Source organism: Streptomyces sp. NPDC007907 (assembly GCF_042959365.1).
GTDB classification, from domain to species: Bacteria; Actinomycetota; Actinomycetes; order Streptomycetales; family Streptomycetaceae; genus Streptomyces; species Streptomyces indiaensis.
Genome location: NZ_JBIBKR010000003.1, coordinates 727,599 through 952,807, shown reverse-complemented (window position 1 = coordinate 952,807; position 225,209 = coordinate 727,599). Strand labels below are relative to the sequence as shown.

The 225,209-nt window shown below is 72.1% G+C and carries 200 protein-coding genes, 6 pseudogenes and 1 riboswitch (1 of these 207 only partly in view); of the genes and pseudogenes, 108 read left to right on the top strand and 98 right to left on the bottom strand.

Features of this window, described 5'->3' with window-relative positions:
- Window positions 1-118: 118 nt before the first annotated feature.
- The 3 genes from ACFZDI_RS15780 to ACFZDI_RS15770 form a co-directional block, all read right to left on the bottom strand.
- Window positions 119-592, bottom strand: a complete 474-nt coding sequence (locus ACFZDI_RS15780) for a C40 family peptidase (RefSeq protein WP_234749400.1) — start codon at window positions 590-592, stop codon at window positions 119-121.
- 3 nt (window positions 593-595) lie between these two features.
- Window positions 596-808: riboswitch (cyclic di-AMP (ydaO/yuaA leader) on the bottom strand.
- A 335-nt stretch (window positions 809-1,143) separates the two neighbouring features.
- Complete coding sequence (locus ACFZDI_RS15775) at window positions 1,144-1,452, bottom strand: hypothetical protein (protein ID WP_234749401.1); 309 nt, start codon at window positions 1,450-1,452, stop codon at window positions 1,144-1,146.
- A gap of 6 nt (window positions 1,453-1,458) precedes the next feature.
- Window positions 1,459-2,094 carry an ATP-dependent Clp protease proteolytic subunit gene (locus ACFZDI_RS15770; RefSeq protein WP_391250915.1) on the bottom strand — a complete coding sequence of 212 codons (636 nt, stop codon included), beginning with the start codon at window positions 2,092-2,094 and terminating at the stop codon, window positions 1,459-1,461.
- A 91-nt stretch (window positions 2,095-2,185) separates the two neighbouring features.
- Here ACFZDI_RS15770 and ACFZDI_RS15765 point away from each other — a divergent pair, with 91 nt between their 5' ends.
- The 8 genes from ACFZDI_RS15765 (at window position 2,186) to ACFZDI_RS15730 (ending at window position 9,425) form a co-directional block, all read left to right on the top strand.
- A complete protein-coding gene (locus ACFZDI_RS15765; RefSeq protein ID WP_234749404.1) occupies window positions 2,186-2,473 on the top strand; it encodes a type II toxin-antitoxin system Phd/YefM family antitoxin in 288 nt (95 codons plus the stop codon).
- A 575-nt stretch (window positions 2,474-3,048) separates the two neighbouring features.
- Complete coding sequence (locus ACFZDI_RS15760) at window positions 3,049-3,351, top strand: urease subunit gamma (protein ID WP_104781970.1); 303 nt, start codon at window positions 3,049-3,051, stop codon at window positions 3,349-3,351.
- 12 nt (window positions 3,352-3,363) lie between these two features.
- Window positions 3,364-3,675 (top strand): urease subunit beta, encoded by a 312-nt coding sequence (locus ACFZDI_RS15755; RefSeq protein WP_234749406.1) that lies wholly within the window; start codon window positions 3,364-3,366, stop codon window positions 3,673-3,675.
- Window positions 3,668-5,389 (top strand): urease subunit alpha, encoded by a 1,722-nt coding sequence (locus ACFZDI_RS15750; RefSeq protein WP_391250911.1) that lies wholly within the window; start codon window positions 3,668-3,670, stop codon window positions 5,387-5,389. Before ACFZDI_RS15755 ends, ACFZDI_RS15750 begins: the two co-directional genes overlap by 8 nt.
- 10 nt (window positions 5,390-5,399) lie before the next feature.
- Window positions 5,400-6,074 carry an urease accessory UreF family protein gene (locus ACFZDI_RS15745; protein WP_391250909.1) on the top strand — a complete coding sequence of 225 codons (675 nt, stop codon included), beginning with the start codon at window positions 5,400-5,402 and terminating at the stop codon, window positions 6,072-6,074.
- 123 nt (window positions 6,075-6,197) lie between these two features.
- Window positions 6,198-6,875 (top strand): urease accessory protein UreG, encoded by a 678-nt coding sequence (gene ureG, locus ACFZDI_RS15740; RefSeq protein WP_391251139.1) that lies wholly within the window; start codon window positions 6,198-6,200, stop codon window positions 6,873-6,875.
- 2 nt (window positions 6,876-6,877) lie between these two features.
- A complete protein-coding gene (locus tag ACFZDI_RS15735; protein WP_391251137.1) occupies window positions 6,878-7,687 on the top strand; it encodes an urease accessory protein UreD in 810 nt (269 codons plus the stop codon).
- A gap of 130 nt (window positions 7,688-7,817) precedes the next feature.
- Entirely contained in the window at window positions 7,818-9,425 is a 1,608-nt protein-coding gene (locus ACFZDI_RS15730; RefSeq protein ID WP_391250907.1) for an alpha/beta fold hydrolase, read from the top strand.
- A 50-nt stretch (window positions 9,426-9,475) separates the two neighbouring features.
- Here ACFZDI_RS15730 and ACFZDI_RS15725 read toward each other — a convergent pair whose 3' ends face one another.
- Window positions 9,476-10,507, bottom strand: a complete 1,032-nt coding sequence (locus tag ACFZDI_RS15725) for an NAD-dependent epimerase/dehydratase family protein (protein ID WP_391250905.1) — start codon at window positions 10,505-10,507, stop codon at window positions 9,476-9,478.
- Window positions 10,508-10,566: 59 nt separating this feature from the next.
- On the bottom strand, window positions 10,567-11,283 hold the full coding sequence (locus ACFZDI_RS15720) for a 1-acyl-sn-glycerol-3-phosphate acyltransferase (RefSeq protein ID WP_391250903.1): 717 nt from the start codon (window positions 11,281-11,283) through the stop codon (window positions 10,567-10,569).
- 353 nt (window positions 11,284-11,636) lie between these two features.
- Here ACFZDI_RS15720 and ACFZDI_RS15715 point away from each other — a divergent pair, with 353 nt between their 5' ends.
- Window positions 11,637-12,092: an RpiB/LacA/LacB family sugar-phosphate isomerase gene (locus tag ACFZDI_RS15715; RefSeq protein ID WP_361113797.1), complete on the top strand. Its 456-nt coding sequence runs from the start codon at window positions 11,637-11,639 to the stop codon at window positions 12,090-12,092.
- Here ACFZDI_RS15715 and ACFZDI_RS15710 read toward each other — a convergent pair whose 3' ends face one another.
- The 5 genes from ACFZDI_RS15710 to ACFZDI_RS15690 all read right to left on the bottom strand — a co-directional run bounded on the left by ACFZDI_RS15710 (window position 12,093) and on the right by ACFZDI_RS15690 (window position 19,087).
- Window positions 12,093-13,331, bottom strand: coding sequence for a PP2C family protein-serine/threonine phosphatase (locus ACFZDI_RS15710; RefSeq protein WP_234749425.1), 1,239 nt, complete (start codon window positions 13,329-13,331; stop codon window positions 12,093-12,095).
- 66 nt (window positions 13,332-13,397) lie between these two features.
- The gene (locus ACFZDI_RS15705; protein WP_391250900.1) at window positions 13,398-15,860 is read right to left on the bottom strand and encodes a SpoIIE family protein phosphatase; all 2,463 of its coding nucleotides are present in this window, start codon (window positions 15,858-15,860) and stop codon (window positions 13,398-13,400) included.
- Between the two features lie 513 nt (window positions 15,861-16,373).
- Window positions 16,374-17,627: an ornithine--oxo-acid transaminase gene (gene rocD / locus ACFZDI_RS15700; protein ID WP_391250899.1), complete on the bottom strand. Its 1,254-nt coding sequence runs from the start codon at window positions 17,625-17,627 to the stop codon at window positions 16,374-16,376.
- Window positions 17,624-18,445: a dimethylargininase gene (gene ddaH / locus ACFZDI_RS15695; RefSeq protein ID WP_234749434.1), complete on the bottom strand. Its 822-nt coding sequence runs from the start codon at window positions 18,443-18,445 to the stop codon at window positions 17,624-17,626. The genes rocD and ddaH overlap by 4 nt, the downstream gene beginning before the upstream one ends.
- A gap of 126 nt (window positions 18,446-18,571) precedes the next feature.
- Window positions 18,572-19,087, bottom strand: coding sequence for an Lrp/AsnC family transcriptional regulator (locus ACFZDI_RS15690; protein WP_234749435.1), 516 nt, complete (start codon window positions 19,085-19,087; stop codon window positions 18,572-18,574).
- Between the two features lie 121 nt (window positions 19,088-19,208).
- On the opposite strand from ACFZDI_RS15690, the gene ACFZDI_RS15685 reads away from it, so the two are divergent.
- Genes ACFZDI_RS15685 through ACFZDI_RS15670 form a run of 4 tightly spaced genes read left to right on the top strand, consistent with a single transcriptional unit; the run spans window position 19,209 to window position 23,310 of the window.
- Window positions 19,209-19,958, top strand: a complete 750-nt coding sequence (locus ACFZDI_RS15685) for a LytTR family DNA-binding domain-containing protein (protein WP_234749438.1) — start codon at window positions 19,209-19,211, stop codon at window positions 19,956-19,958.
- A gap of 2 nt (window positions 19,959-19,960) precedes the next feature.
- The gene (locus ACFZDI_RS15680) at window positions 19,961-20,356 is read left to right on the top strand and encodes a hypothetical protein (RefSeq protein ID WP_391251135.1); all 396 of its coding nucleotides are present in this window, start codon (window positions 19,961-19,963) and stop codon (window positions 20,354-20,356) included.
- A 27-nt stretch (window positions 20,357-20,383) separates the two neighbouring features.
- Window positions 20,384-22,099: a cation acetate symporter gene (locus ACFZDI_RS15675; RefSeq protein ID WP_391250895.1), complete on the top strand. Its 1,716-nt coding sequence runs from the start codon at window positions 20,384-20,386 to the stop codon at window positions 22,097-22,099.
- Complete coding sequence (locus ACFZDI_RS15670; protein ID WP_234749443.1) at window positions 22,096-23,310, top strand: sensor histidine kinase; 1,215 nt, start codon at window positions 22,096-22,098, stop codon at window positions 23,308-23,310. The genes ACFZDI_RS15675 and ACFZDI_RS15670 overlap by 4 nt, the downstream gene beginning before the upstream one ends.
- A gap of 4 nt (window positions 23,311-23,314) precedes the next feature.
- Here the strand turns inward: ACFZDI_RS15670 and ACFZDI_RS15665 are convergent, their stop codons facing one another.
- From ACFZDI_RS15665 to ACFZDI_RS15645, 5 genes are all read right to left on the bottom strand, one after another.
- Window positions 23,315-23,494: a hypothetical protein gene (locus ACFZDI_RS15665; protein ID WP_221758929.1), complete on the bottom strand. Its 180-nt coding sequence runs from the start codon at window positions 23,492-23,494 to the stop codon at window positions 23,315-23,317.
- Between the two features lie 81 nt (window positions 23,495-23,575).
- On the bottom strand, window positions 23,576-24,526 hold the full coding sequence (locus ACFZDI_RS15660; RefSeq protein WP_234749445.1) for a cytochrome c oxidase assembly protein: 951 nt from the start codon (window positions 24,524-24,526) through the stop codon (window positions 23,576-23,578).
- 163 nt (window positions 24,527-24,689) lie between these two features.
- Window positions 24,690-25,715 carry a 6-phosphofructokinase gene (locus ACFZDI_RS15655; protein WP_234749446.1) on the bottom strand — a complete coding sequence of 342 codons (1,026 nt, stop codon included), beginning with the start codon at window positions 25,713-25,715 and terminating at the stop codon, window positions 24,690-24,692.
- A 203-nt stretch (window positions 25,716-25,918) separates the two neighbouring features.
- Window positions 25,919-26,647: a type 1 glutamine amidotransferase gene (locus ACFZDI_RS15650; protein WP_234749448.1), complete on the bottom strand. Its 729-nt coding sequence runs from the start codon at window positions 26,645-26,647 to the stop codon at window positions 25,919-25,921.
- 23 nt (window positions 26,648-26,670) lie between these two features.
- A complete protein-coding gene (locus tag ACFZDI_RS15645; RefSeq protein ID WP_033307230.1) occupies window positions 26,671-27,909 on the bottom strand; it encodes a MurT ligase domain-containing protein in 1,239 nt (412 codons plus the stop codon).
- Window positions 27,910-28,067: 158 nt separating this feature from the next.
- Here ACFZDI_RS15645 and def point away from each other — a divergent pair, with 158 nt between their 5' ends.
- A complete protein-coding gene (gene def, locus ACFZDI_RS15640) occupies window positions 28,068-28,607 on the top strand; it encodes a peptide deformylase (protein ID WP_234749450.1) in 540 nt (179 codons plus the stop codon).
- A 96-nt stretch (window positions 28,608-28,703) separates the two neighbouring features.
- Here the strand turns inward: def and ACFZDI_RS15635 are convergent, their stop codons facing one another.
- Window positions 28,704-29,348: a TetR family transcriptional regulator gene (locus tag ACFZDI_RS15635; RefSeq protein ID WP_234749452.1), complete on the bottom strand. Its 645-nt coding sequence runs from the start codon at window positions 29,346-29,348 to the stop codon at window positions 28,704-28,706.
- Window positions 29,349-29,520: 172 nt separating this feature from the next.
- On the opposite strand from ACFZDI_RS15635, the gene ACFZDI_RS15630 reads away from it, so the two are divergent.
- Entirely contained in the window at window positions 29,521-30,747 is a 1,227-nt protein-coding gene (locus ACFZDI_RS15630; protein WP_391250890.1) for an acyl-CoA dehydrogenase family protein, read from the top strand.
- On the opposite strand, the gene ACFZDI_RS15625 is transcribed toward ACFZDI_RS15630, so the two are convergent.
- From ACFZDI_RS15625 to ACFZDI_RS15590, 8 genes and pseudogenes are all read right to left on the bottom strand, one after another.
- A complete protein-coding gene (locus tag ACFZDI_RS15625; protein WP_391250888.1) occupies window positions 30,744-31,265 on the bottom strand; it encodes a cupin domain-containing protein in 522 nt (173 codons plus the stop codon). The two genes, ACFZDI_RS15630 and ACFZDI_RS15625, sit on opposite strands and share 4 nt — an antisense overlap.
- 7 nt (window positions 31,266-31,272) lie before the next feature.
- Window positions 31,273-31,422, bottom strand: a complete 150-nt coding sequence (locus ACFZDI_RS15620) for a hypothetical protein (protein ID WP_234749457.1) — start codon at window positions 31,420-31,422, stop codon at window positions 31,273-31,275.
- Between the two features lies 1 nt (window position 31,423).
- Window positions 31,424-32,488, bottom strand: a pseudogene (locus ACFZDI_RS15615) (type III polyketide synthase); the annotation flags it as partial.
- A gap of 143 nt (window positions 32,489-32,631) precedes the next feature.
- Window positions 32,632-32,868 carry a DUF6213 family protein gene (locus ACFZDI_RS15610; protein ID WP_234749462.1) on the bottom strand — a complete coding sequence of 79 codons (237 nt, stop codon included), beginning with the start codon at window positions 32,866-32,868 and terminating at the stop codon, window positions 32,632-32,634.
- Between the two features lie 25 nt (window positions 32,869-32,893).
- On the bottom strand, window positions 32,894-34,279 hold the full coding sequence (locus tag ACFZDI_RS15605) for an NADP-dependent succinic semialdehyde dehydrogenase (protein WP_234749465.1): 1,386 nt from the start codon (window positions 34,277-34,279) through the stop codon (window positions 32,894-32,896).
- A gap of 76 nt (window positions 34,280-34,355) precedes the next feature.
- Entirely contained in the window at window positions 34,356-34,817 is a 462-nt protein-coding gene (locus ACFZDI_RS15600) for an NUDIX domain-containing protein (RefSeq protein ID WP_234749467.1), read from the bottom strand.
- A complete protein-coding gene (locus tag ACFZDI_RS15595) occupies window positions 34,814-36,352 on the bottom strand; it encodes an ATP-dependent DNA ligase (protein ID WP_391250884.1) in 1,539 nt (512 codons plus the stop codon). Before ACFZDI_RS15595 ends, ACFZDI_RS15600 begins: the two co-directional genes overlap by 4 nt.
- 162 nt (window positions 36,353-36,514) lie before the next feature.
- Window positions 36,515-37,447, bottom strand: coding sequence for an FAD-dependent oxidoreductase (locus ACFZDI_RS15590; protein ID WP_391250882.1), 933 nt, complete (start codon window positions 37,445-37,447; stop codon window positions 36,515-36,517).
- A gap of 77 nt (window positions 37,448-37,524) precedes the next feature.
- Between ACFZDI_RS15590 and ACFZDI_RS15585 the strand changes: the two genes are divergently transcribed.
- From ACFZDI_RS15585 to ACFZDI_RS15560, 6 genes are all read left to right on the top strand, one after another.
- Window positions 37,525-38,097 carry a cupin domain-containing protein gene (locus tag ACFZDI_RS15585; RefSeq protein ID WP_391250880.1) on the top strand — a complete coding sequence of 191 codons (573 nt, stop codon included), beginning with the start codon at window positions 37,525-37,527 and terminating at the stop codon, window positions 38,095-38,097.
- Between the two features lie 193 nt (window positions 38,098-38,290).
- Window positions 38,291-39,256, top strand: a complete 966-nt coding sequence (locus tag ACFZDI_RS15580; protein WP_391250878.1) for a zinc-binding dehydrogenase — start codon at window positions 38,291-38,293, stop codon at window positions 39,254-39,256.
- A complete protein-coding gene (locus ACFZDI_RS15575) occupies window positions 39,253-40,434 on the top strand; it encodes an acyl-CoA dehydrogenase family protein (RefSeq protein ID WP_234749477.1) in 1,182 nt (393 codons plus the stop codon). Before ACFZDI_RS15580 ends, ACFZDI_RS15575 begins: the two co-directional genes overlap by 4 nt.
- Window positions 40,431-41,504, top strand: coding sequence for an acyl-CoA dehydrogenase family protein (locus ACFZDI_RS15570; RefSeq protein ID WP_391250876.1), 1,074 nt, complete (start codon window positions 40,431-40,433; stop codon window positions 41,502-41,504). Before ACFZDI_RS15575 ends, ACFZDI_RS15570 begins: the two co-directional genes overlap by 4 nt.
- Before the next feature lie 206 nt (window positions 41,505-41,710).
- Complete coding sequence (locus tag ACFZDI_RS15565; RefSeq protein WP_391250874.1) at window positions 41,711-42,574, top strand: phosphatidylinositol-specific phospholipase C/glycerophosphodiester phosphodiesterase family protein; 864 nt, start codon at window positions 41,711-41,713, stop codon at window positions 42,572-42,574.
- Between the two features lie 122 nt (window positions 42,575-42,696).
- Entirely contained in the window at window positions 42,697-42,891 is a 195-nt protein-coding gene (locus tag ACFZDI_RS15560; RefSeq protein WP_391250872.1) for a hypothetical protein, read from the top strand.
- Between the two features lie 2 nt (window positions 42,892-42,893).
- Here the strand turns inward: ACFZDI_RS15560 and ACFZDI_RS15555 are convergent, their stop codons facing one another.
- The 6 genes from ACFZDI_RS15555 to xylB all read right to left on the bottom strand — a co-directional run bounded on the left by ACFZDI_RS15555 (window position 42,894) and on the right by xylB (window position 49,505).
- A complete protein-coding gene (locus tag ACFZDI_RS15555; RefSeq protein ID WP_391250870.1) occupies window positions 42,894-44,126 on the bottom strand; it encodes a phosphodiester glycosidase family protein in 1,233 nt (410 codons plus the stop codon).
- Window positions 44,127-44,253: 127 nt separating this feature from the next.
- Window positions 44,254-45,426 carry an NUDIX domain-containing protein gene (locus ACFZDI_RS15550; RefSeq protein ID WP_391250868.1) on the bottom strand — a complete coding sequence of 391 codons (1,173 nt, stop codon included), beginning with the start codon at window positions 45,424-45,426 and terminating at the stop codon, window positions 44,254-44,256.
- 3 nt (window positions 45,427-45,429) lie between these two features.
- Window positions 45,430-45,831 (bottom strand): luciferase family protein, encoded by a 402-nt coding sequence (locus ACFZDI_RS15545; protein WP_234749490.1) that lies wholly within the window; start codon window positions 45,829-45,831, stop codon window positions 45,430-45,432.
- A 118-nt stretch (window positions 45,832-45,949) separates the two neighbouring features.
- Window positions 45,950-46,549 (bottom strand): N-acetylmuramoyl-L-alanine amidase, encoded by a 600-nt coding sequence (locus ACFZDI_RS15540; protein ID WP_391250865.1) that lies wholly within the window; start codon window positions 46,547-46,549, stop codon window positions 45,950-45,952.
- A 286-nt stretch (window positions 46,550-46,835) separates the two neighbouring features.
- Window positions 46,836-48,044, bottom strand: coding sequence for an ROK family protein (locus ACFZDI_RS15535; protein WP_391250863.1), 1,209 nt, complete (start codon window positions 48,042-48,044; stop codon window positions 46,836-46,838).
- Window positions 48,045-48,059: 15 nt separating this feature from the next.
- On the bottom strand, window positions 48,060-49,505 hold the full coding sequence (gene xylB, locus ACFZDI_RS15530; protein WP_391250861.1) for a xylulokinase: 1,446 nt from the start codon (window positions 49,503-49,505) through the stop codon (window positions 48,060-48,062).
- Between the two features lie 131 nt (window positions 49,506-49,636).
- Here xylB and xylA point away from each other — a divergent pair, with 131 nt between their 5' ends.
- Both xylA and ACFZDI_RS15520 read left to right on the top strand, forming a co-directional pair.
- Complete coding sequence (gene xylA, locus ACFZDI_RS15525; RefSeq protein ID WP_361113872.1) at window positions 49,637-50,803, top strand: xylose isomerase; 1,167 nt, start codon at window positions 49,637-49,639, stop codon at window positions 50,801-50,803.
- Between the two features lie 147 nt (window positions 50,804-50,950).
- Entirely contained in the window at window positions 50,951-51,289 is a 339-nt protein-coding gene (locus ACFZDI_RS15520; RefSeq protein WP_391250858.1) for a hypothetical protein, read from the top strand.
- 48 nt (window positions 51,290-51,337) lie between these two features.
- Here the strand turns inward: ACFZDI_RS15520 and ACFZDI_RS15515 are convergent, their stop codons facing one another.
- Window positions 51,338-52,612 (bottom strand): SWF or SNF family helicase, encoded by a 1,275-nt coding sequence (locus ACFZDI_RS15515; RefSeq protein ID WP_391250856.1) that lies wholly within the window; start codon window positions 52,610-52,612, stop codon window positions 51,338-51,340.
- Window positions 52,609-55,566 carry an SNF2-related protein gene (locus tag ACFZDI_RS15510; protein ID WP_391250854.1) on the bottom strand — a complete coding sequence of 986 codons (2,958 nt, stop codon included), beginning with the start codon at window positions 55,564-55,566 and terminating at the stop codon, window positions 52,609-52,611. Before ACFZDI_RS15510 ends, ACFZDI_RS15515 begins: the two co-directional genes overlap by 4 nt.
- Window positions 55,567-55,724: 158 nt before the next feature.
- On the opposite strand from ACFZDI_RS15510, the gene ACFZDI_RS15505 reads away from it, so the two are divergent.
- Window positions 55,725-55,907: a hypothetical protein gene (locus ACFZDI_RS15505; RefSeq protein WP_234749500.1), complete on the top strand. Its 183-nt coding sequence runs from the start codon at window positions 55,725-55,727 to the stop codon at window positions 55,905-55,907.
- Window positions 55,908-55,965: 58 nt separating this feature from the next.
- On the opposite strand, the gene ACFZDI_RS15500 is transcribed toward ACFZDI_RS15505, so the two are convergent.
- Both ACFZDI_RS15500 and ACFZDI_RS15495 read right to left on the bottom strand, forming a co-directional pair.
- Complete coding sequence (locus tag ACFZDI_RS15500) at window positions 55,966-56,943, bottom strand: hypothetical protein (RefSeq protein ID WP_234749502.1); 978 nt, start codon at window positions 56,941-56,943, stop codon at window positions 55,966-55,968.
- A gap of 135 nt (window positions 56,944-57,078) precedes the next feature.
- Window positions 57,079-57,375 carry a hypothetical protein gene (locus tag ACFZDI_RS15495; RefSeq protein WP_391250851.1) on the bottom strand — a complete coding sequence of 99 codons (297 nt, stop codon included), beginning with the start codon at window positions 57,373-57,375 and terminating at the stop codon, window positions 57,079-57,081.
- A 97-nt stretch (window positions 57,376-57,472) separates the two neighbouring features.
- Here ACFZDI_RS15495 and ACFZDI_RS15490 point away from each other — a divergent pair, with 97 nt between their 5' ends.
- Window positions 57,473-58,372 carry an oxygenase MpaB family protein gene (locus tag ACFZDI_RS15490; protein WP_391251133.1) on the top strand — a complete coding sequence of 300 codons (900 nt, stop codon included), beginning with the start codon at window positions 57,473-57,475 and terminating at the stop codon, window positions 58,370-58,372.
- Window positions 58,373-58,431: 59 nt separating this feature from the next.
- Here ACFZDI_RS15490 and ACFZDI_RS15485 read toward each other — a convergent pair whose 3' ends face one another.
- Window positions 58,432-59,031 carry a methyltransferase domain-containing protein gene (locus ACFZDI_RS15485; protein ID WP_391250849.1) on the bottom strand — a complete coding sequence of 200 codons (600 nt, stop codon included), beginning with the start codon at window positions 59,029-59,031 and terminating at the stop codon, window positions 58,432-58,434.
- A gap of 169 nt (window positions 59,032-59,200) precedes the next feature.
- On the opposite strand from ACFZDI_RS15485, the gene ACFZDI_RS15480 reads away from it, so the two are divergent.
- The 5 genes from ACFZDI_RS15480 to ACFZDI_RS15460 all read left to right on the top strand — a co-directional run bounded on the left by ACFZDI_RS15480 (window position 59,201) and on the right by ACFZDI_RS15460 (window position 64,273).
- Entirely contained in the window at window positions 59,201-59,974 is a 774-nt protein-coding gene (locus ACFZDI_RS15480) for an MHYT domain-containing protein (RefSeq protein WP_234749510.1), read from the top strand.
- 124 nt (window positions 59,975-60,098) lie between these two features.
- Complete coding sequence (locus ACFZDI_RS15475; RefSeq protein ID WP_391250847.1) at window positions 60,099-62,741, top strand: nitrate- and nitrite sensing domain-containing protein; 2,643 nt, start codon at window positions 60,099-60,101, stop codon at window positions 62,739-62,741.
- Window positions 62,738-63,175 (top strand): roadblock/LC7 domain-containing protein, encoded by a 438-nt coding sequence (locus ACFZDI_RS15470; RefSeq protein WP_234749515.1) that lies wholly within the window; start codon window positions 62,738-62,740, stop codon window positions 63,173-63,175. Before ACFZDI_RS15475 ends, ACFZDI_RS15470 begins: the two co-directional genes overlap by 4 nt.
- Before the next feature lie 22 nt (window positions 63,176-63,197).
- Window positions 63,198-63,623: a DUF742 domain-containing protein gene (locus ACFZDI_RS15465; protein WP_234749644.1), complete on the top strand. Its 426-nt coding sequence runs from the start codon at window positions 63,198-63,200 to the stop codon at window positions 63,621-63,623.
- 44 nt (window positions 63,624-63,667) lie between these two features.
- On the top strand, window positions 63,668-64,273 hold the full coding sequence (locus ACFZDI_RS15460; RefSeq protein WP_234749516.1) for an ATP/GTP-binding protein: 606 nt from the start codon (window positions 63,668-63,670) through the stop codon (window positions 64,271-64,273).
- A gap of 15 nt (window positions 64,274-64,288) precedes the next feature.
- Here ACFZDI_RS15460 and ACFZDI_RS15455 read toward each other — a convergent pair.
- Window positions 64,289-64,519 (bottom strand): annotated as a pseudogene (locus ACFZDI_RS15455) (pyridoxamine 5'-phosphate oxidase family protein); the annotation flags it as partial.
- A 116-nt stretch (window positions 64,520-64,635) separates the two neighbouring features.
- Here ACFZDI_RS15455 and ACFZDI_RS15450 point away from each other — a divergent pair.
- The 5 genes from ACFZDI_RS15450 (at window position 64,636) to ACFZDI_RS15430 (ending at window position 68,648) form a co-directional block, all read left to right on the top strand.
- Window positions 64,636-65,049 carry a roadblock/LC7 domain-containing protein gene (locus ACFZDI_RS15450; protein WP_234749518.1) on the top strand — a complete coding sequence of 138 codons (414 nt, stop codon included), beginning with the start codon at window positions 64,636-64,638 and terminating at the stop codon, window positions 65,047-65,049.
- 179 nt (window positions 65,050-65,228) lie between these two features.
- Window positions 65,229-66,203, top strand: coding sequence for a DUF6397 family protein (locus ACFZDI_RS15445; RefSeq protein WP_391250844.1), 975 nt, complete (start codon window positions 65,229-65,231; stop codon window positions 66,201-66,203).
- A 100-nt stretch (window positions 66,204-66,303) separates the two neighbouring features.
- Entirely contained in the window at window positions 66,304-66,675 is a 372-nt protein-coding gene (locus tag ACFZDI_RS15440) for a VOC family protein (RefSeq protein ID WP_234749521.1), read from the top strand.
- Between the two features lie 10 nt (window positions 66,676-66,685).
- Window positions 66,686-67,471, top strand: coding sequence for an Fpg/Nei family DNA glycosylase (locus tag ACFZDI_RS15435; RefSeq protein WP_234749522.1), 786 nt, complete (start codon window positions 66,686-66,688; stop codon window positions 67,469-67,471).
- 196 nt (window positions 67,472-67,667) lie between these two features.
- A complete protein-coding gene (locus ACFZDI_RS15430) occupies window positions 67,668-68,648 on the top strand; it encodes an SDR family oxidoreductase (RefSeq protein ID WP_391250841.1) in 981 nt (326 codons plus the stop codon).
- Between the two features lie 128 nt (window positions 68,649-68,776).
- Here the strand turns inward: ACFZDI_RS15430 and ACFZDI_RS15425 are convergent, their stop codons facing one another.
- The 3 genes from ACFZDI_RS15425 to ACFZDI_RS15415 form a co-directional block, all read right to left on the bottom strand.
- Window positions 68,777-69,673: a DMT family transporter gene (locus tag ACFZDI_RS15425; RefSeq protein WP_391251131.1), complete on the bottom strand. Its 897-nt coding sequence runs from the start codon at window positions 69,671-69,673 to the stop codon at window positions 68,777-68,779.
- A 125-nt stretch (window positions 69,674-69,798) separates the two neighbouring features.
- Entirely contained in the window at window positions 69,799-70,671 is an 873-nt protein-coding gene (locus ACFZDI_RS15420) for an acyl-CoA thioesterase domain-containing protein (RefSeq protein ID WP_391250839.1), read from the bottom strand.
- A 37-nt stretch (window positions 70,672-70,708) separates the two neighbouring features.
- Complete coding sequence (locus ACFZDI_RS15415; RefSeq protein WP_234749531.1) at window positions 70,709-73,222, bottom strand: RNA helicase; 2,514 nt, start codon at window positions 73,220-73,222, stop codon at window positions 70,709-70,711.
- 145 nt (window positions 73,223-73,367) lie between these two features.
- Here ACFZDI_RS15415 and ACFZDI_RS15410 point away from each other — a divergent pair, with 145 nt between their 5' ends.
- Window positions 73,368-74,162: a metal-dependent hydrolase gene (locus tag ACFZDI_RS15410; protein WP_234749533.1), complete on the top strand. Its 795-nt coding sequence runs from the start codon at window positions 73,368-73,370 to the stop codon at window positions 74,160-74,162.
- Between the two features lie 99 nt (window positions 74,163-74,261).
- Here ACFZDI_RS15410 and ACFZDI_RS15405 read toward each other — a convergent pair whose 3' ends face one another.
- The 4 genes from ACFZDI_RS15405 to ACFZDI_RS15390 form a co-directional block, all read right to left on the bottom strand.
- Window positions 74,262-74,507 (bottom strand): type B 50S ribosomal protein L31, encoded by a 246-nt coding sequence (locus tag ACFZDI_RS15405; RefSeq protein ID WP_010040933.1) that lies wholly within the window; start codon window positions 74,505-74,507, stop codon window positions 74,262-74,264.
- A 35-nt stretch (window positions 74,508-74,542) separates the two neighbouring features.
- A complete protein-coding gene (locus ACFZDI_RS15400; RefSeq protein ID WP_391250835.1) occupies window positions 74,543-75,013 on the bottom strand; it encodes a DUF5709 domain-containing protein in 471 nt (156 codons plus the stop codon).
- Window positions 75,014-75,226: 213 nt separating this feature from the next.
- Window positions 75,227-77,008, bottom strand: coding sequence for an ABC transporter transmembrane domain-containing protein (locus tag ACFZDI_RS15395; RefSeq protein ID WP_391250833.1), 1,782 nt, complete (start codon window positions 77,006-77,008; stop codon window positions 75,227-75,229).
- A complete protein-coding gene (locus tag ACFZDI_RS15390) occupies window positions 77,005-78,810 on the bottom strand; it encodes an ABC transporter transmembrane domain-containing protein (RefSeq protein WP_391250831.1) in 1,806 nt (601 codons plus the stop codon). The genes ACFZDI_RS15395 and ACFZDI_RS15390 overlap by 4 nt, the downstream gene beginning before the upstream one ends.
- Window positions 78,811-79,133: 323 nt before the next feature.
- On the opposite strand from ACFZDI_RS15390, the gene ACFZDI_RS15385 reads away from it, so the two are divergent.
- Window positions 79,134-79,865 (top strand): L,D-transpeptidase family protein, encoded by a 732-nt coding sequence (locus ACFZDI_RS15385; RefSeq protein WP_391250829.1) that lies wholly within the window; start codon window positions 79,134-79,136, stop codon window positions 79,863-79,865.
- Between the two features lie 355 nt (window positions 79,866-80,220).
- Here the strand turns inward: ACFZDI_RS15385 and ACFZDI_RS15380 are convergent, their stop codons facing one another.
- Entirely contained in the window at window positions 80,221-80,670 is a 450-nt protein-coding gene (locus tag ACFZDI_RS15380; RefSeq protein WP_391250827.1) for a MarR family transcriptional regulator, read from the bottom strand.
- Between the two features lie 86 nt (window positions 80,671-80,756).
- Here ACFZDI_RS15380 and ACFZDI_RS15375 point away from each other — a divergent pair, with 86 nt between their 5' ends.
- The gene (locus ACFZDI_RS15375; RefSeq protein WP_234749546.1) at window positions 80,757-82,559 is read left to right on the top strand and encodes an ABC transporter ATP-binding protein; all 1,803 of its coding nucleotides are present in this window, start codon (window positions 80,757-80,759) and stop codon (window positions 82,557-82,559) included.
- Between the two features lie 43 nt (window positions 82,560-82,602).
- On the top strand, window positions 82,603-83,448 hold the full coding sequence (mltG, locus tag ACFZDI_RS15370; RefSeq protein ID WP_234749548.1) for an endolytic transglycosylase MltG: 846 nt from the start codon (window positions 82,603-82,605) through the stop codon (window positions 83,446-83,448).
- A 20-nt stretch (window positions 83,449-83,468) separates the two neighbouring features.
- Here the strand turns inward: mltG and ACFZDI_RS15365 are convergent, their stop codons facing one another.
- Window positions 83,469-84,545, bottom strand: coding sequence for an NAD(P)-binding domain-containing protein (locus tag ACFZDI_RS15365; protein WP_391250824.1), 1,077 nt, complete (start codon window positions 84,543-84,545; stop codon window positions 83,469-83,471).
- Window positions 84,546-84,909: 364 nt separating this feature from the next.
- On the opposite strand from ACFZDI_RS15365, the gene ACFZDI_RS15360 reads away from it, so the two are divergent.
- The 7 genes from ACFZDI_RS15360 to ACFZDI_RS15330 all read left to right on the top strand — a co-directional run bounded on the left by ACFZDI_RS15360 (window position 84,910) and on the right by ACFZDI_RS15330 (window position 95,129).
- Window positions 84,910-85,332 (top strand): YjbQ family protein, encoded by a 423-nt coding sequence (locus tag ACFZDI_RS15360; RefSeq protein ID WP_234749552.1) that lies wholly within the window; start codon window positions 84,910-84,912, stop codon window positions 85,330-85,332.
- 143 nt (window positions 85,333-85,475) lie between these two features.
- Entirely contained in the window at window positions 85,476-88,415 is a 2,940-nt protein-coding gene (locus ACFZDI_RS15355; protein WP_391250821.1) for a SpoIIE family protein phosphatase, read from the top strand.
- A gap of 97 nt (window positions 88,416-88,512) precedes the next feature.
- The gene (locus ACFZDI_RS15350) at window positions 88,513-90,063 is read left to right on the top strand and encodes an ATP-binding cassette domain-containing protein (RefSeq protein WP_391250818.1); all 1,551 of its coding nucleotides are present in this window, start codon (window positions 88,513-88,515) and stop codon (window positions 90,061-90,063) included.
- Entirely contained in the window at window positions 90,060-91,118 is a 1,059-nt protein-coding gene (locus ACFZDI_RS15345; RefSeq protein WP_391250816.1) for an ABC transporter permease, read from the top strand. The genes ACFZDI_RS15350 and ACFZDI_RS15345 overlap by 4 nt, the downstream gene beginning before the upstream one ends.
- 43 nt (window positions 91,119-91,161) lie before the next feature.
- Complete coding sequence (locus ACFZDI_RS15340) at window positions 91,162-92,325, top strand: substrate-binding domain-containing protein (RefSeq protein ID WP_391250813.1); 1,164 nt, start codon at window positions 91,162-91,164, stop codon at window positions 92,323-92,325.
- A gap of 164 nt (window positions 92,326-92,489) precedes the next feature.
- Window positions 92,490-93,593, top strand: a complete 1,104-nt coding sequence (locus ACFZDI_RS15335; protein WP_391250811.1) for an FAD-dependent oxidoreductase — start codon at window positions 92,490-92,492, stop codon at window positions 93,591-93,593.
- A gap of 132 nt (window positions 93,594-93,725) precedes the next feature.
- Window positions 93,726-95,129, top strand: coding sequence for a cytochrome P450 (locus ACFZDI_RS15330; RefSeq protein ID WP_234749564.1), 1,404 nt, complete (start codon window positions 93,726-93,728; stop codon window positions 95,127-95,129).
- Between the two features lie 293 nt (window positions 95,130-95,422).
- Here the strand turns inward: ACFZDI_RS15330 and ACFZDI_RS15325 are convergent, their stop codons facing one another.
- Complete coding sequence (locus ACFZDI_RS15325) at window positions 95,423-96,031, bottom strand: LuxR C-terminal-related transcriptional regulator (protein ID WP_391250809.1); 609 nt, start codon at window positions 96,029-96,031, stop codon at window positions 95,423-95,425.
- Between the two features lie 253 nt (window positions 96,032-96,284).
- On the opposite strand from ACFZDI_RS15325, the gene ACFZDI_RS15320 reads away from it, so the two are divergent.
- On the top strand, window positions 96,285-97,766 hold the full coding sequence (locus ACFZDI_RS15320) for an MFS transporter (RefSeq protein WP_391250806.1): 1,482 nt from the start codon (window positions 96,285-96,287) through the stop codon (window positions 97,764-97,766).
- A 27-nt stretch (window positions 97,767-97,793) separates the two neighbouring features.
- On the opposite strand, the gene ACFZDI_RS15315 is transcribed toward ACFZDI_RS15320, so the two are convergent.
- The 7 genes and pseudogenes from ACFZDI_RS15315 to ACFZDI_RS15285 all read right to left on the bottom strand — a co-directional run bounded on the left by ACFZDI_RS15315 (window position 97,794) and on the right by ACFZDI_RS15285 (window position 107,543).
- Window positions 97,794-97,946 (bottom strand): hypothetical protein, encoded by a 153-nt coding sequence (locus tag ACFZDI_RS15315; protein WP_391250804.1) that lies wholly within the window; start codon window positions 97,944-97,946, stop codon window positions 97,794-97,796.
- Between the two features lie 157 nt (window positions 97,947-98,103).
- Entirely contained in the window at window positions 98,104-101,010 is a 2,907-nt protein-coding gene (locus tag ACFZDI_RS15310) for an AAA family ATPase (RefSeq protein WP_391250802.1), read from the bottom strand.
- 193 nt (window positions 101,011-101,203) lie between these two features.
- Window positions 101,204-102,208: a (-)-alpha-amorphene synthase gene (locus ACFZDI_RS15305; RefSeq protein ID WP_391250800.1), complete on the bottom strand. Its 1,005-nt coding sequence runs from the start codon at window positions 102,206-102,208 to the stop codon at window positions 101,204-101,206.
- Window positions 102,192-103,559 carry a cytochrome P450 gene (locus tag ACFZDI_RS15300; RefSeq protein ID WP_391250798.1) on the bottom strand — a complete coding sequence of 456 codons (1,368 nt, stop codon included), beginning with the start codon at window positions 103,557-103,559 and terminating at the stop codon, window positions 102,192-102,194. Before ACFZDI_RS15300 ends, ACFZDI_RS15305 begins: the two co-directional genes overlap by 17 nt.
- 353 nt (window positions 103,560-103,912) lie before the next feature.
- Window positions 103,913-104,029: pseudogene (locus ACFZDI_RS15295) on the bottom strand (polyketide cyclase); the annotation flags it as partial.
- A gap of 144 nt (window positions 104,030-104,173) precedes the next feature.
- The gene (locus tag ACFZDI_RS15290) at window positions 104,174-106,213 is read right to left on the bottom strand and encodes a CocE/NonD family hydrolase (protein WP_391250796.1); all 2,040 of its coding nucleotides are present in this window, start codon (window positions 106,211-106,213) and stop codon (window positions 104,174-104,176) included.
- Window positions 106,214-106,229: 16 nt separating this feature from the next.
- Window positions 106,230-107,543, bottom strand: coding sequence for an ATP-grasp domain-containing protein (locus tag ACFZDI_RS15285; protein WP_391250794.1), 1,314 nt, complete (start codon window positions 107,541-107,543; stop codon window positions 106,230-106,232).
- A 210-nt stretch (window positions 107,544-107,753) separates the two neighbouring features.
- On the opposite strand from ACFZDI_RS15285, the gene ACFZDI_RS15280 reads away from it, so the two are divergent.
- Entirely contained in the window at window positions 107,754-108,659 is a 906-nt protein-coding gene (locus ACFZDI_RS15280) for an SDR family oxidoreductase (RefSeq protein WP_234749646.1), read from the top strand.
- Window positions 108,660-108,665: 6 nt separating this feature from the next.
- On the opposite strand, the gene ACFZDI_RS15275 is transcribed toward ACFZDI_RS15280, so the two are convergent.
- Both ACFZDI_RS15275 and ACFZDI_RS15270 read right to left on the bottom strand, forming a co-directional pair.
- Window positions 108,666-111,068 carry a SpoIIE family protein phosphatase gene (locus ACFZDI_RS15275; protein ID WP_391250792.1) on the bottom strand — a complete coding sequence of 801 codons (2,403 nt, stop codon included), beginning with the start codon at window positions 111,066-111,068 and terminating at the stop codon, window positions 108,666-108,668.
- Between the two features lie 114 nt (window positions 111,069-111,182).
- Complete coding sequence (locus tag ACFZDI_RS15270) at window positions 111,183-111,878, bottom strand: GntR family transcriptional regulator (RefSeq protein WP_361113969.1); 696 nt, start codon at window positions 111,876-111,878, stop codon at window positions 111,183-111,185.
- Window positions 111,879-111,973: 95 nt separating this feature from the next.
- Here ACFZDI_RS15270 and glyA point away from each other — a divergent pair, with 95 nt between their 5' ends.
- Genes glyA through purU form a run of 6 tightly spaced genes read left to right on the top strand, consistent with a single transcriptional unit; the run spans window position 111,974 to window position 119,070 of the window.
- Complete coding sequence (gene glyA / locus ACFZDI_RS15265; protein ID WP_391250789.1) at window positions 111,974-113,272, top strand: serine hydroxymethyltransferase; 1,299 nt, start codon at window positions 111,974-111,976, stop codon at window positions 113,270-113,272.
- Window positions 113,269-114,489 carry a sarcosine oxidase subunit beta family protein gene (locus ACFZDI_RS15260; RefSeq protein WP_234749584.1) on the top strand — a complete coding sequence of 407 codons (1,221 nt, stop codon included), beginning with the start codon at window positions 113,269-113,271 and terminating at the stop codon, window positions 114,487-114,489. The genes glyA and ACFZDI_RS15260 overlap by 4 nt, the downstream gene beginning before the upstream one ends.
- Before the next feature lie 13 nt (window positions 114,490-114,502).
- Window positions 114,503-114,781 carry a sarcosine oxidase subunit delta family protein gene (locus ACFZDI_RS15255; protein WP_391250786.1) on the top strand — a complete coding sequence of 93 codons (279 nt, stop codon included), beginning with the start codon at window positions 114,503-114,505 and terminating at the stop codon, window positions 114,779-114,781.
- Complete coding sequence (locus ACFZDI_RS15250; protein ID WP_391250784.1) at window positions 114,778-117,618, top strand: sarcosine oxidase subunit alpha family protein; 2,841 nt, start codon at window positions 114,778-114,780, stop codon at window positions 117,616-117,618. The genes ACFZDI_RS15255 and ACFZDI_RS15250 overlap by 4 nt, the downstream gene beginning before the upstream one ends.
- Window positions 117,611-118,213 (top strand): sarcosine oxidase subunit gamma family protein, encoded by a 603-nt coding sequence (locus ACFZDI_RS15245; RefSeq protein ID WP_391250782.1) that lies wholly within the window; start codon window positions 117,611-117,613, stop codon window positions 118,211-118,213. The genes ACFZDI_RS15250 and ACFZDI_RS15245 overlap by 8 nt, the downstream gene beginning before the upstream one ends.
- Entirely contained in the window at window positions 118,213-119,070 is an 858-nt protein-coding gene (gene purU / locus ACFZDI_RS15240) for a formyltetrahydrofolate deformylase (protein ID WP_391250780.1), read from the top strand. The genes ACFZDI_RS15245 and purU overlap by 1 nt, the downstream gene beginning before the upstream one ends.
- Window positions 119,071-119,098: 28 nt before the next feature.
- On the opposite strand, the gene ACFZDI_RS15235 is transcribed toward purU, so the two are convergent.
- Entirely contained in the window at window positions 119,099-119,725 is a 627-nt protein-coding gene (locus tag ACFZDI_RS15235) for a LysE family transporter (protein WP_391250778.1), read from the bottom strand.
- Between the two features lie 110 nt (window positions 119,726-119,835).
- On the opposite strand from ACFZDI_RS15235, the gene ACFZDI_RS15230 reads away from it, so the two are divergent.
- The 4 genes from ACFZDI_RS15230 to ACFZDI_RS15215 all read left to right on the top strand — a co-directional run bounded on the left by ACFZDI_RS15230 (window position 119,836) and on the right by ACFZDI_RS15215 (window position 123,285).
- Window positions 119,836-120,288 (top strand): Lrp/AsnC family transcriptional regulator, encoded by a 453-nt coding sequence (locus ACFZDI_RS15230; protein ID WP_234749591.1) that lies wholly within the window; start codon window positions 119,836-119,838, stop codon window positions 120,286-120,288.
- 189 nt (window positions 120,289-120,477) lie between these two features.
- Complete coding sequence (locus ACFZDI_RS15225; RefSeq protein ID WP_391250775.1) at window positions 120,478-121,314, top strand: alpha/beta fold hydrolase; 837 nt, start codon at window positions 120,478-120,480, stop codon at window positions 121,312-121,314.
- 150 nt (window positions 121,315-121,464) lie between these two features.
- Window positions 121,465-122,526 (top strand): helix-turn-helix domain-containing protein, encoded by a 1,062-nt coding sequence (locus ACFZDI_RS15220; protein ID WP_391250774.1) that lies wholly within the window; start codon window positions 121,465-121,467, stop codon window positions 122,524-122,526.
- 96 nt (window positions 122,527-122,622) lie between these two features.
- Complete coding sequence (locus ACFZDI_RS15215) at window positions 122,623-123,285, top strand: DUF5701 family protein (protein WP_391250772.1); 663 nt, start codon at window positions 122,623-122,625, stop codon at window positions 123,283-123,285.
- Between the two features lie 4 nt (window positions 123,286-123,289).
- On the opposite strand, the gene ACFZDI_RS15210 is transcribed toward ACFZDI_RS15215, so the two are convergent.
- Window positions 123,290-125,614, bottom strand: coding sequence for a helix-turn-helix domain-containing protein (locus tag ACFZDI_RS15210; protein WP_391250770.1), 2,325 nt, complete (start codon window positions 125,612-125,614; stop codon window positions 123,290-123,292).
- A gap of 202 nt (window positions 125,615-125,816) precedes the next feature.
- On the opposite strand from ACFZDI_RS15210, the gene ACFZDI_RS15205 reads away from it, so the two are divergent.
- Both ACFZDI_RS15205 and ACFZDI_RS15200 read left to right on the top strand, forming a co-directional pair.
- Entirely contained in the window at window positions 125,817-126,599 is a 783-nt protein-coding gene (locus ACFZDI_RS15205; RefSeq protein ID WP_391250768.1) for a DNA alkylation repair protein, read from the top strand.
- Window positions 126,600-126,637: 38 nt separating this feature from the next.
- Complete coding sequence (locus ACFZDI_RS15200; protein ID WP_391250766.1) at window positions 126,638-127,612, top strand: DUF4872 domain-containing protein; 975 nt, start codon at window positions 126,638-126,640, stop codon at window positions 127,610-127,612.
- An 85-nt stretch (window positions 127,613-127,697) separates the two neighbouring features.
- Here the strand turns inward: ACFZDI_RS15200 and ACFZDI_RS15195 are convergent, their stop codons facing one another.
- From ACFZDI_RS15195 to ACFZDI_RS15185, 3 genes are all read right to left on the bottom strand, one after another.
- A complete protein-coding gene (locus ACFZDI_RS15195; protein WP_391250765.1) occupies window positions 127,698-128,798 on the bottom strand; it encodes an AI-2E family transporter in 1,101 nt (366 codons plus the stop codon).
- A 135-nt stretch (window positions 128,799-128,933) separates the two neighbouring features.
- The gene (locus tag ACFZDI_RS15190; protein WP_391250762.1) at window positions 128,934-129,728 is read right to left on the bottom strand and encodes a polysaccharide deacetylase family protein; all 795 of its coding nucleotides are present in this window, start codon (window positions 129,726-129,728) and stop codon (window positions 128,934-128,936) included.
- Between the two features lie 177 nt (window positions 129,729-129,905).
- Window positions 129,906-130,121, bottom strand: coding sequence for a hypothetical protein (locus tag ACFZDI_RS15185; protein WP_234749602.1), 216 nt, complete (start codon window positions 130,119-130,121; stop codon window positions 129,906-129,908).
- Between the two features lie 306 nt (window positions 130,122-130,427).
- On the opposite strand from ACFZDI_RS15185, the gene ACFZDI_RS15180 reads away from it, so the two are divergent.
- A complete protein-coding gene (locus tag ACFZDI_RS15180; RefSeq protein WP_391250760.1) occupies window positions 130,428-130,616 on the top strand; it encodes a hypothetical protein in 189 nt (62 codons plus the stop codon).
- Window positions 130,617-130,633: 17 nt separating this feature from the next.
- On the opposite strand, the gene ACFZDI_RS15175 is transcribed toward ACFZDI_RS15180, so the two are convergent.
- The 6 genes from ACFZDI_RS15175 to ACFZDI_RS15150 all read right to left on the bottom strand — a co-directional run bounded on the left by ACFZDI_RS15175 (window position 130,634) and on the right by ACFZDI_RS15150 (window position 137,541).
- A complete protein-coding gene (locus tag ACFZDI_RS15175; protein ID WP_391250758.1) occupies window positions 130,634-132,583 on the bottom strand; it encodes an SMI1/KNR4 family protein in 1,950 nt (649 codons plus the stop codon).
- A 120-nt stretch (window positions 132,584-132,703) separates the two neighbouring features.
- A complete protein-coding gene (locus ACFZDI_RS15170; protein ID WP_234749608.1) occupies window positions 132,704-133,525 on the bottom strand; it encodes a hypothetical protein in 822 nt (273 codons plus the stop codon).
- Window positions 133,509-134,012 carry a hypothetical protein gene (locus ACFZDI_RS15165; RefSeq protein WP_391250756.1) on the bottom strand — a complete coding sequence of 168 codons (504 nt, stop codon included), beginning with the start codon at window positions 134,010-134,012 and terminating at the stop codon, window positions 133,509-133,511. Before ACFZDI_RS15165 ends, ACFZDI_RS15170 begins: the two co-directional genes overlap by 17 nt.
- Window positions 134,009-134,674 carry a Rab family GTPase gene (locus tag ACFZDI_RS15160; protein WP_391250754.1) on the bottom strand — a complete coding sequence of 222 codons (666 nt, stop codon included), beginning with the start codon at window positions 134,672-134,674 and terminating at the stop codon, window positions 134,009-134,011. Before ACFZDI_RS15160 ends, ACFZDI_RS15165 begins: the two co-directional genes overlap by 4 nt.
- A gap of 212 nt (window positions 134,675-134,886) precedes the next feature.
- The gene (locus ACFZDI_RS15155) at window positions 134,887-135,774 is read right to left on the bottom strand and encodes an SDR family oxidoreductase (RefSeq protein ID WP_234749613.1); all 888 of its coding nucleotides are present in this window, start codon (window positions 135,772-135,774) and stop codon (window positions 134,887-134,889) included.
- Window positions 135,775-136,098: 324 nt separating this feature from the next.
- Window positions 136,099-137,541 (bottom strand): non-reducing end alpha-L-arabinofuranosidase family hydrolase, encoded by a 1,443-nt coding sequence (locus ACFZDI_RS15150; RefSeq protein ID WP_391250751.1) that lies wholly within the window; start codon window positions 137,539-137,541, stop codon window positions 136,099-136,101.
- A gap of 410 nt (window positions 137,542-137,951) precedes the next feature.
- On the opposite strand from ACFZDI_RS15150, the gene ACFZDI_RS15145 reads away from it, so the two are divergent.
- The 14 genes and pseudogenes from ACFZDI_RS15145 (at window position 137,952) to ACFZDI_RS15080 (ending at window position 160,887) form a co-directional block, all read left to right on the top strand.
- Window positions 137,952-139,379 carry an endo-1,4-beta-xylanase gene (locus ACFZDI_RS15145; protein ID WP_391250749.1) on the top strand — a complete coding sequence of 476 codons (1,428 nt, stop codon included), beginning with the start codon at window positions 137,952-137,954 and terminating at the stop codon, window positions 139,377-139,379.
- Window positions 139,380-139,479: 100 nt separating this feature from the next.
- Entirely contained in the window at window positions 139,480-140,781 is a 1,302-nt protein-coding gene (locus tag ACFZDI_RS15140) for an RICIN domain-containing protein (RefSeq protein WP_391251128.1), read from the top strand.
- Window positions 140,782-140,984: 203 nt separating this feature from the next.
- A complete protein-coding gene (locus ACFZDI_RS15135) occupies window positions 140,985-142,406 on the top strand; it encodes a DEAD/DEAH box helicase (protein ID WP_391250747.1) in 1,422 nt (473 codons plus the stop codon).
- 680 nt (window positions 142,407-143,086) lie between these two features.
- Window positions 143,087-146,257 carry an EAL domain-containing protein gene (locus tag ACFZDI_RS15130; RefSeq protein WP_391250745.1) on the top strand — a complete coding sequence of 1,057 codons (3,171 nt, stop codon included), beginning with the start codon at window positions 143,087-143,089 and terminating at the stop codon, window positions 146,255-146,257.
- Between the two features lie 74 nt (window positions 146,258-146,331).
- Window positions 146,332-146,481, top strand: a pseudogene (locus tag ACFZDI_RS15125) (MbtH family NRPS accessory protein); the annotation flags it as partial.
- 108 nt (window positions 146,482-146,589) lie between these two features.
- Window positions 146,590-149,610, top strand: a complete 3,021-nt coding sequence (locus ACFZDI_RS15120) for an amino acid adenylation domain-containing protein (protein ID WP_391251126.1) — start codon at window positions 146,590-146,592, stop codon at window positions 149,608-149,610.
- 23 nt (window positions 149,611-149,633) lie between these two features.
- Window positions 149,634-150,398 (top strand): leucyl/phenylalanyl-tRNA--protein transferase, encoded by a 765-nt coding sequence (locus ACFZDI_RS15115; RefSeq protein WP_391250743.1) that lies wholly within the window; start codon window positions 149,634-149,636, stop codon window positions 150,396-150,398.
- Between the two features lie 222 nt (window positions 150,399-150,620).
- Window positions 150,621-151,010, top strand: coding sequence for a response regulator (locus ACFZDI_RS15110; protein ID WP_391250741.1), 390 nt, complete (start codon window positions 150,621-150,623; stop codon window positions 151,008-151,010).
- A complete protein-coding gene (locus tag ACFZDI_RS15105; RefSeq protein WP_102909533.1) occupies window positions 151,010-151,384 on the top strand; it encodes a response regulator transcription factor in 375 nt (124 codons plus the stop codon). Before ACFZDI_RS15110 ends, ACFZDI_RS15105 begins: the two co-directional genes overlap by 1 nt.
- Window positions 151,381-152,481, top strand: a complete 1,101-nt coding sequence (locus tag ACFZDI_RS15100; RefSeq protein WP_391250738.1) for a HEAT repeat domain-containing protein — start codon at window positions 151,381-151,383, stop codon at window positions 152,479-152,481. The genes ACFZDI_RS15105 and ACFZDI_RS15100 overlap by 4 nt, the downstream gene beginning before the upstream one ends.
- Window positions 152,478-153,965, top strand: coding sequence for a glycosyltransferase (locus tag ACFZDI_RS15095; protein ID WP_391250736.1), 1,488 nt, complete (start codon window positions 152,478-152,480; stop codon window positions 153,963-153,965). The genes ACFZDI_RS15100 and ACFZDI_RS15095 overlap by 4 nt, the downstream gene beginning before the upstream one ends.
- On the top strand, window positions 153,962-156,061 hold the full coding sequence (locus ACFZDI_RS15090; RefSeq protein WP_391250734.1) for an ATP-binding protein: 2,100 nt from the start codon (window positions 153,962-153,964) through the stop codon (window positions 156,059-156,061). The genes ACFZDI_RS15095 and ACFZDI_RS15090 overlap by 4 nt, the downstream gene beginning before the upstream one ends.
- Before the next feature lie 436 nt (window positions 156,062-156,497).
- Complete coding sequence (locus ACFZDI_RS15085; protein ID WP_391250732.1) at window positions 156,498-159,287, top strand: response regulator; 2,790 nt, start codon at window positions 156,498-156,500, stop codon at window positions 159,285-159,287.
- 67 nt (window positions 159,288-159,354) lie between these two features.
- Window positions 159,355-160,887, top strand: a complete 1,533-nt coding sequence (locus ACFZDI_RS15080; RefSeq protein WP_391251124.1) for a diguanylate cyclase domain-containing protein — start codon at window positions 159,355-159,357, stop codon at window positions 160,885-160,887.
- A gap of 114 nt (window positions 160,888-161,001) precedes the next feature.
- Here ACFZDI_RS15080 and adh read toward each other — a convergent pair whose 3' ends face one another.
- Window positions 161,002-162,519: an aldehyde dehydrogenase gene (gene adh / locus ACFZDI_RS15075; RefSeq protein WP_234845946.1), complete on the bottom strand. Its 1,518-nt coding sequence runs from the start codon at window positions 162,517-162,519 to the stop codon at window positions 161,002-161,004.
- 144 nt (window positions 162,520-162,663) lie between these two features.
- Window positions 162,664-163,887, bottom strand: a complete 1,224-nt coding sequence (locus tag ACFZDI_RS15070; RefSeq protein WP_234845945.1) for a helix-turn-helix domain-containing protein — start codon at window positions 163,885-163,887, stop codon at window positions 162,664-162,666.
- Window positions 163,888-164,117: 230 nt separating this feature from the next.
- On the opposite strand from ACFZDI_RS15070, the gene ACFZDI_RS15065 reads away from it, so the two are divergent.
- On the top strand, window positions 164,118-164,630 hold the full coding sequence (locus ACFZDI_RS15065) for a hypothetical protein (RefSeq protein ID WP_391250729.1): 513 nt from the start codon (window positions 164,118-164,120) through the stop codon (window positions 164,628-164,630).
- On the opposite strand, the gene ACFZDI_RS15060 is transcribed toward ACFZDI_RS15065, so the two are convergent.
- Both ACFZDI_RS15060 and ACFZDI_RS15055 read right to left on the bottom strand, forming a co-directional pair.
- Window positions 164,596-165,084, bottom strand: a complete 489-nt coding sequence (locus tag ACFZDI_RS15060; RefSeq protein WP_234845952.1) for a hypothetical protein — start codon at window positions 165,082-165,084, stop codon at window positions 164,596-164,598. The genes ACFZDI_RS15065 and ACFZDI_RS15060 overlap by 35 nt on opposite strands.
- Window positions 165,085-165,456: 372 nt before the next feature.
- A complete protein-coding gene (locus ACFZDI_RS15055) occupies window positions 165,457-165,840 on the bottom strand; it encodes a DUF5997 family protein (protein WP_234845944.1) in 384 nt (127 codons plus the stop codon).
- A gap of 58 nt (window positions 165,841-165,898) precedes the next feature.
- Between ACFZDI_RS15055 and ACFZDI_RS15050 the strand changes: the two genes are divergently transcribed.
- Window positions 165,899-166,696: a LysR substrate-binding domain-containing protein gene (locus tag ACFZDI_RS15050; protein WP_391250727.1), complete on the top strand. Its 798-nt coding sequence runs from the start codon at window positions 165,899-165,901 to the stop codon at window positions 166,694-166,696.
- A 198-nt stretch (window positions 166,697-166,894) separates the two neighbouring features.
- Here ACFZDI_RS15050 and ACFZDI_RS15045 read toward each other — a convergent pair whose 3' ends face one another.
- From ACFZDI_RS15045 to ACFZDI_RS15035, 3 genes are all read right to left on the bottom strand, one after another.
- A complete protein-coding gene (locus ACFZDI_RS15045) occupies window positions 166,895-167,662 on the bottom strand; it encodes a DUF4142 domain-containing protein (RefSeq protein WP_234845942.1) in 768 nt (255 codons plus the stop codon).
- A gap of 131 nt (window positions 167,663-167,793) precedes the next feature.
- A complete protein-coding gene (locus ACFZDI_RS15040) occupies window positions 167,794-168,489 on the bottom strand; it encodes an HAD-IA family hydrolase (protein ID WP_391250725.1) in 696 nt (231 codons plus the stop codon).
- A 19-nt stretch (window positions 168,490-168,508) separates the two neighbouring features.
- The gene (locus ACFZDI_RS15035; RefSeq protein ID WP_234845940.1) at window positions 168,509-168,985 is read right to left on the bottom strand and encodes an Lrp/AsnC family transcriptional regulator; all 477 of its coding nucleotides are present in this window, start codon (window positions 168,983-168,985) and stop codon (window positions 168,509-168,511) included.
- A 198-nt stretch (window positions 168,986-169,183) separates the two neighbouring features.
- Between ACFZDI_RS15035 and ACFZDI_RS15030 the strand changes: the two genes are divergently transcribed.
- On the top strand, window positions 169,184-170,674 hold the full coding sequence (locus ACFZDI_RS15030; RefSeq protein ID WP_391250722.1) for an FUSC family protein: 1,491 nt from the start codon (window positions 169,184-169,186) through the stop codon (window positions 170,672-170,674).
- Between the two features lie 303 nt (window positions 170,675-170,977).
- Entirely contained in the window at window positions 170,978-172,015 is a 1,038-nt protein-coding gene (locus ACFZDI_RS15025) for a beta-propeller fold lactonase family protein (protein WP_391250720.1), read from the top strand.
- A 114-nt stretch (window positions 172,016-172,129) separates the two neighbouring features.
- Here ACFZDI_RS15025 and ACFZDI_RS15020 read toward each other — a convergent pair whose 3' ends face one another.
- The 4 genes from ACFZDI_RS15020 to ACFZDI_RS15005 all read right to left on the bottom strand — a co-directional run bounded on the left by ACFZDI_RS15020 (window position 172,130) and on the right by ACFZDI_RS15005 (window position 176,094).
- The gene (locus ACFZDI_RS15020) at window positions 172,130-173,053 is read right to left on the bottom strand and encodes a sirohydrochlorin chelatase (protein WP_234845937.1); all 924 of its coding nucleotides are present in this window, start codon (window positions 173,051-173,053) and stop codon (window positions 172,130-172,132) included.
- A gap of 110 nt (window positions 173,054-173,163) precedes the next feature.
- Window positions 173,164-174,150: a BadF/BadG/BcrA/BcrD ATPase family protein gene (locus ACFZDI_RS15015; RefSeq protein ID WP_391250718.1), complete on the bottom strand. Its 987-nt coding sequence runs from the start codon at window positions 174,148-174,150 to the stop codon at window positions 173,164-173,166.
- Window positions 174,147-174,824 (bottom strand): uracil-DNA glycosylase, encoded by a 678-nt coding sequence (locus ACFZDI_RS15010; RefSeq protein WP_391250716.1) that lies wholly within the window; start codon window positions 174,822-174,824, stop codon window positions 174,147-174,149. The genes ACFZDI_RS15015 and ACFZDI_RS15010 overlap by 4 nt, the downstream gene beginning before the upstream one ends.
- A gap of 112 nt (window positions 174,825-174,936) precedes the next feature.
- Window positions 174,937-176,094 (bottom strand): sialidase family protein, encoded by a 1,158-nt coding sequence (locus ACFZDI_RS15005; RefSeq protein WP_234845934.1) that lies wholly within the window; start codon window positions 176,092-176,094, stop codon window positions 174,937-174,939.
- A 210-nt stretch (window positions 176,095-176,304) separates the two neighbouring features.
- Between ACFZDI_RS15005 and ACFZDI_RS15000 the strand changes: the two genes are divergently transcribed.
- Entirely contained in the window at window positions 176,305-176,886 is a 582-nt protein-coding gene (locus ACFZDI_RS15000) for a hypothetical protein (RefSeq protein ID WP_391250714.1), read from the top strand.
- Window positions 176,887-176,889: 3 nt separating this feature from the next.
- Here the strand turns inward: ACFZDI_RS15000 and ACFZDI_RS14995 are convergent, their stop codons facing one another.
- Together ACFZDI_RS14995 and ACFZDI_RS14990 are read right to left on the bottom strand one after the other, a co-directional pair.
- On the bottom strand, window positions 176,890-178,902 hold the full coding sequence (locus ACFZDI_RS14995) for a HEAT repeat domain-containing protein (protein ID WP_391250712.1): 2,013 nt from the start codon (window positions 178,900-178,902) through the stop codon (window positions 176,890-176,892).
- A 240-nt stretch (window positions 178,903-179,142) separates the two neighbouring features.
- The gene (locus ACFZDI_RS14990) at window positions 179,143-180,822 is read right to left on the bottom strand and encodes an acyl-CoA dehydrogenase family protein (RefSeq protein ID WP_391250710.1); all 1,680 of its coding nucleotides are present in this window, start codon (window positions 180,820-180,822) and stop codon (window positions 179,143-179,145) included.
- 75 nt (window positions 180,823-180,897) lie between these two features.
- Between ACFZDI_RS14990 and ACFZDI_RS14985 the strand changes: the two genes are divergently transcribed.
- A complete protein-coding gene (locus tag ACFZDI_RS14985; RefSeq protein ID WP_391250708.1) occupies window positions 180,898-181,656 on the top strand; it encodes a PaaX family transcriptional regulator C-terminal domain-containing protein in 759 nt (252 codons plus the stop codon).
- Between the two features lie 200 nt (window positions 181,657-181,856).
- Here the strand turns inward: ACFZDI_RS14985 and ACFZDI_RS14980 are convergent, their stop codons facing one another.
- Complete coding sequence (locus ACFZDI_RS14980) at window positions 181,857-183,200, bottom strand: FAD-dependent oxidoreductase (protein ID WP_391250706.1); 1,344 nt, start codon at window positions 183,198-183,200, stop codon at window positions 181,857-181,859.
- 209 nt (window positions 183,201-183,409) lie between these two features.
- Here ACFZDI_RS14980 and ACFZDI_RS14975 point away from each other — a divergent pair, with 209 nt between their 5' ends.
- Complete coding sequence (locus ACFZDI_RS14975; protein WP_391250704.1) at window positions 183,410-183,862, top strand: DUF6214 family protein; 453 nt, start codon at window positions 183,410-183,412, stop codon at window positions 183,860-183,862.
- Window positions 183,863-183,899: 37 nt separating this feature from the next.
- On the opposite strand, the gene ACFZDI_RS14970 is transcribed toward ACFZDI_RS14975, so the two are convergent.
- Both ACFZDI_RS14970 and ACFZDI_RS14965 read right to left on the bottom strand, forming a co-directional pair.
- The gene (locus ACFZDI_RS14970; protein ID WP_391250702.1) at window positions 183,900-184,271 is read right to left on the bottom strand and encodes a VOC family protein; all 372 of its coding nucleotides are present in this window, start codon (window positions 184,269-184,271) and stop codon (window positions 183,900-183,902) included.
- Between the two features lie 70 nt (window positions 184,272-184,341).
- The gene (locus ACFZDI_RS14965; protein ID WP_391250699.1) at window positions 184,342-184,992 is read right to left on the bottom strand and encodes a DUF305 domain-containing protein; all 651 of its coding nucleotides are present in this window, start codon (window positions 184,990-184,992) and stop codon (window positions 184,342-184,344) included.
- Window positions 184,993-185,182: 190 nt separating this feature from the next.
- Here ACFZDI_RS14965 and ACFZDI_RS14960 point away from each other — a divergent pair, with 190 nt between their 5' ends.
- Entirely contained in the window at window positions 185,183-186,685 is a 1,503-nt protein-coding gene (locus ACFZDI_RS14960; RefSeq protein ID WP_361114114.1) for a hypothetical protein, read from the top strand.
- On the opposite strand, the gene ACFZDI_RS14955 is transcribed toward ACFZDI_RS14960, so the two are convergent.
- The 4 genes from ACFZDI_RS14955 to ACFZDI_RS14940 all read right to left on the bottom strand — a co-directional run bounded on the left by ACFZDI_RS14955 (window position 186,673) and on the right by ACFZDI_RS14940 (window position 190,069).
- Complete coding sequence (locus ACFZDI_RS14955; protein ID WP_234845924.1) at window positions 186,673-187,359, bottom strand: TetR/AcrR family transcriptional regulator; 687 nt, start codon at window positions 187,357-187,359, stop codon at window positions 186,673-186,675. The two genes, ACFZDI_RS14960 and ACFZDI_RS14955, sit on opposite strands and share 13 nt — an antisense overlap.
- 249 nt (window positions 187,360-187,608) lie before the next feature.
- Window positions 187,609-188,277, bottom strand: a complete 669-nt coding sequence (locus ACFZDI_RS14950) for a phosphatase PAP2 family protein (RefSeq protein ID WP_391250694.1) — start codon at window positions 188,275-188,277, stop codon at window positions 187,609-187,611.
- Between the two features lie 116 nt (window positions 188,278-188,393).
- A complete protein-coding gene (locus ACFZDI_RS14945; RefSeq protein WP_234845922.1) occupies window positions 188,394-189,329 on the bottom strand; it encodes a M56 family metallopeptidase in 936 nt (311 codons plus the stop codon).
- Between the two features lie 191 nt (window positions 189,330-189,520).
- The gene (locus ACFZDI_RS14940) at window positions 189,521-190,069 is read right to left on the bottom strand and encodes a DUF5134 domain-containing protein (protein ID WP_391250690.1); all 549 of its coding nucleotides are present in this window, start codon (window positions 190,067-190,069) and stop codon (window positions 189,521-189,523) included.
- 150 nt (window positions 190,070-190,219) lie between these two features.
- Between ACFZDI_RS14940 and ACFZDI_RS14935 the strand changes: the two are divergent.
- Together ACFZDI_RS14935 and ACFZDI_RS14930 are read left to right on the top strand one after the other, a co-directional pair.
- Window positions 190,220-191,903: pseudogene (locus ACFZDI_RS14935) on the top strand (FUSC family protein).
- Window positions 191,904-192,133: 230 nt separating this feature from the next.
- Window positions 192,134-192,703, top strand: coding sequence for a MarR family transcriptional regulator (locus ACFZDI_RS14930; RefSeq protein WP_391251121.1), 570 nt, complete (start codon window positions 192,134-192,136; stop codon window positions 192,701-192,703).
- 162 nt (window positions 192,704-192,865) lie between these two features.
- Here ACFZDI_RS14930 and ACFZDI_RS14925 read toward each other — a convergent pair whose 3' ends face one another.
- Complete coding sequence (locus ACFZDI_RS14925) at window positions 192,866-193,627, bottom strand: VOC family protein (protein WP_391250687.1); 762 nt, start codon at window positions 193,625-193,627, stop codon at window positions 192,866-192,868.
- A gap of 185 nt (window positions 193,628-193,812) precedes the next feature.
- On the opposite strand from ACFZDI_RS14925, the gene ACFZDI_RS14920 reads away from it, so the two are divergent.
- The gene (locus tag ACFZDI_RS14920; protein WP_391250684.1) at window positions 193,813-194,748 is read left to right on the top strand and encodes an N-acetyltransferase; all 936 of its coding nucleotides are present in this window, start codon (window positions 193,813-193,815) and stop codon (window positions 194,746-194,748) included.
- Here the strand turns inward: ACFZDI_RS14920 and ACFZDI_RS14915 are convergent.
- On the bottom strand, window positions 194,730-195,122 hold the full coding sequence (locus ACFZDI_RS14915; protein ID WP_234845917.1) for a VOC family protein: 393 nt from the start codon (window positions 195,120-195,122) through the stop codon (window positions 194,730-194,732). The genes ACFZDI_RS14920 and ACFZDI_RS14915 overlap by 19 nt on opposite strands.
- A gap of 72 nt (window positions 195,123-195,194) precedes the next feature.
- On the opposite strand from ACFZDI_RS14915, the gene ACFZDI_RS14910 reads away from it, so the two are divergent.
- Window positions 195,195-195,734 (top strand): GNAT family N-acetyltransferase, encoded by a 540-nt coding sequence (locus tag ACFZDI_RS14910; RefSeq protein WP_234845916.1) that lies wholly within the window; start codon window positions 195,195-195,197, stop codon window positions 195,732-195,734.
- A gap of 127 nt (window positions 195,735-195,861) precedes the next feature.
- Window positions 195,862-195,993 (top strand): annotated as a pseudogene (locus ACFZDI_RS14905) (IS481 family transposase); the annotation flags it as partial.
- Between the two features lie 161 nt (window positions 195,994-196,154).
- On the opposite strand, the gene ACFZDI_RS14900 reads toward ACFZDI_RS14905, so the two are convergent.
- On the bottom strand, window positions 196,155-196,838 hold the full coding sequence (locus ACFZDI_RS14900) for a glycerophosphodiester phosphodiesterase family protein (RefSeq protein WP_391250679.1): 684 nt from the start codon (window positions 196,836-196,838) through the stop codon (window positions 196,155-196,157).
- A 249-nt stretch (window positions 196,839-197,087) separates the two neighbouring features.
- Between ACFZDI_RS14900 and ACFZDI_RS14895 the strand changes: the two genes are divergently transcribed.
- From ACFZDI_RS14895 to ACFZDI_RS14875, 5 genes are all read left to right on the top strand, one after another.
- Window positions 197,088-198,485 carry a DUF6421 family protein gene (locus ACFZDI_RS14895; RefSeq protein ID WP_391250676.1) on the top strand — a complete coding sequence of 466 codons (1,398 nt, stop codon included), beginning with the start codon at window positions 197,088-197,090 and terminating at the stop codon, window positions 198,483-198,485.
- A gap of 41 nt (window positions 198,486-198,526) precedes the next feature.
- Window positions 198,527-199,273, top strand: a complete 747-nt coding sequence (locus ACFZDI_RS14890) for an SDR family NAD(P)-dependent oxidoreductase (RefSeq protein ID WP_391251119.1) — start codon at window positions 198,527-198,529, stop codon at window positions 199,271-199,273.
- The gene (locus ACFZDI_RS14885; RefSeq protein WP_234845949.1) at window positions 199,270-200,340 is read left to right on the top strand and encodes a low specificity L-threonine aldolase; all 1,071 of its coding nucleotides are present in this window, start codon (window positions 199,270-199,272) and stop codon (window positions 200,338-200,340) included. Before ACFZDI_RS14890 ends, ACFZDI_RS14885 begins: the two co-directional genes overlap by 4 nt.
- A 90-nt stretch (window positions 200,341-200,430) precedes the next feature.
- Window positions 200,431-201,003 (top strand): transglutaminase domain-containing protein, encoded by a 573-nt coding sequence (locus tag ACFZDI_RS14880; RefSeq protein ID WP_391250673.1) that lies wholly within the window; start codon window positions 200,431-200,433, stop codon window positions 201,001-201,003.
- A gap of 12 nt (window positions 201,004-201,015) precedes the next feature.
- A complete protein-coding gene (locus tag ACFZDI_RS14875; RefSeq protein ID WP_391250670.1) occupies window positions 201,016-201,717 on the top strand; it encodes a phenylalanine--tRNA ligase beta subunit-related protein in 702 nt (233 codons plus the stop codon).
- 18 nt (window positions 201,718-201,735) lie between these two features.
- On the opposite strand, the gene ACFZDI_RS14870 is transcribed toward ACFZDI_RS14875, so the two are convergent.
- Window positions 201,736-202,464, bottom strand: coding sequence for a 1-acyl-sn-glycerol-3-phosphate acyltransferase (locus ACFZDI_RS14870; protein ID WP_234845911.1), 729 nt, complete (start codon window positions 202,462-202,464; stop codon window positions 201,736-201,738).
- A gap of 188 nt (window positions 202,465-202,652) precedes the next feature.
- Window positions 202,653-203,069: a DUF4395 family protein gene (locus ACFZDI_RS14865; RefSeq protein ID WP_391250666.1), complete on the bottom strand. Its 417-nt coding sequence runs from the start codon at window positions 203,067-203,069 to the stop codon at window positions 202,653-202,655.
- Window positions 203,070-203,147: 78 nt separating this feature from the next.
- On the opposite strand from ACFZDI_RS14865, the gene ACFZDI_RS14860 reads away from it, so the two are divergent.
- The 4 genes from ACFZDI_RS14860 (at window position 203,148) to ACFZDI_RS14845 (ending at window position 206,159) form a co-directional block, all read left to right on the top strand.
- Window positions 203,148-203,561, top strand: coding sequence for a thioredoxin family protein (locus tag ACFZDI_RS14860; RefSeq protein ID WP_234845909.1), 414 nt, complete (start codon window positions 203,148-203,150; stop codon window positions 203,559-203,561).
- Window positions 203,562-203,644: 83 nt separating this feature from the next.
- Window positions 203,645-204,136 carry a flavin reductase family protein gene (locus tag ACFZDI_RS14855; protein WP_234845908.1) on the top strand — a complete coding sequence of 164 codons (492 nt, stop codon included), beginning with the start codon at window positions 203,645-203,647 and terminating at the stop codon, window positions 204,134-204,136.
- Between the two features lie 219 nt (window positions 204,137-204,355).
- The gene (locus ACFZDI_RS14850) at window positions 204,356-205,144 is read left to right on the top strand and encodes an electron transfer flavoprotein subunit beta/FixA family protein (protein ID WP_234845907.1); all 789 of its coding nucleotides are present in this window, start codon (window positions 204,356-204,358) and stop codon (window positions 205,142-205,144) included.
- A gap of 52 nt (window positions 205,145-205,196) precedes the next feature.
- A complete protein-coding gene (locus ACFZDI_RS14845; protein WP_234845906.1) occupies window positions 205,197-206,159 on the top strand; it encodes an electron transfer flavoprotein subunit alpha/FixB family protein in 963 nt (320 codons plus the stop codon).
- A 56-nt stretch (window positions 206,160-206,215) separates the two neighbouring features.
- Here ACFZDI_RS14845 and ACFZDI_RS14840 read toward each other — a convergent pair whose 3' ends face one another.
- Window positions 206,216-207,121 (bottom strand): endonuclease/exonuclease/phosphatase family protein, encoded by a 906-nt coding sequence (locus tag ACFZDI_RS14840; protein WP_391250659.1) that lies wholly within the window; start codon window positions 207,119-207,121, stop codon window positions 206,216-206,218.
- 194 nt (window positions 207,122-207,315) lie between these two features.
- Between ACFZDI_RS14840 and ACFZDI_RS14835 the strand changes: the two genes are divergently transcribed.
- Together ACFZDI_RS14835 and ACFZDI_RS14830 are read left to right on the top strand one after the other, a co-directional pair.
- Entirely contained in the window at window positions 207,316-208,617 is a 1,302-nt protein-coding gene (locus ACFZDI_RS14835) for a DUF6986 family protein (RefSeq protein WP_391250656.1), read from the top strand.
- A gap of 152 nt (window positions 208,618-208,769) precedes the next feature.
- On the top strand, window positions 208,770-210,743 hold the full coding sequence (locus ACFZDI_RS14830; RefSeq protein ID WP_391250653.1) for a protein kinase: 1,974 nt from the start codon (window positions 208,770-208,772) through the stop codon (window positions 210,741-210,743).
- On the opposite strand, the gene ACFZDI_RS14825 is transcribed toward ACFZDI_RS14830, so the two are convergent.
- Together ACFZDI_RS14825 and ACFZDI_RS14820 are read right to left on the bottom strand one after the other, a co-directional pair.
- Window positions 210,689-211,504: a hypothetical protein gene (locus ACFZDI_RS14825; RefSeq protein ID WP_391250650.1), complete on the bottom strand. Its 816-nt coding sequence runs from the start codon at window positions 211,502-211,504 to the stop codon at window positions 210,689-210,691. The genes ACFZDI_RS14830 and ACFZDI_RS14825 overlap by 55 nt on opposite strands.
- A 7-nt stretch (window positions 211,505-211,511) precedes the next feature.
- A complete protein-coding gene (locus ACFZDI_RS14820) occupies window positions 211,512-212,576 on the bottom strand; it encodes a LacI family DNA-binding transcriptional regulator (protein ID WP_234845901.1) in 1,065 nt (354 codons plus the stop codon).
- Window positions 212,577-212,770: 194 nt separating this feature from the next.
- Between ACFZDI_RS14820 and ACFZDI_RS14815 the strand changes: the two genes are divergently transcribed.
- The 9 genes from ACFZDI_RS14815 (at window position 212,771) to ACFZDI_RS14775 (ending at window position 220,238) form a co-directional block, all read left to right on the top strand.
- Entirely contained in the window at window positions 212,771-213,724 is a 954-nt protein-coding gene (locus tag ACFZDI_RS14815) for an ROK family protein (RefSeq protein ID WP_391250646.1), read from the top strand.
- 136 nt (window positions 213,725-213,860) lie between these two features.
- Window positions 213,861-214,328, top strand: a complete 468-nt coding sequence (locus ACFZDI_RS14810; RefSeq protein WP_391250643.1) for a helix-turn-helix domain-containing protein — start codon at window positions 213,861-213,863, stop codon at window positions 214,326-214,328.
- 10 nt (window positions 214,329-214,338) lie between these two features.
- A complete protein-coding gene (locus ACFZDI_RS14805) occupies window positions 214,339-214,755 on the top strand; it encodes a VOC family protein (protein ID WP_234845898.1) in 417 nt (138 codons plus the stop codon).
- Between the two features lie 99 nt (window positions 214,756-214,854).
- Entirely contained in the window at window positions 214,855-217,257 is a 2,403-nt protein-coding gene (locus ACFZDI_RS14800) for an excinuclease ABC subunit UvrA (protein ID WP_234845897.1), read from the top strand.
- A gap of 150 nt (window positions 217,258-217,407) precedes the next feature.
- Window positions 217,408-217,683, top strand: coding sequence for a hypothetical protein (locus tag ACFZDI_RS14795; protein WP_234845896.1), 276 nt, complete (start codon window positions 217,408-217,410; stop codon window positions 217,681-217,683).
- Window positions 217,684-217,733: 50 nt separating this feature from the next.
- On the top strand, window positions 217,734-217,970 hold the full coding sequence (locus tag ACFZDI_RS14790) for a hypothetical protein (RefSeq protein ID WP_234845895.1): 237 nt from the start codon (window positions 217,734-217,736) through the stop codon (window positions 217,968-217,970).
- A gap of 67 nt (window positions 217,971-218,037) precedes the next feature.
- Window positions 218,038-218,238, top strand: a complete 201-nt coding sequence (locus ACFZDI_RS14785; protein ID WP_391250636.1) for a hypothetical protein — start codon at window positions 218,038-218,040, stop codon at window positions 218,236-218,238.
- Between the two features lie 143 nt (window positions 218,239-218,381).
- Complete coding sequence (locus tag ACFZDI_RS14780; protein WP_234845893.1) at window positions 218,382-219,425, top strand: NUDIX hydrolase; 1,044 nt, start codon at window positions 218,382-218,384, stop codon at window positions 219,423-219,425.
- Window positions 219,426-219,578: 153 nt separating this feature from the next.
- A complete protein-coding gene (locus ACFZDI_RS14775; RefSeq protein ID WP_391250632.1) occupies window positions 219,579-220,238 on the top strand; it encodes an MSMEG_1061 family FMN-dependent PPOX-type flavoprotein in 660 nt (219 codons plus the stop codon).
- Window positions 220,239-220,320: 82 nt separating this feature from the next.
- Here ACFZDI_RS14775 and ACFZDI_RS14770 read toward each other — a convergent pair whose 3' ends face one another.
- From ACFZDI_RS14770 to ACFZDI_RS14755, 4 genes are all read right to left on the bottom strand, one after another.
- Complete coding sequence (locus ACFZDI_RS14770; protein ID WP_391250629.1) at window positions 220,321-221,520, bottom strand: beta-eliminating lyase-related protein; 1,200 nt, start codon at window positions 221,518-221,520, stop codon at window positions 220,321-220,323.
- A gap of 69 nt (window positions 221,521-221,589) precedes the next feature.
- Window positions 221,590-222,870, bottom strand: coding sequence for an MFS transporter (locus ACFZDI_RS14765; RefSeq protein ID WP_391250626.1), 1,281 nt, complete (start codon window positions 222,868-222,870; stop codon window positions 221,590-221,592).
- The gene (locus ACFZDI_RS14760) at window positions 222,863-224,119 is read right to left on the bottom strand and encodes an acetyl-CoA carboxylase biotin carboxylase subunit family protein (RefSeq protein WP_391250623.1); all 1,257 of its coding nucleotides are present in this window, start codon (window positions 224,117-224,119) and stop codon (window positions 222,863-222,865) included. The genes ACFZDI_RS14765 and ACFZDI_RS14760 overlap by 8 nt, the downstream gene beginning before the upstream one ends.
- Window positions 224,116-225,209, bottom strand: the 3' portion of a protein-coding gene (locus ACFZDI_RS14755; protein WP_391250620.1) for a class I tRNA ligase family protein. It continues 538 nt past the right edge of the window; 1,094 of the gene's 1,632 nt are visible here — the last part of the coding sequence; the start codon falls outside the window, past its right edge — the gene reads right to left on this strand; it ends in the stop codon at window positions 224,116-224,118. Before ACFZDI_RS14755 ends, ACFZDI_RS14760 begins: the two co-directional genes overlap by 4 nt.

Sequence of the window (225,209 nt, the reverse complement as noted above, 5' to 3'; positions counted from 1 at the left end):
TCGGGTGGGGGGCGGGGGGGGGCGGGGGCGGGGCCGGGGGGGGGGGGGCACCCCCCGGGGCGGGGGGCCCCCCCGGGGGGGGGGGGGCGCGCCCGCCCCCCCCCCCACGCCGGGCGGATCACTTCACGCGCCCGTACCAGACGCTCTTGGTCCAGATCTTCTGGAGCCGCACCACGTCCCCGGTCTTCGGGGAGTGCCAGAGCTTGTTCTTACCCGCGTAGATACCGACGTGGTACACGTTGCTGCCCGAGTGGAAGAACACCAGGTCTCCGGCCTTGCGGTTCTTGGCGGAGATGTGGCGGGTCTTGTTGTACTGCTGGGCAGCCGTGCGGGGGAGCTTCTTGCCGGCCTTCTTGAACGAGTAGAGCGTGAGACCGGAGCAGTCGAACCGGTGCGGACCGGTGGCCCCGTACTTGTAGGGTGAACCCTTTTTCGAGGCCGCGATCTGGAGTGCCTTGGTCGCCGGCGTGGCCGCCGCGGCGTCGGAGGCGAAGCCGGGCGCCACGATCGAGCCGCCCACCGCAGCGATGGTGAGCGCCGAGGCGGTGCCGGCCCGGGCCATGAGCGACGGGACACGATTGAGCGCAGTCATGCGCAACCCTTCGTCAGCCGCCTGTGAAGGATGACCTGTCGGATTCGGGCTGACAAAGTTGCCCGGCCGCTGACGCGGCTTCACCCCAAGGGCTGCTCGGGTCCGGTCATGGCGTGACCGTCCCGGCGACCCGTCGTGCTTGGGTCCTCCACTCCTGCCGATCCACTCCTGTCGACCGGTCATCCGGGCGGCGGCAGGACTCGGCGTCCGCCCGGATCGCCCCGCCACAGCGGCGGGGGCTTGTCGTCAGTCAGGGATCTTGGCGCATGCCTGTCCGGATTTCCCAACGGAACCGGGGATTTGTGTTGTTACTCACCACTCACCCGTTCGGGTGGACACGTGTGCGTTCGCACCGCCGTCCACGGGTTCGCGGACCGCCGGACCAGCGAGGGAATGCCCTATTCCGCCCTGGGTTCACGCGCGTTGCGCAACCGGAACGGTCCTGAAATCGGTCTCCCGCCTACTCCGAACAGGGGTACGTCTTTTGGTCCGTTTCAACTCACCTCCCGGAGCTCCGCCGACGGGGCGGGCGAGCGGGCGGCGATTCCGCGTCAACTGACGGACTCCGGGGGCAGGCTGAGCCGGGCCGTGCGCCGCTCGCCGTCCAGCACCCGCAGCGCCCGGGCCAGGGTCTGCGCGTGCAGTTCGGTCTCGCCCCGCTGGTGCATCAGGGCGAGGGCGTCACGCAGCGCGGTCGCCTTGCCGACCAGGGCCTGGGCGGCGCGCAGCCCGCGGTAGGTGTCGCCGTCCCGGGCCGGGTTGATCCGGCCGAGCAGGTCGACCACGTCCAGATATCGGTCGATCAGTTCCGCCTCGGCGCGTGTCAGGGCGGGCAGCGGCGGCAGTTCGGGCGGGAGCATCGGGGCTCACTGCCCGGTCGGCGGGACGAGGGTGGCCTCGCGGCCGGGGATGATGCCGTCCACCAGCCCGTACGCGACGGCCTCCTGGGCGGTCAGGACCTTGTCCCGCTGGATGTCCGCGCTCATCTGCTCGCGGGTGCGGCCCGTGTACAGCGCGAGCAGCTCCTCCATCCGGTTCCGGACGCGCGTCAGCTCGGTGGCCTGGAGGGCCAGATCGCTCGCCTGACCCCTGACCGGCTCGGGCAGGGCGGGCTGATGGATCACCAGGCGCGCGTCGGGCAGAGCGAACCGCTTGCCCGGCGTGCCCGCCGCGAGCAGCACCGAGGCGACCGCGCCGGCGTGGCCCAGGAGGATGGTCTCCACATCGCAGGAGACGTACCGCATCGTGTCGTGGATCGCCGTCATCGCGTGGAAGGAGCCGCCGGGGGAGTTGATGTAGAGCGAGATGTCGCGCTCCGGGGCCCGGTGCTCCAGATGCATGAACTGGGCCATCACGTCGTTCGCCGAGGTCTCGTCCACCGGCGCCCCGAGGAAGACGATCCGCTCCTCGAGGAGCTTCGCGTACGGATCCATCGTCCGGTGCCCGGACCCCGTGCGTTCGGTGAACTCGGGCAGCGCATGGCGGGCGGACGGTCGGGTCATGGCGAACCCCCTCCTCGCGGGTGCGGCCGTCTCCGGCGACAGCCGTCTCTGTAAAAAATGTACAGGACGTACGTGACGTTATGATGGGGACATGGCCTACGAGATTCCGGTGACGCAAGCCAGGGCTGAGCTCGCCGACCTGATCAACCGCGTGGTGTACGCCGGGGAGCGCGTCGTCGTCACCCGGCACGGCAAGCCCCTCGTCGCTCTTGTCTCGGCCGATGACCTGCGGCGACTCGAAGAGGGTCACGACCTCGCGGAGGTCGCGGAGGAGCAGGTGGTGAGCGCGGTGTCCACGGTCCGTCAGGTCGCGTCCGCTCCTGGTGAACCACAGCGGTTCGGCATCGCGGCGGAGCACCGCAGGACCGGCCCGGCGTAGACCGGCCACCCCGGGCAGGCGAGAAGCCCGGGCAGACGTGCTGACCGTGCGCCCCCGTCCGCTACGGCGGGGACGCACGGTCGCTGTGTGCCGGGGCGCGGCGAGGCGGGCTCAGCCGACCGGCGACAGCTCCCGGCGGTCGGCCGCGGGCTCACTGTCCCGCTTCCGCGCCCGGAGGGAGCCGCCGAGCAGGACGGCACCCAGGCCGAGGGCCGCCCACCAGGTCAAAGTCAGACCCTGGTTTCCTCGGCGGCGGCCTGCTGGGCCACGGCCTGCTGGCGGGCATGATGCGGGCGGACGTGGCTCCGGACCACGTGGCCCGCACGATGATCGCCTCCGTGCTCGGGTTCATCGCGCAGCAGTCCCTCTTCGGACCCGCCCCGGTCGAGGTCCTCCAGGACGGCCTGCGGGCCCTCACGGGCAATGCAGGGCGGGGACACCGGTGGATCACAGGGCGGTTAACGTGCCCGAAACGCGGTCCAATTAGCCTGCCGGTCCACGCCACCTGGCACTTTGCCCCGTGGCCGCGGCAACCGGGTCCCGCACGGCCCGGAGCGACGACTGTGAGGTGGGACGTGCAGCTGACCCCGCACGAGCAAGAACGACTGCTGATCCACGTGGCGGCGGACGTGGCCGAGAAGCGCCGGGCCCGTGGGCTGAAGCTCAACCACCCCGAGGCGGTCGCGCTCATCACCTCGCACATCCTCGAGGGCGCCCGGGACGGCCGTACCGTCGCCGAACTCATGTCCTCCGGACGCAAACTGCTCACCAGGGACGACGTCATGGAGGGTATCCCTGAGATGATCCACGACGTCCAGGTCGAGGCCACCTTCCCGGACGGCACCAAGCTCGTCACCGTCCACGAGCCGATCGTCTGACGGGAGACCGCCGTGATTCCCGGAGAGTTCCTCTTCGCCGACGACCCGATTGCCTGCAACGAGGGCCGCGAGGTCACCCGGCTCACCGTCCTCAACGCCGCCGACCGGCCCGTGCAGGTCGGCTCTCACTACCACTTCGCCGAGGCCAACCCCGGCCTGGAGTTCGACCGTGCCGCCGCGCGCGGAAAGCGGCTGAACGTCGCCGCCGGCACCGCCGTGCGCTTCGAGCCCGGGATCCCCGTCGACGTGGAGCTCGTTCCGCTGGCCGGGGCCCGTGTGGTGCCCGGACTGCGCGGGGAGACCGGAGGTGCCCTCGATGCCTGAGATCTCGCGTGCCGCGTACGCCGACCTGTTCGGCCCCACGGCCGGCGACCGGATCCGCCTCGCCGACACCGATCTGCTGGTCGAGATCGAGGAGGACCGTTCCGGCGGCCCCGGACTCGCCGGTGACGAGGCCGTGTTCGGCGGCGGCAAGGTCATCCGCGAGTCCATGGGCCAGGCCCGGGCCACCCGCGCGGAGGGCACCCCGGACACCGTCATCACCGGTGCGGTGATCATCGACCACTGGGGGATCGTCAAGGCCGACGTCGGCATCCGCGACGGCCGGATCACCGGCATCGGCAAGGCCGGCAACCCCGACACCATGGACGGCGTCCACCCCGACCTGGTCATCGGCCCGGAGACCGAGATCATTGCCGGCAACGGGCGCATCCTCACGGCCGGTGCGATCGACGCGCACGTCCACTTCATCTGCCCGCAGATCGCCGACGAGGCGCTCTCCTCGGGCATCACGACCCTCGTCGGCGGGGGCACGGGCCCCGCGGAGGGCTCCAAGGCCACCACCGTGACGCCCGGCCCCTGGCACCTCGCCCGGATGCTGGAGGCGATGGAGGCCCACCCGCTCAACATCGGCCTGCTCGGCAAGGGCAACACCGTCTCCCACGAGGCGATGCTGTCGCAGATCAGGGGCGGCGCCCTCGGCCTGAAGCTGCACGAGGACTGGGGCTCCACCCCGGCCGTCATCGACGCCTCGCTGACCGTCGCCGAGCGGACCGGCATCCAGGTCGCCATCCACACCGACACCCTCAACGAGGCCGGATTCGTGGGCGACACACTGGCCGCGATCGCCGGGCGGGGCATCCACGCGTACCACACCGAGGGTGCGGGCGGCGGGCACGCGCCGGACATCATGACCGTGGTCTCCGAGTCGTACGTGCTGCCGAGCTCCACCAACCCGACCCGGCCGTTCACCGTCAACACCGCCGAGGAACACCTCGACATGCTGATGGTGTGCCACCACCTCAACCCGGCGGTGCCGGAGGACCTGGCCTTCGCCGAGTCCCGGATCCGGCCCTCCACCATCGGGGCGGAGGACGTGCTGCACGACCTGGGCGCCATCTCGATCATCTCCTCCGACTCCCAGGCAATGGGACGTGTCGGCGAGGTCGTCATGCGGACCTGGCAGACCGCCCACGTGATGAAGCGGCGGCGGGGGGCACTGCCCGGAGACGGACGGGCCGACAACCGCCGGGTCCGTCGCTATGTCGCCAAATACACGATCAACCCCGCACTCGCCCAGGGCCTCGCCGGGGAAGTCGGGTCGGTGGAGAGCGGCAAGCTGGCCGACCTGGTGCTCTGGGAACCGGCGTTCTTCGGCGTCAAGCCGCAGCTCGTCATCAAGGGCGGGCAGATCGCCTACGCGCAGATGGGCGACGCGAACGCCTCGATCCCCACCCCGCAGCCGATCCTGCCGCGCCCGATGTACGGGGCGATCGGGCGGGCTCCGGCCTCCAACTCCCTCAACTTCGTCGCCCCCCTGGCCGTCGAGGCCGGGCTGCCGGAGCGGCTGGGGCTGGGGAAGCGGTTCGCGGCGATCGAGTCGACGCGCGGGGTCACCAAGGCCGACATGCGCGAGAACGACGCGCGGCCCGATGTGCGCGTCGATCCCGACAGCTTCGCCGTGCACATCGACGGGGAGCTGGTCGAGGCGGCGCCCGCGGCCGAACTTCCCATGGCCCAGCGGTACTTCCTGTTCTGAGGGTGGTCTGATGTCGCGTGCAGCGCTGCTCGTCCTGGCCGACGGACGGTTTCCCGCCGGGGGCCATGCGCATTCCGGTGGTGCCGAGGCGGCGGTCAAGGCCGGGCGGATCAGTGGGGCGGCGAGCCTGGAGGCGTTCTGCCGGGGGCGGTTGCACACGGCGGGGCTGGTGGCGGCCGGCCTCACGGCGGCTGCCGCCCTCGGGATCGACCCCGTCGCACTCGACCGTGCCGCGGACGCCCGTACGCCCTCGCCCGCCCTGCGGGTCGCCGCGCGCAAACTGGGGCGGCAGCTGCTGCGGGCCGCCCGGGCGACCTGGCCGTCGGCCGAACTGGACGCACTGGGGCGCGAGTTTCCCAAGGGAGCCCATCAGCCGGTGGTGCTCGGACTGGCGGCGCGGGCGGCGGGGCTGGGGCCGGTTGACGCGGCCTACTGCGCGGCGTACGAGAGTGTGAGCGGGCCCGCCTCGGCGACGGTGCGGTTGCTGAGTCTGGATCCGTTCGACGCGACGCGGGTGCTGGCCCGGCTGGCGCCGGAGGTGGACCGGGTCGCGGACCGGGCGGTGGAGGCGGCCCGGGAAGCGGTCACCGAGGGGCCCGACGCGTTGCCCGCCGGGTCGGCACCGCTGCTGGAGATCGGAGCGGAGGCGCACGCGGGGTGGCCTGTACGGCTGTTCGCCTCGTAGCCGCCCGCCGCCCTGCGAACGCCGAGCAGACCAAACCCCTCGCGGGCACGGGGAACTGCGCGACCAGCCCCCCCACTCACCCGCACCCCGGCATCCGTGCCCACCACCCACAAGGAGCCGCACATGCACCTCGACCACAGCCACGACGGCCCCACCACCGTGAGTGCGGACGCCCACCGCCCCGACGGCACCCGCAGGGCGCTCCGCATCGGGCTCGGCGGCCCCGTCGGGTCCGGGAAGACCGCCACCGTCGCCGCGCTCTGCCGCATGCTGCGGGACGAGTTGTCGCTCGCCGTCGTCACCAACGACATCTACACGCGGGAGGACGCCGAGTTCCTGCTCCGCGAGGCCGTGCTCCCGCCCGAGCGGATCACCGCCGTGGAGACGGGCGCCTGCCCGCACACCGCGATCCGGGACGACATCTCCGCCAACCTGGAGGCGGTGGAGGACCTGGAGGACATGGCGGGGCCGCTGGACCTGGTGCTCGTGGAGTCCGGCGGGGACAACCTCACCGCGACCTTCTCCAAGGGGCTCGTCGACGCGCAGATCTTCGTGATCGACGTGGCCGGGGGCGACGACATCCCGCGCAAGGGCGGGCCGGGCGTGACCACCGCCCACCTGCTCGTCGTCAACAAGACCGACCTCGCCCCGTACGTCGGCTCCGACCTGGCCCGGATGGCCGCCGACGCCAAGGCGCAACGGGCCGAACTGCCGGTGGTCTTCCAGTCGCTGCGCAGCGAGGCCGGGGTGGCGGACGTCGCCGCGTGGGTGCGGTCGCGGCTCGCCGAGTGGACCGCGTGAGCGTGCGTACCGGTGCCGGTGCCCGTGCCGGTGCCGGTGCCGGTGCGGGTGCCGCTGCCGGGGTGCGGTCCGTCGCGCGGATCGTCGCCCGGGACGACGGGCGGGGCGGGACCTCCCTGCCCGTACTGGAGAGCGATGGGCCCCTGGCACTGCGACGTACGCGCTCCGCCGGCGCCGGGGCGCGGGTCATGCTGGTCGGCGCGATGAGCGGGCCGCTCGGCGGTGACCACTTCACCGTGGAGGGCCGGGTGGAGGAGGGCGCGCGCCTGTCCGTCGGGTCGGCCGCGGCCACCATCGCACTGCCCGGACAGGCCAAGGGCGACGCCCGGTACGACGTCCGGCTCAACGTCGCCGACCAGGGCGAACTGCACTGGCTTCCGGAGCAGTTGATCTCCGCCCAGGGCAGTGACCTGAAGGTCGCCACCCGCGTCGAACTCGCCCCCACGGCCCGGCTCGTGCTGCGCGAGGAACAGGTGCTCGGGCGCGTCGGTGAGGAACCCGGCCGCCTCACGAGCCGTCTGACCGTGCGGGTCGCCGGACAGGCCGTGCTCGACCAGGAACTGGCCTGCGGGCCCGGCGCGCCGGGCGGCTGGGACGGACCCGCCGTACTGGCCGGGCATCGTGCGATCGGACAACTGGTCGTGGTGCGACCGGAGTTCGCCGCCGAACCGGTGACGGCCGCGGTGCTGGGGGAGGGGGCCTCGCTGGTGCCGCTCGCCGGGCCAGCCGCGCTGGTGACCGCGGTGGCGCCGGACGCCCTCCGGCTGCGCCGGCTGCTCGACGAGGCCCTCGCGTCGCTCCCGCGGGCGTAGGCGTCCGTAGAGCAGAACCACCTCTCCGTTTATCGGATTGGCAAAGAAGGACGCCCGACCCTTTTGTCAGGGACCTCACAACCGGGAGGATCCTCCGTACTGATCTCGACGAGGTACGGGGAGGTCCCCCTTGAGGGGTTCGAGACCGAAGAGGCGGGTGGCGGTGCTCGGTTCGGCCGGCGCGTTCGTCACCGCCACACTGATAGCCGGCGCCGTCGTGGCACCCACCGCGAACGCGAGCGCGAGCGCGGCCGGCGGCCACGGCCAGGACCGGGAGGCCCGGGGCACCGCGATCGCCGCCGCCCGGGCCGCGAAGGCCGGCATCGACTGGCAGGACTGCCCGGCCGACTGGAACCTGGCCAAGCCGATCCAATGCGGGTACGTCACCGTGCCGCTCGACTACGCGAGGCCCCACGGCAAGCAGATCAAGCTCGCCGTCGACCGCATCGGCAACACCGGCACCCAGGCCGAGCGGCAGGGCGCGCTCCTGTACAACCCCGGCGGCCCCGGCGGCTCCGGACTGCGCTTCCCGGCCCGGGTCACCAACAAGAACGCCGTCTGGGCCAACGTGGCCAAGGCCTATGACTTCGTGGGCTTCGACCCACGGGGCGTCGGCAAGTCCACGCCCATCTCCTGCGTCGACCCGCAGGAATTCGTCAAGGCGCCCAAGGCCGACCCGGTGCCCGACTCCGAGGCCGACAAGCTCGCCCAGCGCAAGCTGGCCCGCGAGTACGCCGAAGGCTGCCAGGAGCGCAGCGGCGCCATGCTGCCGCACATGACGACCCTGAACACCGCGCGCGACCTCGACGTCATCCGCGCGGCCCTCGGCGAGAAGAAGCTCAACTTCCTCGGCGTCTCCTACGGCACCTACCTGGGCGCCGTCTACGGCACCCTCTTCCCGGGCCACGTGCGCCGCATGGTCGTCGACAGCGTCGTCGACCCCTCCCGGGAGAACATCTGGTACCAGGCCAACCTGAACCAGGACGTCGCGTTCGAGGGCCGCTGGAAGGACTGGCAGGACTGGGTCGCCGCGAACGACGCGACCTACCACCTCGGCACCACCCGCGCCGCCGTCCAGGCGAAGTGGCTGGAGCTGCGCGCCACCGCGAAGAAGAATCCCCTCGGCGGGGTCGTCGGCCCGGCCGAGCTCATCTCCTTCTTCCAGAGCGCCCCGTACTACGACTCCGCCTGGGCGCCGACCGCCTCGGTCTTCAGCAAGTACGTCGCCGGCGACACCCAGGCGCTCGTCGACGCCGCCGCCCCGGACCTGTCCGACACGGCGGGCAACGCGGCCTCGGAGAACAGCAACGCCGTCTACACGGCCGTGGAGTGCGCTGACGCCCCCTGGCCCACCAACTGGCGCACGTGGGACCGGGACAACACCCGGCTGCACCGCGACCACCCGTTCATGACCTGGGCGAACGCCTGGATGAACCTGCCCTGCGCGACGTGGCCGACCAAGCGTCAGACGCCGCTGCACGTCAAGACCGGCAAGGGTCTGCCCGGCGTGCTCATCGTCCAGTCCGAGCGGGATGCGGCCACCCCGTACGAGGGCGCCGTGGAGCTGCACAAGCGGTTCAAGGGCTCCCGTCTGATCACGGAGAAGGACGCGGGCTCCCACGGCGTCACCAGCCTGGTGAACCCGTGCATCAACCCGCGGGTGGACAGCTATCTGCTCACCGGCAAGCTGGACGGCGCCGACGTGACGTGCGCGCCGCACGCCACGCCGAAGCCGTAGCCGTCGTCCGACGGTGGTGAGGGGCGGCCGGGACACCGGCCGCCCCTTCCTCATGTCCGCCGGGCCGCGAACCAGGCGTCCTCCGCCGCGTAGTCGAAGAGGTCCGGGTAGGCGCGGGCAAGGGTCCAGAACGCCTCCCGCCAGTCCTGCTCCGTCAGCCGGCGGGTGAGCCACTCGACCGTCTCCGGCAGGTTGTCCCGGTAGGTCACCACCGGCCGGTAGCCCAGCTCCCGTTCCGCGGCGGTCATGTCGCACACCACCGGCACGTCCACCGACCAGGGCGACCTGCCCACGGACGCCGACGCCGCTCCGTCCAGCAGAACGGTCCGCGTCTCCACTCCCATGACCGCGTCCACGGCCGCGCCGATCTCCGCCACGGTCGGCGGCCGCGGATCGCAGGCGTTGAGCACCCGGAAGCCCGGCCGGGCCGCGGCCAGCCGGATCAGTTCGGCGACGTTGCGCGCGGCCGAGGTGTGGAAGAGGCTCTCGCCGCGGAAGGCGAGGACCCGCCTGCTCCGGCCGTCGAGGTTGCGTTTGACGAAGTACAGCTCGCGGGGGAGCGGGCTGTACGGCCCGTGGATCGCGCCCGGGCGCAGCACGGTCGTGGGCAACCGGTCGGCCGCCGCGAGCAGTTCGCGCTCCAGGGCCGCCTTGCGGGTGCTGTACGTGGCGTCCCCCGGCGGGACCGTCGACTGGTCCTCCGTGATCGGCACGGGGTACCGCGGGAGCCCGTCCGGCTCGCTCATGGTGTCGAAGCCGCGGCCCGTGCCGTCGTCGTACACCGACACCGTCGACATCACCACGGCCGCCCCGATCCGGTCGGCCAGACCCGTCAGCTGCCGTGCGTGCCGGGCCGAGTAGGCGACCAGGTCGACCACGAGGTCACAGCCGTCGCCGATCAGTGCGGTGAGCGCCGCGTCGTCCTCACGGTCCAGCCGCCGCGTCCGCACCCCGCCGGGCGTGCCCTCGTCCCGGCCGCCGCCACGCGAGACGGCCGTCACCTCCCAGCCGTCCTTCGCCAGGGCCTCCACCGCCGGCCGGCCGATCTGTCCGCCCGCCCCGATCACCACAGCTCGTCTCATGCCGCGACCGTAGATCGCCGTGGGCGGGACGGGGAACCGGCCTCTGCCGACAGCAGAGCTCAACCAAGAGGCATGCGCCGGTACTTCCGCTCCTTGGTGGCGGCCTCCTCGGCCTTCACCACGGCCGCGTACCGGTCGACGTACTCCTGCTCGGAGAGGGAGAGGATCGCGTACATGATTTCGTCCGTGATGGCGCGCAGGACGGCCTTCTCGTTCTCCATGCCCTCGTAGCGGGAGAAGTCGAGGGGCTCACCGAAGCGGATCACCACAGGGTGGATGTGGGGGATGACCTTGCCGGGCGGCTGGGCCTCGAAAGTGCCGATCATCGCGCAGGGGATCACCGGGACGCCGGCCTTGAGGGCCATCACCGCCACCCCGACCTTCCCCTTGTAGAGCCGGCCGTCGTGCGAGCGGGTGCCCTCCGGGTAGATGCCGAGCAGCTCGTTCCTGGCCAGCACGCCGAGGCCCTCGCGGATGGCGGCCTGCCCGGCGTCCTTGCCGGAGCGGTCGACCGGGATCTGCCCCGCGCTGCGGAAGAAGAAGGCCGTCAGTCTGCCCTTCACACCCGGCCCCGTGAAGTACTCGGCCTTGGCGAGGAAGGTGATGCGCCGTTTGAGGATCGCGGGCATCAGGAAGTGGTCCGAGAACGACAGGTGATTGCCGGCGATGATGGCGGCGCCCTCCGCCGGCACGTGCTCCAAGCCCTCAATCCGAGGCCGGAAGACCAGTCGCAGCAGGGGGCCCAGTAGCACGTATTTCAGCAGGTAGTAGAACAAAGCGGGCGCTCCTCGACTCTCGCGGTGGCCTCAGCCGCCGCGTTCCAGCAGGTCAACCGGCATGTCGTGGGGTGCCAGTGTAGGTGCAGGCGCGTCCACCGGGCACCTCGTGCGGGCGGACCGCACAGATCCTTCGCCTTTTGACTGATGGTCAGTCAGGCGGGTGCATCCGGTGGTGCACATGCGGCTGGGGAGCACCGCGGGACCAGCGTGCTGCGCCACCCGGGTGACGGGCAAGCCGAACGGGTGGCCTGGCGTGATACCGGGGGTGCGTGGCGGGCCGGTGGCTCTTGCCGACGGGCCGCGGTTGTGCGCCGGTGGCTCCGGCCGCCCCGGCGAGTAACCTGCGAGACATGCGGATCTCTGTTTCCTCGGACATGGACGAACCCGTCGCCCGCTCCCTGGTGGCCGCCCTGCGCGAGCGGGGGCACGAGGTACGCCTCCACGGCGCGCTGCGCCCGGGGGACGATCCGCAGTGGGCGGTGTGCTCCGAGGCCGCGGCCCGAGAGGTCGCCGACGGCACGGCGGATCAGGCGGTGGTGTGCTGCTGGACCGGCACGGGAGCCTCGATCGCGGCGAACAAGGTGCCCGGCGTGCGGGCTGCCCTGTGCACGGACGCCTACACGGCCGACGGGGCGCGCCGCTGGAACGACGCGAACGTGCTCGCGCTCAGCCTGCGCCTGACCTCACAGCCTCTGCTGACGGAGATCCTGGACGCCTGGTTCGCCGGAGAGCCCAGTGCGGACGCCGAGGACCGGCAGAACGTCGACCGCGTCCGGCTGCTCGACCACGGCAAGGCCCGGCTGTAGTCACAGGCGCACGATGATCAGCGCGGTGTCGTCGGTGACGCCACCGGGCGGCAGCAGCTCCGACAGCACGGTGTCGGCGAGCGTCTCGGGGTCCTGGTCCCGATGGTCGCGCAGGGCGTCGGCGAGCCGGTACAGGCCTTCGTCGATGTCCTCATGGCGCCGCTCGATCAGGCCGTCGGTGTAGAGCACGAGCGTGGCACCCGCCGCGTACGTGGTCTCGGACTGTGGTCTCGGGATCGGGTCCGGGCGGGCGTCGAGCGGGGTGTCCGTCGCCTGGTCGAGGAACTCCGTGCCGCCGTCGGCGTGGACGAGCACAGGCGGGGGATGGCCGGCGCTGCTGTACGTGATGAGGTGGCGGTCGCAGTCGATGAAGGTCGTGGCGGCGGTCGCCGACTCGGCCCCGTCGATGACGTGGGCGTAGCGCCCCAGCACGTCCAGGGCCTGGGCCGGCCCGTCGGCGACCCGGGAGGCGGCGCTGAGCGCACTGCGCAGCTGCCCCATCACCCCGGCGGCCTCCAGCCCGTGCCCGACCACGTCGCCCACGGCCACGCCGATCCGGTCGCCGCCCACCAGATCGACCAGGTCGTACCAGTCGCCGCACACGTTGAGCGCGCCCACGGCAGGGCGGTACCGGACGGCGGCCGGGTGATTGCGGACCTGCCGGGGCGCGGGAAGCATCGCCTCCTGCAACGCCAGCGCCACCTCCCGCTCCCGGGAGTGCGCCTGGCGCAGCCGCTCGTTGAGTTCCTGCAGCTCACGGGCGCGGGTGTACAGCTCGGCCTCCAGCACCCGGGCCCGGCCGCCCGGGTTCTCCGCCGTGCCGCCCCGGGCCCGGATCAGCTCCGTGACCTCCTCCACGCGGTGCAGGATCAGCACGACCTTGCCGTCCGGGCCGAGCAGCGGCGCGTTCACCGGGCTCCAGTAGCGCTTCTGCCAGTCGCCGGGCCGCTCGGTGTCTTCGACGTCGTAGCGCTGCAGGGCCATGGCGTCGCGCTCCCCGGTGGCCAGGACGCGGTACAGCGAGGCCTCCAGGTTGCGCATGCCCGTCGCGGCCGGGTCGTTGGGATTGTCCGGGAAGACGTCGAACAGGTACTTGCCGATCAGCTGCTCGCGTGAGCGGCCGGAGACCCGGACGAACTCCTCGTTGACGTCCGCGTACACGAGGTCGGGCGTCAGGAGCGCCACCATGCCGGGCAGAGCCTGGAACACCGCACCGTAGTCGATCGCGCTCTCCGCCATGGCTGCCGCCTCACCGCCGCCGGGGTCACACCAGTTTCGCACGGTATGGGCGAACCTCAACCAGCCTCAGTCGGGAAGATCTGTCAGCGACTGCTCGGCCCAGATGACCTTCCCCTCGGGGACGAAACGCGTCCCCCACCGCTGGGTGAGCTGGGAGACCAGCAGCAGCCCGCGCCCGCCCTCGTCGGTCGTACGGGGGTGGCGCAGATGGGGCGCGGTGGCGCCGCCGTCGAGGACTTCGCAGACCAGGGCACGTTCCCGGATCAGCCGGAGCCGGATGGACCCGGTGGCGTACCGGATGGCGTTGGTGACCAGCTCGCTCACCACCAGCTCCGTGGTGAAGGCCAGCTCGTCCAGGCCCCAGTGCGCGAGCTGCCGGGTGGCCGTGCGGCGGGCGTCGGCGACCACGGCCGGATCCGCAGGCAGGTCCCAGGCGGCGACTTGGCCGTTGCCGAGACGTTTCGTCCGGGCCATCAGCAGGGCCACGTCGTCGTACGGGTGGGCCGGTACCAGGGCGTCGACCACGGACCGGCAGTACGTCTCGAGCGGGCCGGCCTGTTCCAGCGCCCGGCGCAGCCGGTCCCGGCCCGCGTCCACGGCCCAGGTCTCGCCCCGCGCGAGCAGCCCGTCGGTGTGCAGCGCCAGTGTGCTGCCCTCCGCCAGGGACAGCTCGACCGCCTCGAAGGGCGGTCCGCCCACCCCGAGCGGCGGCCCCTGCGGCAGTTCGACGAACAGTACCGAGCCGTCGGGCCGGACCACGGCCGGGGCGGGCTGGCCCGCCGCCGCCATGACACAGCCGCCGTCGACAGGGTCATAGATCACGTACAGGCAGCCGGAGCCCACGGACTGCGTGCCCGGGGCGCCCACCGTCCCGGGCTCCGCGCCTTCCTCCCGCGCCGAGCGCGCCACCAGGTCGTCGAGGTGCGCCAGCACCTCCTCCGGCGGCAGATCCAGAGCCGCCAGGGTCCGTACGGCGGTCCGCAGCTGCCCCATGGCCGCGGCGGCGTCGATCCCGTGTCCGGGCACCTCGCCCACGACCAGCGCCACCCGGGCCGCCGACAACGGGATGAGGTCGTACCAGTCGCCCCCGAGACCGGTCAGCTCGTCGGCCGGCCGGTAGCACGCGGCCACCTCGACGGCGTCCTGCTCGGGCAGCCGGTGGGGGAGCAGACTGCGCTGCAGGACCAGCGCGGCGTCCCGCTCACGGGTGTAACGGCGGGCGTTGTCCACGCAGACGGCCGCCCGCGCGACAAGGTCCTCGGCCAGCCGCAGGTCCTCCTCGTCGAAAGGCTCCCGCTCCCGGCGCCGGTAGAAGGTCGTGATGCCCAGGGTGATGCCGCGCGAACGGATCGGCACGGTCATCACGCTGTGCAGGCCGAGTTCCAGGAACGTGGCCCGGCGGCCGCTCGGAGTGCTCGTCGTCCAGTCCCGGGTCAGCGGGTCGACCCGCTCCGCGCGCCAGGACCGCCCCGTGGCCAGACAGCGGAACGGCGGCGTATCGGCCCGGAAGGCCACCCCCTCGCCGATCTCGATGACGGCATCCAGCAGGTCGTCCTGCACGGACCGGTAGCCGGCGCGGCGCAGCTCCACCGCTTCCTCCGAGTCCGCGAGCGGGCCGGGCGCCGGCTCGCCGCCGTGCAGCACCCTCTCCAGCAGGTCCACGGTGACGAAGTCGGCCAGTCCCGGCACGGCCACGTCCGCCAGTTCCTGTGCGGTACGCGTGAGGTCGAGGCTGCGGCCGATGCTCTCGCCCGCCCGGTCGAGCAGCGCCAGCCGCTGTCGCGCACGGTGCCGATCGGTCATGTCCACGACCGTGTAGTACACGCCGATCGGATGACCCCGGTCGTCCTCGAGCCGGGTGAAGGACAGCATGTGCGCCGTCTCGTGCAGCGGAGCCGAGTGCACATGGCCCACGTGCTCGTAGCCGACCACCGGCTCGCCGGTCTCCAGCACGCGCCGCATCTGCGCCTCGACCGCCTGGGCGTTCACCCCCGGCTGCACGTCCGCGAAACGCAGTCCGAGCCGGCGCGCCGCGGGGCCGCCGCCGAACTGATCGAGGGCGGCGTTCGACCACACGAAGCGCAGGTCCGTGTCGACAATCGCGATGCCGACCGGGGCAGCCGCCGCCATCTGTTCCAGGACCGTGCGGCTCATGTCCCAGCCGGCGGCCCCGTCGGACAACTCCGACAGGAGCATCAGCCAGCGCCCACCGCCCTGCGCCTCCTCGGCCGAGGCGATCCGGGCCGCGACCCGCACCGGCTTCCCGTTCCTGCGGCGGGCCGTCAGCAGCCCCGTCCAGCCGCCGTCCCTGCGGCATCGCTCGACCAGGTCGGGCACACGCTCGGCGTCCTCGGCGACCAGCAGGTCGGCCAGCTTCCTGCCGACCGCCTCGGAAGCGGGGTACGCCAGCAGCCGCCGGGCATCGCTCGTCCAGCCCGTCACCACGCCCTGTGTGTCGAGCAACAGGGGCGCCGCGTCGGCCACGTCGAACCGTTGCCGGGCAGCGCCGTACACCTCGTCTGTGCCCACGGCCGACCTCTCTGTCGCTGAGAGTGGTCTACCACCTCTTGCCTCAATCTTCACCCTTTCGGCCAGGAGGGGCGGCTTGTGCAGGGCCGGTCGGGGCGGCGCACCGGGTACGGCGGGAGACGTCGCACCGGCGGCAGAGAGGCCGCCACACCGAGCACGCCCCCACCCGGAGCCACGCCCCTGCCCCGACCCGACCTCAGCCACCGGCACCCCGAGCACAGCCGTGCCACGCCGGTGACGGCTCGGCCCCGGCTCGCTGCGCCGCTGCGCCGCTGTTCCGAGCCCTGCGGGGCCACGCCGGTGACCGGACCGCCCCGCTGCGCCGCTGCGCCGCTGTTCCGAGCCCTGCGGGGCCACGCCGGTGACCGGACCGCCCCGCTGCGCCGCTGCGCCGCTGTTCCGCGCGCTGCCGGGCCACGCCGGTGACCGGGGTCCGGTCCGGCGTGGCCCGCTGTCCCGCCGTCGGGAGCGCGCCGCCGCCTCGCAGCCCGGCCCCGGCCGCCCGGCCCGTGCTTACCCCAGGGCCTTCTCCAGCGCCCCGACGGCCCCCGTCAGTTCCTCGGCCGTGATGGTGAGCGGCGGGGCCAGGCGGATCGTGGAGCCGTGGGTGTCCTTCGCCAGGACTCCCTGCCGCATGAGGCGTTCGCTGATCTCGCGGCCCGTTCCCAGCGCCGGGTCGATGTCGACGCCCGCCCACAGGCCGCGCGAACGGAATCCGACGACGCCCTTGCCGACGAGCCCTGTCAGACCGTCCCGCAGGATCTCGCCCAGTTCGGCCGCCCGGCGCTGGAACTCGCCCGTCTCCAGCAGCTCCACCACCGCCGTGCCCACTGCCGCCGCCAGCGGATTGCCGCCGAAGGTCGAGCCGTGCTCACCCGGGTGCAGCACCCCGAGCACCTCCCGGCGCCCGACCACCGCCGACACCGGCACGATGCCGCCGCCCAGCGCCTTGCCCAGCAGCAGCACGTCGGGCACCACCGGCTCGTGCTCGACCGCCAGCGTGCGGCCCGTGCGGCCCAGCCCGGACTGGATCTCGTCCGCGATGAACAGACAGCCCTTGCGGTGGGTCAGCTCCCGCACGCCCGCCAGATAGCCGGCGTCCGGGATGATCACCCCTGCCTCGCCCTGGATCGGCTCGATCAGCACCGCCGCCGTCGTCTCGTCGACCGCCTCCTCCATCGCGGCCAGGTCGTTGTACGGCACCACCCGGAACCCCGGGGTGAACGGCCCGAAGCCCGCCCGGGCCGTCTCGTCCGTGGAGAAGCTGACGATCGTCGTCGTCCGGCCGTGGAAGTTGTCCGCCGCGACCACGATCGTCGCCCGGTCGGCCGGCACGCCCTTGACGTCGTAGGCCCACTTGCGGGCCACCTTCACCCCGCTCTCCACCGCCTCCGCGCCGGTGTTCATGGGCAGCACCATGTCCATGCCGGTCAGCGCGGCCAGCCGTTCCGCGAACTCGGCGAGCCGGTCGTTGTGGAGCGCGCGCGAGGTGAGGGTCAGCCGGTCCAGCTGCTTGTGGGCCGCCTCGATCAGCGCCGGGTGCCGGTGGCCGAAATTGAGAGCCGAGTAGCCGGCCAGCATGTCGAGGTAGCGGCGCCCCTCCACGTCCTCCACCCAGGTGCCCTCGGCGCGGGCGACGACCACCGGCAGCGGGTGGTAATTGTGCGCGAGGACCGGCTCCTCCGCGCGGATCAGCTCCTGCGAGCCACGCGTCTGACGCGGGTCACGGTCTCCCTGCGGGTCCTCGGTACGGACGGGTGCGGTCATGAGCGGATCTCCCGGATCTCCTGGGTGCAGCACTTGATGCCGCCACCGGCCTTGTAGAACTCGGACAGGTCGACGGGGACGGGGACGTAGCCGCGGCCGGCCAGCTGCTCGGCCAGACGTGTCGCCCCCGGTGAGATGAACACGTGGCGCCCGTCGGAGACGGAGTTGAGCCCGAACGCCATCGCGTCCTCGCGGGTGGCCAGCACCGCGTCCGGGTACAGCCGGGCCAGCACCTCGCGGCTGCCCGGCGAGAACGCCTCGGGGTAGTAGGCGATGTTCTCGTCGTCGAGGACGAACAGCGCCGTGTCCAGGTGGTAGAAGTACGGATCCACCAGCGTCAGGCTGATCACCGGCGTCCCGAAGTACTCCTGCACCTCGCTGTGGGCCTCCCGGGTCGTGCGGAAACCCGTCCCGGCCAGGATCCAGCGGCCGGCCGGCACGAGGTCGCCCTCGCCCTCGCACACCGACTCGGGGTGGTACACGTCGTAGCCCTCCGTCTTGAACCACGCCTCGTACGGCACGGACTCGGGACGGCGTTCGAGCGCGTGGAAGAGCGCCCCGAAGACGCGGCCGTCGACGACGACCGCCGCGTTCGCGGCGAAAACCATGTCCGGCAGGCCGGGAACGGGTTTCACAGTGTCCACGGTATGGCCGTGGGCCCGGTAGGTGTCGACGAGCGCCTGCCACTGGTCCAGGGCACGGATGACGTCGACGGGTTCGTCGGGATGCATCCACGGGTTGATCGCGTACTGCACGGCGAAGTGTCTGGGCTCGCAGACGAGGTAGCGCCGCCGACGCGGCACACGGGATTCGGGCACAGAGGGGTCCCTCCGCTTCCTCACGGTGTGTGACTGGGGGTTGACACAACGGTAGGAAGTGGTGACCGTGGCCGACAAGAAACAAAGATTGCGCGTTCGCGCAGGAACGCTGCGTCTTGAAGCCGCTCAGCGCACGTCTGCTGCGCCGCCCGGAACCTCCTCCGGGGCCGGATGACTCGCCCCCGCCTCCGGGCTCTCCGGCAGCAGGTGGGACAGCACCATCACGCTGATCGTCTTGCGGATGAACGGCTCCTGCCGGATCCGTTCCAGCACCTCCTCGAAGTGCTCCACGTCCCGCGCCCGCACGTGCAGCAGTGCGTCCGCGCCTCCCGTCACGGTCATCGCCGCGGCGATCTCCGGGTAGTCCCGTACCACCTCGGCCAGCCGCCGCGGCGGGGCGGCGCCCTCGCAGTACACCTCGACGTAGGCCTCCGTGCGCCAGCCCAGCGCCGACGGCTTCACCGTCGCCGAGAACCCGGTGATCACGCCCGTCTCGCGCAGCCGGTCGACCCGCCGCTTGACCGCCGTGGCCGACAGCCCGATCGCCGTGCCGATCTCGGCGAACGACGTCCGCGCGTTCGCCATCAGCGCGGTGATGATCTTCCGGTCGAGTTCGTCGAACGGCGTGGACCTGCTGTTCATGCGGGCACTGTATCCACCGGCATCCCGGCCCGCGCCCCGCCGACGTGTGCACCGCGTCCGGCGTGAACGTCCGCCCCCGGCACATGTCCACCCGTTCGGATCACCCCTACACTCCGGGTTCATGCTGCGTGCCCTGGCTGTCGACGACGAACGCCCCTCGCTGGAGGAACTGCTCTACCTCCTGCACGCCGACCCCCGCATCGGCAGCGCGGAGGGCGTGGGCGACGCGACCGAGGCGCTGCGCCGCATGAACCGTGCCCTGGAGTCCGGCCCGGGCGGGCCCGAGGCCATCGACGTGGTCTTCCTGGACATCCAGATGCCCGGCCTCGACGGCCTCGACCTCGCGCGGCTGCTCACCGGCTTCGCCCGGCCGCCCCTCGTCGTGTTCGTCACCGCCCACGAGGACTTCGCCGTGCAGGCCTTCGACCTCAAGGCCGTCGACTACGTCCTCAAACCGGTCCGCAAGGAGCGGCTCGCCGAGGCCGTCCGCCGGGCCGCCGAACTGCGCGGCGCCACCCCCCGCATCCCCGTCCACGAACCCGACCCGGACCACATACCCGTCGAGCTCGGCGGCGTGACCCGCTTCGTCGCCGTCGACGACATCACCCACGTCGAGGCCCAGGGCGACTACGCCCGCCTGCACACCGACAAGGGCAGCCACCTGGTGCGCATCCCGCTGTCCACCCTGGAGGAGCGCTGGCGCACCCGCGGCTTCATCCGCATCCACCGCCGCCACCTCGTCGCCCTGCGCCACATCGGCGAACTCCGCCTCGACGCCGGCACCGTCAGCGTCCTCGTCGGCGCCGAGGAGCTCCAGGTCAGCCGGCGCCACACGCGCGAACTGCGCGACCTGCTGATGAGGAGGACGTGACGGTGCCCCAGGACCACACCGAACGCCGTGTCGTCGTCACCGGCCCGTCCCGGCAGACCGTCCCGCACGCCCGGCTCCGCTCGCGCGGGCGGTACCCGCAGGCCTCCGGCTCCTACCGTCCGCGCACCGAGATCGACGAGCAGACCACCCTCGGCCACACCTACGTCCGCTCCCTGATGCGCACTCAACTACGCGCCGCCCTCACCGTGATCACCGTCCTCGGCCTGCTCGTCGGCCCGCTCCCGCTGCTCTTCGCGGCGCTGCCGGACGCCCGCCGCCTGGAATGGGCCGTCCTCGGCTTCGGCCTCTACGTCCCGCTGGTGCTGCTCGCCCACTGGTACGTCCGCCGGGCCGAGCGCAACGAACGCGACTTCGTACGCCTCGTCGAAGACCGCTGACACCCCACCGATGAACCCCGGCCGCCGATGAACTCCAGCTACGCCATCCCCGCCGTCGCCCTGGTCGTCGTCGCGACGGTCCTGGTCGGCGCCTTCGGCCTGCGCATCTCCCGCACCACGTCCGACTTCTACGTCGCCTCCCGTACCGTCGGTCCCCGCCTCAACGCCGCCGCCATCAGCGGCGAGTACCTCTCCGCCGCCTCCTTCCTGGGCATCGCGGGCCTCGTCCTGGTCCAGGGGCCCGACATGCTCTGGTACCCGGTCGGCTACACCGCCGGCTACCTGGTCCTGCTGATCTTCGTGGCCGCCCCGCTGCGCCGCTCCGGCGCCTACACGCTCCCCGACTTCGCGGAGGCGCGCCTCGCCTCCCAGGCCGTACGGCGGCTCGCCGGCGCTTTCGTCGTCGGTGTCGGCTGGCTGTACCTGCTGCCCCAGCTCCAGGGCGCCGGGCTGACCCTGACCGTGCTGACCCGGGCGCCCGACTGGCTGGGCGGAGTGATCGTCGCCGTCGTCGTGACCGCCACCGTCGCCGCCGGCGGCATGCGCAGCATCACCTTCGTGCAGGCCTTCCAGTACTGGCTGAAGCTCACCGCACTGCTCGTCCCCGCGCTGTTCCTGGTCCTCACCTGGCAGCACGACGGAGCGCCCCGGCACGCCTTCGACGAACCGGCCACCTTCCGCGAGCAGCGCGTCGTCCGCGTCGACGACGCGATCGACCTGAGGCTGGACCGGCCGCTGACCGTCATGGTGACCGGCACCGTCGACGGCCGGACCCACACCGGCACACGCCTGGAACTCACCGCAGGAACCCACCACATCGAGCGCGGCACCCGGCTCACCTTCACCCGGGGCGCCCCCGTCCCCGAGGCCCGGCGCAGCGGCGGCGGCGACCTGTCCCCGTCGCAGGCCGAGAGCCGCGAGGAACGGCCGCTGTACGCCACGTACGGGCTGATCCTCGCCACCTTCCTCGGCACCATGGGCCTGCCGCACGTCGTGGTCCGCTTCTACACCAGCCCGCACGGCGTCGCCGCCCGCCGCACCACCGTCGCCGTCCTCGGATTGATCGGTGCCTTCTACCTGCTGCCCCCCGTCTACGGCGCCCTCGGCCGTCTCTACGCCCCCGAACTCACCCTCAGCGGCGACCCGGACGCCGCCGTCCTGCTGCTGCCCGACCGCATGATCGGGGGAGTGGGCGGCGACCTGCTGGGCGCGCTGGTCGCCGGGGGCGCCTTCGCGGCGTTCCTCTCCACGGCCTCGGGCCTGACCATGGCGGTCGCGGGCGTCCTCACCCAGGACGTCCTGCCGTCCCGCGGCGTACGGCACTTCCGGCTCGGCACGGTCCTCGCCATGGCCGTGCCCCTCGCGGCGAGCGTCCTGGTCGGCGGGCTGCCGGTCGCCGACGCCGTCGGGCTCGCCTTCGCCGTCTCGGCGTCCTCGTTCTGCCCACTGCTCGTCCTCGGCATCTGGTGGCGGCGGCTGACCCCGCCCGGAGCCGCCGCCGGGATGCTGGTCGGCGGCGGCTCCGCCCTGCTCGCCGTCGCAGCGACCATGGTCGGCTACCCGGGCGAGGGCGCCGCCCTGCACGCCCTGCTCGCCTGGCCCGCGTTGTGGTCGGTGCCCCTGGGCTTCCTCACCATGATCCTGGTGTCCCTGGCCACGCCCGGCCGGGTCCCGCCCGGCACCGCGTCGGTCCTGGCCCGGTTCCACCTGCCCGAGGAACTGCGCTCGGAGGTGACGGCGTGAGCGGGTTCCTGGCAGGTCTGTGCGTCGGCGTGCTCCCGGTGCTCGCCCTCGGGGTCTGGCTCGGCCGGCGGACGGCAAGGGCCAAGAGCCTCGCCGGCCTCGGCACCCCCGTCGAGCACGCCACCTTCGAGACCCTGCACACGGCGTCCCTCGCCGCGCCCCCGCTGCGGGCCGGCCTGACGGAGGAGACCGCCCGCAAATCCGCCCGTAAACTGCGCTCCCTGCTCGGCACGGACGCCCTGTGCCTCACCGACCGCACCGGGGTCCTGGTCTGGGACGGCGACGGCGCCCATCACCGCGACGAGATCATGGACCGTCTCGCGGGCGCCCTGGAGACCGGCCGCGGCGAGGCGTTCCGGCTCACCTGCGACAGCCTCGACTGTTCGGTTCGCTGGGCGGTCGTCGCCCCGCTCACCGTCGACGACCGGGTGCACGGCGCGCTGGTCGCCTGCGCGCCCCGCGAGTCGGCGGTGCTTGTGCGGGCCGCGGGCGAGGTCGCCCGCTGGGTCTCCGTCCAGCTGGAGCTGGCCGATCTCGACCACTCCCGCACCCGGCTCATCGAGGCCGAGATCAAGGCGCTGCGGGCCCAGATCTCACCCCACTTCATCTTCAACTCGCTCGCGGTGATCGCTTCCTTCGTCCGCACCGATCCCGAGCGCGCCCGTGAGCTGCTGCTGGAATTCGCCGACTTCACGCGCTACTCGTTCCGCCGGCACGGCGACTTCACCACCCTCGCCGAGGAGCTCCACGCCATCGACCACTACCTGGCGCTGGTGCGGGCACGCTTCGGCGACCGCCTCTCCGTCACCCTCCAGATAGCGCCGGAGGTGCTGCCGGTGACCCTGCCGTTCCTCTGCCTCCAGCCGCTCGTCGAGAACGCCGTCAAGCACGGCCTGGAGGGCAAGGCCGTGTCCTCGGGCCGCTGCCACATCCAGATCACCGCCCAGGACGCGGGCGCCGAGGCCCTCGTCGTCATCGAGGACGACGGCGCCGGCATGGACCCCGGGCTGCTCCGCCGCATCCTGGCCCGCGAGGTCAGCCCCTCGGGCGGCATCGGCCTGTCCAACGTCGACGACCGGCTCCGCCAGGTCTACGGCGACGACTACGGCCTCGTCATCGAGACGGCCACCGGCGCCGGCATGAAGATCACCGTCCGGCTCCCGAAGTACCAGCCCGGTGTGCACTCGGCGGGCCGTCCGGCCGGAGAGTGAGGCGTCAGGTGCTGCGCGTGGTGACCACCAGTCCCAGGGTGATCAGACCCAGGACGACCCAGCCGAACCACAGCCAGCCGTTGCTCCCGAGCGCCACCGTGTAGGCCGTCACCACGACCAGCCCGCCCAGTGTGAGCGCTCCCATGGTCTTCGTCGCGTTGGAACCGTTCGTGGAACCGGGCATCGCAACACCCCTCCTCATGGTCCGGTCCCTCCATGGTGCCCGGCGGACGCCCGGCGCGCACGGCCCGTACCGAAGTGGTCCTCAGCGCCCCTGTGTGTTCAGCGAGGCCAGATAGGCGTTGTACGCCTCCAGCTCCTTGTCCCCGTCGCGGTCGGCGGCCCGGTCGGTGCGCCGGGCCTGTCGCTGGTCCGAGGCGTACCACTGGAACAGCAGGGCCACCAGCACCAGCACGGAGGGGATCTCGCTGAACGCCCAGGCGATGCCGCCCGCCGCGTTCTGGTCGGACAGCGCCTCGATGCCGAGCGAGCCGGGCGGGTTCTTGAACGTCTCGACCATCGGCTCGGACGCCATCATCAGCGCGATCCCGAAGAACGCGTGGAAGGGCATGCCCGCGAACAGCTCCAGCATCCGCATCAGGTAGCCCGGGCGGTGCGGACCCGGGTCCACGCCCATGATCGGCCAGAAGAACACCAGGCCGACGGCGAGGAAGTGCACCATCATCGCGATGTGGCCCGCCTTGGAGCCCATCAGGGTGTCGAAGAGGGGCGTGAAGTACAGCCCGTAGAGGCTCGCGATGAACAGCGGGATCGTGAACGCCGGGTGCGTGACGATGCGCATGTACCGGCTGTGCAGGAACATCAGCAGCAGCTCACGCGGCCCCTTGCGGCCCCGCCCCGCCGTGGGCAGCGCCCGCAGCGCCAGCGTGATCGGCGCCCCGAGCAGGATGAGGATGGGCGACACCATGCTGATGACCATGTGCTGCACCATGTGCACGCTGAACATGACCATGCCGTAGTCGTTCAGCCCGGTGCACATCATGAGCACGATGCTCAGCACGCCCAGGACGAACGCGACCGTACGGCCCACGGGCCACTTGTCCCCGCGCCTCACGAGCCGCACGACACCCCACCCGTACAGGGCCAGCCCGGCCAGGCACGCGACGAGGAAGAACGGGTCCGCCGACCACTCCAGACCTCGGCCCAGCGTGAACGGCGGCAGATCCATGGTCATGCCGTGCCCGCTGTGATCCATTCCGCCGGCTCCTGTTTCGTGGGGGTGTGCAGCAAGTTGTCCGCCCACAAGAGTAGAACCGCCCCCGGTCAGCGTGATGACCGGGGGCGGTACGACGCCTCAGGGGCGCGGGCAACTGCGCGAGCAACCACCTACGACCCGCACCCGGCAGATCGGCTCGGTCTCAGAGAACAGTCTCCGCCTCGGCGTACCGCTCGTCCGGCACGGTCTTCAGCGTCTTGACGGCCTCGGCCAACGACACCATCACTATGTCGGTCCCCTGCAGCGCCGTCATCTGCCCGAACTCCCCGCGGTGCACCGCCTCCACCGCATGCCACCCGAACCGCGTGGCCAGCACCCGGTCGTAGGCGGTGGGCGTCCCCCCACGCTGCACGTGCCCGAGAATGACCGGCCGCGCCTCCTTGCCGAGGCGCCCCTCCAGCTCCACGGACAGCTGCCGGGCGATCCCGGCGAACCGCTCGTGCCCGTAGATGTCCTTGCCGCCCTCGTCGAACTCCATGGTCCCGGCGCGGGGCTTCGCCCCCTCCGCCGCCACGACGATCGCGAAGCGCTTGCCGGCCTCGAACCGCTCGCCGACCCTCCTGGTCAGCTCCTCTATGTCGAAGGGCCGCTCGGGGACGACGATGGCGTGCGCACCGGCCGCCATGCCGGAGTGCAGGGCGATCCAGCCGGTGTGCCGGCCCATGACCTCCACCACCAGGACCCGCTGGTGGGACTCGGCGGTGGTCTTCAGCCGGTCCAGGGCCTCCGTCGCCACGCCCACGGCCGTGTCGAAGCCGAAGGTGACGTCCGTGACGGCGATGTCGTTGTCGATGGTCTTCGGCACACCCACGACGGGCAGCCCGCTGTCCGACATCAGCCGCGCGGCCTTGAGCGTGCCCTCCCCGCCGATGGGGATGATCGCGTCGAGGCCGAGCTCCTCGACATGGCCCTTGGCCCGCTCCACGCCGTCCCGCAGATGGGAGGGCTGGACCCGGGAGGAGCCGAGGATGGTGCCGCCGCGGGCGAGGATGCCGCCCACCGCGTCGAGGTCGAGCTTGAGGTAGTCGCACTCCAGGAGGCCCTTCCAGCCGTCCCGGAAGCCGATGACCTCGTCGCCGTGGTCGACGACGGCACGGTGCACGACGGACCGGATGACGGCGTTCAGGCCGGGGCAGTCGCCGCCGGACGTGAGGACACCAATGCGCATAGCCCGAAATACCTTCTCAACGTGGGCCGGGGACCGGACCACGTTGTCCGGCTGGAATCCCCGCCACCCTAGCGGCATCGAGGGCCCGGACCGAAGCACGCGTCCGCCTGCTGGACGACCCCGCTCACCTGTGCGGATGGGCCGTCATACGGGCTGTTGACCAGCGGGTTGACGCGTGCTGCGCGTACGCTGCGGCGCTGTGCTCAGGCGGGCTGCTGAGCAGCGGCGATGCGCTCGTTGCGCAGCGCCTCGTACCAGCGGTCGTCGGTCGGCGGCAGCGCGTTGACGTCGAGGGCCAGCTTCAGCAGCAGGTCCGCGATCAGCGGGTTGCGAGCGAGCACCGGACCGTGCATGTACGTGCCGAAGACGGTGTCGTTGTACGCGCCCTCCGTGCCGTCGCCCGTGCCGTTGCCGTTGCCGAATCGCACCCGGGCGAGCGGGCGGGCGGTGGGGCCGAGGTGGGTGACGCCCTGGTGGTTCTCGAAGCCCGTCAGCGGGGGCAGGCCGAGACGCTGGTCGATGTCGCCCAGCACGTCACCGACGCACCGTGCGCCCTCGCCGCGCACCGACACCACGTCCAGCAGCCCGAGGCCGGGCTCGCGCTGGCCGAGGTCGTTGATGAACTCGTGGCCGAGGATCTGGTAGCCGGCGCACACCGAGAACACGATGGCGCCGTTCTCCACGGCCCGGGTCAGTCCGCCGTCCCGGCGCAGGCGCTCGGCGGCGAGCCGCTGCGGCCGGTCCTCACCGCCGCCGATCAGGTAGATGTCGCCGGAGGTCGGGATCGGCTGGTCGCTGCGCACGTCCAGCCGGGCCACGTCCAGGCCGCGCTGCTGGGCCCGGCGTTCGACGACGAGGACGTTGCCCTGGTCGCCGTAGGTGCTGAGCAGGTCGGGATAGATCCAGACGACCCGCAGTTGGTTGTCGCTCACAAAAGTCCCCTGACGTCTCGTGCTCAGTTGCCGACCCGGCGGCGCAGGTCCTGGAACGCCGTGTAGTTGGCGATGACCTCGATTCGGCCCGGCGGGCACGCCGCCACGGCCTGGTCGAGGTTCTCGTAGACCTGGAAGTGCTGGTCGGCGACCTCCAGGCGCACCGCCAGGTCCAGCCGCCGGTCGCCGACGACACAGATCGGGTGGCCGGTCAGGCGCGAGTAGTCGACGTCCCACAGCCAGGAGGTGTCGGTGCCGTCGGCGGAGCGCGCGTTCACCGACAGGATGACCGGGGTGGGCGGCGGGTCGATCAGGGAGAACGTCTCCAGCCAGCCGGCCGGGTTCTTCGCCAGCAGCAGCCGCAGGTCGCGGCCCTGGAACTGGACGACGTCGTAGCGCCCGGCCACCGCCTGCACCTGGTACATGCGCTCCAGCGCGACCTGCGGCGGCACCCCGAACACGGCGGCGACGGCGGCCGAGGAGGCGGCGTTGGCCTTGTTGGCGCGGCCGGGCAGCTGGAGGTGGATCGGCCAGGCCGAGCCGTGCGGGTCGAGTACGTGGTCCCCGGAGAGCGCCCAGCTCGGAGTGGGGCGGCGGAAGCCGCACTCGCCGCAGAACCAGTCGTCACCGGGGCGCTGCATCACGCCACCGCACGACGGGCAGGACCAGGCGTCGTCCTTCCACATCTGCCCGGCGGCGACCCAGATCACGTTGGGGGAGGACGACGCCGCCCACACCACCAGCGGGTCGTCGCAGTTGGCCACGACCACGGCCTTGGAACCCGCGAGTCCCTCCCGCCAGTTCTCGGCGAGCATGCGGGTCTCGGCGGCGCGGTCGAGCTGGTCGCGCGAGAGGTTGAGCAGGGCGATGCACTTCGGGGCGGTGTCCCGGGCGACGCCGGCGAGGTACTTCTCGTCGACCTCGATGACGCCGTAGCGGGCGTCCGAGCTGCCGGCGAGGGCCGAGGTGATGCCGGCCGGCATGTTGGCGCCGAGCGCGTTGGAGACGACCGGTCCCGCCGCGCGCAGGGCCTCGGCGATGAGCCGGGTGGTGGTGGTCTTGCCGTTCGTCGCGGAGACCAGGATCACGTCCAGGTTCTGCGCGAGCCGGGCGAGCAGGTCGGGGTCGAGTTTCAGCGCGACCCGGCCGCCGATCACCGAACCGCTGCCGCGCCCTGCGGCGCGTGACGCCGCCGCGACCGCCTTGCCCGCGGTCACGGCCAGCTTGGCCCGCGGCGAGAGCGGGTCCGAGTTGCCTGCCATCAGTTCTCGATCCTCCTTGCGTACGCGCCGCGCCTTGAAGCCTGACGGCCACGTGGTGTGGACCTCAGCCTATCGAGATCCATTCGCACTCCCGAACCATGGCACTGTGGCGAACTCGTGTGGGAGACGCGGACCGACAGGACCTTACTCTTGCCGCCATGCGACACAGCTCCATCCCCGGCGCCCACGGCCGCGTGAGACCCCTCACCCTGCACGGCGACCCGCTCCTGCACTCGCCCTGCGCGGAGGTCACCGACTTCGGCCCCGAACTGGCCCGGCTCGTCGAGGACTTGTTCGCGACGATGTACGCCGTCCAGGGCGTCGGCCTCGCCGCCAACCAGGTCGGCGAACGGCTGCGGGTCTTCGTCTACGACTGCCCGGACGACGAGGACGTCCGCCATGTGGGCCATGTGGTCAATCCCCGTCTGACCGAGGCGGACGGCGTCGTGATCCGGGGGCCCGAGGGCTGCCTGTCCCTTCCGGGCCTGGAAGCGGGCACCGAACGCCACGACCACGCGGTCGTCGAGGGCTTCACGGTGACGGGAGAACCCGTCACCGTCCACGGCACGGGCTTCTTCGCCCGCTGCCTGCAGCACGAGTGCGACCACATGGAGGGCCGGATCTTCGCGGACCACCTGACGGGCTGGCGCCGCCGCAGACTGATGCGCCAGGTGGCCCGGGCTTCGTGGAACGCCTGAGTGCCCTCGCCCGCAGGGGCGCGGGGCTGTTTCAGCATGCGGCTCCGCCGCGTGGGCGCGACCAGCCCCCACCGGCCCTCACGCGGCACCAAACGGTCAGAACCCCGGACCGCCGACCCGGTCCGCCACGGCCGCGAGCCGCCCCCACAGCAGATCGGCCAGACTCCGCACCAACTCCGCACGGGAGCAGGGCCGTTCCCCCAGCCACCAGTCGCCGGCCGCGTGCATCATGCCGACGATCCCGTGCCCCCAGACCCGCGCCAGCTGCTGCCCGCCCGGCCCGAGATCCAGCCGCTCCTCGATGACCTGCGCCAGCTCCTCGCCCATCCGCCGCAACAACGGCGCGCTGTGCTTGCCGACGTCGAACCCCTGGTCCCCGGGCCCGCCGCCCTCCGCCGGGTGCATCAGGAACCGGTACACCTGGGGCCGCGCCTCGATCGCCGCGAGGTAGGTGTCCAGCGTGGCCTCGACCCGCTCCCGGCGGTCCGCCGGCGCGTCGAGCGCGGCCCGCAGCGAGTCCAGCAGGGCGTCCGTGTGCCGCGTGGCGAGAGCGGCGTACAGTCCGCCCTTGTCGCCGAAGTGCCGGTAGAGAATCGGCTTGGTGATGCCGGCCTCCGCCGCGATCGCGTTCATCGACGCCTGCGGTCCGTCGCGCAGCACCACCCGGTCGGCAGCCTCCAGCAGCTCACGCCGGCGGCGGTCGGCGGACCGTTGCTGATCGGTCCGCTGCGTGGTGTCCATGGTCTCTCCCCACCCGTGCTGTTTCCATGACGCCTGCGAAAACTAACACTGAAGCGTGCCCCCGACACCGAACGGGTGCCGACCGGTCGGTAGGAGTTGACTTCGACTACCCGCCGGTAACAGACTGCTGTTACCGCAAGTAACATGCACGTGTGCCGCTGGAGGGGACGACATGGCCGAGTTCACCATGGAGCTCAACGACGAACAGAAGGAGGTCCGGGACTGGCTGCACGGCTTCGCGGCCGACGTCATCCGCCCCGCGGCCGCCGAATGGGACGAGCGTGAGGAGACTCCCTGGCCGGTCATCCAGGAGGCAGCCAAGGTCGGCATCTACTCCCTGGACTTCTACGCCCAGCAGTACTTCGACCCCACCGGTCTCGGCATCCCCATGGCGATGGAGGAACTGTTCTGGGGCGACGCCGGCATAGCCCTGTCCATCGTCGGCACCGGCCTCGCAGCCGTCGGCGTCCTAGCCAATGGCACCGAGGAGCAGATCGGCACCTGGATCCCGCAGATGTACGGCGACGCGGGTGACGTCAAGGTCGCCGCCTTCTGCTCCTCCGAGCCCGACGCCGGCTCCGACGTGGCCTCCATGCGCACCCGGGCCGTGTACGACGAGGCCAAGGACGAGTGGGTGCTCAACGGCACCAAGACCTGGGCGACCAACGGCGGCATCGCCAACGTCCACGTCGTCGTCGCGGTCGTCGACGCCGAGCTCGGCTCCAAGGGGCACGCCTCCTTCATCGTCCCGCCGGGGACGCCGGGTCTGTCGCAGGGGCAGAAGTTCAAGAAGCACGGCATCCGCGCCTCGCACACCGCCGAGGTCATCCTCGACCACGTGCGTGTTCCCGGCTCCTGCCTGCTCGGCGGCAAGGAGAAGCTGGACGAGCGGCTGGCCCGGGCGCGGGAGAGGGCCAGGCAGGGCGGGGAGCGGGTGAAGAACGCGGCGATGGCCACGTTCGAGGCGTCCCGGCCCGCGGTCGGCGCCATGGCGGTGGGCACCGCCCGCGCCGCCTACGAGGTCGCCCTCGACTACGCGAAGACACGCGAGCAGTTCGGCCGGCCGATCATCGACAACCAGGGGGTCGCCTTCCAGCTAGCTGACATGCGCACCTCCATCGACGCGGCCCGGCTGCTGGTGTGGCGCGCTTCCTGGATGGCCGTCAACGGCAAGCCGTTCACGGCGGCGGAGGGCTCGATGTCCAAACTGTTCGCGAGCGAGACGGCCAAGAAGGTCACGGCCCAGGCGATCCAGATCCTCGGCGGCAACGGCTACACGCGGGAGTACCCCGTGGAGCGGATGCACCGGGACGCGGCCATCTACACCATCTTCGAGGGCACGAGCGAGATCCAGCGGCTGGTCATCGCCCGCACCCTCGCCGGTGTGCCCCTCCGCTAACGGTGCCTGAGCGGCGTCAGCTGCTCGATGTCGTAGCGCGCCCGTAGTTCCCCGATGGCCGCCTGGTCCGGCGGGCCCCCGCTGCCGAGGAGCTCCAGCAGTTCCTCGAAGTACCGCTCGTGGTCGGGCGGCGGGCTCGCCTGGAAGAACATCTTCGCCGGTGTGTCGGTGGGGTTGGCGAACGCGTGCGGGCACCCCGGGGGCACGGCGATCACCGTCCCCGGTGTCGCCCGGACCACCCGGTGTCCCGCGGGGGACTCCCACTCCCGCCAGTTGTCGGGTGTGCGGATGCGGGGCTCGAAGGCGAGGACGTCCAGCTCACCCTCGAGCACGTAGAACAACTCCTCGCTGCGCGTGTGCACGTGAGCGCCCACGTCGAAGCCCGGGGGCACGACCACCTCGAACGTGGAGGCCGTCCGGGAGTGCGTGCCGGTCACCTTGAAGGTGACACGCTGGGCGGAGGTCTCCATGATCCGGCCGTGGCCGGGTGGGACGAACAGCCCTTCCGTCGCGGTCATCGACGCCTCACCAGGTCACGGGCAGGGCCTCGGGCCCGGTGCCCGGGCCCTCGGCCATCACACCGTGCAGCTCCGGTCCGAGACCGCCGCCGGACGGGCCCGGCGAGGACCGGTCCCGGACCGGGGGAGGGCCTTCGCAGATCGTCTCTTCGCCCATGTCACATCGTCTCGTCCGCGCCGTGCCAGCGGCCCAGGGCCATCTCGGCGGTGATACCGGGCCCGAACCCGGCGAGCAGCCCGCGGGCCCCCTGCTCGGCGCCGCCCTCGTCGAACAGCCGGCGCAGCGCGTCCAGGACGACGGCGCTGGCGATGTTGCCGTACTCGGTGAGGGTGGCCCGGCTGAACCGGAAGGCGTGCGGCTCGACCCGCAGGAAGGTGCTCAGGTCGTCGAGGATGCGGGGGCCGCCCGCGTGGACGATGTAGAAGTCCAGGTCGGAGGCGTCCCACCCGTGATCCCCGGTGAGGTCCCGCAACACCGGCGCGAGCGGCTCCATCGTCCCAGGGACCCGCTTGTCCAGCAGGAAGTGGAAGCCGGTCGCCTTCACGTCGTACGTGATCCAGTCCTCGGTCTTGGGCACCAGGTACGAGCCGTTGCGCTCCAGCCGGATGCCCTCGCCGCCGCGGCCGCGGACCACGGCGGCGGCGATGCCGTCACCGAACAGGCCGTTCGACAGCAACGAGCCGACGCCGATGTCGGTGGGCTGATAGCACAGCGAGCAGAACTCGCACGCCACGATCAGCACGTTGGCCCCCGGGTAGGCCGTGCAGAAGTCGTGGGCCCGGTTGACGGCCGCGCCGCCGCCCGCACAGCCGAGCTGAGCGATCGGCAACTGCCGGGTCGTCGGCTCGAAGCCCATTTCGTTGATCAGCCAGGCCGTCAGCGAGGGCATCATGAAGCCCGTGCACGACACGTAGACGATCAGGTCCACTTCGGTGGTGAGCAGCTCGGCGTCGTCGAGCGCCCGCTGGACGACGGCGGGCACCCGGGCCTTCGCCTCGGCCTCGTACCGCTTGTTGCGGTCCTCGAACCCGGGGTGCCTCAGCGTCTCCTCGATGGGCTGCACGATGTGCCGCGTGCGCACCCCGGTGTTCTCGATCAGACGTAGGGCCAGCGGCAGTTGGGGGTGCCCGGCGTGACGCTCACGCGCCAGTTCCAGGGTCTCCTCCATCGTGATCACGTGCTCCGGAACGGACACCGAGGGTCTGCACAAAGTCGCCATGAGCCGCGCCTGCTTTCGCCGCCCGGAAGGCCCTGAGCCCCCCGGTCAGAAGTGGGTCACCTCAAGGGGTGGTCCACTTACGATCACCCCCCGGTACGCCGACTTCGCGCGGAGCTACTCCGTACCGGGGACGCCGTGTTCCGGACTCAGGTCGCGGTCCCACTGCTGTGCGCGATACAGGCCACGTCGATCCGATCGGCCAGCTTGGCCAGCTCGATGGCCAACTCGGCGACGGTGTCCTCGTCCAGTCCCGATTCCCCGCCCTCCACGAGCCGCACCCACCGGCCCCCCACCGTCCGCAAGAGCTTGCTGACATCCGCCGCAGTCACCTGGAGGGTCCCGCGGTCGTCGACGATCAGAGGCAGAGTCACTTCGCGGTTCACAGACGGGATCGTAGCCCCGCAACACTCACGCACCATGCCAAACAGTGGTGATGTTGCAGAACTCGCGGATTCCGTGCCCGGACAGCTCACGCCCGTAGCCGGACCGCTTCACGCCGCCGAACGGGAACGCCGGGTGGGACGCCGTCATGCCGTTGAAGAACACCCCGCCGGCCTCCAGATCCCGTACGAACCGGTCGACCTCCGCCTCGTCCCGCGTCCACACGTTCGAACTCAGTCCGAACGGCGAGTCGTTCGCGATCAGCACGGCCTCGTCCACGTCGGCCGCCCGGTAGAGCGTGGCGACCGGCCCGAACGCCTCCTCGCGGTGGATCCGCATCTCGCGGGTGATGCCGGCGAGGATCGTCGGCGTGTAGTACCAGCCGGGCCCGTCCGGCCGTTCGCCGCCGCACAGCACCTGCGCGCCGCCGCGCACGGCGTCGTCGACCAGTTCCTCCAGGTCACGCAGTCCCTGCTCGCTGGAGAGCGGCCCGACCTGGGTGTCGTCGGCCAGGGGGTCGCCGACCTTCAGCGCCTTCATGCCCTCGGCGAACCGCTCGGCGAACGCGTCGTAGACGTCCGTGTGCACGATGAACCGCTTCGCGGCGATGCAGGACTGCCCGGTGTTCTGCACCCGCGCGGTCACCGCCACCTCGGCGGCCCGGCCGATGTCGGCGGAGGGCATGACGACGAACGGGTCGCTGCCGCCCAGTTCCAGCACCGTCTTCTTGATCATCTCGCCGGCGGTGGAGGCGACCGCGCGGCCCGCGGGCTCGCTGCCGGTGAGCGTGGCGGCCTTGACGCGCTCGTCGCGCAGGATCTCGTCGACCGCGGCGGACCCGATCAGCAGGGTCTGGAAGGTGCCCTCCGTGAAGCCCGCCCGGTGGAAGAGGTCCTCCAGGTAGAGGGCGGTCTGCGGCACGTTCGAGGCGTGCTTGAGCAGGCCCACGTTGCCCGCCATCAGCGCGGGCGCGGCGAACCGGACCACCTGCCACAGCGGGAAGTTCCACGGCATCACCGCCAGCACCGGGCCGAGCGGCCGGTAGCGCACCCGCACGCGCGAGGCGCCGGAGTCCTTCACGTCGGAGTCGGCGGGCTCCTCGTCGGCGAGCAGCTCCTCCGCGTGGTCGGCATACCAGCGCATCGCCTTGGCGCACTTCGCCGCCTCGGCCCGGGCCTGCTGGATCGGCTTGCCCATCTCGGTGGTCATCACGCGGGCGATGTCCTGCTGGTCCTCATCGAGGAGGTCGGCGGCCCGGTGCAGCAGCCGGGCCCGCTCGTCGAAGGTCGTCGTCCGGTACGTGCGGAACGTGGCCTCCGCGAGCTGGAGCCGGCGCTCGATCTCCTGCTCGTCCATGGCCTCGTACGTCTTGAGCGTCTCGCCGTTCGCCGGGTTCACCGTTGCGATGGGCATGGCCGACCTCCCTCGGAGCGGGCTGTGTCTCGACCTTCCCGCGCGGCGGAGGGGACCGCAACGCGGGAATGTCTCCTCACCGGAGCGAGTGCTCCGCCAGCCGGTCGAGAAACGCCGCCTGTGCCTTCACGATCATCGCGCGGGCCCGGTCGAGTCCGAACCAGGCCACCCGGTCCAGTTCGGGGAACTCCTCCATCCGGCCGGATCTCGGCGGCCACTCCATCCGGAACGTGCCGGGTGTGATCGTCGCCGGATCCAGGTCCGCCCGGACCGCCCAGGCCGTGACGATCTTGCCGTTGGTCTGCCGGACCTCGCCGAGGTCGATGGGGTCGCCGTCGGGCGGGGGCAGACCCAGTTCCTCCTGGAACTCGCGGCGGGCGGCTTCCCAGGCGGGCTCGTCCGGCTCGTACTCACCCTTGACCACCGTCCACGCCCCGGCGTCACGGCGGGCGAAGAAGGGGCCGCCCATATGGCCGAGCAGCACCTCGACGCCGTCGCCGGCGGGGCGGAAGAGCAGCAGGCCGGCGCTGCGCTTCACGGCCTCACCTCCGGGTGCGCGGCGAGCAGCGTCTCGACCGTGTCGGCGTCCTCGGGGCGCTTGTCCTCCCGGTAGCGGATCACCCGGGCGAAGCGCAGCGTGACACCGGCCGGGTAGCGGGTGGAGCGCTGCAGGCCGTCGTAGGCGATCTCGACGACGAGTTCCGGGCGGACCCTCACCACGTAGTCGTCGGTCTCCACGGCGAGCTGCTGGAGGCGCTCGGTCTGCCAGGTGAGCATCGCGTCGGTCATGCCCTTGAACGTCTTGCCGAGCATGGCGAGGCCGCCGTCGGCGGTGCGGGCGCCCAGGTGGAGATTGGACAGCTTGCCGGTGCGGCGGCCGTGTCCCCACTCGGCGGCCAGGACGACCAGGTCGAGGGTGTGCACGGGCTTCACCTTCAGCCAGGAGGCCCCGCGCCGGCCCGCGCTGTACGGAGCGTCGAGCGCCTTGGCGACGACGCCCTCGTGGCCGTGCTTCAGCGTCTCGGCGAGGAAGTCCTCCGCCGTGGGCGTGTCGACGGACCCGGACACCAGCGCGCGCCGCACCCGCATCGGCTCGGGCACCAGACGGGCCAGCTCGGCGTGCCGCTCGGCGAACGGCAGGTCGAGCAGGTCGTGGCCGTCCACGGACAGCGCGTCGAAGAAGACGGGGGAGACCGGCACGGCACGGGCGGCCGTCGCCACGTCCGTGCGGGAGCCGACGCGGCCGGCGGTCTCCTGGAACGAGCGCGGGCGCCCGCCCTCGTCGAAGGAGATCACCTCGCCGTCCAGGATGAACCGCTCACCCCGCAACTCCAGCACGGCGGACGTCACTTCGGGCAGACGGTCGGTGATGTCGTCGAGCGTGCGGGTGTAGAGCCGCACGGTGTCGCCGTCGCGGTGCACCTGGACACGGATGCCGTCCAGCTTCTCCTCGACCGCGCAGGCGCCCAGCTTGTCCACCGCCTCGGCCACCGAGGAGGCGCTGTGCGCCAGCATCGGCAGCACCGGGCGGCCGACGGTCAGCCGGAAGCGCTCCAGGGCGGCCGGACCGTCGGCGAGCAGCGCCTCGGCCACCGCCTGGAGGGAGCCCGCGAGCATCACGGCCCGCCGCACGTCCGCCGACGGGGCACCGGTCGCCTGGGCCAGCCCTTCCACCGCGACCGCGTCCAGGGCGCCCTGGCGGACCTCGCCGGTGAGCAGCCCGAGCAGGAACCGCTGCTCGTCCTCGGTGGCGGCGCCCATCAACTCGCCGACCAGCCTGGTCCGTTCCGCCTGGGAGCCCGGGCCGGACACCTCGGCGAGCTCGGCCAGCCGGGCGTCGACCTCCCGCACGGTCAGGCCCGGCTCCGCCGCCGGGGCGACCGGGCGGCTCAGCACCTTCCAGCCGACGCCGATCCGGCCCTGCGGCAGCCGTCCCGCCAGGTACGGGATGACGATCGGCACGTCCTCCGCCTCGGCGTCCCGGAAGAGCTCCGCGAGCAGAGCCGTCTTGCGGGAGCGCGCCGAGGTGGCGGCGACCTCCTGGGACACTCGGGCCAGCCGGTGCAGCAGCATGCAGCCATGGTGCACCGAAGGTGGTGCCTCTACACCTGGGCGGTCGTGCCGGATCGGTCGTCGGTGTGCCCGACGACGCGTCGATGCCCTGCGGGGCGACCGCGCGGGCCCCGGCCGCGTGCCGGTACCTCTCCCGGGCGACCGCGCGGGTCTTTGACGTCTCTACACCCGGGCGGTCGCGTCGAGGTCGGTCATCAGCAGGTCTCCGACGATCGCCGACGCCGCCCGGTAGCCGCCGCTCGCCGCGTGCACGACCTGCTCGGCGAAGCCGATCGCGTTGCCCGCCGCCCACACGCCCGGCACGGTCGTCAGCCCGGTCGGATCGACCACCGGGTACGCGCCGAACGGCGTCTCGTGCAGCTCCGCACCCAGGCTCTCCAGCAGGCCGGTCTGCGGGACGGCCCGCGGGGCGAGGAACAGCACCGAGCGGGCGTGTGTCGTACCGTCGGCGAGCCGGACGCCGGTGAGCCGGTCGTCCTCGACCACCAGCCCCGCGACCTCCCCGGGCACCACCTCCACCCCGGCCGCGGCGAGCCGGCGCAGATCCTCGTCGGACAGCTCCTCCTCGGCGACCGTGTGCAGGAAGAACCGCACGTCCTTCGACCACTGGGACACCATCAGCGCCTGGTGCGCACTCGCCGGGCCGGTGGCCAGCACCCCGAACGGCCGGTCGCGCACCTCCCAGCCGTGGCAGAACGGGCAGTGGAGCACGTCCCGGCCGAACCGCTCGGCGACCCCGGCGACCGCGGGCAGCTCGTCTCTCAGCCCGGTCGCGACGACCAGCCGCCGGGCCCGCACGCTCCGGCCCCCGGCCAGCACCGCGGTGAAGTCCCCGTCCCCCTTCCGCACCTCCACCACCCGGTCCCGCACGAGCTCCACGCCGTAGCGGGTGATCTCCTCCCGGCCCTTCGCCAGGAACTCGGCGGGTGGCATGCCGTCCCGGGTCAGATAGCCCTGCATGTGCGCGGCCGGCGCGTTGCGCGGCTCACCGGCGTCGACCACCAGCGTGCGGTGCCGGGCCCGTCCCAGCACCAGCGCCGCCGACAGACCCGCCGTGCCCCCGCCGACGACGACCACCGCGTACTTCTCGGTCATGTGACCACCTCCGCTGCCGAGCGTCGCCCCGGCGCTGCGGGATTGACAAACGACTTTGCCGAACCTGCAATACGACCATGACGACGGACGAGGTACTCGCGGGCGTCGGCCCCCGGCTGCGGCAGATGCGAAAGGACCGGGAGGTGACCCTGGCGGCGCTCTCCGAGACCACCGGCATCTCCGTCAGCACCCTCTCGCGGCTGGAGTCCGGCCTGCGTAGACCCAGTCTCGAACTGCTGCTGCCCATCGCGCGCGCCCACCGGGTGGCGCTGGACGAACTGGTCGGCGCCCCGCCGGCCGATGATCCGCGCGTGCGCTCCAAGCCGATCGTGATGGGCGGGCGCACCCACTGGCCGCTCACCCGCCAGCCCGGCGGACTGCAGGCCTACAAGGTCCTCGAACCGAAGCGCAGACAGGAGCCGGACCTGCGCACCCACGAGGGCTACGAGTGGCTGTACGTGCTGTCCGGGAGGCTGCGCCTGGTGCTGGGCGAGCACGACGTGGTGCTCACGGCGGGGGAGGCCGCGGAGTTCGACACCCGGGTCCCGCACTGGTTCGGGTCGACGGGGGAGGGGCCGGTGGAGTTCCTGAGTTTGTTCGGGCCGCAGGGCGAGCGGATGCACGTACGGGCGCGGCCGAAGGGCGCGTGACGTACCCGGCGGGCCGAGGCGCGCATGACGTGCCTGGCGGGCCCGAAGCGCGCGTGACGTACCCGGCGGCCCCGGAACGCGCGTGACGTCCCCGGCGGGACTTTGCCCGGAGACTGTTCCCTGATCGGCAAGCGACCGCTTAGTATGCGAACCGACCCCGGTCAGACGAAGCAGTCCCCCGTGGAGGCCCCGCATGCAGGCATGGCAAGTGCACGAGAACGGCGAGCCGGGCGAGGTGATGCGGCTCCAGGACATCGAGCCGCCCGCCCCCGGCGACGGCCAGGTCCTGCTGAAGGTACGCGCGGCCAACATCAACTTCCCGGACGCTCTGCTGTGCCGCGGCCAGTACCAGGTCAGGCCCTCGCTGCCGTTCACCCCGGGCGTGGAGATCTGCGGCGAGACCGAGGACGGTCGCCGCGTGATCGCCAACCCGGTCCTGCCGCACGGCGGCTTCGCCGAGTACACCGTCGCGGACGCCGCCGCGCTGCTGCCCGCGCCGGACGCCCTTGACGACGCCGAGGCCGCGGCCCTGCACATCGGCTACCAGACCGGCTGGTTCGGTCTGCACCGCCGGGCCGGTCTGGAGGCCGGCGAGACCCTGCTCGTCCACGCTGCCGCTGGAGGGGTCGGCAGCGCGGCCGTGCAGCTCGGGAAGGCCGCCGGCGCCACCGTCATCGGTGTCGTCGGCGGCTCCGGGAAGGCGGCCGTCGCCCGCGAACTGGGCTGCGACGTCGTGATCGACCGTCGCTCGGAGGACGTCGTCGCCGCGGTCAAGGAGGCCACCGGCGGCCGGGGCGCCGACGTGATCTACGACCCGGTCGGCGGCGAGGCCTACACCCAGTCCACCAAGGTCGTCGCCTTCGAGGGGCGCATCGTGGTCGTCGGCTTCGCCGGCGGCACCATCCCCAGCCCGGGCCTGAACCACGCCCTGGTGAAGAACTACTCGATCCTGGGCCTCCACTGGGGCCTGTACAACACCAAGAACCCCAAGCTGGTCCAGCACTGCCACGATCGGCTCACCGAGCTGGCCACCCGGGGCGCGATCAAGCCGCTGATCAGCGAGCGCGTGCCGCTCGGCTCGGCGGCTGCCGCCGTGCAGAAGGTGGCGGACGGTCTGAGCACCGGCCGGGTCGCGGTCGTCATGGAGGAGACAGCATGACCGACACCGAGGAACTGCGCCGCCGCACGCGCGAGTTGCTGGCCGCCCATCCACCGGCCTCCACGGACCGGCTGGACTTCCTGCGGGCCCGCTTCGACGCCGGGCTCGCCTGGGTGCACTACCCGGAGGGCCTCGGCGGACTCGGCGCCCCACGCTCCCTCCAGGCCGTCGTGGACGCCGAACTGGAGGCCGCCGGAGCGCCCGACAACGACCCGCGGCGCATCGGCATCGGCCTGGGCATGGCCGCGCCGACGATCCTGCAGTACGGCACCGACGAGCAGAAGCGGCGCTACCTTCGTCCTCTGTGGACGGGCGAGGAGGTCTGGTGCCAGCTGTTCAGCGAGCCGGGCGCCGGCTCCGACCTCGCCGCGCTGGGCACCCGGGCCGTCCGCGAGGGCGAGGACTGGGTCGTCAACGGACAGAAGGTGTGGACGTCCAGCGCCCATGTCGCCCGCTGGGCGATCCTCATCGCCCGTACCGACCCCGAGGTGCCCAAGCACCGGGGCATCACCTACTTCGTGTGCGACATGACCGACCCGGGCGTCGAGGTGCGGCCGCTGCGGCAGATCACCGGCGAGGCCGAGTTCAACGAGGTGTTCCTCACCGACGTCCGCATCCCGGACACACGGCGCCTCGGCGCGGTCGGCGAGGGCTGGAAGGTCGCGCAGACCACGCTGAACAACGAGCGCGTCGCCATCGGCGGCATGCGGCTGCCCCGCGAGGGCGGCATGATCGGCCCGATCTCGAAGACCTGGCGCGAGCGGCCCGAGCTGCGCACCCACGATCTGCACCAGCGTCTGCTGAAGCTCTGGGTGGAGTCCGAGGTGTCCCGCCTCACCGCGGAGCGGCTGCGTCAGCAGCTCGTCGCCGGCCAGCCCGGCCCCGAGGGCGCCGGTATGAAGCTGGCCTTCGCCCGCCTCAACCAGGAGATCAGCGGCCTGGAGGTGGAACTCCTCGGCGAGGAGGGCCTGCTGTACGACGACTGGACCATGCGGCGCCCGGAGCTCGTCGACTTCACCGGCCGCGACGCCGGCTACCGCTATCTGCGCTCCAAGGGCAACAGCATCGAGGGCGGGACCAGCGAGGTCCTGCTGAACATCGTCGCCGAGCGGGTTCTCGGCCTGCCCGCCGAGCCGCGCACCGACAAGGACGTCGCCTGGAAGGACCTTGCCCGATGAGCGACCTGTTGTACTCGGAAGAGGAAGACGCGCTGCGCGCCGCCGTCCGCGACCTGCTCACCGACCACTGCGACGCACCCGGCGTCATCGCCCGCACCGAGTCGGACACCCCCCACCACCTGGCCCTGTGGAAGGCCCTCACCGGCGGCATGGGCCTCGCCGGCCTGCTGGTGCCCGAGGAACTCGACGGCCAGGGCGCCACTCACCGCGAAGCCGCCGTGGTGCTGGAGGAACTGGGACGCGCGGTCGCGCCCGTGCCGTACCTGACGAGCGCGGTCGTCGCAACCGAGGCCCTGCTGGCCTGCGGCGCCGACGACCTGCTGCGCGCCCTCGCGGCTGGGACGACCATCGGTGCCCTGGCCGTCGCACTCAACGTCGCGCCGAACGCCGCCTACAAGGCCGTCCGGCACGAGGACGGTCTGCTGCACGGCGAACTCACCGGCATCGCGGACGCGGCCGTCGCGGACGTGCTGCTCGTACCGGCCGACGACGGAGGTCTGTACGCGGTCGACGCCGGCGCCGCGACCGTCACACCCCAGACCTCCCTGGACCTGACCCGGCCGCTCGCCACCGTCACCCTCGACGGTGCGGAGGGCCTGCTGCTGGGCGACGCCGAACCCGCCGTGCGCCGCGCCCTGCGCGCCGGTGCCGGGCTGCTCGCCTCCGAGCAGTTCGGTGTGGCGGAGTGGACGCTGACGGAGACCGTTCGTTACCTGAAGGAACGCAAGCAGTTCAACCGGCCCGTCGGCGGCTTCCAGGCGCTCAAGCACCGGCTGGCCCAGTTGTGGCTGGAGGTCGTCAACGCCCGCGCGGCCGCCCGCAACGCCGCCGACGCCCTGGCCACGAGCGAGGACGTCGACGTGGCCGTCACCGTCGCCCAGGCGTACGCGGCACCGGTCGCCGTGCACGCCGCCGAGGAGGCGGTGCAACTGCACGCCGGCATCGGCATGACCTGGGAGCACCCCGCGCACCTCTACCTCAAGCGCGCGAAGGCCGACTCGATCGCCTACGGCACGCCCGGCGCCCACCGGGAGGCCCTGGCCGCACTGGTCGACCTCCAGGCCCCCTGACGTCCGACCCGTCAACTCCGGGAGCCGCCCGGGAAAAACCGGAAAGACCCGTCCCAGCAGGGGCGGGTCTTTCCGCGCGCCCGGGTCGGCCCGTGAAGTGAGCGCGGGGCGGCAGTCCGGCCAACTCCCCGTCCCAGTCTGCCCCTTGAGCCTGTTCGGACCCATACTCGCAGGGTTCCCGTACGGCACCTCCAGGGAGGCAGAGCATGGCCCTCACCACCCGTCGCACGGCCCTCACCACCCTCGGCGCGGCTCTCGCGGGCTCGATCGCCCTCCCCGCCGCACCCGCGGCGGCCGGCGAGCGCGCGCACCGGCCCCGCCCGCTGTGGCGCGCTCACGCCCACAACGACTACGAGCACCCACGCCCGCTGTCGGACGCCCTCGACCACCGCTTCGGCAGCGTCGAGGCCGACATCTACCTCGTGGGCGACCAGCTCCTCGTCGCCCACGACCCCCAGGACCTCGACCCGTCCCGCACCCTGGAGTCCCTCTATCTCGACCCGCTCGCCGCCCGCGTCCGTGCCCACCACGGCTCGGTGTACCGGGGGCGCCGCGGCTCGCTGCAGCTGCTCATCGACATCAAGACGGAGGGCGCCGCGACCTACCGCGAGCTCGACCGTCACCTCCGGCGGTACCGGCACCTGTTCACCACCTCCGCTCGCGGCTGCGTCGTCCGCGGTCCGGTCACCGCCGTCGTCTCCGGTGACCGCGCCGCCCGCGTGCCCATGGAGGCCCAGACCGTCCGGCGCGCCTTCTACGACGGCCGTCTCACCGACCTCGGCGGCCCGGCGCCCGCCTCGTTCATCCCGCTGATCAGCGACAACTGGACGCTCAACTTCACCTGGCAGGGCGTCGGCACCTTCCCCCACGCCGAGCGGCAGAAGCTGCGGGGCATCGTCGGAACCGCCCACGCACGCGGGCAGAAGGTACGGTTCTGGGCCACCTCCGACCTGCCCGGGCCCGCTCGCGACGCGCTGTGGGATGAACTCCTCGCCGCCGGCGTCGACTACCTCAACACCGACGACCTCGCCGGTCTGGAGGCCTTCCTCGACGCCCGGCGGGCCGCTTAGGGCGGCAGTGGGACACCACACGTTCGGCGGACAGCTCAGCCGCCCGGACGAACCCTCCGCTACGCCACACTTGCGGCCGAACACCGTGAACCGGACTCGGCGGTGTGGCGGAGGAGTTGACGATGGCCATTTCCATCTCTGTGGTGCTGCTGCTCACGATCCTTGCGGTGATCTTCCTGTGCAACGGCGGACTGAAGATCTCCCACGCGCTGGTCTGCCTGCTGCTCGGCTTCTCCCTGGCCGGCACCAGCATCGCGCCCACCATCAGCAGCGGCCTCATCGCGACGGCGGAGATCGTCAGCGGTCTGCGGCCCTGAGATCACTTCGAGAACACGCCGATGCCGTTCGGCACGGGCCGTTCGGCGCCGCCGCTGGGGTGGTTGCGCACGGAGACCGTGCTGGCGCCCGACTTCCGCGCGACCAGCGTCGACGAACCGCCGCCGTCCAGGCTGAAGGCGTCCTGCGCACCCAGCTTCCGCAGGGTGCCGGCGACTTCCGATACCGTCAGACCGCTGCGGTAGGCGGCGGCGCCGTCCAGCGCGAGCAGCACCAGGCGGCGCCCGTGGTCGGCGATCCCCACGGCCGTGCGGACGGCCGACGTCGTGTTGTCGAGCCCCGGCAGCGGCCGTCCGCCCGAGAGCACCGGATAACCGCCGAGGGCGAGCCGGTACGCGACACCGTCCGCCGCCTCCAGGCCGTGCTGGACCTCGACGGCCTCGCCGGTGGAGAACTTGCGCAGCTGCTGGGCACCCGCCTCACGCCCGACCAGCACGGTGGTCCCCGCGGCGATGGGGCCGCTGCCCGGGGTGTCGGCGGCCGAGACGACCTTGCCGTCGCGGACCGTCACCTCGTAGGTGTCCGTGCTGCACGGGGCGGCGCGGTCCGTGTCCGTGCCGCACGTGGCGCGCACCCGGGACGCACGGCCCCACTTCGAGGTGAAGGCACCGACAGAACCCACCGGCAGCGCGTACTGGTTCAGTCCGCCGAGCGGAAGCTGCGTCTCGGCCGTTCGGACCGAACCGGCCAGCGTCAGCCGGTCCAGCCGCGCCCGCCCGTCGGTGCCGACGCCGAACACGTCCTCGGTGGTCGTGCCGGGCGGCAGCGCCGGCCCGAAACGCTGTCCCTTCGGCACGGCTGCCTTGAGCGTCCGCCCCGACGCGATCGCCGGACCCACACTCGCTCCGGTCGCCTCGACGCCCGGGTGCTGCGTCTCGGAGATGTTGAAGAAGTCACCGTTGATGCCGGCGACCGCACCCTGGCTGTTCGCCATCGCCGAGACCGCCGCGCGCGAGGCCACGGCCCCCGGGTAGAGCAGATCGACCCGTACCCGCGGGTTGCCGAGGTCGACCCTCAGCACATGCGCGTGCGTCACCCCCTGCGCCCCCTTGATGTCGAACTCCCTGTACCTCACGCCCGGCGCGACCCGTTCGCCCTTCTGGACGGCGCCGGCCGGAGCCGCCCCGACCAGGGCCGCACCGGTCAGCGCCCCGAACGCCGTGAGGAACGCCAGTACCGCTCTGCCTGCTCCCCGTCGCCTGCGACGACCTGCCACGGTGCCCCCTGATGCCTCGTCAACTGTCGGGTCTTCAGAGGCAGTGCACCAGACCGCGGGGTCCGGCAGGGCGGCCGAGCGCGCACTACGCGGGAACGGCTGAAAGAACGCAACCCGTTCGGGTGCTTCAGCCGTCACCCGTTCCGGTGGCGAACGGCGTGGAGTGCGCCGGCGTGGTGTCGATCGGCAGACCGGGCCGCCACAGCGTGAGGGCCTGCGCGCTGCACACGAACAGCTGCTCCGGCAGACGGTCCAGGGCGAACCACCGCCAGCGGCCCACGCTCTCCCCGGGCTGATCCGACGGCTCGCCCCGCCAGGCGGTGACCCGGGCGGCCACGGTCATACGGACGACACCGCCCGCCTCGTCCAGCAGCGACCCGAGCAGCCGGACGTCCTCGGGCCGCGCGGCGAGCCCCGTCTCCTCGCCGAGCTCGCGCACGACCGTCTCCTGCAACGACTCCCCGGGCTCCACCGTCCCGCCGGGCAGCTCCCACGTCCCGCGCCGGTGCCGGCCCAGCAGCAGCCCCCGTGGCCCGTACACGATGGCGCCCACGCCGAGCGCGGCGTGCGCGAGCGGCGGCTTGTCGACCCGCGGCCGGGACGACACCCGGACGGGCCTGGTCACCCGGAAGAGCCGGTAGGAGGCCCTGTTGCCGTCCTCCGGGGTGTCGAGGACGTCGACCCCCTCCACGCGCAGCCCGTACTCGGTCAGCAGCTCCGTCCAGAGCTCCGTGGTCGGCACCCACATGTGGACGGTGACCTCGCCGCCGCCCGCCAGCCGCAGGATCTCGGGCCGGGCGACCACCCGGCCCGACGGCCCGTCACCGCGACTGTTGGTGTGCAGGACCGTGAAGCAGAGCCTGCCACCCGGCTTGAGCGCCCCGGCCAGGGCGGGCAGCAGCCGGTGCGGATCGATGTACGGGACGGCGTTGACGGAGTAGACGACGTCGTACGGCTCGGCCGAGCGCAGGTGCTCCACCGCGTCGGCGAGGACCAGCCGCAGCCCGGGCAGCGAGCCGTGGCGGGCACGGGCTCGCGCGTACTGCCCGGCCGAGGCGTCGACGGCGTCCACCTGCGCCCCGTGGGCCCGGACCAGATGAGCGGCGTGCCGGGCCGGACCGCAACCGAGGTCCAGCACCCGCCGGCCCGTCAGCTCCCCGAGGACCTCGCACCCGGGCCCGCCGCCCTCGAACCCCCAGTCGATCCGCGTCGCCTCGGGCAGCTCCGTGCCCCGTCGCAGATGGTGTGTCCCGTACGCGTCCCAGGCCTCGGCGTTGACCGTCTCCGGTGCTTCTCCCAAGGCTCAGCCGCCCGCCACGGCGTCACGCGGCAGCACCGTGACCCGGTGGAAGTTGCACCCGGCGAGCCGCGGCCCCTCCTCGTCGGCGGCGGGCGGGGTCTGGTGGGCCTTGAGGGCGATGCTCACCAGACTCAGCAGCAGGTCGACGTCCGCCTCGCAGTCGAGGTGGACCGTCACCCAGCACGATCCGGGCAGCAGATGGATCGCGCTCGAACCGGAGAGGTCGTAGTGGAAGCGCTGTATGGCCCGGCGGGTGAGGTGGAGATCCACGTCCCGTGCGGAGTGGAAGTGGACGATGTCGTCACGGACGGAACGGAGCGCCCTTCCGGTGCCGCAACTCGCCGGGCCCGCCATCAGGTCGGGCCAGGCCTGCAGGCGCTCCAGGGCGCGCTGGGCCAGAGTCATGGCCCCATCGTCGCCTGCTCACCGGTCCGCAACCAGAGGTTGAGCGATTTGTAACCGGGACGTGAGGTGGATCAAGGGGACCGGCCGGGTACACGGGCGGACCTGAAAAGCGTTTGCTTCAGGCGGATTCGACGAGTCTGAGGTAGCGCTTCCAGTCCCAGTGCCGGCCCGGGTCGGTGTGGTCGCTGCCCGGCACCTCGTGATGGCCGATGATGTGCGCGCGGTTCCTCGGGATGTCGTACCGCCGGCAGATCTCCGCGGTCAGCCGGGCCGACCGTTCGTACATCACGTCGGTGAAGTATCCGGGCCGATCCACCCAGCCTTCGTGCTCGATGCCGATGCTGCGGGTGTTGTAGTCCCAGTTGCCCGCGTGCCAGGCGATGTCGGACTCGCGCACGCACTGCGCGACACGCCCGTCGGAGGAACGCACCACGTAGTGTGCGGAGACCTTCGTCCTGGGGTCGCGGAAGACGGACAGGGTGCCGCCGTAGGTCGTCTGCGCCACGTGGATGACCACATAGTGCAGCGGATGGGCCCGTGGCCGGTTCGACGGCGTGTAGTTGCCACGGCTCGCCGGTCGCCATGCGGCTCCGGGGTGATCGACGGTCCGGGGCCGGGCCTCGGCCCGCGTGGCCGAGAGCAGGGCGGAGGGGAGGGCGGTGAGGGCGGCGCCCGCGAGGATGCCTCGCCTGCTGGGGAGAAGGGTGGTCCGACGCATGACTGTGTGCCTTCCGGGCTCGACTGGAGGGTGTCTCGTGCGCGAGTGCTGTCTCGTGCACGACTTGCTGTCTCGTGCTCGACTGTGCGGAGCTGCGGCCGTTGCGGTCCGGGCTCGCGTGATCACGTTACGGCGCCCGCCGGTCGGCCCGGAGAAAGTGGCACGAAGCGGTGGACCGGCTCGCTGATGTGGACAACTCCGTCACCCGCGCGGGTGGTCGGGGCAGGATCAAACCCAGCGGTGGTCGCGTATGCAGCCCTGCGGCGACCGTCGGGGACGCGTCGGTTCAGGCGCGGCGGGCGAACGCAGCCGGATCGTCCAGCACCGCACGGACCACCGAGTGCGCGGCTCCCAGCAGGGGCCCCTCGGGGCCCAGCCGCGACACGGACACGGGACACGCCGAGCCTGCCGTACGCCGCGTCAGTTCGTCCCGCAGCGAGGGCAGAAGCCAGGGCGCGAGCCCGGACAGTTCCCCGCCCAGGACCACTGTCTCCGGGTCGAGCAGGTTGACCGCCCCGGTCAGGGCCACGCCGAGCGCCGTACCCGCGTCGCGCAGGGCTCGCCGCACGTCCTCGTCGCCCTCCGCTGCGCGTCCGGCGAGCAGTCCGACCCGGTCCTCGTCCGGTTCCAGGCCGGCCGCTCGCAGGACGGCCTCCTCACCGGCGTACTGCTCCAGACAGCCCCGCCCGCCACAGGCGCACTCCGGCCCGTCCGGCCGGACCGGCACGTGCCCCAACTCGCCCGCGAAGCCGCGGGTTCCGCGCAGCAGTCCGCCGTCCACCACGACCGCCGCGCCGATGCCGATCTCCGCGGAGACGTGCAGGAAGTCGCGTGGGGTGCCGTCACCCAGCCAGAGTTCGGCGAGGGCACCGAAGTTGGCCTCGTTGTCCACGGTCAGCGGGGTGCCCGACGGGAGCAGCGGGCCGAGGTCGGTGTCGTGCCAGCCGAGGTTCGGGGCGCGCACGACCGTCCGGGCGTCGCGCGCCACCAGGCCCGGCACGGCCACGGCGAGTCCGGCCGGGTAGAGGCCCTCCGCCTCCGCCTCGGCCACGACCTGCCGGATCAGCTCGGTGAGTTCCGCGAGCACGGGGCGAGGGGAGCGGCCGCGGTTCGCTCCCTGCCGTATCGCACGCGCCCTGGTCGTGCCGCGCAGATCGACCGCGCAGACCGCGAGATGGTCGACACCCACCTCCGCGCCGAGGCCGGCCGGACCGCGTCGGCTGACGGCGAGCGCGGAACCGGGCCGGCCCACCCGGCCGGGCCGCTCGGGGCCGAGCTCTTCGAGCAGCCCGGAGCGGATGAGCTCGTCGACGAGCGTCGAGACCGCCGCCCGGGTCAGACCGATCCGTGAGGCGACGGCGGCCCGGGACAGCGGCCCCTCGGCACGGACGGCGTGCAGGACGCGGGCGAGGTTGCGGCGGCGCATGCCCTGCTGGGTGTCGGGCAGTGCGCCTCCCGGCCCGGCAGGACGGGCCTCGTGCAGCGGTGCGGTCATGCCTGACGCCAGTCCTCAGTGAGTGTCCGTGGATCGCTCCAGCAGTGGAGCCGCGTCGGAGAGTACCCCGGCGATCCTGGACAGCGTCTCCTCGTCCCGCTCGACGGCGTCGAGCACCGGCCCGGCGGCCGTGTTCCAGCGGCGTGCGACCGCCGCCGGATCCTCCCCGGTCAGCAGTCCCGCCGCCTGTGCGGCGGCGCCGAGCGCGACCAGTTCCGCGGCCTCGGGCACCTGCACGGGCCGGCCCGAGAGCCGCCGCACGGTCTGCTGCCATGCGGCGCCCCGGGCGCCACCGCCGATCAGCAGCAGTGGTTCCGAGGGGTCCGCGTCCTCGTCGAGGACCAGGTCGAGCGCCCCGAGCAGGGAGTGCACGGCACCGTCGTAGGCGGCCTGGAGCAGCTGGCCGGCGGTCGTGTCGTGCCGCAGGCCGTGCAGCAGGCCGGAGGCGTTCGGCAGGTTCGGAGTGCGTTCGCCGTCCAGGTAGGGCAGGAGTGTCACGGCCGCGCCGGGCTCCACGGCCTCGCGGTCCAGCCCCAGCAGCGCCGCGACGCGGTCGACGGCGAGCGTGCAGTTCAGGGTGCAGGCCAGGGGCAGCCAGTCGCCGTGGGCGTCGGCGAAACCCGCCACCGTGCCGCTCGGGTCGGCGGGCCTTCGCCGTGAGACCGCGTACACCGTGCCGGAGGTGCCGAGGCTCATGACCGGGACACCGGGACGCACTCCGAGGCCCATCGCGGCGGCGGCGTTGTCGCCGGTGCCGGGCGCGACCAGCGTGCCCTTCGAGAACGGCAGATCGTGGCTGTCGCGCACCGTGCCCGCGATCTCGCCGGGCCGGACCACGCGCGGCAACAGGGCCGGGTCGAGCCCGACGTGCGCCAGGATCGCCTCGTCGTAGGACTCCGTCCGGGACGCCCACCAGCCCGTCCCGGAAGCGTCGCCGCGGTCGGTCGTGCCCTGCCCGGTGAGCCGCTCGGTGAGGTAGTCGTGGGGGAGGCGCACGGCCGTGGTGGCCCGGACGGCCTCGGGCTCGTGCTCGGTCAGCCAGGCCCACTTGGTGACCGTGAAGGAGGCGGCGGGGACGCTTCCGGTGCGTTCGGCCCAGACCTTCGCCCCGCCCAGCTCCTCCGTCAGCCGACGGGCCTGCGGCGCCGACCGCACGTCGTTCCACAGCAGGGCGGGCCGCACCGGCTCGCCCCGGCCGTCCAGGGTGACCAGGCCGTGCTGCTGCCCGCCGACCGACACCGCCGCGGCCTCGTGCGCCGCCTCCCCGCACTGGCGCAGGGCCTCGCACAGCGCGTCCCACCACGCGCGCGGATCGCTCTCGCGCCCGGCTCCCGAGGAGACCGGGTGCGGCGCCTGGCCGCTGGCGACCACCCGACCGGTGGACGCGTCGACGACCAGCGCCTTGGTGGACTGGGTGGACGAGTCCACGCCGACGACGAGCGGACCCTCGGCTGCTGACATCGGGCTTCTCCCTACTGCGCGCGGGCACGTGACTCCGTTCGGAGGCACCTTCTCTCTTCCCAGAGAGGTGCCCGCATACTAATTTGTAAATCGGCATGACGAAATAGCCTCAGCGAGCAAGGAGCCGCGGCATGAGCTTCCAGCCCACCCCCGAGGACAGGTTCACCTTCGGCCTGTGGACCGTCGGCTGGCAGGGACGGGATCCCTTCGGCGACGCCACGCGGCGTGCCCTCGACCCGGTCGAGACGGTGCAGCGCCTGGCCGAGCTGGGCGCCCACGGCGTCACCTTCCACGACGACGACCTGATCCCGTTCGGCTCGAGCGACACCGAGCGCGAGAACCACATCAAGCGCTTCCGGCAGGCGCTGGACGCCACGGGCATGAAGGTCCCCATGGCCACGACCAACCTCTTCACGCACCCGGTTTTCAAGGACGGCGCGTTCACCGCGAACGACCGCGACGTGCGCCGCTACGCGCTGCGCAAGACCATCCGCAACATCGACCTCGCCGTCGAGCTCGGCGCCGAGGTCTACGTGGCCTGGGGCGGCCGCGAGGGCGCCGAGTCGGGCGCCGCCAAGGACGTCCGCGCCGCCCTGGACCGGATGAAGGAGGCCTTCGACCTGCTCGGTGAGTACGTCACCTCCCAGGGCTACGACCTGCGTTTCGCGATCGAGCCCAAGCCGAACGAGCCGCGCGGCGACATCCTGCTGCCGACCGTCGGCCACGCCCTGGCGTTCATCGAGCGCCTGGAGCGCCCGGAGCTGTACGGCGTGAACCCCGAGGTGGGCCACGAGCAGATGGCCGGGCTGAACTTCCCGCACGGCATCGCCCAGGCCCTGTGGGCGGGCAAGCTGTTCCACATCGACCTCAACGGCCAGTCCGGCATCAAGTACGACCAGGACCTGCGCTTCGGCGCCGGAGACCTGCGCGCCGCGTTCTGGCTCGTCGACCTGCTGGAGTCGGCCGGTTACAGCGGACCGCGCCACTTCGACTTCAAGCCGCCGCGCACCGAGGACCTCGACGGCGTCTGGGCCTCGGCGGCCGGCTGCATGCGCAACTACCTCGTCCTCAAGGAGCGCGCCGCCGCCTTCCGCGCCGATCCCGAGGTGCAGGAGGCGCTGCGCGCGGCCCGACTGGACGAGCTGGCCCAGCCCACCGCCGCGGACGGCCTCCAGGCGCTGCTCGCCGACCGGTCGGCGTTCGAGTCGTTCGACGTGCAGGCGGCTGCCGCGCGCGGCATGGCGTTCGAGCGCCTGGACCAGCTGGCCATGGATCACCTGCTGGGGGCACGCGGCTGACCCACGCGCGTGCGAGCCCCTCGGCCGGCCGCTCCGGCCGGCCGAAGGGCCCGTCGTGCTACGGAATCGTGCGATCCGCGCCCTGGGCCGGTATCAGCTTCCGTGCGCCCCTCCCGGGCCGGGCGGTTCGCGGCGACTCTGTTCGGTATGGCCCTGCCGCCCGTACCGCCCCACCCGCCCGGACCACCCCGGCGCCGGAACCCGCTGTTCTTCCTGCTCGCCGTGCTCGTGGCCGCGGCAGCCGTGTCGCTCGTGGTGCTCATGGCCTCGGACAGGGGTGGTGCGTCGGACGAGGAGCCGTCCGGCGACAGCACGAAGCGCACACCCGCGCCGTCCTTCGGCATCCCCACGGAGCTGCCCAGCGAGCTGCCGACCGCGCTGCCGTCGGGCTTCCCGACCCGGCTGCCGAGCGGTCTGCCGAGTGGCTTGCCGAGCGGCCTCGAATCGCTCGTCCCGTCCCTGGACCCCGGGGAGCTGCTGCCCTGAGGCCGTCTCCGGCGAGGCGACCGTGGCTTCCTTACGAGGCCCTCCTCCCTACGCTGACTCCCCCTCCGTCGGGGCGGATTCCGCCGAAGCGGGGGCCGTCACCGAGGCCAGGGCCGTGGCCGGGTCGTGGGCGGCTCCCCCGGCGGGTTGCCACCGGCCGCCCTCCTTGCGGTAGGGCCACCAGCGGCCGTCCCGCCCGAGGCGCAGCTGCACCGGCGCGCCGACGAGCGTCCAGCGGTTGCCCCGCGCCCGCAGATCGGGCCTCTCGTCGCTGTCCCAGGCCGAGTCCAGGGAGGCACGCGCGCGTGCGAGCGCTTCGCCTCCCACCCTCCACTCCTCGTCCAGGACGGACAGCGCGGCCGTGCCGCCGTGACGCCAGGCGCGGACGGCCGTCGCCAGCCCTTCCCGGCCACGTCCCGACCCCTCGGCGAGCCGGTCGGCCACGTCCCGCCCCGGATCGCCCGCGGCCAGCCGTACCGCGTCGTGCGCGGGCGGCGACTCCGCGCGGAAGCCGCCGTCGAGGGCCTCCCCGAGCAGCCCGTGTGCCAGTACGGCCGTCCGCGCGGCCAGGAACTCCAGCGCGGCCGGGTCGACCCCCGGGGCGGGCGGCGTCCCGGTGTCCAGGGACGGCGGCACCCCCGGCGCGTCGGGCAGTCCGGGCAGGGGCGGCAACGGCGGGAGGATGTCACCGGTCGCGTACGCCTCGGCCGCGTCCACCCCCTCCGGCGCCGACGCCTGTGCGGCGGACGCACCACTGCGCGTCTGGAGGTCGTCCAGCACCGTGTCCTCGGCGCGTCCCCGCATCAGCAACAGCAGGAACGGGTCCTGGTCCAGCAGTCGCGCCACCTGGTAACAGAGGGCCGCCGTGTGCCCGCAGTGGTCCCAGGCCTCGCAGTCGCACTCCGGCTCCAGATCACCCAGGCCGGGCAGCAGGTGGACGCCCGCCTCCGCCGCGTCCTCCACCAGGTGCGGCGGCATCTCCCGGTCCAGCAGCGCCGCCACATGACCGGCCCGCTCGGCCGCCATGTCCAGGAAACGCCCCCACTGTTCGGGCGAGAGCTCCTCCAGCAGCACGTCGGCCCGGTGCGCCGTGCGGTCGCGGTCCTGCACGACGGCCGTGAGCCGCCCCGGGCGCACCGACACCGCGCCCACCGCACCGGCGCGGGCGAGCCGGCGGCCCGTCTTGAGCTGCGCCGAGTCCAGCGCCGTGCCTTCCAGGGCCGTCAGCCACGCCTGACCCCACCAGGTCTGCGCGAAACCCCGCCCGTGCGCGGGCGGCAGGGCGGCGAAGGTGCGTTCCGTCTCGCTCTCGTGCCGAGTCATCGCAGGTCCCCTCGCAGTTCGACCAGATCCGCCAGTTCCGCGTCCGTCAGTTCCGTGAGCGCCGCCTCGCCCGCGCCCAGCACCGAATCGGCCAGTTCCCGCTTGCGCAGCAGCAGTTCGGCGATGCGGTCCTCGATGGTTCCCTCCGCGATGATCCGGTGCACCTGCACGGGCCGGGTCTGGCCGATGCGGTACGCACGGTCGGTGGCCTGCGCCTCGACGGCCGGGTTCCACCACCGGTCGTAGTGCACGACGTGCTCGGCACGGGTGAGGTTCAGCCCGGTGCCCGCCGCCTTCAACGACAACAGGAACACCGGAACGTCGCCGTCCTGGAAGCGCCGCACCATGGCCTCCCGCTCGGCGACGGGCGTCCCGCCGTGCAGGAACTGCGAGGGCGTGCCGCGGGCGGCGAGATGCCGTTCGAGGAGGCGGGCCATCTGCACGTACTGGGTGAAGACCAGCACGCCCGCCTCCTCGGCGAGGATCGTGTCGAGCAACTCGTCCAGCAGCTCGAGTTTGCCGGAGCGCCCGGTGATCAGGGGGCGCTGCTCCTTGAGGTACTGCGCCGGGTGGTTGCAGATCTGTTTGAGTCCGGTCAGCAGTTTCACGATCAGGCCCCGTCGGGCCATGGGGCCGGCGCCGGAGATCTCCGCGAGCGCCTCGCGCACCACCGCTTCGTACAGAGCAGTCTGCTCCTGGGTGAGGGACACGGCATGATCGGTCTCGGTCTTCGGCGGCAGCTCGGGCGCGATCCCGGGGTCCGACTTGCGGCGGCGCAGCAGGAACGGCCGCACGAGCTGGGCCAGGCGGTCGGCCGCGGCCGGGTCCTGACGCCCCTCGACGGCCTCCGCGTACCGTCGGCGGAAGGCGCCGAGCCGGCCCAGCAGGCCCGGAGTCGCCCAGTCGAGGATCGCCCACAGCTCCGACAGGTTGTTCTCCACGGGGGTGCCGGTGAGCGCCACACGCGCGCGTGCGCCGATGGAGCGCAGCTCCCGCGCGGTCGAGGAGTACGGGTTCTTCACGTGCTGGGCCTCGTCCGCGACGAGCAGGCCCCAGGGGGCGCCGGCCAGCCGGGACGCGTCCAGGCGCATCGTGCCGTACGTGGTGAGCACGAACTCCCCGTCCGCCAGGTTCTCCAGACTGCGCCGGGTCCCGTGGAAGCGCCGCACCGGGGTGCCGGGTGCGAACCGTTCGATCTCTCGTTGCCAGTTGCCCATCAGGGACGTCGGGCAGACCACCAGGGTGGGCCCGGCGGACCGTGCGTCGGCCTGCCGGTGCAGGTGGAGGGCGATCAGCGTGATCGTCTTGCCGAGTCCCATGTCGTCGGCGAGACAGCAGCCCAGACCCATCGACGTCATACTCGCGAGCCAGTTGAGGCCCCGCCGCTGGTAGTCCCGCAGGGTGGCGGTCAGCGCGGCCGGCTGCTCGACGGGCTGCTGCCCCTCGGGACGCGCGAGCCGTTCCCGCAGCTCCGCCAGCCATCCCGTGGGGCGTACCTCGACCCGGCGGCCCTCCACCTCCACACACCCCGTCAGGGCGGCGCCCAGGGCGTCCACCGGGGTCACCTTGCCGTCCTGCCGAGAGCCGGCCAGACGCGCCTCCTGAGGGTCGATCAGGACCCACTGGTCGCGCAGCCGCACGATCGGGCGCTTCGCCTCGGCGAGACGGTCCAGCTCCTCACGGTCCAGTCGCCTGCCACCCAGGGCGAACGACCACGTGAAGGAGAGCAGCGCGTCGGCGGACAGGAACGACGGCATGGCCGCGAGGGCCGCACCGGAGGCCGGCTCGCCGTCGGACGCGCCGTCGTGGGGCCCCACGTCGTAGGGCCCCACCTCCGCGTGTGTGCTGAGCTCACGGGACAGGCCCTTCGGCCAGTGCACGTCGACGCCGGCTGCGCTCAGCGCGCGTGCGCCCGTTCCGAGGAGGTCGGTGACCTCCTCGTCGGCGAGTTCGGCCGCGTCCGGCACGGCCGCCGACAGCAGGGGCGTGAGTGGGGCCCAGGCCCGGGCCGCACGGCGCAGGGCGAGCAGCGCGTCCATCCGCGCGCGGGGGCCGAAGGCCTCGCCCAGGGTCCCTGCCCAGACGTCTGCGGCGTCCGCGACCAGCGCCGGATCGCTGACGCTGTGCACCTGCGGCACGGCTCGGAACGTCACGCCCGTGTCGTCCTCCGCCGCGTCGGTGAGGCCCTCTGCCTCGATCCGCAGCGACAGCCGCACGCCCGCGTCGTGGCCCGCGGCGACGTCGGCGGCCCAGGCGCGCTGCTCGGGCAGCCGCACCGGTTCGAGCGAGGCGTAGGCGGGGCCGCCCGTCACCAGCGGCGCGGCGGGGGAGCGGGGCAGACAGTCGGCGACCGCGTCGAGGAACGCGCGCAGGAGCTGCTCCGGGCCGGGCAGTCGCAGCGGCCCGGCGCCCCGCAGGGGCACGGCGTGCGCCTCGGGCGGCATCGCGGCGGCGAGGCCGCGCACGGCCTCGGTGTCCCGGGCGCGCAGCGGACCCGTGCGCCAGGCGTCGTGGTCCGCCGGTGACAGCCCCGGCAGCAGCAGTCCGCGTGCGGTGAGCTGCAGGGCGTGCAGGGCCGCGGCGCCCCAGAAGACGGTGGACCGGTGCCCGCGTCCCTCGACACGCGCGCGCGTGAGGACCGGCAGGGCCGTGCGCACCGGAACCAGGACGGCGGGCAGACGCGTTATCTCGACCCCGCCGTCGCGGGGCACGACGACGGTCAGGTCCGTCACGGACGCGGACGCCACCGTCGCGGGAGCGGCGCCGTCGGGCCGCCAGAAGGCGACGCTGCCGGTGCGTGCGGGGTCGCCGGGCAGGAAAACGGTGTGGCACAGGGCCAGTTCGGAGTCGTCGGAGGAAGGAGCCGGGGGATTCGGATGCTCGGCTATGACTGAGTCCTCAAATTTGACTAGTGTGCGCGGAGTCGCCGAGAGTACAGCACTTCCGGCGCGCATGGGTATGGCTGACCTGTGAGCTGGGTCACCATAGAGGTCTCAGGGATGCGTCGGGGGCGCACCTCAGGGATGTCTCAGGGTCGCGGTCCGGAACCGCCGTGAACGCGGGTCCGTTTTCGAGACAGAGAGCGGCAGTGGCCGCGAAGGAGGCGACAGTCATGTCGAACAACGCCAAGATCGCCGCGGGCGGTGTGGCGGTCGGGCTCATCCTGCTGATCTGGCTGCCCTGGTGGGCATCGCTCCTGATCATCCTGGGCGTCCCGGCCGCCGCGTACCTCACGCTGGACCCCTCACAGCGGCGCCGGCTGCGCCGCGCCACCCGCAAGGAACTCGGCCGCTGAGCAGCCGCCGGTTTCCCACGGCCCGGCCGGGCACCGCGACGGGCCCGGCGGCACCGGCTCAGTTCGGCCGTACGGCCATCTTGTCCAGTGCCTCGAGGAGACCCGGCAGCTCCGGCCCCCTGCCCACGGGCAGGACCTCGCCGGGCTCCTCGTCGAGCAGCACGAAGGCGATGTCGTCGGTCCGTGCGACGAGTGACCAGCCCGGACCGTCGGCCCGCAGGGTCCGGGCGTCACCCGGCGCGAAGGACGACCGGACCCGGCCCAGCGGCGGCGGCGAGTCGATGTACGCGCGGACCTCGGCGAGGACGCGCCGGATGCCGCTGTGGCCACCCTGCGGCGCGGTCGCTGCGGGGCTGTCGGGACCGTCGGATGCTTCGCGCCCCTGCGGGCCCTCGGTCGCGGCGCGTCCGTCCGGGCCGTCGGCCGCGCTGGGGCCGTCCGAGGCGTCGGCTGCGCTGCGTCCGTCCGAGGCGTCGGCCGTCTTGCCTCCGTCCGCCGCAGACGCGGAGGCCTCCGAGGAGGCGGGCGCCGGGAACTCCGAGTCGTCGACCTGCTCCCGCCACGTCGCCCACTGGAGCGCGATCTCGTCCGCCCCCAGACGCCTCTGGGCCGGACCCCAGACACTGGTGTCCGGCGGGGCCAGCGGGGGCCGGTCGTCGGCCTCCGGACCCGGATCGTGCGGCGCGGGCACCCCGGGGGCCGCGACGGCGACCGCGAGAGGCCACCCGGGCAGGGCCGCGACGACCGTGCGCTCGTCGGGCGACAGCTCGTACTCCATGCCGCAGTCCCAGGAGGCGATCGCGACAGCCACCAGCGAGACGTCGTCGATGGCCACCGTCCACCGGGCACCCTCGCCGTCCTGGCCGAGCACCAGCCCGTACCCGTCGGCGAGCGGCGCGAGACCGAGCGCCGCACAGGCCTCGGGGTAGTCGTCGCCCAGCACACTCGGGAACTTCGCCGGTGTCAGCAGCACCGCCGTGAGCACATAGAGCGCATCGTCCGCGGCGGCGACGGCTTCCTCGTCCGTCCCGGCCATCCCAGCCTCCCCATCGGTTCGTCCACCGGCGCGCACCCTATTGCGCCCACCAGCCCCTTGTCACGGCCTCGCCCGTGCACTCGGAGCTGCAGTTTTCCGGCGGACGGGGCGAATCGGCCGTCCGCGACGTGCCCATCACGCCGCCGGCAGCCCCAGCAGGTCGCGGGCCACGGCCTCCGGCGACCGGCCGCGCTCACGGGCCAGCGCGATCACGGCCCGGCAGGCCAACTCGTTCACGCCGAACGACAGCGCCTCCGGCGACACCCAGCCGGCCGCCTCCTCGGCCCGCTCCTGATCGTCCTCCGTACAGGCCGTGACGTAGGTCGCCGCCGCCTCGAAGAGATTGTGCGGGCGCTTCTCCCCGCCCGATTTCGGCTCCGTGCGCAAGACATCGGCGACCCTTCCCCCCGCTTTGCGGAACCTGCCCCACATGCTGACCACCTTCCCCCTGTGCCGGCCGTGCCCGGTCGTTCATCTCGTCGTCACCAACGTAAAGTTGAAGAACCTGTGGCAGAAGGGGGACAGCACGGTGAGGCGCTTCTCACGGCTCGAACAGATCCGGCGGATGGACCCGTACGAGGAGGCCACGGAGATCTACCGGCTCAGCGTGGCGTACGAGTTCCCGTGGGACTTCACCCGTGCCCTGGAGCTGGCTCTGTACCGCACGTACGCCGTACCGGCCATCGGCCGGCTGCTCGCGCGCACTGCGGAGCTCACGGACCGGACGCAGAAGCGCTACGACGACACGGCGCTGCTCCTGGACACCATCGTCGAGCACGGATTCGGCAGCGATCCGGGCAGGACGGCGATCCGTCGCATCAACCGGATGCACCGCAGCTACGACATCAGCGACGACGACATGCGCTACGTGCTGTGCACGTTCGTCGTGATGCCCAAGCGGTGGATCGACGCCTACGGCTGGCGCAGGATGTCCCGGCACGAGACCGTCGCCTCCGTCGTCCACTACCGCACGCTGGGCCGGCACATGGGCATCAAGGACATCCCCGAGACCTACGAGGAGTTCGAGAGCTGCCTCGACTCCTACGAGGCCGCCCACTTCGCCTGGGACGAGGAAGCCCGCCGCGTCTCGGACGCCACGCTCGCGCTGATGGCCTCCTGGTACCCCGCCCCGCTCGCTCCCTTCCTGCGCACCACGACCCTGGCCCTGCTCGACGACTCCCTGCTGCACGCCTTCCGCTACACCCCGCCCAGCGCCGCGACGCGCGCGTGGGTGCGGCGCGCCGTCCGGCTCCGAGGGCGCGTCGTCCGCCTCCTGCCGCCCCGGCGCGCCCCGCACTTCGCCCGCCAGAACCGGGAGATCAAGAGCTATCCGTACGGCTACCGGATCGCCGACCTGGGCACCCGCCCGGTTCCCGGCATCCGGGGCTGTCCCGTACGGCACGCCGCTCCGGACGCCGAGGCGCGCTGACACAGAGGGTGGGCTGACACAGAAGGCGGGCTGACGCCGGTATCAGGCCGATGTCCGGTTCAGTCCTCGCGCACGGCGAGTGCCACGAAACGGGAGTCCTCGTCGGCGTACGACGTCAGGCGCCAGCCCGAACCGGCGAGCAGAGGGCGGAGGTTGGGCTCGGCGCGCAGGTCGTCGGGGGTGAGCGCCCGGCCGTGCCGCGCCGCGAGCGCCGCCCTGCCGATCGGGTGGAACAGCGCCAGCACCCCACCGGGGCGCACCACGCGTGCCAGCTCCCGCAGGTCCTCAGCCGGGCTCCCGAGATGCGAGATCAGGCCCGCGCCGAACACGGCGTCCAGCGACCCCGAGCGCAGGGGCAGCGCGGCGACATCCGTGAGCAGCAACTGTCCCTCACGGTCCCGTCCGGCCCGTACGGCCTCCCGCAGCATGGCCGGCGTCAGGTCGGCCCCGAGGACCACTCCCGAGGCACCCACGGCGGCTCGCAGCGGCGGCAGCGCACGTCCGGTGCCGCACCCGGCGTCGAGCACCCGGTCGCCCGCGCGCAGTCCGAGCTCGGCGACGGCGGCCGCGTAGGCCGGACCGTCGTCGGGGAAGCGGCTGTCCCAGTCGGCGGCGCGGGCGGTGAAGAACTCCTGGACACGCGTCTGCTCGTCGCTCATGTACCGCATGATTCCGCACCGGCGCGGATGACGCTTCACCACGGAGGACGTCTCTGTGCACACGTTCGAGCGTGACCCGATCGTTCCGGTGTCCCCTTAAGTCATATTCCAGAAGCTTTCGAACTGTGCGCCCTTCACGCGCCCCGGCCGGGTCTACCGTCCCGGGGCCATGGGACACCTGGACCACGCAGCCCTGGGGTGGCTGACCCCCGCACTGTCGTACGTGATGGCCTGCATAGGCGCCGCGCTCGGTCTGCGCTGCACCGTCCGCGCGCTCGCCACCACCGGGCGCTCGCGCCGCAACTGGCTCGTCACCGCCGCCTCGGCCATCGGCTCCGGCATCTGGACCATGCACTTCGTGGCCATGCTCGGCTTCGGTGTCACCGGCACCGACATCCGCTACGACGTGCCGCTCACCCTCCTGAGCCTGCTCGTCGCCATGGTCGTCGTCTGCGCCGGCGTCTTCGCCGTCGGCTACGGCAAGGACCGTGGCCGCGCCCTGCTCGTCGGCGGTCTCACCACCGGCCTCGGAGTCGCGAGCATGCACTACCTGGGCATGGCGGCCGTCCGGCTGCACGGGGACGTGACCTACGACCCGCTGCTCGTCGCGCTCTCCGTGCTGATCGCCGTCGTCGCCGCCACGGCGGCCCTGTGGGCGGCCCTGAACATCAAGTCGCCGGTGGCGGTCACCATCGCCTCACTGATCATGGGTGCCGCCGTCAGCAGCATGCACTACACCGGAATGTTCGCGGTGGGCGTGCACGTGACGCCCACCGGGGACGTCCTGCCCGGGGCGACGGCGATGCAGTTCATCTTCCCCCTCGCCGTAGGCCTCGGCTCCTACCTCTTCCTGACCTCGGCCTTCGTCGCGCTGTCGCCGACGGCGGGCGAGCGGGCGGCGTCCGCGTCGGCGCAGCGACCGGTACGGAGCGCCGCGCCCTAGCCGCGCCCCGGCCACGCGGACCCGTCGCGTTGCGCGCTCGAGCCCCACACGTCCCCGCCGGGACGGTCGGCCGGGACGCCGGCCCTGCCCTCAGTCCTCCGACCCACTCCCGAGCGAGGAGTCCATGCGCACATCCCGTAGGACCCCCACAGCCGGCGCCGACGCGGCGTCCCCGCCCGTGCGCGGACGCCGCGCGCACGCCGGACCACCGGCCGACGAGGGCCCCGACGCGCCGTCGGACGCCGCACCGGACGGAGCGCCCGCGCGCGCGGAACGATGGCACATACGCCCCCGCACCGTACGCGCCAAGATCGTCTGTCTGCTGATGGTGCCGGTCGTCTCCCTGCTGGCCCTGTGGGGCTACGCCACCGTCACCACCGCCCAGGACATCTCCCGGCTGCGACAGGTCCAGCGCGTCGACGCCACGGTCCGGGCTCCCGTCTCCGCCGCCGTCGCCGCACTCCAGACGGAACGCACGGCCGCCGTACGCCACGCCACCGACCCGTCCGCCGCCCGCACCGACGAACTGGACGAACTCGCCCGGCGCACCGACCGGGCCGTCGCGGCACTGCGGCTCGGCAACGGCACCACCGTCGCCGACGGCGGGGAACTGCCCCCCGCGGTCGCCCAACGGCTGAGGACGTTCGTCTCCGGTACCGAGCAACTGCGGCCGCTGCGCACCGCGGTGAAGGACCGACGCGCGGGCTGGGCCGAGACGTACGACCGCTACACCCGGACCATCTCGTCCGCTTTCGGTGTCGGAGGTGCCCTCACCGGCATTCGCGACGCCGACCTCGGCTCCGACGCCCGTGTGCGGCTCGAACTGTCCCGCGCGGGCGAGGCACTGGCCCAGGAGGACGCGGTGCTGGCGAGCGCCCGCCTGGACGGCGTCCTGACCGGCGAGCGGCTGCGGCTCTTCACCGGCGCCGTCGAGCTGCGCCGCACCCTCACCGCATCGGCCGTCGCGGACCTGAGCGGCACCGAACGCTCCGCGTGGGAGAACCTCGCGGACAGCAGCGCCTACGCCCGCCTGGGCGACGCCGAGGAAGGGATCCTCGGCCGCGGGCCGGGCGCGAAGGCGGTCGAAGCAGTATCCGAAGACACCTGGACCACGGCGCACGCGCGCGTGCAGAACGGCATGCGCAGCATCGAGGTCAACGCGGCACGCGGGGTCGCGGAACGGGCCGACCCGTTCACCCGGGGACTGCTCACCCCGGCCGGAGCCGCCCTCCTGCTCGGCCTCGCCGCCGTCGCAGCCTCGCTCGTCATCTCCGTGCGCATCGGACGCGGCCTCGTGGTGGAACTGGAGGGGCTGCGCAACAGCGCCCTGGAGATCGCACGGCGCAAACTGCCCGACGCCATGCGCAGGCTGCGCGCCGGCGACGAGATCGACATCCACGCCGAGGCCCCGCCGGGAGCGCCCGCGGACGACGAGACCGGACAGGTCGCCGAGGCCCTCACCACGGTGCACCGCGCGGCGCTGCGGGCCGCCGTGGAACGCGCCGAACTCGCCAGCGGCATCTCCGGCGTCTTCGTCAACCTCGCCCGCCGCAGCCAGATCCTCGTCCACCGGCAGCTGGCCCTCCTCGACAGCATGGAACGCCGCTCGGACGACCCGAACGAACTGAGCGACCTCTTCCGCCTCGACCACCTCACCACCCGCATGCGCCGCCACGCGGAGAGTCTGATCATCCTGTCCGGTGCAGCCCCCGGCAGGGCCTGGCGCATGCCGGTCTCCTTGACGAACGTGGTCCGCGCCGCCGTATCCGAAGTGGAGGACTACGCGCGCGTGGAGGTGCGGCAACTCCCCGAGGCAGCCGTCGTCGGAGCCGCCGTCGCCGACCTCACCCACCTGCTGGCCGAGATCATCGAGAACGCCGCCCAGTTCTCCCCGCCCCACACGCGTGTGCGCGTCACCGGTGAACCCGTCGGCAACGGCTACGCCGTGGAGGTCGAGGACCGCGGCCTCGGCATGGGCAAGGAGACTCTCGCCGAGGCCAACCGCCGCATCGCCCAGTCGGAGGCGCTCGACCTGTTCGACAGCGACCGGCTCGGCCTGTTCGTCGTCAGCCGGCTCGCCGCCCGGCACGAGGTCAAGGTCCACCTTCGGACCTCCCCGTACGGCGGCACCACCGCGGTCGTCCTGCTGCCCACCGCGCTGCTCCACACGGGCACGGCACAACGAGCTTCCGAAGCGGGGGAGTCCGCGCGGCGGCCCGAGGAACGCGCCTACGCGTCCGTTCCCGGCGACTCCACGGCTCAGGACGCCGTCCCCGCCCGAGGCGACCGGCGTGCCCTCGTGGCCCCCGTACCGACCGTCACCGAGACGGATACCGAGACCGATTCCGATCACGGGAACGAGAACGTGTGCCGCGCGCAGACGTCTCGGCACGCGGGCACCACCACTCACGCCGACAGCCCAGGTCACGCGGACAGCCCACGTCACCTGGAGACCCCGAGCCATACCCCGCCCCCAGGAGTCGCCACCTTGCGACTGCACCGCCCACCGCAGCAGCCCGAAGACTCCGACGACCTGCCGCGCCGTGTACGTCAGGCCAGCCTCGCTCCCCAACTGCGCGCCCAGCGCCCCGAGGACCGACCCCCGGCACCGGCCCCCCGGGACCACGAGCGAACGCCCGAACTGGTCAGGGACCGCATGGCCGCCTACCGCGACGGCTGGGCACGCGGCGGCGGCAGGCAACCCGGCCGTGGCACCACCTCCGGCCCCGCTACGGGCAGGGACAGCAGCGAAGGAGACCCCGCATGATCCAGGACCCGAGCACCCAGTCCGCCGCGCGATCCGGCGAACTCGACTGGCTGCTGGACGATCTGGTGCTCCGCGCGAGCGACATCCGGCACGCCGTGGTGCTGTCCAACGACGGCCTCGCCATCGGCGCCTCGACCGGGCTGCGCCGCGAGGACGCCGAGCACCTCGCCGCGGTCGCCTCGGGCTTCCACAGCCTCGCCAAGGGGGCGGGGCGGCACTTCGGCGTCGGCGGAGTGCGCCAGACGATGGTGGAGATGGACGAGGGCTTCCTGTTCGTCGCCGCCGCGGGCGACGGCTCCTGCCTCGCCCTCCTCACCGCGGTCACGGCCGACATCGGCCTCGTGGCCTACGAGATGGCACGCCTGGTCAAACGCGTCGGTGAGCACCTCGGTACCGCTCCCCGCGCGGCCGCACGGCCGCCCGCCGCCGGATGAACCGGGAGAACGGTCCGTGCAGATGACCGAGGACATGACGGGCACCCCGTCCGAAGAGGGCGCCGCCGAGGAGGGCAGCCACTGGTACGACAACGAGGCAGGCCCGCTCGTCCGCCCCTACGCCATGACGGGCGGACGTACCCGGCCCGGGCCCAGCGGCGTACGGTTCGACCTGATCGCCCTGGTCACCCTCGACCCCGGGGCGCCCGCGGTGGACGACGCCCCGCTCGGCCCGGAACACCGCAACCTCCTCGACCTCTGCCGCCCGGAGACCCAGTCGGTGGCCGAACTCGCCGCGGGCGCGGACCTCCCGCTCGGTGTGGTCAGGGTCCTCCTCGGTGACCTCCTGGAACTCGGCTGCGTCACCGTCAGCCGACCCGTACCCCCGGCACAGCTGCCCGACGAACGCATCCTGCGCGAGGTGATCGAGGGCCTGAGAGCGCTGTAGCCCCCCACACCGACGGAACCCACACCACCTGAGAGAAGTGATCAATGGTCTCCGAGCACTCCGACGCCCCGGGCGGCGACTCCGCCGCACTGGCGTTGAAGATTCTGGTCGCCGGCGGATTCGGCGTGGGCAAGACCACGCTGGTGGGAGCCGTCAGCGAGATCCGGCCGCTGCGCACCGAGGAACTCCTCAGCGAAGCAGGGCAGTCGGTGGACGACACCGACGGCGTGGACCACAAGACCACCACGACCGTCGCCATGGACTTCGGGCGCATCACCATCCGGTCGGGCCTCTCCCTGTATCTGTTCGGCACGCCGGGCCAGGACCGCTTCTGGTTCCTGTGGGACGAGTTGTCACAAGGGGCACTCGGCGCGGTGGTCCTCGCGGACACCCGCCGCCTGGAGGACTGCTTCCCCGCGGTCGACTACTTCGAGCACCGGCACATCCCGTTCGTCGTGGCCGTCAACTGCTTCGCGGGCGCCCGGCGGCACGGCGCCACGGACGTCTCGCGCGCACTCGACCTCGACCGGGGCACGCCCGTGGTGCTCTGCGACGCCCGTGACCGCGACTCGGGGAAGGAGGTGCTGATCCGGCTCGTCGAGTACGCCGGGCGGATGCACACCGCCCGGCTGCTCGACTCGGTCGGCTGACCGCGCAGGGGGCTCCACCACGAAGGAACACGGCGGCCGGTCGTCGTCCACGCACAGGGCGGTCCGGTCGTCCCGGAGCAGGTTGCGCCCCTTCACACTGTCCTTGCCGGTGCTGAACACCACCTCGTCCCCGTCCAGCAGAAACCAGATCGGAGCCACGTGCGGGCTGCTGTCGGCCCGGACCGTGGAGAGCCTCGCGGTGCGCGTGCCGTGGGAGACGAACTCCCGCCATTGCGCGTCGGTCATCTTCTCTGCCTTGGCTCCCACCCTCCTTGCCCCGGCCGCGGTCGTGGTGAAGGCTGAGATGGAGATCCTCCGGCCAGGAGGGGAATCGCACGGGGAGAAAACGGGGAGATCGGAAGATGGCGCAGAACCAGGGACTCGACTGGCTGCTGGACGACCTGACCGAGCGCGTCCACGAAGTGCGGCACGCACTGGTCCTGTCCAACGACGGCCTGGTGACCGGCGCGAGCACCGGACTGCGCCGCGAGGACGCCGAGCACCTCGCGGCCGTGTCGTCCGGATTGCACAGTCTGGCGAAGGGCTCCGGGCGGCACTTCGGCGCGGGCAGCGTACGTCAGACCATGATCGAGTTCGATGACGCGGTGCTGTTCGTCACCGCGGCCGGGACGGGCAGTTGTCTGTGCGTCCTCAGCGGCGCGGAGGCCGACATCGGCCAGATCGCCTACGAGATGACACTGCTGGTCAACCGGGTCGGCGAGCGTCTCGACGTCGATGCGCGTCAGCCCGAACCGAAACCGATCACAGACCTCTGACCTGCACGTTCGTCACCCCCGCGGAGTTATCCACAGGCTCGCCACGCGATCCGCCGAAGCGGCTACGGTTTTTTCACGGCGATCGCACAACGGTGATCGCCCACGGTCGTCGGCATCCGGCGATCGCACGCCGCGCTCGCCGATGCCGGCAGCCGCTGACTCCACGGGGGAGACCGACCATGGCACGCACCAGCACCAGCACCAGCACCAGCACCACATCCACGCCCGACCGCCGCGCCTGCGTCCCGAGCCGGGCCGCTCGTGAACTGGAGCTCAGGCGGCGCGAGTTCGACCTCGCCGTGAACCTGGGGCTCATCCGGACCGTTCCCGACGAAGGGGGCGGGGGCCGGCGCGTGGCACGGGCCGAGATCGACCGGCTGCGCTCCGCAGAGGGGTTCCCGGAGGCCCTGCGCGAGCGCGTCACGACGGTCGGCACCACGGAAGGCGCCAGGCTCATCAACGTGGCGCCCACCAGGTTCACGAGCCTCGCGCGTTACGGCCTGCTGGTACCGGTGACGTTCTATCTGAACCGCTACCGGACCGTCGTCTGGCTGTATCTGGCCGAAGAACTCAAGCAGTTCGCGGCCGAAAGAAGTAACGCGCGGCTGCTGACCGCCCGCCACACGCCCGCGGAGATCCGGCAAGGACTGAAGGCCGGAATGGACCGGCGGCCACGCAACTGGCGAGGGCGGCACGTCGGGTTCCTCACCCGGCAGGCGGGCGACGACCCCTGGGCACGCGCGGCGGCGCTCGCCTCCCTCCTGGACCCTGCCGATGTGCGGGACGTCGTCAAGGACCCGCACGAGCGTGCCCGCCTGGCCCGCTGCCGTCCCCCGCTCCCTGCGCACGGCGCCCCTGGTTCACCCACCGCCGAACTGGCCGAGAGGATCATGAGCGCGAGGGACCGGGACGAGGTGGCCTGGTTCCGCGCGGACCTGACCCACACGATGGAAGCGGCCCGACGACACCACTCCGAGGCGGGGACGCCTTCCCCGACCCCGCCCCCGGCTTCACCACCCCTCACATCACCACCGGCTCCGGCATCGGTGCCGGCTCCGACGGCGATGCGGCCCGCGTCCTCCGGCTGCACCCCTCACCACGGCCACGGCCTGCTGCGCTGGTTCCGCCGCAGAGGCCGGCGCCGCGCCCGGTGAGCTCGACGGCACCGCTTCACCACAGGCAGGCCGGCCCGGCCGAGGACGTTCCGGATGCGCCGGGGTCCGACTCTGACGAGACTGTGTCCGGGAGGCGACCATGTTCGGTACGACGAAGGCGTTCAGCGGGTTCTCGGTGAACGACATCGACGCGGCCAGGGCGTTCTACGCCGACACGCTCGGGCTCCGGGTGTCGGAGGAGAACGGGATGCTGATCCTGCACCTCGCGGGTGACCGGGACACCCTGGTCTACCCCAAGCCGGACCACACGCCCGCGACCTTCACGATCCTCAACTTCCCGGTCGACGACATCGAGGCCGCGGTCGACGAGCTCGGCAGGAGAGGGGTGCGTTTCGAGCGCTACGACCACCTCAAGACGGACGACAAGGGCATCTTCCGCGGCGGTGGCCCGCTGATCGCCTGGTTCACCGACCCGGCGGGGAACGTGCTCTCCGTGCTCCAGCAGACCTGACGCGCCGGTCGTGCCCGAGCTTCCCGACGTCGAGGGCTTCCGGCAGGTCCTCGAGTCGTGCGCCAAGGGGCGCATCATCCGCCGCGTCGAGGTGCGCGACCCGGGCGTCCTGCACGGTGTCGACACCCGGCGTCTGAGGGACGCGCTCGAAGGGCGGCGCTTCGGCACGCCGGAGCGGCGCGGCAAGTGGCTGCTCGCCCGCACCGGGGGCCCCACCCTCGTCCTGCACTTCGGCATGACCGGGCGGCTGGTCTGCGGGCACGCCGACGATCCCGTCGAGCCCCATGACCGCGTCCTGTTCACCCTGGGCGGCGGCCGGCAGCTGCGCTTCCGAGACCAGCGCAAACTGCAGGGGCTCTGGCTGGCCCACGACGAGTCCGACATCGACCGGCTGCTGAAGGGGCAGGGGCCCGATGCGCTGGCCGTGGACCGTGCGGAGTTCGAGCAGGTGCTCTCGGCACGCCGCGGGCGTCTCAAAACGGCTCTCACCGACCAGTCCGTGGTGGCCGGACTCGGCAATCTGCTCGCCGACGAGATCCTCTGGCGGGCTCGGCTGCGTCCCGACCGGGGAGCGCGTGACCTGTCCGAGGAGGACCGCCGGCGCCTTTACGGCGAGATGCGCCGCACCCTGCGCTCCTCCGTCACCGCCGGGTGCGTGCCGCCACGTGACTCCTGGCTCACCGGCCACCGCGACGACCGTGACCCGAGATGCCCACGGTGCGGCACGCAACTGCGCAGGTCCCGCATGGCGGGACGGGGCACGGTGTGGTGTCCGCGATGCCAGCCGGAACGGTGACCCGGCCGCGCCGGGGGCGCGGACCGGCAGGGGACAGTCGGAGCGCGTCGGCCGTCAGACCGTGCCCCGGTGTCATCGGGCATGTCGGGAAACCTGCGCTCTCCGAGCCCGTGCCGACGCGCGCGGCGGGGGTACCCGGCCTTCCGCGGAGGCGGGCACCAGGCGCCCGGCCCGCACAGACCTGAGGAGGTGCGGCATGCGGCTGCGGGATCACGTGGTGGTGGTGACCGGAGCGTCCAGCGGGATCGGACGGGCCACGGCGCAGGCGTTCGCCCGCAAAGGCTGCGCCGTGGTGCTGGCGGCGCGCCGTGAGGAGGCGTTGCGGACGGCGGCCGAGGAGTGCGCGAAGCACCGGGGGGCGCGGACGCTGGTCGTGCCGACCGACGTGAGTGACGTGAAGGCGGTCGAGGACCTGGCGCGGCGCACGGTGCAGGAGTTCGGCCGGATCGACGTCTGGGTCAACAACGCCGCGGTGAACGCCTTCGGCCGATTCGAGGACGTGCCGTTGGAGGACTTCCGCAAGGTCCTGGACGTCAACGTCATGGGGTGCGTGTACGGCACCCGGGCGGCGCTGCCGGTGATGCGGGAGCAGGGTTCGGGCACACTGATCAACATCTCGTCCATCGTGGGGGCCGTCGCCCAGCCCTACAGCCACCCGTACGGCATGTCCAAGCACGCCATCCGGGCGCTGGGCTCCGGTCTGCGGCAGCAGTTGCGTGTGGAAGGCGTGAAGGGGATCGACGTGTGCACGGTGCTGCCCGCGACCATCGACACGCCGCACTTCCAGCAGGCGGCCAACTACACGGGGCACAAGGTGGTGGCGATGCCCCCCGTGTACACGCCGGAGCGCGTCGCCGACGCGGTCGTGGCGCTCGTGCGCCGCCCGCGTCGCGAGGTCGTGGTGGGCCCGGCGGGCCGCGCGCTGGTCCGCCAGGCCCGGATGGCGCCCGCGCTCGCGGAGCGGGCCATGGCCCGGCAGACGGACAGGGCCCACCTGGACCACGACGAGGACGCTCCCGCCACGCACGGCGCGCTGCACGTACCGGCACCCGGCGAGGGCGCGATCCACGGCGGCTGGGGCGGGCGTCGGCGCACCGCGCTGCGCAGGCTCGCCCTGGCGACCGCGCTGGCGGGCGCGGCCGTGACCGCGGGGCGGCGCATCAAAGCGACGGCCTGACTCACGCCCTCGGGAACGGCTGACCGGCGCGTGCCCCGGCCGGCCAAGGCATCCATGGAGTCGCGGGCCAGCCGGCGCCCCGGCGGCGAGCGTGCGAAGGCCTTCGGTGGACCGCCTTCGCCCGGGTTCTAGGGTGCCGCCGCCGTCTCGCGTTCCTCATCGGGAGCCACCAGCGACTGCGTGAACGGGATCCGCGCCAGTGCGAAGACCCCCGTGGCGATCAGTGCGACGCCGAGCAGCTGGGGGAGCAGCCACCACCCGGAGCGGATGGTCTCCTCGTACAGCGTGATGCCGAGGGCGAGGCTCACCAGGGCGTCGCCGAGGGTGAGCGCGGGCTGCGAGGCGACCAGCGGGCCGGCCTGCATGGCGTTCTCCAGCAGGAACAGCGCGCAGACGCCGGTGGCGGCGAAGGCGTAGGTCTGCCAGGCGGTGAGGAAGCCCACGAGGCCCTGCTCGTCGAGGATGTGGGTGGCGGCCTTCATCAGCGCGGCCGTCACCGCGTAGCTGATCGCCGTCGCGGCACCCAGACAGGCCGCTCGGGCCCGGCCCTCCGAGCGCCGGAGGGCCGTGACGGCGAGGGCGACCACCGCCCCCGCGCACACGGCGAGCGCGGGGATCCATCGGTCCAGCGCCACATGGGTGCGGTTGCCGGCGGGGGAGGCGGCGGCGAGCGCGATCGCCAGACCGACGACCACCACCGTGACGGCCAGCCAGCCCCTGCCCGGCAGGTGCCGGTGCATCAGCAGGGAGGCGACGATCAGGGTGAGCGGCAGCTCCAGCACGAACAGCGGCTGCACGATCGTCAGCGGCCCGGTGGCCAGCGCCAGCGCCTGGCAGACGGCGGCGCCGATCACCGCGAGGATGCCGGCCAGCCACACCGGCCGGCGCAGCAGATCGACGATCAGCCCGGCCCGCAGCCCTTGGGAGGCCGGCACGGTCAGTGCCGCCTTGCGTTGCAGCACGGTCGCGACGGCGTTGCTGGAGGCCGCGCAGATCGCGAACACGACGGGGAGCACGGTGTGCAGCGTGGTCACCTCCCGTATCGGCGGGCGTGCGACGTCGGCGGTGCCGGTCCCTGCCATGGTCGCCGGATCCGGTCGGGGGCGCGATCGGAGCCCGGCCAGGAGGGTCCCGGTGGCGCAGCGCCGGATCAGCCCAGCTTCCGGAAGAGCCCCTCCTGCACCACGGACACGACGAGACGGCCCTCACGGTCGTAGATCCGGCCCCGGGCCAGGCCACGGCCGCCGACCGCGATCGGCGACTCCTGGTCGTAGAGGAGCCAGTCGTCCGCGCGGAACGGGCGGTGGAACCACATGGCGTGGTCCAGGGACGCCATGTCGAAGCCGCGCGGGCCCCACAGCGGCTCGACCGGGATGCGCACGGCGTCCAGGAGGGTCATGTCGCTGGCGTAGGTGAGGGCGCAGGTGTGCACGAGCGGATCGTCGCCGAGCGGCCCGACCGCGCGCATCCACACGGCGCTGCGCGGATCGGCGTCCCGGACCTCCTCGGCGGTCCAGCGCAGCCGGTCCACGTAGCGGATGTCGAAGGGCTGGCGGCGGGCCATCCGCTCCAGCTGCTCGGGCAGCGCTCCCAGGTGTTCCCGGATCTCGTCCGTGACCGTGGGCAGGGACTCCGGGTCCTGGACCGTGCGGGCCGGTGGCAGCTGGTGCTCGAAGCTGCCCGCCTCAGGCTTGTGGAAGGAGGCGGTCAGGTTGAAGATCGTGCGGCCCTGCTGCACGGCCGTGACCCGGCGGGTGGTGAACGACCGGCCGTCCCGCACGTGCTCGACCTGGTAGACGATCGGCACGCCCGGGATGCCCGGGCGCAGGAAGTACGCGTGCAGCGAGTGCACGGGACGGTCGCCCTCCGTGGTGCGGCCGGCGGCGACCAGCGCCTGCCCCGCCACCTGCCCGCCGAAGACCCGCTGCAGGGACTCCTGCGGGCTGCGGCCGCGGAAGATGTTGACCTCGATCTGCTCCAGGTCGAGCAGATCGACGAGCCTCTCGGCCGGGTTCGTCGTCATGGGTGGGATTCTCCTGTGCTCGCTGCTGCCCGGCCCGTCACAGCTGGCCGACGTCGCTCACGCGGACCACCGCGCGGCCCTCGGCGTCCGAGGCGGTGAGGTCGACCTCCGCGCTGATGCCCCAGTCGTGGTCGCCGTTCGGGTCGTGGAAGATCTGCCGGACCCGCCACAGGGCGTTCTCCGGCTCCTCCTCGATGAGCAGCAGCTTGGGGCCTCGGGCGTCGGGGCCGGTGCCGAGATCCTCGTACTCGTCCCAGTACTTGTCCATCGCCTCACCCCACGCGTCGGCGTCCCAGCCCGACTCGGCGTCCATCTCGCCCAGTTCGCCGACCTGGTCGAGGGCGGCGAGCTCCACGCGGCGGAACATGGCGTTGCGGACCAGGACGCGGAAGGCGCGCGCGTTGGCGGTGACCGGCTTGACCTCGTCGGCCTTCTCCTGGGCCTCCTCGGCGGTCATCTCCGCCGGGTTGGCGAGCTGCTCCCACTCGTCCAGCAGGCTGGAGTCGACCTGGCGCACCATCTCGCCCAGCCAGGCGATCAGGTCCTGGAGGTCCTCGGACTTGAGGTCGTCGGGGACGGTGTGGTCGAGGGCCTTGTAGGCGCTGGCGAGGTAGCGCAGCACGATGCCCTCGGTGCGGGCCAGCTCGTAGTGGGACACCAACTCGGTGAAGGACAAAGCTCGTTCGTACATGTCACGGATGACCGACTTCGGCGACAGCGGATGGTCGCCGACCCAGGGGTGGCTCTTGCGGTACGTGTTGTACGCGTGGAAGAGCAGTTCCTCCAAGGGCTTGGGGTATGTGATGTCCTGGAGGCGCTCCATGCGCTCCTCGTACTCCACCCCGTCCGCCTTCATCTGGGCCACGGCCTCGCCGCGCGCCTTGTTCTGCTGGGCGGCGAGGATCTGCCGCGGGTCGTCGAGCGTGGACTCCACGACGGACACCATGTCCAGCGCGTACGACGGCGACTCGGGATCGAGCAGCTCGAAGGCGGCGAGGGCGAACGTGGACAGCGGCTGGTTGAGGGCGAAGTCCTGCTGGAGGTCGACCGTGAGACGGACGATGCGGCCCTCCGCGTCCGGCTGGTCGAGCTTCTCGACGATGCCGCCGTCCAGCAGCGAGCGGTAGATCGCGATGGCCCGGCGGATGTGCCGCAGCTGCTGCTTGCGCGGCTCGTGGTTGTCCTCCAGCAGCCGGCGCATCGCCTCGAAGGCGTTGCCGGGGCGGGCGATCACCGACAGCAGCATCGTGTGCGTCACGCGGAACCGGGACGTCAGCGGCTCCGGCTCGGAGCCGATGAGCTTCTCGAAGGTCTGCTCCGACCAGGCGACGAAGCCCTCGGGGGCCTTCTTGCGGACGACCTTGCGGCGCTTCTTCGGGTCGTCGCCCGCCTTGGCGAGGGCCTTCTCGTTCTCGACGACGTGCTCGGGCGCCTGCGCGACGACGAAGCCCTCCGTGTCGTACCCGGCCCGCCCGGCGCGGCCCGCGATCTGGTGGAACTCCCGGGCGCGCAACGTGCGGACGCGGGTGCCGTCGTACTTGGTCAGGGCCGTGAACAGCACGGTGCGGATGGGGACGTTGACGCCCACGCCGAGGGTGTCGGTGCCGCAGATGACCTTCAGCAGACCGGCCTGCGCGAGCTTCTCCACCAGACGCCGGTACTTGGGCAGCATGCCGGCATGGTGCACACCGATGCCGTGCCGGACGTAACGGGAGAGGTTGCGGCCGAACTTGGTGGTGAAGCGGAAGTTGCCGATCAGCTCGGCGATCTGCTCCTTCTCCTCCTTCGAGCACATGTTGATGCTCATCAGCGCCTGCGCACGCTCCACGGCCTGCGCCTGCGTGAAGTGCACGATGTAGACGGGGGCCTGCCGGGCGGAGAGCAGATCGGTCAGGGTCTCGGTGAGCGGCGTGTAGCGGTACTCGTAGGACAGCGGCACGGGGCGGGTCGCCGAGCGGACCACCGCCGTGGGGCGGCCGGTGCGGCGGGTGAGGTCCTTCTCGAAGAAGGAGACGTCGCCGAGCGTCGCCGACATCAGCACGAACTGCGCCTGCGGCAGCTCCAGGATCGGGATCTGCCACGCCCAGCCGCGGTCGCCCTCGGCGTAGAAGTGGAACTCGTCCATCACGACCTGGCCGACATCCGCGTCCTTGCCGTCGCGCAGCGCGATCGACGCGAGCACCTCGGCGGTGCAGCAGATGACGGGCGCGTCGGCGTTGACCGACGCGTCACCGGTCAGCATGCCGACGTTCTCGGTGCCGAAGATCTTGCACAGTTCGAAGAACTTCTCCGACACCAGGGCCTTGATCGGCGCGGTGTAGAAGGTGACCTCGTCACGGGCGAGGGCCGCGAAGTGCGCGCCCGCGGCGATCATGCTCTTGCCGGAACCGGTGGGCGTCGACACGATCACGTTCGCGCCGGAGACCACCTCGATCAGCGCCTCCTCCTGGTGGGGGTAGAGCGTGAGACCCCGCTCGCCGGCCCACGACTCGAAGGCTTCGTACAGGGCGTCGGGGTCGGGGGTCCGCGGCAGCTGATCGATGAGGGTCACGCCCCCATCTTGCCTGGCCCGGTGCCCGATGCGGGAATCGGCTGGGGGCCCGAAGATCACGAACGCTACGCTGGGGCGCCGACGGGACGTCAGCGCGCCCGGTCAACTGGACAGCGGCACACGATGAATGGGGCGGGCAGCGGCCATGATGGGACCAGCACACTCACTGTCGGGAGCCGCCGCCTGGCTCGGCGTCGGCGCGGCCGCCGCTGCGGCCGGGCACCCGATGCCCTGGCCGGTCCTCCTCGTCGGCGCCCTGATCTGCGCCGGAGCCGCCCTGGCCCCGGACCTGGACCACAAGGCGGCCACCATCTCCCGGTCCTTCGGACCGCTGTCGCGCTGGCTGTGCGAGATCGTGGACAAGCTGTCGTACGCCGTCTACAAGGCCACCAAGAAGCAGGGCGACCCGCGTCGCTCCGGTGGGCACCGCACCCTGACGCACACCTGGCTGTGGGCGGTCCTGATCGGTGCGGGCACCTCGGTCGTGGCGATCACCAGTGACCGCTGGGGGGTGCTCGCGCTCCTCTTCGTGCACCTGGTCCTCGCCATCGAGGGCCTGCTGTGGCGGGCGGCGCGCGGCTCCAGCAGCGACGTCCTGGTGTGGCTGCTGGCCGCGACGACCGCGTGGATCCTCGCCGGTGTTCTGGACAAGCCGGGCAACGGCGCGGACTGGCTGTTCACGGCACCGGGCCAGGAGTACCTGTGGCTGGGGCTGCCCGTGGTGCTGGGCGCGATCGTCCACGACATCGGGGACGCGCTCACCGTGTCCGGCTGCCCGATCCTGTGGCCCATCCCGGTCGGCCGCAAGCGCTGGTACCCGGTGGGGCCGCCGAAGGCCCTGCGGTTCCGGGCGGGCAGCTGGGTCGAGCTGAAGGTGCTGATGCCGGTGTTCATGCTGCTCGGCGGGGTGGGCTGCGCGGCGGCGCTCAACTTCATCTGAGCCCCGCCCCGGACCTCCGCTCACCAGGAGCACCCAGGAGCACCCAGGAGCACCCCGATCCAGGAACACCCTAGGAGCAGCCAGGAGCCCCTGGCAGCCTCAGCCGCCGCCGTAGCGGCGCTCGAACGCGGCGACCCGGCCCTCCGAGTCCACCGTGCGGGCCTTGCCCGTGTAGAAGGGGTGGCTCTCCGAGGAGATCTCCACGTCCACGACCGGGTAGGTCTCGCCGTCGTCCCACTCGATCGTCTGGTCGCTGGTCGCGGTGGACCGGGTGAGGAACGCGTACCCGGCGGCGCGGTCACGGAAGACGACGGGGTGGTAGTCGGGGTGCTTGTCCTGCTGCATGGATGCTCCTCGAACGGCTCGGGCCGGTTCTGCGATCAGCCGGACAGGGTGTCCTCGTCGACGATGTGCACGGCGGCCTCCTCGGCCGACGCGGCGGCGCCGTCGATGCCCACGTCCATGGCGACCAGCGCCTCCTCCTCGTCCTCGTGGGCACCCTCGTCGGGCGCCACGAGCCGGCCGGAGCGCGCGGCGCCGACCTCGTTGTCCAGGAGTTCCCCGTCGGAGCCCGCGCAGTCCCCGAGGCCGTCGCCGTCGGGAGCCGGGGCATCCGGCAGCTCCTCGGAGAGCCGCTGGTCCAGCGTCTCGCCCCGCTGCCGCTCGGCCGCGGTCACGCCGAGGTGCTCGACGGCCCAGGGCCGTTCGGGAGGGGACCAGCCGCGGTCCAGGGGATCGTCGACGCCGTCGTACTCCAGGGTGTCCTCGGCGTCGAGCAGCCCCGTGTCCTCCCTCTGCTCGTCCTGGTCCGGCTGGTAGACGTCGTCTCCCCAGCCGTCGGAGCTGTTCACGGGTACCTCCAGGGGGTGGGGCGAGCCCGCTCTCACGGGGCCCGCGCCGGGCCGCCGCCGCACGGAGCACTGGCGCCGCCCGATCCGCTGGTTCCCGGACGTTCCCCGAGCCGGTGCCTGATTCCAGCCTTCCACCCCGGCTCGGGACCGCGCAACGCCAAGGACACGGCTGCCCGCCTCGTGGGCGGGCGGCCGTCCGGTGCCACGAGGCGCTCAGCCGTGCCACGACCTCCACAGCGCCGCGTACGCCCCGTCCGCCGCGACCAGCTCGTCATGGCTGCCCAGCTCGCTGATCCGGCCGCTTTCGACGACGGCGATGACGTCCGCGTCGTGGGCCGTGTGCAGCCGGTGGGCGATGGCGACGACGGTGCGGCCGTCGAGGACCCGGGCCAGGGACCGTTCCAGGTTGCGGGCGGCGCGCGGGTCGAGCAGGGACGTCGCCTCGTCCAGGACCAGCGTGTGCGGGTCGGCCAGCACCAGGCGGGCCAGCGCGATCTGCTGGGCCTGGGCCGGGGTGAGCGTCAGACCGCCCGAGCCGACCTCGGTGTCCAGGCCGTCCTCCAGCGCCCGGGCCCAGCCGTCGGCGTCGACCGCGCCCAGCGCCGCCCACAGCTCGGCGTCCACGGCGCCGGTCCGTGCGAGCCGCAGGTTGTCGCGCAGGGAGCCCACGAAGACGTGGTGCTCCTGGTTGACCAGCGCGACATGGGCGCGGACGTGTTCGGCGGGCATCCGCGACAGCTCGGCGCCGCCCAGGCTGATCCTGCCGTCCCGGGGCGCGTAGATCCCGGCGAGCAGCCGGCCCAGCGTGGACTTGCCCGCGCCCGACGGGCCGACCAGGGCCAGCCGGGTGCCGGGGGCGACCTCCAGGGACACCTTGCGCAGGACGTCCACGCCCTCCAGGTAGCCGAAGTGCACCCGGTCGGCCTGGACATGGCGTCCCTCGGGGCTCACCGTCGGATCCCCGGCGTCCGGCTCGATGTCCCGGACCCCGACGAGCCGGGCCAGCGACACCTGGGCCACCTGCAGCTCGTCGTACCACCGCAGGATCATGCCCACCGGGTCGACCAGCATCTGCGCGATCAGAGCGCCGGTGGTCAGCTGGCCCACGTCGATCCATCCGTGCAGGGCGAACACACCGCCGACCAGCAGGACCGAGGCGAGCACGGTCACGTGGGTGACGTTGATGGCCGGGAAGAGCACCGAACGCAGCCAGAGGGTGTACCGCTCCCAGGCCGTCCACTCCCGGATCCGGCGCTCCGACAGCGCGACGCGGCGCGCGCCGAGGCGGTGGGCCTCGACGGTGCGCCCGGCGTCCACGGTCTCGGCGAGCGCGGCGGCGACGGCGGCGTACCCGGCGGCCTCGGAGCGGTAGGCCGAGGGCGCCCGCCGGAAGTACCAGCGGCAGCCGGCGATCAGCAGCGGCAGGGCGAGCAGCACGGCGAGCGCCAGCGGCGGCGCCGTGACCACCAGCCCGCCCATCAGCAGGACCACCCACACCACGCCGATGGACAGTTGCGGCACGGCCTCGCGCATGGCGTTGCCGAGGCGGTCGATGTCCGTGGTGATGCGGGACAGCAGGTCGCCGGTCCCGGCCCGCTCCAGCACGCCGGGCGGCAGCCCGACCGACCGGACGAGGAAGTCCTCGCGCAGGTCGGCCAGCATCCGCTCGCCCAGCATCGCTCCGCGCAGCCGCACCTGCCGGACGAACACGGCCTGCACGGTCAGCGCGGCCACGAAGAGCCCGGCGGTCAGTTCCAGCCGCAGCTCCTGGGACCCGTCGGACACCCGTTCCACCAGTCCGCCCAGCAGCCAGGGACCGGCCATCGAGGCGATCACGGCGATCGTGTTGACGCCGACCAGCAGCAGGAACGCCCGCCGGTGCCGGCGCAGCAGTTCGGCCACGTAGGCGCGCACGGTCGCGGGGGCGCCGACCGGCAGGGTGTTCGCCGTCGTCGGGGCCGCCGGGTCGTACGCCGGTGGCGCGACGCCGATCATGCCTTCTCCTCGATCTCTTCCAGTTCGTGCAGTACGTCGTTCAGGGCGACGGAGCCGTCCAGTGCGGCCTCTTCGTCCGTCTCGCGCGTGACCACCGCCCGGTAGCGGGGCTCGGAACGCACCAGTTCGCGGTGGGCGCCGACCGCCACGGCCTCGCCGTCGTGCAGGAACACCACCCGGTCGGCGCGGTCCAGCAGCAGCGGGGAGGCGGTGAACACCACGGTCGTGCGCCCCGCGCGCAACTCCCGTACGCCTTGCGCGATCCGTGCCTCGGTGTGCGAGTCGACGGCCGAGGTCGGCTCGTCCAGGACGAGCGCCTCGGGGTCCGTGATCAGCGACCGGGCGAGCGCGAGCCGCTGACGCTGACCGCCGGACAGGGACCGGCCGCGTTCGGTGATCCGGGCGTCCATCGGGTCGGCCGCGTCCAGCGAGCCCTGCATCAGCGCCGCCAGCACGTCGTCGCACTGCGCGGCGGCCAGCGCCTCGCGGGGCCGGACGGCGCCCGACGCGGGGACGTCGAGCAGCTCGCGCAGCGTCCCGGACAGCAGCACCGGGTCCTTGTCCTGGACGAGGACGGCCGTTCGGGCGCTCTCCAGCGGGAGTTCGTCGAGCGGTACCCCGCCGAGCAGCACCGAGGCGCCCTGCTGGGACGGGTGTCCGCCCAGCCGTTCCGCCAGCAGGCCCGCCGCGTCGGGGTCCCCGCACACCACGGCCGTGAACCGGCCGGCGGGCGCGAGCAGCCCGGTCTGCGGGTCGTACAGATCGCCCGAGGGCACCTCGCCCGCGCGCGAACCCGCGGTGTCGGTGGGCCGCTGAAGCGACAGCACTCCCGCGGCCCGCTTGGCGGAGGGCCGCGAGAAGGAGTACGCCATGGCGATCTCCTCGAAGTGCCGCAGCGGGTAGGTGAGGACCATGACCGAGCTGTAGACGGTGACCAGTTCGCCGACGGTGATCCGGCCCTCGCGCGCCAGCCCCACCCCGTGCCAGACGACGGCGATGAGCAGCAGCCCGGGCAGCAGCACCTGGATCGCGGAGATCAGGGACCACATCCGGGCGCTGCGCACGGCCGCGTGACGGACCTCCTGGGAGGCACTGCGGTAGCGGTCGAGGAACAGCTCCTCGCCGCCGATGCCGCGCAGCACACGCAGGCCCGCGACGGTGTCCGAGGCCAGTTCGGTGGCGCGGCCGGCCTTCTCGCGCTGGGTGTCGGCGCGCTTCGTGGCGCGGGGCAGGAGCGGCAGTACGGCGAGTGCCAGCGCGGGCAGCCCCACGGCGACGACCACGCCGAGCGCCGGCTGGTAGACGAGCAGGCCGACGCAGACCAGCACGATGGTGACCAGGGCCGCGGTGAAGCGGGACAGGGCCTCCACGAACCAGCCGATCTTCTCGACGTCGCCCGTCGACACCGCCACCACCTCACCGGCCGCGACCCGCCGGGTCAGCGCCGCGCCCAGATGGGCGGCCTTGCGGGCGAGCAGTTGCTGGACGCGGGCAGCCGCGGTGATCCAGTTGGTGATGGCGGTGCGGTGCAGGAAGGTGTCACCGACCGCGTTGCCGACGCAGGCCAGTGCCAGCAGGCCGCCCGCCAGGGCGAGCCGGGAGCCGGAACGGTCGACGACGGCCTGCACGGCGACCCCCACACAGAACGGCAGGGCGGCGACGGAGGCGAAGTGCAGCAGCCCCCAGCTCAGCGACTTGAGCTGACCGCCCAGCTGATTGCGGAAGAGCCACCACAGGAATCGAGGACCCGAACGCGCGTCCGGGACGCCCGGGTCGGGATACGGAAGGTCTTGGATCTGCATGACGTCCCAGCGGCTCGTGTCAGGGGGGATGGGGGTCCGGCGGAGGCAGCAAACCGTGACAGGTTCGCCTCGCCGCGTGGTCACGGGCAACCGGTTTTCCGTCCACCGAACGGAACCGGCCGTCCACCGCACGGAACCGGTCGTCCGCCTTGAGCCACCGCCCGACGACCGGGGGAACAGGCGCTCCGCCCTGCGCCACCGCCCGACGGCCGGGGCAACAGACCGTCCTGCGTGCGCGAGTCGGCCGGCAACCGGGCCGAACCGGCCGCCTTGCGTGCGACCTCGGTCCGCCGTCGCCCGGAGCGCGGTGCGACGATGGAGCGATGCACAGTGGTGGCGTACGACGAGCGGTGGCCGCGACGGCGGTCGTCGCCTCTTTCCTGACGGCTCTGTCCGCCTGCGGCGGCGTGGAGGGCGGCGGCGGGACGGACACCGCGCGCCCAGTGACCCGCACCCCCGCGGCCACGGCCGATCCGACCCGCATCCCCGGCGTAGGCGACCGGCTCCAGCGCCGCATCCCGTCCGGCTCCCGCCAGGTCGTCGCGGTCTACGGCGAGGGGAAGGACTCCGCCGACTCCACGGTCGTCCTGTACACCAAGCACGGCTCGACCTGGCAGCGGGAGCGCGACTGGGCCGGGCACAACGGCAAGAAGGGGTGGACCACCGACCACCACGAGGACGACGACCGCAGCCCCGTCGGCGTGTTCACCCTCAGCGACGCCGGCGGCGTACTGCCGGACCCGGGCTCCGGGCTCCCGTACACCCGCTCCGCCGCCTTCGCCGCCCCGCGCTGGTGGGCCAAGTCGCACTGGCACGACTTCGACTACGTCATCGCCATCGACTACAACCGCGTCAAGGGCACCCCGCCGAACGACCCGACCCGCCCCGAGGGCCGGAAGAAGGGCGGCGGGATCTGGCTGCACATGGACCACGGCAGCGGCACGTCGGCCTGCGTCAGCGTGTCCGAGCCGGCGATGAGGTACCTGCTGCGCACGCTCGACCCGCGACAGCGTCCCGTGGTGGTGATGGGCGACCGGGCGGACCTGGCGGCCTAGGCCTCGTCGCACCGCTAGGAGATGCTGCTCGCGCTCGGCATCGCCTCCACGCCGTCTTCGCGGTGTCCCGCTGGGAGGGGGCCCTGGACCTCGACCGGGCCGAGCGGACACTCGACGGGGAGGACGTCTCGCCGCCGGACGACGGTGAAGAGAGGAGCGACGGGGAACTGAAGGGCACCGAGCGCAAGTTCGGCTCGGAGGCCCTCGCGTCGGCCGTCCCGGCGCAGAAGTCCAGGGACTCGAAGAGCTCAAGGAGCCCGCGCCCGAGTCCGGTTGAGGAATCGGCGAAAGCGGGCCGTGGCCCTCGCTCCCGCACAAGGGGCGACGGTCACGGCCCGCTCCGCGATCCGGCCCCTCAGCAGGACTGCGCAGGCGTCCCGTCGATCAGCGTGTTCAACAAGCCGCCCAAAGCCTCGCGCTGATCACCCGTCAGCGGAGCGAGGATCTCCTCCGCGGCCGACCTGCGGGCCGCCCGCAGCTCGCGCAGTGCGGCCCGGCCGTCGTCCGTGAGCTCGATGCGGATCACCCGCCGGTTCGCCGGGTCCGGGACCCGCCGTACCTTGCCGCCCGCCTCCAGAGCGTCGACCAGCGTCGTCACAGCACGCGGCACGACTTCGAGACGCTCCGCCAGATCGGCCATGCGCGGCGGCGAGCCCCAGTGCGCCAGCGTGCGCAGCAGCCGGGACTGGGCCGGGGTGATGCCCAGCTCGCGGTGCTCCAGATGCCGTTTCTGGATGCGGTGCACCCGGCGGGTGAGCCGCAGCAACTGCTCGGCGAGCAGACCGTCGGGATCGGGCGTGGTCATGCGGGAACAATATCAGGATGCCGTTCATTGTGAGTATAGGTAACAATGAGCTGTGATCCGATCCGCCGCATCCCTCGTAGGAGCCCATGCATCCCGACCGTGAAGCCCCCTGGACCCCACCGGCCGACTCGAAGGAGCAGCCCCGGCAGGTCCGCCGCATCCTCGGCCTCTTCCGCCCCTACCGGGGCCGCCTCGCGATCGTCGGCCTGCTGGTCGGCGCCGCGTCCCTGGTCTCGGTCGCCACGCCCTTCCTGCTGAAGGAGATCCTCGACGTCGCGATCCCCGAGGGGCGCACGGGGCTGCTGAGCCTGCTCGCCCTCGGCATGATCCTCAGCGCCGTCCTCACCAGCGTCTTCGGCGTCCTGCAGACCCTGATCTCGACGACGGTCGGACAGCGCGTCATGCACGACCTGCGCACCGCCGTCTACGGCCGGCTCCAGCGCATGTCCCTCGCCTTCTTCACGCGCACCCGCACGGGCGAGGTGCAGTCCCGCATCGCCAACGACATCGGCGGCATGCAGGCGACCGTCACCTCGACCGCGACTTCACTGGTCTCCAACGTCACCAGCGTGGTCGCCACTATCGTCGCGATGATCGCCCTCGACTGGCGCCTGACGGTCGTCTCGCTGCTGTTGCTGCCGGTGTTCGTCTGGATCAGCCGCCGCGTCGGCAACGAACGGCGCAAGATCACCACCCAGCGCCAGAAGCAGATGGCCGCCATGGCCGCCACCGTCACGGAGTCGCTCTCCGTGAGCGGCATCCTGCTCGGCCGCACGATGGGCCGCTCGGACTCGCTGACCAAGTCCTTCGCCGAGGAGTCCGAGGAGCTCGTCGACCTGGAGGTCCGGTCGAACATGGCCGGCCGGTGGCGCATGGCCGTCATCACCATCGTCATGGCCGCCCTGCCGGCGGTCATCTACTGGACCGCCGGCATGGCCCTCCAACTGGGCGGCCCCGCCGTCTCCATCGGCACGATCGTCGCCTTCGTCTCGCTCCAGCAGGGCCTGTTCCGTCCGGCCGTGAGCCTGCTGTCGACCGGTGTGCAGATCCAGACCTCGCTCGCCCTCTTCCAGCGCATCTTCGAGTACCTCGACCTGCCGATCGACATCACCGAACGCCCCGACCCGGTGCGCCTCGACCGCATCAAGGGCGAGGTCCGCTTCGAGAACGTCTCGTTCGGCTACGACGGCAAGGACGGCCCGGTCCTCGACGGCATCGACCTCACCGTCCCGGCGGGCAGCAGCCTCGCCCTCGTCGGCTCCACCGGCGCCGGCAAGTCCACCCTCGGCTACCTGGTGCCCCGGCTCTACGACGTCACCGGCGGCCGCGTCACCCTCGACGGGACCGACGTCCGCGACCTCGACTTCGACACCCTCGCGCGCGCGGTCGGCGTCGTGTCGCAGGAGACGTACCTCTTCCACGCCTCGGTCGCCGACAACCTGCGCTTCGCCAAGCCCGACGCCACCGACGAGGAGTTGCACCAGGCGGCGAAGGCGGCGCAGATCCACGACCACATCGCGGCCCTGCCCGACGGCTACGACACCGTCGTCGGCGAGCGCGGCCACCGCTTCTCCGGCGGTGAGAAGCAGCGACTGGCCATCGCCCGCACCATCCTGCGCGACCCGCCGGTCCTCATCCTCGACGAGGCCACCAGCGCGCTGGACACCCGGACCGAGGCGGCCGTCCAGGACGCCATCGACGCCCTGTCGGCCAATCGCACCACCCTCACCATCGCCCACCGGCTGTCGACCGTGCGCGGCGCCGACCAGATCGTGGTCCTCGACTCGGGCCGCGCGGTCGAACGCGGCACGCACGAGGAACTCCTGGAGGAGGGCGGCCGGTACGCGGCACTGGTACGCCGGGACGCCCAACTGGAGCCGACAAGATGAAAATATGCCGGGTTTGTGACGATATGCGGGTTACCGTGCCCGCATGCAGAAGAACACTCCGCCACGGAGCGCGATTCGACTGACGCGTCGGGGCCGCATCGTCCTCGTCGCGACCGGAGCCGTCGTGGTCGGTACCGCCGTGGCGGTGCCGCTGCTGACCCTGGGGACCGAGGAGGAGAGCCGGCCCACGACCCTGGCCATCCCCGAGGGATGGCGCGCGAGCCAGGTCTACGCGGCTGTCGACAAGGCCCTCGCCCTGCCCGCCGGCAGTACGAAGAAGTCCCTGGACAAGGCCGCGCTGAAACTGCCGAACGACGCCGAGGGCAACCCGGAGGGCTATCTCTTCCCGGCCACGTATCCGCTCCCGGAGAAGGCCACGCCGGAGAAGCTCCTGGCGCTGATGGTCGACACCGCGAACCAGAAGTTCAACGGCGCGCCCATCGCCGCAGGGGCGCAGCGCAACGCCATGAACGTGTACCAGGCCGTCACCATCGCGAGCATCGTCCAGGCGGAGGCGGCCACCAGGGCCGACATGGGCAAGGTGGCCCGGGTCATCTTCAACCGCCTCGAGCGCGGCATGCCCCTGCAGATGGACTCCACCATCAACTACGCCCTCAACCGCTCCACGCTCCGTACGACGGAGGGCGACACCAGGATCGACAGCCCCTACAACTCGTACCAGCGCATGGGCCTGCCGCCCACGCCGATCGACAGCCCGGGCGAGGAGGCCATGCGCGCGGCCGTCAACCCGCCCGCGGGCGACTGGCTGTACTTCGTCACGGTCCGGCCGGGCGACACCCGTTTCACGGCGGACTACCAGCAACACCAGCGCAACGTCGCCGAGTTCAACGCACTGAGCAAGAAGAGCGGGGCACCGGCAGCCGGGTGACCGCCCGGTGTCCGCCCGTGTCACGCCGCGGCCGGTTCCCGCTCCAGCAGTCGTCTGATGTCCCGTACCGCCGCGCGTCCGGCCCGGTTGGCTCCGATGGTGCTGGCCGAGGGGCCGTAGCCGACGAGGTGGACGCGCGGGTCGGCCGCCGCGTGCGTGCCTTCCATGCGGATGCCGCCGCCGGGGGCGCGCAGCCGGAGCGGGGCGAGGTGGTCGATGGCGGCGCGGAAGCCGGTGGCCCAGAGGATGACGTCGGCGTCGATGTGACGCCCGTCGACCCACTCCACGCCGGTGGGTGTGATCCGGTCGAACATCGGCTGCCGGTCGAGCACCCCGTCCTCGATGCCCTGCCTGATCGCGGCGTTGAGCGGCAGCCCGGTGACCGAGACGACGCTGCGGGGCGGCAGGCCCTGCCGTACCCGTTCCTCGACGAGCGCGACCGCCGCGCGGCCCGCCTCCTCGTCGAAGGGCCCCTCACGGAAGACGGGCGGGCGCCGCGTCACCCAGGTGGTGGCCGCCGCGTACGAGGCGATCTCCAGCAGGTGCTGGGTCCCCGAGGCGCCGCCGCCCACCACCACGACCCGCCGCCCGGCGAACTCCTCGGGGCCGGGGTACTGCGCGGTGTGCAACTGCCGCCCCCGGAACGTCTCCTGGCCCGGATAGCGCGGCCAGAACGGCCGGTCCCAGGTGCCGGTCGCGTTGATCAGCGCCCGCGTCGACCACGCGCCGTCCGAGGTCTCCACGAGCAGCCTCCCGCCGGACCCCTCGCGCACGGTCCGCACGTCCACCGGGCGCCTGACCCGCAGGTCGAAGGTGCGCTCGTAGCGGGCGAAGTACTCACCGATCACCTCGGCGGACGGCCGCAGCGGGTCCGCGTCCGTGAGTTCCATGCCCGGCAGCGCGTGCATCCCGTGCACCTTGCCGTACGTCAGCGACGGCCAGCGGAACTGCCAGGCGCCGCCGGGGCCGGGGGAGTGGTCCAGCACGACGAAGTCGCGGTCCGGCTCGAAACCCGACCGCCGCAGGTGATGGGCGGCGGCCAGACCGGCCTGACCCGCGCCTATGACGACCACGTCGACCTCGCGTGAGTTGTTCACATTTCTACTAACCGGTGCGGGGTCGTGGATCTTCCCGTGCCGGACTTCCCGTCGGGGCGGCCGTGACCGGTTCGTGGCTCCGATCGAGTGGCCTTCTCCGTCGGGGGTCGAAAGGCGATCCCGGCTCACGCTGGTGATCATGATCAGCGCGGACGTCGTCGCCGACGGTCAGGCGGCCCCGACCCTGCTCGCCCGGGCGGTCACCGCGGTCGCGACCCCCGGCAACGTCTACGACGGCTCGGTCGTCACCAGGCCGTGACGCCCCCGGCCCCTGCCCGGCGGGCGGGAGTCCCGGGCGGGTGGCAGGGCGCGCCGACGCGGAGCCCGGCACGGGGCGGCCCGGCGCGTGCGCCAGGATGGGGGCATGTCAGATGTCTTCACCACCCGAGTCCTGAACGTCAGCACCGGTGCCGCGGAGCGGGTCCTCGACATCACCGGGGACTGTGAGTCCTTCCTGCGTGAGGCGGCTGCCGGCCGGGACGGCCTCCTCAATGTCTTCGTGCCGCATGCGACGGCCGGCATCGCCGTCCTGGAGACCGGCGCGGGCAGCGACGACGACCTCCTGGCCGCCCTGCACACCCTGCTGCCCGCCGACGACCGCTGGCAGCACCGGCACGGCAGCCCCGGCCACGGCCGCGACCACGTGCTGCCCGCCCTCGTCCCGCCGCACGCCACCCTGCCCGTGCTGGGCGGCCGGCTGGAGCTCGGCACCTGGCAGTCGGTGTGCCTGGTGGACACCAACAAGGACAATCCGGAACGCAAGGTGCGCCTGAGCTTCCTGGGGTGAGCACGGCGGCGCCGCCCTGCCCTCGGTCACGGCCCCGTATACCCCCGGCATGCCGTGACGCCCGCCCGTAATGCCCGTATTCTCATCAATGCCAGATTCTCTTCCCGAGCTGCGGATTTCCGCGGGCACAAGTGAGGCGAAGCGTGGTCCGGTCCGGCGAGGAACCCAGGCCGGCGGGACGTGCGACGGACGGCACGGGACCCGCCAGTCTGCGTGAGCTCTTCTTCCAGGGCGAGCCCGTCGAAACGGGCGTGCGGACGTCCATCCTGAACTCGTGGCGGCGCTGCCGGGCCCTGGGGTTGTCGCCGGACACGTTCGACCTGCCCTACCGGGAGGACTTCGATCCGGGCGGACGTATCGTCCGGGCCGCCGAGCCGGTGCTCGACCGGCTGCAGTCCACGTTCGCCGGCAGCCAGGTCAACATCTCGGTCGCCGACGCCGAAGGGACGGTCCTGCTGCGCCGCTTCGGGGACCCGGCGATGACCCGGAGCCTGCCGGACCTCCAGGTCGTCCCGGGATTCGTGTTCGCCGAGCGGGTCGCCGGCACCAACGGCATCGGGCTCGCCCTGGCGGAGCGGCAGCTCATCCGTGTCCACGGCGCCGAGCACTTCGCCGAGCGCTCCCAGCAGAACGCCTGCGTCGCGATGCCCGTGAGGGACCCGCTCAGCGGCCGCATCGAAGGCGTCCTGTGCTTCGGATACCCCCGCTCCGTCGACCGGCCCGCGCTGGGCGTCGCCATCCGCCGGGCCGCCGCGGGCATCGAACGACGGCTCCTCGGGCAGAGTTCCGCGCGCGAACAGGCCCTGCTGCGGACGTACCTGGCCACCGGAGCGGGGACCGCCGGTCCGCACCGCGGCGTGGCGTTGGACGCCCTGGCGAACGCATTCCCTCCCCGTGACCAGGAGATCCTCCAGGAACGGGCCGCCGAGCTGATCGCCGGCGCGCAGCATGGCGCGATCGAGGTGACCCTGCCCGACGGCCGGCGGGTGACGCTGGTGAGCCGCCCGGTGTCGAGCGGATCCGGGGTGCGGGGCATCGCCATCGAGGCCGTGCTGCCCGGCTTGCCCGCGGGGGAACCGCGCGTGATACCGCGCCAGACGGACGAGCCGTCCGGCCTCACCGCCCCCGCGGTCCCGCTGTCCGCCACGCCCGCGGCGCTCACCCTGCCGACCGGGCACCTCGATGCTTCCCCTGCCCCGGCCGTGACGGCCCGCTCGGACGGCGCGGCGGTGGGGCCCGGCGCAACGGACGGGCAGGGTCCGGCCGAGCCCGGTGCCGCCGTCGCGGCCGTCGAGGTCCGCAGCGATTCCGAGCCCGGTGGAGCCCTCGCGGCCGGTGGCGGCGGGCACGCCGCGGGCGGGCAGCCCGAGGACGCCGTCGCGGCCCGGGGGCTGGTGATGCTGGGGGAGCCGCAGGTCGGGGCCTACGCCCTCGCCGCGCGCCGGCGTCTGGAGCTGCTGTCCGAGGCCAGCACCCGCATCGGCACCACCCTGGACGTGCGCCGCACCGCCGAGGAACTGGCCGAGACCGCGGTCCCCGGACTGGCCGACTTCATCACCATCGACCTGCCCGACGCCGTGCTGCGCGGCGAGGAGGCCGCCGACCCGCTCGCCGACCTGCGCCGCACGGTCGTCCACGGCGTCCGCGAGGGCCTGCCCTTCACCCCGCCCGGCAAGCGCATCGGCTTCGGTCCCGCCACGCCCCAGCTGCGCTGCCTCGGCAGCCGCGAGGCCGTGCTGGAACCGGACTTGAGGGCCGCCGCGGGCTGGCTCGCCCAGGACCCCGAATACACCGCACGCCTGCTGGCCCACGTGCACTCCCTCATCGCGGTGCCCCTGCTCGCCCGCGGTGTCGTCCTGGGTGTCGCCACCTTCTACCGCTCGAGCGGCGTCTTCGGCGACGACGACCGCTCCCTCGCCCAGGAACTCGCCTCCCGCGCCGCCCTGTCCATCGACAACGCCCGGCGCTACACCCACGAACGCACCATGGTCCTGGCCCTCCAGCGCCGGCTCCTCCCGCACGGCCTGCCCGACCAGGACGCCGTCGAGGTCGCCCACCGCTACCTGCCGGCCGAGTCGGACGTGGGCGGCGACTGGTACGACGTCATCCCCCTGCCCGGCGCGCGCATCGGTCTCCTGGTCGGGGACGTCGTCGGCCACGGCATGCTCTCCGCGGCCACCATGGGCCGGCTGCGCACCGCGGCCCGCAGCTTCGCCGAGCTGGACTTCCCGCCGGACGAGGTCCTCACCCACCTGGACAATCTCGTGGGCCGCCTCGACCGGGAGGACCCCGACGGCCAGGGCGTCGGCGTCATCGGCGCGACGTGCCTCTACGCCGTCTACGACCCGGCGGACCAGCGGTGCCTGATGGCCCGCGCCGGTCATCCGCCCCCCGCGCTCGTCCGCCCCGACGGCACCGTGACCTACCCCGACCTGCCGGCCGGGCCGCCGCTCGGGCTCGGGGGCCTGCCCTTCGACGCCGTCGAGGTCGACCTTTCCGAGGGCAGCCAGCTGGTGCTGTACACCGACGGGCTCATCGAGGACCGGCACCGTGACGTCGACGTGGTCCTGGAGCAGCTGCGCCAGGCCCTGGCCCGTCCCGAGCGCCCCCCCGAGGAGACCTGCCAGGTCGTCCTGGACACCGTGGCGCCCGCGCACCCGCACGACGACATCGCCCTGCTCGTCGCCCGTGTCCACGCCCTGGACCCCGGCCGGATCGCCTCCTGGGAGCTGACCGCCGACCCGGCCCTCGTCGGCGAGGTCCGGGCGGCCGCCGTGCGGTGGCTGTCCGACCGGGGGCTCGACGAGACCGCGTTCGCCGCGGAGCTGATCCTCAGCGAGCTGATCACCAACGCCGTCCGGCACGGCGCCGCGCCCATCCGCGTGCGGCTCCTCTACGGCCGGACCCTGATCTGCGAGGTCTCCGACGCCAGCAACACCGCGCCGCACCTGCGCCGCGCGGCCAGTACCGACGAGGGCGGGCGTGGCCTGTTCCTGGTCGCGCAGCTGTCGCAGAGCTGGGGGACCCGCTACCTGCCCGAGGGCAAGGTCATCTGGGCCGAGTGTGAGCTCGACGCGGCGTGAGACGAGCCCGGCCCGACGACCGGGAGGCCCCCGGACGCCTCGGCAGGCTGGTGCTGCATCAGGCCGGAAAATGCCCTAAATGCTGTAATTTGATCGCGTGCGCGACGTTCCCGACACGCCCCCGGAGACGGCTTCACCCTTCGGGCCGGAACCCCTGGTCCGGATCCGCGGACTCAGCAAGCGGTTCGGCGGCACCGTCGCGCTGGCCGGAGCCGACCTGGACGTCCACCCCGGCAGCGTCCTGGCCCTCCTCGGGCCCAACGGGGCCGGGAAGTCCACACTCATCAAGATCCTCGCCGGTGTCCACCACGCCGAAGCGGGGCAGGTCACCGTCGCCGGAGAACCCCTGGGCAGCCCCACCGCCACCCGGGCCATGTCGTTCATCCACCAGGACCTCGGGCTCGTGGAGTGGATGACGGTCGCCGAGAACATCGCCCTGACCGCCGGGTACGGGCGCCGGTCGGGGCTGATCTCCTGGCGGCGCACCCGCGCGCGCAGCGTCGAGGCCCTGCGCGTCGTCGCCGCGCACCTCGATCCGGACGCGCAGGTCTTCGACCTCTCACCGGCCGACCACTCCCTGGTGGCGATCGCCCGTGCCCTGGCGGCACGCGCCCGGCTCATCGTCCTCGACGAGCCGACCGCCCGCCTGCCCGCCGCGGACTGCGCCCGGCTCTTCCGCGTCCTGCACGACCTGCGCGACCGCGGACACGCGATCCTCTACGTCAGCCACCGCCTGGACGAGGTCTACCGGGTCGCCGACACCTTCGCCGTCCTGCGCGACGGCCGGCTCGTCCGCCACGGCCGACTCGCCGGCCGCAGCCCCGAGCGGCTGGTCCGCGACATCGTCGGCGAGACGGACGAACCGGCTTCCCACCGGCCCGCCGGCGCGGCGGACCGGGCAGCCCCCGTCCTGACCCTCGACGGCGTGCGCACCGCCCGGGCCGGGCCCGTGAGCCTCGCCCTCGCCGCCGGGGAAGTCCTCGGGCTGGTCGGCCTGTCCGACGCCGGACACATGGACCTCGGCCGCGCCCTCGCCGGCGCCCGCCCCTTCCTGGAGGGACGGGCCGTGCTGCACGGGCGGCCGTACCGGCCCCGCACCGTCGCGCAGGCCGTCGGCCGCGGAGTCGGTCTGGTGCCGGGCGACCGGCTGCGTGAGGGCTGCTTCGCCGAGCTGACCGTGCGGGAGAACCTCCTGGCCGACCCGCGCGCGGGAGGCGGATCCGCACCGCGCTGGATCGGCCCCCGTGGCGAACGCGCCCGGGCCGAGGCCCTGCTCGACCGCTTCTCGGTGCGCCCCCGCGACACCGAGACGCCCGTCGCCACCCTGTCCGGCGGCAACCAGCAGAAGGTCGTGCTCGGCCGCCGGCTGCGGACGGACCTGCGGCTGCTGATCCTTGAGGAGCCGACCGCGAGCGTCGACGTCGGCGCCAAGGCCGCGATCCATCTCCTGCTCCACGAGGCGCTGGACGCGGGCCTCGCGGTGCTGCTGCTGTCCACCGACTTCGAGGAGGTGGCGAGCGTGTGCCGTCGCACGCTGGTCTTCGTGCGGGGAACCGTGACGGCCGAGCTGAGCGGCCCCGCCCTCACCGTCGCCGGACTCACCCGGGCGGCCTCGGCCATGCCCCCGTCCCCGGCCGGGCGCCCGTGACACCCCCGCCCCGGCCGCGGCGCCGGCCCGGCGGCCACCACATCGGCGCCTATGGCCTGCTCGCCCTCACCGCCCTGCTCTACCTGGCCTTCTCCCTCGCCCTGCCGGACACCTTCCCCACGCTCGACACCCTCGACTCGATCCTCTCCAACCAGTCGATCCCGGCGGTCCTGGCGCTCGCCGCCATGGTGCCCGTCGTCACCGGAGCGTTCGACCTCTCCATCGGCTACGGCCTCGGCCTGGCCCATGTGATGGTGCTGCAGCTCATCGTCAACGAGGGCTGGCCCTGGCCGCTCGCCTGCCTCACCGTGATCGCCGGAGGGCTGGTCGTGGGCGTCCTCAACGGCGTCGTCGTCGAGTTCGGCCGGATCGACTCCTTCATCGCCACCCTCGGCACCGGCAGCATGATGTACGCCGTGACCGGCTGGATCACCGACGGCGGCCGGATCGTGCCCGGGCCGCAGGGCCTGCCCCCGGCGTTCACCGACCTCTACGACTCCTCCTTCCTCGGCCTCCCGGTGCCCGCCTTCTACGTGCTCGCCCTCGCGGCCGTTCTCTGGCTGGTGCTGGAGCGGCTGCCGCTCGGCCGGTACCTCTATGTCGTCGGGTCGAACCCGCGGGCCGCCGACCTCGTGGGCGTCCCGACCCGCAGGTACACCGTCTACGCGTTCGCCGTCTCGGGCCTGATCGTCGGCTTCGCCGGTGTGCTGCTCGCCGCCCAGCAGCAGATCGGCAACCCGAGCGTCGGCCTGGACTATCTGCTGCCCGCCTTCGTCGGCGCCCTCCTCGGCTCCACGGCGATCAAGCCCGGCCGGCCCAACGCCCTCGGCACCGTCGTCGCTGTCGCCGTGCTGGCCGTCGGCCTCACCGGCGTCGCCCAGCTCGGAGCCGAGTTCTGGACGGTCCCGCTGTTCAACGGCGGGACCCTGCTGATCGCCGTGGGTCTGGCCGGTTACGCCGCCCGCCGCCGGCTGAGCGGGGGCGCCGCGCGCGACACTCCCGCCGCGCCGCCCCCGTCCGCTCCCGCGCACCAGGGCGGCACCGGCCCGCCCTGACCCCCCGGCAGGCCCCTCGCGTCAATCCCTCACTGGAGCTCCCGTGCACCACACCCGCAAGGCCGCCCCTGCCGTGCGCACCGCGCGGCTCGCCTCCTGCGCCCTGCTGGCCACCGCCGCCGTCCTCACCGGCTGCGAACGCGGCTCCTCCGACGAGGCTGACGAGACCACCACGGGCCCGAGCGGCTGCCCCGCCGTCCACGCCCGGGCCCGGGACGCCGTCACCCGGGCGGAGCGGACCGACATCCCCTGGGGAGGGCCCACCAGCGGCCCCACGGCGGTGTCCGGCAAGAACCTCGTCTACGTCGCCCAGACCATGACGAACCCCGGTGTCGCGGGCGCGGCGAACGGAGTACGGGACGCCGCCCGGGCCATCGGGTGGGACGTCCGGGTGATCGACGGCGGCGGCACCCCGGCCGGCATCCAGGCGGCCATGAGCGAAGCCGTCTCCCTGCGGCCCTCGGGCATCGTCATCGGCGGGTTCGACCCCGACTCGACGGCCCAGCAGACCGCCCGGGCCGCCGCACAGGGCATCCCGCTCATCGGCTGGCACGCGGTCCCCGACCCGGGCCCCAGCCGCCGGCCCGACCTCTTCACCAACGTCACCACCCGGGTCCGGGACGTGGCCCGCATCAGCGCACAGTGGATCATCTCGGACTCCGACGGCCGTGCCGGGGTCGTGCTCATCACCGACGCGTCGATCCCCTTCGCGCGCAACAAGTCCGACCTGATCCGCAAGGAACTGGCCGCCTGTCGGGGGGTGCGGCTGCTCTCCGTGGAGAACATCCCGATCCCCGACGCGAGCAGCCGCACCCCCCGGGAGATCTCCTCCCTGCTCTCCCGCTTCCAGGACCGCTGGACGCACTCCGTGGCCATCAACGACCTGTACTTCGCCGACGCCGCCCCCGCCTTCCGCGCCGCCGGTGAGAAGGGCTCCGGCCCGCCCTTCAACATCGGGGCCGGCGACGGCGACCCGTCCGCCTTCCAGCGCATCAACAGCAGGCAGTACCAGGCCGCGACCGTGCCCGAGCCGCTGTCCCTCCAGGGCTGGCAGATCGTCGACGAGTTCAACCGCGCCTTCTCCGGCCGCCCGGACAGCGGGTACGTGCCCCCCGTGCACATCGCCACCGCCGGCAACAGCGAAGGCGCCACCGCCTGGGACCCCTCGGGATATCGGGAGGCCTACCGGAAGATCTGGGGCAAGTGACGGTCGTCAGGCTCAGATCCTTTTACGGAACGTGCACGAAACCTCGGAGTCCCTTTAACTTTCAAACGCTACTGTCGCGTCAGTCGAGTGGCCGCCGGGGGTCGACCGAGCGGGGCCCGCGGCGGCTCTCGCTCCCCCCCCCCACGAGGTACAGGAGACTCGGTGTGTACGACGGCGTAGTGGTGATCGGCGGCGGCTACGCCGGTGTCCGGCTGGCCAGGCGGCTCGACGGAGCGGCCCGGGTCACGCTGGTCGACCGCAAGGAGGTCTTCTTCCACCGCGTCGCCTCCCTGCGTGCCGGGGTACGCCCCGAGTGGACCCACACGCCCTTCATCCCCGACGACCGGCTGCTGCGCCATGGGCGGGTCGTCACCGGCAAGGCCGTCCGCATCGACACCGCCGAGCGCCAGGTCGTCCTCGCCACCGGCGAGCGCCTGCCGTACGACGTGGTCGTGATCGCCACCGGCGCGGACTATCCGGAGCCGGCCCGCTTCACCGGCACCACCACCGAGGAAGCGGCCAAGTCGTTCGCCGAGCACCAACGCGACATCGCCACGGCCGAGCACGTCCTGGTCGTCGGCGGCGGCCCCGGCGGCGTCGAACTCAGCGCCGAGATCCGCCTCGCCCGCCCCGACGCCCGGGTCACCCTCGCCCACTCCGGATCCGCGCTGCTCGGCTCCGCGGGCCCGGCCCGCCCGGGACGCAAGGCCCTGGCCTGGCTGGAGTCCCACGACGTCGAGGTACGCCTCGACTCCTTCATGTCGCCCGGCACCGCATTCGGCACCTACCGCGACGCCCGCGGCACGATCGTCGAGGCCGACCTGTCCTTCTGGGCGACGGGCACCACCCCCAACACCCTCTGGCTGCGCCTGGCCGGACACGGCGACTGGCTCAACGGAGCCGGCCGTGTGAAGGTCGACCGGACGCTCCGGGTCGCAGGCAGGACGGACGTGTTCGCCGTCGGGGACGTGAACGACGTCAGCGAACTGAAGGTCACCCCCGCCGCCCTCGCCCAGGCCGACACGGCCGCCCACAACATCCGTGGCTACCTGCTGAGTTCGGGCAGGCACCGCAAGGAGTCCCGCCTCTACCGCCCGACCCGGCGCACCCCGCTCATCGTGCCCTTCGGGCCCGCCGACGGACTGACCGTGCTGCCGGTGCCCGGTGGCGAGACCGCGGTGCTCGGCAGCCGTACCACCACCCTGGCCAAGGCGAAGAGCCTCCTGACCCCCTACATGCGCCGTCAACTCGGTTACACCGCCGCCTGACCAGCACTCCGGCCGTCCCCGCCACCCCACCCCCGTCGTTACCCGCGAGTTCACGCTGGGGTAGGGTCCCCACCGTTTCGGCTGCCGGCTGATGGTGTGCCGGTACAGGGCGTGTCGGAGGGTGACAAGAGGATGGAATCCCAGCGGGGTGACGGCGGTTCCGTGGACCTGGACGGCACGAGCCTGGAGTCGCTCCGGCCCGAACCGCTGCTGACCAGGGACTACGAGACGCGTCCCGCGCTCGTGTACGAGCGGCTCCGGCAGCGGCACGGCCCCGTCGCGCCGGTCGACCTCCTGGGCGTGCCGGCCTGGCTGGTCCTCGGCTACCGCGAGTCCCTGGAGGTGCTCCAGGACGACGACGGCTGGCCCAAGGGCCTGGAGAACTGGCGGGCCCGCACCGAGGGCAGGGTCCCCGCCGACTGGCCGCTCGGCCCCTCCCTGGAGGTCAACCACATCCTGATCCAGGGCGGCTCCGGCTACCGGCCGCTGCGCACCGCGTGGGACGTCGCCCTCAAGCCCTTCCAGGACCCCCGCCACCCCCAGGCCAAGCGCCTGAAGTCCGCCGTCACCGCCTACGCCGACGAACTGATCACCCTCGTCGGACAGGGCGGCAGGACCGGTGTGGCGGACCTGTCCGCGCAGTTCTCCCGGCCGCTGCCACTGATGGTGGCCAGCCATCTGCTGGGCTTCCCCGGCTCGCAGGGCGACGACGCCCTGATGGACATGTGGCGCGTGCTCGACGCCGGCCCGGATGCCGAGGCCGCGCTGGAGCGCCTGCTGGCGACCCTCGCCGAACTGGCCGCGCGCAAACTGGAGAAGCCGGGTGACGACTTCCCCTCGTACCTGCTGGACGCCCACCCGGACCTCTCGCTCGACCAGCTCGCCCGCGAGCTGTTCATGCTGCTCGGCATGACGTCCGACCACGTCGGCATCCTCATCTCGAACACCGTCGTGGAGGTCATATCGGGTGAGGGCAGCGTGCGCGCCAGCCTGTCCGCCGGGATGGTCAGGGAGAGCATGAACCGGGTGGTCATGCGCAAGCCGCCGCTGGTCAACTTCGTCCCGCGCTTCGCGGCCCGGGACACCCCGCTCGGCAACCACACCATCCGGGCCGGCGACCCGGTGTGGGTCTCCCCGGGCGCCGCCCACGCCGACCCCCTCTTCGCCGACCACGTCGCCTCCGGCACCGCCATCAGCACCCGGGCCCACCTGTCCTGGGGAGCGGGACCGCGCCAGTGCCCGGCCCGGGAACTCGCCTCGACGGTCGCGGCGGCCGGAGTGGGACGCCTCTTCGAGCGGTTCGACCACCTCGACCTCGCCCTGCCCGCCGACCAACTGCCCTGGCGTTCATCACCGTTCATGCGAGGCCTGCGCTCCCTACCCGTCCGCTACGAGCTCGCCTCCGCGCCGCCCCCGAGGCCGTGGACGGACGACCCGGCTCCCGGGGTTGCCGAAGAGGTCCTGCCCGACCCCTCCGCCCGGCAGCGCTCCTCGCTGTGGCGCTATCTGACGGGCCTCATCCGCGGCGGCCGCTGAGATGCGGGGACCGAGTCGAACGCCCATCCCGTACCGGCGTTCCTCACGGTCCCCCGATGACACCTTCACACCGCACACGTGACAAATGGTGCTGGTGGGCGGCGCTCCCGTGCTGCGATGCTCGTATCGCGGACCCGGGAAAGGGCGCGAGGGCCCACGGGGGCCGGGCAGGTAGACCCCGATGACCTGCCCGGCCGTTTCCGTGTCAGGGGCCGTTGCCCCTCACTGACCCCTCGCTTTCCCCGTCGGTTCCTCCGCCACGGGCGCACCGGGCGGGGGCGGGGGAGCGGGGCTCAGACCCAGCCCGACTCCGTGGCGATCCGGATAGCGTCGATCCGATTGCGTCCGCCGGTCTTCCGGGTGATCGCCGACAGATGGTTGCGGACCGTCGCCGCGGACAGGAACAGCCGCTCGGCGATCTCCCGGGTGGGCGTCCCGTCGGCGGTCAGCCGCAGCACCTCCACCTCGCGCGGGGTCAGCGGGTTGGCTCCCGCGTCCAGCGCGGCCAGCGCGAACTCCGGGTCGACGAACCGCTGCCCCCTCACCAGCTTGCGGACGCCGTGGACCAGCCGGTCCGGCGGGGCGTTGGTGCTGATGACACCGGCCGCGTGCAGATCGAGCATGCGGCGCAGCCGCTCGGGGGTCGTGGAGGCCATCATCAGCAGCATCCGGCAGTCAGGCAGCCGCGCCCGCAGCTCACCCCGGACGGCGACCTCCTCGCCCTCCCTGGAGTCCACGCCGATCACCGCCACGTCCGGCCGGTACACCAGGGCACGCGCCAGCACGTCGCCGTTGCCCTCGGCCTCGGCGACGACCTCGATGTCGTCCTCCCGCGACAGCAGAGCGGCGAACGCTCCCCGCACGAGACGACTCCGCTCGACGAGAAGAACGCGGATCACCATCGCTCCTCTCCGCCGGACGCGGCCCATCAGAGCACCTTGATCGGATTATCACCGCACACCGCCGACTTTTCAGTTCGAGCGGTTCGCACGCCCGAACGGCCCCGGTGAGCCGCCGTCCGAGGCCGCCTGTGATCGAGTGGTGGGGTATGGGGGCCGGGCGTACCGTCGAACGGTGGACACCGCAGGCAGCAGCCCGCAGCCGGCTTCACCACAGGCGACCGCCACCAGGGAATCCCGTGGTGGCGGCCATACGATGGCACTTCTCGTCATCGCCTCGTGCCAATTGATGGTGGTCCTCGACATCACCATCGTGAACATCGCGCTGCCGCACATCCAGAGCGCGCTGGACTTCTCCACCACCAGCCTGTCCTGGGTGGTCAACGCCTACACGCTCACCTTCGGCGGTCTGCTGCTGCTCGGCGGCCGGGCCGGCGACATCCTCGGCCGGCGGCGGGTCTTCATCTTCGGTGTGCTGCTCTTCGCGCTCGCCTCCCTGCTCGGCGGCTTCGCCCAGAACTCCGGCCAACTCCTCGGCGCACGCGCCCTGCAGGGCGTGGGCGGCGCCATCGCCTCCCCGACCTCCCTCGCTCTGATCAGCACCACCTTCCGCGAGGGCCCGGAACGCAACCGCGCCTTCGGTGTCTTCGCCGCGGTCTCGGCCGGGGGCGGCGCGATCGGCCTGCTCGCCGGCGGCATGCTGGTGGAGTGGCTGAACTGGCGGTGGGTGCTGTTCGTCAACGTGCCCATCGGCCTGCTCATCGTGCTCGCCACACCGCGCTTCATCAAGGAGTCCGAACGCCACCCCGGGCGCTTCGACATCGCCGGCGCACTCACCTCCACCGCGGGCATGGTGCTGCTCGTCTACGGCTTCATCAGAGCAGCGCAGGAAGGCTGGCGGGACGCACTGACCCTCGCCTCGTTCGCCGGGGCGGTCGTGGTCCTGGCGGTCTTCATCATGATCGAGCGGCGTTCGAAACAACCCATCACGCCGCTGCACATGTTCGCCGACCGCAACCGTGCGGGCACCTACGGCATCATGCTGTGTCTGGCCGCCGCCATCTTCGGCATGTTCTTCTTCCTCACGCTCTTCGTGCAGGACGTGCTCGGGTTCAGCCCGCTCGCGGCCGGACTGGCCTTCCTGCCGGTCAGCGCGGTCATCGCCGTCGGAGCCGGACTGGCCTCGCGGTTCCTGCCCGTCTACGGGCCCAAGCCGTTCATGGTGGTGGGCGCGATCCTGGCGGCGGCCGGCCTGGCCTGGCTCACCCTGACCGACGTCCACTCCACCTACGCGGGCAGCGTCCTCGGCCCGATGCTCGTCTTCAGCCTGGGCATGGGCATGGAGTTCGTGTCACTGACCCTGATGGCGCTGTCCAACGTCCCCACACCGGAGACGGGGGCGGCCTCCGGGCTCCTCAACGCCACCCAGCAGGTCGGCGGCTCCCTCGGCCTGTCGATCCTGGTCACGATGTTCGGCACGGCCAGCACCAACGAGGCGGACAAGCAGGTCCCGGACTTCCTCCAGCAGGCGACCCCGGCCGAACGCATCCGCTTCCAGCGCACCGGGGAACTGCCCAAACCCTGGTCCGACGAGATCCTCACCGCCGGCGTCTCGGCCGCCTTCATCATGGCCGCGATCTTCACCGCAATCGCCGCCCTGATCGCCCTGGTGGTCATCCAGGTCCGCCCCTCCGACCTGGAACGCCTCAAGGGAGGAGCGAGCCCCGGCGCGATGTGAGGCCCGCCCCCGCCGCCTCGGGCCCCGCTACGATCCGATCCGCGCCGCGATGACCGGCGCGAGCCGGTCGGTGATGGCCCGGCGTCCCCGCTCGTGGGGGTGCACCGGGTCCGTCAGGTCGCCCGACCCCAGCCGGCCGGTCGTGCCGATGAAGGACACCCGGGCGTCCCCACCGGCCACGGCGGCCTTCACCGCGGCCTCGGTCTGCGGGCGAAGCGCCCGCGGAACGCCTCCGACGCGAGCCGGGCACGGGGTGAGTGCGGCGCGGTCCGAGCCGGTCCCCGTGCCGTGCGGACCTCCCCGGGCGCCGGTCGGCGGGGCGGTATGTGGTCGGCTGTCACGGTCGCGGGCGTGGGAACGACTCCAGTGCCGCGGCCAGGCCCGCCGCGTCCGTGCCGATCTTGCGGTAGACGGACGAGAGCAGTTGCCGCACGCCCTCCTCGGTGAGGCGCAGTTCCTTGGCCACGACCGCCGCGGCGTGGCCGCCGACCGTCATCTCGGCCGCCTTGCGCTCCTGCGCGGTGAGCGTGTCCGTCTGTGCGTAACGCAACGGCAGCGGCCGCAGCCCGGCCGCGGACAGTTCCCTCCTGGCCCGGGCGGCCAGGCCCTCCGCACCGCAGTGCACCGCGCCCTCCAGACCCTGGTACAGCCGGTCGGCGGCCTGGTGCAGACGGCCGTCGCGGGCGAGGGCGGCACCGTGGCCGACCAGGGCACGGGCCAGTTCGTACGCGGCGGGCGACTGCTGCAGCTGGTCGACGGCCCGCGCGTGCAGAGCGAGCCCCGCCTCACCGCCCGTCACCTCCGCCTGCGCGTGCAGGGCCTGGCCGATCGCGGAGGCCGCGCCGAAGTCCCGGGCCCGCTTCACCGCGTCCCGGGCGTGCCGCACCGCCCGGTCGGGAGCGGTGCGCGACAGGGCCGAGGCCAGTCCCAGCTGCCAGGGGCACCACGCGGGGTTGCGCCATTCCCGGCCCTCCAGCCACTCCCCGACGCCGGTCAGCAGATCGGCGGCCTCCGCGGGCCGGCCCTCCGCCAGGAGCAAATCGGCGTAGACGGTGCGCGGGTCGGGGTAGATGACGGCGTTCGGGATGACGTCGCCGTAGTGGTACCTGTCGGCCAGCCGGCGTGCCGCGATGACGCGGCCCCGGGCCAGCAGGGTCTGGATCAGGATGCCGATGGCGAACCACTGGGCGGGCACCGCGCCTTCCACCCGGTCTGCGATGCCGAGGCCCTCCCGCACCAGGTTCTCGGCCTCGGCCAGGCAGCCGCGGCGGTAGCGGATGTACCCGGAGAGCGTCTGGCCCAGGGCCAGGTGGGAGCCGCGCCAGCCCTTCGACTCGCACTCGGCCATGCCCCGCGCGAACAGTTCCTCGGCCCGTCGGGGCTGGTCGCAGTACATGAACACCAGTGCGACCGAGACGGGTACCTCGAACCCGCGGTTCTCATGGGTCCAGCTCAGTCCGCCGCGCAGGGCCTTCTCGGCGTAGGCGAGGACCTTCTGCCGGGGCTCGCCGCGCATCATCGCGTCCCAGGCGCGCGCCCCGAGGAGGTAGCGCTCCTCCGGACCGCGCCCCGGCAGCCGGTCGGCGAGCCGGGCCAGCCTGCGCGAACGGCTCGACGAGTCGGCCTCGTCGGTGCGGAACGCGCTCCACACGAAGTGGTCGGCCTGCATCCGCAGCCGGATCCGGGGATGGGCGGCCCGCCGCGCCTCGTCCGCGGCCACCGTCGCGGCCTCCGCCATCCGGTCGGTGTGGGCCAGGGCCTGGGTGAGCCGGTACACCATCGAGGCACGCAGCTCCGGGTCGATGCCCGGTTCCGCGAGCGCCTCCCGCAGGTGTGTCACGGTCGCCGTCGGCTTGATGAGGAAGGTCGCGCAGGCCAGTTCGTGCAGCAGCGCGGCGCGTTCCTCCGGCAGCGGCGGTTCCTGCAGAGCCCGGTTCAGCAGCCGTCGGGCCGCCTCCGGGGCGCCGGAGTGCAGGGCCTCACGGGCGGCCTCCCGCAGGCAGGCCACGGCCTCGGCGCTGCCTTCACAGGGGACCTCCAGCAGGTGCCGGGCCGCGGCGGCGCAGCCGAGCCCGGCCGCCCGGACGGCTTCGGCGGCCGCGTTGTGCAGGCCCTCCCGCAGACTCGGCCTGATGGACCGGTAGATCGTGGTGGCGATCAGCGGGTGGAGGAACTCCAGCGTCTCGCCGGACCCGTCGCCGTCGGCCAGGACGCGGGCGGTGCGCAGCTTCTCCGTGGCCTCGGCCGCCGCGGTGCCGCCGATCGCCGCGATGCGGGCGGCCAGTTCCGGGGAGATGGCCTGCCCGAGGACGGCCGCGGCGTAGGCGAAGCGGACGGTGGTGGTGCCCAGGTGCTGGAGCCGCTCGATCAGTCCGGGCCCCTTCACCGCGGCGGCCAGATCGCGCATCGTGGGCAGGTCCTCGCCGGTGCCCCGCAGATTGCGTTCGCCCAGCCGGATGGAGAGCTCCACCGCCTCGAACGGGCTCCCGCCGGTGATCTCCCAGCATTCCTCGCAGAACGCGTCCTCGGCCTCCTCACCGACCTCGTCCCGCACGATCCGGGCCACGGCCGCGGAACTGAGCGGCGCCAGGGTGAAGGGACGGGTCCCCAGATCGGCCGCGGATCCGAACGCCGCCGCCTCCAGGGGCAGTTCGTCGGGCCGGAAGGCGACGACGATCAGCAGCGACAGGTCCACGGCCCGCGGCGCGAACGAGGCCAGCCAGGTCAGTGACTCGACGTCCGCCCAGTGCAGATCGTCCAGCAGCAGCACCATGGGCGTCCTCGTCACCGCCAGGCGCGTCATCACCCAGTCGAGACCGTCCCGGACCCCGGTCGGGTCCGGGACATGGCCGCCGGGCGGGGCGACCAGCCCGAGAGCGGAGCCGACGATGGCGTACCAGCCGCCCAGGAAGGCACGGAGCCCGTCCTCGTCCATCGACGCCAGCGCGGGCTGGACGACCTGGCGCACCAGATGGAACGCCAGCCCCTGCTCCTTCTCACCGCCTCGGCCCGACAGCACGGTGAACCCCTGCTCCCGGGCACGGGCGCGGGCCTCCGTCAACAGGGAGGTCTTGCCCATCCCGGCCGGACCGGTGAAGGCGAGCAGCCCACCGCGCGGTGCCTGGGGCACGCCGTCGACGGTGTCCCGCAGGCCGACCAACGCCGAGTCGAGCGCGCGGAGCTCCTTGCGGCGCTCGAGCAACGGCCGGTTCTCGGGCGTGGATTGCCGCAGCTCGTGCGCCATGTGCCGTACCGCTTCCTGTCGTCGGCCATCGGGAGGCAGCGCGAGCGTACGCCTCCCGATGGGCGCCTTTCCGCATTCTGGAACGAGCACGACGAAGAAGGGTGAATGACCTGCTACAGCCGCGTGAGACGCGGGCCGGGCGGGTACGGTGGCCTGAATGGGCACGCGCCACGCACCCGGACGGCGGGTTCTCTCACCGCAGCACCTCAGTCGCCGCGTCCGCGTAGCGCGGGACGGTGCGGGACCAGTAGTAGCAGCCGCGGATCCAGCCCGCCATGCCGTCCACGTAGCCGACGCCCGAAGGGCTCAACTCCGGTGCGATCTCGGCGTGGAGCCTCTCGAACTCGCGGATCGTGCGGTTGATCTGCTGGATGGCCAGGGTGACGGCCACCGGCAGCGGGCACTGGTGGGCCCGCTGGTAGGCGAGCGCCAGATTGATCATTTGGCCGGCGCGTTGCTCCTTGACGGCGGAGAACAGGTCGGGGATCCACACCGCGGCGTCGGCCGACAGCCGGCTCAGGCGCCGCATGAGCGGGTGATGGAGTTCCTCGGACGTCAGCTCGCACGGCTGGGCGGCCTCGCACAGCGGGTGGAACGGCTCGACGCCCGCGGTGAGGGACCGTATCGAGGTGCACAGCCCGGACCGCAGGGGGGAGGGATGGGTCTGGGCCACCGCCTCGTACAGCAGCCCGTGCACGTACTCGCGGCTCTTCCACGCCCAGCGCGCGGCCTGTGCGGGGGTGCACCGTTCGCGGACCTGCCGGTAGAGGTCGGACAGCGCTGCTCCCAGAGGGGTGCCGGGTGGTGCGTCGTCCCGCAGGATCGCGATGCTCTCGCCCAGCATGGGCAGCAACCGGCCGGGCCGGTGCCGCCCGACCTCCTCGGCCCGGTCGTCGAAGACGAACTGGTAGGCGATCTGGTGGGCCACGAGTTGCAGGATGCCGGGGTCGGCGTCCGGGCTGTTGTAGGAGGCGAGTTCGGCCGGGCGGGTGTGGGAGATCATGGCCGCGACGCCCGGTTCGTCGCTCAGGCCGGTCGTGCGCAGCCACGCGTCGACGCCCGCCGCGGCCGCCGGCTCGTGCGGGTTGCGCCGGAACGGATAGGGCATGTACAGGTGCGTGTCGATCAGCTCCACCAGGGGGGACGCGGGAAGCACGTCCTGCGCGACGGGCGCCCTCTCCTCATGTGTGGTCGACACCGTTGTCACCGTCCCTCCGGGTGCTCTCCGTGCCGGATACCGCGGTCATGGCTCCGGGTGCGAGGGTGACGGCGTGCGGGATGGTGCCGCCCGGTGCGTCCGCCCGCGGCGTGCAGATCATGGTCAGGGACCTCGGCCCCAGCGTCGCCCCCGGGCGCGGGGCCGCGATCCGTCCGGCCGGATGCCGCAGTCGCCAGCGACCGGCGACGGTCGCCAGGGCCACCGTCATCTCGGCCATGGAGAACAGGTCGCCGATGCACTTGCGGCTGCCCGCGGCGAACGGGATCAGCGCCCCGTGCGGACCGGCGGCGGACTCGCCGTCCAGCCGGCGCTCGGGCAGGAACCGGTCGGGCTCGGGGAACGACGCGGGGTCGTGGTGCAGGAGGTAGGGGCTGTACAGGACCGTGGTCCCGCGAGCCAGCCGGCGTCCGGCGAACTCCGTCTCCCGGGTGGTGACCCGCGTGAAGAGCCAGCCGGGCGGGGAGTGGCGCAGCGTCTCGGTGAGGACGGACCGGGTGTAGACCAGCCGCGGCAGGTCGTCGACGGCGGGTAACCGGCCGGCGAGGACGGTGTCCACCTCGGCGTGCAGCCGCCGCTCGACCTCGGGGTGCTGGGCCAGGAGGCTGAAGGCGGAGGCCAGGCACATGGAAGGGCTCTCGGAACCGGTGAGCAGGAGGGACACCAACTGGTCGTGGACCTCCCGGTCGGTGACCGGGGCTCCGCCGGTCCCGGCGGCGGTGAGCAGCAGCCCCAGCAGATCGTCGCGGGGAGTGCCCCGGCGGCGTTCGTCGACGGCCGAGGCGATGAGTTCGCGTACCCGCTCCACCGCCTGCCGGTAACGGCGGTTGGCGGGCGTGGGAAGCCGGAACAGGGCGTCGACCGGTACGACCGTGCGGACGAACAGGCCCCGGACGATGGCGGCGAGGCAGTGCCGCACCTCGTCGGTCGCGGCCGGGCCGAGCGCGTCGGACAGCAGCGATCTGCTGATCAGCCGGGTCGTCAGACTCAGCGTGGCGGCACTGACATCGATGCGCTGCCCCGTGCGCCAGTCCCGGCACAGTGCCGCGGCCTCCTCGGCCATCACGTCCGTCTGCGCGGCGACGCGGGCGGGGCGGAACGTGGGCTGCAGCAACCGGCGCTGACGCCGGTGCTCCGCGTGCGGGCAGGTGACGACGCCGTCGCCCATCAGCGCCCGGAGCCTGTCGTACTGCGGTCCGCCCTTGTCGAACGTACGGGTGTCCCGGAGCATCCGGTGGACGAGTTCCGGGTGGCATACCATCCACGCCCGCTGGGGGCCCAGGCGTATCTCGACCAGATCGCCCTGCGAGGGAAGAGATTTCAAAAACTCCATCGGCCGACGGAACAAGGCGATACCGTGGCTGATGGATGGGAATATGCCTGGAGCAGTACCAACCGTCCATGCCTGTTCCGATTCAGGGACGTAGCCGTTCATCGCATACCACCCGTTTCAGTCGACCTGGGAAAACGGTGAGTTCCGCCGATGCGGCGCTTGCCCCCGTGTCCTGCCCAGTGCAAACGGGCCGTCGACTTGGCGAACCCTTTCTCCAAGGGGGCGCACGGGTGCACAGAGAAGCGCTGGAAGCGCTGGGTGAATCACTTTCGAAGCACGTCATTTCCGCATACAAGGAATGCGGGGAATGCGAGGAATGGGCGGAATAAGCGGATACGGGCGGGAATGCGGCTTCAGGAGGAGCGGTCGGTCTCCACGAGCCGGGCCAGGTTCGCCAGGGTCATGCGCGTGCCCGTCTCGTGGTCCGCGGCAGGCACGGCGTCGGGGATGCCCTCGTGCGCCATGAGGACGAGGGCGTCGAACGCGTGCAGCGCGCATCCCGGCCGGCACCCGCCGGCGCGGGGAGCGTCCACATGGCCGGAGAGCCGCGAGGTGTACATGAGGCCACCCTCGGCCGGGAAGCGCTGCCGTGCCTCCCGGCCGAGAGGGGCGGGCTACAGCAGGTCGCGGGGGACCTTCTCGTTCCAGGTGCGGGAAAAGACCCGTCGGTCGGACTCGTACGCGTCGAGGGTCGCGTCGACGAAGAAGTCCGACGCGTCGCAGCTGAGCTTGGTGTGCGTGACCACCCGCACGTCCCAGTCGTCCCGCCGGAACCGCATGGTCCACGTGGTTTCGCCGCCGACCGAGGTGAAGTCGTCGGCGACCGCCGTGTAGCGCTCGTGGGCGCGCCGGCCCGACTCCAGGCCGATGTCCTCGAAGCGGACCGTGCCCCGGTCCTTCACGATGTCCAGCTCGGAGCGGTAGTCGATCAGATCCCGCTTGACGTCCCAGCGCTCCTCCGGGGGCGTCACCTGGGTCATGGCGAGCGGGGGAGTGCCCTCGGGCTCGCCGAAGGGCGCGGACGGCACCTCGTCGGGTTCGTCCACCGGCCGCACCGGCAAGGTGAGCGTGCTGGAGTGCTCGTGGACGCCGAGCAGGGCCGGCTTCGGCGCGGGCCAGGCCAGCGGCCAGTAGGACGTCGACAGGGACAGCCGGATGCGGTGGCCGGCCGGGAACGCCTGCGCCACACCGTTCAGCGGAATGGTGGCCCGGTAGCGCCGGCCCGGCTCCAACGGCTCGGGGGACTCCGTGCTGTCACGGCGCGTCAGGTTCAGGATGCCGTAGGAGACGCGCGTGGCGGCGCCGTCGGGGCTCACGTCGGACAGCCGCGCGGCCACCAGGGCGACCGGCTCGCTCACCGACAGGTCGAGTTCCACGCTCGGCGAGCCGAGGATCTCCACCTGCTCGGTCAGCGGCTCGGTGTCGAAGACGAGGGAACCGCCGTCCTCCTCGCGCTGGTCGTAGGGCAGGTCCGGCGGCGCGTTGTAGGAGGCCCACTTGCCCGCGAACTGTCCGACGGACAGCGGCGAGCGCACGGTCATCGCCGCACCGGCCTCCGGCACCGTCGCCGTGTCGTCCCGCGCGGGCCCGATCGTGTGCCGGCTGAGGGGGTGCGTGACGGGGCGGATGTGCGGGGACGGCCAGTCCGGCTCACCCACCCAGCGGCCGGGCCGCTCCTCGTAGGAGGTGGACGGCGGCACGCTGTCCTGCATCCACGCCAGCAGCATGGGGCCGTCCATCACGCCGTTGTCGACGCCCTTGAGCCAGTGGTCCCACCAGCGCACGAGTTCCTGGAGGTAGCCGATCGCGGGCCCGGGCTCCCCGAGGTGGGGGAACTTGTGCGACCAGGGCCCGATCAGCCCCTTGCGGGGCACATCCAGGTTGCCCAGCAGCCGCGTCACGGCGTTGGAGTAGCCGTCCGCCCAGCCGCTGGAGGCCAGGACCGGGCACTGCACGCTCGTGTAGTCCTCGCACACCGAGGCGTGCCGCCAGTAGTCGTCGCGGCGCTGGTGGCGCAGCCACTCCAGGACCCACGGCTCGGTGTTCTCCAGCCGCTCGTGCCACATCTCGCGCCAGCGCTCGCCCACCACGGCCGGGTCGGGCGGGCAGGTGCCGTAGGCGAACATGGTGCCCGCCTCGGCCAGGTTGTCCGACAGCAGGGCGCCGCCCATGTAGTGCATGTCGTCGGCGTGCCGGTCGTCGGTGAAGGACGCGATGGCGATGGCCTTCAGGGACGGCGGCCGGCGGGCCGCCACCTGGAGCGCCGCGAACGCGCCCCAGGAGATGCCCATCATGCCCGTGCCGCCGTCGCACCAGGGCTGCTCCGCCAGCCAGGCCAGGACCTCCTCGGCGTCCGCCTGCTCACGCTCCAGGTACTCGTCGCGCAGCACCCCCTCCGAGTCACCGGTGCCGCGCAGGTCGACGCGGACACAGGCATAACCGTGCCCGGCCAGGTAGGGGTGGTGGATCGAGTCCCGCACGGCCGTCAGGTCGCGCTTGCGGTACGGGATGTACTCCAGCACCGCCGGCACCGGCTCCTGGTCGGAGGAGGTGGGGCGCCAGATGTGCGCGGAGAGCCGGACCCCGTCCGACATCGGGATCGTGACGTGCTCTTCTTCCTTCGTCTCGTACGGCAGGTTGGTCACGTAACGCATGGAAGTGACGTGCTCCTCACTTTCGCGGGGCGTCGGCCTCGGCCGGGGCGTCCTCGAAGGCCAGGCCCAGGGCGGCCACGCAATGGTCGAACTTCGCCCGCAGCTCCGCCTCGTCGGCCCCGCCGGTGTAGATGTGCGCCAGCTCGTAGCTGTAGCTGTCCTGCCCGGGCAGGTCCGAGAGCCGGTCGCCCTGCGCGGGGACGACCTCGATGCGCACGCCCGGGGTCTCCCGCTCGATGCGGGCGATCTCCTCGGGGCCCGGCACCCGGCGCACCACACCGTCGGTGAACCAGCGGTGGTACCACTTCGCGGCCATCGCGTACTCGCCCTCGCCGTGCGGCATGCGCGGGTCCTCGCCGAGGGCGAGGCGGACCATGCAGTGGTGGTTGGGCACGCCGTCGACGTAGTGGAACAGCTCCGCGTGCGACTGGGAGTGCCGGGGGTTGATCTCCAGCAGATTGATCTCCTGGGTCCGCGGGTCGTAGAAGTACTCGATGCTGAAGGTGGCCGAGTCCATCCCGATCTGCCGCATCACCCGCTCACTGACGTCGTGCAGTTGCGCGATGGCCGGGGGCGGCAGCATCGAGGGGTACTGGTGGCGCAGGAAGCAGGGGGAGTCCGGGTACTGGATGGAGTCCAGGACCCCGTAGACGGTCACCTCGCCCTCGTGGACATAGCCCTCGACGGCGACCTGGACGCCGGACAGCGACCCCTCCGCGAGGCAGACCCGCCCGCCCACGCCGTTCATCTCCGGGGGCAGGTCGAGGCGTTCGAGGATGTGCTCGAAGGGGCGGCCGATACGGGAAATGCCGCCGCGGATCTCGGAGACGGCCTTGTGGAACTCCTCCTCGTCATCGACTCCGAAGGCGAGTTCTGAGGAGTACGAGAGGGCCGGTTTGAGCCACATCGGGTAGTTCACGCCCTCCGGCGGGCGCGGCGGCTCGGCGGACAGGTCGACCTGGCCGAACCGCGGGTGCCGGTCGGTGACCTTCTGCTGTTCCAGCCGGCTCCAGTACTTGTGCTCGCACTTGACCACCGACTCCAGGCTGGTGCTGCGGGTGCCGTAGCGTTCGCTCAGCATCGGCACGAGCGTGCTGACCGGGAAGTCCCAGTAGCCGACGATCGCGTCGATGCTGCCGTCGAACGCGTCGAGCACGCCCCGGGCCTTGTCGAACAGGGCCGGCAGGTCCACCTCGCCGACCTGGAGCTCCTCGATCGTCAGCAGCTGGTGAAAACGCAGCTGGTCGGCTCCCGGGACCTCCTGGAGCGTGGGCAGGTTGGCCTCGTCGAGCCCGATCACGAAGACGTTCTTCACCGTCTCGTCAGACACGGCTCTCCTTCCGACGGCGTACGGCCCGAAGGCCGGCTTGCAAGATCGTCGGAGTACCCGTCGGGCCCGTCGGCATTCCGCTTCGGGCACCGCGCCCGTAGCGGGCGAGAGGAGACATGCCTGCCACTGTGCCGGGAACGCGGGGCGGACAAGGACGGCGTGGCCGGTGAACCGGGCCACGCCGTGGACGAACCCGGCAAAGGGGAAGATGTGCAGCCCGAGCAGGAAAAGTCCGCACCCCAGGTCGTGTCCGAGCCGGACCCGCCCTACGACTCCGACAAGCAGCGGTGGCCCGGCCTGGAGGCCGACATGCGCACCAAGCCGCGCTACCGGGCGAGCCGTTACCGGGCCGGCGGGAAGCTGGAGGGGAAGACCGCACTGATCACCGGCGGTGACTCCGGCATCGGCAGGGCCGTGGCGCTGCTGTACGCACGCGAGGGCGCCGACGTCGCCGTCGTCCACCTGCCCGAAGAGCAGGTCGACGCCGAGCGCGTGCGCGGCGAGGTGGAGGAGCAGGGCAGGCGCTGTCTGCTGCTGCCCGGCGACCTCACCGACCCGGAGTTCTGCCGCGAGGCCGTCGAACGGACGGTGGCGGAACTCGGGGGCCTGAACATCCTGGTGAGCAACGCCGCCTACCTCAACAGCAAACTGGAACTGGAGCAGTTGACCGCGGAGGACTTCGACCTGACGTTCAAGACGAACGTCTACGCGTACTTCCACCTGCTCATGGCGGCCCTGCCGCATCTCGGGCCCGGTGACGCGGTCATCGCCACCGCCACCGAGGAGGCCCTCAAGGGCAGCACCACGATGATCGACTACGCGGCGTCGAAGGCCGCGCTGATCACCCTGACCAAGTCCGTCGCGACGCACCTGGCCAAGCGGGGCGTGCGCGCCAACGTGGTCGCGCCGGGCCCGACCTGGACGCCCCTCAACGAGGCCGACCCGCACATGCCGCCGGACGGGCTCGCCCACATCGGCAGCGAGGCCCCGCTGGAACGCGCGGCCCAGCCCGAGGAGATCGCGCCGACGTACGTCTACCTCGCCTCCGACGCCGACTCCAGCTACACCGTCGGCGAGGTCATCGCGGTGACCGGAGGCATCGTCGACACGCGGTAGCCGGGCTCACGCCCCGGCGGGCAGGGGCTGTTCCGCCCAGATGGTCTTGCCCGTGGCCGTCTGGCGGCTGCCCCACCGCTCGGCGAGCTGGGCGACGAGCAGCAGCCCCCGCCCGCCCTCGTCGAAGACCCGGGCCCGCCGCAGATGCGGTGCGGTGCTGCTGCCGTCGGACACCTCGCAGATGAGGGTCCTGTCGCGGATCAGCCGCAGTTCGATGGGGGCGCCGCCGTACCGCAGCGCGTTGGTGACCAGCTCGCTGACGATCAGCTCGGTGGCGAACTCCGCCTCCGTCAGGCCCCATTGGGCCAGCTGCTCGCCGGCCATCTTGCGGGCCCGGGCCACGGCCGCCGGGTCCGGTGGCAGCTGCCAGGTGCGGACCTTCCCGGCGTCGAGCACGGCCGTCCGCGCCAGCATCAGCACCACGTCGTCATCGGCGGGCCGTCCGGTCAGCAGCGTGCGCAGCACCTGCTCGCAGGTCTCCTCCAGCCCGTCCGCGGGGTTGCTCAGGGCCTGGCGCAGCAGGGCGGTCCCCACTTCGACGTCGTGGCCGGACGCCTCGATCAGACCGTCGGTGTAGAGGGCGAGCAGACTGTTCTCCTCGAGTCGGACCTCGGAGGCCTCGAACGGCAGACCGCCCAGGCCCAGCGGCGGACCGGCCGGCAGGTCCAGGAACCGTACGCCGCCGTCGGGCGTGACCAGCGCGGGCGGCGGATGCCCGGCGCGGGCCATGGTGCAGCGACGGGACACCGGGTCGTACACGGCGTACAGACAGGTGGCGCCCACCTGCCCCGACGTCTCCTCCCCGCGCACCTCCGGCCCCTCCTCCCGGTCGAGCCGGATGACGAGGTCGTCGAGCTGGGTGAGCAGCTCGTCGGGGGCGAGGTCGACGTCCGCGAGCGTCCGTACGGCGGTCCGCAGACGGCCCATCGTCGCCGACGCGTGGATGCCGTGGCCCACCACGTCGCCCACGACCAGGGCCACCCGGGTGCCGGACAGCGGGATCACGTCGAACCAGTCGCCCCCGATGTCCGCCCCGGCCCCGGTCGGCAGGTAGCGGTAGGCGATGTCCAGCGCCGCCAGGTCCGGAAGCCGCTCGGGCAGCAGGCTGCGCTGGAGTGCCAGCGCCGTGCGGCGTTCGCGTGTGAAGCGGCGGGCGTTGTCCACGCTCACCGCGGCCCGGGCGACGATGTCCTCCGCGAGCAGCAGGTCGTCCTCGCTGAACGAGTCCGGGGTCCGGTGGCGCAGGAAGTGCACCAGGCCCAGTGTGACGCCCCGGGCTCGCAGCGGCACCATCATCACCGAGTGGATCATGTGCCTGGTCACGGTCTCGGCGCGGGCCGGGGAGGCCTTGAGCCACTCCAGGAGTTCCGGATCCCCCGGCCGGTGCCGGGCGCCCCGCGCGGCGGCCAGGGTCCGCAGCGGCAGCGTCCCCACCGGGTAGTGGACCGTCCCGCCGACGCCCACCACCGACTCCGGGCAGCCCTCCAGCACCGACTGCTGTGCGGCTCGCCGCAGCGTGACCGGCGTGTCCGGCGGCAACGGCCACGGCTCGTCGCCCCGGAGCACGGACTCCAGCAGATCCACCGTGACGAAGTCCGCGAACCCCGCGGTGACGGCCACTTCCGCCATTTCCTCGGCCGTCCGGTGCACGTCGAGGGTGCTCCCGATCCGCAGACTGGCCTCGTTGATCACCGCCAGCCGGCGCCGGGCCCAGGACTGCTCGGTCGTGTCGAACACGGTCGCGGACATGCCCTGGACCGTGCCGGTCCCGTCCTTCAGCGGGGAGAGAAACATGGACCAGGCGTGCGGCCGGACCTCTCCCGGGGCCGTGGCGTACTGCTCGTGGAAGATCATCTCGCCGGTGCGCAGCACTTCCCGCTGGAGGCGGTCGTAGGTGTCGAAGGGCGGACTGGGCTCCATCTCCCACAGGGTCAGGCCCTTCATCTCCTCCTCGGAGCGGCCCATCACCTCGCTCATGATGTCGTTGGCGCCCACCAGCCGGGCGTCCCGGTCGTAGACCGCGACCGGTACGGGCAGTTGGCCGAGCGCGAGGTCCCACAGGGGCGCGTGCCCGCGCTCGGTCCGCACGGGCGGGTACACCGGTGCGGTGCCGGTCACCAGCCACAGCCGCCGGCCTTCCGCGTCCAGCAGCGGCGTCCCCTGCACCCGGACCACGATCCGGTCGCCGTCCCGGTGCCGCAGCGCGACCTCACCGACCCACCGGCGCCCCTCCTCCACGTGCCGCCGCGTGGACTCCGGGAGACCCGCGGCGAGCAGGTCGGTCACGGCCTTGCCCACGAGCTCGGCGGGTTCGTAGCCGAGCAGGCGGCGCGCACCGTCGCTCCACACCATGATCGCCCCGGCGGCGTCGACGACGACCGCCAAGTCCTCCGGTACGCGTCCGTGCACGGTGCCTCCGGATGTGCCGCCCCCGTCTGCTCTCCAGTCCCTGCACCGATTGTCCCGCTACCGGCCCACCGCGGCTCGTCTGCCGCCGGACGCGGCGGTGACCAGTGGGAACGCTCAGATTGCCGCGCGGATCGCCCGCTCGAACCCCTCGACGTGCCCCCGGGCGATCCGCGCCGCCCGCTCCGGATCGCCCGCGACGATCGCCTCGATCAGCGGCCCGTGCTCCTCGACGTGCCCCGCCATGTCCGGCAGGCGGTCGAGGAACAGGCACCAGATGCGGGTGGCGAGGTTGTCGTGCCGGACGAGTGTGTCCTCCAGGTACGGGTTGTGCGCGGTGGCGTAGACCGCGCGGTGGACCCGCAGGTCCAGGTGCATCAGCCCGGTGGCGTCCCGGCCCGAGGCGCTCGCGCCCTCCAGCTCCCGCCCCAGGGCCGTCAGGGCCGCCCGGTCCGCCGTCGTGGCGCGGCGCGCGGCCTGGGCGGCGGCCAGGGGCTCCAGTTCCTGGCGCACCTCGGAGATGTGGGCGAGGTCGGTGATGTTGACCTCGGTGGCGAAGGTGCCGCGCCGGGGGTAGGTCGTGATCAGACGCTCGTACTGGAGCCGCTTCAGAGCCTCGCGCACCGGCGTCCGCCCGACGCCGAGGGACTGGGCCAGCTGCTCCTCGTGGATCGGCGCGCCCGGCCGGATCTCGAGCATCACGAGCCGGTCGCGGATGGCGCGGTAGGCGCGCTCGGCGAGGGACAACTCCTCGCCGCCGGGCTCCGCGCTGCGGGAGTTCCCGCGGGTCGGCTCGGTCGCCAGCTGCTGCATGAATGCCCCCTTGACCTGTCCGGCGAGCTCCCATACCGTACCGCAGAGTCTGATATATCAGTCGCGCATCAGTTGGCTCCCAGGATGGTGCACCTATGGCAACCAGCCCGTCGACCAGCACACTCGCCTCCCCCCTCGCCCTGACGCTCAGCGAACTGGACCCGGACGTCGCCACCGCCGTGCGGGCCGAACTGCACCGCCAGCAGTCGACGCTGGAGATGATCGCCTCGGAGAACTTCGCGCCGGCCGCCGTACTGGAGGCCCAGGGCTCCGTCCTCACCAACAAGTACGCCGAGGGCTACCCGGGCCGCCGCTACTACGGCGGCTGCGCACACGTCGACGTCGTCGAGCGGCTGGCCGTCGACCGGGTGAAGGAACTGTTCGGCGCCGAGGCCGCGAACGTCCAGCCGCACTCGGGGGCGCAGGCCAACGCCGCCGCGATGTTCGCCCTGCTCCGGCCGGGCGACACGATCCTCGGCCTCGACCTGGCGCACGGCGGCCACCTGACCCACGGCATGCGGCTCAACTACTCCGGCACGCTGTACGACGTCGTGCCCTACCACGTGCGCGAGTCCGACCTGCGCGTCGACATGGAGGAGGTCGAGCGGCTCGCCCTCGCGCACCGGCCGAAGATGATCGTCGCCGGCTGGTCGGCATACCCGCGGCAGCTGGACTTCGCGGCGTTCCGGCGGATCGCCGACGCGGTGGGCGCGTACCTCCTGGTCGACATGGCCCACTTCGCCGGGCTGGTCGCCGCGGGACTCCACCCGAACCCGGTGCCGTACGCCGACGTCGTCACGACCACCACCCACAAGACCCTCGGCGGACCCCGCGGCGGGGTGATCCTCAGCCGGGCCACCCTCGCCAAGAAGATCGACTCCGCCGTCTTCCCCGGCCAGCAGGGCGGGCCGCTCCAGCACGTGATCGCGGCGAAGGCGGTGGCGTTCAAGGTGGCGGCGGGGGAGGAGTTCAGGGAACGCCAGCAGCGCACCCTGCACGGCGCCCGCATCCTCGCCGGACGGCTGCTGGCCGACGACGTCGCCGAGGCCGGCATCACCGTCCTGACCGGCGGCACCGAGGTCCACCTGGTCCTCGTCGACCTGCGGCACTCCGCGCTCGACGGGCGGCAGGCCGAGGACCGGCTGCACCGCCTCGGCATCACCGTCAACCGCAACGCCGTGCCCTTCGACCCGCGCCCGCCCATGGTGTCCTCGGGCCTGCGCATCGGCACCCCGGCCCTGGCCACCCGCGGCTTCGGCGCGACGGAGTTCCGGGAGGTCGCCGACATCATCGCCGAGGCCCTCAAGGGCGAACGGCCGGACGACGAACTGCGCGCGCGGGTCGACAAGCTCGCCGCCGCCTTCCCCCTCTACCCGGACGGAGCCCCGGCATGACCGCCCGACCGCTCCCCGAGCACCCGGACTTCCTCTGGCGCAACCCCGAGCCGCGCTCCTCCTACGACGTCGTCATCGTCGGCGCCGGCGGCCACGGCCTGGCCACCGCCTACTACCTCGCCGAGAACCACGGCATCACCGACGTCGCCGTCCTGGAGAAGGGCTGGCTGGCGGGCGGCAACATGGCCCGCAACACCACGATCATCCGCTCCAACTACCTCTGGGACGAGAGCGCCGCGATCTACGAGCACGCGCTCAAGCTGTGGGAGCGGCTCCCCGAGGAGCTCGACTACGACTTCCTGTTCAGCCAGCGCGGCGTCCTCAACCTCGCCCACACCCTCCAGGACGTCCGCGAGGGCATGCGCCGGGCGAACGCCAACCGCCTCAACGGAGTCGACGCCGAGTGGCTCGAACCGGACCAGGTCGCCAAGGTCTGCCCCATCCTCAACGTCTCGCCCCGCACCCGTCACCCCGTCCTCGGCGCCACCTTCCAGCCCCGGGCCGGCATCGCCAAGCACGACCACGTCGCCTGGGCCCTGGCCCGCCGCGCCGACCACCTGGGCGTGGACCTGATCCAGGGCTGCGAGGTCACCGGCTTCCTCAAGGACGGCGACCGGGTCGTGGGCGTCGACACCAACCGGGGGCGTATCCACGCGGGCCGGGTCGGGCTCGCCGCAGCCGGGCACAGCAGCGTGCTGGCCGAACGGGCGGGCGTACGACTGCCGGTGCAGTCCCATCCCCTCCAGGCCCTGGTCTCGGAGCTGCACGAGCCGGTGCATCCCACGGTCGTCATGTCCAACCACGTGCACGTCTACGTGTCCCAGGCGCACAAGGGCGAGCTGGTGATGGGCGCGGGCGTCGACTCCTACAACGGCTACGGGCAGCGTGGCTCGTTCCACGTCATCGAACGGCAGATGGCCGCCGCCGTCGAGCTGTTCCCCGTCTTCGCACGGGCGCACGTGCTGCGTACCTGGGGCGGCATCGTCGACGTCACCCCGGACGCCTCGCCGATCATCGGCCGCACGCCGGTGGAGGGGCTGTACGTCAACTGCGGCTGGGGGACCGGCGGTTTCAAGGCCACCCCCGCCGCCGGCTGGACGTTCGCACACACCATCGCCACGGGCGAACCGCATCCGCTGAACGCGCCCTTCGCCCTCGAACGTTTCACCACGGGCGCCCTGATCGACGAACACGGCGCGGCGGCCGTGGCCCACTGAGGAGGACACCACCGTGCTGCTGATCACCTGCCCGTGGTGCGGGCCGCGGGACGAGACCGAGTACCACTACGGCGGACAGGCCCTCCCCCACCCCGAGACCCCGGCCGACCTCACCGACGAGCAGTGGGCCGCGTATGTCTTCTACCGCGACAACCCCAAGGGCCCCTTCGCCGAACGCTGGATGCACGGCACCGGCTGCCGCCGCTGGTTCAACGTCCTGCGCGACACCGCCACCCACGAGGTGCTGACCACCTACCGCCTCGACGAACCGCGCCCCGGAGGGACTCGATGACCGAGCAGCGCTTCCGGCTCCCGCAGGGGGGCCGCGTCGACCGTGGCACCGTGCTGCGCTTCACCCTCGACGGACGGGAGCTGACCGGGCACCCCGGCGACACCCTCGCCTCCGCGATGCTGGCGAACGGCATCGCCGAGGTCGCCCCGTCGCTCTACCGCGGCCGCCCGCGCGGCATCATCGCCGCGGGCGTCGAGGAGCCCAACGCGCTCGTCCGGCTGGACGGCCCCTGTGCGGAGGGCATGCTCCCGGCCACGGCCGTGGAGCTGTACGACGGCCTGTCCGCCACCACGCTCTCCGGGATGGGCCGCCTCGACCCGGTGCCCGACCCCGCCGTCTACGACAAGAAGCACGTCCACACCGACGTCCTGGTCGTCGGCGCGGGACCGGCGGGGCTCTCGGCGGCCGCCGCGGCCGCCGGTTCCGGCGCCCGGGTGATCCTCCTCGACGACCGGCCCCAGCCCGGCGGTCCGCTGTTCCAGGACAGCGCGTGGGTCGCCGACGTCCGGGAGGTGCTGGACGCCGCGCCCGAGGTCGTCGTCCTGCCCCGCACCACGGCCTTCGGCTCCTACGACGACAACTACGTGCTCGCCCTCCAGCACCGCACCGACCACCTGGGAGCCGCCGCCCCCGCGGGGGTCTCACGCCAGCGGCTCTGGCACATCCGCGCCCGCCGGGTGGTGCTGGCGACCGGCGCGCACGAGCGTCCGCTGGTCTTCTCCGGCAACGACCGGCCCGGGGTGATGCTCTCCTCGGCCGTACGGACGTACCTCGACCACTACGCCGTGGCACCCGGTTCGCGGGCCGTGGTGAGCACGACCAACGACAGCGCCTACGACACGGTCGTCGCTCTGCACGCGAGCGGGATCGACGTCGCCGCCGTCGTCGACGCCCGGGCCCAACGGTCCCCCCGGGCCGCCGAGGTGGCCGGGGCTACGGGGGTGCCGGTGCTGACGGGCAGCGCGGTCGTCGACACGGCGGGGCCCGGCCGGCTCACCGGTGTCACCGTGCATGCCCTCGACACCGCGGGCCGACTCGTCGGCGAGCGGCGGACGTTCGACTGCGATCTGCTCGCCGTCTCCGGCGGATGGAGCCCGGTGGTGCACCTGCACAGCCAGCGGCAGGGCCGGCTGCGCTGGGACGAGGAACTGGTCGCCTTCGTGCCCGACGGCGCCGTGCGCGGCCAGCAGGTCGTCGGTGCGGCGCGCGGGACGTACGACCCCGACGGCTGCCGTGCCGAAGGGGCGAGGGCGGGCGCGCTGGCGGCGACGGAGGCCGGGTTCCCGGTCGCCGTGCCGGCCGAGCACACGCGGCTCCCCGCCGCCCCGACCCGTGCGCTGTGGCTGGTCCCCGCCCCCGACGGCGAACCCGGCACCTGGGACGACCACTTCGTCGACCTCCAGCGCGACGTCACCGTCGCCGACGTCCACCGGTCCACCGGCGCCGGTATGCGCGGCGTCGAGCACGTCAAGCGCTACACCTCCCTCGGCACCGCGAACGACCAGGGCAAGACCTCGGGCGTCAACGCCATCGGCGTCATCGCCGAGGTGCTCGGCGGTTCACCGGGCGAGATCGGCACCACGGCCTACCGGGCTCCGTACACGCCGGTCGCCTTCGCCGCCCTGGCCGGCCGGGAGCGCGGCGACCTGTTCGACCCGGAGCGCACCACTCCCTTGCACAGCTGGCACGTGGCGCACGGCGCGGAGTTCGAGAACGTCGGGCAGTGGAAGCGTCCCCGGTACTACCCGCGGCCCGGTGAGGACATGGACGCCGCCGTGGCCCGCGAGTGCCGAGCGGCCCGCGAGGGCGTGGCCTTCATGGACGCCTCCACCCTCGGCAAGATCGAGATCCGGGGCGCGGACGCGGGCGAGTTCCTCAACCGGATCTACACCAACGCCTTCAAGAAGCTGAAACCCGGCACGGCCCGCTACGGCGTCATGTGCCGGCCGGACGGCATGATCTTCGACGACGGTGTGACACTGCGGCTCGACGACGACCGCTACTTCATGACCACCACGACCGGGGGCGCCGCCGGGGTCCTGGACTGGCTGGAGGAGTGGCTCCAGACGGAGTGGCCCGAACTCGACGTCCACTGCACCTCCGTGACCGAGCAGTGGTCGACGGTCGCCGTGGTCGGTCCCCGGTCCCGCGAGATCGTCGCCCGGCTCGCACCCGACGTCGACCTGTCCGCCGAGGCGTTCCCCTTCATGGCCTTCCGCGAGACCACCCTGGCCTGCGGTGTCCCGGCCCGCATCTGCCGGATCTCCTTCTCCGGCGAACTGGCCTACGAGATCAACGTCTCGGGGTGGTACGGCCTGGCCGTCTGGGAACGGGTGCACGAGGCCGGGCGGCCGTACGGCATCACCCCGTACGGCACCGAGACCATGCACGTGCTGCGGGCCGAGAAGGGCTACATCATCGTCGGGCAGGACACCGACGGCACCGTCACCCCGCAGGACGCGGGCATGTCCTGGGTGGTCTCCCGGCAGAAGGACTTCATCGGCAAGCGGTCCTTCTCCCGCGCCGACACCGCCCGCACCGACCGCAGGCACCTGGTCGGCCTGCTGCCGCACGACCGCACGACCCGGCTGCCCGAGGGCACCCAACTCGTGGCCCCGGACGTCTCCCTGGAGACCGTGCCGGTGCCGATGCTGGGCCACGTCACCTCCAGCTACCACAGCCAGGCACTCGGCAGACCCTTCGCCCTCGCCCTCGTCGCCGGCGGTCGGGACAGGATCGGCGAGACCCTGCTCGCCCCGGTGGGCGAGGACCTCGTGCCCGTCGAGGTGGCCGACTGCGTCCTGTACGACCCCGAAGGGACCAAGCGAGATGGCTGACACCGGTATCGCCGCACTGCGCAACAGCCCAGCGGCCCACCTGGCGGAGCGGATGCGTGCCGCCACCGTCACCGGCGCCCGGGGCGTCACGCTGACGGAACTGCCGTTCCTCACCATGGTGAACCTGCGCGTCGACCCCGGCTCCGAGGCGGCCGCCCGCATGGAGACGGCCCTGGGGGCGCCGCTCCCGCGCCGGTGCGGCGACACCACCGCCTCCGGTGACCGCACGGCCGTCTGGCTGGGCCCCGACGAGTGGCTGGTGCTCTCCCGGTCCGACGAGGCCCCCGCGCTGCGGGAGGCACTGGGGCAGGCCCCCGGGTCGGTCGTCGACGTCTCCGCGAACCGCACGACGCTGGAACTGAGCGGACCATCCGCCCGGCAGGTCCTGGAGAAGGGCTGCCCGCTGGACCTGCACCCCCGGGTCTTCGGCCCGGGCCGGGCGGTGTCGACCACGGTGGGCCCCGTCGCCGTACTGCTCTGGCAGACCGACGACGCGCCGACGTACCGCCTGTTGCCCCGCTCCTCGTTCGCCGACTACCTGGCGCGCTGGGTCATGGACGCGATGGGCGAGTTCGGCGCACCGGAGGTGCCGTGATGCAGACGCCCGAGTACGTCCTCACCCTGGACTGCCCCGAGGCGCCCGGGATCGTCGCCGCCGTCTCGCGGTTCCTGCTCGACCACGGCAGCGACATCGTCGACAACCACCAGTTCGGTGACCGCAGGGACGGTCACTTCTTCATGCGGGTGCGCTTCGCGGCCCCCGGCCGCGAGGACACCGCGGAGCTGCTCCGGCGTGCTTTCGCCGCGGTGGCCACGCCGTTCGCGATGCGCTGGCACCTCGAACCGGCCGGTACCCGGCGCCGCGTGCTCATCATGGTGTCCCGCTACGACCACTGCCTCAACGACCTGCTCTTCCGTACCCGCAGCGGGGACCTGCCCATCGACGTGGTCGCAGTGGTGTCCAACCACCGCGACCACGAGGCACTGGTCACCTGGCACGGCATCCCGTTCTTCCACGTGCCGGTCACCGCCGCGACCAAGCCGGAGGCCGAGGCCCGGCTGCTCGGCGTCGTCGACCGGTTCGACGTCGACCTGGTCGTGCTCGCCCGCTACATGCAGGTGCTCTCCGACGACCTGTGCACCCGGCTGCCCGGCCGGATGATCAACATCCACCACTCGTTCCTGCCGAGCTTCAAAGGAGCCAAGCCCTACCACCAGGCCCACGAACGCGGCGTCAAACTCGTCGGCGCGACGGCCCATTACGTCACCGCCGACCTCGACGAGGGTCCGATCATCGCCCAGGAGGTCATCGACGTCGACCACAGCCACACGCCCGAGGACCTCGCCGCCCTCGGCCGCGACGCGGAGTCGGCGGCCCTGGCGCGGGCGGTGCGCTGGCACTGCGAGGGCCGGGTGTTCGTCCAGGGCAGACGCACGGTCATCCTGCGCTGAGGCCAGGCCGGTCGACGGATCGGGTCCGTCAGCCTGCCAGGCGTTCCGCCAGCAGGAAAACGCCGATGGTGATCATCATCGCACCGGAGACGCGGGTCACCGCCCGGGCCGCGGAGGGCCTGGTCCGCAGGACCGTGCGGGCCAGGACTCCGACGGTGAGGTAGACGACGGCACAGGCGACCATGTGCAGCGAGCCGAGCAGACCGGTCTGGCCCGCGACCGGCCAAGCTCCCGCGGGGTCGATGAACTGCGGGAACAGGGAGAAGTAGAGGAGCAGGGCCTTGGGGTTCAGTCCGCTGATCCCGATGCCCCGGAGCAGGACCCGCCCCCGGGAGGCGCCCCCGGCGCCCACTTCCTCCTCGGCGGCCGTCAGAACGGCCGGCTGCCGCAGCACCCCCCAGCCGAGCCACACCAGGTAGCCGGCCCCGGCCATGGTCAGCGCCGTGAGCAGGGTCCCCGAGCTCGCCACGACCACCACCAGCCCCGCCACGGCGAGCAGGGTGTACCCCGCGTATCCGGCCACGAGCCCGGCGACGGCCGGCACGACCGACCGGTCCCGCAGGCCCGCTGTGATCGCGTAGGCCCAGTCCGCTCCCGGGGTGAATACCAGCAGCAGGTCGACTGCCACGAAGGCCGCCAGCGTGGTCGTGTCCATCGATCGTTCCCTCTCACATGCGGTGGTGCGAGGGAAGGGTATGGCGGATCTGCCCGAAAGTGTTCCCTTCTTTTCTTCTTGATCGGCCTCTCTGGGGCAGAATTTTCTCCATGGATGCGATGGACCGGAAAATTCTTACCGAGTTGCAGCTGGACGGCCGCCTCACGGTCACCGAGCTGGCGGCGCGCGTGAAACTGAGCGTCTCGCCCTGCCACCGCAGGCTGCGCGATCTCGAACGCGAAGGTGCGATCCGCGGCTATCGCGCGGTGGTGGACCCGGCCGCCGTGGGCCTGAACTTCGAGGCCCTCGTCTTCGTCACCATGCGTCTGGAGGACGCCGACACGGTCTCCGCGTTCGAGAAGGCGGTGGCCGCCGTCCCGCACGTCCTCCAGGCCCAGCGGCTCTTCGGCGACCCCGACTACCTCCTGCGCGTCGCCGCCACCGACCTGACCGCCTTCCAGCAACTCTACGACCAGCAACTCGCCCGGCTCCCGGGCGTCCAGCGCCTCAACTCCACCCTCGTCATGAAGCACGTCGTCGACGACCGCCCGCTGCCCGGATGAGCGGCCCCGGGGCGAACGGGCCCCGGATCACCCACCGGCTGCGCGGACCACCGGCCGCTCATGCGGACCACCCGCGGAGGTGCGCCCCCGGGCAAACACCCGTGCGCTGCCGGGCAATCGACCCGCTCGCGCCGGTCCTAGCGTGGCGACGTCCCTTGCACCAGCCGCTCGGAAACGAGGAAGCAGCACATGCCGTACATCACCGTGGGCCAGGAGAACTCCACCGCCATCGACCTCTACTACGAGGACCACGGATCCGGGCAGCCGGTCGTCCTCATCCACGGCTTCCCGCTCGACGGGCACTCGTGGGAGCGGCAGAGCGCCGTCCTGCTCGACGCCGGCCACCGCGTGATCACCTACGACCGGCGCGGTTTCGGCCAGTCCTCCCAGCCCACCACCGGCTACGACTACGACACCTTCGCGTCCGATCTGCACACGGTGATGGAGACCCTCGACCTGCGGGACGCCGTCCTCGTCGGCTTCTCGATGGGCACCGGCGAGGTCGCCCGGTACGTGTCCCGCTACGGCTCGGACCGGCTCGCCAAGGTCGCCTTCCTCGCCTCCCTGGAGCCCTGCCTGCTCAAGTCCGACGACAACCCCGACGGAGTCGCCCCGAAGGAGTTCTTCGACGGGGTCGTCGCCGCCGTGAAGGCCGACCGCTACGCCTACTACACGGACTTCTACAAGGACTTCTACAACCTCGACGAGAACCTCGGCACGCGGATCAGCGAGGAGGCCGTCCGCCACAGCTGGGACGTCGCCGCCGGTGGCGGCTTCTTCGCCGCGGCCGCCGCTCCCGCGACCTGGTACACCGACTTCCGCGCCGACATCCCGGCGATCGACGTGCCGGCCCTCATCCTGCACGGCACGGGCGACCGCATCCTGCCCGTGGAGGGGACCGCACGGCCGTTCCGCAAGGCCCTTCCGGCCGCGGACTACGTGGAGATCGAGGGCGCGCCGCACGGTCTGCTGTGGACCCACGCGGAGGAGGTCAACGCGGCGCTGCTCGCCTTCCTGGCCAAGTGATCGGATTCTGCCTCCGATTCTTCCTGGACCGCCCCGGGGCGGCGTGGTGACATCGTCGAAGGCCGGCAGTGGACCCAGCTGCCGGCCTTCGACGACGCCCAGGCTTCCGACCGTGCCTGGGCCGTTGCTGATGCCCAGGGGGGAATCCAGGTGTCCGTCATCCTTTCCACCGCGTCACTGCCGGCGGCCGACCGGGGGGAGCGCTGGCACCACGCGGTGTCGCGGACCTTCATCCCGCTCGACGTGCGACTCCTCGAGGACGATCCGTCCCCCGGCAGCATCGTCAGCCACCGGCTGGGCTCCTTGGGCGTCTCGCAGGTGCAGGCGGGCCCGCAGATCGTGACGCGCAGCAGACGGCTCGCCCAGGACGGCAAGGAATTCCTCATCCTCACCCTGCAGCGGCGGGGCAGCGCCCTCAAGGAACAGGACGGGCGGGAGGCCCGCATCGGACCGGGTGACTTCTCCCTCTCCGACTCCTCGCGGACGTTCCGCAAGAAGGTGCAGAGCGCGTTCTGCTTCACTTCCTTCCACTTCCCCCGTGCGGAGCTCCACGTGCGGGACGAGGACCTGCGGACGCTCACCGCCACGGCGTTCTCCGGCCGGGAGGGGAGCGCCGCCCTGGTGGGGACCTACTTCGCGCGTCTGGCACACGAAGCGGCGCATCTCGACGCCGTCCCCGGACGCCAGTTCGCGGCCACGGCCCTCGACCTGCTGGCACTGCTGATCAACGAACGCAGCGGCCGCTTCGTCCCTCAGGCCCCCGAGACCGCAGCTGCCACCCTCGTGCGGGTCAAGGACCACATCGCACGCCACCTCGCCGACCCCGGCCTGGCACCGCCCGGGATCGCCGCGGCGCACCACATGTCGGTCCGCTACCTGCACAAGCTGTTCCAGCCGGAGGGCGTGACGGTGGGGGAGTGGATCCGGACACAGCGGCTGGAGCGGTGCCGCCGGGACCTGCTGCGCCCCCCGGCGCCGGGGCCCGGGGTCGCGGCCGTCGCCGGACGCTGGGGATTCACCAGCCCCAGCCACTTCAGCCGTTCCTTCCGAGCGGCGTACGGGATGACGCCCCGGGAGTGGCAGCGGTACGGGTTCTCCGGCGAGAGGACGGGCAAGGGCACGGGCGCAGGTGCCGGCGCGGGTACCGGGAGCACGGACACGATGGACACGGTGGAGCGGGAACCTCCCGCCGGACCGGCTCGTTGCCCATGAGTTCGGGCGTCCGCGTTCGCGCGTCCGAGAACGCCCGCGTTCGCAAGCCCGAGGTCCCGCTGCCCGGTTCGCCCAACCCCCGACCCGAGGAGTACCGTGCCCGCCACCGCGCCCGACCCGTCGACCGTCCTCCCCGCACCCCCGCCCCTGAGCGTGCAGGCCGAGCGGCTGATCCAGCTGGGGGTGCACGAGATCGGCGGGCTGTCCGCCGAGGAGATCCGTACGTTCGCCGCGGAAGCCGGGGCTGAGGGTGACGGGGCCCTGCTGGCCGTGCATCCGGACCGGGCCCCCGCATCCGCCCTCGCGCCGCTGCTGCGCCGCGACGGGAAACCGGGTTTCGTCGTCGTCGACATGCCCGACGTCGACGAGTTCGCCCCCAGCGCGCTCGACCTGCCCGACACCCCGCTCTACCTCGTCACCGGGGTCGACCGCGGGGACCACATGGCCAACTGGTCCCCGGACGAGGCCCTGCCCGCCCTCACCGAGGAGGACCGCACCCCGCTGGTGCTCACCGAGGGCATCCACTGGGTGCTCCAGCAACCCGAGGCCCTGGAGCGCAACCTCTGCTTCATGACCATCGGCTCCCGGCTGCGCAAGCCCAACGGCACCCTGGACGCCCGCACCCCGGCCCTCTGGATCAGCAACGGCACCGGCCGGGACGGCCGCGAGCGCCGCAACGCCCCCAAGGTCGGCTGGTGCTGGTGGAACAACCGCCACACCTGGCTGGGCTTCGCCTCCGCGACGGGCCGCCGCGGCTGAGGCGTCACTGCGCGAACCGGGTGAGCGGCGCCGGCCGGCCCGCGGAGAGCGCGGCGAGACCCGCACGTGCGTCGTTCCGCACGTCCGCGGGGACGCGGGCGTCCAGCGCGAGCACGGCCCGGTACTCGGCGGCGGCCTCGGCCCGCTCGCCGAGACGGGCCAGCGCGTGGGCCAGATGCAGATGGACCTTGCCCGCCTGCTTGTGCCATCCGCGGGCGTCGAACTGCCCGCGGATGGACCGCAGCGCGTCGACGGCGTCCTCCCACCGCTCCTCGTCGAGATGGACGAACGACACCGCGTAGAGCGCCGACAGGGCGGTGAACTCCCGCACGTTGGGCGGAATCCGGTCCTGGTGGCGGGGGTCCGCGAGCGCGTCCAGGATGCCCCGGCAGGTCTCCACGGCCGCCTGCGCGCGCCCCACCCCGCGCAGCACCCGGATCATCCCGCAGGAGACCTGGAGGTAGCCGTTGACGTCGTCCGCCGCCGTGAACAGCCGCGCGGCGCGGAGGTAGTGATCGGCGGCGAGCGGCAGATCGTCCACGGCGTCCCGCAGCCAGCCGAGATAGGCGTACGCCCACGCCTGCTGCAGGGTGTCCCCGCCCGTCCGGGCGAGTCGCAGCGCGCTCGTGGCCGCCTCCACCGCCTCGTCGTGCCGGCGGGCGCAGGCCCAGTACGCCCAGGCGAGGTAGTTGCGGTGGGTCGCCTCCAGCGTGGCGTCCCGCAGGGCCGCCCCGGCCGCGGCGGCCCGCTCGTAGACCTCGACCCAGTGACCCCACGACACCCAGTGGTCGGAGAACCAGTGCATGGCCTCCGCGACTTCCACGACCCGCGTGTGCTCGCCGAGGGCCGCGGCCTCGCGGAACGCGGCCAGCCAGGTGTCGCCCTCGGCCCTGATCCAGCGTGCAGCCTGCTCGCGGTCGTCCAGGGCGACCAGCCGGCCCGGGTCCTCGGGTGGTCTGCCGTAGTCCGGCTCGTGCCAGCGGCCCGCGAGGACGGCCGTGTCCAGCAGCCAGTGCCGCAGCCGGGACCGCGGGGCGAGTGACCCCTCCTCCCCGTCCTCGGAGTGGCGACGGGCGGCCGCGTACAGGCGCAGCAGGTCGTGCAGCCGGTAACGGTCCTGACGGGACGTCATGAGCAGTCCGGCCTCCAGCAGTTCCTCCAGGAGGTCCTCGGCGTCTGCCGGTGGCACGTCCGCGAGCGCGGCGGCCGCGGCCGCGCCGAAGTCCCCGCCCGGCAGCAGCGACAGCAAGCGGAACATCCGGGCGGCCTCGGGGGCGAGCCGGGAACAGGACAGCGCGAAGGCGGAGTTGACCTTCAGGTCGCCCGCGCTGAGCGCGTCCAGCCGCCGGTCCTCGTCCGCGAGTCGTCCGGCCAGCCGCTCCAGGCTCCAGTTAGTGCGGGTGGCGGCCCAGTTCGCGGCCACCCGCAACGCCAGCGGAAGATGACCGCACAGCCCGGCCACTCGGTCCGCGGCCCCCGGTTCGGCGTCCACGCGCCCGGCACCCACCACGGCACGCAGCAGGGCGGCGGACTCCCGCGGGCTCAGGGTCCCGAGCGCGACGCGCCGTACCCCCTCCAGACCGGCGAGCGTACGGCGGCTCGTCACCACCACGAGCAGCCGGCCCGCGCGCGGCAGCAGCGGCCTGACCTGGGCCTCGCTGCCCGCGTTGTCGAGCACCAGCACAGCACGCAGCCCCGTGGCGACCTCGTGGTAGCGGCCCAGACGCTCCTCGGCGGTCAGCCGGGCCAGCTCGGCCTCCCCGACACCCCAGGTGCCCAGCAGCCCCGCCACGGCCTGCTCCGCGGACGGGGGCCGCTCGTCCAGACCGCGCATGTCCACCAGGAACGCCCCGTCGGGGCAGGGCGCCGACGGCTCCTCGGCCAGTCGCACCGCCAGCGAGGTCTTCCCGCTCCCGGGCGGGCCGGACACCACGGCCACCGGCGGCGCCCCTGCCCGGCCGTCGGCCGCCTCCCGCACGAGAGCCCGCAACTCGGTCAGTTCCGCCTGCCTGCCGACGAAGTCCCGGACACCCCTGGGCAGTGTGTGGGCCGACGCCCTGACCGACTCGGCGGCCCGTGCTCCGGGGCGGGCCGCGCGGGCGGCCGCGAGGAGGCCGGCGTGTGCGGCCTCGTCCAGACCCAGGCCCTGGGCGAGCGCGGTGACGGTGCTCCGGTGCGGACGCCGGCTTCGGCCCCGCTCCATGTCGCCGATGGCCCGCCCCGAGATCCCCGAAGCCTCGGCCAGTTCCTCGATCGTCAGCCGGCGGCCCTGCCGGAGCGTGCGCAGCAGCCGGCCGAACGGCGCCGTGATCCCCACCCCAGTGCCCACCGCGCGATGATACGGCGCCAGCCTGCCATCCTGCCGCAGACCGAGGACCTGCCGAGTGCGGACGGCCGTGCCGGGGGCACGCCGTTACTTGAACCCGGGCCGGATCTGGGCGAGTCTGACCGCTGCCGAACGGGCGCCGAGGCCGATCCTGATCACATCGGTCTCTCCCATCCGGGATCGACGTGAGGGAGGGGCCGAGGCCATGGACGTCACAGCCGCGGCCGGGGACCTTCTGGCATCCCTGGCGGCGCGGGCCGACGCGGATGTCGCCGCCGGGACGCAGCGGTACTTCCCCCGGAAGATCGACGCCCTGGGCGTGAGCAACGCCTCCGTCCTCGCGCTCGCCAACGGCTACGTCCGTGCCCGGCCGGACATCCCCCCGGCCACGCGCCTGGCCCTGACGGAAGAGGTGCTGTCGCGCGCCTCGCACCACGAGGAGGTCCTGCTCGGCTTCGCGCTCCTGCACAAGGTCGCGAGGACCGGGCTCGGTGACGAACTCCTCGACCGCAGCGAGCACTGGCTGGAAACGTATGTGTCCAACTGGGCGCAGTGCGACGACCTCTGCCTGAAGCTGCTGTACCCGTTCTTCCTCGGGCACCTCGACCGGATCCCGTGGACGCGGCGCTGGGTGGCGTCCCGGTCGCCCTGGGCGAGACGCGCCGCGAACGTGGCCGTCGTGAAGTTCGTCCGGCGCGCGGTGGGGCGGACGGTGTTCGAACTGCCCCTGTCGCACGTCTTCGACAACTGCACCCGGCTGATGCACGACGAGGACGTGTACGTGCAGAAGGGCTGCGGGTGGCTGCTCAAGGTCACCGCCGAGGCCCACCAGGACGAAGTGGCCGTGTTCCTGCGCACGTGGCACGGCGACATGGCGCGCACCACCTTCCGGTACGCGATCGAGAAGATGGACCCGCAGACGCGGACATCCCTGATGACGCTGGGCAAGGAGCCCCCCGGGCGCACCACTCGGCGAGCCGCTACGTGATAAACCCTCAACCGGAGGAAGGACACGTCGTGTTACTCATGAACGGGCAACCGTATGTCGGTCACCACTGCGAATCGACGTCCCTGGTCAACCTCCTCCGGCAACGCGGTGTCGACCTGTCGGAGCCACTCGTCTTCGGCCTGGGCAGCGGATTGTCCTTCACCTATTGGCGCAGCAAGCAGATGCCGACGCCGTTCATCGGCGGCCGCGTCAAGCCGGACGGGCTGACCGCCCAGATCACCCGGACGCTCGGTCTGCGCCTGACGGTCAGGGAGACCTCCTCCGAGAAGCGGGCCCGGGAACAACTGCTCCAGGACCTCGACTCGGGGACGGTGGTCGGTCTCAAGCTCGATCGCTACGAGCTCGACTACTCCACGGACGACTACCGGTTCGCGGCCCACTACGTCGCCTGCGTCGGCCACGACGGCGACAGGTTCGCCCTCGTCGAGACCAGACCGCTGGGGCTGCGGTGGGCCTCCGGCGAGTCCCTGGCCCGGGCACGCAGCGCCCGGGGCCCGATGAGCTCACGCAATCTGTCCTTCACCATCGCCCCTCCCGACGGCCCGCTGCCCGACCTCGCAGAGGCCGCCCGCCGAGCCATCCGGACGACGGCGGAGACTTTCCTGAACCCTCCGATCGCCAACCTGGGCTTCAAGGGAATGCACAAGGCAGCGGATCTGATGCCCGGCTGGATCGACGACCTCGCATCACCCCGGGAGGCGCTCGTCGAGATGGCCACGATCATGGAGGAAGGCGGAACCGGCGGCGGCCTCTTCCGCACCATGTGGGCGGACTTCCTCGCCGAGACCGCCGACCTCACGGGCACGGCCGCGTTCAGCGACCTGTCGGACGCGTACCGCCTGGTGTCGGGGAACTGGACCAGGGTGGCGCAGCTCCTCCATGAGGCGGGAACCACCAGTGAGCGGGCTCCCCTGGAACAGGCGTCGAAGCTGGTCCACGCACTCGCGCAGGAGGAGCGACGCCTGATGCGGCGGCTGTCGGACGCTGCCTGAGCCAGGGCGCCCTCCCGCGAGTTCTCCTGGAGGAGCGCGGTGGGACGAGTGAACGGGTGAGCCGGCACGGGCGCCCCCCGGGCACTCAGGAAGCTTCGTCCGCAGGTGCCCGCAGCGCCTGGTACACGGACCACACCACGGCCACCAGGGGCACGGCCACCACCGCACCGATCACCCCCGCCGCGACCGCCCCGCCGACCACCGCGAGGGCGACCACCACCGGGTGGAGCCGAACGGCCCAGCTCATCACGACGGGGTGCAGCACGTGTCCCTCGATCTGGCCGATGACCACGATCAGGGCGACGACCACCAAAGCGATGAGCGGCCCCTTCGACGCCAGGGCGACGACCGCCGCGATCGCCAGCGCGATGGGTGAGCCGATCAGGGGGATGAACGCGGCCATGAACTCCAGCAGGGCCAACGGCACCGCGAGCGGCACCCCGAGCGCGAACAGCGCGATGCCCACGAGGACCGCGTTGGTCGCCGCCACCAGCAGAATGCCGTGGGTATAGCCGGTGAAGGTCCGCCAGGCGGCCCCCGCCCCGACTGCGAACCGCTGCCGGGCCCGGCGGGGGAGCTGGTCGCACAGCCACTGCCACTGCTTCTCACCGGAGTGCGTGAAGAAGACGGCGCAGAACAGGGCCAGCGCGAGCACGGTCAGCACCTCCACCAGCCGGCTCGCGCCGCTGAGCGCCGTACTGATGAGGGCGGAGCGGTGGTCCGACAGGAGCTTGCCGATGCGGGACTGGAGGTCGTCGAACGCGTTCGCGGGGAGCCTGAAGGGCGGGTCCTCCAGGCGCCGTTCGATCCGGTCGATCCCCGCCACGAACTCCTTCTCCAGCCCGGTCCGCTGGTCCGCCACGGTCTCACCCACCAGGGCGAGTGCCCCGAGGACGAGGACGATGCCGCCGATGAGTGCGGTGGCCACCGCGAGCGGCCGGGGCATGAAGCGGGCCAGCCGCCCCGCCACGGGCCGGAGCACCGCCGTGATGACGAGACCGAGGAAGACGGCGACGGCGATCCGGTGGAACTGCCCGAGCACGGAGAAGGCGACCCGGACGACGATGCCGACGGCGATGAGCCGCCAGGCGTACGCGGCCGCGGTGCGCAGCACGCCCGGCACGCGGGACTCGGCGTCGTCCAGGCGCGGCAGCGCCGAGGAGGGAGGCTCGGGGAGCGTCGGCATCTCATGCCCGTACCACCCACCGGCCGCCCAAGCGCGGAGCGGACCCGGAATTCCCCCGAAGGCCGGTACCGGCCCGGGCCGGCGGACCCGCCGGGGGAGCGCTGTGCCGCGCAAGCCGTCGTGTCCGGGTCCGCCCTACTCCGCCTGCGCCTGGCGCTCGGGGAAGCCGAAGGAGTAGCCCTGCTCCTTCAGCCACGGCAGAACCTCGCGCAGCGCGGCGACTGTCTGCGCGCGGTCTCCGCCCGCGTCGTGGAAGAGGAGGGTCGGGCCGTTGGCGATCTCGTTCTTCACGGTGGCGACGATGGCGTTCGCGCCGGGGCGCTCGAAGTCCTTGGAGTCGATGTTCCACCCGAGCGGGCGCATGCCGTGGGACGCGGCGAGGCGACGACTGTAGGGGGTGAAGGCGCCCCCGGGCGCCCGGTAGTACTGCGGACGGACGCCTCCGGACGCCTCGGTGATCATGCGCTCGGCGTCCAGGATCTGCCGGGACTGGTACGACGTGGGCTTGCGGTCCATGGTGACGTCGTGTGCGACCGTGTGGTTGCAGAGCCGGTGCCCGGCCGCCACCACCGCCTTGACCATGTCCGGGTGGGCCTCGGCCTGCTCGCCCACCATGCAGAACGTGGCCTTCACGCCGTTGTCCCGCAGCAGCCGCAGCACCTCGGGCGTCCACACGGGATCGGGGCCGTCGTCGATGGTGATGTTGACGCCGCGGTCGCCCGCGTCCGAGGCGTGCGCGATGTCCGCCGACACGGGCGTCGCCTTGCGGCCCTGCGACGGGGCGGGCGGCGCCGCGACGCCCTGGGCGGGTCGCCCTTCGGTGGCACCGAGTTGCGCGTTCCAGAACGAGGTCAGGCCGGCCACCGCGGTCACCCCGAGCGCCGCCGCCGCCACTTTGGCGTACCATCCCCGTCCGCCGCTTCGCACCATGTCTTCCGTTCCTTCGCCGTCGCCGTGGAGCCCGTGCGTACGGCAAGAGGGCGGAAGACGCCCGGTGGATCCGTCTGTTACGGATCACGGACAAACCCGTTTCCGGGGCGAGGACACGGCGACCGACCTGTTCCGGAAGCGGCAAAGACGGGTCGTTCGCTTCTGGACCGGGTCGTTCTAGGCCTCCCCGCGTTCCAGGACCCGGCGTGCGGCCTCGGCCTCGGCCGCGGCGGGCGACAGTTCGTCGAGGGTGTCGAGCTCGTCGTCCGCCTCCAGTTCCCGTTCCCAGGCCGCCGCGAGGCGTTCCTGCTCCTCGCGGGGCCTGGCGCCGACCGCTTCGCGGTGCTCCGGGTCCAGAGCTGCCAGGAATCGTCCGAGCGGGTCCGTGGGCATACGAGGCTCCTTGTCGTGGGGAAGGGGCGCGACCTGTGCCCCAGCATGGCCGAACTCCCGCGCCCCGGCCGCCCGACACAGCCGGGGGGACACCGCCTTGGCCCCCTCGCCCTGCCGCTCTCGGCTCCTGCCGCCCGCTCCGGGCAGGTCAGGGGTCGATCTCGTGCGGCGGCCGGTCACCTTGTCGATCAAGGTCACGGATGGCAGGGTGGGCGCCGCCTGCCGACACACAGCCCTCCAGGAGCCCAGCCAGCGCGGGTACAGCCCGGTACCGCCGCCCAAGGTCCAGGCCGGGTTGACCTGACCGTGCCGTACCCGCCCGAGGCATGGCGGGGCCGGATCCGGGCCAGCGCCGGGGTCGGCGCCAGCCTGCCGCCGGACCAGGTGCAGCGCTTCGACGACGCCCTCGGCCGTGTGCTGCGCGAGCGCTTCCCCGGCGAGGTGGTCCAAGTGCCGCACCGCACTTGGGCCGTTGTGGCCACGAGGGGCGATTGAGCACGACCTCGACCGGATCATCCCGTCCGGAGCACCATGAAGGTCTCTCCGTCCCGCGGCGGGCGCGTCCAGGAACGGCTGGGGAACGTGTGCAGCCGCCCGTGCACGAGGGCGTGACGCGGCAGGTGGACGCCGAACTCCCCGGCCACCGCTTCCAGCAGCGGCCGCTCCGCCCCGACGGCGTCCGCCGTGTCATCGAAGAACCGGGCCGGGTCCAGCGACCGCGGTATCTCCCCGCTGGACCGGACCTCGCCCTCGGCGTAGGTGAACGCGTACTGCTCGGCGCCGTCCCGCGCCACCGACAGGTGGAAGAAGGGCTCGCCGTGCCACGCCCGCAGCCCGCTCCACACCACCACGGCACGGGTGCCCTGGGCGGTGGACGCGGCCGGTGAGACGAACCGTCGTCGGTCGAACGGGGCCGGGTCGCCGTCGAAGGCGAAGCTCCAGTCGGCGCCGGCCCTGCCGACCGCCATGACAGCCCGGTCGTCGAAGGAGGAGAACTCCCGCCGGTTGCATAGCCGTTCGTCGCGCGTCTCCCACGAAGTCAGGGGCCGGCTCAGCACGGTGCCGTCCTCGCTGCTCTCCGCGCCGCCGTCCTCACTGCTCTCCTCGCCGCCGTCCGAGAGGAGCGCGGGCAGCTCGTGCGGCTCGGCCCCCTCGACCAGGACGAACCGGTAGGACGTGCGGTTGTTGCCCGGGTCCGGCTCAGCCAGCCACGCCAGGCCACCCGGGTCGAGACCGGCCGACGGAGTCGGTGCCGCGCCCGGCTGACCGCCCCTCGGCGTGGACAGCAGCTCCCGGCCCCGCTCCGGTGTCAGCAGCGATCCGAGCAGGGGGTCGGCCACCCAGCCCAGGGGTGCCAGATGATCCGGCCCCAGCGGCTGCCACAGGGGCAGGGCGTCGGCCAGTGCCCGCCATGCGCCGTCGCAGTCCCCCCACCGCGCCAGCTCCCGCGCCCTGCCGACCGCCTCGCCGAACCGTCCGATCGCCGTGTACCGGTACGTGCCGCCACGCACCTGTTCCAGCGTCGCGTACGCCAGTGACACCACCTCCTGGTCGGCGCCCCGCAGGTGGTACACCAGGCTGGAGTCGCCCCGGTACGAGTGCGCCGCGTGCTCGGCCACCAGCGCCGGCAGCAGCTCGGGCGCGTACCGCGGGTCCGTCACCAGTCCGTCGAAATAGACCATGGAGGTCTGCCCCAGGAGACGGCGTATCTGGTCACCCAGCCCGGCGGCTCGCGGTCTGCCGTACTCCCGGGCCTCGTCCAGCGCCCGCAGGGCCCGCTCCCAGCCGCCGCGCAGTACCTCCTGCCGGGCGTCCTCCATCCGCGCGTCCAGCGCGCGCGTCGTGTCGTTCACGAACTCCCCGCCGTCCCCGTTCGACCGCAGGCTGTGGAACTCCCGGTACGCGTCCTGCATGAAGGCCAGGAAGCTCGCGTGCCGCTCGGGCGGCTCCGCAAGCCAGCTCGCCCAGGTGTGCACGGCCCACTCGCCGTTCTCGTCCACATCCGTGGGATCCATGAGGACGTAGGTGGCGTCGGACTCGACGTCGAGCTGCAGGGCGCGCCGTCCGGGGTCGCCCTCCCGCGGTTCCCCGGGCTCGTCGCCCGCGTCGCGCCCGTTTTCGTCCTCGCCCTCGTAGTCCTCGAACAATTCGGCGAGCCATGACGGGTCTTCGTGCCAGCGCAGGTCCCGCGTCCCCGCCAGCCGCCACACGAACCCACCCGCGTGCCGCCACCCGTCGGTGACCGCGAGGAACTCCCGGTACGACGGGGGCATGCGCAGGCCCAGGCGCTGCTCCATGGCCGCGATCCGCTCCTCGGGCGCGGGTGGGAATCCCAGCCACCGCGTCTGCCGGGCGACCTCGTCGTCCTCGCCCCTCTCCTCATCCTCCGGCAGGGAATCCGCCCACTCCCCACTCCACCTGAGCAGGAAGGACCGCCAGTCGAATGCCGTGGTGTCCGTCATGGGCCCGATGCTGCCAGCCGCCACTGACAAAGCCCGCGGCCCACCCCGGGCGTCGGCTGAGACTCTCGCCCCACGGGTCACCTGCGTGCAAACACGGGCCTCTACGACAGACCTTGGCGTTCAGAACCCGACTTTGAGGGCGAGTGAGACCATCCTCGTTCTTTCGAATTGGACCCTGAACGTGTTGCTCATGCTTGCCTCAGCCTTCGCGTGCCGACGCCCGAGCGTGGCCTCGAGACCGGCGGCGGTCTTGCAGAACAGATCGAAATCGCGATTCAGCTCGCTGAGCAGATTGACCTCGAGTGACAGGCTCGTCGACACATTGTGTGCCCCGTCCCGCTGCTCGATGAAGATACGCAGGTCTTCGACGTCGCCCGGATCGTATCCGTCCAGGACCTCAAGAGCTCCCGCGATCGAAGGCACGTGGCCCGGCCAGTTTCCTTCCGCCTCGATGGTCAGCTTCAGATCATGACGCAGATGGGCGGCAAGATTGACCGAACTCTGTTCCTCCACGGACAGGCCGGCTTTCGGCGGTTTCTTCCGGGCCTCTCCGTCCCGTCCGGCCCGCGCCTGGGCGGTGTACTCATGGTCGACGCCGAACTTCCCCGAATCCGCTCGGGACTCCATGACGTGCAGCGACTTGGCCCCGAGTTCCTTGCACACCTTGAGTGCGAGACGGCACTTCCGCAACGCCGTCCCGTGAATCGCGTTGTCCGCCGCGACGTAACGGTGGGCGGAGTCACGATCGCGCACATAGGCCAGATCGGGGTGCAGGACGGTCTCCCGCAGTTCGGGGAAGCGCTTCCACCGGCCGAACAGCGGGACCGGCACGATCGTGATGCGGTGATCGCGCAGCCGTTCCGGGTCATCGTCGGAGATGCGAACGAAATCCTCCAGCGATACCGTCAGCAGCCGATCGGCCAGTTCATCCGGAATCCGCATGTTCCCCATCTGTCTTTGTGTCGCTTCGCTTCATTCTCGTCCTGGCGGCCTCCAACTGGCCTGCCAGCATGGTCTTCAGGGCCTGCTTCTTCTCGTCGACCCTCGATCGGGCGGCCCACGCGAGAACGGAGCGGAACTTCTCACGGTCCACACGGATCCTGCCGTCGAGCAGTACCTCGGTGATCCGTTCCGTGACCGCGGACTCCCAGCCGGCTGCGGAGTCGGGACCTTTGACGATGAAGACGACGCCCTGAGGTCCGCCACCGTCGTGGCTCAGCCCGACCGTCGTCTGAATCAACAGCCAATCGTGGTGGCGAACCACCAGACCGGGCTCGCCTCGGCGCTCCCGCCCTCGCCGGCAGACCTTGCCGATCCACTGGATCGCCGTTCGCTTCTCCTCGGACCGCCGGTGCGTCCCGTCGAGCCAGACGAAGGGCGGCTCGCCGCTCTCGTACTCCGCGTACACCAGCTTCAGAGGGACACTCACAGCATCGCCTGGATGACTTCGCCCGCGAGGATCTCGGCGGACTCACGCGTGGCGAGGCTGCCGGCCACCACCTTGGTCTTGTTGCGCACGCTCAGCAGGCTGATGAGGTCGCTGAGCTGCCCGCGCACCCGAGTCAGATAGGCGGCATGGCCCAGGAGGTCGTATCGGGAGTCCTTGTCGGTGAAGGTGATCACGAGAATGACCTTTTTGATCTTGGAGCTGTATCTCTTGATGCGAGCGGCGTCCGCGATCAGCCGCTCATACTCCTGGGACGCCCCGGGGTTTTCCTCATCCGCTTCGAGCTGGGGAGCCTTGATGAGGTAGAGGATGTATTGGGCTGCCTCCACACCGTCTCGCGAGGCGTCGAGGATTTCGTCCATCCCGCTGAAGTCCTTGACGTTCCTGAACTTGAGCGGCTTGTCGATCCAGAGAACCTTCTTCCCCGTGTCCAGCCGTATCCGGCCGATGAATTCACCGGCCGGATGGGTCCGGTGCACCGGCTCATCCCACTTGCCCTGCCAGGTGTTGAGCAGCGTGGTCTTGCCGCTCATCCCTTCACCGAGCACGATGATCTTCGCCGGGCGCTTGAGCTGGCGGACGGTGAGAGCCGTCCCGATCGCCCCCGACAGCACGACGGCACCGACAATCACAGGTAGCGGCAAATTCTGCTCCTTGCATGATCGAGAGAGCGCAGAGCGGCCCCTGAACGCTCGCCAATCGCTAATTCATCCAAGCAGATGCATGAAGATCGAGGTCGGCAATCACATGAATCTGCGTCTTGGTGGCAGACGTTGCTCGTCGGACCGCAAAGGCGTTCATCGAACGGGAGTCCCCCATGGGTGCGGCCGGAGAGTGAGAGGTCGGGCGCCGTGGGTCAGCGCCCCGCTGCTCGGACGACGTCGGCCAGGGGCGTGGCCGGGTGGCCGGTGAGGTGGGGTACGGCATCGCTGACACCGTCGAGTTCGCCGGAGGCGATGGCCGTGTACGTGGACACCCAGGCGTCCAGCTGCCAGGCCGGAGCGTCGTAGGAGGCACGCGAGGCGTAGGCCTCCTCGACCGTCTCCTGCCGGTAGGTGACGGTGCGTCCGAGCTGCTCGGACAGGACGACGGCCGCTTCGTCGAGCGTGAGGGACTCCGGCCCGGTCAGGTCGTAGGTGATGCCCGCGTGGTCGTCGGGCCGGGCCAGTACCGCCGCGGCCGCATCGGCGATGTCGTCCTGGCCGACGAACGCGGCGCGTCCCTGCCCGGCCGGGCCGCGGATGACTCCGTCCTCGCCGACGAGGTCGGGGACGAACTCGGCGTAGAGGTTGTCCCGGAGGAAGGTGTACGCCAGACCGCTCGCCCGGATGTGCTGCTCGGTGTGGAAGTGGTCGCGCGCCAGGGTGAAGGTGGCGTCGGGGGCCGCGCCGTAGAAGGAGAGGTAGACCAGGTGCCGGACACCCGCCTCCGCTGCGGCGTCCACGAACGCCTTGTGCGTCTCCAGCCGGTCGGCACTCTCGGAGGCGGAGACCATGAAGACGGTGCGGGTGCCGACGAGGGCCTCGCGCACGGCGTCCCGGTCGGCGTAGTCGCCGCGCACGGCGACGGCCGCGGCCAGCCGTGGCGCGCGCTTCGGGCTGCGGACCAGGAGTTTCAGCGGGACGCCCCGCTCGGCCAGACGCCGTGCGACGCGTCCGCCGAGCCGGCCGGTGGAGCCGGTGACGACGGTCGTGGGGGCGGGCGCCGCGGTGGTACCGGCGCATCCGTTGGCTGTCTCGGACATACGCGTGTCTCTTCCTCGGGTGGTGACGGCGGGCTCTCCCTGGAGCGGCGGATCACGCCAGGATTCCTTCAGCCCGGCACAGGCGTCGCTTCCGCTGCCCTCTTTCCGGCGAAGCGTCTGCCGGCACACGGTGGCGAGACCGCGGCCCGGATCTCGGACCAGCTCGGCTTCGTCACGCCTTCCCAGTTCAGCACGTACTTCACACACCGCACGGTCCGTTCCCCGATCCACTTCCGCGGCGTGGTCAGAGGACGCACCGAGGGCCCCGGACGGTCCGGGGCCCTCGGTCAGGGCTGAGACAGGACGCGCGGACGCGTCACACCGTCAGCGCCGCAGCGTCAGCAGACCCGGACGGTAGGGCAGCAGACCGTAGTCGCCGCCGGAGTTCGGGCTGCGTCCCTGGTAGAGCAGCTGCAGATGGCAGGGGTCGACGGTCATGGTCTGATCGGGGCCGGTGCGGATCAGTTCGCCGTGGCTGATGTCGTTGGTCCAGGTGGCGCCGCTGTTGGCCTTGCCGGCGAAGGGATTGGACTCGGTCGCGGCCTGGGGCGTCCAAGAGCCGTTGAGGCTGGTGGCCGTGAACGAGCGGAAGTAGCGGCCCTGCGAGCCGATCGCCTCGACGATCATGAGGTAGCGGTTCTGGCCCTGGAGCTTGTAGACCTGCGGGGCCTCGAACAGGTTGTTCGTCGTGTCGCTCATGACCACGGTGGAGTTCGAGCCGAAGCTGCCCGGGAAGTTCCCGATCGGCATGCCGGCCCGGTAGATCTTGCCGTTGTCACCGGCGAAGAACAGGTAGATGTTCGACCCGTCGGCGATGAGCGTCTGGTCGATGGGCCCCGTCCCGGATCCGGAGATGCTTCCGGAGAAGAGCACCTGCGGGGAGGACCAGGCATGGGGGTTGGTGGGGTCGCTCGACGTCCGGTACGAGAAGGCGGTCCCGCCCCACTGGTAGGCGAGCACCCAGATGTTCTTCGGCGCGAAGTAGAAGAGTGTGGGCGCGACGGTGGAGGCCGACATCGTGTTCTGGCCGGCCGAGGCCATGTCCGACCAGTTGGTGAAGGGGGTGAAACTCATCGAGCCCCACTTCGTCCCCGTGTCGTGCGTCGTCGCGTAGACGAGTTGCCTGCCGTTGTAGGGGACGACGGTGAAGTCCTTGAGCGAGACCCACCCCGGCTTGGGCTGCGCCAGCGCGCCCGTCGATGTCCAGCGGTAGGACGACGGGAGATCGCACGAGCCGGGGTTGCCGGCGCCGACCTTGACGAGTTGCCACTGCTGGTTGGCGCCGCCCCAGTCGTCGTACTGCACGACGTTCGCGTTGTCGGCGGTGGCGGCGCCCTGCACTTCGAGGGCCTTGTTGCTGTGGCGCGAAATGAGCCTCACGAAGCCGTCCGAGCTGTCGGCCAGCCGCCACTGCTGGTTGGTGCCGTTCTGGTCGGCCCACTGCACGATCGCGCCGCCGTTCGCGGTGGACCGGTTGTGGACGTCCAGCACCTTGCCCGAGTGGCGGGACTTGATGCGGTAGTAGCCGTCGCCGGAGTCGACGAACTGCCACTGCTGCTGGTTCTGATCGTTCCTGGTCCACTGGGTGATGCGGGCGCCGTCGCTGGTCGCCATGTTGTAGACGTCCAGCGCTTTGCCGCTGTTGCGGTTGACCAGCACGTACGAGGCATTGGGGTCCACGGCCGCCGCGGCGGCGGGCTGGGCGCCGAGAAAGGCGGCCACGAGCAACAAGGGGGCAAGTACGGCGAACAAGCGTCTTGGACGCATCAGAGAGCGCTCCTGATCATCTCGAATGTTTCGAAGAATTCCCGGAAGCTTTGCCGCCACAAGCTAGGAATGCGGAGCTGTCCGGTCAAGGCCTGTCACTGATCTGTCCACAAACCGCGCCTCAGGCGCCTCTTGGGCGGAGGTGTCGCGGGTGGATCTCGGGCATGGATCGCGAAAGATTTCGAGCTCTTAGTCGAAACATCTCCCGTCGGAGGTGTTGACGATGCATCGTCAACACCTCAACATCCCTGTCTGTGAACCCGTACGCGGTTCGATATGACGAACCGTGGGCCGAAAGCGCGCGCCACCCCGTCCCGTTCCGGTGACCGCCGTGCGTCACTCAAGGCGGCCGGCCGGGTGTCGTCCGTGCACGTCAGTCCTTGTGTGATGTCCACCTTGGAGGCACAGTCATGGGCTTGTACGCCCTTTCCGGACCGGTTGTCCGCCGGCGGATCCGCGGCCTGCTGCCGGCGCTGCTGGCCGGCGTCCTCGGCGCGGCCGCACTGGTCTCACCACCGGCCGCACACGCCGCCGAGAACACGCTCGGCGCCGCCGCGGCGCAGAGCGGCCGCTACTTCGGCACTGCCATCGCCTCGGGCAGACTGGGCGACCCGGCCTACACGACGATCGCGAACCGTGAGTTCAACTCGGTGACGGCCGAGAACGAGATGAAGATCGACGCCACCGAACCGCAGCGAGGCCAGTTCAACTTCGCCGCCGCCGACCGCGTCTTCAACTGGGCCGTGCAGAACGGCAAGCAGGTGCGCGGCCACACCCTGGCCTGGCACTCCCAGCAGCCCGGCTGGATGCAGAGCCTCAGCGGCAGCACCCTGCGCCAGGCGATGATCGGCCACATCAACGGCGTCATGGCGCACTACAAGGGCCGGATCGCCCAGTGGGACGTCGTGAACGAGGCCTTCGCCGACGGCAGTTCGGGAGCCCGGCGCGACTCCAACCTGCAGCGCACCGGCAACGACTGGATCGAGGTCGCCTTCCGCACCGCCCGCGCCGCCGACCCGGCCGCCAAGCTCTGCTACAACGACTACAACGTCGAGAACTGGACCTGGGCGAAGACCCAGGCGATGTACAACATGGTCCGCGACTTCAAGCAGCGCGGTGTGCCGATCGACTGCGTCGGCTTCCAGTCGCACTTCAACAGCGGCAGCCCGTACAACAGCAACTTCCGCACCACGCTGCAGAACTTCGCCGCCCTCGGTGTCGACGTGGCCATCACCGAACTCGACATCCAGGGCGCCCCGGCCTCGACCTACGCCAACGTGACCAACGACTGCCTGGCCGTCCCGCGCTGCCTCGGCATCACCGTCTGGGGCGTGCGCGACACCGACTCCTGGCGGTCGGAGCAGACGCCGCTGCTGTTCAACGGCGACGGCAGCAAGAAGCCCGCCCACGCCGCCGTCCTCAACGCCCTCAACGGCGGCACCTCCACGCCTCCTTCGGGTTCCGGACAGATCAAGGGCATCGGTTCGGGCCGCTGCCTGGACGTGCCCGGCGCCGGCACCACCGACGGAACCCAGCTCCAGCTGTGGGACTGCCACGGCAACGCCAACCAGCAGTGGACGTACACCGACGCCGGCGAGCTCAGGGTCTACGGCAACAAGTGCCTGGACGCCGCCGGCACCGGCAACGGCACCAAGGTCCAGATCTACAGCTGCTGGGGCGGCGACAACCAGAAGTGGCGCCTCAACTCCGACGGCACCATCGTCGGCGTCCAGTCCGGCCTCTGCCTCGACTCCGTCGCGGGCGGCACCGCCAACGGCACCCTGATCCAGATCTCCACCTGCTCCAACGGCGGCAACCAGCGCTGGACCCGCACCTGATGGGAACCGCCACCGACGAAAGGGTGAATCGATGAAGCCCCACGGTGCGGCCACTGCCGCCCCTTCACGACGACATCGCTGGTCGTCCCGGGTCGCCGCCGTGGTGGCCGTGACCCTCGCGGCCGGCCTGCTCTCCGCGGTGCGTCCGGCGCCCGCCGAGGCGGCGACGGTGGATACACAAGCCTGGTACGTCCTGGTCAACCGCAACAGCGGCAAGGCGCTCGAGGTCACCGGCTCATCCACCGCCGACGGCGCGCGGGTCAGCCAGCAGACGCGCGACGACGGAGCCGACCAGCAGTGGCGGTTCGTGGACTCCGGCGGCGGCTTCTACCGGCTCAAGGCCCGCCACTCGGACAAGGTCCTCGACGTGTCCGGCGCCTCGAACGCCGACGGTGCCGCGATCCAGCAGTGGGCCGACCACAACGGGCCCAACCAGCAGTTCCGCCTGGCCGACTCCGACGCGGGCCACGTCCGGCTGATCAACCGGGCCAGCAGCAAGGCGGTGGAGGTGCAGGGCGCCGCCACGGGCGACGGGGGCAACGTCGTCCAGTACACCGACTGGGGCGGCGCCAACCAGCAATGGCAGATGATCAAACTGTCGTCCGGTGGCGGCGGCGGATGCGGCAGCGCCCCGGCCCTGGCGAGCGGAACGCACACGATCCAGAGCGGCGGCAAGAGCCGCAGTTTCATCCTCAGGGTCCCGGCCACCTACGACAACAGCCACCGCTACCGGTTGATCTTCGCGTTCCACTGGCGGGGCGGAACCGCCGGCGACGTCGCCTCGGGCGGCACCAGCGGGAACGCCTGGTCCTACTACGGCCAGCAGGAACAGTCGGCCAACACCGCGATCCTCGTCGCCCCTCAGGGCCTCGGCAACGGCTGGGCCAATACGGACGGTGAGGACGTCACCTTCGTCGACGACATGATCCGGCGCATCGAGAGCGGCCTCTGCGTCGATCCGGCACAGCGTTTCGCCACCGGTTTCAGCTGGGGCGGCGGGATGAGCTACGCACTCGCCTGCAGCCGGGCGAACGTCTTCAGGGCCGTCGCGGTCATGTCCGGCGCTCAGATCAGCGGGTGCAGCGGCGGTACCCAGCCCATCGCCTACCTCGGAATCCACGGCATCAGCGACTCCGTCCTCAACATCGCGCAAGGCCGGTCCCTGCGCGACAGGTTCGTCGGCAACAACGGCTGCACCCCCCAGAGCCCTCGCGAACCCGCGCGGGGCAGCCGGACGCACATCACCACCGCCTACGCGGGCTGCCGTGCCGGCTACCCGGTCCGATGGGCCGCGTTCGACGGGGACCACATACCCGGGCCGGTCGACGGCTCGCCCATTGAAAGCGGTGTCACCACCTGGACCAAGGCAGAGATCTGGAGGTTCTTCGCGCAGTTCCAGTGACAGGCCCGCACCGAGGGGTGGAGCCAGGACGATCCCGGCTCCACCCCGCCGACGTCCGGCCCGGACGCGACGCCACCCGTCGGACGCGTGCTAGCGTTGACTCTTTGTTGCGTCGCTGTGCCGGTGCTCCGTTCGGCGCCCTGGCCGGTGGCCGCGTCCCCGCCGCGCCTTCCTCGGTACGGTCCCGTCGAGGAAGGCTTGCAGTGAGCGAATCAGCACGTGTAGATGCCCGGCAGCAGGACGGTGTCTCCCAGACGGCGGGCGCCGCTTCGGCGCCGCCCACGGTGACGTCCTTCGCGCAGCTGGGGCTGCCCGCCGACCTTCTGCGGGTGCTGGACGAGCGCGGTGTGGGCGTGCCCTTTCCCATCCAGGCGGCGGCGCTGCCGCACGCGCTCGCGGGACGGGACGTTCTGGGCCGGGGCCGCACCGGATCGGGAAAGACGCTCGCCTTCGGTCTCGGGATGCTTGCCCTGACGGCCGGGCAGCGCGCGCAGCCCAAAGCGCCACGTGCGCTCGTCCTGGTCCCCACCAGGGAGCTGGCGCAGCAGGTCGGTACGGCGCTCACCCCGTACGCCATGGCACTGCGGCTGCGGCTCGCGACGGTGGTGGGTGGAGAGTCCATCGGACGGCAGACCGCCGTGCTGCGGTCCGGCGCCGAGATCGTCGTCGCCACGCCCGGTCGGCTGCACGACCTCGTCGAGCGCAAGGCCTGCCGACTGGGGCAGGTGCGCATCACCGTCCTGGACGAGGCCGACCAGATGTGTGACATGGGGTTCCTGCCGCAGGTCACCGCGATCCTGGACCAGGTGCGCTCCGACGGGCAGCGGATGCTGTTCTCCGCCACCCTCGACCGGGACGTCGACCAGCTGGTGCAGCGCTACCTGCGCGACCCCGCCGCCCACTCCGTGGACCCCCCGTCCAGCGCGGTTTCCACGATCGAACACCACGTCTTCGTCGTGCACGGCCCGGACCGGTACGCCGTGACCACGGAGATCGCCGCCCGGGACGGCCGCGTCCTGCTGTTCCTGGACACCAAGCACGGCGCCGACCAGCTCACTCGGCACCTGCGGGCCGCGGGCGTGGCCGCCGCCGCCCTGCACAGCGGGAAGTCCCAGCCGCAGCGCACCCGGACCCTGGCCCAGTTCAGGAACGGGCAGGTCACCGCGCTGGTGGCGACGAACGTCGCCGCACGCGGCCTGCACATCGACGATCTCGACCTCGTGGTCAACGTCGACCCGGCCACCGACCCGAAGGACTATCTGCACCGCGCGGGCCGCACGGCTCGGGCCGGCCGCTCCGGCACCGTCGTCACACTCGTCCTGTCGGGACAGCGCCGCGCGACAAGCCAGGTCATGGCCGACGCAGACGTCGCTCCCGAGGTCACCAAGGTGCGGTCCGGCGAGGCGGAACTGAGCCGGATCACCGGCGCCAAGGCCCCCTCCGGAGTGCCTCTCGACGGCGGACCGGCCGTATCGCGCCCCCAGAACCACAACGCCCCGTTCCGCGGTCTGGGCAGCGTCAAAAACGTGCAGGGCGGCCCGGGTGGCAGGTCGTCACGTAGGAGCAGCGAGGCCCGCACACTGGCGGAGGCCCGCAGGGCGGCTCGGGTGCGGCGCGGCGGCTGAGCCCGGCGCTCGAACTGCCGGACCGGTTCCGCGCCTTATCACGTGCCCTGGGCCGCACGCCGCGCCGTGCGGGGGCTCCCTCGAAGGGACAGGCAGGTCCCTCACGGTGCCGCTGCCGTCTGTGGTGGCAGTCCGAGCCGAATTTCGACTCCAGCTCCCCTCGGGCGAGGAGTTGCGTCGCAGCGGAACCTTTCTGCCCGCGCGTTCTCCTCGACGGCGTCGCTGAAGGCGTCGTACCGCTCGTGGGACGCCAACCACCGGAAGGAGAGCAGGCTCTGCGGCAGTCGAAGAGCACGGGCCTTCACGCTTCCACCAAAGCCGATCGTCCCGGAGACCGGACCGGCCCCGGTCTCGAAGCCCTGCATTCTCGCGCATGTCGTGGTATTCCGCGAGCCGACGTGGCATATCGCTGCTCGCGTGCGAGAAAGGGCAATCCAGGTAAGCTGAATGAGGGCACGGCGATGTCTCGGTACAGAAGGAGCCCGCACAACGGTGACCGTGTATACGGGAGACCATATCCACCGGAAATCGCGTTCACAGGCGATCAGGGTCGAGCCCCGGCCCGGGGCCCGGAGAATTCTCCTTCATCAGCTCGGCCAACAGGCCTCTCCGCCGCCGTCCGGTGTCGTTCGCCCGGCTCGACCCGCCCACCAAGTGGTCCTCGCAGGAGGTTAGTTGGGATGAACGCACGACTGCGAAGCCATGCTGCGATCGTCGTCGTCAGCTCATGTATCGTCGTGCTGACAGCGTTGTACTACGCATTCCCGGAACAGCGGCTGCTGTTCGTGGCCATAGGGGCGGTCGGCGTCATCGGTATCGTCCTTGGTGTCTTTCTCAACCATCCGGCGCATCGCCTCCCCTGGCTGCTGCTCGCTGCGGGAAACTTTACCTTCGCCGCGGGCCAGGCAACCCAGATCATTCTCATCCAGATACTCAATGAAGACATCCCGTTCCCGTCCATCGCTGACGGCTTCTATCTCGCGGCATATCCGCTCTATGCGGCGGGACTGCTGGGCTTCGCGCACTGGCGCACGAGTTGGCGAGACCGGGCGAGTCTCGTCGACGCGCTGACGCTGACCGTCGGCCTGGCGTTGCTGTCGTGGCTCTTTCTCATCGATCCGTATGCCCGCGCCGAGGGTCTCACCTGGGTGCAGAAGGCGTTCGCCATCGCCTATCCGCTCGGCGACATCCTCGTCCTGGCGATGATGCTGCGGCTGCTCGTCGGCCGCGGCGGCAAGAGCCGCTCGCTCATGCTGCTCACCGTGGGCACCGTAGGCCTGCTCACCGCCGACGTGCTGTACGGCCTGATCCAGCTGAACGGGACGTGGCGCACGGGGAGCGCGGTCGAACTCGGCTGGGCCGTCCTGTACGGCGCCTGGGCGGCCGCCGCGCTCCATCCCTCCATGCGCATGCTGACTCAACCGCTGCCGTGGCGAGCCGAGACCGGCACGGGCCGGCTGGCCCTGCTCACTCTGGCGTCGCTCATCGCGCCCGCCATCCTCCTGACGGAGGCGGTGCGCGGCGTGAGGTCCAACGTCGGCGTCATCGGGGCCTTCTCCGCGGTGCTCTTCCTCCTCGTGCTCTACCGCCTGGCGGGGGTGGTGGCGACCCACCGGCGGGCGGTCGGCCGGGAGAAGGCGCTGCGCGACGCGGTGTCGTCGCTGGGCGGAGCGGGCGAGCTGCGGGACGTGGCCACGGCAGTCCACTCCGCGGTGACGCAGCTGATGTCGGTCGGCCCGCCCCGTTCCGCGCTGCTCACCCTGCCGGACAGCACACTCTGGGTGAACGGGGCCCACAGCGTCCTGCGTGGGCCCCTGGCCACGCGGGCGACCACAGCCGTACGGGAACTGATCGCGTCCGGCGAGAACCGCATGGTGACCCTCGACGGCGTGGGGCCCGCCCTTGTCGACCACCTCATGGTGGATCCGCCCCGCCACGATCACGCGCTGGTCTGCCGGCTCGCCGCGCAGGGTCATGCCTCGGGCGACCCGCTGATCGGGGTGCTGATCGTGGTGGGGGAGGAGCACGACCTGCTCGTGCTCCGCGACACGCTGGTGACTCTCGCCGCGCAGGCCGCACTCGCCGCACAGCGGGTCACCCTCGCCCAGGAGGTCAACCGGCGCAACAGCGAGATGTACTTCCGCACGCTGGTGCAGAACGCCTCGGATGTCATCCTGATCCTCGACGAGGACGACCGGGTCCGTTACGCTAGCCCCTCCGCCGACCAGGTCCTCGGTCTGCCGGACCTGGAGGGCACCCTCCTCGTCGATCTCGTGCCACCGCAGGACAGTCGCGCGGTGGTCGAGACGCTCGGCCGGATCCGCAGGGGCGAGCCGCAGACCGGGCGCGAGCACTGGCGCGTGATCCGCGGCGACCGGTCGTCCATCGAGGTCGAGCTGAAGTGGAGCGACCTGCGGGAGGAGGCGACCGTCGGTGGAGTGGTGCTCACGTTGCGGGACGTGACCGAACAGCGCAAACTCGAACGCGAGCTGACCCACCAGGCGTTCCATGACTCGCTCACCAATCTGGCCAACCGCGTGCTCTTCCAGGACCGGGTCAACCACGCCCTGACACAGGCTCAGCGCGACGGCACGGTGGTCGGTGTGCTCTTCGTCGACGTGGACGACTTCAAGGTCGTCAACGACATGCACGGCCACGGCGTGGGCGACGAACTCCTGGTCGCGCTGTCACTCCGGCTGCAGACGACCGTCCGTGCCTCCGACACCGCCGCGCGCGTCGGCGGTGACGAATTCGCACTGCTCGTGGAGGGCTCCGTCGGGACAGAGGGCGTGGAGCGCTTCACCGAACACGTGATGAGCGTGTTCGACGAGCCGTTCCGGCTCAGTGTGGGGCCGATGAGCACGTACGCCAGCATCGGCGTCGCGACGACGGAGGACAGCATCGACTCGGTCGAACTGCTGACACACGCCGATCTCGCGCTGTACTCGGCGAAGACGGCGGGCAAGCGCCAGTGGCGCCGCTACCACCCGGAACTGCAGAGCGGCATGGCCGAGCGCGCCAATCTGCAGGAGGCCCTGGACAGTTCGTCGATCGAGACGTCGTTCCTGGTGCTCTACCAGCCCATCGTGGAGCTGGCCAGTGGTCAGGTCGCCGGCTTCGAGGCGCTCGTTCGCTGGCCGCACTCCACGCGAGGCATGGTGATGCCCGAGCAGTTCATCACGCTGGCCGAGGAGAGCGGGCAGATCGTCCCCCTGGGGGCCTGGGTGCTCGACCAGGCGGCGTCCGAGGCGGTGCGTTGGGAGGGCTCAGTCCTGCGCGACGGAACGGCCGGTCGCAAACCGCCGTACGTCAGCGTGAATGTGTCACCGCGACAGTTCCGGGACGACGACTTCTACAACGTGGTCCGGCGCGCCCTGGATCTCTCAGGCATCGAACCGACTTCTCTCGTGCTGGAACTGACCGAGAGTGTGCTGATGTACAACGACGAGCGTATTCTGGGCGAGATGAATGCGCTCACAGATCTCGGCATTCGTATTGCGATCGACGATTTCGGAACGGGCTACTCGTCGTTGAGCTATCTGCGTGAGTTCCCCATCTCGATACTCAAGATCGACAAATCGTTCGTCGACGAACTCGGGCGATCGCCGGAACAGTACGCCCTCGTCGAGGGCATCGCACATCTCGCTGACACGCTCGGCCTCACGGTCATCGCCGAAGGAGTGGAGAACGTGAGGCAGCAAGAGTTGCTGATCTCCATGGGCTGCCGATTGGCCCAGGGCTATCTCTTCGCAGAACCGGTCAGTGCCGAAGAGGCGGAGCAACTGGTCCTCGCACCGCCGCTCGGCCGTTTGGCCGAATTGCCTGTGAGGCCCGCGGAAGGGAAGCAGTGAGGGCGGCGGTCCCTTCCCGCCAGGAGTTCGGATAGTGCTCCGCAGGAGCCGCGCGAGGCAGGAGGCTCGAGGTGATGGAACGTGATCCTCGGACGGCAGAGCCGGTTGCACCGTGCGTAGTCCTGCGCAACGACGAGGAGCAGTACGCGGTCTGGCCCGCGGACCGCCGGATTCCGGCCGGGTGGCAACGGATCGGCGGACCGGAGTCCGACACGTGGTGCGGGGCTCTGGTCGAGCGCCTTTGGACCGACATGCGGCCCGCGAGCGCCCGCGCCGAGCGGCCACCGGAGCCTTGGCCGGGCAGCGTGCCCGAGCTGGTGCGGGAGCGAGCGATGCGTCAGCCGTCCGCTCTCGCGGTGCTATCGGACGACGGTCGGCTCAGCTACGCCGAGCTGAGCGGTCGTGCCGACCGGCTTGCCGACCGGTTGCGGGAGTGGGGCGTCGGCCCGGAGTGCGTCGTCACCGTGTGCCTGGACCGCGTTCCCGAGCTGATCGTCGCCCTGCTGGCGGTGCTGGGATCCGGAGGCGCGTTTCTGCCGCTCGACCCGGCGACGCCGCCACAACGGATGGCCGCACTGGTCGGTGGGACCGGTTCACGCCTCATCATCACGAGCCGCGAGCACGCCCCGATGTTCGCCGGGTGCGAGGCACGCATCGTCCACGCCGAGGCGGCCGGGGAACTGGTTGCGAAGACGCCGTCGCAAGCGTCGGGGCCGACACCCGGTCCCGGCCCGGACGACCTCGCCTACGTGATCTACACCTCCGGTTCCACCGGGCCGCCCAAGGGGGTGATGATCAGTCACCGGTCGCTGGCCCACTCCCTCACGGCGGTGGTCCGGGCCTACGATCTGACGCCCTCCGACCGGGTGCTGCACGGCGCGGCGCTCGGCTTCGACACTTCACTGGAGCAGATCTTCGCCACTTTGATCAGTGGCGCGACGCTCATCCTCGCGGGAACTCCGACGTGGGCGCCCACCGAGCTGCTGCGCCGTCTGCCCGAGTACGGGGTCACCGTCGCCGACCTGCCCCCCGCGTACTGGCACCGGGTCGTCTCCGTCGCGGACCGCGGTGAGATGCTCGCGTCGCTGAGGCTCGCCATCGTCGGCGGGGAGATCGTCACCGCGAAGGACTGCCGCGCCGTTCTGCGCAGGATCCCCGGCGTACGGCTCGTCAACGCCTATGGGCTCACCGAGACCACCATCACCTCCACGCTCTGCGAACTGAATCAGGAAGTGCTCGCCGCGCCGGACACCGCCGTCGCCCCGGTCGGCCGGCCCCTGGAGGGGAATCACGTCCATGTGCTCGACGCCGACCTACGCCCGGTGCAGCCGGGCGAGCGCGGGGAGATCTACATCGGGGGGCAGGGGCTGGCGCGCGGCGTCTGGCGGCAACCCGGCCTGACCGCACGGCAGTTCCTGCCCGATCCGCACGGCTCTGCGCCGGGAGACCGGATGTATCGCACCGGGGACCTGGGCCGCCGGCGCTCGGACGGCAACCTGGAAGTGCTGGGCAGGGTCGACGACCAGATGAAGATCCGCGGGTTCCGGGTCGACCCGGCGGAGATCGAGGCCGCGCTCGTCTCCCGTCCGGAGATCGGCCAGGCGATGGTGGTGGCCCGGACGCGTGACAACGGCGACCGGGACCTGGTCGCCTACTACACGCCCGCCTCGCCGCCGACCGTCGGTGAGGCGGCGCAGCGCGCACGGCTGCGGTCGGCACTCAGCGAGGTCCTGCCCGGCTACATGATCCCGGCGGCCTTCCACGCGGTGGAACGGCTGCCTGTCGCGCCCAGCGGAAAGCTCGACCGCAAGGCCGTACCGGAGTCCGGGGCTGCGCCGATCACGGACGGCGCCGACGACCGTCCGGTGGTGCAGGGGATGGCCCAGCTGTGGTGCCAGATCCTGGGTGTGGACTACGTCCATCCGCACGATGACTTCTTCGAGCTGGGCGGCAACTCGCTGCTGGCCATGGAGATGCTCGCCCGCACCCGTGTCGTCTTCGGCATCGGCGTCACACAGATCCGTGACCTGACCCGTTCACTGCTGCGGCAGCCGATGCTCGCCGCGTTCGCCGAATCCGTGCGCCAGGCACGCTCCGGCACGCTGACGCGCCCAGGCGGTTTGAGCGTCGACTTCGCCTCGGAGACCGATCGGCGCATTCCGGAGGTGGGCCGTGACGGGCCGGCTCCGGACCACCTCCGCTCCGGCGACGTCCTTCTCACCGGGGCGACGGGATTCTGCGGCGCCCACATGATCGACGAGCTGCTGCGCAGCACGACGGGCCGGATCCTTTGCCTGGTCAGGGCCTCGGACGAGCAGCACGGCATGGAGATGATCCGCGCGAGCCACCAGCGGTACGTCCTCAGGGACCTGTCCAGTACGCGCGTGCAGCCGGTCGTCGGTGACCTGGGCAAGCCCGGACTGGGGCTGCCTCCCGGGCGGTTCGAGGAGCTGGGATCGACCATCGACGCGGTCTACCACTTCGGCGCACAGGTCAACTTCATCTACCCGTATCACGAGTTGCGCGCGGTCAACGTCGACGGAACGTACGAGATCATCCGCCTCGCCGCAGGCAGGGCCGTGCCCGTCCACTTCGCCTCCAGCATGGCGGTGCTCGCCGGATTCGGGCCGGCCGGGGTGCGTGAGGTGACCGAGAGCACGCCGCTGGGCTTTCCGGAGTATCTGTCGGTCGGGTACGTGGAGACCAAGTGGGTTGCCGAGACGCTGCTGAAGAAGGCATCCGGCGCGGGATTGCCGGTCGCCGTCTACCGTCTGATGGACATCGCGGGCAGCAGTGGAACCGGCGTGATGAACACCAGCAGCGAGATGGCCGCCCTCATCAGGTTCATCGCGCGGACCGGTCTGTGCCCGGACGTCCGGCTGCCGCTGGACTTCCTGCCGGCCGACCGCCTCGTCCGCGCGATCGGGCACATCTCCACGCGCCGTCCCCCGCGTGGCGAGGTCTATCACCTCACCAACCCCCGTCCCGCACTGCTCGGTTCACTGGCCGAGCGCATGCGCCAACGGGGGTATCCGGTCCAGGAGATCCCTTATGCAGAGTGGATCGCCGCTCTGGTGAAGTATGCGGCCGGACACCCCACCGACGCGATAACACCGTTCGTCCCGCTCTTCGTCGACCTGTGCCACGGCGCCGACATCACCGTGAGCGAGATGTACTTCCAGGGGATTTTCCCGGAGTTCACCCGCACCAACGCGGAGCGGGCGCTGGTGGAAGCCGGGATCGGCATTCCGCCCGTGGACGCGCAGATGATGGACCGCTTCATCGACTTCCTGCAACGGGCCGAGCAGGCAGGGCCGGTGACCGACCGGGGGGAGGGAGCGGCACGGTGGTGACCAGGTGCCGCGGATGGGATGCGTTGGACGTACTGGAAGCCGCCGCTGACGGCCCGGTGGCCTTCTCCGCCGACCTCAGCCCCGCCGGCCTCCTGGCGGCGTACCGCGCCGGGGTCTATCCGTTCCCGGCAGCCGACGAGTACACCCGTGCCCTCAATGAGGTGGTCTTCGCCGATCAGGTGCAGGAGGGCCGCATCCCGCTCGTTGGGGAGCAGGAGCCGGGTGATCCCTTCGCCGTTTCCTGGTGGTCACCCGACCCCAGGCCGGTCCTGCCCGTCTCGGCCGCGCATCTCAGCCGTAGCCTCGCCCGGCGGCTGCGCAACGCGCTGTCGTGGTCGACCAGCCTGGACCAGGGGTTCGAGCGGGTCGTCCGCGCATGCCGCGGCGACCGTGTCCCGCTGTGGCTCACCGAAGAGCTGATCGCCAGCCTGGTCCGCCTGCACGAGCTGGGTCATGCTCACAGCGTCGAGGTGTGGGAGGACGGCCATCTGGTCGGCGGCGTCTTCGGCCTCAGCGTCGGATCGGTCTTCAGCATGGACTCGATGTTCTTCCAGCGTCCCGGCGCCTCGAAGGTGGCGGTGAGCGACCTCGCCGCGCGTTTCGCGCAGGCCGGCGGCGAGTTGCTGGACGCGCAGCGGGACAGCCCGCACGTCCGGGATCTCGGCGGCATCCTCATGCCGCGGGAGCAGTACGTGCGACGCCTTCGCCGCACCGCGCCCGACAGCCTCCCGATGGACGCAGCCACGTTGCCCGCCCACCGCCTCGCCAGGACTGCAAGAGCGCGCTGACCCCGTTCGTCGCGCTGCCCGGCGCCCCGGACGCATGACGCCCAGGTTCACCGGCTCGGGTGATGGGCGTCGGAGCCCCTCGGGCGCGCCTAATGACTCGGGCCGGGGCTGCCCCGCCTTCCTCGCGGCGTGCCCGAATGGGGCCAATGGGTCATATGTGGTGAAGGTTAACTAACGGTTCTAATGTGTGACTGACAGTCCGACTTCGTGGACAGGCCGGTGATGTTCCCACCTCGAGTACTCGTGATCGACGACGACCAGGATGTGAGCGCTCTGCTGGAGCGGCACTTCCGCGAGCGGGGATGCCCCGTGGCCGTCGCGCACTCGGGGGAAGAGGGGCTCGGCCTCGCCTTTGCCGACCCGCCGGACATCGCGGTCGTCGACGTGATCCTGCCCGGCATCGACGGACGGGAGGTCGTCCGCAGGCTGCGGGCGGACGACCGGACGAGGAGATGCCGTCTCGTCGTCACCTCGGTGCTCGACCCGGACGATCTGATCGGCCTCGCGGACGAGGTGCTGCCCAAGCCGTTCCGGCAGAAGGCCGTGGTGCGGCTCGTTGACTCCTACCGGAGCTCTGTCGCCCAGGAGTCCCAGGAGTCCCAGGAGGAGTAATGGCTCATGTCCTGATCGCTGACGACGACGCGGACATCCGGGATCTGGTGGCCTTCAAGCTGACTCAGAGCGGTCACCAGGTCACGGCCGTGGAGGACGGCATGGCGGCACTCCGGGCAGCGCGGGAGAACACCGTGGACCTGGCACTGCTCGACATCCGGATGCCGGGCATGTCGGGTCTGGACGTGTGCCGGGAGCTGCGCGCCACGGCCCAGACCGCGACACTCCCCGTCATCATGATCACCGCCCGGTCCCAGGAAGCGGACGTGGAGGTCGGCTTCGCGGCGGGAGCCGACGACTACATCATCAAGCCGTTCAGCCCGCGAGAGCTCTCCAGCAGGGTCACCGCGGTGCTCAACCGGGTGGAACGGTGATTTCCCCCGGCATCGTCCAAGGCGCGCTGCTGATCCTGCTCGCTGTCGTCCTGGCGCTGAGCCTGCTGATCGTCGGCAACCGTCTCGTCCGCAGTCACCGGGAGCGCAGACGCGAGCGGATCGCGGCACCGGTGCGCGGCTCCCTGCTGGAGCTACTGTGCGCCGAGGGGGACGAGCAGACCGAGTTGCTGAACCGGCTGGCGGAGATCGACAGACGGACCTGGGCCGCCCTGGAGCCGACCCTTACCGCGCTGCTGGGCAAGGTCGCCGGTGGGGCCCGCACGGCGCTGATCCGCCTGTACGAGCTGCGCGGGGCCGCCGTGGACGCCGTCGCCGACCTGTCGAGCCGCAGCGCGGCCCGGCGGGGACGTGCCGCGCAGGTGCTCGGTCAGCTCAGCCACCGCCCAGCCGCCCCGTCGCTGTGCCGTCTGCTGGCCGACCGCGACCCCGAGGTGCGCCTGGCCGCCACCCGGGCGCTGGGCCGGTGCGGGGGACCGGAAGCCGTGCCGTACCTGCTGGAATCCCTCCATGGACCGCGGGCCGTGCCGCCCGCCGCGGTCATCAGGGCGCTGGTCTCCCTGGGGCCCGAGGCGCAGCGGAGTGTGGCCGCCGGGCTGGGACACCCGCAACCCCTCGCCAGGGCCGTGGCCATCGAGGTCCTCGGCGCGAACGGCGTGGTCTCCCGTACGTCCGAGATCGCCCGTGCACTGCGCGAGGACCCTCAGATCGAGGTCCGCGTCAAAGCGGCACGCGCGCTGGGCAGACTGGGCATGCCCGAGGGCCTGGAGCCGCTGCTGGCCGCCGTCCGGACCGGTCAGCCGGTCGCCCTGCGCATGGTGGGCGCCGGAGCCCTCGGCACGCTGGGAGCCGTCGCCGCGACGGGCCCGCTGGCGGAGCTGCTCGGCGACCCCGACCGGCATGTGGCCGCCACCGCCGCTCGCGCGCTGTTGCAGCTCGGCCCGGAAGGACGGGCCGAGCTGCACGCGGCGGCCGACGACCGCTCCGGCGGACCGGCCGCCGCCCAGGCCAGAGCCGTGCTCGCCGAATCGGCGGTCGGGGCCGCACGCCACGACGTCCGCGCGGAGGTGGCGCTGTGAGCGTGGCGGCCGGCGAACCGTGGGCGTCGCTGCTGGGCGCGGTGCACACGCTGATCACCGTGTGCGACACCGTGGTGATCGTGTACTTCCTGGCCATCAACACCAGCTATCTGGTGCTGATCCTCATCGCCCTCGGGGAGTTCGTCAGAACGCTGCGGCGGGCTCCCTTCGCAGGCCACGACGAGGCCGCCACCAGTCCCCTCACCCCGCCCGTTTCCGTGATCATGCCCGCGCACAACGAAGCGGCCGGCATCGCCGAAGCGGTCCGGGCCATGCTGCTGCTGCGCTACCCGGAGTTCGAGGTCGTCGTCGTCGACGACGGCTCCACCGACGGCACGCTGGAAGCTCTCCGGGAAGCCTTCGACCTCGCCGAGGTGGAGTACGTGGTGCCCGACGACATCCCCGTACGCGGCAGGGTCACCTCCGTCCATCTGCCCAGGGGCGGTCCCGTACGCCTTGTGGTGGCCCGCAAGGACAACGGGGGCAAGGCCGACGCGCTCAACGTCGGGATCAACCTGGCGCGCTACCCGCTGGTGTGCATGGTGGACGCCGACTCGATCCTCGACTCCCAGGCGCTGCTCGCGGTGGCCAAACCGTTCTGCGACGACCCGCAGCGGGTGGTCGCCTCCGGCGGCGTGGTCGGCCTCGCCAACGGCTGCACCGTCGTGGCGGGACGGGTGGTCGAGGCGCGCGTTCCCCCGGACCTGCTCGGACGCGTTCAGGTCGTCGAGTATCTTCGCGCCTTCCTGCTCGGCCGCACCGGATGGTCCAAGCTCGGCAGCCTGCTGATCATCGCCGGGGCCTTCGGTCTCTTCCGCAAGGACGCGGTCGTGGCGATCGGCGGGATGGACCCCGACTGCATCGGCGAGGACGCCGAGCTGGTGATCCGCCTTCACAAGCACATGCGCGAGCTGGGCCGGGACTACCGCATCGTGTTCGTGGCCGAGCCCATCTCCTGGAGCGAGGCGCCCTCGCAGCGGCAGGTCCTCGCCCACCAGCGGCGGCGCTGGCACCGCGGCCTGACGGAGATCCTGCTCAAGCACCGCCGCATGATCGGTAACCCCCGCTACGGCCGGATCGGCCTGTTGGCGCTGCCCTTCTACGTCGTCTTCGAACTGCTGGCCCCGCTGGTGGAGCTCGCAGGGCTCGTCCTCGTACCCCTGGGCGTACTGATGGGCGCGGTGAACGTGGACTTCCTGTGGCGCTTCCTGGTCGTCGCCTACATCTACGCCATCGTCGTCGGCATGGTGTCGGTCGCGGTGGAGGAATACGCCTTCCACCGGTTCACGCGGTGGCGGGACGTCTGGGGAGGCATCGTCGGGGTGGTGGCCGAGAACATCGGATACCGCCAGCTGACAGCGTGGTGGCGGCTGCGCGGTATGTGGGACGGGTTGCGCAGATCTCCCCAGGTATGGGGTGCCATGACCCGGGCCGGATTCGACTCTTCCAGCCCGGTGAGGGAGAAAGGAGGTGATCGCGCATGAGCCGCACCTCCGGACGGGGCGCCGGCCGGGTGGGGCACCGGCTCGGCCTCGCATTCGGACTGCTGACCCTGCTGATCGCCCTGTGCGGGGCCAGCACGCTGATCGGCGCGCTGGCGCTGGAAAGCCAGCGCGACCGGATCATCGACCAGGTGCTCCCCGCCCAGGAGGACAATGTGCGCCTGCTCAACGCGGGCATCAGCGCGCAGCGTTCGATGCGGGGCTACCTGGTCACGGGCGACCGGAGTGAGCTTGCCGACTTCCGTGAGGCCCGGGAGAGCATTGCGTCGATCAGCGGCGACGTCCGTGCGCACGAGGTCCTGGACGAAGACGATCTCACGGCGCAGCAGCGGCAGATCGAGGCGTATCTGCGCGTTGCGGACGACCAGGCGAAGAGCACCCCGGGAAGCGCGCGGGCCGTCACGCTCACCCGCGAGGCCTCTCGGCGCTTCAACGCGTTCGAGGCGACCAACGCCCGCCTGGACGACCAGATGAGCGAAGAGGAGCAGCGTCTGGAGGACCGCGCCGACACCGCGATCCAGGTGGGCATCGCCGGGTTCGGCACGGCACTGGTCGCGGCCCTCGCCCTGGCCGTGTACACGGCGGTGCACACCACGCGCGCCCTGACCGGGCCGCTGCGGAGAACCGAGCGGACGCTCGGCCGCCTCACCGCCGGAGACCATGCGGCCCGGGCCGAGGTGACGGGACCGGAGGAGATCCGGGCGGTGGCGCGGTCGGTCAACCTGCTCGCGGACCAGAGGGACCGGCTGCGCGCGGTCGAGCAGGAACGGCAGCGACTGTCGACGGCCGCGAAGGAGACCGGCATCCGGATCAGGGACCGCCTCGACGTCGGCTACGTCCTCGACGAGGCGTGCAACGGCATCGGCGAGGTTCTCGCCGCAGACTACGTCTTCATCCTGCTCGCCGAGGACGGCGGCTCCGGATTTCCCCTGGCCCGGGTGTGGTCCGCGGAGCGTGGCCTGCTGTCCGACGACGAGCGAAGGGGCATCCCGACGCTACCGGCCGACGTGGTCCGCGACCACTACCGGCGGGCAACGCCCTGGCTGGTCACCGACCTGTCCCCGTACGTGTCGGACACCAGACCCATACCGGGTGCCCCCGGCTCCTTCGGGAAGACCGGTATGCCGGCAGAGAACCGCGCCGCCGCGGCGGCGCTCGGGCTGGTCTCGGCCGTGATCGTCCCCATCGGGGTGGGGGAGGAACCGATCGGCGCCGTGTGCGTGGCCCGAACCAGCGCAGACCGCCCCTGGCGCCCGGTGGACGTCGAATTCGCCGAGTCCATGGCAGGCGGCATCGGCCGGGCGCTGCACACCGCCCTCCTCTACGAGAAGGAGTCAGGCCTGGTGGACAAACTGCGCGCCCTGGACAAGGCCAAGAGTGACTTCCTGTCCACCGTCTCCCATGAGCTGCGCACCCCGCTGACCAGCATCGTGGGGTACATCGAGCTGCTGAAGGACGAGGACGGCGATCCGCTCTCCCCGTCCCAGCTGCGCATGCTGGACGTCGTCGACCGCAACGCCAACCGGTTGCGGGCACTGATCGAGGACCTGCTCACGCTCTCCAGGATCGAGTCGGGAGCGTTCACCTCCCGGAAGGCACCGATCGACCTGCGGCAGCTGGTGGTCTCGGCGACCGATGCGATCAAACCGGCCGCCGAGGCCGCCTCGGTCAGACTGGAGACGCGCTGCCCCGAGCAGCCACTGGTCCTGGAGGCGGACGGCGAACAACTCGACCGGGTCCTGATGAACCTGCTGTCCAACGCCGTGAAGTTCACCCACGGCGGCGGGACGGTCAGCGTACGAGCAGACGCGCAGGACGGGGAGGCCGTCCTGAGCGTGAGCGACACCGGCATCGGCATCCCCGCGGCCGAGCAGGAGAAGCTCTTCAAACGGTTCTTCCGCGCCTCGAACGCCACCGAGCAGGCCATCCCTGGAACCGGCCTGGGGCTGACCATCGTGCACACGATCGTGGCGAACCACGGCGGCCGAACGCAGGTGCGCTCCGAAGAGGGCCGGGGTACCACGATCACCACCTGGCTGCCGCTCACCGGCACGAACGGTGCGGCGGGCTCCGCCTGAACGCCGTCCGGTCCGCGCACGGCCGATGCCGAAGCGGCCGCGCGCGGTGTATGCCGCAGGGGAACGTGAGCCGCTCCGACCGGACTTGGTCCAGCCGTGCGGGAGTACGGGGATCGCTGTGGCCGGCGCCCAGCCGAGAGTACGACGACTTGGCCTCGCAACCGGGAGTTGAGGCGCCGTCAGAAGGCCGTCACGGGAAGCGAAGGCAGGCGGGTGCCCGGTGACCGGGCACCCCGAAGGCAGGGCAGACCGTACCCCTTTCAACCTCCACTTGCCCGATTTGCGATCTTCTGTGGTTCATTCTTTGCTTGATATGTCCGACGAGCGGATCGCTTGATCGCCGTCATCGCACGCGCCGCACCGAAACCGTCGTGACCGGTCTGTTCGGTGGTCCCGGCCACGCCTCGTGGTCGCGCTTGACATGTGGAGGCGGACGATGGAACCGGAGTCGACACCCACGCCGAGGCAGTACGCGGCGGACGACGAGGAGCGATTTCGGCTGCTGCTCAAGAACTCCCCGGACATGGTCTTCCGCCGGACGTTGGAAGGCGTTTACCGGGAGGTGTCCGCCGCGGGGCAGGAACTGCTGGGCCGTCCTGCCGAGGAGATCGTGGGGACGTCGGTGAAGTCCTGGGTCCATCCGGCCGATGCGGAGGAATTCGAGTGGGCCGAGCGCGATCTGCTCCGCGACGGCCGGGTGGCGGTCTGTCTGCGTCTGAGGCATACCGACAGGCACGTGATGTGGACGGAGATGACGTGCTGGGTGGTGCGAGACCCCGCGGGCGAGCCGCTCGAAGTGCGCGGGTTCATCCGTGAGGCGGAGGGGCAGCGGCGCAGGGAGGAAGCGCTGCGGCTGTTGCAGGATCAGGCACGTTCGGTCATCGAGACCGCCCGGGACGCCTTCGTCTCCATCGACGAGGACGGCCGGGTCATCGACTGGAACCTGAGCGCTGAGAAACTGTTCGGATACACCCACCACGAGGCGATGGGTCGTCCGCTGACGGAGACGATCATTCCTGAGCGGTACCACGCCGCCCACAGGGCCGGTCTGCAACGGGTGCTGGCCGGCGGAGGGTCCCATGTGCTGGGCGGTCAGGTCGAGTTCACCGCCCGTCATCGCGACGGTCACGAGATCCCGGTCGAACTGGCGGTGTGGAGGCTGAAGTCGGCGAAAGCGCGCTGCTTCAACGCCTTCATCCGCGACATCAGCGAGCGCAGGCAGGCGCAAGCCGCTCTGGCGGAGGCCCGCGACCAGGCGATCGCCGCGTCCCAGGCGAAGTCGCAGTTCGTGGCCTCCATGAGCCACGAGATCCGCACCCCCATGAACGGCGTCATCGGACTGAGCGAGCTGCTGCTGGGCACCGAACTGGATGCCGAGCAGCGGCGGTACACCGAGGGCATCCACGCCGCCGGCACGGCACTGCTGACGCTGATCAACGACATCCTCGACTTCTCCAAGCTGGAGGCCGGCAAGCTCGAACTGGACGAGGTCCCCTTCAGCCCGCAGGTGCTGGTGGAGGAGGTCGTCTCGCTGGTGGCGCAGACCCCGCAGGCCGAGGGCCTGGAACTGCTCAGCGACTGCCATCCCGACCTGCCCGCGATGGTTCTCGCGGATTCCGGCCGACTGCGGCAGATCCTGCTCAATCTGGCATCCAACGCGGTGAAGTTCACCGAATCCGGCGAGGTCGTGCTCCGTGCCTGCCCGACCCCGGCCAGGCCACCGGCAGAGCAGGCGCCATGGCTGCGGTTCGAGGTGTCCGACACCGGCATCGGCTTGGCCGCGGCCGACCAGGAGCGGATGTTCGACGCCTTCTCCCAGGCCGATGCCTCCACCACCCGCCGTTACGGTGGCACCGGTCTGGGGCTGGCCATCTGCCGCAGGATCACCGAGGCCATGGGAGGCTCCATCGGCGTCACCAGCCGGCCCGGCCAGGGAAGCACCTTCTCCTTCTGCGTACCGGTTCGCACCCCCGACGCCCCCGAGCCACCCCCGGCCCCGCCGCACCCCGACATCCTGCGCGGGATGCGGGTCCTGGTCGTCGACGACAACGACACCAACCGGCTGATCCTCGACGCGCAGCTGCGCAGATGGCACATCGGGCCCACCATGGTCGCCGGCGGCCCTCAGGCCCTCGTGGCCCTGCACGAGGCACAGGCCGCGGGCCGTCCCTTCACCCTTGCCATCGTCGACATGTATATGCCCGACATGGACGGCCTGGAACTCGCCCGCCGGATCACCACCGACCAGAACCTGGCCCGCGTACAGCTGCTGCTCCTCACCTCCGGCACCCAGCCGCCCGCCGCCGAGCTGCATGCGGCCGGCATCGCCCGCAGCTTGTCCAAGCCCGTCCACCAGTCCCAACTCCTGGACGCCCTGGTCGAACTCGCCACCCGGACATCGCCGGTGGCCGCGACGGCCCCGGCAGTGCGGACTCCCACCGCGCCCCAGCAGGCCCATCGGGGCCATCTCCTGCTGGTCGAGGACAACGAGATCAACCAGATGGTCGCCCAGGGCCTGCTCACCCGGCTCGGTTACAGCACGGACATCGCCGCCGACGGTGCCCAAGCCCTGCTCATGACCGAAGAGCACGATTATCAGGCCGTGCTCATGGACTGTCAGATGCCCCGGATGGACGGCTACACCGCCACCCGGGAACTGCGCCGCAGGGAAGGGGACCAGGAGCACGTGCCGGTGATCGCCATGACCGCCGGTGCCCTCGCCGAGGACCGGGAACGGTGCATCGCCGCGGGCATGGACGACTACGTCTCCAAACCCGTCAGCGCCGACGAGCTGGAACAAGCCCTCGCGCGCTGGGTCCACCCCACCACCCCACCGCAGGCGGGCAACGACGGCCTCCGAGTCTCCATCGAGCAGCGGCTGGACGAACTGCGCGGCGCCGGCAGCCCTGCCGAGCACGAACTGGTCGACAGGCTGGTGGACCATTTCCTCGTCCGGGCCCCCGAGATGACCAGCGCGCTCTTCCACGCGCTCGGCCGCCACGACTCGCAGGAGATCGCAGACCAGGCTCACAGCCTCAGAGGCGCCGCCGGGAACATAGGCGCCGTGAGCCTCGCCGCCTGTTGCCAGGAACTGGAAGAGCACGCGCGGTCCGGAGAGCCGGCGTCACTGGCCGAGACCGCTCCCCGCCTCCAGGACGAACTCGACCGGACCTGTCGCACCCTTGAGACGGTCCGCTCCCACCCTCCAGGCCGCGAACCCGGCTGACGAGCCGCCCGGACATCGCCTCCTGGGCGCGCGTACCGGCCGGAGGGAAGGAGAGCCTGTGGGCAAGATGCAAGTCCTGCTGCCCGCCCGCCGTGATGCGACGGCCTGGGTGTATGCGGCAGCTGGGGCTGTGACGATCGTCGTCTATCTGGTCACCGCCTCCGCGGCGCGTTACATGCTGCCCGTACTGATAGCCGCCTCGGTCGTCTTCGCGATCGCGGGCGGAGTGATCAGGAACAGGCCGCCCTCGTTCCTTCCGTGGCTCCTCTTCGCGGCGGCAATGGCACCGTACGCGGTGGCGGACGCGATCTGGGGCCTTTACCAGGTCCACGACGCAGAGGTGCCGTTCCCGGGCACGGCCGACATCCTCTACCTGGGCAGCTACTTGCTGTTCGCCGCGGGGCTGGTGACGCTGGCCCGGCAACATTCAGGCCGCCTGCACTGGGCGGGGTGGCTGGACGCGGGAATCGTCACGCTGGGGTTCGGCATCCTGTCGTGGGCGTTCATCATCGCCCCCTACCTGCGCAGCGAGCTGTCCGCGTGGCCGCTCGCGGTGTCCATCGCCTACCCCGTAGCCGACCTGGTGCTGTTGTCCGTAACTGCCCGGTTGCTGCTCACCACCGGCAAGCGCACCCCCTCGATTCTTCTGTGCAGCGGATGGCTGCTGGTCCTTCTCGCCGCCGACGGCCTCTACTACGGAACGATGGCCACGACCGGGACCGCCATCGCGGAGGATGTGTCCGAAGTGGGGTGGATGGTCTCGTCCCTCCTGCTGGGGGCCGCGGCGCTGCACCCGTCCGTCGGCTGGCCGGCACGACTGTCGGACGACAAGGAGAGGATGCCCCGGAAACGACTGTCGATCCTGATCGCGCTCATCCTGGTGGGGCCGTTGATCGTGCTGGCCGATGTCGGGGGCATCCGGGGCCAGCCCGTGAACATCACGGTGATGGTCGGCATGCTGGCGACTCTTTCGCTGCTGCTGGTGCTGCGCATCGCGTTCCTCGCCCAGTACGCCCAGAGCAGGGCTATCGAAGCGCGGACACAGGCGCACCATCTCGCGGTATCACTGCGAGAGCAAGAAGAGCTGCAGAAGCAGCTGAGCCATCAGGCGACCCACGACCCGTTGACGGGGCTGGCCAACAGAGCGCTGTTGGACCAGTGCCTGGAGTCCGCTCTCAGCCGGTGCTCCGCCTCATTCCCCGCCGCGCTGCTGATGCTCGATCTCGACGGCTTCAAGGAAGTCAACGACACCCTGGGCCACCCGTCCGGCGACGAACTGCTCGTCGACGTCGCCCGGCGGCTGACGTCCAGGGTCCGCGAGCAGGACATGGTGGCCAGGCTCGGCGGGGACGAGTTCGCACTCCTCGCGGAAGGCGTGGACGCCAGCACACTCTTCGACTACATCAGGCGGATCCTCGACTCCTTCATGGACTCCTTCATCCTCGACCGTGGCCATGCGGTCCGCGTGACGACGAGCATCGGAGCACGGAGCATCACCAGGCCGACCACGCCGGCAGAAGTGCTGCGGGACGCCGACATCGCTCTGTACCGGGCCAAGACCGCGGGCAAGAACCAGGCCGTGTTCTTCGAAACCCCGTGACGGCCGCAGCGACGCACGCCGCGACCACGCCGAGTTCCCCGCCCAGGACGTCAGCTGTGCACCGCGAAGGGCGCCCGGGGCTGCCTGCCCTGTCAGGCGCCCTTCCTCGTCTGTCTAGAAGAAGCCCAGCTTCTTCGCCGAGTACGACACCAGCAGGTTCTTCGTCTGCTGATAGTGGTCGAGCATCATCTTGTGTGTCTCGCGCCCTATCCCCGACTTCTTGTAGCCGCCGAACGCCGCGTGGGCCGGGTACGCGTGGTAGCAGTTGGTCCAGACGCGGCCCGCCTTGATCGCCCGGCCCAGACGGTAGGCCGCGTTGCCGTCGCGGGTCCAGACGCCCGCCCCGAGGCCGTACAGCGTGTCGTTGGCGATCTTCAGGGCCTCGTCGACCGAGTCGTACGTCGTGACCGACACGACCGGACCGAAGATCTCCTCCTGGAAGATCCGCATGTCATTGGTGCCGCGGAAGATGGTCGGCTCGATGTAGTAGCCGCCCTCCAGGCCCGGCACCGCGCGAGGGCTGCCGCCCGTGACGACCTCGGCGCCCTCCTTCCTGCCGATGTCGAGGTAGGAGAGGATCTTCTCGTACTGGTCGTTGCTCGCCTGCGCGCCGATCATGGTCGCCGGGTCCAGCGGGTCGCCGCCGACGATCGCGCGGGTGCGTTCGACACAGCGGGCCATGAACTCGTCGTAGATGGAGGAGGGGATCAGGGCACGCGAGGGGCAGGTGCAGACCTCGCCCTGGTTCAGGGCGAACATCACGAAACCCTCGACCGCCTTGTCCAGGAAGTCGTCGTCGGCGGCCATGACGTCGGGCAGGAAGATGTTCGGGCTCTTGCCGCCCAGTTCCAGGGTGACCGGGATGATGTTCTCGCTCGCGTACTGCATGATCAGCCGGCCGGTGGTCGTCTCCCCGGTGAACGCCACCTTCGCCACCCGCGGGCTGGACGCCAGCGGCTTGCCCGCCTCCACCCCGAAGCCGTTGACGACGTTGATCACGCCCGGTGGGAGCAGGTCGGCGATCAGGTCGATGACGTAGAGCAGGCTGACCGGAGTCTGCTCGGCCGGCTTGATGACGACACAGTTGCCCGCGGCCAGCGCGGGTGCGAGCTTCCATGTGGCCATCAGCACCGGGAAGTTCCACGGGATGATCTGCCCGACCACGCCCAACGGCTCGTGGAAGTGGTAGGCGACGGTGTCGGCGTCGATCTCCGCGATGCTGCCCTCCTGCGCGCGGACGACTCCGGCGAAGTACCGGAAGTGGTCCACGGCCAGCGGGATGTCGGCGGCCAGGGTCTCGCGGACCGGTTTGCCGTTCTCCCACGTCTCGGCGACCGCGATCTTCTCCAGGTTCTCCTCGATGCGGTCCGCGATCCTGTTGAGGACGTTCGCGCGTTCCGCCGTGGACGTGCGGCCCCAGCGGTCGGCCGCCCGGTGCGCGGCGTCCAGGGCGAGATCGATGTCGGCAGCGGTCGAACGGGCCACCTCGCAGAAGGCCTTGCCGGTCACCGGCGTCGGGTTCTCGAAGTAGCGCCCCTCGACCGGCGCCGTCCAGTCGCCGTCGATGAAGTTGTCGTAGCGACGGGCGAAGGAGACGATGCTTCCCTCGGTTCCTGGCTGCGCGTACACCATGGCGGCTCTCCTCGGTGAAGGGCGGTGTGGGACGGTGGTGACGTCCCTCACCGTGCTCCCGGGAGGTTGGCGCAAGGTTGGCGCCGTGATGGACCGGACGTCCGTCGGTCGCGCAGAGCCGTCGTGAGCAGGACCCCGCGTCCGTCAGTCGCGCAGAGCCGTCGTCAGCCGGCCCGTCGCGATCGCACGGCGCGTGTCGTCGGGGCCGAGCAGGCGCAGCGCGTGCTCGTGGATCTCCGCGTCGTACGGGGCCCGTTCGCCGTAGCGCAGGGCGTGTTCCGGGCGGGTGCTCGCCAGTACGGCCTCACGTACGGCCACTTCCAGGCGCGTGCGCCACTCCTCGATGCCGGGCGCCTCGGAGCGGGGCAGGAGCGGGCCGCCGTACAGGCCCAGGGCGGTGTCGGTGTCGCCCTGCTCCAGCGCGCGCAGGACGTCGACGGCGTCGCAGGACACCGGTGCGGTGAGGGCGTAGTGGCGGGCGGATATCGCACCGCCCAGCGCCCGGCGCAGGTGCGAGATCTCCGCCTTGAAGGTCGACGACGTCACCGGCCGGTCACCGTAGAGTGCCGCGCGCAGCCGTTGCGGGGAGTAACCCTCGGGTTCGAGGGCGAGGAGGGTGAGGATCTCCACCTGCCGGGGGCGCAGGGGGAGCGGCCGTGTCTCGTGCAGGACCTGCTCGGAGCCCAGGCACGTGAGCAGCAGCCGGGCCGGACGGGACACCTCCGTGGTCAGCCGGGCCTCGATCGTCGACACCAGGCTGCGGACGGTGGACATGGCCAGGGGGTGCGAGCGGTCCCAGGTCGTCGACAGGTCCAGCACGCCCAGGACGCGCCCGTCCCCACCGCGCACGGGTGCGCAGTAGCAGACCCAGCCGTGAAGGGCCGACACCAGGTGCTCGGCCGAGAAGACGGAGCTGGGGCGGCCCGTGCGCAGCGCGAGGGACAGGGCGTTGGTGCCCATGGCCTGTTCGTCCCAGCGGCCTCCGGGCGCGAAGTTGACCCGCTCTGCCCTGCGGCGCATGGTCGCACCGCCGCAGGTCCACAGGATGGTGCCCGACTCGTCGGTGACCGCCGTGACGAACCCGGCGTCCTCGGCGATGCTGTGCAGTTCCCCGGCGAGCGCGGAGACCGGCCCGTACAGCGGTGAGGACGTCCAGCGCTGGTGCACCCGGCCGCCGTCGGTGACGGGGGCGCTGTCCCGGCCCGGGTCCACGCTGCCCAGCGAACGGGCCCAGGACTCGGTCACTTCGTGGCGCAAGGTCACGGTGCCGCCGGGCCGCGTGCCCGGGACGCTCAGCCGCGGCACCCAGCGGGACCACTCGTGCTCCAGCACGGCCCTGCGCCGCGTGAGGTCAGGGCGCTGTGACATGGCCTCTCCCTGCCGTCGTACCGGATTCTCGGCGTCAGGTCAGTGTGACCGGAGGTGCCGGTCCCGGTCGAGAACTCCGTCGGACCCGGGTGAGACGTTCTGAACGGGCGACTCTCCACTGGATGTTTGTCCGGTGCCCGGGTGCCGCCGTCCGGGTGACGGGTTCACTCGACCCGACGGATGGGGCCCGGCCCGCGTACCGACGCCGCGCGGCTCGGCGTTCCCCTGGCATGGACAGCACGGAGACGGCGCGGCGCCGTGCGGGGAACGACGCCGCACCCCGCTCGTACGCCGAACTCACCAGTGGGTACGCGGGACACCCGCCGATCTACGCGGCTCTGGTCGCCGAGTGGGAGGCGCGCGGCCACACGGTGCCGGAACACCGCGACGGCCAGTGGGTGTCCTTCGCCGCGCCGGCCGAGAGCGAGACCTGGACCGCCGTCACCGCGTGGACCGCAGGCCGCCCCATGGGCCAGGCGATCCCCGCCGCCCCGCATCCGGCCGCCGCCTCGCATCGGGCCACCGGCCCTCATTCCGCCGTCGGCCGGCATCCGGCCACCGGCCCTCACTCGGCCGCCGGCCCGGCCCCGGCCCCCGCCCCGCACGCGCCCGCGGGCCGGCATCCGGGGCCGGCCGCTCCGGCCGGTTCACGCCCGGGCTCCGGCCGGCACTCCGGCGTGGCGGGGTCCTCGTCCGGCGGCGCCCGTCTCACCAGCCGTCCGTCACCACCGGCTCCGCGCTGACCGGCGCCAGCACCGCGAGGGTTCCGCTGGCCTCCCGCAGGGCCGACTCGAGCGTGCCGGGGGTGTGCAGGGCGCCGGTACCGTCCGGCGGGACGAGCCACTCCAGCCGTCCGGCGGGCCGGTACGGCGGCGGCACGGCGATCCAGGAGCCCCTGCCCACGTGCCGTACCCCGAAGCCGACCCACTCGCTGACCGGATCGGGCGGCAGGAAGAACCCCACTCTGCGTGCGGCACAGTCCACCAGGGTGGGGCCCGGCACCTTCAGCGGATCGCGCCACAGTATGTCCAGCGCGAGCAGGCCGAGCCGATCGGGGACGCTCAGCACGTCCCAGTAGCGCCCGGCCTCCACGAGCATCGTCCCCGCGCCGTAGTCCCACTCCCGCTTGCACTCCTGGGGGTCCGTGGCGGCCGCGGCGAGCCACTCGACGGCTTGTTTCCACATGACGCTCTGCATGGCCACCCCAGGCACAGTCGGTGGCGCCGCGGTCGGGCGCGCGCTGGACACGGGCCGGTGGCCCGCGGGGTTCCGCGTGCCGCCCGGCCGTAGCCATGCTGGTAGATATTTCTAACGGCCGGAAGGGGTGGCGCGGTGTGGCGTTTGGGGCGCGCCGGTCCCGGTCGAAAGAAGGCAACCGACGGCACCTCCCGGACAAACCGCGATCGACTTCGTGCGCGTCCCGCACGCCTGTCACCAGTCTCGTCATGTCAAGACATGGCCGAAAAAACTTCCCCGGTGCCACACGGCGCACGGGGACACCGAGCAAACAGCGACGGCCCCCACCGGGTCATCCGGTGGGGGCCGTCCGACAACGAGGGGGTGCGGAGGTCAGGCCTGACGTTCGGTGTTCTTCTTCTTGATCCGGGCCGCTTCCTTGCGGACCTCCGCCTGAGTGGCGCGCTCCCGCTCCAGCCACTCGGGGCCTTCCTGCTTCAGCGCCTCGATCTGCTCGGTCGTGAGGGGCTCGGTGACGCCGGCCCGGGCGAGACCGGCGATGGAGACGCCGAGCTTCGCAGCGACCACCGGGCGGGGGTGCGGGCCGTTCTGCCGCAGCTCCCGCAGCCACTGCGGCGGGTTCGCCTGGAGCTCGTTCAGCTCGGCACGCGAGACGACACCCTCCCGGAACTCGGCGGGTGTGGCCTCGAGGTACACACCCAGTTTCTTCGCCGCGGTCGCGGGCTTCATCGTCTGGGTGCTCTGGTGCGACGTCATGGCTCCCAGGGTATCGAGCGTGTGCACGACCCCTGACCACGCCCGGTAACCTGGCGAGGTGACAGGCTCGGATGAAACCCCCTCGTTCCGGCTCGCCTACGTCCCCGGGGTGATGCCCGACAAGTGGGTGCGCATCTGGAACGAGCGGCAGCCCGACGTCCCGCTGATCCTCACGCAGGTGCCCGCCGGAGCGGCGGCCGAGCGGCTGCTCGGCGGGGAGGCCGACGCGGGCCTCGTCCGCACACCCGTGAACCGCGAGGTCTTCAGCGCGATCCCCCTCTACACCGAGCAGACGGTCGTCGTGGTGCCCAAGGACCACCTGGTCACGGCCGTTGACGAGGTGACGCCGCAGGACCTGGCCGACGACATCGTGCTGCACCCCCTCGACGACGTCCTCGACTGGGAGAATCTCCCCGGGCGCCCCGCCTTCGAACGGCCGGCCACCACCGCCGACGCCGTCGAACTCGTCGCGGCCGGCATCGGCGTCCTCGTCGTCCCGCTGTCACTCGCCCGTCTGCACCACCGCAAGGACCTCACCCACCGGCCCCTCACGGACGCCCCCGAGTCGAGCGTGGCCCTCGCCTGGCCCGAGGACGCGAAGACGGACCAGGTGGAGGACTTCATCGGCATCGTCCGCGGCCGTACGGTCAACAGCACCCGGGGCCGTCAGCAGGCCCCGGCGCAGGGCACGTCCACGGACGCCGGCCGGGGCGGCACCCGGCACAAGCAGGTACCCGGGAAGCCGGCGGCCGGGAAGTCCGCGGCTGGAAAGTCGGCCGGGGCGAAGCGCACCGGGAAGAGCGGCCGGGGCGGCCCCAAGGGCGACAGGCGCGGCAGGCCCGGCCGCCGTTCGTAGGGCCCGGGTCTCGCTGCTGTTCGTCGCGCCGGGGGCCGATCGCAGTGCGTCGTGCCCGTACCGGCTGTGGTGCGTGATGCCCTTGCCGGCCGTCGTGTTCGTGGCGGCCGGCGAGGGGAGGCCGGTATGACGTGACGGAAAGGGGGCGGCCGGCGGACCGCAGACCCCTGCCCGGGGTCGATGCGGACTCGTACCCGCTCAGCCGCCGGCCGACGGAGACGGTGCCGGCGCCCCGTAGGACGGGTTGGGGGCGACCGTCTGGAAGTCCTTGAGATCCTCGGGGATCGGCAGGACCCTGACCGGCGCGCCCGCCTGCGGAGGCGGCGGGGTCGTCTGGTCCTGGGGCAGCTTGGGCGGGGCGGTGATCTGGAAGCTGACCTGTTCCTGGTTGATCAGGCCGGTCTTCTCCAGGACGGTGATGTGGTCGAGCACGGTGTCGTTGGTCGTGTCGGCGAGCTCCCGCACGAGGCTGTTCCGGGTGGTCGCCCGGATCTTGGCGATCGTCGGGAAGATGCCCCCGTGCGCGACGCGCATGATGGTGACGGCCGTCGACTCGAACTCCTTGCCGGTGCTGCCCTCGGCCGTCGCCACGAACTGCTGCTGCTGCGGAGACGGCTCGTTCGGCAGGGTGATGCCCAGGTCCGCGGAGATCTTGCGGCAGCCCGCGTCGAGCCGGCCGTGACCCACGAGCAGGTGCTTGGAGACTTCCTTCATCTCCGGCGACGTGCTCCGCTCCTTGATCAGCTGGCCCAGCGGGTACTCCCACAGTCCGGCCGCGCGCACGCGCACCACGAAGTCGCGGTCCGCCTCGGTCAGCGGACCCCACTGCGTGTTGGCGATGATGCGGTCCTGGCCGGAAGCCGCGTTCTGCACACCCAGCATGCTGGGGTAGGCGAGCGCGGTGAGCGTAAGGATCAACGCACCGCCCACGAACGCGGTTCCTGCCGTGCTGCGCGAGATGCGCATCGTGCCTCCTGGGATATGAACGGCCCAACACCCAGAGGTACGGACGCCGGAGGCGAAACAATCACTCCTGCCGTAAAAAAGTTCGCACGACCCGTTCGAAGGAATCCACGGAGGGGAAAGAGGGGACGAGATCAGGACGGATCGGCCGAGTTCACCAGCCAGTCGTACGCGGACCGTGCCCTGAACTGCGCCTGACCGCCCGGCAGGAGCAGCTCCGCGGTGGTGAACTCCGGCGCGTCCGCCTGGCCCGGGACGTACGGGATCGCGATGCAGCGCATGCCGGCCGCGTGCGCGGCGGCGGCGCCCGGAGCCGCGTCCTCCAGCACGACGCAGTCGGACGGGGTCGCGCCGAGCCTGCGGGCCGCCTCCAGGAAGACGTCCGGAGCCGGCTTGCCGTGTGGGACCTCGTCGGCGGAGACCACGGTGTGCAGGTGGGCGTCCAGGCCGGTGCCGTTCAGCACCGCCGCGATGGCCTCCGGTGAGGAGCCCGAGGCCACGGCCATGGGCACGCCCTCGGCCGCCAGCAGCTCGACGAACGCGCGCATCTCCGGGTAGGCGCGGGTGGCGCTGCGGGCCAGACCCAGGTAGTGGCGGTTCTTCACGGCGAGCAGTTCCCCGACCGGGGCGCGCAGACCGTAGCGGTCCTTCCAGTCCGCGACCGTCTCCTGTGTGCTGATACCGACGTACCGCTCGTGGTCGGCCCAGGTGAAATCCGCGATGCCGTACTCGGCGAGCGTCCGGCGGCCTGCCTCGTAGTAGTTCGGCTCGCTGTCCACGAGTGTTCCGTCGAGATCGAAGATGACTGACATGCCGCGGAGCCTGCTCATCCCGCCATGCTCTCAAGGATCACCCGCGGGCCGACCGCCCGATCGACTCCACCAGGGGCAGCAGCCGGTGGGAGACGCGCTCGCGCAGGGCGACCTCGGTACGGGTGCGCACCACGCCGGGCATGCTGATCAGTTTCTGGACGACGTCCTCCAGATGCGCGTTGTCCCGCGCCACCACCCGGGCCAGCAGATCCCCGCCTCCAGTGATCGAGAACGCCTCCACGATCTCCGGCACCGCGGCCAGCGCGTCACCCACCTCGTCGAGATGGCCCTGGGTGACCTCGATGTGCACGAACGCCAGCACGGGATGGCCGAGCGCGGCGGGAGAGAGGGCCGGTGCCGTGCCGGTGATCACGCCGTCGCGCTCCAGCCGGTCGAGCCGGGCCTGGAGCGTGCCGCGGGCGACGCCCAGGATCCGGGCGTACTCACGCACGCTCGTGCGCGGCTGCTCCAGCAGCAGCCGCAGGATGCGGGTGTCGAGCTCGTCCACGGCCATGGCGCGTTCTCCTCGTCCGTTGGCCCTGTCGCGGCCGTTCGCCGGACGCTGCAACTGTACCAATGGCACAGGTGGCAACGCACGAGTTGAGCCAGTGGCCTCCGGGGTGCTGATATGGGTACGTCGATGGCGCTGCGGACCCCGCGGCGCCTTTTTCATGCGTGCTGGTGGCCGGTGTCTCGAAGGGGGCGGTAAGCGGTGCTGAAGAGGGTGTTCATGGCTCCGGATCCGGGGCGGACGCGACTGCGGTTCGCCACGCGTGCCGTGCTCGGCATCGTGCTCGCGGTCGCCGTCTGCGGCCTCGCCGGTCATTCCCTCGCGGGCGCCGTCACCGGAGGGCTCGCCGCCCTGCTCGCCCTGTTCACCGTCACCGACGCCACGGTCCGCGGCCAGGCCGTCACGACCGCGCTGCTGCCCGCCGTGGGCCTGCCCGTGCTCACCGCCGCGGCCGAACTGCACGACCACCCGGTGGCCCGGGACCTGACTTTCCTCGCCGTCGTCGGAGCCGGGGTCTACGCGCGGCGGTGGGGGCCGCGCGGGCACAGCCTCGGCGTCTTCGCGTTCATGACCTTCTTCGTGGCGCAGTTCCTGCATGCCACCACCGGCCAGCTGCCCCAGCTGTACGCCTCGGTCCTGCTGTCCGTCCTCGCCGCCGCCGCGGTGCGCTTCGGCCTGTGGTGTTACGAGCGCCGCCTGCCCCCGCCCGTCGTGCCCGTGCCGCCGGGCGGTACCGGCCTGGCCCGGGTGACCACCCGCCAGGCCGTCCAGGCCACCGCCGGGGCCGGCTTCGCCCTCGTCGTGGGCCAGCTGATGTCCGGACAGCGCTGGTACTGGGCCGTCGGTGCCACGTGGTGGATCTTCGTCAACACCACCTCACGCGGCGAGACCCTGGTCCGCGGATTCCGGCGGGTCCTCGGCACGGTCATCGGCATCGGCCTGGGCCTGCTCGTGGCCGTGCCCGTGCACGGCGACCCGGTCCCCACGGCCGCGCTCGCCGCCGTCTGCGTCTTCGGCATCTTCTACACGGCCGCAGTGTCCTACACCTGGATGATGCTCTGGGTCACGCTCCTCGCGGGCCTGCTGTACGGCCTCCTCGGCGTGCTCGGCCCGGACCTGCTCGCCCTGCGGCTCGCCGAGACCGGCGTCGGGGCGGTGGGCGCCGCCCTGGCCGTGATCCTCGTCCTACCCGTCACCACCCACAGCATCACCGACGCCTGGATCCGGCGGGCCCTGCGCTGTGTGCACGCCTGCGCCGTCGAGACCGCCCGGCGCCTGGCGGGGGCGGCGGACGCCGACCCGGCCCCGCGGGTGGCGGAGCTGGAGCAGCTCCTCGGCCGGGTGCGGCTCTCGGTCGCCCCGCTCGTGCACCCGTTGAACCCGATGCTCGGCCGCAAGCGGCGGGCCCGGCACGTCCTCGCCCTCCTCGACGACTGCGCCCGCGAGATCCGCGGCCTGGTCGCCGTCGCGGCCGACCCGGAGGCCTCCCACGACGCCCGTCTCGCCACCGCCTGCCGACGGGTCGAGGCCGCCGTGGAGGCCCTCACCGAGGGCCGGGACATCGCGGTCCACGAGGACGGTCTGCCCCACGCGGAACCCGCCCTGGCCCACCTGCACGGCCTGGAACGGGCCCTGGCCGATCTGGCCCGCCCGTTGCGCACGCCGTCGGGCTCACCGCTGGTGGGTGCCTGACCGGTCCGCCCTGAGGGGTGGGAGGCTTCGGGCCCGGCGTTCAACGGCAGGCACTCCGCCGGGCCCCGGCCGGGCACGATGCGACGGGGCACGCCGCCGAACCCGGCCGGGCACGATGCGACAGGGCACGCCACCGGGCCCCGGCTCCCTCGACGGACACACCGCACAGCTCCGTGCTGCTGGGAGGGTGCTCGCCGCGCGGCCCCGGGTCCGACCGGGCGATGCACCCTTGACCGCTTGGTCTAGACCGCGCATGATCGGCTGCGCGGTCCTCCCGGGCTGCGCAGCCGAAAGGGGACAACGGTGACGGACGGCAGGCGGCGGGCGTTCATCGGGTCGTTCACGGCGGCCGGCGGCCCCGGGATCGTGACGGCCGAGGTCGACCCCCGCACCGGCGCGCTGACCCCGCTGAGCAGCGTGAACGCCGTCCCGGACCCCTCCTGCCTGACGCTCTCGCCCGACGGGGAGACGCTGTACGCGGTCAGTGAGACCGCCGAGGGCGCGGTGGCCGCGTACCGGGTGGACGGCGACAAGCCCGAGCCGGCCGGGCGGCCCGTACCGGTCGACGGCGGCAGCCCGACCCACCTCAGCCTCTTCGCGGGGCACATCCTGACCGCCAACTACGGCTCCGGCAGCGTCACCGCGATCCCCCTCCGCCCCGACGGCACCCTCGCGCGCTCCGCAGCCCGCGTGCTCCGGCACAGCGGCACCGGCCCGCACACGCCCCGCCAGCAGGGACCGCACGCCCACCAGGTGCAGCCCGACCCGAGCGGCCGCTGGGCCGTCAGCGTGGACCTCGGCACGGACTCGGTGCGCGTGTGCACCCTGACGGACGGGGTCCTCGCCCTGCACCGGGAGACCGCCCTGCGCCCCGGCTCGGGGCCGCGCCACCTGGCCTTCCACCCTCACGGCTCGTACGCGTACGTCGTCAACGAGCTGAGCCCCTCCGTCACCGTCTGCCGCTGGGACGCGGCGGAAGGCGCCCTGACCCCGCTGTCCGAGACCCCGGTCCTGCCCGGCGCACCGGCGGGCGACGCCTACCCGTCGGGCATCGCCGCTTCTCCCGACGGCCGCTTCGTGTGGACCGCCACCCGCGGCGAGGACGTCCTGTCCGTGCTCGCCGTCGAGGACGAGGAGCTGCGGCTGGTCACCACCGTGCACTGCGGTGGCCACTGGCCGCGCGCCCTCACCGCGGGCGACGGCTTCCTGGACGGCTTCCTGTACGTCGCCAACGAGCGCTCCGGTGACGTGACCTGGTTCGCGGTCGATCCGCTCACGGGTGTCCCGCGACGGGGCGGCTCGATCAGGGTGACCGCCGCCTCATACGTGACCCTCCGCTGACGACCACCCGCACGACCCGGCCCGGCCCGGCAGCGCGTCCCGAGGCCCCGGACGAACGAAGGCCCGCTCCGATCGGAGCGGGCCCTTCACGGCGTCCTGCGACAGTGCCTCGCGTCAGCGCGCGGGCGTGCTCTGCGCCTGCTGCGGCGCGATGCCCAGCGCCGTCGTGTACTTGGCCAGGGCGAGCTTGCCGATCGCCGGGTACGGGCCGAGCGACTCGGCGGCGGAGCAGCCGGCCTCCTTCGCGGCCTCCTCGACCAGGCCGGGCTCGATCTCCGGTCCGATCAGGTACGGCGCGAGCGCCAGCTGCTGCGAACCCGAGGAGCGCAGTTGCTCGGCGACGGAGGCGATGGAGCCCTCCTGGTCCAGGGCCGCCGCCATCACCGGGACGGCGAGACGCGCGGCGAGCAGCATGCCGGTGATGCCCGCCGCCTGCACGGCCTCGTCACCGCCCACCGAAGCGAGGATGATGCCGTCCGCGGCGGTCGCCACGGTGAACAGCCGGGCACGGTCCGCGCGGGCCAGACCCGCCTCGGACAGCCGCACGTGCAGCGCCTCGGCGAGCAGCGGGTGCGGGCCGAGGACGTCGGTCAGCTCGGCGGCGACGCGGCTCTCCATGAGGGCCTGGCGCACCTGGCGCAGCAGCGAGCCGTCCGGGCCGGCGAGCAGCGGCACGACGACGGCGACGGGCCCGTCGGGCGTCTTCACGTCCATGCCGGCGGCGCGGGCCTGCTCGTAACGGGCCGTGCGCTCCTCGGCGGCGTGCACGAGCACGGCCTGCAGCGAGGGGAACTCCGCGTTGTCCCCGTCGAGGTATCCGATGCGGGCGTCGAGGCCGGGCAGCTCGGAACGGGCGATGCTCACAACCTCCTCGGCGAGGCTGCGCGTGGTGCTGCTGGGCGTCCCCGGCACGGCGAGGACGAGCGCGGGCGCGCCCTCGGGAGCGACCAGCGGCTCGGGACGGCGGTGCCGTCCGGGCTGGCGGGGGCGCGGCATTCGTACAGGCAGGCCATCCGCGGGCCCAGTGGGGGAACTCATGGCGCCGCATGTTACTGGCTTCCGGGGTTCCCCTGTTCGGGGAGGGTGCAGGTGAGCGGTATCCGTCCTGTTTTGTCTGATGAGTTACGTACGCAAGGGACGCGATCGGATCAATCACCCGAACGGGTGGTCACGGACAGCATCCTGTCGTCCACCGGCAGGGTGAGGGAACCGGCACTCAGGTCGGTCGCGATCCGCACCGAGCCGTGCAGCGGATCGCCCTCGGCCGGTACCCGCCGCGCCTGCGGGAGCCGCCGCGCCAACTCCTCGTCCAGGGGCCCGAGCAGCGGGTCGCCCAGCTTGAACAGCCCGCCGGTGACGGCGACACGCGGCTCACCGCCGGAGGGGCACACGGCCGCCGCGGAATCGGCCATGTGCCGGGCGGCGGCACGCAGGATGCCCGCGGCGACGGGATCCCCGTCCGCGCAGGCGGCCACCCGGGGTGCGAAGGAGGCCAGGACGGCGGGCCGGTCGGGGCGGGGATACAGCGCGCCGGGCAGCCCCGCGACGGGCCCGAACTCCTCTTCCGCGCACGCCAGCAGCCGGGCCGAGCCGTCCTCGCGCCCGTCGTGGGCGCGCAGCGCGGCCTCGAGACCGGCCCGGCCGATCCAGGCGCCGCTCCCGCAGTCGCCGAGCAGATGGCCCCAGCCGTCCGCACGCCGCCAGCCGGTCAGGTCGGTGCCCACCGCGATCAGCCCGGTACCGCCCGCGACCACGGCACCCGGAAGCGGTCCGAGCGCCCCCACGTACGCGGTCACGGCATCGGCGGCCAGGGCGACCCTGCGCACGCCCCACTCCCGGGCCAGGGCCCCCGGCAGTTCGGCGCGCAGCCCCGCGCCCAGAGAGGCCAGCCCGGCCGCGCCGATGACGACGGTGGTCAGCGACAGCGCTCCCGTCTCGGCGGTCAACGCACGCACCAGCGGCACGAGTCGCGCCATGAAGTGCTCGGGGTCGATGCCCCGCTCGCCCGTGCGCACCGGCTCACCGGACATCCGCCGGGCCAGCGGACCGCGCCCGGCGGTCCCGACCACGGCCCGCAGCCCGGAGCCGCCGGAGTCCACGGCGAGAAACCCGGAGTGCTCCGTCGCGCCGGTCACGGCAGGCGCCAGTCCACCGGTTGACCGCCCTGGCGGATCAGCAGGTCGTTGGCCCGGCTGAACGGACGGGAGCCAAAGAAGCCCCGGTCGGCCGACATGGGGGAGGGGTGGGCGGATTCGACGGAGGGCAGGTCGCCCAGGAGCGGGCGCAGATTGCGGGCGTCACGGCCCCACAGGATGGACACCAGCGGCTTGCCGCGCCCCGCCAGGGCGCGGATGGCCTGCTCCGTGACCTCCTCCCAGCCCTTGCCCCGGTGTGCGGCGGGCTTGCGCGGGGCGGTGGTCAGCGCCCTGTTGAGCAGCAGCACACCCTGCCGCGTCCACGGGGTGAGGTCGCCGTTGGACGGCTGCGGCAGACCCAGGTCGGCTTGCAGCTCGCGGTAGATGTTGATGAGGCTGCCGGGCAGCGGCCGCACCTCGGGCGCCACCGAGAAGGACAGCCCCACCGCGTGCCCCGGGGTGGGATAGGGGTCCTGACCGACGATCAGGACGCGCACGTCGTCGAAGGGCTGCTGGAAGGCCCGTAGAACGTTCGGCCCGGCCGGGAGGTAGGTGCGTCCCGCGGCGATCTCCGCGCGGAGGAAGTCCCCCATCGCGGCGACGCGTTCGGCCACCGGTTCCAGGGCCTTCGCCCAGCCCGCTTCGACGATTTCATGCAAGGGTCGTGGTGCCACGGGCGTCACCCTACTGCCGTACGGACAGCGGCGATCAACCGGTGGCCAATGCCTGTGGGCGGCCTCGCCCCCGCCTCACCCCCTCCGGCCCCACTCGTGCCTCGCCCTCGCCTCAGCCGACGAGCGCGGCCCGGACGCACAGCACGTCCGGCAGATGCGAGGCGAGCTGGTGCCAGCTGTCACCGTCGTCGGCCGACGCGAACACCTCGCCGTTGCGGTTGCCGAAGTAGATGCCCGCCGGGTCGGCGTCGTCCGTGCACATCGCGTCCCGCAGCACCGTGCCGTAGTGGTCCTCCTGGGGGAGCCCCGCCGAGAGCGGCTCCCAGCTCTTGCCCGCGTCCGCCGTCCGGTAGACCCGGCACCGGCGGTCGGCCGGGACCCGGTCGGCGTCGGCGTTGATGGGGAACACGTATGCCGTGTCGCCCCGGTGCGGATGCGCCGCCGCGGCGAAGCCGAACGTGGACGGCAGGCCCTCGCCGATGTCGGTCCAGTGCGCGCCCGCGTCGTCGCTGCGGTACACCCCCCAGTGGTTCTGCAAGTACAGCCGGTCCGGGGTGGCCGCGTCCCGCGTGACCTTGTGCACGCACTGGCCGAACTCCGGGTTCGGGTCGGGCAGGAACACCGCGGAGACACCCGAGTTGGAGGGCGCCCAGCTCGCTCCGCCGTCCAGCGTGCGGAACACGCCGGCGGTCGAGACGGCGACCGTGACCGCCCGCGGGTCGCGCGCGTCGGTGAGCACGGTGTGCAGGCCCTCGCCGCCACCGCCCGGCACCCACTTCGACCGCGTGGGGTGCTCCCACAGGGGCCGGACCAGCTCGAACGTCTCCCCGCGGTCCTCCGAGCGGTACAGGGCGGCCGGTTCGGTGCCCGCGTACACCACGTCCGGCTCGGCGGCGGCCGGGTGCAGCTGCCACACCCGCTCCAGGGACGCCCCCGTGTCCTTGGGGAACTTGACCGCCGGGCGGGCCGGTTCGGTCCAGGTCCGGCCGAGGTCGTCGGAGTGGAACACGGACGGGCCCCAGTGCGCGCTGTCGCCGCCGACCAGCAGCCGCGGGGCCCCGGCCCGGGTGTCGATGGCGACCGAGTACACGGCCTGCGCGTTGAAGTAGGGGCTCTCGTCGAATTCCCAGGTTCCACCACCTCGCCGCCGCCCGATGAACAGGCCTTTGCGTGTCCCCACGGCGAGCAGTACCTCGGTCATGCCGATCACCTCCGCGGCGTCGTCCTTGACGCCCTCGTCCCGAACACCGGCCAGTCTGCACCCGACCACTGACAGTCACCTCCGGAACGGCTGCGGCCCAGGTCAGCGGGGTGTCGGCGCGGCGCACCCGGGTGTCGCGGGCGGCCCCGGCAGGGTGCTCGCAGGGACCGGCGGCCGCGGTGACCGTCACATCGGGCAGGGGTGGTGAGCATCCGGGCGCCGTCGTCCGTATGGGGAGAGCGGCGGAATGATCGTCGGCTCGTGATGAGGAGACCTTCGATGGCGTTACGTGGTCCGAGGGTGTGGCTGTGGCGCTGGCGGCGCAATCCGCTCAAGCGCCGCGCCGACCGGGTGGAGACCTGGGTCGTGCTGGGCGTGTGGACGTTCACCGTGTTCCTCGGGCTGCTCGCCGGCACGACCGTGACCCGGTCCGTCGAGGACGGGCTGGCCCGGGAACGCGTCGAGTGGCGCCCCCTCGTGGCACGGCTCGCCGAGCGTGCCCCCGGGACGGCCCCCGAGAACGACCGTGCCCGCGCCGAGCAGGTGTGGGCGACGGCACGGTGGACCGCCGCGGACGGCTCCGAGCACTCCGGCCGGCTGCGGGTACCGGCGGGCAGCGCCGCCGGCGCCCCGGTCACCGTGTGGACGGATCCCGAGGGCCGCCAGGTCACCCGGCCCGTCACCGAGTCCCAGGCCCGCGTACGAGCCTCACTGACCGGTGCCGTGGCGGGCCTGTGCGCGGCAGCCGTACCCCTGGTGGCCGGGCGGGCCCTCCGCAGCCGCCTGGAGCGGCGCCGCATCGACCAGTGGGCCGTGGAGTGGTCCCGCTTCGGCCCGATGTGGGGCCGTACGGCGGGGTGATTCCTACCGGTGCCCCGGCCCGGCGACCGCCTCCCGGCACACCCGCAGCAGTGCCAGGTCCTCGCGTATGCCGGAGCCGCCGGCTCCCGGGCGATGCCGCCGCGCAGAGGCGAGTTCCGCTCGGAGCACGTCGTGCAGGGGCGCTCCCGCCGGTCCCAGGGCCGACACGCACTCCGCGATGGTCGCTCGCGTGCACGGGTGCTCCGCCCACGCCGAGCGGAGGGACGGGAGGAACCGCTCCGGTTCCCCCGTGGCCCGCCACACCGCACAGGCGGCCGTGACCCGCGCCGGCTCGTCCCCGCGGTCCGCCAGCGCGCGCAGCCCGGGCAGGGCAGGGCGAGCCGCCGGACCCAGCCGCCCCAGGACGGCCGCCGCACGGTGCCGCCGACCGCTGCCCGAGTCCGTCAACTCCCGCGTCAGCACCGGCAGGACCGCGTTCGCGTCGCCGGTGACCGACCACAGCGCGTCCGCCGCCGCGACCGCGCAGTCCGTCTCCAGCAGGGCGCGCAGAACCGGCACGGCCTCGTGCGCGGCGCCGCCGAACGCGCCGAGGGCACGGACCGCCGCGTCCGTCACCGCTGCACGCCGCGGCAGCCCGTCCGGCATGCCGCGCAGCAGACGCACCACAGCGGGCAGGGCCGCTATGTCGTCCAGCGCGGCCAGGGCCGACAGCAGGGGAACGGCCTGTGCGGGGGTGTCGGGCGCGTCGAGCGGCAGGCGGGCGAGCCGACGCCGCAGCGCGGGAGCGAGCGGCAGGGCCGAGCGGCCCAGGTCGGGCACGGCCAGCCCCAGGTCGTGCGGCACGACCGGGCCCGCCAGCACCTCGGCCAGCACCGGCGTGGCCCGCGCGTCCCCGGCCCCGGCCAGTGCCTTGAGAGGGCCGCCCAGGGCCGGGGCACCCCGCTCCCCGTGCCGTATCCGGAGCTCGGGACGGAAGGTGACCAGCGCGTGGAGCTGGTCGGCGGCGGGTGCGGCCAGCTCGCAGAGCTCCAGCAGGACCGCCACCGCCGCGTCGTGCAACCGGCCCTCCTCCGACCCGAGTTGGTTGCCGATGAGGGGCACGGGCTCCGTGTGACCGGTGCGCCAGGCACGGAACAGTCCGGCCGACATCCACACGCCGTTGCACCGGTCGAGGGGGTCCGGGCTGGTCAACTGCCCGCAGAGCAGGGCGACCCGGTCGGCCACCCGGCCGTCGAGGGCGCGGTGCAGGGTCCGCAGCAGCCGGGAGCCCTCCTCGTCCGAGGGGCGCAACCGCCGCAGCCGGCCGGCGAGCGTGTCCGGACCGGGACCGTCGTACGGGCGCCGCGCCCGGGCCCGCTGCCCCGACCTGTCCCTGAGCAGCCCGACGACGGTCGGCACGAGATCGGCGGGGAGCGCGTCCGGGGCGCACCCCGCGAGCTGGCCCAGCGCGGCGATTCGGAGCCCGGGGGCGTGAGGGGGACCGCTCAGCTCGACGAGCAGCCGCACCGCGGCCGCGTGGGCCTCCTCGTCCGGGCGACAGCGCTCGGCGAACACGCCGAGGCTCTCCGCGAGGGCGAGCAGGACACGGTCGTCCCGCTCCACGGTGATCCGCTCCCGCAGCAGGGCGAGCACCCGCGCCGGCCGCTCCACGAACCGCACGAGCGCGCCCGGAGCCGCCCGGCGCACCGCGGCGTCCGGGTCCCCGCTGAGACGGACGAAGACGTCGGCACGCGCGCACAGGGCGTCCCGCACCGCTGCTCCGAGGTCACCGCGGGAGCCGGCGATGTCGCCGATGCTGACGAGGAGCTCCACCACCTCCGCCCGGTCCCGCACCCCCTCGTCACCGGCGAGCGCCAGGAGAAACGGAACGCAGGCGAGCGTCGAGTCGTAGACGTCGCCCCGGTGGTGCACGGCGCCGTACATCCCGTCGAGCGCGGTCTGTCGCTCGGCGGGGTCGGCGGAAGCCAGTTTCCGCAGTAATCCGGGCACGTCCTCCGCGCTGCCCTGCGCGTGGCGCAGCGAGGCCCAGTCGACCTCGTCGATCCCCCTGAACACGTTGTCCTCCCCCAGGCGAAATGCCAACTGACGGGGAGTCTGCACCACGGCACTGACAACGAAGCGGAGCCGGGCGATGACTGTGCGCGAACTGTACGCACGATGGCTTGAGTTCGAGTCGGTCCGCCCGCGTGGAGCGGTTCACGCGGACGGGCCGGCCCCGGCCCCGTCGGTGCGTCCGAAGGGCGCCCGGCCCGTCCGGGGCGGGAGGCCCGCTCGGCCGGCCCGGGCCCCCGCGTCTCAGTCCCCGCCTCCGGGCAGCGCCCGCTGCACGATCGTGTCCAGGTCCGCCGTCCGCGGCAGCGTTCCGAACGCGTGCCCCCAGTCGCCCCCGAGTCGCGTCGCGCAGAACGCGTCGGCGACGGCCGTCGGGGCGTGCCGGACGAGGAGGGAGGCCTGGAGGGTCAGCGCCATCTGCTCCACGAGACGGCGTGCCGTAACCGGCGACGCCTCCGACAGGCCCGCCTTGAGCCGCGTCACGGCCGAGTCCAGGCGGGCGTCCGCGCCCCGGGCGAGGGCGAGCTCGCCGAACAGGGCCTCAGCGGCGCCCGGTTCGCGGCTCAGCGCCCGCAGCACGTCGAGGGCGTTGACGTTTCCGGAGCCCTCCCAGATCGACAGCAGCGGGGCCTCGCGGTAGTGCCGGGGCATGCCCGAGTCCTCGACGTAGCCGTTGCCGCCGAGGCACTCCAGCGCCTCCGCGGTGAAGGCGGGGCCGCGCTTGGTCACCCAGTACTTGCCGACGGCGGTGGCGATCCGGCGGAACGCGGCCTCGGACCCGTCCACGCCCTCCCCGCGGATCGCCCGGTCGGCCGCCCCCGCCAGCCGCAGGGTGAGCGTCGTGGCGGCCTCGGACTCCAGCGCCAGATCGGCGAGGACGTTGCGCATCAGCGGCTGGTCGACGAGCCGTGCGCCGAACGCGCTGCGGTGGCGTGCGTGGTGCCCGGCCTCGACGAGGGACTTGCGCATCAGCGCGGCCGACATCATCACGCAGTCCAGCCGTGTGCAGTTGACCATCTCGATGATGGTCTTCACGCCCTGCCCCTCGGCGCCGACCAGCCAGGCCACCGTCCCGTCGAACTCGGGCTCGCAGGAGGCGTTGGACCGGTTGCCCAGCTTGTCCTTCAGCCGCTGGATACGGAAGGTGTTGCGCGTCCCGTCGGGCAGTACGCGCGGCACCAGGAAGCACGACAGTCCGCCCGGGGCCTGCGCCAGGACGAGGAACACGTCGCACATCGGCGCCGAGGTGAACCACTTGTGCCCGCGCAGGGTGTACACCCCCGGCTCGGCCGTGGGCGTGGCCGCCGTGGTGTTGGTCCGGACATCGGAGCCGCCCTGCTTCTCGGTCATCCCCATGCCCGCCAGCAGCCCGCGCTTCTCGGTGGGCTCCCGCAGGACGGGGTCGTACTCCCGGCTCGTCAGCAGCGGTTCGTACAGCTTCGCCAGCTCCGGCTGCCTGCGCAGCGCGGGGACGGCCGCGTAGGTCATCGAGGTGGGGCAGCCGTGCCCGGCCTCGGTGTGGCCCCACACCAACCCCCCGGCCGTCCTGACGACATGGGCGCCGGGCCGGTCGTCCACCCAGGGCGACGCGGCCAGTCCCTCCCCGATCGCCGTGCGCATCAGGTGGTGCCAGCTGGGGTGGAACTCGACCTCGTCGACGCGGTTGCCGTACCGGTCGTGCGTGCGCAGCTCCGGTTCGTGCCGGTTGGCCAGGTCGGCCCACTCCTGCACCTGGGCGCTGCCGGCCTGCCTGCCGAGCCGCCGCAGGTCCTCCTCGGCCCACCCGGCGCCCTCCCGCCGCAGCCCCTCCAGCAGGGCCGTGTCGTCGGAGGCGTCGTACGGCGCGAGGGGCGGGGCCTGATTGGTGACGTCGTGCGTGGCGGGTCCGTCGTACCCCCGCTGTTCGTCCACTGTCGAGACCATGTGCCGAGTGTTGCACTCTGTCTGCGGGCGCAGCAATCATGCAACACGGAAATCCGCCGCGTACAGTACGTGACCATGCCGATGAACGTCCCGGCGTGGTCGGGCACGCTCGACCTGCGCCCGCTGTCCGCACGGTCGGTCGTACTGAGCCTGCTCCTCGGGACGCACCCGCCCGAACTGCCGGTCAGGGAACTGCTGCGGCTCGTCGAGGGCTTCGGCGTGGGTGGCTCCACGCTGCGGGCGGCGCTCAGCCGGATGGTGGCCGCGGGGGACCTGCGGCGCACGGACGGGGGCTACCGCCTCAGCGACCGGCTGCTGGAACGTCAGCGCCGCCAGGACGACGCCGTGCGTCCGCGCACGCGCGCGTGGGACGGCGACTGGGAGATGGTCGTGATCACCGCGACCAGACGCGGCCCCGCCGAACGGGCCGACCTGCGTACGCGGCTGACCGCTCTCCGGCTCGCCGAACTCCGCGAGGGCGTCTGGCTCCGGCCCGCCAACCTCACCCGGGCTCTCCCCGGTGACCTGGACCCGGTCGTCCAGCGCTACACGGCCCGCCCCGACCGGCCCCCGGGCGAACTGGCCGCACACCTCTGGCCCCTGGACGCCTGGTCCGCCACCGCCCGGACCCTGCTCGCGCACATCGCCGGCTCGCCCCGCCCGGCCGACCGCCTGGCCGCCTTCGCCGCCGTCGTACGGCACCTGCGCGCCGACCCCGTGCTGCCCCCCGAGCTCCTGCCTGCCGACTGGCCCGGCACCGCACTGCGCGCCGGTTACACCGACTACCAGCGGGAGCTGATCGGAGCAGTACGCGCGCGTGTGCACGGCACGTGACGCGGGCGGCCGTGCGCAGCACCCGCCGGGACACTCCGCACGGCCGCACCTTCACCGTGGGGGGACTGTCCGTGCGGACCTGACATGCTGGTCCGGCACCCGCACCTCGCCGACGAGTTCGCGCGCCGCGTGCCGCGCCGACGAGGGGTTGCGCGGCAGCTCGCGGCCAGGTAGGACCGCGTCGGCTTCGCCGCGCCCCGCTAGGGGGCCTCGGTGCGCGCGGCCGTCAACAGGGAATCCCAGTCCGGGAGTTTGACCACTCCGCGGCCCAGCGAGGCGCCCAGTTCCGCCTCCGCCCGCTCGATCGACTGCCAGCCCCGCCACGCGACCGGGTCGGTTCCCGCCGCGCGCAGAGCCGGGAGGGGGTCGTCGGCCACGGCCCGCCGGGTGAGGACCGGCGCATCCGCGAGGAGGCACGTCGCAGTCTCCTTCGCGCACGGGCGGTTCGTGCCGATGACACCGGTGGGGCCGCGCTTGATCCAGCCCGCCACATATTCACCGGGGGCGACGACGCCCTCGCGCAGGACGCGGCCGGACCGGTTCGGGACGGTGCCGGTGGCCGGGTCGAACGGCAGGCCCTCCAGGGGGACCCCGCGGTAGCCCACCGAGCGCAGGACCAGCTGTCCCTCGATGACCTCATGGCGGCCCGTGCCGGTCACACCGCCCCGGCCGTCCGGGGCCGTGCGTTCGAATCGCGCGGCGGCCACGTGGCCCCGGTCGGGGAGCAGTTCCGCCGGGCGGAGGAAGAAGCGCAGGTGGATGCGGCGCGGGGCGCCCGTCGAGGGTGTCTCGGCCCAGCCGCGCAGCACTTCCACGTTGCGGCGCTGTGGCGCGGGCAGTGCGGACGGGTCGGTGTACCCCGGGTCCAGGGCCAGCTCCGCCGGGTCCACGACGACGTCGGTCTCCGGCAGGGTGCCCAGTTCGCGCAGCTCCTTGGTGGTGAAGCGGGCCTGCGACGGGCCGCGCCGGCCCACCATGTGGATCTCGGTCACCTTGCTGTCCGCCAGGGTGGTCAGGGCCGCGTGCGGCATGTCGGTCGGGGTGAGCTCGGCCAGGCCGCGGGCCAGCATCCGGGTGACGTCCACGGCGACGTTGCCCACGCCGATGACGACAGCCGACCGGGCGTCCCGCAGGAACCCCGCGTCCACGGCGTCCGGGTGGGCGCTGTACCAGGACACGAACCGCGTCGCCGACCAGCTGCCCGGCAGGTCCTCGCCGGGGATGCCGAGGTGCCGGTCGGTGGCGGCGCCCAGGCAGTACACCACCGCGTGGTAGAGCTCCCGCAACCGCGTCACCGCGACACCGCCGGGGCCGATCTGCACGCCGCCGAGGAAGCGGACCCGGTCGTGTTCCAGGATCGCGCGCAGGTTGTTCTGCAGCGACTTGATCTTCTCGTGGTCGGGTGCCACGCCGTAGCGGACGAGTCCGTACGGGCAGGGCAGGCGGTCCAGGACGTCGACGCGCACGTCCGGGTCGAGCTGCACGAGGCTCTGGGCGGTGTAGCACCCGCTCGGCCCGGACCCTACGACGGCGACTCGCAGCACGGCGGAACTCCTAACCCGGGGGATCCGGAGGATCACGGGAGAGCACTGACGCCTCCAGCATCGCACCGGGCGGGCTCCGCTGACAGGGTGCTGTGCTCCGCCCGCGACGCGTGTCCGATCTATAGGGAATGTGATCATGCGGTTACGTTCAGTGGGTGCTGGACGCATCCTTTCTGAATCTTTCTGATCGCTCTCCGGCGGACGGTGCGGTGTCCGTGCGCCCCGCGTGGGAAGTGCGGGAGAGCGAGGGCACCACGCGGTGGTTCGAGTTCCGGCTGGTCTTTCCGGACGGCGCCCGGGTCGACGCGCTGGTGGTCGTCGGCGGCGGATGCGTCCGCGTCGAGGAGGTGCGCGCTCAGCCCGCGCTCTCCCTCGACGACCTGGGCATGCTCGCCGACTGGATCGAGGAAGCGGTGGCCGGGGCGTGCGGCGCCGGGCCCGAGGACGGTGAGGGACCGGGACGCCGTGCCAGGCCGGCCTGGCCGCGCGGGGCGGAGGGGCGGCGGCTGGTCGCACGGGAGTACCGGGCGGCCCAGCGGGACGGCGCCGACCCGGTCCTCGCGGTGATGGGCGCGACCGGGCACAGCCGGCGCACCACCCTCAGACTGATCGGCCAGGCCCGCGACGCGGGCCTGCTGACACCCCGCCGCGCCAGACGCTGAACCGACACCACCGCCTGTTCGCCGTGCAGCGCCGAGGTCAGGCTCCTTCGGGAGTGATCAGGCAGAAGGGGTGGCCGACGGGGTCCTCGTACACCCGGTAACCGACCGGCTTGTCCGAACCGTCGAGCAGGGTCGCACCGAGGGCGAGCACCTGCTCCTCGGCCACGTCGAGGTCCGCGACCATGACGTCGATGTGCATCTGCTGGGGGTGCGCGGGCTCCGTCCAGCGAGGTGCGCGGAAGTCGTCCACTCGCTGAAAGGCGACGACCGGGGTGCCCTCGGCGTTCTGCAGCACGACGAAGTCACCGGTGTCTTCCTGCCGTGAGAGCGACAACAACTTCTCGTAGAAGTCGGCCAGCCGCCCCGGGTCGGGGCAGTCGATGACAACGGTGTACAGGCGTCCGATCACCCGCCTCACTGTGCCACCGGCTTGCGGGCGGGCCACATGACCCCCGTCCGGCTCCACTTGACGACCAGGCTCAGAGCATCTTTCGCATCCGGGTGATCTCGCTCGTCTGCTGGGCGATCACCTCGTCGGCCATTTCCTCCACGCGGATGTTGTTGCCCTGCCCCTTCACGTCCGTGGCCATGGTGATCGCGCCCTGGTGATGGGTCGTCATCAGGGTCAGGAAGAGGTGGTCGAACGACTGGCCGTCGGCCGTGCGGAGCTTCTTCAGCTGGGACTCCGTCGCCATGCCGGGCATCGTGGTGTGCTCGTGCCGCTCGGCCTTCAGCGGCTTGCCGTACGACTTCAGCCAGCCCTTCATCGCCTCGATCTCCGGCTTCTGTCCGGCGGCGATGCGCTCGGCGATCCGCTGCACGTCCTTCGACTCCGCCCGCTTCGGGACGAGTTCGGTCATCACCAGGGCCTGGGTGTGGTGCTCGATCATCATGCGGACGTAGGAGACGTCGGCCGAGTTCGGGGAGTCGTTCTCCGAGCGGCGGTCGGTGGCCTCCTCGGCGGACAGGGTGCGGTTCGCCTCGCCGGGCTCGCCCGGAGCGATCACGGCGGGCCCGTCCGCAGCCGCCTTCCGGTCCGGACCGGAGTCACAGCCCCCGGCCCCGAGCACGGCCAGCGCGACCAGCCCCGTCATGAGGGCGGAGACCCGGGACGCACGGCGGAACAGCACAACGACCTCCAGTGACAGGCGGGTTGAGAAGCACCACGTGTTGCGGACGACGTACTGGCACGCTTCCTCGGGTCATTGATCGGAAAACTTCATTGCGATTCTGTTGCCCCCTGTTGGTATGAGCATGGCGAAGACGATACTGCGTGGTGCGTGAACCGTTCCGCAGCGAACGGAACCAGGGAGGAAAACAGTGATCCTGTTGAACGACCGCAGAACACGCCGCAGACGACTGGGAGTTGTCGCCGCCGCCGGTGGACTGCTGGCCGCGCTCCTCACAGCGGCGCCCGCAGGGGCCACCCCCGACCCCGGAGACGCGCCGCCCGCGCCGAAGAAGGTGTCCAAGAGCGCCCAGGCCGAGGTCCGGGAGGCCATCGAGAACGGCGACATACCCGGCCAGGACGAGATCGTCCACTCCGACAACATCAAGCACCTGGCCCACGTCCCCAAGGACGCCCTGCAGGGCACGAACTCCGACCTCGCCTTCCAGGGCAGGTACGCCTTCGCGGGCAACTACGACGGCTTCAGCATCTTCGACATCAGCAACCCCAAGGCACCCAGGACCGTCACCCAGGTCCTGTGCCCCGGCTCGCAGAACGACATCTCCGTCTCCGGTGACCTGCTGTTCCTGTCCACCGACTCCTCGCGCAGCGACAGCAGTTGCTCCAGCACCACCCAGCCGGCGACCGAGAAGTCCTCGTGGGAGGGCATGAAGGTCTTCGACATCAGCGACAAGCGCAACCCGAGGTACGTCGCCGCCGTCGAGACCGCCTGCGGCTCGCACACCCACACGCTGGTGCCCGAGCGCCGCAACGTCTACGTGTACGTCTCCTCGTACTCGCCGAACGCCGCCTACCCCGACTGCCAGCCGCCGCACGACGGCATCTCGGTCATCAAGGTGCCGCGCGACGCCCCCGAGAAAGCGAAGGTCGTCGGCTTCCCCGTGCTGTTCCCCGGGGAGGGGCCGGACGGCGGCGGCAACCCGGGCGGGCCCACCAACCCGGGCGTGAGCAAGACCACCGGCTGCCACGACATCACCGTGCTGCCCTCGAAGGACCTGGCCGCGGGCGCCTGCATGGGCGACGGCATCCTGTTCTCCATCAGGGACCCGGAACGCCCGAAGGTGATCGACCGCGTGCAGGACAACGTGAACTTCGCGTTCTGGCACTCGGCGACCTTCAACCAAAAGGCGAACAAGGTCGTCTTCACCGATGAGCTGGGCGGTGGAGGCGCGGCCACCTGCAACGCGGAGGTCGGCCCGGACCGTGGTGCCGACGGCATCTACGACATCACCGGCAAGGGTGACCAGCGCAAGCTCGTCTTCCGCAGCTACTTCAAGATCCCGCGCCACCAGGCCGACACCGAGAACTGCGTCGCCCACAACGGTTCGCTCATCCCGGTCAAGGGCAGGGACATCATGGTCCAGGCCTGGTACCAGGGCGGCGTGTCCGTCTGGGAGTTCACCGACTCGGACCAGCCGCAGGAGATCGCCTACTTCGACCGCGGTCCGCTGACCACCGACGTGATCAAGTCGGGCGGTTCATGGTCGGCGTACTACTACAACGGTTACATCTACTCGAACGAGATCGCCCGGGGCTTCGACGTCCTGAAGGTCGACGACCGGCGCACCGACCCGGGCCGCCGGGTCCATGTGCGAGAGCTCAACGTCCAGACGCAGCCGGACTACTTCGACTGACCCCGCGGGTCGCACTCCGGTGCGGCCCCGGTCGCGAAGAAGCGCGACAGATCCTCGTCGCCCCTCCCGCCGCAGGCTCCGGTCTCCGGCGGGAGGCCCAGCTTCCGGTCGAGCCGGTAGCGCTTGAACAGCTCGGCACGCAGCAGCGGCACCGGCATCGGCGCCCCCGGCACCAGGGCCGCGTACACCGCACCCATCAGCAGGGCGCGCATCATCGGGTAGTCGCTGTCGACGTCCGCCGAACCGTGCCGGGCCATGGTGTCCCGCAGCAGCTCGGCCAGCCGCCGCTGCTCCGGGCACTGCATGAAGCCCTCGCCCTGGAGGATCCCCGCCATGTGCTGGCGCATCAGCACGGGCCGGTCCCGGGCCAGGCCCAGGATCGCGTCGATGGCCCGGGCCATCCGCTCCCGGCCGTCCTCGCTGCGCGGCTCGCGCTCCAGCGCCTCCTCCAGCGTCCGGTGCATCAGCCGGTGCACGGCGGACTGCACCAGCTGGCGCTTGCCGGGAAAGTAGTACGACACCAGGCCGCGGGCCGAACCCGCCCGGTCGGCGATGTCGCCGAGCGTCGTCGCGTCGTACCCGCGCTCGCTCACCAACTCGACCGCCGCCTGAAGAAGCCGCTCCCGGGAACGCCGTCGCAGCTCTTCGTTCACCGAGGGGCTACGCGGAGACATGCGGCAACTCCTGTGTTGACTGGCTGCCAGCCAACTATAGTCAGAGGGCCCGGCCATGACCTGCCAGGTCCCGGCCGGTGATGCCGTCTGCCTCGGGCGACGCGGGGGATCGTCCGAGGCGGGCGGACAGTCTGACCCAGTGGTGGCCCAGGGCTACTTTCCCCCAGGGGGCGCGCGACCGCCGGGGGCGGCGCACGCCTGACCCCAGCTCCTCCACCGGCCGCCTCCCGTCGACCCGGCGGCCCCTGCTCAGGGCTGCCAGCGCCGGTGTGCCCACACCGCGACGGCGACCACCGTCGCGCCGAGCAGCCAGCCGCCCACCACGTCCGACGGCCAGTGGACACCGAGCCAGATCCGCGTCAGCCCGACCCCCACCACGGACACGGCGGCCACGGCCACGGCGGTGCGCCACACGACCCGGCCCACGCGGTGCCGGTGCAGCAGCCAGAGCAGCAGGCCGCAGACCACCGTGGCGGTCATGGCGTGGCCCGACGGGAACGCCGAGTAGTGGGCCGAGTCGACGGGGTCGGGCCAGACCGGGCGCGGGCGGTCCACCGCGGCCTTGATGCCCTGCTGCAGCAGCGTGCCCAGCGCGACGGCCAGCGCCAGCCACACCGCCGTCCGGCGCGCCGCCCACCGCACCACCAGCCACACCACGACGGCCGCGCACAACAGACGCATCGTCCAGGGATCCCACACCCAGTCCGTGAGGATCCGGCACGCCTGCGTGAGGACCGGTTCGTCGACCGCCCAGCGGTGGGTGGTGTCGGAGATGTCGCCGTCCACGCCGATCAATGGGCTCCATCTGGCCGCCACGAGGACCAGCAGCAGCGCCGAGCACAGGGCCAGGACGCCGGCGAGTCCGGCCGTGGTGCGGTGTTCCGGACGGGGCGGGGAGTCGACGGACGAGGTGTGCATACAGCGATCCTCGCCGAACCGGGGGGTCCGGATCCAGTACGGGGACGATCTTGCGTCACCCGGCGTCATCCTTCGGCCATGTCCGTGCGCACCCGAAGGGCCCGCGCGCCCCTTCGCTACCCCAGTGCCCGCAACCCCGGCACGAACGCCAGCAGCACCGGCACCACGGGCACCAGTGCGGCCGCCGCCGTCAGCCGCAGGCGCCGGGCCGCGGTCAGCCGGTCCGGGGGCGTGAGCAACCGGTTCACCCGGGCCGGGACATGGGCCTGCGGGGTCGGGCAGGGCCCGAACACGCCACGGTGCTCGTTCAGTTCGACCAGGGCCAGGGCCGTGGTCAGACGGCCGAAGCGGCGCGATGCCGTGTCGTCGGCGGCGAGTTCGACCAGGCGGTGCATCTCGTCGCGGAACGCGGCGAACACCGGCACCTGCGGAAAACCGCCGGCCAGGGCCGAGGAGCAGTTCAGCAGCCAGTCGTGCCGGGCCCGGGCGTGGCCCTGCTCGTGGGCGAGCACGGCGTCCAGCTGCCGGCCCTTCAGCCGGCGCAACGCCGCCGTGGTGACGACCAGTTGCGGGGGAGTGCCCGGCTGCCACCAGGCATCGGGCTGCTCGCTCTCCAGGACGACCAGCCGGCCGGACACGGCCACCTCGCCGGGCAGCAGCGGGGCCCGGACCAGCAGATCGGCGCGCCGACGGCGGCGCCGGGCACGGGCCCGGCCGATCTCGCGGACCAGCATCGCCGCGCTCCACAGTCCGCCGCCGGCCAGCGCGACCGCGGTGGTCGCCGCCCAGGGGCCCGCCGTGCCGAGGGCGTAGGCCTCGACGACCGCGCGCGGGGCCGTGGCGAAGAGGTGCCCGCCGACCGCGTGCCAGGCCGCGGCCGCACTGAGCGTCATCGACAGCGCGCAGCACACGAGCACGGCCGCCACCACGCACTGCCACACCCACAGCGCCACCACCGGCTCACGGTCCGGCCAGTCCGCCCGGGCGAGCAGCCGGGGGGCGACCACGGCGGTCAGGGCGCCGAGCAGCAACAGCGCGGCGGGGAGCATCATGGGGGCAGCCTATGAGCGCGGCCCCGCCCAGGGGTACGACTTGTGGCGTCAAAGTGACGCAGGCAACGGAGTCGTCGGGGCACGGTCCGGCGGAGGCGACGGCCGGGCCGGGGGATCCGGCCGGGCGCCGCCACGGCGGACGCGGTTGCCGGGCCCAGGGGGTCCGCCGGGGCGCCGCCCGCCGGTGCGGCTCACAGCGTCAGCAGCATCGCCACCATCGCGATCCCCATGGACAGCCGGCAGACCCGAGCCAGTTCCGGCCGGTCTCCCCACCCGGCGGCACCGCCTCCCCCGGCCACGGCGGCCACCGGCACCAGACGGACGCCGGCCACGAGCACGTACCCGGCGAAGTAGAGCAGCAGCGCCCCGGTCAGCAGCGGCACATCCGACCCGCCCCGGCCGTGCCCGTGAGCGGGGGAGCCGGCCATGACGAGCGCCATGTAGACCATCGCCGCGGCACCCACCAGGTGGTGGAGGTGGTGCGCGCCGGCCCGCGCCGCCCACAGCGCGTGGACGCCCGCCGCCCCGAACACCGCGGCGTAGAGGGGCCACGCCCACGCGGGCGGTGTGTACACCGCCGTCGGCACGGCCATCGCGGCCATCCCGAACCCCATCAGCGCCTCACCGCCCGCCGCGCTGCGCTGCCCCTCGGCGCCGCTGCGCATCCGCGCCAGGCAGTAGGCGCCGGTCACGGCGCAGAGCGCCACCAGCAGCCAGCCGGACGAAGCCGGTCCGTGCACGCGTACCTCCCCGTTCGCGAGTCGGTCGATCGATGCCCGGGCCACGCGGCGCGCACGCGAGCGCAAGGATGTACACGGGGAGCATTCGACGGAGCACGGCAGGTGAAGGGGTATGCTTTACGAGTAAAACACCTGTTAATCTTGTGCGTCATGAGTGCTGCGCCGCCCGTCCCCGTCACCCCACCCGCCCGGCGTCTCCCGCTGGCGGGGGTGCTGCGCCTCGGCAGGCCCTCGGAGATCTGGTTCAAGCCCGCGCTGAGTGTCGTCGCCGCGATCGCCCCTCCCGCCCTGACGCTGCAGACCCTCGGCCGGCTCGACCTGGTGATGTACGCGATGGCCGGGTCGCTGTGCGCGCTGTACACCCACAACCGTCCGTACGCTGCCCGGGCCGGGGCCCTGCTCAGGGTGGTGCTGGGCATGCTCGGCGGGCTCGCCGTGGCCCTGGTCGCGGCCTCGCTCACGGACAGGGCCGTCCTCCTGGTCACGGTGGGCGCGCTGCTGGCTGCCGCGCAGAAGGTGCTGTGCGACGCCACCCGGATCGGCCCGCCGGGCAACGTCGTCCTCACCTTCGTCAGCTCCGCCGCCCTGTTCGCGCCGCAGACCATCGGCCAGGTGCCCGGCCATCTGGCCCTCGCCGCCGGGACCGGTGCCTGGGCCTGGCTGGTCTGCATGGCGCCCGCGCTTGTCCGGCCGCACGGACCGGAGCGCCGCGCCACCGCCGCCGCGTTGAGGGCCGCCGCCCGGTGCGCCGACACCGGCGGCGCGGCGGAGGGCCGTGCGCGCGCCGCCGGTTACGCCGCGGTGCAGGCCGCCTGGCAGTCGCTGCTGTCCACCCGCGCTCCCTCCCGGACCCGGCGCGCCCTGGAACGGCTCGTCGTCCGGGCGGAGGTCGCCCTCGCGGCGCCGAGGGAGGCGGACCCGGACCGGCTGCGGGCCTGGGCGGACGCGCTGCGCGGCACCGGACCCGTGCCCGAGGCCGGGCTGCCGGACGCGGCCGCCGGCGAACTGCTCGGCCTGGCCGCGGCCCGGCCCCTGCTTGCACGACTGGGTCCGCTGACACCGCTCGCGGTGCGTACCGCACTCGGCTGCGCGCTTCGCCGGCTACGTGTCCCTCGGCCTCGGCATCGGCCGCCCCTACTGGGCCCTGGTCACCGCCGCCTCGCTCTACCAGGCCAACATCGCGCTGACCTGGAGCCGTGCCGTGCAGCGGGTCGTCGGCAACGTCGTCGGCGTGCTCGTGTTCCCGGCCGTCGTGCCGGTCGCCCACCTCGGGCCGCCGGCGCTCGTGCTGTGCTGCCTCGCGTTCAGTTTCGGCGCCGAGGTGCTGATCAGCCGGAACTACTGGCTCGGCAGCGTCTGTGTGACGCCGATGGCCCTGCTCATCACGGAGTTCGCCGGGTACCAGGAGCCCAGGACGCTGATGACGGAGCGGGTCGTGGACACCGTGGTCGGTGCGCTGGTCGGGTTCGTCGCCGCCGTGGCCGTCACCAACCGGCGCGCGGGCGACCGTGTCGAACGCACGCTGACCTCCGCCGACCGGGCCCGCGAGCACGCCGCCCGTCTGCTGGCCGAGCCGGACCCGGGCACGGCGGCACTGGAATCCGCCCGCCGCGGTCTGGCCGTCGCCCTGACCGACCTGGGCGCCGCCGCCGACGCCGCCGCCGGTGAATGGTGGCAGCGGGCCCTGCCCCAGGAGCGGGTCGTGCTCGTCGAACAGTCCGGACACCGTACGCTCGCCGCTACGGCCCGACGCCAGGGACTGCTCCCCGACCGGGACCCTGCTGCCGAACCGGACCGGGACCAGGCCACAGAAACGGAGGACGCACGGTCATGACGCCGACCGAAGGACCCTCGCCCACGGGCAGCGACACGGGACGGGCCCCGCGGCAGGAGGCCGGGGCGGATCCGGAGGCGCGAGACCGGGCGGCCGGTGCAGCGACGGCCGGAGCGGGTTCGGCCGACAGGGCCGAGCGGTCCGGGGAGGGTCGCGACGCCGGCCGGGGCACAGCCGGACGTGGAACCGCGGACGCAGGAACGACGGCCGGAGCGGGTCCGTCCCGCGATCTGACTGCCGGTGCGGACGCGGGCGGCGACGGTCCCTCCGCCGGGGCGAGTCCGGGCGGGGGCCGCCGGGACGACACGGTCGCTTCCGTCGTCCGGCAGTGGCGGGCCGTGCGTCCCGGGCTCGACACCGGGCCGATGGAGATCATCGGGCGGATCAACCGCTGTGCCGCCCTGCTCCAGCAGGCCGAGGACGCGCCGCTGCGTCGCGCGGGGCTCAGCCGGCCCGAGTTCGACCTGCTGGGTGCGCTGCGTCGCACCGGGCACGAGCTGACGCCCGGCGACCTGGCCCGGGAGACCTTCTCCTCCGGCGCCGCCGTCACCAAACGGCTGAAGCAGCTGACCGAGCGCGGTCTGGTCGAGCGGCGCGGGGACACCCGTGACCGCCGGGTCGTCCACCTGCGCCTCACCGACGCCGGACGCGACCTCGTCGACGGTGTCCTGCCCGTCCAGCTCGCCTACGAGACATCGGTGCTGTCCGGCCTCGACGGCCCCGAGCAGGACGAACTCGCGGACTTGCTGGGGGAGTTGCTGAGCCGGCTGGAAGGGCGGGCCGGGATGCTGCGGCCCTGAGCCGCCCCCAGGCCGTGGCGTCGAGACGCCCCGCTTCACCCCTGCGGTACTTGCTCGCCGAGGATCCGTTCCGAGCTGCCGTCGGGGTAGCTGTTTGGCGGTGTCGATGAAGACACTTCAGCGCAAGTCCCGGCCGGGCCCCTCGCCTGCCCTACCGCCGGTTCAGCTCTCGTAGTCCGCCCGGTACACGCCGAACATCGCTCCCTGGGGATCCCGCAGCACCGCGATGCGCGGCCCCTCGGGCACGGAGGTGGGCACCATCAGGACCGTGCCGTGCCGCTGCACGACGGCGGCCGTGTCGTCCACGTCGGCCACGGCGAAGTACGGCAGCCAGTGCGCCGGCACCTCGGGCGGGAACTTGTCGTCCATCGTCACCATGCCGCCGAAGTCGGCGCCGCCCACGCCCCACTGGGTGTAGCGGTCCGACGGGGCGACGGTCCAGCCGAACACCCGCGTGTAGAAGGACACGGCCCCCTCGGGATCTCGCGTCATCAGTTCCACCCAGCCCAGCGAGCCGGGCGCGTTGAACAGCCCCGCGCCCGGGAAGGTCCCCGCCTGCCACAGCTGGAACACGGCACCGCCAGGGTCGGCGGCCACCGCGAAACGGCCCACGTCGAACACGTCCATCGGGCCGAACAGCACCGACCCGCCCGCCTCGGTCACCGCCCGGAGGGCGGCGTCCGCGTCGCTCACCGCGAAGGACACGTTCCAGGCGACCGGCTGCGACGGCTGGTACAGCGGGGCGAGCGCGGCCACCGCCGCGTCGCCGAGATGCGCGACGGTGTACCCGCCGGTCTCCTGACGCGCGTCCGTCTCGTGCCGCCAGCCGAACAGCCGCGTGTAGAACCGCCGGGCCGCCTCCAGGTCGCTGGTCCCCAGCTCGGTCCAGCAGGGACCGCCGGTCACCGGTGCGTCGAGCTTCATGGCGTTCCTTCCGCGAGCGGCGGGGACAGGCCCCCCGGGGGGCTTCTCCAGCACGCTAAGGCGCTTCGCGGGCTCCCTGCCATCCGGGGAAACCCACTGGTGTGCCGTCACGGCCCGGGCGTACCCTCACCCCGTACCGCACCGCGTGGCGGCCGCCGGCTCCTTCACCCTGCCCGGAGGTACCCATGCCCGCGCCCGAGGTGCGCCCCTTCCGCCGTACCGACCGCGACCAGCTGACCGACCTGGTCAACCTGCACGTCGCGGCCGTCGTCCCCGGCGTCTCCGTCTCCGTGAACACCGTGCTCGGCGACCTGGAGCGCCGGCCGGGGGAGTTCATCACCGACCCGTGGGTGGCCGAGCGGACGACGCTCGTCGCCGAGCAGCGCGCGCACGTCGTCGCCGCGGCCCACCTGCTGCGCTACCGCGCGGACGCCGACGTCGGCGACGACTACCGGGACGCCGCCGAGATCAACTGGTTCGTGCATCGCCAGTCGGCGCCCCTGTGGCCGGACGCCGACCGTGCCGCCGACCTGCTGATGCGGGCGTGCCTTGCACAGTTCACCCGCTGGAACGCCCGGATCGGGTACGGGGACGGCTCCCTGCCCGCCCCGCTCGTCTACGGTCTGCCGCGCAACTGGCCGCACATCCGGGCCCTCTACGAACGCGCGGGATTCCGGCACACCGGTGACACCGAGGTCATCCTGATCGCCCGGGTCGCCGACCTGCCGCTCCCCGAACCCCGGCCGGACGTCACGGTGGAGCGCACCCCGGGGGCGTGCGGCACCCGCTTCACCGCCCGGGCCGAGGGGGAGAGCCTCGGTTTCATCGAGATCGACACGGCCCTGGCCCGTCCGGAACGCCACGCCCGTGCCGCGGGTCTCGCCGAGATCGGCAACCTGCACATCGACCCCGCGCGCCACGGCACCGGCCTGGAGCACTGGCTGCTCGGCCGGGCCGCCGACTGGCTCCGGCTGTGCGGCGTCGACCGGCTCGTCACCTGCGAGGCCGCCGGGGACAGCGCGACGCTGGCCCTGCTGACCGCCGCGGGGTTCGGCGAGCTCACCCGCACCGACCGGGGCTGGGAGTACCGCCCCGACAGGGCTCAGATGCCCGGGCGGTAGCGCATCGGGTGGTCCGCCGGTACCTCCACCAGCACGATCGGCGTGCCGTCCGGGTCCGCGATCCACATCTCGACCAGCCCCCAGGGTTCCTTCACCGGCGGCCGCACGATCTCCACGCCCTTGGCGCGCAGCTCCTCCTGCGCCGCAGTCACGTCGTCGACCTGCAGCCACAGCCGTACGGAGGGCGCCTGCGGCGTCTCGGACCGGCCCGAGACCTCCAGGAAGCCGCCGCCCGTGAAGAAGACCGTGCCGCGCTCCGCACCCGTGCCGAACTCCCGGTACACGGCGAGGCCCAACTGCTCGCCGTAGAAGACCCGGGAGCGCTCGGGGTCGGTCGGGCGGAGCAGGATCCGACTGCTGAGTACATGCACCATGCAGCGGAGCTTAGTGGTGGCGTTACGCTCATCCCTGCCCGAGCCGCGCCCGGAGGACGGAGACGTACACCCATGGAAACCGCCGCCACCGCACTGACGTTCCGCGACGCCACCGACGCCGACGTGGACGAGCTGGTCACCCTGATCGAGTCGGCGTACCGGGGCGACGACAGCCGGGCCGGGTGGACCACCGAGGCCGACATCCTCGAAGGGCAGCGGACCGACCCGGAGGGGGTGCGGGCGGTCATCAAGTCGCCCGACAGCCGCCTCATGACGGTGGAGCGGGACGGCAGGATGGTCGCCTGCTGCCAGCTGGAGCACCGGGGTGAGAGCGCCTACTTCGGGATGTTCGCCGTCAGCCCCCTGCTCCAGGGCGCGGGCCTCGGCAAACTGATCATCGCGGAGGCGGAACGCCAGGCCCGCGAGGACTGGGGCGTGCGGGAGATGCAGATGACAGTGATCTCCGTGCGCGACGACCTCATCGCCTGGTACGAGCGGCGCGGCTACCGCCGTACGGGACGCATGACCCCGTTCCCGTACGGCGACGAGCGCTTCGGCGTCCCGCAGCGCGACGACCTGCAGTTCGAACTGCTGGTCAAGGAGCTCGCCTAGCGGCTGGGGGTATTGATCACGAGCGTTATCGACAGCCGTCGGGCTTGATCATGGCGAAGACCTCCGGTGCGGTGGAGCTGTCTGGGACCGCACCGCACGGAGGTCTTCGTGTGTCCCACCGTCCTGCACCAGCAACGACGAACGCAGCGCAGCCCTGGCCGACTTCCCCCACGCCTGCAACCACCGTCGCTGCCACACCGCCCTCGCAGGTCGGCCATCCCTCACTCGCGTGCACAACCCTGCGGGTCCATACAGCTAGTGCCGCGGCAGGCAACGTTCGCCCCGTCGCGACGCCCGGCACGCCCTCTCGCCGCACCGGCCGAAAGCCCAAGTACGTCCAGTACGAGGGCTTCCGGCCGGCACGCCGAGAGCCCGCACCGGACGCCGCTCCTTCACGGGCAAACGTTGCCTGCCGCGGCACTAGGCCGTGAAGCGGCCCGTGCGTTTGATGTCCGGGTGGTCGGTGGTGGCGCCGTCCAGGCCGAACGCCCGGACCAGTCGCAGCTGGTCCTGCGTGTTCACCACCCAGCCGATGATCTTCAGGTCGGCCTTGCGGGCCCGCTCCACGATCTCCAGGGTGAGCCGGCGGATGTTCAGACAGACGGTCTCGGCACCGGCCTCGACCGCGCGGTCCACGATGTCCGTGCCGTAGCGGCTGGCGACCAGCGCGGTGCGCACGCCCGGCACCAGTGGCTTGATCTCGGCGATCGCCTCGTCGTGGAACGAGGACACCTCCACCCGGTCGGCGAGATCGCGCCGGTTCATCACCTCGGCCAGGGCCCGGGCCGCCTGCTTGTCCTTGATCTCCGCCTGGAGGGGCGTGTGGACGGCGTCCAGCACCTCCTCGAAGACCGGCACCCGCTCACCCCGGCCCGCGTCCAGGGCCCGCAGCTCGGCGAGGGTCTTGTCGGCGATCGGGCCGGTGCCGTCGGTCGTGCGGTCCACCTCCGTGTCGTGCATGACGACGAGCGCGCCGTCCTTGCTCAGGTGCAGATCGAGTTCGATGGCGTCGAGCCCCGCCTCCTGGGCGGCGACGAAGGACCGGAGGGTGTTCTCGGGCTCCACACCCATGACTCCGCGGTGACCGATGGTGAGGAAGTTCAAGACGTGACTCGCTTCCGTCGACAGGCGGCACTGGGGGCCTGACGGCCCCCCTGACCGTATCGCCTGGACCCGCCCTGTGCAGAGAGTGAGGGCATGGTTGCGGCACATCCGGGCAGAAGCGTGGCCGACAGGAAAAAGTGCGGTGAAGCACAGGGTCGGGCAGGATAATTTCCCGGGTTCACCCTTGCTGGGAGGAACCTCGTGTGTATACGGTCTGCATACGTGAGATTCTCCCGTGGAAGGTGGGACATGACGGAAATTCTTGTGCAGGTGGGTTCGGAGGAAGCTCTTCCTCCCGTGGCCAGGGTGGTGGACCACCCGGCATGGCCCGTGCTCAAGGATGCCGTGGAGCGGATCCGGCCATGGCAGTCCAAGGACGGGTCGATCGATTTCGACGCCGAGGGCGCGCCCGACCCGGCCGACGCCGAGTTCGCGGTCCGCCGGGTCGCCGACGCCGTCCGGGAACTCTCCCCGCTGCTCCCGCACGACACCGCCTACCACGAAGCCCTGGTCAAGGACCTGACGCGGTGGGCCGACAGCGGCTTCCAGGTGCCCGACTTCCTCGACTCGCTGCTGGCCTTCCAGCCCGCCGCGAACCGCGCGGACGGCCTCCAGCACCTCGTCGTCTTCCCGATGTACACGCAGAACGGCAACCCGGACCGCAACCTCGAGGCGGTCGTGCTGCGCATGGTCTGGCCGGACTGGCTGGCCGAGCTGGAGCGCACCCGCTACGACAACCCGCTCTTCTGCGGCATCAAGTTCGAGGACTTCACGGCCGGTTACGACACCAACTCCGCCGTCCTGTTCCCCGAGACCATCGCCGTGCGCGAGGCCCCCGAGCGGTTCACCTGGGGCGGGATCTTCTGCGACCGCGAGGCCGCCCGCTTCCGCCGGGTGACCGACGCCGCCGTCGACATCCTGGGCCTGGAGCTGCCCGAGGACGTCGCCGCGATGGTCCACGACCAGAAGCGCTGCGAAGAGGCGTTCGTGCTGTGGGACATGGTCCACGACCGCACCCACAGCCACGGCGACCTCCCGTTCGACCCCTTCATGATCAAGCAGCGCCAGCCGTTCTGGATGTACGGCCTGGAGGAGCTGCGCTGCGACCTCACCGCCTTCAAGGAGGCCGTGAAGCTGGAGGCCGACGGCATCCCGCAGGCGCGTGACGTGCAGGTCGCGGTCCTCTTCGACCGCATGTTCCGCTTCCCGGTCACCGGCGAGCGGGTGCGCAACTACGACGGCCTCGGCGGTCAGCTCCTCTTCGCCTACCTGCACAAGCACGACGTCGTCCGCTGGACCGACAACAAGCTCACCATCGACTGGGAGCGCGCTCCGCAGGTCACCAACCAGCTGTGCGCCGAGATCGAGGACCTGTACCGCGACGGCATCGACCGCCCGAAGCTCGTGCACTGGTTCGCCGGGTACGAGCTGGTGTCGACCTACCTCGCCCCCCACCCGGGTTCGAAATGGGCGAAGGGCCCCGACGCCCTCGACACGACGCAGCCGCCGCGCAAACTCGTCGATGACGTGCTTCCGGACGAGTTTCCGCTGAGCATGTTCTATGAGGCACTGTCCAAGAAGCTGAAGCATGTGATCGCCTCCACCAAGGGCATCACGGCGGACAGCGCCGAGCGGATCGCCGCGTGAGCGATCGGCGTACCGGGAACACTGCTCAGGAGGCGAAGATCATGGGGAACGGGGCGCTCAGCGGTGCGGTGATCGCGGTGGCCGGAGCGGGTGGGCCCGCCGGCCGGGCCGCGCTGCTCAGGCTGGCCGAGGCGGGTGCGACCGTCATCGGGTCGGACAACGATCCGGAGCGGCTGGCGGAGGCGGTCGACGCGGCGAGCTACGCGACCGGCGGCGCCACCGTCACCGGTGACACGGTGGACCTGCTCGACCTCGGGGCCACCCGTGACTGGGCCACCCGCATCGAGAAGGACTTCGGCCGGGTCGACGGCCTGGTCCACCTCGTCGGTGGCTGGCGCGGCAGTGAGACTTTCACCAGGACCAGCCTCGACGACTGGGACTTCCTGGAGATGCTGCTGGTCCGCACGGTCCAGCACACCTCCCTCGCCTTCCATGAGGGACTGCAGCGCAGCGACCGTGGCCGCTACGTGCTGATCAGCGCCGCGGGGGCCAGCAAGCCCACCGCGGGCAACGCGGCCTACGCGGCCGGCAAGGCGGCGGCCGAGGCCTGGACGCTGGCCATGGCGGACTACTTCCGCAAGGCCGGGGGCGCCGAGGGGCCGACGTCGGCTGCCACGATCCTGGTGGTCAAGGCGCTGGTCCACGATGCGATGCGCGCCGACCGGCCCAACGCGAAGTTCGCGGGCTTCACCGACGTCAAGGACCTGGCCGAGGCCATCACTCAGGTCTGGGACAAGCCCGCCGCCGAAGTGAACGGAAAACGTCTGTGGCTCACCGAGACGCCGTGAACCCGCCGAAGACCGACGCGCGTCGTCATCACGACCCCGAGGTCCGCGGTTTCGCCAGCGACAACTACGCCGGTGTGCACCCGGAGGTGCTCGCCGCCCTGGCCCTGGCCAACGGCGGGCACCAGGTCGCGTACGGCGAGGACGTCTACACCGAGAACCTCCAGCAGGTGGCCCGCAGCCACTTCGGGCCCACGGCCGAGGCGTTCCCGGTCTTCAACGGCACCGGCGCCAACGTCGTCGCGCTCCAGGCCGTCACCGACCGCTGGGGCGCGGTGATCTGCGCCGAGAGCGCGCACATCAACGTCGACGAGTGCGGGGCCCCCGAGCGGGTCGGCGGCCTGAAGCTGCTCACCGTTGCCACGCCCGACGGCAAGCTCACGCCCGAGCTGATCGACCGGGAGGCGTACGGCTGGGACGACGAGCACCGAGCGATGCCGCAGGTCGTCTCCCTCGCCCAGGCCACCGAGCTCGGCACGGTCTACACGCCGGACGAGATACGGGCCATCTGCGAGCACGCCCATGCGCACGGTATGAAGGTGCACCTGGACGGCTCCCGGCTGGCCAACGCCGCCGCCACCCTGAACGTCCCGATGCGGACGCTCACCAACGCCGCCGGCGTCGACATCCTCTCCCTGGGCGGCACCAAGAACGGCGCCCTGTTCGGTGAGGCCGTGGTGGTCCTCAACCAGGACGCCGTCAGCCACATGAAGCACCTGCGCAAGCTGTCCATGCAGCTCCCCTCCAAGATGCGCTTCGTGTCGGTGCAGTTGGAGGCCCTGCTCGCCCGGGACCTGTGGCTGCGCAACGCCGCACACGCCAACGAGATGGCCCAGCGCCTCGCCGAGGGCGTGCGCGCCGTGCACGGTGTGGAGATCCTCTACCCGGTGCAGGCCAACGCGGTCTTCGCCCGCCTTCCCCACGACGTGAGCGAACGCCTCCGCAAGCGGTTCCGCTTCTACTTCTGGGACGAGGCCGCGGGTGACGTCCGCTGGATGTGCGCGTTCGACACGACCGAGGACGATGTGGACGCCTTCCTGGCGGCACTGAAGGAGGAGATGGCCCGCTAGGGCATTCACCCTGAGGCATCGCTGCATAGATATGCGGCAGAGCGTAAAAAGATTGACCAGGGAGTGGGTCTCTCTCTACGCTCTGCCCGCATGCAGCTGATCCAGCAGACGCCCGACCTCTCCGCCTACGTGGGCGCCGACGAGGCCATCGACCACCATCACCCGCTCGTGCGCGAGACCGCGGCGAGGCTCGCGCAAGGGGTGACCGACTCGTATGAGTATGCGCGGGCCGCTTTCGAGTTCGTGCGCGACACCATTCCGCACTCGCAGGACTCCGGTGATCTCCGTGTCACCTGGCGCGCCTCGGACGTCCTGGGGCAGCGCACCGGCATCTGCTACGCCAAGGCCCATGCGCTGGCCGCGCTGCTGCGGGCCGAGGGCATTCCCACCGCGCTGTGCTACCAGAAGTTCGACGAGGTGCACGGGCTGGTCGCCGTGCGGTTCAACGGTGCCTGGCACCGGCAGGATCCCCGGGGCAACAAGCCCGGCGTCGACGCGCAGTTCTCCCTCGACGGTGAACGGCTCGCCTTCGTGCCCGATCCGGAGTCCAATGAAATGGACTATCCAGTCCTGTATGCTGCACCGCACCCGGCCGTGCTCGGCGCACTCACCGCGGCGCGCGACCGGCCGCACCTGTGGCAGACGCTCCCCACCGCACTCTGAGGCAAGGCGACCATGACGCTCACGCTGACCGTGTCCGACGACGTACGCACCCTCGCGCCCGGCTTCACGCACGTCGCGATCGAAGCGCACAGCCTGGTCAACGGGCCGAGCAGCGAAGCGAGTTCGGAACTCCTCGACGAGGCCGCGCGCCGGCTCGCCCTGCGACTGAACGGCCGCGCCCCGCACGAGGACCCGCACATGGCAGCCTGGCGCGCCGCCTACACGGCCTTCGGCTCGAAGCCGTCCCGCACCCGCAACTCCGCGGAGGCGCTCGCCAAGCGCGCCCTCTCGGACGCCGGACTGCCCCGCGTCAACCTGCTCGTCGACCTCTACAACGCCGTCTCCGTCGCCCATCTCATCCCCGTCGGCGGCGAGGACCTCGACCGCATCGAGGGCGGCATGCGGCTGATCCGGGCCACGGGGGAGGAGCGGTTCGTGACCGTCGCGGGCGGCGAGGAGACCGTCGAGCACCCCGACGCGGGCGAAGTGGTGTGGTGCGACGACGCGGGCGTGACCTGCCGCCGCTGGAACTGGCGTCAGGGCCCGCGCACCCGGCTCACCGAGGAGACGACGTCGGGCATCTTCCTGCTGGAGAGCCTCGCACCGATGCCGGTCGCCGAGGTGACGGCCGCAGCGGCGGAACTCGCCGAGCTGCTGGCGAGGTTCAGCCCGGGCGCGGACATCACCGTACGCGCTCCGGAGACCTCCGCCTGAGAGCGGGCCGGGCGGGCGTCAGTGCGCCTCGGCCGCCCGCACCTGCTCCGGCGTCGGGGCGGTGCCGCCGAGGTGGGCCGGCATCCACCAGGTGTCGTCCGGGCCCTTGGGGCGCACGGGGTAGGCCCGCTGGGCGGCCTCGAGCAGCTCCTGGACCCGCTCGCGCAGCTGGCGCGTGATGGCGCCCGCGTACTTGTCGCGGGACGCCTCGATCGCCTCGCCCACCCGGATCGTGATGGGGATGTGGCTGCGCTTGAAGTTGCGCGGGTGCCCCTTGGTCCACAGCCGCTGCGTGCCCCACACCGCCATCGGGATCAGCGGGACACCCGCCTCCTGCGCCAGGCGCGCGGCGCCCGACTTGAAGCTCTTCAGCGTGAACGACTGGGAGATCGTCGCCTCGGGGAAGACGCCGACGATCTCGCCCGAGCGCAGCGAGTCCAGGGCGTGCGCGTAGGCCGCCTCGCCCTGCTTGCGGTCCACGGGGATGTGCTTCATCCCGCGCATCAGCGGGCCGGAGATCCTGTGCCGGAAGACGGACTCCTTCGCCATGAAACGCACGAGGCGCTTCTGCGGCAGGGCCGCCAGGCCGTTGAAGACGAAGTCCAGGTAGCTGATGTGATTGCTCACCAGCACGGCGCCGCCCGAGCGCGGGATGTTCTCCGACCCCTGGCAGTCGATCTTGAGGTCCCACGCTTTGAACAGCGTGCGCGCGAAACCGACGACGGGGCGGTAGACGAGCTCTGCCATGGGCGGGTCGGACCCTTCCTGCTCTGCCTGGGAAGGGATTCCCAGTGGAAAAGTTACGCAGCCGTAGGTTTACGGCTTGTCGCAGATCGTGCCCGAAGAACGGCCGGGTAGCCAGTCCTCGTGCCCGTCGACGGCGAGATTCTCGTCACGTCGTCCGCAGGTCTCCACCTCGTGCTTTTGCGTCCCCATTACCCCGCGCGCACCGCCACCCGCCGCACGAGCAGGTACAACTCGCAGCCCAGGCAGTACCCGAACGCAGCATTGAGGAAGGCGGCGGCGAGCGCCGCGCCGGTCGCCGCGAGGCCCAGCCAGCCGGGTCCCAGGGTGTAGCCGACCAGTCCGAGCCCGGCGAAAAGCAGCCCGACCGCCTGGGCGAAACGCGGCGGTTCGGGCGCTTCGAGCTCCGTCGGCGGCCCGAGGCGCGGCCGCACGGCCCGGGCGAACAGCAGACCGTACGGGGAACGGCCGACGCCGCCCGCCGCGCCGCACAGGAACGCCAGCGTCTGCCAGGCCAGCAGCCAGGCGCTTCCCGTGACCAGCACGACCGCCAGGACGGCGGTCGTGACGGCCGCGCCGAAACGCGGCCCTCTCGCATCGATGTCCATGGGAACCAAGCATTCCGCAGCGGAGCCTCCTGGCGGGGGCGGGAATCTTTGCGGTCTCGTGAACGCTTGCTGGAGGTGATGACCGGACTGGTGGTGTGTGTGGCGGTGCTCGCGGCGGCGAGCGCCTTCGGAGTGCTGCAACGGCGGCGGGGCGGGAGAGTGCGGGTGCGCGGGCGCGACGACGGCAAGCGGGTCGAGGCGGCGGAGCTCGGTGCGGAACTCGGCGAGCGGGCGACGCTCGTGCAGTTCTCCAGTGCGTTCTGCGCGCCCTGCCGGGCGACCCGGAGGGTCCTCGGCGAGGTCGCCGGCCTCGTGCCGGGCGTGACGCACGTCGAGATCGACGCCGAGGCGCACCTCGACCTCGTGCGGCGGCTGGACATCCTCAAGACCCCCACCGTGCTCGTCCTGGACGCCGACGGCCGGGTGGTGCGGCGGGCCACCGGCCAGCCGCGCAAGGCCGATGTGATCGCCGCACTGGGTGAGGCGGTGTGACGGCCGTGACGTCGTCAGTGAGTCATCTCCCACATCACGGAACGAACTTGACTGTGCGTGCCATTTATCGTCAGCCTGACCGCATGCCTGCGGATCTCCTCGCCACGCCCGACCTCCTTCGCTCGGTCTTCCGGCGGCACGCGGCGGGAGTCGCCGTCATCACCGCTCGTGGCGAGACGGGCCCGGTGGGCTTCACCGCCACCTCCCTGACGTCCGTCTCCGCCGAGCCGCCCCTGCTGTCCTTCGGTGTCGGCACCGGCGCCTCCAGCTGGCCCGCGATCGCCGCGGCGGACCACGTCGGAGTGCACATCCTCGGTGAGCACCAGCAGGAGCTGGCCGCCACCTTCGCCCGCAGCGGCGCCGACCGCTTCGCGGCGCCCACCGCCTGGCGGGAGGGGCCCGGAGGAGTCCCGGTCCTCGACGGCGTGCTCGCCTGGCTGGTGGGCCGGGTCGTGGCGCGGGTGCCCGCCGGTGACCACCGGCTCGTGATCGCCGAGGTCGTGGACGGCGACCCCTCGGGAACCGGCCGCCCGCTCCTCTACCACCAGGGGCGTTTCCGGCGTCTGGGCGACTGAACCGGGTGGCTCCCCGGGCTGCGTGACCGTCGAGTTCCGGTTACGCTGCGTTGCGAAGGTCACAGTTCAAAGCGCTTGCTTAGCGGGAATGAACTAGGTGTACTGACGAGTAATATTTCGCTCGGGGCGTGGGCGCCCCGACCGGGATCGGACGCTTGAGGCGCCTATGCTGCCTGCAAGTAGGCAGCATGGAAATGACGATGCAGTAGGAGAGCCGGCGTGAGCTTGAGGATCGTTGTCACTGTGAAGTACGTGCCCGACGCCACTGGCGACCGGCACTTCGCCGATGACCTGACCGTCGACCGGGACGACGTGGACGGTCTGCTCTCCGAGCTCGACGAGTACGCGGTCGAGCAGGCGCTGCAGATCTCCGAGAACTCCGACGACGACGTGGAGATCACCGTCCTGACGGTGGGCCCCGAGGACGCCAAGGACGCCCTGCGCAAGGCGCTGTCCATGGGCGCCGACAAGGCGATCCACGTCGAGGACGACGACATCCACGGCACCGACGCCATCGGCACCTCCCTCATCCTGGCCAAGGCGATCGAGAAGGCCGGCTACGACCTGGTCATCTCCGGCATGGCCTCCACCGACGGCACCATGGGCGTCGTCCCCGCGCTGCTCGCCGAGCGGCTGGGCGTCCCGCAGGTCACCCTGCTCTCCGAGGTCTCGGTCGAGGACGGCACGGTCAAGGGCCGCCGCGACGGCGACGCCGCCTCCGAGAACCTGGAGGCTTCCCTCCCCGCGGTCGTGTCCGTGACCGACCAGTCGGGCGAGGCGCGCTACCCCTCCTTCAAGGGCATCATGGCCGCCAAGAAGAAGCCGGTGGAGTCCTGGGACCTGTCCGACCTGGACCTCGAGGCCGAGGAGGTCGGCCTGGAGGGCGCCTGGACCAAGGTCGACGGCGCGGCCGAGCGTCCGGCCCGTACCGCGGGCACGATCGTCAAGGACGAGGGCGAGGGCGGCAAGCAGCTCGCTGAGTTCCTCGCGGGCCAGAAGTTCATCTGAGCCCCTTCGCTGACCGCCCCTCATCTTTCGCAAGCAGGAGAGAAGAAGTCCCATGGCTGAAGTTCTCGTCTACGTCGACCACGTGGACGGTGCCGTCCGCAAGCCCACCCTGGAGCTGCTGACCCTGGCCCGCCGCATCGGCGAGCCCGTCGCCGTCGCGCTGGGCAACGGCGCCGCCGACACCGCCGCCACGCTCGCCGAGCACGGCGCGGTCAAGGTCCTCACGCACGACGCCGCCGAGTACGCCGACTACCTGGTCGTACCGAAGGTCGACGCCCTCCAGGCCGCCCACGAGGCCGTGTCCCCGGCCGCCGTGCTGGTCCCGTCCTCCGCCGAGGGCAAGGAGATCGCCGCCCGCCTGGCGCTGCGCATCGGCTCCGGCATCATCACCGACGCCGTCGACCTGGAGGCCGGCGACGAGGGCCCGGTGGCCACGCAGTCCGTGTTCGCCGCGTCCTTCACCACCAAGTCCCGTGTCTCCAAGGGCACCCCGGTCATCACGGTCAAGCCCAACAGCGCCGCCGTCGAGGCCGCCCCGGCCGCCGGTGCGGTCGAGGCCCTGAACGTCTCCTTCTCCGCGCAGGCCACCGGCACCAAGGTCACCGGCCGTACGCCGCGTGAGTCGACGGGCCGTCCGGAGCTGACCGAGGCCGCGATCGTGGTCTCCGGTGGCCGTGGCGTCAACGGCGCGGAGAACTTCGCGATCATCGAGGCGCTCGCCGACTCCCTCGGCGCGGCCGTCGGCGCCTCGCGTGCCGCGGTCGACGCCGGCTGGTACCCGCACACCAACCAGGTGGGCCAGACCGGCAAGTCGGTCTCGCCGCAGCTGTACATCGCCAACGGCATCTCGGGTGCGATCCAGCACCGCGCCGGTATGCAGACCTCGAAGACGATCGTGGCCGTCAACAAGGACGCCGAGGCCCCGATCTTCGACCTCGTCGACTACGGCGTCGTCGGCGACCTCTTCGACGTCGTCCCGGCGCTGACCGAGGAGATCAAGGCCCGCAAGGGCTGATCGGCCCCGGCCGGAGAAGGCCCCCGCGACCGCGCGAACGGTCGCGGGGGCTCTTCTCATCCCAGGGTCATCGAGGCCTGCACCGGCAGATGGTCGCTCGGATACATGCCGTCCCGGCTGAAGGTGTTCATCCCGGCCCAGTGCGTGGTCACCCCGGGCGTGGTGAGGATCCAGTCGATGCGCCGCCCGCCGGGCTCGGGTATCCGGTAGCCGTGGTACGTCCCGTACGCCGTGCCCCGTGAGACCGCCGCGTCCCAGGCGTCCACCAGGCCGATGTCCAGCATGAGGTCGTACACCCGGTTGTCGTGGGCGCCCGCGTTGAAGTCGCCGGTGACGATGACCGGTGAGGACCGGTCCCACCCGGCGATCGTCTCGCCGATGAGTCCCACCGAGCGTTCCCGGGCGTACTGGCTGACGCTGTCCAGATGGGTGTTGAGGACGTAGAACTCCCGTCCCCCGTCGGCGAGATCGGCGAAACGGACCCAGGTCACCATCCGCAGCCAGTCCGCGCCCCAGGTGTTCGAGGCGATCGTGTAGGGCGTGCCGGACAGCCAGAAGTGATCGAACTCGAGGGGCTCGAGTCTGCGCGTGTCGTAGAAGACCGCCATGAACTCGTCCTTGCTGCCGCCCCCGCGTCCGGTGCCGATCCAGTCGTAGTGCTCGCCGAGGTCCTTCTCGATCGCGCGCACCTGCCGGTAGAGCCCTTCCTGGGTGCCGATGACGTGCGGTCGCTCGCGGCGCAGCAGTTCCCGCACGACCGGTCGGCGCACCTCCCAGCGCGGTGTCCTGTCGACGACGGTCCCGAAGCGGACGTTGAACGTCATCACCTTCAGGGCGCCCTCGTGCTCGCCGGCGGAAGCGGACGATGTAGGGCCCGCGGTGGTGAGCAGCGGTCCTGCGACGACGGCGGCGGCCGCCGCCTTGAGCCCGTGGCGGCGTGTCACGCCGGCCTCGTTCGGCACGTGATCTCCCTCCCCTTGCGCGTCAGGATGACGCTTGCCCTGTGAATACGGAAGAAGAGGGTGGGTCTGCAGCGATCGAGGGTGAAGGATGGGAAACGCCACCGTACGACGGTGTTGACCAGGCCGAAGGTCGGCCGATAACTTCGCTCTACGGATTGTTGATTCCGTACAGCGGAAAAGAGGAGGGTCTCGGAATGGGTCAGGGCCAGCAGGAGAAGGTGGCGACGAGCCTCGCGGGCTCCGTCAGCGAGGAGATCAGCGCCTCCCTCGCGCCGGTCGACGCCGAGCTGGAGCGCCGCTACCCCGGCGACCCCGGCACCCGCCAGCCCGTCCACACCGTCTACGTACCCGGCGACGCCTTCGCCGCCGACACCGTCCGCTCCTGGGGCGACCGGGCCCTCGCGGCACTCGACGCGCACGCCCCGGACGCCGCCTCCTTCGCCGCCGTCCTCGGCCTCACCGAGGAACTCGCCGGGCCCGTCCACGCCCGAGTACGCGCCAAGCTGGAGCGCGAGCCGGTCGAGGACCTGCGCGTCGACTTCGAGGACGGCTACGGCAACCGCCCCGACGCCGAGGAGGACGAGGCCGCCGCCCGCGCCGCCCGCATCATCGCCGAGGCCTACGAGGACGGCACCGCCGCCCCCTACATGGGCATCCGCATCAAGTGCATGGAAGCGCCCGTGCGCGCCCGGGGCATCCGCACCCTCGACATCTTCCTCACCGGCCTGATGGAGTCCGGCGGCCTGCCCGACGGCCTGGTCCTCACCCTGCCGAAGGTGACCTACGCCGAGCAGGTCACCGCCATGGCGCGGCTGCTGGACGCCTTCGAGAAGGCCCACGGCCTGGAGCCGGGCCGGATCGGTTTCGAGATCCAGATCGAGACCAGTCAGTCCATCCTCGCCGCCGACGGCACCGCCACCGTCGCCCGCATGATCCAGGCTGCCGAGGGCCGTGCCACCGGCCTGCACTACGGCACCTTCGACTACAGCGCCTGCCTCGGCGTCTCCGCCGCCCACCAGGCGAGCGACCACCCCGCGGCCGACCACGCCAAGGCCGTCATGCAGGTCGCCGCGGCCGGCACGGGCGTGCGCGTCTCGGACGGCTCGACGAACGTCCTGCCCGTCGGCCCGACGGCGAAGGTCCACGACGCCTGGCGCCTGCACTACGGCCTCACCCGCCGCGCCCTGGCCCGCGCCTACTACCAGGGCTGGGACATGCACCCCGGCCACCTCCCCACGCGCTACGCGGCCGTCTTCGCCTTCTACCGCGAGGGCTTCGAGCAGGCCGCCGCCCGCCTGTCCCGCTACGCCAACCGCACCGGCGGCGACGTCATGGACGAGCCCGCCACTGCCAAGGCCCTCAGCGGCTACCTGCTGCGCGGCCTGGACTGCGGCGCCCTGGACAACGGCGAGGTCGCCCGCCTGGCCGGCCTGACCCGGGCGGATCTGGAGACCTTCGCGGTGCCCCGCCGTGGCGATCTGACGGCATCCGCCTGACGGTTCGCGCCCGCCGGCGCCGCGGGCACGTACCGGCCCTGTCACAGCCGCCGCCGACGGCTGTTCCCGTCACCGCCGCGCCGTAGTCTGTACGCCACGCGGCGACGGTCGGTCGTCGAGGCATCCGGTGGGGTCACAGGAACGGGGCAGCGGTGTCGACGGGGGAGCACGGGCGGGCGGACGGGGCCGGACGGCTGCTGGCAGGCCGCTATCGCGTCACGGCGGCGCTGGGACGCGGCGGCATGGGCGTCGTCTGGAAGGCCGTGGACGAGGTCCTCGGCCGTGAGGTCGCCGTCAAGGAACTGCGCACCTACACCGACACGGCCGGACCCGAGCTGGACGCACTGCGCCTGCGGATGCAGCGCGAGGCGCGCGCGGCGGCCCGGGTCCGCCACCCCGGCGTCATCGCCGTGCACGACATCGCCCAGGTCGACGGCCGCCCGCTGATCGTCATGGAACTGGTCGACGGGCCGTCCCTGGACGACGTCCTGCGCGAGCGCGGCACGCTGGACCCGGCCGAGGCGGCCGGGATCGGCGCGAAGGTCATGGACGCGCTGGCCGCCGCCCACCGCGCGGGCGTCCTGCACCGGGACGTCAAACCGGGCAACATCCTCCTCGACCGCTCGGGCCGGGTCGTCCTCACCGACTTCGGCATCGCCACGATGGACGATCCGGGCGACGGCTCCGCCACCCACCTCACGCGCAGCGGCGAACTCGTCGGATCCCTCGACTATCTGGCACCCGAGCGCGCCCAGGGAGCCGACCCGGGTCCCGCCTCCGACATCTGGGCCCTGGGCGCCACGCTGTACGCGGCCGTCGAGGGCTCCTCGCCCTTCCGCCGCACGTCGACGTTCTCCACCCTCACCGCGATCGTCTCCGAGCCACTGCCACAGCCTCGCCGCGCCGGCCCCCTCACGCCCGTCCTCCAGCGGTTGCTGGACAAGCGTCCCGAGTCCCGCCCGGAGGCCGACCAGGCCCGCGCGCTGCTCCAGGCGATCGCGGACACGGGCGGCACCGACACGCCGACGTCCACCCTGCGGGGCCCGGCGGCCACGCCCCCGCGCGCGCCGACGGAACGCAGCGTCCCGTCGGTACCGCCGGGGTTCGGTCCTCTGCAGCCGGGCGCAGCGGAGCCGCTGGCGGGCACGGAGGCCAGCGTGCAGAACCCCGACACCGGCCCTCAGGCGGGGAGGCGCGCGGATGTGCCTGACCCGGGCACCGGCCCCCAGGCGGGCACCGGCCCCCAGGCGGGCGCGGGTGCCGGCGCGCAGAACCCGGACACCGGCCCTCAGGCGGGGAGGCGCGCGGATGTGCCTGACCCGGGCACCGGCCCCCGGGCGGGCGCGGGTGCCGACGGGCCTGGCCCGGGCACCGGACCTCAGGGCTTCGGGCCGCTCGACACCGGCAGCACCGTCCCCGGTGCCGCCGCCCCGACCACCCCGATGCACCCCGACCGCACCGCCTCCCGTCGCAAGGCCCGCGTCCTGCCGGCCGCCGCGGCCGTCGCCCTCGTCCTCGCCGCCGCCGGGACCACGGTCGCCCTCCTCGGCGACTCCGGAGGCAAGGACCCCGGTGCGCGGGCCGACGGCCGTGGGACGGCCGGTGCCTCCGCGCGCTCCGGCCCGGACGACGGCTCGAACGCCCCGAGGTCCACGCACCAGGGCGACGACAAGGGCTCGGCTGCGTCCGGGAAGCCGGCCGACGAGAAGGACGCCGGGCCCACCGGCCGGGCGACCACCCCGGCTCCGGGGAAGCCGACCGGCGGCGGTACCAGCGGAGGAAAGCCGGACGGCGCCACCCCCGGCAGCGGTTCCGCGACCGGCGGCGGCTCCACCACTCCGGCCCCGGTATGCCACGCCATCGGCGGCGGCAAGTACAACTGCCACGTCTGGAAGACGGCCGACTCCTACACCGCCTCCGGCGCCAGGGCCGGCACCCTCAACGCTGGGACGAACTACTTCTACTGCCAGCGGAATCTGGGCCGCCGCGAGACGTCCGGGCAGTGGACGAACGTCTGGTGGGCGAAGACCGACGACGACAGCGGCAACACGGACGTCTGGGTCAGCGACGTCTACATCAAGGGCGGTGACAACGACGGGCCGGTGCCCGGGCTCCCGTTGTGCTGACCCCGCGCCGAGGCCGCCACGTACCGTTCGAGCCCGGAGGCCGTCACCAGCTTCTCCTCGATGAACAGCCGCGTGCCCCGCTCGCACAGCCGCCGGTCGCCCCGGGCCCGCGCGCAGAACTCCTCGGGCACCACACCGAACAGCTCCCGGAAGCGGGGCAGTCCGACCAGGAGCTCGGTCAGCAGCTCCCGCTCACCCGGGTGGACGCGCGGCGTGCCCGCGCCGTCGTGGAGGACGCCGTGCCGGTTGACGTAGGCGTACGCCCCGGGCAGCCGGCTGCCGTCCGCGAGGCTGACCCGGATGTGGGGCGACGGCAGCCAGGCCCGGTCGAAGTTGCCGCCCGGCACCGGCGCGCCCTCGCTCGCGTCGATCACCGCGAGCTGCTCGGCGTCGAGCCACAGGACGAACAACTCCCGCACGGTCCCGGGGGCGCCGACCGGCGAGGCGGACACGTACCCCATGCGGCTCACGTGCGCGGAGACACCCGCCTCGATTCCGGTCACCCGCGCCTTCACCATGGGCAGCGGCGCCCGGACGCCGAACTCCGCCATCTTGTGCCGCAACTGTCCCGGGCAGCCGTTGGAGCCGATGGCGAGGACCGGAGTGCGGTCCTCGTACACCAGCCGCTCCAACGGCAGGTAACGGTCCCCGTCGAGGAGCCCGGAATCGGCCGGCCACGCCCCCGGATACAGAAGGGGGTGCTCGCGCGGCGCCTCGGCCAGGCCCAGTGCCCGCAGTGTGCGATCGGTGGCGCCGTCCATCGGCCGCTCAGTCCGCCGGGGGGATCTCGCCCGAGCCACGGGTGATCAGCCGGGTCGGCAGCTCGATGCGCTCGGGCGTCACCAAGGTGCCGTCGAGCTGCCTGAAGAGACGTTCCGCCGCGGTGCGTCCGATGTCCGCCGCGTCCTGGGCGACGACGGTGACGCCCGGCTGGAGCAGGTCGGCGAGCTCGATGTCGTCGAAGCCGACCAGGGCCACAGGGCGGGTCTGCTCGGCGAGCACCCGGATCACGGTGACGGTCACCCGGTTGTTGCCCGCGAAGATCGCCGTGACCGGGTCGGTGCCGCTCAGCATCTCCTCGGCCGCCCTGCGCACCCGCTCGGGGCCGGTGACGCCGAGGGACATCCAGGAGTCCGCCACCGGTATGCCCGCGTCCTCCATGGCGGCCCGGTAGCCGCGCAACCGCTCGGCGGCGGTGTGGATGCGCGGCATGTCACCGATGAAGCCGATCCGGCGGTGCCCGTGTGCGATGAGGTGGGCGACGCCGTCACGGGCGCCGCCGAAGTTGTCCGACAACACCACGTCGGCGTCGATGTGCCCGGCCGGCCGGTCCACGAACACCGTGGCGACGCCCGCTTTGAGCTCCGGCTCCAGATACCGGTGGTCGTCCCCGGCCGGGATCACCACCAGCCCGTCCACCCGCCGCGCGCACAAGGCCAGCACCAGTTCCTGCTCGCGCTCGGGGTCCTCCGCGCTGGAGCCGTTGATCAGCAGGGCGCCGTGCGCGCGGGCCACCTCCTCGACCGACCGGCTGAGCGGCCCGTAGAACGGGTCGGCGAGGTCCTCCAGGACCAGGCCGATGCTCGCCGTGCGGCCCTTGCGCAGCACCCGCGCGCTGTCGTTGCGGCGGAAGCCGAGCGCGTCGATCGCCTCCTGGACCCGCCGCTCCGTCTCCGGGGTGACCCCCGGCTCCCCGTTCACCACGCGGGAGACCGTCTTGAGGCCGACTCCGGCGCGTGCGGCTACGTCCTTCATGGTCGGCCGGGTGCCGTAGCGCGCTGCGGATCGGAGGGGGGGCTGGGGCACGGTGCGGTGTCCTGTCCTGTCGTCCACGGGGGTGCGTCGATCCTGGGCTTGTATGAGGATGTGGCGTCGAGCATAGAGCCTGGACAACGTTGTCAGACTCGGGAGAGACTGTCCATCGCACTCTCCGGCCCGCGCACGGTCGCGGAACCGGCCTGCTGCGTGCCCTGCTTGAAGGCCTTTATCGGCGTTTTTCTCATGCCCGACGGGGAGATCCGACTCTGATGCACACCGACCTCGTGGCCGCGCTCGACATCGGCGGCACCAAGATCGCCGGCGCTCTGGTGGACGGCCGCGGCCGGATCCAGGTCCGCGCGCAGCGGCCGACGCCCGCCAGGGAGGACGGTGACACCGTGATGCGGGCCGTCGAGGAGGTGCTCGGCGAGCTCGGCGCGTCGCCGCTGTGGGAGCGCGCCTCGGCCCTGGGGATCGGCAGCGCCGGGCCCGTGGACGCCTCGGCGGGCACGGTGAGCCCGGTGAACGTGCCCGGCTGGCGCGACTACCCGCTCGTCTCCCGCGTCCGGGCCGCCGCCGGGAATCTCCCCGTCGAACTGATCGGCGACGGCGTGGCGATCACGGCGGCCGAACACTGGCAGGGCGCCGCCCGGGGACACGCCAACGCGCTGTGCATGGTCGTCTCCACGGGTGTCGGAGGCGGTCTGGTGCTGGGCGGGCGCCTGCACCCCGGGCCCACCGGCAACGCCGGGCACATCGGCCACATCAGCGTGGACCTCGACGGCGATGTGTGCCCGTGCGGTTCGCGCGGCTGCGTGGAGCGCATCGCGAGCGGCCCCCACATCGCCCGCCGTGCCCTGGAGAACGGCTGGCGGCCCGGCCCGGACGGGGACACCTCCGCCGCCGCGGTGGCCGCCGCCGCCCGGTCCGGCGACCCGGTCGCCGTCGCCTCCTTCGAGCGTGCCGCCCAGGCACTGGCCGCCGGGATCGCCGCCACCGCGACCCTCGTGGAGATCGACATCGCCGTCATCGGCGGGGGAGTGGGCAAGGCGGGCGACGTGCTGTTCGACCCGCTGCGCAAGGCCCTGCGTTCCTACGCGACGCTGTCCTTCGTCCGGCACCTGACCGTGGCGCCGGCGCGGATGGGCACCGACGCGGGGCTGGTGGGCGCGGCGGCGGCAGCCCTGGCGAAGCGGCCGGACACGGCGGCGGCCGGGGTGTGAAGGCCAGGCCGCGCCGAGGGGGCAGGAACGTTCAGCCTGCGGCGCGTGAGGCGGGAGGCGTGGGGACCGAGGTGACGGCCACCCCGGGGCTATACGGACCGGTCCGGTCCGTATAGCCGAAACCGGCCGCACGTGCATGCGATGTGGCACGATCACGCATGTGAGCAGCAGACCCGCCTCGGCGCAGCATCTGCGCGACCTCGCCCGCCTGCGCCGCGTCAAGGACCGCATCGACCGGGAGTACGCGAAGCCCCTGGACGTCGAGGCGCTCGCCCGGGGCGTCCACATGTCGGCCGGGCACCTCAGCCGTGAGTTCCGGCAGGCTTACGGGGAGTCGCCGTACAGCTATCTCATGACGCGGCGCATCGAGCGCGCGATGGCGCTGCTGCGCCGGGGGGACCTCAGCGTCACGGAGGTGTGCTTCGAGGTCGGCTGCGCCTCGCTGGGCACCTTCAGCACGCGTTTCACCGAGCTGGTGGGCATGCCGCCCAGCGCCTACCGGCGCGAGGCGGCGCGCGCGACGGCGGGGATCCCCTCGTGCGTGGCCAAGCAGGTGACCAGACCCATCAGGAATCGAGAAGCGCCGATCCCGGGCCGAAACTAGCGTGAGGGCCATGGACCTTCGCATTCACGCCAGTTTCCTTCCGCACGACGACCCGGACGCCGCCCTGGCGTTCTACCGCGACACCCTCGGCTTTGAAGTCAGGAACGACGTCGGGTACGAGGGGATGCGCTGGATCACGGTCGGCCCCGTCGGCCAGCCCGGCACGAACATCGTGCTGCACCCGCCGGCCGCCGACCCCGGCGTCACCGACGACGAGCGCCGCACCATCGCCGAGATGATGGCCAAGGGCACCTACGCCAGCATCGTCCTCGCCACCACCGACGTCGACGCCACCTTCGAGCGGGTGCAGGCGGGCGACGCCGAGGTGGTCCAGGAGCCGGTCGACCAGCCCTACGGCATCCGCGACTGCGCCTTCCGTGACCCCGCGGGCAACATGGTCCGCATCCAGCAGCTGAAGACGCCGTAGCAGCTCCCCGCACCGCACGCCCCGCGCCGCTCCCCGGGACCGGCGCGGGGCAACGAGATCGCCCGAGCGCGGCAGCGCCGCCCGACAGATGGAGACACCATGAGCAAGGCCACGACGACGGACGAACAGTCGCCCGGGCCGCACGTTGCCGACAGCCATGACGTGATCCGTGTGCACGGCGCACGCGAGAACAACCTCAAGGACGTCAGCATCGAGATCCCGAAGCGCCGGCTCACCGTGTTCACCGGTGTCTCCGGTTCGGGCAAGAGCTCGCTGGTGTTCGACACCATCGCCGCGGAGTCGCAGCGGCTGATCAACGAGACCTACAGCGCCTTCCTCCAGGGCTTCATGCCGAACCTGGCCCGTCCGGAGGTCGACGTCCTCGACGGGCTGACCACCGCGATCGCCGTCGACCAGCAGCGCATGGGGTCCGACCCCCGCTCCACCGTCGGCACCGCCACCGACGCCAACGCGATGCTGCGGATCCTGTTCAGCCGCCTCGGCGCACCGCACATCGGCCCGCCCGGAGCGTTCTCGTTCAACACCGCCTCGGTCTCGGCGAGCGGTGGCTTCACGGTGGACCGAGGGGCCGACAAGACCAAGACCGAGAAGGTCACCTTCAGCCGCACCGGCGGCATGTGCACGCACTGCGAGGGCCGGGGCACGGTATCGGACATCGACCTCACCCAGCTCTACGACGACTCCAAGTCGCTCTCCGAGGACCCGTTCACCATCCCCACCTACACCGGGGGCGGCTGGGTGGTGCGGGTCATCGCCGAGTCGGGCTTCTTCGACAAGGACAAGCCGATCCGCGACTACACCAAGAAGGAGCGGCACGACTTCCTCTACCGCGAGCCGACCAAGGTGAAGATCAACGGGGTCAACCTCACCTACGAAGGCTTGATCCCGAAGCTGCAGAAGAGCTTCCTGTCCAAGGACCGCGAGTCGATGCAGCCGCACATCCGGGCCTTCGTGGACCGGGCGGTCACCTTCAGCCGCTGCCCCGAGTGCGACGGCACCCGGCTCAGCGAACTCGCGCGCTCCTCGAAGATCGGCGAGGTGAACATCGCGGACGCCTGTGCGATGGAGATCCGCGACCTGGCCGAGTGGGTGCGGGGACTCGACGAGCCGTCGGTGGCACCGCTGCTGGCCAAGCTCCGGCACACGCTGGACTCGTTCGTGGAGATCGGCCTCGGCTACCTCTCGCTCGACCGGGCCTCGGGCACGCTCTCCGGTGGCGAGGCCCAGCGCACCAAGATGATCCGCCACCTCGGGTCCTCGCTCACGGACGTCACCTATGTCTTCGACGAGCCGTCCATCGGCCTGCACCCCCACGACATCCAGCGGATGAACAACCTGCTGCTGCGCCTGCGCGACAAGGGCAACACCGTGCTGGTCGTCGAGCACAAGCCGGAGACGATCGCCATCGCCGACCATGTCGTGGACCTCGGCCCCGGCGCCGGCACGGAGGGCGGCACCGTCTGCTTCGAGGGCAGTCTGGAGGGGCTGCGGGGCAGTGGCACCGTCACCGGCCGGCACCTCGACGACCGGGCCAAGATCAAAGCGACCGTACGCAAGCCCACCGGGGCGCTGGAGATCCGGGGCGCCTCGGCGAACAACCTTCAGGACGTCGACGTCGACATCCCGCTCGGCGTGCTCACCGTCGTCACCGGCGTCGCGGGCTCCGGCAAGAGCTCGCTCCTGCACGGCGCGCTGCCCCGGCAGGCGGGGGGAGAGGGCGTGGTGGCGATCGACCAGGCCCCGATCCGCGGCTCCCGGCGCAGCAACCCGGCGACGTACACCGGTCTGGCCGACCCGATCCGCAAGGCCTTCGCCAAGGCCAACGGGGTGAAGCCGGCCCTGTTCAGCGCCAACTCCGAGGGCGCCTGCCCCACCTGCAACGGCGCCGGTGTCATCTACACCGACCTCGCGATCATGCAGAGCGTCGCCACGCCCTGCGAGGAGTGCGAGGGCAAGCGGTTCGACGCGTCGGTGCTGGAGTACCGGCTCGGCGGCAGGGACATCAGCGAGGTGCTGGCGATGCCCGTGGCCGAGGCCGAGGAGTTCTTCGGCAGTGGCGAGGCCCGCACGCCCGCCGCCCACAGGATCCTCCAGCGGCTCGCGGATGTCGGGCTCGGCTACCTCACCCTGGGCCAGCCGCTCACCACGCTGTCCGGCGGTGAGCGGCAGCGGCTGAAGCTGGCCACGCACATGGGCGAGAAGGGCGGCGTGTACGTCCTCGACGAGCCGACCACCGGGCTCCACCTCGCGGATGTGGAGCAGCTGCTCGGTCTGCTCGACCGGCTCGTCGACTCCGGCAAGTCGGTCATCGTGATCGAGCACCACCAGGCGGTCATGGCGCACGCCGACTGGATCATCGACCTCGGCCCCGGCGCGGGCCACGACGGCGGCCGGATCGTCTTCGAGGGCACCCCGGCCGACCTCGTCGAGGCCCGCTCCACGCTGACCGGCGAGCACCTGGCGGCCTACGTGGGCGCCTGACGGAAGACCGTGACCGTGGGGCGGGCACATCGGGGCTCGTCTCACGATCGCCATGTCGGACATTGATGACAAATGCGGCGAATATCGACACTCGGTGCGGGCACTCCGTCTCCTGAACGTCTCCTGCATCCCCACGGAACGGAGCCGCTGATGATCATCAAGAAGATGCATGAGATGGGCGTCCGCAGCGAGCACGCCTACCTGGCCGGCATGGCCTCCATCGGCCTCAGCGTCGTCGCATGGATGGGCTCCCGGAAGATGGAACCGGGCACCGGTATCGCCCGCGCCGACCGCTGGGGCATCTTCGTCGGCGAATGGGCGCCCACCTTCTTCGGTCTCGGTCTCGCCCTGTCCCACTACGAGCAGCAGGACGGCACCCTCACGGCCGAGGTGCACGAGTTCCGTCCGACGCGCAAGGCGGGCTGAACGGCCCAGTCCGGCGCGCGGCCGGCACCGTCCCCGCGGACCCTGGTCCCATGGCGTCGGAGAAGCCCGTCGTGGTCTACCCGCCCGCCGCCGACGGCGGCCGGCGGGTCCGTGTGGACGGCCAGTTCCTCGGAATCGCCTACGGGCCGCTCGACATCGCCGAGTTTCTGCGGCGCGCCGGGATCGAGGACGCGGACGAGGCGTACGTGGCGGCCACGGGGCTCATCGAGTGGCGCGGCGGCGGCCCCGGAGCGTGGGCGGCCGACCGGGGCGGCGACTCCGCATAGCCGGCCCGCTTCGCCCGGTCGTACACGATCGCGTGACCCCGGAGCGGGTCGGGCAGTTGAGTCGGGCATGAAGAAGCGCAGCATGCTCGCCATCGCCTCCCTCGCCACCGGCTTCGTCGTCGCGGCGGTCACCCCGTCCCACGCCCTCGGGGAGGGCCTCGGCACCCTGAGCGTGGACGACACCCTCAAGACCCTCGACGAGACCGTGGCCGAGGACGGTCTGTCCCTGGACCGGGAGGACGGCGCCCAGGCCAAGAAGAAGGGCTGACGAGCCACAGCCCCGCGGCCACGGCGCCGGTGCTCCCGCGAGAGGGGGTGCCGGCGCCGTACTCATGCGCCCTCAACTGCGGCTGGTTTCCGTGGCAGGGTGGAGCGGGCAAGCCTCAGGGGGCCAACAGAAGAGGGGGACCTGTGACCGTCGTCTGGATCAACGGCGCGTTCGGTGCGGGGAAGACCACCACCGCACGGGAGCTGATCGAACTGATCCCGAACAGCACGCTCTTCGACCCGGAGGTCATCGGCGGCGCGCTCGCCCACCTGCTGCCACCGAAACGCCTCGCCGAGGCCGGCGACTTCCAGGACCTGCCGATCTGGCGACGGCTCGTGATCGACACGGCGGCCGCGTTGCTCGCCGAGGTCGGCGGGACCCTCGTCGTCCCCATGACCCTGTTGCGCCAGGAGTACCGCGACGAGATCTTCGGCGGCCTCGCCGCCCGCAGGATTCCGGTCAGTCACATCCTGCTCGCCCCGGCCGAAACGATACTGCGGGAGCGTATGGCGGGTCGTGAGGTTCCCCGGGACCTCCCAGACGGCGACGCGCGAATACGCCAGTGGTCCTTCGACCACATCGAGCCGTACCGGGCCGCCCTCGCCTCCTGGCTCACCGCCGACGCCCACCCGATCGACACCAGCGATCTCACCCCGTACGAGACGGCCGTGCGGATCGCCGGGGCCGTCGCCGACGGGTCCGCGCCCGTCTGCGACATCGTGCAGACGCCCGAGCCCACCGCCGAGACCGTCGCCGCCGGGGTGCTCCTCTTCGACGAGCAGGACCGCGTGCTGCTCGTCGACCCCACGTACAAGGCCGGCTGGGAGTTCCCCGGTGGCGTCGTCGAACCCGGTGAGGCACCCGCGCGAGCCGGGGTGCGGGAGGTCGCCGAGGAGACCGGCATCCACCTGGACCGGGTGCCCGGCCTGCTCGTCGTCGACTGGGAGCGCCCCGCACCCCCCGCGTTCGGCGGGCTGCGCCTCCTCTTCGACGGCGGAGTACTGCACTCCGCGGAGGCCGGACGGCTGCTGCTGCCCGGCCCGGAGCTGCGTGCCTGGCGGTTCGTCACGGAGGCGGAGGCCGCCGATCTGCTGCCCCCCGTGCGCTACGAGCGGCTGCGCTGGGCGCTGCGCGCACGCGAACGCGGAGCGGCGCTCTACCTGGAGGCCGGGGTGCCGGTCGGCTGACGCCGGCCCCGCCGCCGGACGCCGGTCGGGACCTCCACGTGATGATGAGGGCCACCGACGTCCGCGCCGCGTCGGCTGTGTGAGGCCGTGGGTGTCGTCATCGACCACACTCCGGGCCAAGCCCCAACAGCCGTGCCCGTTAGGGTCGGTGGCATGACGACACCCCTTGCCGGCAGTGCCTTCGACTCGCTCCTCCTCGACGCCGTGTCCGACCAGGACGCGCTGCGCCGGGTCTACGAACTGCCCAAGGACACGGCCCTGCGCAAGCAGACGACCGAACTCACCGAACAGACGCGGCAGGTGATCGCGTGCTCGTCGCTGGTCCTGGTCGCCAGCACGGACGCCGACGGCAACTGCGACGTCTCCCCGCGCGGCGGCCCCGCGGGGTTCGTCGCCGTCCTGGACGCACGGACGGTGGCGATACCGGACGCGACCGGCAACAAGCGTCTGGACACCCTGCAGAACGTCATCGCCACCGGCCGGGCCGGACTGCTGTTCATCATCCCCGGGCGCACCACGACGCTCCGGGTGAACGGCCGGGCGTGCGTCTCCACCCGCCCGGAGCTGCTGTCGCAGCTGACCGCCGTGGGCAAGCCGCCGGCCAGTGCGCTGGTGCTGGGGATCGAGGAGGTCTATCCGCACTGCCCCAAGTCGCTCCTGCGCAGCGGCGCCTGGAAGCCGGAACAGTGGCTGCCGGCAGATGCCCAGCCGACCTCGGCCGAGGTGACGCTGGCCCAGCTGCGGATGCCGGAGCTGACGATCGCCGACATCGAGCGGGCGGAGGCGGACTCGCTGAAGTACCGGTACGAGTGACCGGCCTGCTCACGCTCGGCGAGCGCCCAACGGCCGTGACCCCGTGGGCGCTCGCCCGACCTGCCAGGCTTGTGCCGCCGAGCTACTCGGTCTTGCGGTGCGCGGAGGAGGCAGCCTCTTTCCCCAGCGCTTCGAGTGTCTCCTCCATGTCGCGGACCTGACGGCGCAGCCGCACCAGTTCCTCGCGCTCGGCCGTGGTCAGCGCGCCCGCCGGGCCCTGGTCCCGCTCCGCCGCCAGCTCCTCCGCGATCGCCGCCGCGAACGCGTCCACGTCGTCCTCGGTGGTGTCGAAGGAGGTCATCCAGCGGACCTCACCGGCCTGCTCGTCCCAGGTGTAGAAGCGGAAACGCTTCTGGAGACGCTCGATGACGGCCGGCGGCAGGACGGCGAAGATCTGGTTGGCCTGCACCGGCCGGTTGATCTCCAGGCCCGGCAGTTCGCGCACCGCCTCGTACAGCCGCTGGGTCATCGCGTTGGAGCGGGCCGCCGAGCGCAGCCAGAGGTCGCCGCCCAGCAACGCCTCGAACTGCACCGACATGAAACGCATCTTGGAGCCCAGCTGCATGCTCGACTTGCGCAGGTGGGCCATGCCGCGCACCGCGTCCTCGTTGAGCACGATCACCGCCTCGCCGAAGAGCAGCCCGTTCTTGGTGCCGCCGAGCGAGAGGACGTCCACACCGGCGTCGGTGGTCATCTCGCGCAGGGACACGCCGAGGGTGGCGGCGGCGTTGGCGAGCCGGGCGCCGTCCAGGTAGACGAGCATGCCGAGGTCGTGCGCGTGGTCACAGATCGCACGGATCTCGTCCGGCGAGTAGCAGGTGCCGAGTTCGGTGGACTGGGCGATCGAGACGACCCTGGGCCGGGCCCGGTGCTCGTCCTCGAAGCCCCATGCCTGTCGGTCGATCAGCTCGGGCGTGAGCTTGCCGTCCCAGGCCGGCACCGTCAGGAGTTTGATCCCGGCGACCTTCTCGGGGGCCCCGCCCTCGTCGACGTTGATGTGGGCCGACTCGGCGCAGACCACGGCGTCCCAGCGGTCGAGCATGCTCTGCAGCGCGAACACGTTGGCGCCGGTGCCGTTGAAGACCGGGTACGTGTGCGCGGTGGGGCCGAAGTGGCCGCGCACCACTTCCTGGAGGCGCTCGGTGTAGACATCGGCGCCGTAGCTGACCTGGTGGCCGCCGTTGGCCAGAGCGATCGCCGCAAGAACCTCGGGGTGCGCACCCGCGTAGTTGTCGCTGGCGAAGCCGCGCTCGTCCGGGTCGTGTCGTCGCTGTACGGTCATGGTGCTCGCCTACTTGTTTCGGTGGGACGGTGTGACACAGGTGGTCCGGACGGGCGCCGGCAGGTCTGCTCAGGCCGGTGCGGGCTCCGTCCGTGCGCGGGCCTTCTCCAGGCCGCGCACCAACGGCGGCGCGGCGAGCCCGAGCAGGACGAACAGCGCCGCGAGGACCAGCCAGCCGGTTCCCGCCGCGCCGACGATCAGGGAGGTCATCAGCCACGGCCCGGCGAACTGCTGGAACCCGCGCCCCAGGGAGAACACCGCCTGGTACTCCCCCTGCCGGCCCGCCGGGGCGAGCCCGAAGGACAGGCCCCAACTCGCCGACGCCTGGAACAGCTCGCCGAGGACGAGCACCAGCGCGCCGCCCAGCAGAGCCGCGCTGTCCAGGAGCGCGCCGTGCCCCCCGCTCACCGCGAAGAGCACGCAGGACGCTCCCAGCGCCCACCCCGCCCAGCGCAGCATACGTGCCGCTCCCGCCGGGGTGCGGGCGCCCCTGCTGACCGTGACCTGGAACAGCAGCACCAGGACGGTGTCCAGGATCAGCAGTCCCGACACCAGCAGCGCGGGCGCGTCGGTGGCGGTGACGATCCACAGCGGCAGACCGACCGTCAGCAGCGGGTGGTACAGCTCAAGAGCGCCGCACACCAGCGCGACCGCCACATAGCGCACGTCCCGCAGCGCGGCGCTGCGCAGTACCCCGCCCGGCGCCTCGGCGGCGGTGGCGCGGGGTGGGGCGCCCGGGGGCAGCCGCATCCCGAGCAGCACGGCGACGGAGACCAACTGGAGGGCGGCGTTGGCGAGGACCGTGGCGTACAGGGCGGTCGAGGTGTCGGCCGCGATGGCCGCTCCGGCCAGTGCGGCGCCGCCGAGGAAGCCCAGGTTGAACAGGCTGCGCATCTGCGCGCTCACCCTGACCCGCTCCGCCTCGCCCACCAGCGCGTCGGTGAGCGACGCCTGGAGCGCGCCCGCCGAGGTCTCCAGGACCGCGATGGCACAGGCGACCGCGAGGAATGCGACGAAGCCGTCCACCAGGCAGTACGCGGTGAAGCCGACGGCCGCGAGCAGGAAGTTGACGGTGAGCACCCGTCCCGCGCCGAGCCGGTCCGCGAGTCGGCCGATGGGCACGGTGCAGAGCAGACCGCAGAGCCCGGCGACCGACAGGGCGAGGCCCACGCGCTGGGCGGGGATGCCGATGGTCCGCGTGAAGAACACAGCGCTGGCGGTGAGGAACACCCCGAGCCCCAGGGACTGGATGAGCGTGAGGACGCCGAGTCTGCGCGCGTTCCCGGCGGCCGGGAGGGTCTCCCGGAACCACGCGCGCAGCACGGCGCCGTACCGGCGGTCCTCAGCCATGCGTCTCGGCTCCCTCGGCTCCCTCGGCCCGCTCGGTCCGCAGCCCGTACACCTCCATCGCCGTGTGCACGGCGGCGCGCACCCCGGCGGCGCTCCGCCCCCGGAACCGGAAGATCCCGCAGCCATCGTCATAACTGCCGGGCCCGGTCATGACCTGGCCGATCGCGGGCAGGTCCTGGTGGTAGACCTCGGGGACGGCCGACCCGGGCGAGGTACGCTCCACGACCCGTCCGGGCAGCTCGCGCGGAGCGGGATAGATGAGCCAGCCGCCGGCCCGGTGTCCGACCGGTTCGGAGGGCTGCCACAGCGGGGGCAGGCCCAGCGCCGCCCGGAACGCCTCGGCGAACAGGTCGATGCCGTAGAGATCGACGTGCAGGAACGGCACCTGCGCGCCACCCGGCCGCAGCCCGACCTCCAGGAACACCAGCTCGCCCCCCGGACGCCGGATCGCCTCCAGGTGGAAGGCGCCGTCGCGCAGCCCGAGCGCCCGCAGACAGCGGTCGGCGAACGTGGTGAGCTCGTCGCGCTCGGGGCCCGGGTCGAGCAGGACCGAGCCGAGCGGGCGGCCGTGTGCGTAGTCCAGGCAGGTGTGGACGTACTGGGAAGCGGTGACGAAGTGGAGGCGACCGGAGCGGCGGACACCGTCGACGTGGAAGATGTCGCCTTCGACGTACTCCTCGCACTCGTACGCCTCGGGGTCGACTCCCTTGAGAGCATCGCGCAGTTCGTCGGTGCTGTGGACGACCGTGACCCCCTGGGAGCCCGCCGCGGCGCGCGGTTTGAGGACCAGGGGCGGACCGCCGAGGGCGTCGACGACCGTTTCCGCCGAGGGGGCGTCGTCGAGGCGCCGGAACCGGGGCACCCGCAGTCCGGCCGCGCCCACCGCGCTCTTCATGGCGGGTTTGTCCTTGAACCGCTCGACCAGGTCGAGACCGTAGCCGCCGCGGACACCGAGTGCGGCCGAGAGCCGGGCGGCCGTCAGGATGTCGTACTCGGACTGGCCGAAGACGGCCTCGGGCGTGCCGTGCCGGTCGGCGATCTCCCGGACGAGGGGCAGCAGGTCGTCGTGGGCGAGGCTGTCGCGCACATGGACCTCGGTCGCCCCGTCCTGGTCGAGCGCGGGCAGCCCGCCGGGCGTGGTGACGTACACCATCCGGCAGGGGTGGCCGTCGAGGAAACGGTGGTATTCGCCGAATTCGTCGCCGGAGCGGTTGAGGACGAGGTACAGGGGTGTGGTCCGGTCGGTCACGCGTCCGCTCCCGGTCGCAGGGTGTCGGGCAGGCAGGCGTCCAGATCGGCGGCGCTCACCCGGCCGAAGCCGGGCGCGGGCCGGTCCCGGTGGGCCGGGGTCCTGGCGAGGAAGGTTGCCGCGCGAGGCTCTCCGGCGCCGCCGAGGCCCTGCCAGACGCGCTCGGCGAGGTCCGGCATCACCGGGAAGGCCAGCAGGGACAGGCCCTTGAGCCACCAGTGGGCGCCGTCCTCGGCGGCGTGGGCGACCGCGTCGTCGGCGCACCACCGGTCGAGCGCCGCGACCGCGCGCCGGGTCGAGACACGCGCGCCGTCGAGCGCCGCGGACTGCTCGGCGAGCAGGGACTCCAGGAGCTCGGCGACGGCCGGGGCGGGCGCCTGCGGCGGCCCTTCGGGCAGCCGGCTCCAGGCGGCGTCGATCCGCTTGCCGAGGCCGTCGGCGAGCGTGGCGTTCGCGGTCCGCAGGAAGTCCGCCGTCTCGAAGCTCGACGCCTCGGACTCCAGATCGGCCCCGGCGAGGTGGTACCGGACGGTGTCCACGCCGATGGCGGGCGACGCGGCGATGTCCGCCGCCCAGACGGCGTGCCGGGCGCTGGTGGAGAACTTGCGCCCGGCCAGCCGGTAGAAGTTGTTGATCAGGCATCGGTCGTACGGCTTCATGTCGCCGTGCAGCAGGCTGGTGCCCACGATGGAGACCAGGGTGGGGATGACGTTGTCGATCCCCAGGGTGGTGAGGGTGGTGACTCCGGAGTCCGGGTCGAAGGCGTTCACGCCGGTACCGGAGAGCCGGCCGTGGACGGCGCCGGCGAGGCGGGCGAACATGAAGATCCCGGCGTACGGGAAAAGGGCGCGCGGCACGTCCGGCTCGGCTCCGGGCAGCGGAACCCCCCACGTCTGCGGGGCGCTCAGCCGTACGGTCAGGCCGTCGCGCTCCAGGAAGCGCGCCACGGTCTCGCGGTAACGGTCGGCGACCCCCAGGTCCACCAGCGTGGAGTCCAGCAGGTCGCGGTCGGGCAGCCGCAGGAAGAGACTGGAGATCTCCCGCCAGGTCAGCGGCCCCTCGTCGAGCAGGGGGCGCGGCTCGACGACCG

Coding starts and splice junctions, on each gene's coding strand:
- ACFZDI_RS15175 (WP_391250758.1), bottom strand. CDS start 132,583: ATGACGGACACCACGGCATTCGACTGGCGGTCCTTCCTGCTCAGGTGG.
- ACFZDI_RS15230 (WP_234749591.1), top strand. CDS start 119,836: ATGGATGCGATGGACCGGAAAATTCTTACCGAGTTGCAGCTGGACGGC.
- ACFZDI_RS15070 (WP_234845945.1), bottom strand. CDS start 163,887: ATGTCACAGCGCCCTGACCTCACGCGGCGCAGGGCCGTGCTGGAGCAC.
- ACFZDI_RS15145 (WP_391250749.1), top strand. CDS start 137,952: ATGGGCTTGTACGCCCTTTCCGGACCGGTTGTCCGCCGGCGGATCCGC.
- ACFZDI_RS15110 (WP_391250741.1), top strand. CDS start 150,621: ATGTTCCCACCTCGAGTACTCGTGATCGACGACGACCAGGATGTGAGC.
- ACFZDI_RS15155 (WP_234749613.1), bottom strand. CDS start 135,774: ATGTCCGAGACAGCCAACGGATGCGCCGGTACCACCGCGGCGCCCGCC.
- ACFZDI_RS14805 (WP_234845898.1), top strand. CDS start 214,339: ATGGACCTTCGCATTCACGCCAGTTTCCTTCCGCACGACGACCCGGAC.
- ACFZDI_RS15090 (WP_391250734.1), top strand. CDS start 153,962: ATGAGCCGCACCTCCGGACGGGGCGCCGGCCGGGTGGGGCACCGGCTC.
- ACFZDI_RS15225 (WP_391250775.1), top strand. CDS start 120,478: ATGCCGTACATCACCGTGGGCCAGGAGAACTCCACCGCCATCGACCTC.
- ACFZDI_RS14765 (WP_391250626.1), bottom strand. CDS start 222,870: ATGGCTGAGGACCGCCGGTACGGCGCCGTGCTGCGCGCGTGGTTCCGG.
- ACFZDI_RS14795 (WP_234845896.1), top strand. CDS start 217,408: ATGATCATCAAGAAGATGCATGAGATGGGCGTCCGCAGCGAGCACGCC.
- ACFZDI_RS14895 (WP_391250676.1), top strand. CDS start 197,088: ATGACGGAAATTCTTGTGCAGGTGGGTTCGGAGGAAGCTCTTCCTCCC.
- ACFZDI_RS15780 (WP_234749400.1), bottom strand. CDS start 592: ATGACTGCGCTCAATCGTGTCCCGTCGCTCATGGCCCGGGCCGGCACC.
- ACFZDI_RS15380 (WP_391250827.1), bottom strand. CDS start 80,670: ATGACCACGCCCGATCCCGACGGTCTGCTCGCCGAGCAGTTGCTGCGG.
- ACFZDI_RS14985 (WP_391250708.1), top strand. CDS start 180,898: ATGCCGATGAACGTCCCGGCGTGGTCGGGCACGCTCGACCTGCGCCCG.
- ACFZDI_RS14775 (WP_391250632.1), top strand. CDS start 219,579: ATGACGACACCCCTTGCCGGCAGTGCCTTCGACTCGCTCCTCCTCGAC.
- ACFZDI_RS15330 (WP_234749564.1), top strand. CDS start 93,726: ATGGAATCCCAGCGGGGTGACGGCGGTTCCGTGGACCTGGACGGCACG.
- purU (WP_391250780.1), top strand. CDS start 118,213: ATGCAGACGCCCGAGTACGTCCTCACCCTGGACTGCCCCGAGGCGCCC.
- ACFZDI_RS15310 (WP_391250802.1), bottom strand. CDS start 101,010: ATGGCGCACGAGCTGCGGCAATCCACGCCCGAGAACCGGCCGTTGCTC.
- ACFZDI_RS14925 (WP_391250687.1), bottom strand. CDS start 193,627: ATGAAGCTCGACGCACCGGTGACCGGCGGTCCCTGCTGGACCGAGCTG.
- ACFZDI_RS15130 (WP_391250745.1), top strand. CDS start 143,087: ATGAACGCACGACTGCGAAGCCATGCTGCGATCGTCGTCGTCAGCTCA.
- xylB (WP_391250861.1), bottom strand. CDS start 49,505: ATGTCAGCAGCCGAGGGTCCGCTCGTCGTCGGCGTGGACTCGTCCACC.
- ACFZDI_RS15480 (WP_234749510.1), top strand. CDS start 59,201: ATGGGACACCTGGACCACGCAGCCCTGGGGTGGCTGACCCCCGCACTG.
- ACFZDI_RS15535 (WP_391250863.1), bottom strand. CDS start 48,044: ATGACCGCACCGCTGCACGAGGCCCGTCCTGCCGGGCCGGGAGGCGCA.
- ACFZDI_RS14835 (WP_391250656.1), top strand. CDS start 207,316: ATGGGTCAGGGCCAGCAGGAGAAGGTGGCGACGAGCCTCGCGGGCTCC.
- ACFZDI_RS15440 (WP_234749521.1), top strand. CDS start 66,304: ATGTTCGGTACGACGAAGGCGTTCAGCGGGTTCTCGGTGAACGACATC.
- ACFZDI_RS15560 (WP_391250872.1), top strand. CDS start 42,697: ATGGCCATTTCCATCTCTGTGGTGCTGCTGCTCACGATCCTTGCGGTG.
- ACFZDI_RS14890 (WP_391251119.1), top strand. CDS start 198,527: ATGGGGAACGGGGCGCTCAGCGGTGCGGTGATCGCGGTGGCCGGAGCG.
- ACFZDI_RS15645 (WP_033307230.1), bottom strand. CDS start 27,909: ATGGCAGGCAACTCGGACCCGCTCTCGCCGCGGGCCAAGCTGGCCGTG.
- ACFZDI_RS15710 (WP_234749425.1), bottom strand. CDS start 13,331: ATGGCGGAGAGCGCGATCGACTACGGTGCGGTGTTCCAGGCTCTGCCC.
- ACFZDI_RS15625 (WP_391250888.1), bottom strand. CDS start 31,265: ATGACCGCGACGGAAGGGCTGTTCGTCCCACCCGGCCACGGCCGGATC.
- ACFZDI_RS15475 (WP_391250847.1), top strand. CDS start 60,099: ATGCGCACATCCCGTAGGACCCCCACAGCCGGCGCCGACGCGGCGTCC.
- ACFZDI_RS14990 (WP_391250710.1), bottom strand. CDS start 180,822: ATGGTCTCGACAGTGGACGAACAGCGGGGGTACGACGGACCCGCCACG.
- ACFZDI_RS15745 (WP_391250909.1), top strand. CDS start 5,400: ATGTCGCGTGCAGCGCTGCTCGTCCTGGCCGACGGACGGTTTCCCGCC.
- ACFZDI_RS15235 (WP_391250778.1), bottom strand. CDS start 119,725: ATGGACACGACCACGCTGGCGGCCTTCGTGGCAGTCGACCTGCTGCTG.
- ACFZDI_RS15520 (WP_391250858.1), top strand. CDS start 50,951: ATGGCCCTGCCGCCCGTACCGCCCCACCCGCCCGGACCACCCCGGCGC.
- ACFZDI_RS15360 (WP_234749552.1), top strand. CDS start 84,910: ATGTCAGATGTCTTCACCACCCGAGTCCTGAACGTCAGCACCGGTGCC.
- ACFZDI_RS15420 (WP_391250839.1), bottom strand. CDS start 70,671: ATGACGACGAACCCGGCCGAGAGGCTCGTCGATCTGCTCGACCTGGAG.
- ACFZDI_RS15405 (WP_010040933.1), bottom strand. CDS start 74,507: ATGCAGCAGGACAAGCACCCCGACTACCACCCCGTCGTCTTCCGTGAC.
- ureG (WP_391251139.1), top strand. CDS start 6,198: ATGCACCTCGACCACAGCCACGACGGCCCCACCACCGTGAGTGCGGAC.
- ACFZDI_RS15630 (WP_391250890.1), top strand. CDS start 29,521: ATGGCCGAGTTCACCATGGAGCTCAACGACGAACAGAAGGAGGTCCGG.
- ACFZDI_RS15470 (WP_234749515.1), top strand. CDS start 62,738: ATGATCCAGGACCCGAGCACCCAGTCCGCCGCGCGATCCGGCGAACTC.
- ACFZDI_RS15570 (WP_391250876.1), top strand. CDS start 40,431: ATGAGCGACCTGTTGTACTCGGAAGAGGAAGACGCGCTGCGCGCCGCC.
- ACFZDI_RS15245 (WP_391250782.1), top strand. CDS start 117,611: ATGGCTGACACCGGTATCGCCGCACTGCGCAACAGCCCAGCGGCCCAC.
- ACFZDI_RS14800 (WP_234845897.1), top strand. CDS start 214,855: ATGAGCAAGGCCACGACGACGGACGAACAGTCGCCCGGGCCGCACGTT.
- ACFZDI_RS15775 (WP_234749401.1), bottom strand. CDS start 1,452: ATGCTCCCGCCCGAACTGCCGCCGCTGCCCGCCCTGACACGCGCCGAG.
- glyA (WP_391250789.1), top strand. CDS start 111,974: ATGGCAACCAGCCCGTCGACCAGCACACTCGCCTCCCCCCTCGCCCTG.
- ACFZDI_RS14865 (WP_391250666.1), bottom strand. CDS start 203,069: ATGGACATCGATGCGAGAGGGCCGCGTTTCGGCGCGGCCGTCACGACC.
- ACFZDI_RS15080 (WP_391251124.1), top strand. CDS start 159,355: ATGCAAGTCCTGCTGCCCGCCCGCCGTGATGCGACGGCCTGGGTGTAT.
- ACFZDI_RS15375 (WP_234749546.1), top strand. CDS start 80,757: ATGCATCCCGACCGTGAAGCCCCCTGGACCCCACCGGCCGACTCGAAG.
- ACFZDI_RS15035 (WP_234845940.1), bottom strand. CDS start 168,985: ATGGCCGTGGACGAGCTCGACACCCGCATCCTGCGGCTGCTGCTGGAG.
- ACFZDI_RS15170 (WP_234749608.1), bottom strand. CDS start 133,525: ATGCGGATTCCGGATGAACTGGCCGATCGGCTGCTGACGGTATCGCTG.
- ACFZDI_RS15465 (WP_234749644.1), top strand. CDS start 63,198: ATGACCGAGGACATGACGGGCACCCCGTCCGAAGAGGGCGCCGCCGAG.
- ACFZDI_RS15325 (WP_391250809.1), bottom strand. CDS start 96,031: ATGGTGATCCGCGTTCTTCTCGTCGAGCGGAGTCGTCTCGTGCGGGGA.
- ACFZDI_RS15635 (WP_234749452.1), bottom strand. CDS start 29,348: ATGGACACCACGCAGCGGACCGATCAGCAACGGTCCGCCGACCGCCGC.
- ACFZDI_RS15580 (WP_391250878.1), top strand. CDS start 38,291: ATGCAGGCATGGCAAGTGCACGAGAACGGCGAGCCGGGCGAGGTGATG.
- ACFZDI_RS14920 (WP_391250684.1), top strand. CDS start 193,813: ATGCCCGCGCCCGAGGTGCGCCCCTTCCGCCGTACCGACCGCGACCAG.
- ACFZDI_RS15190 (WP_391250762.1), bottom strand. CDS start 129,728: ATGGTGCGAAGCGGCGGACGGGGATGGTACGCCAAAGTGGCGGCGGCG.
- ACFZDI_RS15290 (WP_391250796.1), bottom strand. CDS start 106,213: ATGCGTTACGTGACCAACCTGCCGTACGAGACGAAGGAAGAAGAGCAC.
- ACFZDI_RS15595 (WP_391250884.1), bottom strand. CDS start 36,352: ATGCTGCTGCACCGGCTGGCCCGAGTGTCCCAGGAGGTCGCCGCCACC.
- ACFZDI_RS15765 (WP_234749404.1), top strand. CDS start 2,186: ATGGCCTACGAGATTCCGGTGACGCAAGCCAGGGCTGAGCTCGCCGAC.
- xylA (WP_361113872.1), top strand. CDS start 49,637: ATGAGCTTCCAGCCCACCCCCGAGGACAGGTTCACCTTCGGCCTGTGG.
- mltG (WP_234749548.1), top strand. CDS start 82,603: ATGCAGAAGAACACTCCGCCACGGAGCGCGATTCGACTGACGCGTCGG.
- ACFZDI_RS15500 (WP_234749502.1), bottom strand. CDS start 56,943: ATGGCCGGGACGGACGAGGAAGCCGTCGCCGCCGCGGACGATGCGCTC.
- ACFZDI_RS15040 (WP_391250725.1), bottom strand. CDS start 168,489: ATGAGCAGGCTCCGCGGCATGTCAGTCATCTTCGATCTCGACGGAACA.
- ACFZDI_RS14945 (WP_234845922.1), bottom strand. CDS start 189,329: ATGATGCTCCCCGCCGCGCTGTTGCTGCTCGGCGCCCTGACCGCCGTG.
- def (WP_234749450.1), top strand. CDS start 28,068: ATGCGACACAGCTCCATCCCCGGCGCCCACGGCCGCGTGAGACCCCTC.
- ACFZDI_RS15485 (WP_391250849.1), bottom strand. CDS start 59,031: ATGAGCGACGAGCAGACGCGTGTCCAGGAGTTCTTCACCGCCCGCGCC.
- ACFZDI_RS15055 (WP_234845944.1), bottom strand. CDS start 165,840: ATGACGTCGCACCAGAGCACCCAGACGATGAAGCCCGCGACCGCGGCG.
- ACFZDI_RS14910 (WP_234845916.1), top strand. CDS start 195,195: ATGGAAACCGCCGCCACCGCACTGACGTTCCGCGACGCCACCGACGCC.
- rocD (WP_391250899.1), bottom strand. CDS start 17,627: ATGACCGCACCCGTCCGTACCGAGGACCCGCAGGGAGACCGTGACCCG.
- ACFZDI_RS14955 (WP_234845924.1), bottom strand. CDS start 187,359: ATGTCTCCGCGTAGCCCCTCGGTGAACGAAGAGCTGCGACGGCGTTCC.
- ACFZDI_RS15410 (WP_234749533.1), top strand. CDS start 73,368: ATGATGGGACCAGCACACTCACTGTCGGGAGCCGCCGCCTGGCTCGGC.
- ACFZDI_RS15200 (WP_391250766.1), top strand. CDS start 126,638: ATGAACGGGCAACCGTATGTCGGTCACCACTGCGAATCGACGTCCCTG.
- ACFZDI_RS14880 (WP_391250673.1), top strand. CDS start 200,431: ATGCAGCTGATCCAGCAGACGCCCGACCTCTCCGCCTACGTGGGCGCC.
- ACFZDI_RS15390 (WP_391250831.1), bottom strand. CDS start 78,810: ATGCAGATCCAAGACCTTCCGTATCCCGACCCGGGCGTCCCGGACGCG.
- ACFZDI_RS14950 (WP_391250694.1), bottom strand. CDS start 188,277: ATGCACACCTCGTCCGTCGACTCCCCGCCCCGTCCGGAACACCGCACC.
- ACFZDI_RS14860 (WP_234845909.1), top strand. CDS start 203,148: ATGACCGGACTGGTGGTGTGTGTGGCGGTGCTCGCGGCGGCGAGCGCC.
- ACFZDI_RS15205 (WP_391250768.1), top strand. CDS start 125,817: ATGGACGTCACAGCCGCGGCCGGGGACCTTCTGGCATCCCTGGCGGCG.
- ACFZDI_RS15605 (WP_234749465.1), bottom strand. CDS start 34,279: ATGCCCATCGCAACGGTGAACCCGGCGAACGGCGAGACGCTCAAGACG.
- ACFZDI_RS14825 (WP_391250650.1), bottom strand. CDS start 211,504: ATGGACGGCGCCACCGATCGCACACTGCGGGCACTGGGCCTGGCCGAG.
- ACFZDI_RS15020 (WP_234845937.1), bottom strand. CDS start 173,053: ATGAGTTCCCCCACTGGGCCCGCGGATGGCCTGCCTGTACGAATGCCG.
- ACFZDI_RS14790 (WP_234845895.1), top strand. CDS start 217,734: ATGGCGTCGGAGAAGCCCGTCGTGGTCTACCCGCCCGCCGCCGACGGC.
- ACFZDI_RS14915 (WP_234845917.1), bottom strand. CDS start 195,122: ATGGTGCATGTACTCAGCAGTCGGATCCTGCTCCGCCCGACCGACCCC.
- ACFZDI_RS15590 (WP_391250882.1), bottom strand. CDS start 37,447: ATGACCGAGAAGTACGCGGTGGTCGTCGTCGGCGGGGGCACGGCGGGT.
- ACFZDI_RS15545 (WP_234749490.1), bottom strand. CDS start 45,831: ATGACTCTGGCCCAGCGCGCCCTGGAGCGCCTGCAGGCCTGGCCCGAC.
- ACFZDI_RS15585 (WP_391250880.1), top strand. CDS start 37,525: ATGACGACGGACGAGGTACTCGCGGGCGTCGGCCCCCGGCTGCGGCAG.
- ACFZDI_RS15045 (WP_234845942.1), bottom strand. CDS start 167,662: ATGCGCATCTCGCGCAGCACGGCAGGAACCGCGTTCGTGGGCGGTGCG.
- ACFZDI_RS15065 (WP_391250729.1), top strand. CDS start 164,118: ATGGACAGCACGGAGACGGCGCGGCGCCGTGCGGGGAACGACGCCGCA.
- ACFZDI_RS15665 (WP_221758929.1), bottom strand. CDS start 23,494: ATGCCCGGTTCCACGAACGGTTCCAACGCGACGAAGACCATGGGAGCG.
- ACFZDI_RS15120 (WP_391251126.1), top strand. CDS start 146,590: ATGCGTCAGCCGTCCGCTCTCGCGGTGCTATCGGACGACGGTCGGCTC.
- ACFZDI_RS15575 (WP_234749477.1), top strand. CDS start 39,253: ATGACCGACACCGAGGAACTGCGCCGCCGCACGCGCGAGTTGCTGGCC.
- ACFZDI_RS15395 (WP_391250833.1), bottom strand. CDS start 77,008: ATGATCGGCGTCGCGCCACCGGCGTACGACCCGGCGGCCCCGACGACG.
- ACFZDI_RS15675 (WP_391250895.1), top strand. CDS start 20,384: ATGAACTCCAGCTACGCCATCCCCGCCGTCGCCCTGGTCGTCGTCGCG.
- ACFZDI_RS15250 (WP_391250784.1), top strand. CDS start 114,778: ATGACCGAGCAGCGCTTCCGGCTCCCGCAGGGGGGCCGCGTCGACCGT.
- ACFZDI_RS14770 (WP_391250629.1), bottom strand. CDS start 221,520: ATGACCGTACAGCGACGACACGACCCGGACGAGCGCGGCTTCGCCAGC.
- ACFZDI_RS15515 (WP_391250856.1), bottom strand. CDS start 52,612: ATGACTCGGCACGAGAGCGAGACGGAACGCACCTTCGCCGCCCTGCCG.
- ACFZDI_RS15505 (WP_234749500.1), top strand. CDS start 55,725: ATGTCGAACAACGCCAAGATCGCCGCGGGCGGTGTGGCGGTCGGGCTC.
- ACFZDI_RS15430 (WP_391250841.1), top strand. CDS start 67,668: ATGCGGCTGCGGGATCACGTGGTGGTGGTGACCGGAGCGTCCAGCGGG.
- ACFZDI_RS15150 (WP_391250751.1), bottom strand. CDS start 137,541: ATGCGTCCAAGACGCTTGTTCGCCGTACTTGCCCCCTTGTTGCTCGTG.
- ACFZDI_RS15270 (WP_361113969.1), bottom strand. CDS start 111,878: ATGCAGCAGCTGGCGACCGAGCCGACCCGCGGGAACTCCCGCAGCGCG.
- ACFZDI_RS15185 (WP_234749602.1), bottom strand. CDS start 130,121: ATGCCCACGGACCCGCTCGGACGATTCCTGGCAGCTCTGGACCCGGAG.
- ACFZDI_RS15620 (WP_234749457.1), bottom strand. CDS start 31,422: ATGGGCGAAGAGACGATCTGCGAAGGCCCTCCCCCGGTCCGGGACCGG.
- ACFZDI_RS15750 (WP_391250911.1), top strand. CDS start 3,668: ATGCCTGAGATCTCGCGTGCCGCGTACGCCGACCTGTTCGGCCCCACG.
- ACFZDI_RS15715 (WP_361113797.1), top strand. CDS start 11,637: ATGCGGATCTCTGTTTCCTCGGACATGGACGAACCCGTCGCCCGCTCC.
- ACFZDI_RS15655 (WP_234749446.1), bottom strand. CDS start 25,715: ATGCGCATTGGTGTCCTCACGTCCGGCGGCGACTGCCCCGGCCTGAAC.
- ACFZDI_RS15450 (WP_234749518.1), top strand. CDS start 64,636: ATGGCGCAGAACCAGGGACTCGACTGGCTGCTGGACGACCTGACCGAG.
- ACFZDI_RS14870 (WP_234845911.1), bottom strand. CDS start 202,464: ATGGCAGAGCTCGTCTACCGCCCCGTCGTCGGTTTCGCGCGCACGCTG.
- ACFZDI_RS15495 (WP_391250851.1), bottom strand. CDS start 57,375: ATGTGGGGCAGGTTCCGCAAAGCGGGGGGAAGGGTCGCCGATGTCTTG.
- ACFZDI_RS15445 (WP_391250844.1), top strand. CDS start 65,229: ATGGCACGCACCAGCACCAGCACCAGCACCAGCACCACATCCACGCCC.
- ACFZDI_RS15260 (WP_234749584.1), top strand. CDS start 113,269: ATGACCGCCCGACCGCTCCCCGAGCACCCGGACTTCCTCTGGCGCAAC.
- ACFZDI_RS15300 (WP_391250798.1), bottom strand. CDS start 103,559: ATGGAGTTTTTGAAATCTCTTCCCTCGCAGGGCGATCTGGTCGAGATA.
- ACFZDI_RS14810 (WP_391250643.1), top strand. CDS start 213,861: ATGCGATGTGGCACGATCACGCATGTGAGCAGCAGACCCGCCTCGGCG.
- ACFZDI_RS15725 (WP_391250905.1), bottom strand. CDS start 10,507: ATGAGACGAGCTGTGGTGATCGGGGCGGGCGGACAGATCGGCCGGCCG.
- ACFZDI_RS15770 (WP_391250915.1), bottom strand. CDS start 2,094: ATGACCCGACCGTCCGCCCGCCATGCGCTGCCCGAGTTCACCGAACGC.
- ACFZDI_RS15510 (WP_391250854.1), bottom strand. CDS start 55,566: ATGCGCGCCGGAAGTGCTGTACTCTCGGCGACTCCGCGCACACTAGTC.
- ACFZDI_RS15565 (WP_391250874.1), top strand. CDS start 41,711: ATGGCCCTCACCACCCGTCGCACGGCCCTCACCACCCTCGGCGCGGCT.
- ACFZDI_RS15685 (WP_234749438.1), top strand. CDS start 19,209: ATGCTGCGTGCCCTGGCTGTCGACGACGAACGCCCCTCGCTGGAGGAA.
- ACFZDI_RS14855 (WP_234845908.1), top strand. CDS start 203,645: ATGCCTGCGGATCTCCTCGCCACGCCCGACCTCCTTCGCTCGGTCTTC.
- ACFZDI_RS14815 (WP_391250646.1), top strand. CDS start 212,771: ATGCACACCGACCTCGTGGCCGCGCTCGACATCGGCGGCACCAAGATC.
- ACFZDI_RS15060 (WP_234845952.1), bottom strand. CDS start 165,084: ATGCAGAGCGTCATGTGGAAACAAGCCGTCGAGTGGCTCGCCGCGGCC.
- ACFZDI_RS14845 (WP_234845906.1), top strand. CDS start 205,197: ATGGCTGAAGTTCTCGTCTACGTCGACCACGTGGACGGTGCCGTCCGC.
- ACFZDI_RS15085 (WP_391250732.1), top strand. CDS start 156,498: ATGGAACCGGAGTCGACACCCACGCCGAGGCAGTACGCGGCGGACGAC.
- ACFZDI_RS15000 (WP_391250714.1), top strand. CDS start 176,305: ATGGCGTTACGTGGTCCGAGGGTGTGGCTGTGGCGCTGGCGGCGCAAT.
- ACFZDI_RS14785 (WP_391250636.1), top strand. CDS start 218,038: ATGAAGAAGCGCAGCATGCTCGCCATCGCCTCCCTCGCCACCGGCTTC.
- ACFZDI_RS15320 (WP_391250806.1), top strand. CDS start 96,285: ATGGCACTTCTCGTCATCGCCTCGTGCCAATTGATGGTGGTCCTCGAC.
- ACFZDI_RS14875 (WP_391250670.1), top strand. CDS start 201,016: ATGACGCTCACGCTGACCGTGTCCGACGACGTACGCACCCTCGCGCCC.
- ACFZDI_RS15105 (WP_102909533.1), top strand. CDS start 151,010: ATGGCTCATGTCCTGATCGCTGACGACGACGCGGACATCCGGGATCTG.
- ACFZDI_RS15660 (WP_234749445.1), bottom strand. CDS start 24,526: ATGGATCACAGCGGGCACGGCATGACCATGGATCTGCCGCCGTTCACG.
- ACFZDI_RS15690 (WP_234749435.1), bottom strand. CDS start 19,087: ATGAACAGCAGGTCCACGCCGTTCGACGAACTCGACCGGAAGATCATC.
- ACFZDI_RS15195 (WP_391250765.1), bottom strand. CDS start 128,798: ATGCCGACGCTCCCCGAGCCTCCCTCCTCGGCGCTGCCGCGCCTGGAC.
- adh (WP_234845946.1), bottom strand. CDS start 162,519: ATGGTGTACGCGCAGCCAGGAACCGAGGGAAGCATCGTCTCCTTCGCC.
- ACFZDI_RS15460 (WP_234749516.1), top strand. CDS start 63,668: ATGGTCTCCGAGCACTCCGACGCCCCGGGCGGCGACTCCGCCGCACTG.
- ACFZDI_RS15385 (WP_391250829.1), top strand. CDS start 79,134: ATGCACAGTGGTGGCGTACGACGAGCGGTGGCCGCGACGGCGGTCGTC.
- ACFZDI_RS15540 (WP_391250865.1), bottom strand. CDS start 46,549: ATGCGTCGGACCACCCTTCTCCCCAGCAGGCGAGGCATCCTCGCGGGC.